208 protein-coding genes and 14 pseudogenes (2 of these 222 only partly in view) are annotated in these 229,768 nt (G+C 60.4%); 108 read left to right on the top strand and 114 right to left on the bottom strand.

All coding sequences use genetic code 11. The features are described from left to right. From ASE60_RS05675 to ASE60_RS05660, 4 genes are all read right to left on the bottom strand, one after another. Positions 1–141, bottom strand: partial view of a FadR/GntR family transcriptional regulator gene (locus tag ASE60_RS05675; protein ID WP_057248746.1) — the start only. The gene continues 642 nt to the left of window position 1, outside the view; the window shows 141 of its 783 coding nt (coding positions 1–141); it begins with the start codon at positions 139–141; the stop codon falls past the left edge of the window. Between the two features lie 43 nt (positions 142–184). Continuing rightward, complete coding sequence (locus ASE60_RS05670) at positions 185–1,081, bottom strand: NAD(P)-dependent oxidoreductase (protein WP_057248745.1); 897 nt, start codon at positions 1,079–1,081, stop codon at positions 185–187. Between the two features lie 183 nt (positions 1,082–1,264). Continuing rightward, complete coding sequence (locus tag ASE60_RS05665; protein ID WP_057248744.1) at positions 1,265–2,257, bottom strand: sugar-binding protein; 993 nt, start codon at positions 2,255–2,257, stop codon at positions 1,265–1,267. Positions 2,258–2,304: 47 nt separating this feature from the next. After that, entirely contained in the window at positions 2,305–3,285 is a 981-nt protein-coding gene (locus ASE60_RS05660; RefSeq protein ID WP_057248743.1) for an NAD(P)-dependent oxidoreductase, read from the bottom strand. A 170-nt stretch (positions 3,286–3,455) separates the two neighbouring features. On the opposite strand from ASE60_RS05660, the gene ASE60_RS05655 reads away from it, so the two are divergent. The 16 genes from ASE60_RS05655 (at position 3,456) to nuoG (ending at position 20,168) form a co-directional block, all read left to right on the top strand. After that, a complete protein-coding gene (locus ASE60_RS05655) occupies positions 3,456–4,226 on the top strand; it encodes an ATP-binding cassette domain-containing protein (RefSeq protein WP_057248742.1) in 771 nt (256 codons plus the stop codon). A 46-nt stretch (positions 4,227–4,272) separates the two neighbouring features. After that, positions 4,273–5,268 carry an ABC transporter permease gene (locus ASE60_RS05650; RefSeq protein ID WP_057248741.1) on the top strand — a complete coding sequence of 332 codons (996 nt, stop codon included), beginning with the start codon at positions 4,273–4,275 and terminating at the stop codon, positions 5,266–5,268. 437 nt (positions 5,269–5,705) lie between these two features. Next, a complete protein-coding gene (locus tag ASE60_RS05645; protein ID WP_057248740.1) occupies positions 5,706–6,206 on the top strand; it encodes an NADH-quinone oxidoreductase subunit J in 501 nt (166 codons plus the stop codon). Continuing rightward, positions 6,206–6,508: an NADH-quinone oxidoreductase subunit NuoK gene (nuoK, locus tag ASE60_RS05640; protein WP_057248739.1), complete on the top strand. Its 303-nt coding sequence runs from the start codon at positions 6,206–6,208 to the stop codon at positions 6,506–6,508. Before ASE60_RS05645 ends, nuoK begins: the two co-directional genes overlap by 1 nt. 4 nt (positions 6,509–6,512) lie before the next feature. After that, positions 6,513–7,976 carry a monovalent cation/H+ antiporter subunit D family protein gene (locus ASE60_RS05635; RefSeq protein ID WP_057248738.1) on the top strand — a complete coding sequence of 488 codons (1,464 nt, stop codon included), beginning with the start codon at positions 6,513–6,515 and terminating at the stop codon, positions 7,974–7,976. Then, the gene (locus ASE60_RS05630) at positions 7,973–8,227 is read left to right on the top strand and encodes a hypothetical protein (RefSeq protein ID WP_057248737.1); all 255 of its coding nucleotides are present in this window, start codon (positions 7,973–7,975) and stop codon (positions 8,225–8,227) included. The genes ASE60_RS05635 and ASE60_RS05630 overlap by 4 nt, the downstream gene beginning before the upstream one ends. Further along, a complete protein-coding gene (locus ASE60_RS05625) occupies positions 8,220–9,995 on the top strand; it encodes a Na(+)/H(+) antiporter subunit D (protein WP_057248736.1) in 1,776 nt (591 codons plus the stop codon). Before ASE60_RS05630 ends, ASE60_RS05625 begins: the two co-directional genes overlap by 8 nt. 10 nt (positions 9,996–10,005) lie before the next feature. Further along, entirely contained in the window at positions 10,006–11,481 is a 1,476-nt protein-coding gene (locus ASE60_RS05620) for an NADH-quinone oxidoreductase subunit M (RefSeq protein WP_057248735.1), read from the top strand. Beyond that, complete coding sequence (locus ASE60_RS05615; RefSeq protein WP_057248734.1) at positions 11,478–12,917, top strand: NADH-quinone oxidoreductase subunit N; 1,440 nt, start codon at positions 11,478–11,480, stop codon at positions 12,915–12,917. Before ASE60_RS05620 ends, ASE60_RS05615 begins: the two co-directional genes overlap by 4 nt. A 153-nt stretch (positions 12,918–13,070) precedes the next feature. Next, positions 13,071–13,436 carry an NADH-quinone oxidoreductase subunit A gene (locus tag ASE60_RS05610; RefSeq protein ID WP_057248733.1) on the top strand — a complete coding sequence of 122 codons (366 nt, stop codon included), beginning with the start codon at positions 13,071–13,073 and terminating at the stop codon, positions 13,434–13,436. Next, positions 13,424–13,927 carry an NADH-quinone oxidoreductase subunit B gene (locus ASE60_RS05605; RefSeq protein WP_057248732.1) on the top strand — a complete coding sequence of 168 codons (504 nt, stop codon included), beginning with the start codon at positions 13,424–13,426 and terminating at the stop codon, positions 13,925–13,927. The genes ASE60_RS05610 and ASE60_RS05605 overlap by 13 nt, the downstream gene beginning before the upstream one ends. Continuing rightward, on the top strand, positions 13,924–14,460 hold the full coding sequence (locus ASE60_RS05600; protein WP_057248731.1) for an NADH-quinone oxidoreductase subunit C: 537 nt from the start codon (positions 13,924–13,926) through the stop codon (positions 14,458–14,460). The genes ASE60_RS05605 and ASE60_RS05600 overlap by 4 nt, the downstream gene beginning before the upstream one ends. 89 nt (positions 14,461–14,549) lie before the next feature. Beyond that, on the top strand, positions 14,550–15,764 hold the full coding sequence (nuoD, locus tag ASE60_RS05595) for an NADH dehydrogenase (quinone) subunit D (RefSeq protein ID WP_057248730.1): 1,215 nt from the start codon (positions 14,550–14,552) through the stop codon (positions 15,762–15,764). Between the two features lie 16 nt (positions 15,765–15,780). Next, positions 15,781–16,293, top strand: coding sequence for an NADH-quinone oxidoreductase subunit NuoE (nuoE, locus tag ASE60_RS05590; protein WP_057248729.1), 513 nt, complete (start codon positions 15,781–15,783; stop codon positions 16,291–16,293). A 4-nt stretch (positions 16,294–16,297) separates the two neighbouring features. Next, complete coding sequence (nuoF, locus tag ASE60_RS05585; RefSeq protein WP_057248728.1) at positions 16,298–17,563, top strand: NADH-quinone oxidoreductase subunit NuoF; 1,266 nt, start codon at positions 16,298–16,300, stop codon at positions 17,561–17,563. A 28-nt stretch (positions 17,564–17,591) separates the two neighbouring features. Beyond that, positions 17,592–20,168, top strand: coding sequence for an NADH-quinone oxidoreductase subunit NuoG (nuoG, locus tag ASE60_RS05580; protein WP_057248727.1), 2,577 nt, complete (start codon positions 17,592–17,594; stop codon positions 20,166–20,168). Positions 20,169–20,226: 58 nt separating this feature from the next. Here the strand turns inward: nuoG and ASE60_RS05575 are convergent, their stop codons facing one another. From ASE60_RS05575 to ASE60_RS05555, 6 genes are all read right to left on the bottom strand, one after another. Further along, positions 20,227–20,667, bottom strand: coding sequence for a CBS domain-containing protein (locus ASE60_RS05575; RefSeq protein ID WP_057248726.1), 441 nt, complete (start codon positions 20,665–20,667; stop codon positions 20,227–20,229). Between the two features lie 41 nt (positions 20,668–20,708). After that, positions 20,709–21,275: an NADH-quinone oxidoreductase subunit I gene (locus ASE60_RS05570; protein WP_057248725.1), complete on the bottom strand. Its 567-nt coding sequence runs from the start codon at positions 21,273–21,275 to the stop codon at positions 20,709–20,711. Positions 21,276–21,407: 132 nt separating this feature from the next. After that, positions 21,408–22,394, bottom strand: a complete 987-nt coding sequence (nuoH, locus tag ASE60_RS05565) for an NADH-quinone oxidoreductase subunit NuoH (RefSeq protein WP_057248724.1) — start codon at positions 22,392–22,394, stop codon at positions 21,408–21,410. Positions 22,395–22,609: 215 nt separating this feature from the next. Further along, entirely contained in the window at positions 22,610–23,650 is a 1,041-nt protein-coding gene (locus ASE60_RS05560; protein ID WP_057248723.1) for a fatty acid desaturase, read from the bottom strand. A gap of 513 nt (positions 23,651–24,163) precedes the next feature. Then, a complete protein-coding gene (locus tag ASE60_RS35120; protein ID WP_192495581.1) occupies positions 24,164–24,307 on the bottom strand; it encodes a hypothetical protein in 144 nt (47 codons plus the stop codon). A gap of 471 nt (positions 24,308–24,778) precedes the next feature. Further along, positions 24,779–25,216, bottom strand: a complete 438-nt coding sequence (locus ASE60_RS05555) for a VOC family protein (RefSeq protein ID WP_057248722.1) — start codon at positions 25,214–25,216, stop codon at positions 24,779–24,781. Between the two features lie 251 nt (positions 25,217–25,467). Here ASE60_RS05555 and ASE60_RS05550 point away from each other — a divergent pair, with 251 nt between their 5' ends. From ASE60_RS05550 to ASE60_RS05510, 8 genes are all read left to right on the top strand, one after another. Further along, positions 25,468–26,463, top strand: a complete 996-nt coding sequence (locus ASE60_RS05550; RefSeq protein WP_057248721.1) for an MsnO8 family LLM class oxidoreductase — start codon at positions 25,468–25,470, stop codon at positions 26,461–26,463. A gap of 21 nt (positions 26,464–26,484) precedes the next feature. After that, positions 26,485–27,834: an LLM class flavin-dependent oxidoreductase gene (locus ASE60_RS05545; RefSeq protein WP_057248720.1), complete on the top strand. Its 1,350-nt coding sequence runs from the start codon at positions 26,485–26,487 to the stop codon at positions 27,832–27,834. 22 nt (positions 27,835–27,856) lie between these two features. Further along, the gene (locus tag ASE60_RS05540; RefSeq protein WP_057248805.1) at positions 27,857–29,044 is read left to right on the top strand and encodes a M20 aminoacylase family protein; all 1,188 of its coding nucleotides are present in this window, start codon (positions 27,857–27,859) and stop codon (positions 29,042–29,044) included. 22 nt (positions 29,045–29,066) lie between these two features. Continuing rightward, positions 29,067–29,618 carry a GNAT family N-acetyltransferase gene (locus tag ASE60_RS05535; protein WP_082615748.1) on the top strand — a complete coding sequence of 184 codons (552 nt, stop codon included), beginning with the start codon at positions 29,067–29,069 and terminating at the stop codon, positions 29,616–29,618. 62 nt (positions 29,619–29,680) lie between these two features. Beyond that, positions 29,681–31,456 (top strand): amino acid ABC transporter permease/ATP-binding protein, encoded by a 1,776-nt coding sequence (locus ASE60_RS36020; RefSeq protein ID WP_082615745.1) that lies wholly within the window; start codon positions 29,681–29,683, stop codon positions 31,454–31,456. Positions 31,457–31,528: 72 nt separating this feature from the next. Further along, positions 31,529–32,473: an ABC transporter substrate-binding protein gene (locus tag ASE60_RS05520; RefSeq protein WP_057248718.1), complete on the top strand. Its 945-nt coding sequence runs from the start codon at positions 31,529–31,531 to the stop codon at positions 32,471–32,473. A gap of 68 nt (positions 32,474–32,541) precedes the next feature. Then, positions 32,542–33,474 (top strand): ABC transporter substrate-binding protein, encoded by a 933-nt coding sequence (locus tag ASE60_RS05515; RefSeq protein ID WP_057248717.1) that lies wholly within the window; start codon positions 32,542–32,544, stop codon positions 33,472–33,474. Positions 33,475–33,485: 11 nt separating this feature from the next. After that, on the top strand, positions 33,486–34,517 hold the full coding sequence (locus ASE60_RS05510) for an LLM class flavin-dependent oxidoreductase (RefSeq protein ID WP_057248716.1): 1,032 nt from the start codon (positions 33,486–33,488) through the stop codon (positions 34,515–34,517). Between the two features lie 421 nt (positions 34,518–34,938). On the opposite strand, the gene ASE60_RS05505 is transcribed toward ASE60_RS05510, so the two are convergent. The 3 genes from ASE60_RS05505 to ASE60_RS05495 form a co-directional block, all read right to left on the bottom strand. Next, positions 34,939–35,904: a magnesium and cobalt transport protein CorA gene (locus tag ASE60_RS05505; RefSeq protein WP_057248715.1), complete on the bottom strand. Its 966-nt coding sequence runs from the start codon at positions 35,902–35,904 to the stop codon at positions 34,939–34,941. Between the two features lie 53 nt (positions 35,905–35,957). Beyond that, positions 35,958–37,856, bottom strand: coding sequence for a potassium transporter Kup (locus tag ASE60_RS05500; protein ID WP_057248714.1), 1,899 nt, complete (start codon positions 37,854–37,856; stop codon positions 35,958–35,960). Between the two features lie 394 nt (positions 37,857–38,250). Continuing rightward, positions 38,251–39,180, bottom strand: a complete 930-nt coding sequence (locus ASE60_RS05495; protein WP_057248713.1) for a LysR family transcriptional regulator — start codon at positions 39,178–39,180, stop codon at positions 38,251–38,253. Between the two features lie 208 nt (positions 39,181–39,388). Here ASE60_RS05495 and ASE60_RS34435 point away from each other — a divergent pair, with 208 nt between their 5' ends. The 7 genes from ASE60_RS34435 (at position 39,389) to ASE60_RS05465 (ending at position 43,684) form a co-directional block, all read left to right on the top strand. Next, the gene (locus tag ASE60_RS34435) at positions 39,389–39,565 is read left to right on the top strand and encodes a hypothetical protein (RefSeq protein ID WP_156414585.1); all 177 of its coding nucleotides are present in this window, start codon (positions 39,389–39,391) and stop codon (positions 39,563–39,565) included. A gap of 126 nt (positions 39,566–39,691) precedes the next feature. Beyond that, entirely contained in the window at positions 39,692–39,985 is a 294-nt protein-coding gene (locus tag ASE60_RS05490) for a DUF1330 domain-containing protein (protein WP_057248712.1), read from the top strand. 56 nt (positions 39,986–40,041) lie between these two features. After that, entirely contained in the window at positions 40,042–40,773 is a 732-nt protein-coding gene (locus tag ASE60_RS05485; protein WP_057248711.1) for an SDR family oxidoreductase, read from the top strand. Between the two features lie 12 nt (positions 40,774–40,785). Beyond that, positions 40,786–41,151 carry an Atu4866 domain-containing protein gene (locus ASE60_RS05480; RefSeq protein ID WP_082615744.1) on the top strand — a complete coding sequence of 122 codons (366 nt, stop codon included), beginning with the start codon at positions 40,786–40,788 and terminating at the stop codon, positions 41,149–41,151. 96 nt (positions 41,152–41,247) lie between these two features. After that, on the top strand, positions 41,248–42,177 hold the full coding sequence (locus ASE60_RS05475) for an AraC family transcriptional regulator (protein WP_057248710.1): 930 nt from the start codon (positions 41,248–41,250) through the stop codon (positions 42,175–42,177). 152 nt (positions 42,178–42,329) lie between these two features. Continuing rightward, positions 42,330–43,079, top strand: a complete 750-nt coding sequence (locus ASE60_RS05470; RefSeq protein WP_057248709.1) for an SDR family oxidoreductase — start codon at positions 42,330–42,332, stop codon at positions 43,077–43,079. A gap of 59 nt (positions 43,080–43,138) precedes the next feature. Next, positions 43,139–43,684, top strand: a complete 546-nt coding sequence (locus ASE60_RS05465) for a flavin reductase family protein (RefSeq protein ID WP_057248708.1) — start codon at positions 43,139–43,141, stop codon at positions 43,682–43,684. 204 nt (positions 43,685–43,888) lie between these two features. On the opposite strand, the gene ASE60_RS05460 is transcribed toward ASE60_RS05465, so the two are convergent. From ASE60_RS05460 to ASE60_RS05430, 7 genes and pseudogenes are all read right to left on the bottom strand, one after another. Next, the gene (locus ASE60_RS05460; RefSeq protein ID WP_057248707.1) at positions 43,889–44,545 is read right to left on the bottom strand and encodes a zinc-binding dehydrogenase; all 657 of its coding nucleotides are present in this window, start codon (positions 44,543–44,545) and stop codon (positions 43,889–43,891) included. After that, complete coding sequence (locus ASE60_RS05455) at positions 44,529–45,005, bottom strand: ester cyclase (RefSeq protein WP_057248706.1); 477 nt, start codon at positions 45,003–45,005, stop codon at positions 44,529–44,531. Before ASE60_RS05455 ends, ASE60_RS05460 begins: the two co-directional genes overlap by 17 nt. A 74-nt stretch (positions 45,006–45,079) precedes the next feature. Then, positions 45,080–45,514: a DoxX family protein gene (locus ASE60_RS05450; protein WP_057248705.1), complete on the bottom strand. Its 435-nt coding sequence runs from the start codon at positions 45,512–45,514 to the stop codon at positions 45,080–45,082. Between the two features lie 217 nt (positions 45,515–45,731). Then, positions 45,732–46,325 carry an NAD(P)-binding domain-containing protein gene (locus ASE60_RS05445; RefSeq protein ID WP_057248704.1) on the bottom strand — a complete coding sequence of 198 codons (594 nt, stop codon included), beginning with the start codon at positions 46,323–46,325 and terminating at the stop codon, positions 45,732–45,734. Positions 46,326–46,360: 35 nt separating this feature from the next. Beyond that, positions 46,361–46,731, bottom strand: a pseudogene (locus tag ASE60_RS33465) (pirin-like C-terminal cupin domain-containing protein). Between the two features lie 327 nt (positions 46,732–47,058). Further along, entirely contained in the window at positions 47,059–47,619 is a 561-nt protein-coding gene (locus tag ASE60_RS05435) for a GNAT family N-acetyltransferase (protein WP_057248702.1), read from the bottom strand. 23 nt (positions 47,620–47,642) lie between these two features. After that, positions 47,643–50,000: an Orn/Lys/Arg decarboxylase N-terminal domain-containing protein gene (locus ASE60_RS05430; RefSeq protein WP_057248701.1), complete on the bottom strand. Its 2,358-nt coding sequence runs from the start codon at positions 49,998–50,000 to the stop codon at positions 47,643–47,645. A 277-nt stretch (positions 50,001–50,277) separates the two neighbouring features. Between ASE60_RS05430 and ASE60_RS05425 the strand changes: the two genes are divergently transcribed. The 5 genes and pseudogenes from ASE60_RS05425 to ASE60_RS35530 all read left to right on the top strand — a co-directional run. Further along, entirely contained in the window at positions 50,278–50,703 is a 426-nt protein-coding gene (locus tag ASE60_RS05425; RefSeq protein ID WP_057248700.1) for an acetyl-CoA carboxylase biotin carboxyl carrier protein subunit, read from the top strand. A gap of 40 nt (positions 50,704–50,743) precedes the next feature. Next, positions 50,744–52,099 (top strand): acetyl-CoA carboxylase biotin carboxylase subunit, encoded by a 1,356-nt coding sequence (locus ASE60_RS05420; protein WP_057248802.1) that lies wholly within the window; start codon positions 50,744–50,746, stop codon positions 52,097–52,099. Continuing rightward, on the top strand, positions 52,086–52,553 hold the full coding sequence (locus ASE60_RS05415; RefSeq protein WP_057248699.1) for a hypothetical protein: 468 nt from the start codon (positions 52,086–52,088) through the stop codon (positions 52,551–52,553). The genes ASE60_RS05420 and ASE60_RS05415 overlap by 14 nt, the downstream gene beginning before the upstream one ends. Beyond that, positions 52,550–53,260, top strand: coding sequence for a 5-oxoprolinase subunit PxpB (gene pxpB / locus ASE60_RS05410; RefSeq protein WP_057248698.1), 711 nt, complete (start codon positions 52,550–52,552; stop codon positions 53,258–53,260). Before ASE60_RS05415 ends, pxpB begins: the two co-directional genes overlap by 4 nt. Further along, positions 53,257–53,376, top strand: a pseudogene (locus ASE60_RS35530) (allophanate hydrolase); the annotation flags it as partial. The gene pxpB and the pseudogene ASE60_RS35530, both read left to right, overlap by 4 nt. 8 nt (positions 53,377–53,384) lie before the next feature. Here ASE60_RS35530 and ASE60_RS05405 read toward each other — a convergent pair. Then, positions 53,385–53,549: pseudogene (locus tag ASE60_RS05405) on the bottom strand (NADP-dependent phosphogluconate dehydrogenase); the annotation flags it as partial. Here ASE60_RS05405 and ASE60_RS05400 point away from each other — a divergent pair. Beyond that, positions 53,508–54,025: pseudogene (locus tag ASE60_RS05400) on the top strand (NADP-dependent phosphogluconate dehydrogenase); the annotation flags it as partial. The pseudogenes ASE60_RS05405 and ASE60_RS05400 overlap by 42 nt on opposite strands. A 55-nt stretch (positions 54,026–54,080) precedes the next feature. Here ASE60_RS05400 and ASE60_RS05395 read toward each other — a convergent pair. From ASE60_RS05395 to ASE60_RS35515, 5 genes and pseudogenes are all read right to left on the bottom strand, one after another. Further along, positions 54,081–54,338, bottom strand: coding sequence for a hypothetical protein (locus ASE60_RS05395; RefSeq protein WP_058324660.1), 258 nt, complete (start codon positions 54,336–54,338; stop codon positions 54,081–54,083). A gap of 772 nt (positions 54,339–55,110) precedes the next feature. Then, positions 55,111–56,442, bottom strand: a complete 1,332-nt coding sequence (locus ASE60_RS05390) for an HlyD family type I secretion periplasmic adaptor subunit (RefSeq protein ID WP_200964159.1) — start codon at positions 56,440–56,442, stop codon at positions 55,111–55,113. A 146-nt stretch (positions 56,443–56,588) separates the two neighbouring features. After that, positions 56,589–56,912, bottom strand: a pseudogene (locus ASE60_RS35525) (ATP-binding cassette domain-containing protein); the annotation flags it as partial. Further along, positions 56,855–57,730: a hypothetical protein gene (locus ASE60_RS35520; RefSeq protein ID WP_244495549.1), complete on the bottom strand. Its 876-nt coding sequence runs from the start codon at positions 57,728–57,730 to the stop codon at positions 56,855–56,857. The pseudogene ASE60_RS35525 and the gene ASE60_RS35520, both read right to left, overlap by 58 nt. Continuing rightward, a complete protein-coding gene (locus tag ASE60_RS35515; RefSeq protein WP_244495548.1) occupies positions 57,679–58,176 on the bottom strand; it encodes a hypothetical protein in 498 nt (165 codons plus the stop codon). The genes ASE60_RS35520 and ASE60_RS35515 overlap by 52 nt, the downstream gene beginning before the upstream one ends. Before the next feature lie 1,787 nt (positions 58,177–59,963). On the opposite strand from ASE60_RS35515, the gene ASE60_RS34425 reads away from it, so the two are divergent. Continuing rightward, entirely contained in the window at positions 59,964–60,416 is a 453-nt protein-coding gene (locus ASE60_RS34425; protein ID WP_057248693.1) for a hypothetical protein, read from the top strand. 49 nt (positions 60,417–60,465) lie between these two features. On the opposite strand, the gene ASE60_RS05365 is transcribed toward ASE60_RS34425, so the two are convergent. Then, positions 60,466–61,107 carry a response regulator transcription factor gene (locus ASE60_RS05365; protein WP_057248800.1) on the bottom strand — a complete coding sequence of 214 codons (642 nt, stop codon included), beginning with the start codon at positions 61,105–61,107 and terminating at the stop codon, positions 60,466–60,468. A 5-nt stretch (positions 61,108–61,112) separates the two neighbouring features. Then, complete coding sequence (locus tag ASE60_RS05360) at positions 61,113–62,498, bottom strand: sensor histidine kinase (protein WP_057248692.1); 1,386 nt, start codon at positions 62,496–62,498, stop codon at positions 61,113–61,115. A gap of 280 nt (positions 62,499–62,778) precedes the next feature. Between ASE60_RS05360 and ASE60_RS05355 the strand changes: the two genes are divergently transcribed. The 5 genes from ASE60_RS05355 to ASE60_RS35505 all read left to right on the top strand — a co-directional run bounded on the left by ASE60_RS05355 (position 62,779) and on the right by ASE60_RS35505 (position 68,407). Further along, positions 62,779–63,513: a hypothetical protein gene (locus ASE60_RS05355; RefSeq protein WP_057248691.1), complete on the top strand. Its 735-nt coding sequence runs from the start codon at positions 62,779–62,781 to the stop codon at positions 63,511–63,513. A gap of 66 nt (positions 63,514–63,579) precedes the next feature. Then, positions 63,580–64,347 carry an EAL domain-containing protein gene (locus ASE60_RS05350; RefSeq protein ID WP_057248690.1) on the top strand — a complete coding sequence of 256 codons (768 nt, stop codon included), beginning with the start codon at positions 63,580–63,582 and terminating at the stop codon, positions 64,345–64,347. Between the two features lie 219 nt (positions 64,348–64,566). Then, positions 64,567–65,802 (top strand): HlyD family efflux transporter periplasmic adaptor subunit, encoded by a 1,236-nt coding sequence (locus ASE60_RS05345; protein WP_057248689.1) that lies wholly within the window; start codon positions 64,567–64,569, stop codon positions 65,800–65,802. Then, on the top strand, positions 65,784–67,784 hold the full coding sequence (locus ASE60_RS05340; protein ID WP_057248688.1) for a glycosyltransferase: 2,001 nt from the start codon (positions 65,784–65,786) through the stop codon (positions 67,782–67,784). Before ASE60_RS05345 ends, ASE60_RS05340 begins: the two co-directional genes overlap by 19 nt. A gap of 413 nt (positions 67,785–68,197) precedes the next feature. Further along, on the top strand, positions 68,198–68,407 hold the full coding sequence (locus tag ASE60_RS35505; RefSeq protein ID WP_057248687.1) for a hypothetical protein: 210 nt from the start codon (positions 68,198–68,200) through the stop codon (positions 68,405–68,407). A gap of 326 nt (positions 68,408–68,733) precedes the next feature. Here the strand turns inward: ASE60_RS35505 and ASE60_RS05330 are convergent, their stop codons facing one another. Further along, positions 68,734–69,666 (bottom strand): LysR family transcriptional regulator, encoded by a 933-nt coding sequence (locus tag ASE60_RS05330; protein WP_057248686.1) that lies wholly within the window; start codon positions 69,664–69,666, stop codon positions 68,734–68,736. A 90-nt stretch (positions 69,667–69,756) separates the two neighbouring features. Between ASE60_RS05330 and speB the strand changes: the two genes are divergently transcribed. The 7 genes from speB to ASE60_RS05295 all read left to right on the top strand — a co-directional run bounded on the left by speB (position 69,757) and on the right by ASE60_RS05295 (position 76,709). After that, positions 69,757–70,734 carry an agmatinase gene (speB, locus tag ASE60_RS05325; protein WP_057248685.1) on the top strand — a complete coding sequence of 326 codons (978 nt, stop codon included), beginning with the start codon at positions 69,757–69,759 and terminating at the stop codon, positions 70,732–70,734. A gap of 56 nt (positions 70,735–70,790) precedes the next feature. After that, positions 70,791–72,299: an aldehyde dehydrogenase family protein gene (locus ASE60_RS05320; protein ID WP_057248684.1), complete on the top strand. Its 1,509-nt coding sequence runs from the start codon at positions 70,791–70,793 to the stop codon at positions 72,297–72,299. 109 nt (positions 72,300–72,408) lie between these two features. Then, complete coding sequence (locus ASE60_RS35115; RefSeq protein ID WP_110881590.1) at positions 72,409–72,576, top strand: hypothetical protein; 168 nt, start codon at positions 72,409–72,411, stop codon at positions 72,574–72,576. Between the two features lies 1 nt (position 72,577). Then, positions 72,578–74,041 carry a cytosine permease gene (locus ASE60_RS05315; RefSeq protein ID WP_057248683.1) on the top strand — a complete coding sequence of 488 codons (1,464 nt, stop codon included), beginning with the start codon at positions 72,578–72,580 and terminating at the stop codon, positions 74,039–74,041. Positions 74,042–74,057: 16 nt separating this feature from the next. Then, on the top strand, positions 74,058–75,743 hold the full coding sequence (betA, locus tag ASE60_RS05310; protein ID WP_057248682.1) for a choline dehydrogenase: 1,686 nt from the start codon (positions 74,058–74,060) through the stop codon (positions 75,741–75,743). Between the two features lie 406 nt (positions 75,744–76,149). Then, complete coding sequence (locus ASE60_RS05300) at positions 76,150–76,383, top strand: type II toxin-antitoxin system ParD family antitoxin (protein WP_057248799.1); 234 nt, start codon at positions 76,150–76,152, stop codon at positions 76,381–76,383. Then, positions 76,380–76,709, top strand: coding sequence for a type II toxin-antitoxin system RelE/ParE family toxin (locus tag ASE60_RS05295; protein WP_057248680.1), 330 nt, complete (start codon positions 76,380–76,382; stop codon positions 76,707–76,709). The genes ASE60_RS05300 and ASE60_RS05295 overlap by 4 nt, the downstream gene beginning before the upstream one ends. A gap of 118 nt (positions 76,710–76,827) precedes the next feature. On the opposite strand, the gene ASE60_RS05290 is transcribed toward ASE60_RS05295, so the two are convergent. Beyond that, positions 76,828–77,685 (bottom strand): LysR family transcriptional regulator, encoded by an 858-nt coding sequence (locus ASE60_RS05290; protein ID WP_057248679.1) that lies wholly within the window; start codon positions 77,683–77,685, stop codon positions 76,828–76,830. Positions 77,686–77,777: 92 nt separating this feature from the next. Here ASE60_RS05290 and ASE60_RS05285 point away from each other — a divergent pair, with 92 nt between their 5' ends. The 4 genes from ASE60_RS05285 (at position 77,778) to ASE60_RS36015 (ending at position 80,505) form a co-directional block, all read left to right on the top strand. Continuing rightward, on the top strand, positions 77,778–78,563 hold the full coding sequence (locus ASE60_RS05285) for an SDR family oxidoreductase (protein WP_057248678.1): 786 nt from the start codon (positions 77,778–77,780) through the stop codon (positions 78,561–78,563). 17 nt (positions 78,564–78,580) lie between these two features. Next, positions 78,581–79,288, top strand: a complete 708-nt coding sequence (locus tag ASE60_RS05280) for a ribonuclease activity regulator RraA (RefSeq protein WP_057248677.1) — start codon at positions 78,581–78,583, stop codon at positions 79,286–79,288. Continuing rightward, positions 79,285–80,211, top strand: coding sequence for a dihydrodipicolinate synthase family protein (locus tag ASE60_RS05275; RefSeq protein WP_057248676.1), 927 nt, complete (start codon positions 79,285–79,287; stop codon positions 80,209–80,211). The genes ASE60_RS05280 and ASE60_RS05275 overlap by 4 nt, the downstream gene beginning before the upstream one ends. A 171-nt stretch (positions 80,212–80,382) precedes the next feature. After that, on the top strand, positions 80,383–80,505 hold the full coding sequence (locus ASE60_RS36015; protein ID WP_256436675.1) for a hypothetical protein: 123 nt from the start codon (positions 80,383–80,385) through the stop codon (positions 80,503–80,505). A gap of 126 nt (positions 80,506–80,631) precedes the next feature. On the opposite strand, the pseudogene ASE60_RS33445 reads toward ASE60_RS36015, so the two are convergent. The 12 genes and pseudogenes from ASE60_RS33445 to ASE60_RS05225 form a co-directional block, all read right to left on the bottom strand. Next, a pseudogene (locus ASE60_RS33445) lies at positions 80,632–80,800 on the bottom strand (aldehyde dehydrogenase family protein); the annotation flags it as partial. Position 80,801: 1 nt separating this feature from the next. Continuing rightward, a pseudogene (locus tag ASE60_RS35500) lies at positions 80,802–81,092 on the bottom strand (aldehyde dehydrogenase family protein); the annotation flags it as partial. Position 81,093: 1 nt separating this feature from the next. Next, positions 81,094–82,304 (bottom strand): aldehyde dehydrogenase family protein (locus ASE60_RS05270; protein WP_244495545.1); only part of this gene is annotated, 1,211 nt, incomplete at its 3' end. Positions 82,305–82,366: 62 nt separating this feature from the next. Then, a complete protein-coding gene (gene kdgD / locus ASE60_RS05265) occupies positions 82,367–83,275 on the bottom strand; it encodes a 5-dehydro-4-deoxyglucarate dehydratase (protein WP_057248675.1) in 909 nt (302 codons plus the stop codon). Positions 83,276–83,353: 78 nt separating this feature from the next. Further along, entirely contained in the window at positions 83,354–84,559 is a 1,206-nt protein-coding gene (locus ASE60_RS05260) for a pyridoxal phosphate-dependent aminotransferase (RefSeq protein WP_057248674.1), read from the bottom strand. Positions 84,560–84,631: 72 nt separating this feature from the next. After that, positions 84,632–86,269 (bottom strand): hydantoinase B/oxoprolinase family protein, encoded by a 1,638-nt coding sequence (locus tag ASE60_RS05255; RefSeq protein ID WP_057248673.1) that lies wholly within the window; start codon positions 86,267–86,269, stop codon positions 84,632–84,634. Positions 86,270–86,283: 14 nt separating this feature from the next. Then, positions 86,284–88,374 (bottom strand): hydantoinase/oxoprolinase family protein, encoded by a 2,091-nt coding sequence (locus ASE60_RS05250; protein WP_057248672.1) that lies wholly within the window; start codon positions 88,372–88,374, stop codon positions 86,284–86,286. A 167-nt stretch (positions 88,375–88,541) separates the two neighbouring features. After that, positions 88,542–89,387, bottom strand: coding sequence for a transporter substrate-binding domain-containing protein (locus tag ASE60_RS05245; RefSeq protein ID WP_057248671.1), 846 nt, complete (start codon positions 89,385–89,387; stop codon positions 88,542–88,544). A gap of 38 nt (positions 89,388–89,425) precedes the next feature. Then, positions 89,426–90,076, bottom strand: a complete 651-nt coding sequence (locus ASE60_RS05240) for an amino acid ABC transporter permease (RefSeq protein WP_057248670.1) — start codon at positions 90,074–90,076, stop codon at positions 89,426–89,428. Positions 90,077–90,086: 10 nt separating this feature from the next. Next, complete coding sequence (locus ASE60_RS05235) at positions 90,087–90,755, bottom strand: amino acid ABC transporter permease (protein ID WP_057248669.1); 669 nt, start codon at positions 90,753–90,755, stop codon at positions 90,087–90,089. A 9-nt stretch (positions 90,756–90,764) separates the two neighbouring features. After that, complete coding sequence (locus tag ASE60_RS05230) at positions 90,765–91,520, bottom strand: amino acid ABC transporter ATP-binding protein (protein WP_057248668.1); 756 nt, start codon at positions 91,518–91,520, stop codon at positions 90,765–90,767. A 24-nt stretch (positions 91,521–91,544) separates the two neighbouring features. Beyond that, positions 91,545–92,018, bottom strand: a complete 474-nt coding sequence (locus tag ASE60_RS05225) for a RidA family protein (RefSeq protein ID WP_057248667.1) — start codon at positions 92,016–92,018, stop codon at positions 91,545–91,547. Between the two features lie 466 nt (positions 92,019–92,484). Here ASE60_RS05225 and ASE60_RS05220 point away from each other — a divergent pair, with 466 nt between their 5' ends. After that, on the top strand, positions 92,485–93,231 hold the full coding sequence (locus ASE60_RS05220; RefSeq protein WP_057248798.1) for a FadR/GntR family transcriptional regulator: 747 nt from the start codon (positions 92,485–92,487) through the stop codon (positions 93,229–93,231). 430 nt (positions 93,232–93,661) lie between these two features. On the opposite strand, the gene ASE60_RS05215 is transcribed toward ASE60_RS05220, so the two are convergent. The 10 genes from ASE60_RS05215 to ASE60_RS05170 form a co-directional block, all read right to left on the bottom strand. After that, positions 93,662–94,414: an SDR family NAD(P)-dependent oxidoreductase gene (locus ASE60_RS05215; protein ID WP_057248666.1), complete on the bottom strand. Its 753-nt coding sequence runs from the start codon at positions 94,412–94,414 to the stop codon at positions 93,662–93,664. Between the two features lie 5 nt (positions 94,415–94,419). Then, positions 94,420–95,172 (bottom strand): SDR family NAD(P)-dependent oxidoreductase, encoded by a 753-nt coding sequence (locus ASE60_RS05210; RefSeq protein WP_057248665.1) that lies wholly within the window; start codon positions 95,170–95,172, stop codon positions 94,420–94,422. Then, complete coding sequence (locus ASE60_RS05205) at positions 95,169–96,200, bottom strand: proline racemase family protein (protein ID WP_057248664.1); 1,032 nt, start codon at positions 96,198–96,200, stop codon at positions 95,169–95,171. Before ASE60_RS05205 ends, ASE60_RS05210 begins: the two co-directional genes overlap by 4 nt. Beyond that, positions 96,197–97,666, bottom strand: a complete 1,470-nt coding sequence (locus tag ASE60_RS05200) for an aldehyde dehydrogenase family protein (protein WP_057248663.1) — start codon at positions 97,664–97,666, stop codon at positions 96,197–96,199. Before ASE60_RS05200 ends, ASE60_RS05205 begins: the two co-directional genes overlap by 4 nt. Before the next feature lie 37 nt (positions 97,667–97,703). Then, positions 97,704–98,936 carry an FAD-binding oxidoreductase gene (locus ASE60_RS05195; protein ID WP_057248662.1) on the bottom strand — a complete coding sequence of 411 codons (1,233 nt, stop codon included), beginning with the start codon at positions 98,934–98,936 and terminating at the stop codon, positions 97,704–97,706. A 63-nt stretch (positions 98,937–98,999) separates the two neighbouring features. After that, positions 99,000–99,878 carry a dihydrodipicolinate synthase family protein gene (locus tag ASE60_RS05190; protein ID WP_057248661.1) on the bottom strand — a complete coding sequence of 293 codons (879 nt, stop codon included), beginning with the start codon at positions 99,876–99,878 and terminating at the stop codon, positions 99,000–99,002. A gap of 35 nt (positions 99,879–99,913) precedes the next feature. Next, positions 99,914–100,579, bottom strand: coding sequence for an amino acid ABC transporter permease (locus ASE60_RS05185; RefSeq protein ID WP_057248660.1), 666 nt, complete (start codon positions 100,577–100,579; stop codon positions 99,914–99,916). A 12-nt stretch (positions 100,580–100,591) separates the two neighbouring features. After that, positions 100,592–101,260, bottom strand: coding sequence for an amino acid ABC transporter permease (locus ASE60_RS05180; protein WP_057248659.1), 669 nt, complete (start codon positions 101,258–101,260; stop codon positions 100,592–100,594). A gap of 10 nt (positions 101,261–101,270) precedes the next feature. Beyond that, positions 101,271–102,041 (bottom strand): amino acid ABC transporter ATP-binding protein, encoded by a 771-nt coding sequence (locus tag ASE60_RS05175; protein ID WP_057248658.1) that lies wholly within the window; start codon positions 102,039–102,041, stop codon positions 101,271–101,273. 73 nt (positions 102,042–102,114) lie between these two features. Beyond that, positions 102,115–102,945 (bottom strand): transporter substrate-binding domain-containing protein, encoded by an 831-nt coding sequence (locus tag ASE60_RS05170; RefSeq protein WP_057248797.1) that lies wholly within the window; start codon positions 102,943–102,945, stop codon positions 102,115–102,117. Between the two features lie 199 nt (positions 102,946–103,144). Here ASE60_RS05170 and ASE60_RS05165 point away from each other — a divergent pair, with 199 nt between their 5' ends. The 3 genes from ASE60_RS05165 (at position 103,145) to ASE60_RS05155 (ending at position 105,069) form a co-directional block, all read left to right on the top strand. Then, positions 103,145–103,864 carry a GntR family transcriptional regulator gene (locus ASE60_RS05165; protein ID WP_057248657.1) on the top strand — a complete coding sequence of 240 codons (720 nt, stop codon included), beginning with the start codon at positions 103,145–103,147 and terminating at the stop codon, positions 103,862–103,864. Between the two features lie 2 nt (positions 103,865–103,866). Then, positions 103,867–104,652 (top strand): pyrroline-5-carboxylate reductase, encoded by a 786-nt coding sequence (locus tag ASE60_RS05160; RefSeq protein ID WP_057248656.1) that lies wholly within the window; start codon positions 103,867–103,869, stop codon positions 104,650–104,652. Positions 104,653–104,865: 213 nt separating this feature from the next. Beyond that, positions 104,866–105,069, top strand: a complete 204-nt coding sequence (locus tag ASE60_RS05155; RefSeq protein ID WP_057248655.1) for a cold-shock protein — start codon at positions 104,866–104,868, stop codon at positions 105,067–105,069. 28 nt (positions 105,070–105,097) lie between these two features. On the opposite strand, the gene ASE60_RS05150 is transcribed toward ASE60_RS05155, so the two are convergent. Continuing rightward, positions 105,098–105,988, bottom strand: coding sequence for a LysR family transcriptional regulator (locus tag ASE60_RS05150; protein ID WP_057248654.1), 891 nt, complete (start codon positions 105,986–105,988; stop codon positions 105,098–105,100). 197 nt (positions 105,989–106,185) lie between these two features. Between ASE60_RS05150 and ASE60_RS05145 the strand changes: the two genes are divergently transcribed. Further along, the gene (locus tag ASE60_RS05145; RefSeq protein ID WP_244495544.1) at positions 106,186–106,344 is read left to right on the top strand and encodes a transcriptional regulator; all 159 of its coding nucleotides are present in this window, start codon (positions 106,186–106,188) and stop codon (positions 106,342–106,344) included. A 236-nt stretch (positions 106,345–106,580) separates the two neighbouring features. On the opposite strand, the gene purU is transcribed toward ASE60_RS05145, so the two are convergent. The 3 genes from purU to glyA form a co-directional block, all read right to left on the bottom strand. Further along, the gene (gene purU / locus ASE60_RS05140; protein WP_057248653.1) at positions 106,581–107,477 is read right to left on the bottom strand and encodes a formyltetrahydrofolate deformylase; all 897 of its coding nucleotides are present in this window, start codon (positions 107,475–107,477) and stop codon (positions 106,581–106,583) included. An 18-nt stretch (positions 107,478–107,495) separates the two neighbouring features. Then, positions 107,496–108,386: a bifunctional methylenetetrahydrofolate dehydrogenase/methenyltetrahydrofolate cyclohydrolase FolD gene (gene folD / locus ASE60_RS05135; protein WP_057248652.1), complete on the bottom strand. Its 891-nt coding sequence runs from the start codon at positions 108,384–108,386 to the stop codon at positions 107,496–107,498. Between the two features lie 111 nt (positions 108,387–108,497). Beyond that, positions 108,498–109,775, bottom strand: a complete 1,278-nt coding sequence (gene glyA / locus ASE60_RS05130) for a serine hydroxymethyltransferase (RefSeq protein WP_057248651.1) — start codon at positions 109,773–109,775, stop codon at positions 108,498–108,500. Here glyA and ASE60_RS05125 point away from each other — a divergent pair. The 6 genes from ASE60_RS05125 to ASE60_RS05100 all read left to right on the top strand — a co-directional run bounded on the left by ASE60_RS05125 (position 109,767) and on the right by ASE60_RS05100 (position 116,782). Beyond that, positions 109,767–110,801, top strand: a complete 1,035-nt coding sequence (locus tag ASE60_RS05125; RefSeq protein WP_244495543.1) for a LysR substrate-binding domain-containing protein — start codon at positions 109,767–109,769, stop codon at positions 110,799–110,801. The two genes, glyA and ASE60_RS05125, sit on opposite strands and share 9 nt — an antisense overlap. Positions 110,802–111,208: 407 nt before the next feature. Beyond that, positions 111,209–112,240, top strand: a complete 1,032-nt coding sequence (locus tag ASE60_RS05120; protein WP_057248650.1) for a transporter substrate-binding domain-containing protein — start codon at positions 111,209–111,211, stop codon at positions 112,238–112,240. Between the two features lie 54 nt (positions 112,241–112,294). Further along, positions 112,295–113,506 (top strand): ABC transporter permease subunit, encoded by a 1,212-nt coding sequence (locus ASE60_RS05115; RefSeq protein ID WP_057248649.1) that lies wholly within the window; start codon positions 112,295–112,297, stop codon positions 113,504–113,506. Then, a complete protein-coding gene (locus ASE60_RS05110; RefSeq protein WP_057248648.1) occupies positions 113,503–114,627 on the top strand; it encodes an amino acid ABC transporter permease in 1,125 nt (374 codons plus the stop codon). Before ASE60_RS05115 ends, ASE60_RS05110 begins: the two co-directional genes overlap by 4 nt. A gap of 25 nt (positions 114,628–114,652) precedes the next feature. Continuing rightward, positions 114,653–115,411 carry an amino acid ABC transporter ATP-binding protein gene (locus tag ASE60_RS05105; protein ID WP_057248647.1) on the top strand — a complete coding sequence of 253 codons (759 nt, stop codon included), beginning with the start codon at positions 114,653–114,655 and terminating at the stop codon, positions 115,409–115,411. Between the two features lie 45 nt (positions 115,412–115,456). Continuing rightward, positions 115,457–116,782: a D-serine ammonia-lyase gene (locus tag ASE60_RS05100; protein ID WP_057248646.1), complete on the top strand. Its 1,326-nt coding sequence runs from the start codon at positions 115,457–115,459 to the stop codon at positions 116,780–116,782. A 294-nt stretch (positions 116,783–117,076) separates the two neighbouring features. Here ASE60_RS05100 and ASE60_RS05095 read toward each other — a convergent pair whose 3' ends face one another. From ASE60_RS05095 to ASE60_RS05075, 5 genes and pseudogenes are all read right to left on the bottom strand, one after another. Further along, positions 117,077–117,604, bottom strand: coding sequence for an NUDIX hydrolase (locus ASE60_RS05095; protein ID WP_057248645.1), 528 nt, complete (start codon positions 117,602–117,604; stop codon positions 117,077–117,079). Positions 117,605–117,750: 146 nt separating this feature from the next. Then, positions 117,751–118,001, bottom strand: a pseudogene (locus ASE60_RS36175) (hypothetical protein). Positions 118,002–118,097: 96 nt separating this feature from the next. Beyond that, positions 118,098–118,646, bottom strand: coding sequence for a hypothetical protein (locus ASE60_RS05085; RefSeq protein ID WP_057248644.1), 549 nt, complete (start codon positions 118,644–118,646; stop codon positions 118,098–118,100). A 108-nt stretch (positions 118,647–118,754) separates the two neighbouring features. After that, positions 118,755–119,168 (bottom strand): hypothetical protein, encoded by a 414-nt coding sequence (locus ASE60_RS05080; protein ID WP_057248643.1) that lies wholly within the window; start codon positions 119,166–119,168, stop codon positions 118,755–118,757. A 90-nt stretch (positions 119,169–119,258) separates the two neighbouring features. Continuing rightward, positions 119,259–119,627: a hypothetical protein gene (locus ASE60_RS05075; protein ID WP_057248642.1), complete on the bottom strand. Its 369-nt coding sequence runs from the start codon at positions 119,625–119,627 to the stop codon at positions 119,259–119,261. Positions 119,628–120,534: 907 nt separating this feature from the next. On the opposite strand from ASE60_RS05075, the gene ASE60_RS05060 reads away from it, so the two are divergent. The 5 genes from ASE60_RS05060 to ASE60_RS05045 all read left to right on the top strand — a co-directional run bounded on the left by ASE60_RS05060 (position 120,535) and on the right by ASE60_RS05045 (position 123,170). Beyond that, positions 120,535–120,906, top strand: coding sequence for a hypothetical protein (locus tag ASE60_RS05060; protein WP_156414583.1), 372 nt, complete (start codon positions 120,535–120,537; stop codon positions 120,904–120,906). Between the two features lie 135 nt (positions 120,907–121,041). Further along, complete coding sequence (locus ASE60_RS05055; protein WP_057248638.1) at positions 121,042–121,791, top strand: exonuclease domain-containing protein; 750 nt, start codon at positions 121,042–121,044, stop codon at positions 121,789–121,791. Next, positions 121,788–121,946, top strand: coding sequence for a hypothetical protein (locus ASE60_RS34415; protein ID WP_156414582.1), 159 nt, complete (start codon positions 121,788–121,790; stop codon positions 121,944–121,946). The genes ASE60_RS05055 and ASE60_RS34415 overlap by 4 nt, the downstream gene beginning before the upstream one ends. Positions 121,947–121,984: 38 nt before the next feature. After that, positions 121,985–122,431 (top strand): 2'-5' RNA ligase family protein, encoded by a 447-nt coding sequence (locus tag ASE60_RS05050; protein ID WP_057248637.1) that lies wholly within the window; start codon positions 121,985–121,987, stop codon positions 122,429–122,431. Next, complete coding sequence (locus tag ASE60_RS05045; RefSeq protein ID WP_057248636.1) at positions 122,397–123,170, top strand: IS6 family transposase; 774 nt, start codon at positions 122,397–122,399, stop codon at positions 123,168–123,170. Before ASE60_RS05050 ends, ASE60_RS05045 begins: the two co-directional genes overlap by 35 nt. 112 nt (positions 123,171–123,282) lie before the next feature. Here ASE60_RS05045 and ASE60_RS05040 read toward each other — a convergent pair. The 8 genes and pseudogenes from ASE60_RS05040 to ASE60_RS05005 form a co-directional block, all read right to left on the bottom strand. Beyond that, positions 123,283–124,083: pseudogene (locus ASE60_RS05040) on the bottom strand (IS1595-like element ISRm32 family transposase); the annotation flags it as partial. Positions 124,084–124,092: 9 nt separating this feature from the next. Beyond that, complete coding sequence (locus ASE60_RS05035; RefSeq protein ID WP_057248796.1) at positions 124,093–125,019, bottom strand: XdhC family protein; 927 nt, start codon at positions 125,017–125,019, stop codon at positions 124,093–124,095. A gap of 146 nt (positions 125,020–125,165) precedes the next feature. Next, a complete protein-coding gene (locus tag ASE60_RS05030) occupies positions 125,166–126,182 on the bottom strand; it encodes a zinc-dependent alcohol dehydrogenase family protein (protein ID WP_057248635.1) in 1,017 nt (338 codons plus the stop codon). A 22-nt stretch (positions 126,183–126,204) separates the two neighbouring features. Further along, on the bottom strand, positions 126,205–126,588 hold the full coding sequence (locus ASE60_RS05025) for a cyclophilin-like fold protein (RefSeq protein WP_244495553.1): 384 nt from the start codon (positions 126,586–126,588) through the stop codon (positions 126,205–126,207). A gap of 55 nt (positions 126,589–126,643) precedes the next feature. Next, on the bottom strand, positions 126,644–127,834 hold the full coding sequence (locus tag ASE60_RS05020) for an MFS transporter (protein ID WP_057248634.1): 1,191 nt from the start codon (positions 127,832–127,834) through the stop codon (positions 126,644–126,646). 187 nt (positions 127,835–128,021) lie between these two features. Then, positions 128,022–128,396, bottom strand: coding sequence for a cytochrome c family protein (locus ASE60_RS05015; protein ID WP_112997341.1), 375 nt, complete (start codon positions 128,394–128,396; stop codon positions 128,022–128,024). Continuing rightward, positions 128,393–130,639 carry a xanthine dehydrogenase family protein molybdopterin-binding subunit gene (locus ASE60_RS05010; RefSeq protein WP_057248633.1) on the bottom strand — a complete coding sequence of 749 codons (2,247 nt, stop codon included), beginning with the start codon at positions 130,637–130,639 and terminating at the stop codon, positions 128,393–128,395. Before ASE60_RS05010 ends, ASE60_RS05015 begins: the two co-directional genes overlap by 4 nt. Before the next feature lie 13 nt (positions 130,640–130,652). Then, entirely contained in the window at positions 130,653–131,099 is a 447-nt protein-coding gene (locus ASE60_RS05005; protein ID WP_057248632.1) for a (2Fe-2S)-binding protein, read from the bottom strand. 158 nt (positions 131,100–131,257) lie between these two features. Here ASE60_RS05005 and ASE60_RS05000 point away from each other — a divergent pair, with 158 nt between their 5' ends. Then, entirely contained in the window at positions 131,258–132,154 is an 897-nt protein-coding gene (locus tag ASE60_RS05000) for a LysR family transcriptional regulator (RefSeq protein ID WP_057248631.1), read from the top strand. Positions 132,155–132,174: 20 nt separating this feature from the next. On the opposite strand, the gene ASE60_RS04995 is transcribed toward ASE60_RS05000, so the two are convergent. Continuing rightward, positions 132,175–133,641: an adenylate/guanylate cyclase domain-containing protein gene (locus ASE60_RS04995; protein ID WP_057248630.1), complete on the bottom strand. Its 1,467-nt coding sequence runs from the start codon at positions 133,639–133,641 to the stop codon at positions 132,175–132,177. 515 nt (positions 133,642–134,156) lie between these two features. On the opposite strand from ASE60_RS04995, the gene ASE60_RS04990 reads away from it, so the two are divergent. Beyond that, positions 134,157–134,606: a cyclophilin-like fold protein gene (locus ASE60_RS04990; RefSeq protein ID WP_200964158.1), complete on the top strand. Its 450-nt coding sequence runs from the start codon at positions 134,157–134,159 to the stop codon at positions 134,604–134,606. Positions 134,607–134,859: 253 nt separating this feature from the next. On the opposite strand, the gene ASE60_RS04985 is transcribed toward ASE60_RS04990, so the two are convergent. From ASE60_RS04985 to ASE60_RS04970, 4 genes are all read right to left on the bottom strand, one after another. Further along, positions 134,860–135,153: a type II toxin-antitoxin system mRNA interferase toxin, RelE/StbE family gene (locus tag ASE60_RS04985; RefSeq protein ID WP_057248628.1), complete on the bottom strand. Its 294-nt coding sequence runs from the start codon at positions 135,151–135,153 to the stop codon at positions 134,860–134,862. Beyond that, on the bottom strand, positions 135,150–135,458 hold the full coding sequence (locus ASE60_RS04980) for a type II toxin-antitoxin system RelB/DinJ family antitoxin (RefSeq protein WP_057248627.1): 309 nt from the start codon (positions 135,456–135,458) through the stop codon (positions 135,150–135,152). The genes ASE60_RS04985 and ASE60_RS04980 overlap by 4 nt, the downstream gene beginning before the upstream one ends. 270 nt (positions 135,459–135,728) lie before the next feature. Beyond that, positions 135,729–136,952 carry an acyl-CoA dehydrogenase family protein gene (locus ASE60_RS04975; RefSeq protein ID WP_057248626.1) on the bottom strand — a complete coding sequence of 408 codons (1,224 nt, stop codon included), beginning with the start codon at positions 136,950–136,952 and terminating at the stop codon, positions 135,729–135,731. Between the two features lie 90 nt (positions 136,953–137,042). Further along, positions 137,043–138,674, bottom strand: coding sequence for an ABC transporter substrate-binding protein (locus ASE60_RS04970; protein WP_057248793.1), 1,632 nt, complete (start codon positions 138,672–138,674; stop codon positions 137,043–137,045). A gap of 344 nt (positions 138,675–139,018) precedes the next feature. Here ASE60_RS04970 and ASE60_RS04965 point away from each other — a divergent pair, with 344 nt between their 5' ends. Both ASE60_RS04965 and ASE60_RS33440 read left to right on the top strand, forming a co-directional pair. Further along, the gene (locus ASE60_RS04965; protein ID WP_057248625.1) at positions 139,019–140,119 is read left to right on the top strand and encodes an LLM class flavin-dependent oxidoreductase; all 1,101 of its coding nucleotides are present in this window, start codon (positions 139,019–139,021) and stop codon (positions 140,117–140,119) included. Further along, positions 140,116–141,069, top strand: a complete 954-nt coding sequence (locus ASE60_RS33440) for an amidohydrolase family protein (protein WP_112995721.1) — start codon at positions 140,116–140,118, stop codon at positions 141,067–141,069. The genes ASE60_RS04965 and ASE60_RS33440 overlap by 4 nt, the downstream gene beginning before the upstream one ends. Positions 141,070–141,156: 87 nt before the next feature. Here the strand turns inward: ASE60_RS33440 and ASE60_RS04955 are convergent, their stop codons facing one another. The 5 genes from ASE60_RS04955 to ASE60_RS04935 are packed head-to-tail and all read right to left on the bottom strand — an operon-like array spanning position 141,157 to position 146,140. Next, positions 141,157–142,218: an aldo/keto reductase gene (locus ASE60_RS04955; protein ID WP_057248624.1), complete on the bottom strand. Its 1,062-nt coding sequence runs from the start codon at positions 142,216–142,218 to the stop codon at positions 141,157–141,159. Between the two features lie 14 nt (positions 142,219–142,232). Then, positions 142,233–143,177: an oligopeptide/dipeptide ABC transporter ATP-binding protein gene (locus tag ASE60_RS04950; protein ID WP_057248623.1), complete on the bottom strand. Its 945-nt coding sequence runs from the start codon at positions 143,175–143,177 to the stop codon at positions 142,233–142,235. After that, positions 143,155–144,153 carry an ABC transporter ATP-binding protein gene (locus tag ASE60_RS04945; protein ID WP_057248622.1) on the bottom strand — a complete coding sequence of 333 codons (999 nt, stop codon included), beginning with the start codon at positions 144,151–144,153 and terminating at the stop codon, positions 143,155–143,157. Before ASE60_RS04945 ends, ASE60_RS04950 begins: the two co-directional genes overlap by 23 nt. A gap of 2 nt (positions 144,154–144,155) precedes the next feature. Further along, positions 144,156–145,154 (bottom strand): ABC transporter permease, encoded by a 999-nt coding sequence (locus ASE60_RS04940; RefSeq protein ID WP_057248621.1) that lies wholly within the window; start codon positions 145,152–145,154, stop codon positions 144,156–144,158. After that, complete coding sequence (locus ASE60_RS04935; RefSeq protein ID WP_057248620.1) at positions 145,154–146,140, bottom strand: ABC transporter permease; 987 nt, start codon at positions 146,138–146,140, stop codon at positions 145,154–145,156. Before ASE60_RS04935 ends, ASE60_RS04940 begins: the two co-directional genes overlap by 1 nt. Positions 146,141–146,439: 299 nt before the next feature. On the opposite strand from ASE60_RS04935, the gene ASE60_RS04930 reads away from it, so the two are divergent. The 8 genes and pseudogenes from ASE60_RS04930 (at position 146,440) to ASE60_RS04895 (ending at position 155,103) form a co-directional block, all read left to right on the top strand. Next, a complete protein-coding gene (locus ASE60_RS04930; RefSeq protein ID WP_057248619.1) occupies positions 146,440–147,480 on the top strand; it encodes an ABC transporter substrate-binding protein in 1,041 nt (346 codons plus the stop codon). 13 nt (positions 147,481–147,493) lie between these two features. Further along, the gene (locus ASE60_RS04925) at positions 147,494–148,726 is read left to right on the top strand and encodes an acyl-CoA dehydrogenase family protein (protein ID WP_057248618.1); all 1,233 of its coding nucleotides are present in this window, start codon (positions 147,494–147,496) and stop codon (positions 148,724–148,726) included. 10 nt (positions 148,727–148,736) lie between these two features. Beyond that, positions 148,737–149,771: an ABC transporter substrate-binding protein gene (locus ASE60_RS04920; RefSeq protein WP_057248617.1), complete on the top strand. Its 1,035-nt coding sequence runs from the start codon at positions 148,737–148,739 to the stop codon at positions 149,769–149,771. Further along, complete coding sequence (locus ASE60_RS04915) at positions 149,768–150,646, top strand: NmrA family NAD(P)-binding protein (RefSeq protein WP_057248616.1); 879 nt, start codon at positions 149,768–149,770, stop codon at positions 150,644–150,646. Before ASE60_RS04920 ends, ASE60_RS04915 begins: the two co-directional genes overlap by 4 nt. Next, positions 150,643–151,893 (top strand): NAD(P)/FAD-dependent oxidoreductase, encoded by a 1,251-nt coding sequence (locus tag ASE60_RS04910; protein WP_057248615.1) that lies wholly within the window; start codon positions 150,643–150,645, stop codon positions 151,891–151,893. The genes ASE60_RS04915 and ASE60_RS04910 overlap by 4 nt, the downstream gene beginning before the upstream one ends. Before the next feature lie 18 nt (positions 151,894–151,911). Next, positions 151,912–152,562 (top strand): NAD(P)-dependent oxidoreductase, encoded by a 651-nt coding sequence (locus ASE60_RS04905; RefSeq protein WP_057248614.1) that lies wholly within the window; start codon positions 151,912–151,914, stop codon positions 152,560–152,562. Between the two features lie 15 nt (positions 152,563–152,577). Then, positions 152,578–153,879 (top strand): NtaA/DmoA family FMN-dependent monooxygenase, encoded by a 1,302-nt coding sequence (locus tag ASE60_RS04900; RefSeq protein ID WP_057248613.1) that lies wholly within the window; start codon positions 152,578–152,580, stop codon positions 153,877–153,879. A 221-nt stretch (positions 153,880–154,100) separates the two neighbouring features. Further along, positions 154,101–155,103 (top strand): annotated as a pseudogene (locus tag ASE60_RS04895) (IS30 family transposase). A 231-nt stretch (positions 155,104–155,334) separates the two neighbouring features. Here the strand turns inward: ASE60_RS04895 and ASE60_RS04890 are convergent. From ASE60_RS04890 to ASE60_RS04865, 6 genes are all read right to left on the bottom strand, one after another. Further along, the gene (locus tag ASE60_RS04890; RefSeq protein ID WP_057248612.1) at positions 155,335–156,972 is read right to left on the bottom strand and encodes an amidohydrolase; all 1,638 of its coding nucleotides are present in this window, start codon (positions 156,970–156,972) and stop codon (positions 155,335–155,337) included. A 341-nt stretch (positions 156,973–157,313) separates the two neighbouring features. Next, entirely contained in the window at positions 157,314–158,696 is a 1,383-nt protein-coding gene (locus ASE60_RS04885) for an aspartate aminotransferase family protein (RefSeq protein ID WP_057248611.1), read from the bottom strand. A gap of 54 nt (positions 158,697–158,750) precedes the next feature. Further along, positions 158,751–159,575, bottom strand: a complete 825-nt coding sequence (locus tag ASE60_RS04880; RefSeq protein ID WP_057248610.1) for an ABC transporter permease — start codon at positions 159,573–159,575, stop codon at positions 158,751–158,753. Beyond that, entirely contained in the window at positions 159,575–160,477 is a 903-nt protein-coding gene (locus ASE60_RS04875; RefSeq protein ID WP_082615738.1) for an ABC transporter permease, read from the bottom strand. Before ASE60_RS04875 ends, ASE60_RS04880 begins: the two co-directional genes overlap by 1 nt. Next, the gene (locus ASE60_RS04870) at positions 160,474–161,538 is read right to left on the bottom strand and encodes an ABC transporter ATP-binding protein (protein ID WP_057248608.1); all 1,065 of its coding nucleotides are present in this window, start codon (positions 161,536–161,538) and stop codon (positions 160,474–160,476) included. Before ASE60_RS04870 ends, ASE60_RS04875 begins: the two co-directional genes overlap by 4 nt. 25 nt (positions 161,539–161,563) lie before the next feature. After that, on the bottom strand, positions 161,564–162,610 hold the full coding sequence (locus ASE60_RS04865) for an ABC transporter substrate-binding protein (RefSeq protein ID WP_057248607.1): 1,047 nt from the start codon (positions 162,608–162,610) through the stop codon (positions 161,564–161,566). Between the two features lie 216 nt (positions 162,611–162,826). Here ASE60_RS04865 and ASE60_RS04860 point away from each other — a divergent pair, with 216 nt between their 5' ends. From ASE60_RS04860 to ASE60_RS35490, 10 genes and pseudogenes are all read left to right on the top strand, one after another. Continuing rightward, a complete protein-coding gene (locus ASE60_RS04860; RefSeq protein WP_057248606.1) occupies positions 162,827–163,387 on the top strand; it encodes a MarR family transcriptional regulator in 561 nt (186 codons plus the stop codon). An 86-nt stretch (positions 163,388–163,473) separates the two neighbouring features. Beyond that, positions 163,474–164,400 (top strand): hydroxymethylglutaryl-CoA lyase, encoded by a 927-nt coding sequence (locus ASE60_RS04855; protein ID WP_057248605.1) that lies wholly within the window; start codon positions 163,474–163,476, stop codon positions 164,398–164,400. A gap of 9 nt (positions 164,401–164,409) precedes the next feature. Further along, positions 164,410–165,156 carry an enoyl-CoA hydratase/isomerase family protein gene (locus ASE60_RS04850; RefSeq protein WP_057248604.1) on the top strand — a complete coding sequence of 249 codons (747 nt, stop codon included), beginning with the start codon at positions 164,410–164,412 and terminating at the stop codon, positions 165,154–165,156. After that, positions 165,153–166,343 carry a CoA transferase gene (locus ASE60_RS04845; RefSeq protein ID WP_057248603.1) on the top strand — a complete coding sequence of 397 codons (1,191 nt, stop codon included), beginning with the start codon at positions 165,153–165,155 and terminating at the stop codon, positions 166,341–166,343. The genes ASE60_RS04850 and ASE60_RS04845 overlap by 4 nt, the downstream gene beginning before the upstream one ends. Further along, complete coding sequence (locus ASE60_RS04840) at positions 166,340–167,107, top strand: enoyl-CoA hydratase/isomerase family protein (RefSeq protein ID WP_057248602.1); 768 nt, start codon at positions 166,340–166,342, stop codon at positions 167,105–167,107. The genes ASE60_RS04845 and ASE60_RS04840 overlap by 4 nt, the downstream gene beginning before the upstream one ends. Then, positions 167,104–168,717: an AMP-binding protein gene (locus ASE60_RS04835; RefSeq protein WP_057248601.1), complete on the top strand. Its 1,614-nt coding sequence runs from the start codon at positions 167,104–167,106 to the stop codon at positions 168,715–168,717. Before ASE60_RS04840 ends, ASE60_RS04835 begins: the two co-directional genes overlap by 4 nt. 1 nt (position 168,718) lies before the next feature. Next, positions 168,719–169,711 carry a nitronate monooxygenase family protein gene (locus ASE60_RS04830; RefSeq protein WP_057248600.1) on the top strand — a complete coding sequence of 331 codons (993 nt, stop codon included), beginning with the start codon at positions 168,719–168,721 and terminating at the stop codon, positions 169,709–169,711. Continuing rightward, positions 169,701–171,131 (top strand): NAD-dependent succinate-semialdehyde dehydrogenase, encoded by a 1,431-nt coding sequence (locus ASE60_RS04825; protein WP_057248599.1) that lies wholly within the window; start codon positions 169,701–169,703, stop codon positions 171,129–171,131. The genes ASE60_RS04830 and ASE60_RS04825 overlap by 11 nt, the downstream gene beginning before the upstream one ends. A gap of 69 nt (positions 171,132–171,200) precedes the next feature. Next, positions 171,201–172,808, top strand: a complete 1,608-nt coding sequence (locus ASE60_RS04820) for a GMC family oxidoreductase N-terminal domain-containing protein (RefSeq protein WP_057248598.1) — start codon at positions 171,201–171,203, stop codon at positions 172,806–172,808. Between the two features lie 255 nt (positions 172,809–173,063). Next, positions 173,064–173,216: pseudogene (locus ASE60_RS35490) on the top strand (DNA-binding protein); the annotation flags it as partial. 24 nt (positions 173,217–173,240) lie between these two features. Here the strand turns inward: ASE60_RS35490 and ASE60_RS35485 are convergent. The 5 genes and pseudogenes from ASE60_RS35485 to ASE60_RS04800 form a co-directional block, all read right to left on the bottom strand. Beyond that, positions 173,241–173,876, bottom strand: a pseudogene (locus ASE60_RS35485) (histone deacetylase family protein); the annotation flags it as partial. A 12-nt stretch (positions 173,877–173,888) separates the two neighbouring features. After that, the gene (locus ASE60_RS35480) at positions 173,889–174,275 is read right to left on the bottom strand and encodes a hypothetical protein (protein ID WP_244495540.1); all 387 of its coding nucleotides are present in this window, start codon (positions 174,273–174,275) and stop codon (positions 173,889–173,891) included. 1 nt (position 174,276) lies between these two features. Then, the gene (locus ASE60_RS04810) at positions 174,277–175,359 is read right to left on the bottom strand and encodes an ABC transporter ATP-binding protein (RefSeq protein WP_057248597.1); all 1,083 of its coding nucleotides are present in this window, start codon (positions 175,357–175,359) and stop codon (positions 174,277–174,279) included. 21 nt (positions 175,360–175,380) lie between these two features. Beyond that, entirely contained in the window at positions 175,381–176,853 is a 1,473-nt protein-coding gene (locus ASE60_RS04805) for an amidase (RefSeq protein ID WP_244495539.1), read from the bottom strand. Beyond that, on the bottom strand, positions 176,828–178,192 hold the full coding sequence (locus ASE60_RS04800) for an aminotransferase (RefSeq protein WP_082615735.1): 1,365 nt from the start codon (positions 178,190–178,192) through the stop codon (positions 176,828–176,830). The genes ASE60_RS04805 and ASE60_RS04800 overlap by 26 nt, the downstream gene beginning before the upstream one ends. 188 nt (positions 178,193–178,380) lie before the next feature. On the opposite strand from ASE60_RS04800, the gene ASE60_RS04795 reads away from it, so the two are divergent. Continuing rightward, positions 178,381–179,058 carry a GntR family transcriptional regulator gene (locus ASE60_RS04795; RefSeq protein WP_057248596.1) on the top strand — a complete coding sequence of 226 codons (678 nt, stop codon included), beginning with the start codon at positions 178,381–178,383 and terminating at the stop codon, positions 179,056–179,058. A 19-nt stretch (positions 179,059–179,077) separates the two neighbouring features. Here the strand turns inward: ASE60_RS04795 and ASE60_RS04790 are convergent, their stop codons facing one another. The 8 genes from ASE60_RS04790 to ASE60_RS04755 are packed head-to-tail and all read right to left on the bottom strand — an operon-like array spanning position 179,078 to position 187,181. Further along, a complete protein-coding gene (locus ASE60_RS04790) occupies positions 179,078–179,821 on the bottom strand; it encodes an SDR family oxidoreductase (protein WP_057248595.1) in 744 nt (247 codons plus the stop codon). A 10-nt stretch (positions 179,822–179,831) separates the two neighbouring features. Continuing rightward, positions 179,832–180,635 (bottom strand): ABC transporter permease, encoded by an 804-nt coding sequence (locus ASE60_RS04785; protein ID WP_057248594.1) that lies wholly within the window; start codon positions 180,633–180,635, stop codon positions 179,832–179,834. A gap of 3 nt (positions 180,636–180,638) precedes the next feature. Beyond that, a complete protein-coding gene (locus ASE60_RS04780) occupies positions 180,639–181,913 on the bottom strand; it encodes an ABC transporter permease (RefSeq protein WP_234793208.1) in 1,275 nt (424 codons plus the stop codon). Next, complete coding sequence (locus ASE60_RS04775; RefSeq protein WP_057248592.1) at positions 181,910–182,956, bottom strand: ABC transporter substrate-binding protein; 1,047 nt, start codon at positions 182,954–182,956, stop codon at positions 181,910–181,912. The genes ASE60_RS04780 and ASE60_RS04775 overlap by 4 nt, the downstream gene beginning before the upstream one ends. An 11-nt stretch (positions 182,957–182,967) precedes the next feature. Then, positions 182,968–183,996 (bottom strand): ABC transporter substrate-binding protein, encoded by a 1,029-nt coding sequence (locus ASE60_RS04770; RefSeq protein ID WP_057248591.1) that lies wholly within the window; start codon positions 183,994–183,996, stop codon positions 182,968–182,970. A gap of 37 nt (positions 183,997–184,033) precedes the next feature. Then, positions 184,034–185,332, bottom strand: coding sequence for an aspartate aminotransferase family protein (locus ASE60_RS04765; protein WP_200964157.1), 1,299 nt, complete (start codon positions 185,330–185,332; stop codon positions 184,034–184,036). Between the two features lie 11 nt (positions 185,333–185,343). Next, positions 185,344–186,321 carry a transketolase C-terminal domain-containing protein gene (locus ASE60_RS04760; protein WP_057248589.1) on the bottom strand — a complete coding sequence of 326 codons (978 nt, stop codon included), beginning with the start codon at positions 186,319–186,321 and terminating at the stop codon, positions 185,344–185,346. After that, on the bottom strand, positions 186,318–187,181 hold the full coding sequence (locus tag ASE60_RS04755; protein WP_057248790.1) for a transketolase: 864 nt from the start codon (positions 187,179–187,181) through the stop codon (positions 186,318–186,320). The genes ASE60_RS04760 and ASE60_RS04755 overlap by 4 nt, the downstream gene beginning before the upstream one ends. Before the next feature lie 408 nt (positions 187,182–187,589). Here ASE60_RS04755 and ASE60_RS04750 point away from each other — a divergent pair, with 408 nt between their 5' ends. The 3 genes from ASE60_RS04750 (at position 187,590) to ASE60_RS04740 (ending at position 189,774) form a co-directional block, all read left to right on the top strand. Next, positions 187,590–188,315 (top strand): DUF2726 domain-containing protein, encoded by a 726-nt coding sequence (locus ASE60_RS04750; RefSeq protein WP_057248588.1) that lies wholly within the window; start codon positions 187,590–187,592, stop codon positions 188,313–188,315. Positions 188,316–188,405: 90 nt separating this feature from the next. After that, positions 188,406–189,269 (top strand): hypothetical protein, encoded by an 864-nt coding sequence (locus ASE60_RS04745; protein WP_057248587.1) that lies wholly within the window; start codon positions 188,406–188,408, stop codon positions 189,267–189,269. A 10-nt stretch (positions 189,270–189,279) separates the two neighbouring features. Next, positions 189,280–189,774: a hypothetical protein gene (locus ASE60_RS04740; protein ID WP_057248586.1), complete on the top strand. Its 495-nt coding sequence runs from the start codon at positions 189,280–189,282 to the stop codon at positions 189,772–189,774. Between the two features lie 125 nt (positions 189,775–189,899). On the opposite strand, the gene ASE60_RS04735 is transcribed toward ASE60_RS04740, so the two are convergent. Then, complete coding sequence (locus ASE60_RS04735; protein ID WP_057248585.1) at positions 189,900–190,811, bottom strand: HNH endonuclease; 912 nt, start codon at positions 190,809–190,811, stop codon at positions 189,900–189,902. A 319-nt stretch (positions 190,812–191,130) separates the two neighbouring features. Between ASE60_RS04735 and ASE60_RS04730 the strand changes: the two genes are divergently transcribed. Next, positions 191,131–191,514, top strand: coding sequence for a type II toxin-antitoxin system RelE/ParE family toxin (locus ASE60_RS04730; protein ID WP_057248789.1), 384 nt, complete (start codon positions 191,131–191,133; stop codon positions 191,512–191,514). Beyond that, a pseudogene (locus ASE60_RS04725) lies at positions 191,477–191,775 on the top strand (DNA-binding transcriptional regulator); the annotation flags it as partial. The gene ASE60_RS04730 and the pseudogene ASE60_RS04725, both read left to right, overlap by 38 nt. A gap of 49 nt (positions 191,776–191,824) precedes the next feature. Here the strand turns inward: ASE60_RS04725 and ASE60_RS04720 are convergent. After that, entirely contained in the window at positions 191,825–192,715 is an 891-nt protein-coding gene (locus ASE60_RS04720; RefSeq protein WP_057248584.1) for a LysR family transcriptional regulator, read from the bottom strand. A 135-nt stretch (positions 192,716–192,850) separates the two neighbouring features. Here ASE60_RS04720 and ASE60_RS04715 point away from each other — a divergent pair, with 135 nt between their 5' ends. Next, positions 192,851–193,114 (top strand): helix-turn-helix transcriptional regulator, encoded by a 264-nt coding sequence (locus tag ASE60_RS04715; protein WP_057248788.1) that lies wholly within the window; start codon positions 192,851–192,853, stop codon positions 193,112–193,114. Positions 193,115–193,497: 383 nt separating this feature from the next. Here the strand turns inward: ASE60_RS04715 and ASE60_RS04710 are convergent, their stop codons facing one another. The 8 genes from ASE60_RS04710 to ASE60_RS04675 all read right to left on the bottom strand — a co-directional run bounded on the left by ASE60_RS04710 (position 193,498) and on the right by ASE60_RS04675 (position 207,619). After that, positions 193,498–198,066 carry a hypothetical protein gene (locus ASE60_RS04710; protein ID WP_156414581.1) on the bottom strand — a complete coding sequence of 1,523 codons (4,569 nt, stop codon included), beginning with the start codon at positions 198,064–198,066 and terminating at the stop codon, positions 193,498–193,500. Positions 198,067–198,144: 78 nt separating this feature from the next. After that, positions 198,145–199,113, bottom strand: coding sequence for an ornithine cyclodeaminase family protein (locus tag ASE60_RS04705; RefSeq protein WP_057248582.1), 969 nt, complete (start codon positions 199,111–199,113; stop codon positions 198,145–198,147). A 97-nt stretch (positions 199,114–199,210) separates the two neighbouring features. Further along, a complete protein-coding gene (locus ASE60_RS04700) occupies positions 199,211–201,220 on the bottom strand; it encodes a hydantoinase B/oxoprolinase family protein (protein ID WP_057248581.1) in 2,010 nt (669 codons plus the stop codon). Position 201,221: 1 nt separating this feature from the next. Then, positions 201,222–203,249 carry a hydantoinase/oxoprolinase family protein gene (locus tag ASE60_RS04695; RefSeq protein ID WP_057248580.1) on the bottom strand — a complete coding sequence of 676 codons (2,028 nt, stop codon included), beginning with the start codon at positions 203,247–203,249 and terminating at the stop codon, positions 201,222–201,224. A 1-nt stretch (position 203,250) separates the two neighbouring features. Continuing rightward, positions 203,251–204,207, bottom strand: a complete 957-nt coding sequence (locus ASE60_RS04690) for an ABC transporter permease (protein ID WP_057248579.1) — start codon at positions 204,205–204,207, stop codon at positions 203,251–203,253. After that, entirely contained in the window at positions 204,204–205,727 is a 1,524-nt protein-coding gene (locus tag ASE60_RS04685) for a sugar ABC transporter ATP-binding protein (protein WP_057248578.1), read from the bottom strand. The genes ASE60_RS04690 and ASE60_RS04685 overlap by 4 nt, the downstream gene beginning before the upstream one ends. Positions 205,728–205,739: 12 nt before the next feature. After that, positions 205,740–206,783, bottom strand: coding sequence for a TMAO reductase system periplasmic protein TorT (torT, locus tag ASE60_RS04680; protein WP_057248577.1), 1,044 nt, complete (start codon positions 206,781–206,783; stop codon positions 205,740–205,742). A gap of 53 nt (positions 206,784–206,836) precedes the next feature. Beyond that, entirely contained in the window at positions 206,837–207,619 is a 783-nt protein-coding gene (locus ASE60_RS04675; protein ID WP_057248576.1) for an aldolase, read from the bottom strand. A 216-nt stretch (positions 207,620–207,835) separates the two neighbouring features. Between ASE60_RS04675 and ASE60_RS04670 the strand changes: the two genes are divergently transcribed. The 9 genes and pseudogenes from ASE60_RS04670 to ASE60_RS33430 all read left to right on the top strand — a co-directional run bounded on the left by ASE60_RS04670 (position 207,836) and on the right by ASE60_RS33430 (position 221,288). Next, positions 207,836–208,426: a helix-turn-helix transcriptional regulator gene (locus tag ASE60_RS04670; protein WP_156414580.1), complete on the top strand. Its 591-nt coding sequence runs from the start codon at positions 207,836–207,838 to the stop codon at positions 208,424–208,426. A gap of 559 nt (positions 208,427–208,985) precedes the next feature. Next, positions 208,986–210,214 (top strand): annotated as a pseudogene (locus tag ASE60_RS04665) (IS256 family transposase). 892 nt (positions 210,215–211,106) lie between these two features. Beyond that, positions 211,107–212,969, top strand: a complete 1,863-nt coding sequence (locus ASE60_RS04660; protein ID WP_244495537.1) for a trypsin-like serine protease — start codon at positions 211,107–211,109, stop codon at positions 212,967–212,969. A 14-nt stretch (positions 212,970–212,983) separates the two neighbouring features. Beyond that, a complete protein-coding gene (locus ASE60_RS04655) occupies positions 212,984–213,898 on the top strand; it encodes a serine protease (RefSeq protein ID WP_057248573.1) in 915 nt (304 codons plus the stop codon). After that, entirely contained in the window at positions 213,891–215,318 is a 1,428-nt protein-coding gene (locus tag ASE60_RS04650; protein ID WP_057248572.1) for a hypothetical protein, read from the top strand. Before ASE60_RS04655 ends, ASE60_RS04650 begins: the two co-directional genes overlap by 8 nt. Further along, entirely contained in the window at positions 215,315–216,802 is a 1,488-nt protein-coding gene (locus tag ASE60_RS04645) for a peptidoglycan-binding domain-containing protein (protein WP_162261277.1), read from the top strand. Before ASE60_RS04650 ends, ASE60_RS04645 begins: the two co-directional genes overlap by 4 nt. 224 nt (positions 216,803–217,026) lie before the next feature. Continuing rightward, positions 217,027–217,953, top strand: coding sequence for a serine protease (locus tag ASE60_RS04640; RefSeq protein ID WP_057248570.1), 927 nt, complete (start codon positions 217,027–217,029; stop codon positions 217,951–217,953). Between the two features lie 184 nt (positions 217,954–218,137). Then, positions 218,138–219,379: a hypothetical protein gene (locus tag ASE60_RS34410; RefSeq protein ID WP_156414579.1), complete on the top strand. Its 1,242-nt coding sequence runs from the start codon at positions 218,138–218,140 to the stop codon at positions 219,377–219,379. A gap of 1 nt (position 219,380) precedes the next feature. Further along, positions 219,381–221,288: a M15 family metallopeptidase gene (locus ASE60_RS33430; RefSeq protein ID WP_082615734.1), complete on the top strand. Its 1,908-nt coding sequence runs from the start codon at positions 219,381–219,383 to the stop codon at positions 221,286–221,288. 25 nt (positions 221,289–221,313) lie between these two features. Here ASE60_RS33430 and ASE60_RS04630 read toward each other — a convergent pair whose 3' ends face one another. The 6 genes from ASE60_RS04630 to ASE60_RS04605 form a co-directional block, all read right to left on the bottom strand. Continuing rightward, positions 221,314–221,766: a hypothetical protein gene (locus ASE60_RS04630; RefSeq protein ID WP_057248568.1), complete on the bottom strand. Its 453-nt coding sequence runs from the start codon at positions 221,764–221,766 to the stop codon at positions 221,314–221,316. Between the two features lie 46 nt (positions 221,767–221,812). Further along, positions 221,813–224,770, bottom strand: coding sequence for a DEAD/DEAH box helicase (locus ASE60_RS04625; protein ID WP_057248567.1), 2,958 nt, complete (start codon positions 224,768–224,770; stop codon positions 221,813–221,815). 2 nt (positions 224,771–224,772) lie between these two features. Continuing rightward, the gene (locus tag ASE60_RS04620; protein WP_057248566.1) at positions 224,773–226,578 is read right to left on the bottom strand and encodes a hypothetical protein; all 1,806 of its coding nucleotides are present in this window, start codon (positions 226,576–226,578) and stop codon (positions 224,773–224,775) included. Continuing rightward, positions 226,575–227,774 carry a DUF6361 family protein gene (locus tag ASE60_RS04615; RefSeq protein WP_057248565.1) on the bottom strand — a complete coding sequence of 400 codons (1,200 nt, stop codon included), beginning with the start codon at positions 227,772–227,774 and terminating at the stop codon, positions 226,575–226,577. Before ASE60_RS04615 ends, ASE60_RS04620 begins: the two co-directional genes overlap by 4 nt. Positions 227,775–228,031: 257 nt before the next feature. Continuing rightward, complete coding sequence (locus ASE60_RS04610) at positions 228,032–228,580, bottom strand: GIY-YIG nuclease family protein (protein WP_244495536.1); 549 nt, start codon at positions 228,578–228,580, stop codon at positions 228,032–228,034. Positions 228,581–228,866: 286 nt separating this feature from the next. Beyond that, positions 228,867–229,768: the end of a UvrD-helicase domain-containing protein gene (locus tag ASE60_RS04605; protein WP_057248563.1), read on the bottom strand. Its footprint extends 2,245 nt past the window's final position; the window shows 902 of its 3,147 coding nt (coding positions 2,246–3,147); the start codon falls outside the window, past its right edge; its stop codon occupies positions 228,867–228,869.

Here is a 229,768-nt window from a genome sequence, read left to right as displayed (position 1 = left end):
GATACTGAGCCCGATGTCATCGGCAAGCGACATGTGGACGCTGGGTCCCGACATACGCGGCGCATCGAGGCGTCGGCTCGCACGCTTCGCCTCTGCCGTGGTCGAACCGGCGGAGACTTTTTCTGATTGTCGTTCAGCCATTTTCGTCTTTTCTCGCGTCTGTAACGCTCAGCCGCGCAGAGCGTCACCCGACGTCAACATATTTCCGCCAGCTGTGTTGCGGCTCAAAGTCGAGCATCGCGCGGGCTTTGCGGTTTGATAAGAGCGTCTCGTATTCGCCGATCTGCCCCTTGACAGGAACGCCTTGGTAGAACCGGTCGATCAGTTCGCGGGTTGGAATGTCGGAGGACGTATCGTCGCTTGCTGCGTTGAAGACCTGGAACCCAAGACCGTCCGTCTCCACGGCCCTCAGTGTGATCTGGCCGAGGTCGCGCGCATCGACATAGCTCCAGGCAATGCGCTTGCGAAAGCCCGGATCGGCAAACCAGCCGGGGAAGAGATGGTATTCGTTGGGCTCGATCACATTGCCAATGCGCAGGGCATAGATGTCGGCGCCGCTTCTGAGTGCAAAGGCGCGCGCGGTCTTTTCATTGACGACTTTGGAGAGTGCGTAGCTATCCATCGGGTCGACGTCATAGTCCTCGTCGAGCGGGAAATAGCGTGGGTTTCGCGGCTCGTTGGCGAAGACGAGGCCGTAGGTCGTCTCACTCGATGCGATGACGATCTTGCGGATGCCAAGCTTCACCGCCGCCTCGATGACATTGTAGGTGCCGATCGCATTGACGCGAAAGAGCTCGTTGTCGGGGGCGATCAGGATGCGCGGGATCGCGGCAAAGTGGACAACGGCATCGATCGGCTGCGGCGCGAGCGAAGGGTCGAATTCGTGCAGGCCCGTGTAGCTTGACAGTGCATTGAACACTTGGCCGCTGTCCGTGATGTCGGTGATCAGCGTGCGCACTTTCGGGTTGTCGAGGGGCTTCGTGTCGAGGTTGAGCACCTGGTGGCCCTGTTCGACGAGGTATTGCACGACATGGCGGCCGGCCTTGCCGCTCCCTCCGGTGAAGATGATCCGCTTGGTCATTGTGTTCTCCATGTCCTGCAAGATTGGGGGATGATCCCTATCGATGATAGTTCGTAAGGGAGATCTTCCAAGCGGGGTCGTTGCAGGTTGCCGCGGCCAGCCGGCAAGAGTGCGCGCTGACCCCGGTTGTCGCGGATAGGGCGAAGGCCGGGACGCTCGGTAAAGGGCGCCCCGGCGGCGGTTTTACTTCTGAATGCAGGTATCCGCCGTGTCCTTGGTGCATTCGTCGAGACCCGTGAATACCGGATCCTCCACCGGCTTGCCGGCGATCAGGTCCAGCATGACCGACGGCGCCTTGTAGCCCATTTCGAACGGGCGCTGGCCGACGAGCGCAGTTACGAGACCTTCCTTGGCAATCGCCACCTCGTCGCCGATCGTGTCCGCCGCGCCGATGACGAATTCATTTTTCGCGATCTTGTCCGCCATCGGCTTGAACAGGTCGCGATAGGGTTGCGGCGCGCCGAAAAGCGGCCAACCGCCCATGATGCCGAAGGCGTCGAGGTCGGGATTGGCAGCGAGGATATCCGTCATCGCCTGTACGCCCTTGGCGCCGTCGTCATTGGTAAAGACCGGGCAACCTGCGACCTCCGTCCACCCGCCTTCACCCTTCAGTTCGGCAAGCCCGTCTTTCCCGGTGAGCACGTCACGCATGCCCTGGGCCCGCCGCAGGATGTTGTCGGCACCAGGGTTGCCCTCGATCGTGCAGATCTTGCCACCGTTCGGCTTGGCCTTCTTGATGTAATCGGCGATCCGCGCCCCCATCGTGTAGTTGTCGGTGCCGAGATAGGTCTTGCGCAGACCCGCGTCTTCCTTGGCGAGATCGGCGTCGAGCGTCATGACCGGAACCGTCGGATTGGCGGTTTTCAGTGTCTGGGCAATCAGCTTGGCGTTGGATGGCGAAATGGCGATCGCAGCCGTGCTGGGCTTGCCGAGCATGTCCTGGACGATCTGCGCCTCGCCGGCTTCGTCGGAGGTCGACGCCGGGCCGGTATAGAAGCACTCATATTCCGAGCTTGTGTTTTCCTTGTTCCACTTCTGGCATCCCTGGTTGATTGCCTCGAAGAACGGATTGTCGAGGCCTTTGACGACAATGACGAGCTGCTTCTTCGTCTGGGCGCCGGCGGAGCCGGCGGCCAGCGCGAGCGCTGCAACTGCAAGCACCAATGCTTTCCTCATTCTATCCTCCCGTTGAACAAGCGGACACTATCTGTCCGCGGCACAAATCAACCCGGATACCAGACGATGCGAGGGTCGCTTGACGAACGCTCGTATTGCCAGGCCTGGTCGATAAGCTTTTTAAGATCGTATTCCGGCTGCCAGCCCAGCAGGTACTTCGCCTTGCTGTTGTCCAACCAGTTCGAGTGGAAGTGGCTTGGAACGTCGACGGACGGCAGACCGCGCGTGCGCCTGAGGTAGCTTGCGACCTCGCCGTAGTCGACCGGGCGATCCATGGCGACGTTGAAGCGCTGGCGTTCTGCGCGCGGATTGTCGATCGTGTTGAGTATTGCCGAGACGAGGTCGCTGACGTGAACGAAGTTGCGCTTGAGCGGCCTTCCGTCGGCATCGCGCAGCAACGGAACCGTTCCGGCCTCTGCGTAGCGCCTGGCTTCGTCGGGCGCAAAAAGCGTTTTCCAGTCGGGTCCACCGAACACGTCGTCACCGAAGGAAAGCGAATATTTGAAGTCGTCCTTCTCCATGATCCACGGCGCCCGGAGGCAACAGACGTTCAACCCGTATTGGATCGCGTACTGCTCGACGACCACTTCCTCGAGCACTTTCGAGAGCGCGTAGCAGCCGGGATAGGCGCGGTGCGGTGTCGACTCCGTTATCGGTCCGTCATGAGAATAGAAGAAATGCCCGACCGCGGCGTCGCCGCCGATCAGGATGAACTGCCGTGCCGTGGGGCTCGTTCTGAACGCTTCGAGCAGCCAGAAGAGGCCCTTGACTGTCACGTCCATGACGTCGGCCGGTGTTTCCTTGCAAGTCGCCAGATGCACGACGTGGCTGACACCGGCAATCGCGTCTTCCGCGACCGCACGATCGGCGATAGAGCCGCGGATGATATCAAGCCGCTCGGCTGGATCGAGCACACGGTTATGGCAGAGCGCGCGAACGCGCGCTTGCGAAAAACGTGGCCGATCAAGCAGCGTTGCTATGAGGTGCCGCCCGACCTTGCCAGTTGCCCCGGTGACAAGGATAAGCATGCTTATCTCCCAAGAATTAGCTAATATATGATCGCTTCGCCTCAATGTCTATTTGTCATACAAAACAGGTTTATCGGGTGAGAGATCATTGACGCGTTCATGACGATTTGCGTAAATAAGCAGTCGCTGGCTCGCGAGGGGGCGGACATGCGGCGAGGCGTCCTGGCGGATTGGCGCGTGTTGGCGAGTCTGGAAGGCTGATCGTGCTGCTAGAGCTCAGCAATATTTCCAAGCATTTCGGGGCCATACAGGCAGTGAATGACATTTCGCTGTCGTTAGAGGCCGGTCAGGTTGTCGGCCTGATGGGCGACAACGGCGCCGGCAAATCGACGCTTGTCAAAATGATCGCAGGCAATTTCCGTCCGAGCCACGGAACCATTCGCCTTAACGGCAGCGATATCGTGCTGCATCGCCCCATCGAGGCAAGGCAGTTCGGCATCGAGATTGTTCACCAGGATCTGGCCCTTTGTGACAACCTCTCCGCGGCCGCGAATGTCTTCCTCGGCCGCGAACTGAGGCGCGGTATCGGCCCCCTGCGCGTGCTAGACTACAAGGCTATGTACCGCCGCGCCGGGGAGATCTTCAAAGAACTCCGCTCGGAGACCAGGCCACGCGACCTCGTGCGGCAGATGTCGGGTGGCCAACGGCAAGCGGTGGCGATTGCGCGTACGATGATCTCGCAGGCGAAGATCGTCTTGATGGACGAGCCGACGGCGGCAATTTCCGTGCGCCAGGTGGCCGAAGTGCTGCATCTGATCCGGCAGTTGCGCGATCGCGGCATCCTGGTTGTGCTCATCAGCCATCGTATGCCCGATGTCTTCGATGTCGCCGATCGCGTCGTCGTCATGCGCCGGGGCCGCAAGGTGGCGGACAAGCCGATCTCGGAGACCTCGCCGGAGGAGGTGACGGGGCTGATTACTGGCGCCATCGAGGTTGGATGAGGGACAAGCGAGCTCGATCTTCTGCACCGGAGGAATGGGAGGAACGATGGCAACGACGCTGGACCAGACGATCGAGCGCAGGCAGCGCACGCTCGGAGGAACGATCCTCGGCAACCAGACCTTCTGGGTTCTGATCGCTGTCATCCTTGCCTGCATCTTTCTGTCCTTTGCCACCGACAGCTTCGCGACCGCAAAGAATCTTTACAACATCACCCGCAACGTCACCTTCGTCGCAATCATCGCCCTCGGCATGACGCTCGTCATCATCACCGGCGGGATCGACCTCTCGGTGGGCTCGGTGCTGTGCCTGTGCAGCATGGTGCTCGCCGTCACGATGCACGCGGGATACAGCATCGAGACAGGTATTGCCGTCTCGATCGCGACTGCGTTGGTGATCGGTGCGTTCAATGGCATCCTCATTGCCTATCTCGGCTTTCCGCCCTTTGTCGTGACCCTCGGCATGCTCTCGATTGCCCGAAGCCTGGCCATGGTCGCGTCCAACAATACGGTGGTTTTCGAGTTCGGCCCGGACCACGACAAGCTGCTGTCGCTCGGCGGCGGATCCGTCTTCGGTATCGCCAACCCGGTGATCTACATGATCATGTTGGCACTGCTCACCGGTTTCGTGCTGCGCTGGACCCGGATTGGCCGCTACATTTACGCCATCGGCGGCAACGAGAAGGCGGCCACGGCCACGGGCCTCCCCGTGCGGCCGATCAAGGTCTGCGTCTACATGATCTCGGCGCTCTCGGCCGGCGTCGCCGGCATCATCCAAACCGGCTGGCTCGGTGCGGTGACGACCAATATCGGCGCCGGCATGGAACTGCAGGTTATCGCCGCGGCCGTGATCGGGGGCGCGAATCTCGCTGGCGGCGTCGGCACTGCCTTCGGCGCGCTCGTCGGCGCAGCACTGATCGAGGTGATCCGCAATAGCCTCGGGCTTCTCGGCATCAACGCCTTCTGGCAGGGTACGTTCATCGGCAGCGCGACTATCCTCGCAGTTCTTTTCGATCGTATCCGCAATTTCCGCCAGAGCGAGTAGCATTCAGTCTTCCTCTACACTGGTGCGTGAATTCTCACGAGGACTGCAGAAGGGGATGGGATTGCGACGCAAGCCAGCCGTTACGCGGTGAGTGGTGTCCCGCCGAAGCATCCCAGTTCTTCAATGAATCTACTGACATTGCTCGCTTTAAAGCCGGCGACGGGGCCGCAAGTTTGTTTGCGGGCTCATGAAATCATCTGTTCCGGAATGTGCGCAGACTGCCAAGAAGGGAGCCACCCTGAGGGTCGCGCACTGGCAAGTCGCCCATACGAAGCCGGTTTGGGCTCCGCGCGGCCTCATTCGATTATGTTGCCGACAATATTCTTGTGAAAAATCCTTCCCTCAGGCACAATTTATGAACGCAACCGAAGTGCGGCGCTATCTGAATTCCGGCCGTCACGCGCCGCGGAACGGTTCGCGCGGGAGAGGCTGCGTCAATGGGCCAGGGGTTCTTCCTTCTGTTTGCTGCGGGGGCCGTGATCACCGCCCTGACAGTCGTCCTGGCGCGCAACCCTGTTCACAGCGCATTGGCGCTGATGGCATGTTTCCTGCAGATTTCGGCAATCTTCGTCCTGCTCGAGGCGCCGCTGCTCGCGGTCGTGCAGATCTTCGTCTATGTCGGCGCCATCATGGTCCTCTTCCTGTTCGTGATCATGATGATCGACGTGCGCGAGGCGGTGCTGCAGCGGTTTATGCCGGGGCGAAATCTGCCTGCTTTGACCCTGCTCGTCCTGCTTGGGGTCGAGATGCTGGCACTGGTGCTCTGGAGCGGCCGCTTCTCGGCGGTTGAGCCGATAGCACGGCGCGCCGGTGATCAAGTCAGGCAGCTCAGCACGACACTTTTCGCCGACTATCTCCTGCCGTTTGAAGTCGCTTCGATCATCCTTCTCGCGGCACTTGTCGGCGCCATTGTGCTGGCACGAAAGGAGTCCGGGTGATGGTTCCGCTCTGGTGGTACATTTCACTCGCAGTGGTCCTGTTCGTGATCGGAGCCGCGGGTGTGCTGCTCAGGCGCAATATCCTGGTCGTGCTGATGTCGCTCGAACTGCTGCTCAACTCGGTCAACATCAATTTCATCGCGTTCGGACGTTACTACGATGATTTTCGCGGGCAGATCTTCGCGATCTTCGTCATCGCCATCACCGCGGCGGAGGTTGCCGTCGCCCTCGGCATTCTGGTCGCCCTCGTGAGGAACAAGTCCACCCTCAAGATCGACGACGTGACGGCGATGAAAGGATAGCGGCTTGGAACCGGTGCTATCAGTCCGGCCGCTACTTGCCGTCGCCATCGCCGGGCTGGCGGCAGTTGCAGTTCTCCTCCTGAACAAGCACGAGAAAATCCGGGATGCCGTCTCGCCTCTGGCTGCGGTCGCCATGTTCGCGATCGTCATCTCGATGGCGCCCATCGTGCTGGCGGGCGGCACCGTCGAACTGCGCCTGTTCGAGATCCTGCCGGGGATCGACTTCGTTTTCCGGGTCGACGCGCTCGGCATGGTGTTTGCCACCGTCTCGTCGCTGTTGTGGATCGTCGCAGCGGTCTATTCGATCGGCTACATGCGGCACCTGAACGAGCACGCGCAGACCCGCTTCTTCGCCTGCTTTGCCACTAGTCTCGCCGCCGCCGTCGGTGGTGCTTTTGCTGCCAATCTGTTCACGCTGGTGATCTTCTACGAGGTGCTGAGCCTCGTGACCTATCCGCTCGTCTACCACCATGAGGACGAAGAGGCCTGGGCGGGCAGCCGCAAGTACCTCGTCTACCTGATGGGCGCGTCGAAAAGCGTGCTTCTCGCCGCACTGGCGCTGACCTATCAAATTGCCGGGTCCCTCGACTTTGTACCCGGAGGGTTGCTGGCGAGGGTCGATGCCTCGGCGCCGCTGCTGACGGTTATCTATTTCTGCTACCTGTTCGGCTTCGCCAAGGCCGCAGTGATGCCGATGCATGCCTGGCTGCCTGCTGCAATGGTTGCACCGACGCCGGTCAGCGCGCTCTTGCATGCCGTGGCGGTGGTCAAGATGGGCGTATTCTGCGTGTTGCGGGTGGTGTTCCATGTCTTCGGCGTGGAACTGGTGGGCAGGCTGGGTCTCGGCATTGCGACGGCCTACCTCGTCTCCTTCACCATCCTGATGGCGTCGATCTATGCCCTGACCCGGGACGACCTCAAGGCGCGGCTCGCCTATTCGACGGTCAGCCAGCTCTCCTACGTGGTGCTGGGCGCGGTGCTTTTGTCTCCCGTGGCGATGATTGGCGGCATCCTTCATATCGCAGTGCACGCCTTCTCCAAGATCACGCTGTTCTTCTGCGCCGGGTCGATCTACTGCGCCTCGGGAAAACGAAACATCAGCGACATGGCCGGCATCGGCCGCCGGCTGCCCTGGACGATGGGGGCATTCTTCGTCGCTTCACTCAGCATGATCGGCGTGCCGCCAACCGCCGGTTTCATCAGCAAGTGGTATCTGACGCTCGGCTCGGTCGAAGCAGGCGAGATGGCGTTCCTGGCCGTCCTCTTGGCGAGCTCGGTCCTCAACGCCGCCTACTTCCTGCCCGTCAGCTATATCGCCTTTTTCAAAGCGGAGGCGCCGGGAGCGGCGGAACCTGTCCGTGAAATTCCGCTGGTGACGATCCCACTGGTCGCCACCGCTGCCTTGTCGGTGTTGATGGGCATCTTCCCCGGTTATTTCCTCGCCTTGGCGGAAGGAGTGGTCAGATGATCAAGCGGCTCGTCGATTTCTTTGGTGACGAGGGCTATGCGCGGTCGCGCCGACGGTTGTTCTATATCGTGCTCGCTCTCATCGTCGTCGCCGATTTTCTGGTTCCGCGCGAACACGCCGAATATCTCTGGGACCGTTTGCCTGGCTGGTCTGCCGTCTATGGCTTCGGCTCCTGCCTGCTGCTCATCTTCGTTTCCAAGTTCCTCGGCCATCAGGGCGGGCTCATGCGGCGCGAGGACTATTATGATTGAGTTCGTCCATCCCGCCCTTCTGTTCATTCTCGGTGCCGTGCCGATCCCGTTCCTGAAGGGATCGATCCGCAAGACCTACCTGGTGCTAATCCCGGCTCTGGCGATCGCCGCGGTCCTCGCGATGGAGCCGGGCAGCTATGGCGCGGGGCGCTTCATCGGACAGGAAATCCTGTTTGCAAAGGTTGACAAGCTCAGCATCGTTTTCGCCACCGTTTTCACCATCATGGCGCTGATCGGCATGGTCTACGCGCTGCATCTGTCGCAAGCTGGCCAGCACGTGGCTGCCTTCGTCTATGTCGGCAGCGCGCTCGGTGTTGTCTTCGCCGGCGACTACCTCACCCTTTACCTCTTCTGGGAGGGCATGGCGTTTGCGTCGGCCTATCTGGTCTTCGCGCAAGGGGGTGAACGGGCAATCCGTGCCGCGTTCCGCTATCTGATGGTGCATCTCACGGGTGGCGTCGCTCTGCTCGGCGGTATCGTGCTTCACGGGCTCGCGGCCGGCTCGCTGCTCTTCGGCCCGATCGGGGGCGGCGCTCTCGCGGGAACAATGGATACGGGCGGCTATCTGATCCTGGCAGGGTTCCTGCTCAATGCCGCGGTGCCGCCGCTCAATGCCTGGCTGACTGATGCCTACCCCGAGGCGACCGTCACGGGGGCGGTGTTCATGAGCGCCTTCACCACCAAGACGGCCGTCTACGTGCTGGCGCGCGCATTTCCTGGAACCGAGCTTCTCGTCTGGCTCGGCGCTGTGATGGCGCTCTACGGCGTCATCTACGCGGTGCTTGAGAACGACTGTCGGCGGCTGCTTGCCTATCACATCGTCAGCCAGGTGGGTTACATGGTGGCGGGTATCGGCATCGGCACCGAGATGGCCGTGAACGGAGCCACCAGCCACGCGTTTGCCCATATCCTCTACAAGGCGCTTCTCTTCATGGGCGCGGGGGCGGTGATTGAGGTCACCGGGCGGCGTAAGCTCACCGAGTTGGGCGGCCTCTATAAAACCATGCCGCTGACGGTTGCCCTCTACATGGTCGGCGCTTTCGCGATCTCGGCCTTTCCGTTCTTCTCGGGTTTCGTCACCAAGTCGATGGTGATAGCCGCCGCCGGGCAGGACCACCGGGCGCTCGTGGTTCTGGCGCTCACGATGGCATCGTCAGGGACGTTCCTGCACACCGGACTCAAGCTGCCCTACTACATGTTTTTCGGCACGGACCGAAAGCTGGAGGCGCGGGAGCCGCCCCGCAACATGCTGGTTGCCATGGGGATAGCGGCGGTGTTTTGCATCGTGATCGGCGTGTTCCCGGAACCGCTTTACGCGCTGCTTCCCTATCCGGTCGCTTTTGAGCCCTATACGGGCGTCCATGTCACCGAGAGCCTGGGCTTGCTGATGTTTACCGCGCTGGGCTTCGTCCTGTTCTTGAAAGCGCTCGATCCGGAAAACACAATCAGCATCGACACGGACTGGTTCTACCGCAAGGGTGCGCGTGCCTTCCTGTGGCTCGCAGAGAAGCCGCTGGCGCGCTATGAAAAGGCGGTGAGCAACGTGTCCGACACCTTAGCGCTGCCGCTTCTGCACGGGACGGCGCGCGCCGGGCTGCGGGTCGACCTCAACGGCGTCGATGCCGCCGTGAATGGCTTCGCGCGTGCCATCCTTGTTGGCGGCGGTGCGCTGCGGCGTCTGCAGACCGGTGTCGTCACTCACTACGCGCTGGCGATGATCGCCGGTGTGATCGCGGCGATCGCCGTTTTTGCCGTCGTGTGGCAGTAGAGGAGGAGTGATGGCGTTCCCGCTGCTCAGCCTCATCGTCTTCGTACCTGCCGCCGGGGCAGCGGTCGTGATGTTCTTGCGCAGCGACGATCTCGTGCGGTGGGTGGCGCTCGGCTTCACCGTGCTCGACTTAACGCTCGCCATCGCGATGCTCGCCGGTTTTGACACCGGGACCTCCGAGATGCAGTTCGTCGAGAAGCGCCCGTGGGTGCCGGCGCTCGGCATTACCTTTGCGCTCGGTGTCGACGGAATCAGTGCGCTCTTCGTGTTCCTGACTGCGCTGTTGGGCTGGATCTCGGTGCTCGCCTCATGGATCGCCATCGACCGCAAAGTGAAGCAGTTCATGGTCAGCCTGCTCACCATGCAGGCCCTGATGTTGGGTGTGTTCTCGGCGCTCGACCTGTTTCTGTTCTATGTCTGCTGGGAGGCGATGTTGATCCCGATGTATCTGATCATCGGTATCTGGGGCGGCGACGGCCGGGTCTATGCGGCGTTCAAGTTCTTCCTCTACACCCTGGCGGGCAGCCTCCTGTTCCTGATCGGCATCATCGTGCTGTATTTCGAGGGCGGCAGGACCTTCGACATCCTTGCTTTGATGGAACTCGATCTGCCGTTCGAGGTTCAGTCCTGGCTGTTCTTTGCCTTCCTTGTCGCATTCGCGGTCAAGGTGCCGATGGTCCCGCTCCATACCTGGCTGCCGGACGCCCATGTGCAGGCTCCAACGGCAGGCAGCATCATCCTTGCCGGCGTGCTCCTGAAGATGGGCGCCTACGGGTTCCTGAGGTTCTCGCTGCCGATGCTGCCGGAGGCCTCGGTCCATTATTCGACCCTGATGATGGCGCTTTCGGCGCTCGCGATCGTCTATGGCGGCCTGCTGGCGCTGGCGCAGGACGACCTGAAGAAGCTCGTCGCCTATTCCAGCATCAGCCATATGGGATTCGTGACGCTTGGGATTTTTGCCCTCAACCCGCTCGGGCTCCAGGGCAGCATCCTGCAGATGTTCAATCATGGCGTGACGACCGGCGCCCTGTTTCTGTTCGTCGGCCTGATCTACGAGCGCACCCACACCCGCAGCATCGCCGACTATGGCGGCTTGATGAAGGTCGCGCCTGTCTACACCGGGTTTCTGGCGCTGTTCGTGCTGTCCTCGATGGCGCTACCGGGAACGAACGCGTTCGTGGGTGAGTTGCTGGTGCTGTCGGGCGGGTTTGCGGCCAACCTTGCCCTCGGCGCGGTCGCGGTTTTGGGCGCATTGCTGGGCGCAGCCTATCTGCTCGGCATGTACCGGAAGGTCGCGCTTGGTCCGGCGAGCGTCGGTGCGCGCTTCAAGGTCCGCGATGTCAACGGCCGCGAGATGGTGGCGATCCTGCCGCTCGCCGTCTTCGTGTTTTGGGTCGGGCTCTACCCAAAACCCTTTCTCGCCATCATCGATAGCTCGGTCACGCATCTCTTGCAGCAGGTCTACGACAAGGGGAACGGCCCATGACAGCCGTAGCGCTCCTTCCGTCGATCCTCGCGAGCCTGCCCGAAATCATCGTGGTTACGGGGGCCTGCATCCTGCTGATCGCCGGACAGTTCGTACCGAAGGGGAGGGACGCGGTCCTTGTCTGGTCCTCGGTCGCAATCGTGCTGCTTGCCGCCCTGGGGACATTCACACTGTCGGGTGGGGCGCAGCCGGCCTATGCGGGCATGTTCGTCGCCGACCCGTTCTCTGTCTTCTTCAAGTCCGTGTTCTACCTGGCGATCGTCCTGACGTTCCTGCTCTCGCGAAACTATGCCGACATCGAAGGGATTGGCGGCAGTGAATATTACGTCCTGCTGCTCCTTGCGCTTTCCGGCATGATGATCATGGCCTCGGCGACCGATCTCCTGTCGATCTATGTCGGTCTCGAACTGATGGTGCTCTGCACCTACGTGCTGACCGGCTTCCTGCGGCGTGAGCAACGGTCAAACGAGGCGGCGCTGAAATATGTGATCCTCGGCGCAGTCTCGACCGGGATATTCCTTTATGGCGTCTCGCTGGTCTACGGCCTCACCGGCACGACCCAACTGGACCGGATGGCGGCGGCAGTCACCGGTGATCCGCTCGATCCGGGCTTGCTTTTGGCGGTGGTCTTCATTGTCGCCGGACTGGTCTTCAAGATTGGCGCGGTGCCGTTCCACATGTGGGTGCCGGATGTCTACGAGGGTGCACCGACGACGATTACCGCCTTCATGTCCGTCGGGCCGAAGGCGGCGGGCTTCGCGGTGATCCTCAGGGTGTTTCTCAACCCGCTGGTCGCCGGCTCCAACGTCTGGATCATATTGGCCGTCATCGCGGTGGTGACGATGGCGCTCGGCAGTTTCGTGGCGCTGGTGCAGGACAATTTCAAGCGTCTGCTCGCCTATTCCAGCATCGCCCATGCCGGCTTTGCCATTTTCGGCATTGTGGCCGGCGGTGCCGACGGGGTCGCCAGCGTGATGCTCTACCTCTTGATCTACACCTTCATGAATCTCGGCATCTTCGGCGCCGTCATCATGATGCGAAACGGCAATTTCTCGGGCGAGGTTATCGAGGACTATGCCGGTTTCGCCAAGCTGCATCCGGGGCTGGCTTTACTGATGTTGCTCTATCTGTTCTCGCTCGCGGGTATTCCGCCAACGGCCGGCTTTTTTGCCAAGTTCTACGTGCTGGTCGCGCTCGTCGAGCGTGGTTTTGTCCTGCTCGCCGTGATCGCAGTACTCTTGAGCGCTGTCGCCGCCTATTTCTACATCCGCATCGTCATGGTGATGTTCATGCGCGAGCCGGAACGGGTGTTCGAGCCGGCGCTGACGCCTCTGGTCGGCGCCGCTCTCGCCGTCACTGCCGCCGGCACGGTCGGCATCGGTCTGTTTCCAGCATGGTTTCTGAAGCTCGCTCAGCAGTCGGCCTTCGGCGGCTGAGCGATCGGATTTGCATTGGCCTATGCGACGGAATAAACTAGCGGTTTAGGAAAGGAATGCCCTTAGTCGCTTCCCGGGGCGACCGCGTTACCGGCCCGAAGGAGCCGATCGCGGCTTGAGCAACGTCCCCGATGGGTGACCGGGCTGCGCAATATGTCTGCAGCGGAATTCCTCCCGGTTCTTTTCATGATCGCCGGAATTGTTCTGGTGGTGGGGGCGACGCTTTTTGTTTCCTCGCTCTTGCGGCCGTCCAATCCTTATCTCGAAAAGAACATGCCCTATGAATGCGGCATGGACCCGGCAGGCGAAGCCGCCGGGGGGCGCTTCAGGGTGCAGTTCTTCATCCTCGCGATCCTCCTGGTCGTCTTCGATGTCGAGGCGATGTTTCTCTTTCCCTGGGCGGTCGTCCTCAAAGAGATCGGTATCGTCGGCTATCTTGAGATGTTCGTCTTCATCGTCCTGCTTCTCGTGGGCTTCGCCTACGCCTGGCTGAAGGGAGCGCTGGAATGGGAGGAGTAGGAAACACGATCCAGGACAGCGTGCTGTTCACCACGGCCGAGAGCGTCATCAATTGGAGCCGAAGCTCGGCCTTGTGGCCCGAGACCTTCGGTATCGCCTGTTGTGCCATCGAAATGATCTCGGCCGGTTGCGCGCGCTACGACCTCGACCGGTTCGGTGTGGTGTTCCGCCCTTCGCCGCGGCAGTCCGATGTGATGATCATCGCCGGCACCGTGACCCGGAAGTTCGCGCCCGTCGTTCGCCGGCTTTACGACCAGATGCCGGAACCGCGCTGGGTGATCGCCATGGGTACCTGCGCCATATCGGGCGGCGTCTACAACACCTATGCCGTGGTGCAAGGGTCCGAAACCTTCGTTCCGGTTGACGTGCACGTCCCCGGTTGCCCACCGCGCCCCGAGGCGCTGATGCATGGCTTTCTGCTGCTGCAAGAAAAGATCAAGAGGTCCCGCGCGCTGGCCGGAACGCCTCTCGATCGGGCTGCGGCATCATGAGTGTCGAGCTATCTCTCAATCGCGCTCCGATCCTGGAGCGCTTCGGGGAAACGATCGAGGATCTCGGCACTGCGCATGGCATCGATGTCTTTGTGGTTCCGCCCGAAAAGATCGTCGAGTTCTGCCGGTTCCTGAAAGACGATCCGGAGCTCAGGTTCAATTTCCTTTCCGACATCTGCGGCGTCGACCACTATCCCGAAACGCCGCGCTTCGAGGCGGTCTATCATCTCTATTCGCTGCCCAACCGCTGGCGGGTCCGCATCAAGTGTCGGCTTGGCGACCCGCCCGAGGTCCCATCGGTCACCCCGGTCTGGCGCACCGCCAACTGGCATGAGCGCGAGGCCTGGGACATGTATGGCATCCGGTTCCAGGGGCATCCCGATTTGCGCCGGATCTATATGTGGGAGGGCTTCGAGGGCTTTCCTCAGCGCAAGGATTTCCCGCTCAGGGGTTACAAGGACAAGCTGAACCCGTTTGGTGCCGAAGGCCCGCCGCCGACACAGCCAGACCTCGCCACGCGGGAGATTCCATAGGGAGGGAGGAAAGGTGCGGGCGGATTTCCGCTGGGACCGATCCGAAATCATCATGAACTACGGAGACCGATCGACGCTGGAGAGTTGAGATGACCGAAGTCACCGAGCTCACGAGGCCGGAAGGAGAAGCGCTCAACAGCAAGGAAGTGCTTCTCAATCTCGGGCCCCAGCACCCCAGCACCCATGGGGTCCTCCGGCTCGTCCTCGAACTGGACGGCGAATATGTCAAGCGTGTGGACCCCCACATCGGGTACCTGCATCGCGGCACCGAAAAACTGGCGGAAAGCTTCACCTATACGCAGATCTTCCCGCTGACCGACCGGCTCGACTATCTCTGCCCACCTTCGAACAACCTGGCCTTCGCGCTTGCGGTTGAGAAGCTCCTTGGCATCGAGGCCCCGATCCGGGCGCAATATATCCGCGTGATGATGGCGGAACTCGCGCGCATATCCGGTCATCTGCTGATCACCGGCGCACTGCCGATGGATCTTGGCGCCATGACCGCGCTGCTTTACGTGATGCGCGAACGCGAAATGATCATGGATCTCATGGAAATGATCACCGGTGCGCGTATGCACACTTCCTTCTGCCGGGTTGGTGGCGTGCGCGAGGACCTTCCTGACGAATTCTTCCCGAAGATCCGGGAGTTTTGCGAGATCTTCCCGAACCGGATCCGCGACTATGAGCGGCTGCTCGAAGACAACCGGGTGTTCCTCAAACGCACTCAGGGGATTGGCGTGATCTCTGCCGAAGACGCCATTGATCTGGGCCTCAGCGGTCCGAACCTGCGGGCCTCCGGCGTCGACTGGGACATCCGCCGTGACGAGCCTTACGAGATCTACGACCGGCTCGATTTCAATGTCATCACCCGCACCGAGGGCGATTGTTATGCGCGTTGGCGGTGCCGGGTCGACGAGATGCGCGAAAGCATGCGGATCATCGAACAATGCATCGACCAGATGCCCGAGGGGCCGTTCCAGGTCGACATGCCGACGATCGCCTTCCCCGTCGACAAGGAGCGCGTGCATTGCTCGATGGAGGCGTTGATCCAGCATTTCGACCTGTCGGCCTACGGCTTCAACGTGCCGAAGGGGGAGGTCTATTCGGCAATCGAGGCACCCAAGGGTGAGCTGGGGTTCTACATCATCAGCGACGGGTCGCCGAAACCGTTTCGCATGAAGGTCAGGGCACCCTCGTTCGTCAACCTCCAGGCGGTCTTCGGAGTGACGAACGCTCGCTATCTGGCGGACATGATCGCCGTGCTCGGCAGCCTCGATCCTGTGATGGCGGAGGTGGACAAGTAGCAGGGATTTGGACGTGATGACGTTGCGTGAAAAGATCGAACAGGCGGCGGCGCGGTACCCCGACCAGCGCTCGGCGATCATGCCCGCGCTTCTGATCGCGCAGCGGGAACATGGCCATCTGCCCGGGCCGGTGCTGGAAGAGGTCGCCGACATCCTCGGCGTCGAGCGGATTTGGGTCTACGAGCTGGCGACCTTCTATACGCTTTTCCATACCGAGCCGGTGGGGACGTTCCATCTACAGCTCTGCGACAACGTCTCCTGCATGTTGCGGCGATCCGAGGATCTGCTGACGCATCTGGAGGAGGTCCTTAGGATCAAGAAGGGCGGCACGACCCCCGACGGGCTGTTCACGCTCTCGACCGTCGAATGCCTCGGTGCCTGCGAGATGGCCCCGGTGATGCAGGTCGGCGACGACTATCACGGCAATCTCGACGTCGAGCGGATCGATGCGCTCCTCGCCCGGCTGCGCGCGACGGTGCCTGAGACGACCGGCGCCGATCTTGCTGCCGCCGAACCACCGGGGGAATAGCGCCATGTACGAACCGGTTCTTTTGAAGAACGTGCACGTGCCGGATGGACATCTCCTCTCCACCTATGAGGCCGGCGGTGGCTACCGAGGGCTTGCCAAAGCCCTCAAGGAATACACGCCCGACGAGATCATCGAGCTCATAAAAAGATCGAACCTGCGCGGCCGCGGCGGAGCCGGGTTTCCGACCGGCATGAAGTGGAGTTTCGTGCCGAAGCGGGCCGACAAACCGAAATATCTCTGCTGCAACGCAGACGAAGGGGAGCCCGGCACCTTCAAGGACCGTATCGTCATGGAGCGCGACCCGCACCAGCTGATCGAGGGCATGGCGATCAGTGCCTACGCGATCGGGGCTGAGGTCGCCTATGTCTATATTCGCGGAGAGTATGTGCTGGCGATCCGACGGCTGGAACAGGCGATCGCGGAGGCCAAGGCCAAAGGGCATCTCGGAACCCGGATACTGGGCTCGGATTTCAATTTCGTCGTCCACGTCCATTGCGGCGCCGGCGCTTATATCTGTGGCGAGGAGACCGCGATGCTCGACTCGCTGGAGGGCAAGAGGGCGCAGCCGCGCCTGAAGCCGCCTTTCCCGGCGGTTGCCGGGCTCTATGCCAGCCCGACTGTCATCAACAATGTCGAGACGCTGGTCTGCGTGCCGCATATCGTGGCTCGGGGCGCCGATTGGTTCCGCAGCATCGGACCGGAGAAGAGCCCCGGACCGAAGCTCTATTGCGTCAGCGGGCAGGTGCGCAAACCCGGGCTTTACGAACTGCCGATGGGAATTCCGCTTCGCGAACTCATCGAGGACCATGCCGGCGGGCCGCCGGCCGGTCGCAAGATCAAGGCGGTGATCCCAGGTGGTGTTTCCGCGCCGGTGATCCCTGAGCCGGGCCTGGACATCGGAATGGACTTTGACTCGCTTGCTGCCGCCGGCACGATGCTGGGCTCGGCCGGGGTGATCGTCGTCGACGACACGACCTGCATGGTCAAGGTCGCCACCCGCATCATCGAGTTCTTTCACCACGAGTCCTGTGGCAAGTGCACACCCTGCCGCGAGGGGCTGAACTGGGTGGTGAAAGTGCTGCGCCGGATCGAAGCGGGCGAGGGCGCCCCCGGCGACATGGAGCAGCTGGATATGCTCTGCAAAGGCATTTTCGGCAATACGTTTTGTGCTTTGGGTGACGGCGCGGCGATGGGATTGCGGGCCTCGCTGGCGCATTTCCGCGAGGAGTTCATCGCCCATATCGAGGAGCGGAAGTGTCCGTTCCACTGAGGAGCGCTCTAGCGCGGGCGAGTAGGCCATGGTTAGCGTTACGATCAATGGGCAAACACTGGAAGTCGAGGCCGGCTCGACTGTGTTGCAGGCCGCCCAGCGATTGGGCATCGAAATTCCGACCTTCTGCTACCTGAAGCGCCTGCCGCCGCTTGCCTCCTGCCGCATGTGTCTCATCGAGATCGAGGGGCTGCGGCGGCTACAGCCGTCCTGCGCCACGGCCGTCACTGAAGGCATGGTCGTGCGAACGGACACGCCGCTGATTGATGAAACGCGTTCTTCCATGCTGGACATGCTGCTCGCCAACCACCCGCTCGACTGTCCGATCTGCGACAAGGGTGGCGAATGTGAGCTTCAGGACATGGTGATGGCCTATGGTCCGGGGAGAAGCCGCTTTCATGATCCCAAGCGCGTCTTCCATTCTCGCGATATTCGCCTCAGCCCCGTCGTCATCATGAACGTCAACCGCTGTATCCAGTGCCAGCGCTGCGTGCGGATGTGTGAGGAGGTTGTCGGCGCGGTCGCCCTCGGCACCGTCGAGAAGGGCATGGATACGGCCGTCACCGGCTTCGAGGGCAGTCTCGCCAGTTGCGACCAATGCGGCAACTGCATCGAAGTCTGCCCGGTCGGCGCGCTGATGAGCTTTCCCTATCGCTACAAGGCGCGGCCCTGGGATCTCGCCGAGGTCGACACGGTCTGCCCGCATTGCGGCACCGGATGTCAGCTGACGGTCGGCGCGCGCAAGGGCGAGTTCATGCGGGTTCGCTCCAAGGAGGAGCACGGCGTCAACCGCGAAACGCTATGCGCACGCGGCCGGTTCGGCCTTGACTTCATCGAAGGCCACGACCGGATCAAACGACCGATGATCCGCCGCGATGGCGCGCTGGTTCCGATTTCATGGGACGAAGCAGGAGACTATCTGCGCCGGCGGCTGGCGGCGGTCGAAAGCAAGGCTTCTGGCGGAGTTGTCTCGCCGCGCCTGCCCAATGAGGTGCTCTATCAGTTCCAGAAGCTCATGCGCACGGTTTTCTGGACCAACAACATCGACTGCTCGTCGCGCTGGTCTACGCCCTTCGATGCACTCGCCCCTCTGATGGCGAGCTACACGCGCGCGCCGCTGCAGGAGGTGATCGGCGTCGACCGCGTGCTTGTCATCGGTGGCAACGTGACCGAGGAAAACCCGGTTACGGAATATCTGCTGCGGGATGCCGCCCGGCGACGCGGCGCCGGATTGCTCATGCTCACGACGCGGCCGTCCCGTCTCGACGCCGATGCGGAGGTTGTGGTTCGTGTACCGCCCGGCGGAGAGGCCACGAGCCTTGCGGCCGTTGTCGCCGCGCTTGCAGCGGCAGCCGGCGACAAACTGTCGGGTGACGCTCTTGCAGAGGTCGGATCGGCAACCGGCAGGCCGGCAGCCAGCAATGGCAGCGACGGACCGGATCGTCTGGCCGCCGCGCTCAACAAAGACGGCACCGTCACCGTGCTCGTCGGTGTCGACCTCCTGAGATCGTCCGAAGCGCGGGTGGTGTTGCACCAGCTCAACAACCTCCTGCAACTGCTCCGCCTCCTCGGCAAGACCCCAGCATTGCAGATCCTTTTCGACCGCGCCAACCAGATGGGCGCGTGGGATATGGGGGCTTTGGCGGGCGCCTTCCCGGGCCTGCAGGCGGTCGCCGACGATACGGTGCGCAGCGCTCTTGCCCGGAACTGGGGCACCGAAATCCCTCACGAGCCGGGTTCTGATCTCGACGCGATGCTGGATCTGTGCGTCGCTGGGCAGATGGGCGCCCTCTACCTTGTCGGAACCGACCCGCTGATCGCCTATCCGGACAGGGAGTTCGTGGCACGGGCCCTTGGGGCTGCTGATCTGCTGATCGTGCAGGACAGTTTCCTTACGGAGACGGCCGCACTGGCCGAGGTCGTTTTGCCAGCGGCGGGCTACGGTGAAGAGCACGGCAGCTTTACCAACAACGAGGGTCGCATCCAGCAGGTCCGCAAGTTCCGGGAACCGGTCTTCGAGGCGCGGGGCAATCTCGCTATCTTCGATTTTGTCGCAGCACTGCGCGGCCAAACATTGCAGCATTCGACACACGTCGAGATTTTCGATGAGATCGCCCGGCTGCTTCCGGCCTATCAGGCGTTGACTTGGGCCGGGCTTGGCGCCGACGGTGCCTTCACCAAGGCGAGCCCGACGCCACCCTTGGGCGCCTTCTATGCACCGCCGGCTGTTTCCCGGGCGAGCGACGGGCTCATGCTCGTCACTGGCAACTGTTTGTTCCACAATGGCTATCTTTCGGAGCGCTCGGAGATTCTGAATACGGTCGCCAACGACCCCTATGTCGCGATGAGCGCTGAGGATGCTGCGCAGCTTGGCCTTGCGGATGGTGATCAGGTTGTCGTTCGTTCAACCCGTGGCGAACTGAGCGCGCAGCTCAAGGTCGAGAAACCGTTTCCCAAGAGTCTCGTCTTTATTCCAGAAAACTATCGGTCTCTTCGCCTCAACAGCTTGATGAGGAGGGGTGAATACCCGTGTCCGGTAGAGGTTCAAAAGGTGCAAGCCGCCCACGAAATCAAGGGCACGAACCGGATCTGGCGTGGAGCGTGAGGTTGGGCGCGAAGCACTGTTCCCTCCATTCTCGCCATTCGGCCGGCACGAAACCTCATCAGTGGTAACCAGCCCCGGCAATGTATTCGTGCAGGTGCCGCTCCGTGCGCTGCGCTTCGTCAAGCCGATGCTTGACCACATCGCCGATGCTGACGACGCCCACAATGGCCTCCTCCTCGATGACCAGCACGTGACGTGTCCGTCTCTGGGTCATGATCGACATCACCAGGGGTAGCCCGTCGACAGCCGAGCAAATCGCCACGTTGCGGTTCATAATATCGGCGACCGGCATCAGCGCCGCCTCGGGCCCGTATTCCGCAAGTGCGTTGCAGCAGTCCCGTTCCGACAGCGTGCCCAGATACCTTCCGGGCGCGTGGCTGACGACCACGAAGCCGATATTGTTGTCACGAAAGAGCCGCAGGATCTCCACCATCGTCTGGTCGGGAGCGACCGCGATCACTCCAGCGCCCTTGTCTTTCACGATTTCACCGACAAGCATCTGAGCCTCCTATCTGCGCGCGCCGGTTTGATCGTTGCTCCTCACGTTCGCCGGATGTTGCGCCACCAGTTATAGCCATGCGGCTCGCTCGTCTCGACCAGCACGTCCTGTTCCGTGTTCAGGCGTGCGGCGACGACGCCACCGCCGGTCATTGCCTTTCCAGGTTTGCCAAGCAGATCGTCACGTCCGATCACCAGGTCACGTGACGAGAAACTCGAGAACTCGTACTGCTGGCCAAGTGCGATGGCGTCCGCAGGGCAGGCGTCCTCGCACAGGCCGCAGAACAGGCACCGGGCCGTGTCGATCTCGAATTTTGCTGGGTGGCGGTTGCCCTTCTCGTCCTCATAAGGAACGACTTCGATGCAATCGCAGGGGCAGATGCGAGCGCAGAGTTCGCACGCGACGCATTTGATTTCGCCCTCTTCGTCCCGTTTCAGGAAGTGATGCCCGCGATAGCGCGAGTAGGGGAGCCATTTCTCCTTGTCCGGATACTGCATGGTCACCGGCTTGGAGAACATATAGCCAAAGGTCAGCGTGAAGGCGCTTAGCAGATCCGCAAAAAGCGCCCAGCCGATCCATGTTCCAGCTCTGTCGACTACGCGTGACATCGTCGCGCCATTCTACAGCGGCGTGCGTTTATTCCGACGCAGGAGGGTCGCTGTAGTCCCTTCGATCGCTGTACGTACCTTCCTCGGATCGACACCCATCCAGGAACGCACGCGGAGGAGCCGCCATGGCCCCTAAGTGAAAGCAATACCAGTGATAATTATGTTCGCCATCGACAAAGGAAGCAAGACCTTCCATCCGATCGCCATCAGTTGGTCATAGCGATAGCGAGGCAAAGTGAAGCGGAACCACATAAAAACATAAATGAAGAATGCCACCTTGAGCGCAAACCAGAGAAGCGGTGGCAGCGGAATCAGAATACCGTTCCAGCCGCCGAAAAACAGGATGACGGAGAGAACCGATACCAAGAGCACGATGACGTATTCGCTGACCATGAAGAGCGCGAAACGGATACCGCTGTACTCGGTGTGGAACCCGGCGCCGAGATCCCCTTCCGCCTCGGCCAGGTCGAAGGGAATGCGCTGCGCTTCGGCCAAGCCCGCGACGAAGAACACGAAGAACCCGATCGGCTGATAGACGATGTTCCAGAGATCGCTCTGGGCGCGCACGATGTCCACGAGGCTCATCGACTGTGCCAGCATGACGACGCCGATGACCGCGAAACCCATGGGGATTTCGTAGCTGATCATCTGCGCGCAGGTCCTGAGACTGCCTAGAACCGCGTATTTGCTGTTGGCGGCCCAGCCGCCGAAGATGACGCCATAGACCTCCAACCCGATCACCGCGAAGACGAAAAGCAGTGCCACGTTCAGGTTGGAAACGTAGAGCGTGATCTCGGCATTGAGCACTGAAACTGTCTCCCCGAAGGGGATCGCGACGAATACGACAAAGGGCGGAGCGAGCGCCAGGATCGGCGCCAGCTTAAACAGAAAGCGGTCAGCCTCTGCAGGGATGTGGTCTTCTTTCGTCAGAAGCTTGATACCGTCCGCCACGGGCTGCAACAACCCGTGCCACCCCACGCGCATGGGACCCATCCGTTGCTGCATATGGCCGGCAATCTTGCGTTCCAGCCAGGTCAGCGGCAAAGGCAAAAGAAGCAGCATTGCGATCAGCAACGCGATCTTGATGGCGATCAGGCCAAGAGCGAAGAGAAGTTCCATGTTCCGCGGCCAACTAGTCAACGGGCTGAAACACGACTGCACTTGGCCGAGCTTACCCGTTGAGCGCTTCGGTACTTCCGATTTCTCGATTCTCTCACGAAACGGCGGCTGTGGACAAGCTACTGCTTCCAGCTCTGTGCTTGACGGCGAATGCCGAGATCATCGCAGGATCCTTGGCCTATGACCAACACCCAGACGAAGCCGGAACCCACCTGTTAAGGGTGAATGGCCTTATTGGCGGCATCGCGGAATGAGACGAGTCTCTTGCGTCCGTCATCCCACAAGACGAGCCTAACGCAGCGCAAGCTTTCCCAAAAAGTGATGCGGCCGATATCCGCGAGTTGGGGGTGGTCGCGCAGAACTTCCGGCAATCTGTAGTAAGGGATCCTGCTCGACAGGTGATGCACGTGATGAATGCCGATATTGCCGGTCAGCCATCTCAGCACCAGCGGCAGGTCATAGTGGGATGCGCCATGGAGGGCTGCCTGGGGAAACTGCCAATCCTCGCCGGCCGACCAGTGCGTCTCCTCAAACTGGTGCTGCACGTAGAAGAGCCAGATGCCGGCGGCGCCGGCCAACAGCACGATCGGCAGGTGGATCACAAGGAAAGGCAGGAGCCCAACCATCCAAGCCACCAAGGCGGCGCACACCAGGATCGCAGCGTTCGTCGCCATGGTGGAGACCCAGGGCAGGGCGCCTCCCTTCATCATCCCGAAAGGCATACGCTGCTTAAGGAGAAAGAGCCAGGCAGGGCCGATGCCGAACATCACAAGCGGGTGCCGGTACAGGCGATAGCCCAGGCGTTTCACGGGTGAAAGTGCACGGTATTCCGAGATCGTGAGCGTGGTGATGTCGCCGGTACCCCGCTCGTCCAGATTGCCAGCCGAGGCGTGATGAGCGGCGTGCGCCCGGCGCCAGTAGTCGTAAGGCGTCAACGTAAGCACACCGATGACACGACCTGTCCAATCGTCGGGGCCGCGACGGGCGAAGAACGAACCGTGGCCGCAATCGTGCTGGATCATGAAAAGGCGCAGGAGGAAGGCTGCGGCGGGAATGATTGCGATCAGCCCGTACCAGAACCCATACGCGAGGGCAAAATAGGCGATGGCCCAGAAGCCGGCGAACGGCACGACTGTGACAAGAAGCTCCAAGGCGCTGCGCCCAATGCGGGGCTGACGGTATTTCGCGAGGATCTTCAACCACGCTCGGGCATCATTTTCCACAAGTGATACCGGTGAGTAGACATGTGTGTTCATCAAAACTGGTCCGTATTTCCTCGCCTCGCAAATAACCTGCCAGGCCTATGGCTTGCGCCGGAGTTTCAAGCGCAATGGTGGAGAGTGTCGGGCCCGACGAGCCATGCGCGCCGCATAACGGCGATCGCGCTCGGCCTCGTCGGTCAAAATGTCGTCATGGGTGCGCTTCTGGTGGCAAGGTGAATGTCGCGGGAGGGTGCCATAGCTTGGCAGCATTGAACCTTCGGGCGCTGCGTGCCGGAACGTATCCTACGAAGTGGATGCGCAATGCAATAGCGTTGACCGCAATTATCTCCTGCAGGGCGGCGTTCGAAAAGCTTGCAAATCCGGGATCGCCACGCACCCCCGCGCGTGCCGGCCGGATCAGGTAGCCAAACGGATGAAAACGGAAGCTCCATAGATGAGCCACCGCCTTAATCAAAGCTGCCCACCGTTCGCCGTCGATAAGCCGATAACCTTGGCGTCATCAGCTGTGGCAGAGGCGGCATGCAAGTCGCCTCTGCTCCACTAGAGCTATTTCTGCTTCTTGCCTACGCTGGGCGCGCTCGTGGCGAACTTGACCTGATTGCCCGGCGCGGCGGCGGCGGCCGGTGCCACGGACTTGTCCTTTTTCGGCTTTCGAACTTCGCGATTGCTTCTTACCTGGCCTTTGGCCATCTGATCCTCCTGGATTTTCGGTTGATTGTGGGTTGCAGTATTTCAATGCTGCGACATGACCGTGCCTTTGTGTCCACTCAGCAAGGACGGAACGTTCCGCCACGAAGGCAGGAAAGCCTGGGGCCTCGTGCTGCCGAACTGAACCGCTTGATACGGAGTGCGGCCGTAGTTTCACCTTTGCATATTTGCTGAAGCCGACCGCGTTCGCGGTATCCAAACCCGCTAACGTTGACGAGATTACGCGCGGTACTGTGAAGGTGAAGCTCGGAAGACACGCGGTCCTCCTTTCGTTGGGGCCAGGACACTAACGCCCCGAAGCAGCAGCGCCCTGAAAATGGCTACTGAAGATGAGAGCATGTGCTATTTGAAGGTCGTACGCAATGGCCCTTGTCCTCTCTTTGAACAGGCGGGTCGGCCCAAGACGCGCCCGCTGACATTGCTCACTTTTTACCATTCGTCTTGGTATTGAGCTCAGCTGAGTTCTTGGGCGAGTCCGATGAGAAGCCCTTCAGGTCCACGGATGTAGCAGAGCCGATACGCATCCTTATACTGGACTACTTCGCCTACCAGCTGCGCGCCGCGCTTGAAGAGCCTTTCAAGCGTCGCGTCGATGTCGTCCACGGCGAACATGACGCGGAGGTAGCCCAGGGCGTTGACCGGGGCGTTCCGGTGATCTGCGACCACAAGTGGCGTGAGGAAGCGGGAGAGCTCGAGCCGGCTGTGGCCGTCCGGTGTGCGCATCATGGCAATCTCGACACGCTGATCACCCAGTCCAGTGACGCGTCCGGCCCATTCTCCTTCGATCGTTGCCTGGCCTTCGAGCTCGAGGCCGAGCTCGCGAAAGAAATCAATCGCCGCTGCCAGGTCTTCGACGACGATTCCTACGTTGTCCATCCGCTTGAGCGCCATGTTTCCAATCTCCAGGGTGGCGTTCCAATCTATAAGGTGTCCCCTCGTCTAACAACGGACGCTTGAGATGCCCTGAACATCGGCAGTCATCCGGGCCCGATCCACGATTGGAGAAAGGCGCCTCTTGGGACGTCAACGAAAGCGGCAACTTTTCTTGTTTTGGGCAGCGAAAGAGAACGTCATTCCTATAATCTATAAAACTTATGTATTTAATGATGTTATGTTGTCCACTGTGCCGGAACTCAGAACCCATGTCCTATCTGCTCAGCCTTCTCGACAAGAGTCCCGTCGATCCCGGAGGCACGCCGACACACGCCCTGCATGCGACGGCCAACCTTGCCGTGAAGGCCGAGGAATGGGGCTACCATCGCTTCTGGGTCGCGGAGCACCATAACATAGCCGGCCTCGCAAGCTCCGCGCCGGAAACCTTGATCGCGTACCTCCTGGCGAAGACGTTGAAGATCCGCATCGGTTCCGGTGGCGTCATGCTGCAGCACTATAGTGCTTACAAGGTCGCCGAGACCTTCAACCTGCTTGCCAGTCTCGCACCATCCCGGGTCGATCTCGGCGTCGGCAAGGCACCTGGTGGTTTTCCGTTCTCCACCAAAGCGTTGCAGGTCGGAGTTGACCCGGCATTGCGGCCGAGTTTCCCGGAGCAATTGAGCGATCTCAACCGTTATTTCCTGGCGGAGGGCGGCGCGGATTCGGAGCTGTTGGCGACGCCGCTGCCGCCCGTCGCACCGGAACGCTTTCTGCTGGGAGCGAGCGTCGACAGCGCGTTGCTGGCTGCCGAAAAAGGCTGGAAGCTTGTCTTTGCCGGCCATCTCAACGGCGATCCGGACAATCTGCAAAGAACCTTCGACGCCTATGATCGCGCAACGAAGGGCGAGCGGCCGCTCCTCGCTCTCGCAGCTTTCGCGGCTGAAAGCGAACAGCGGGCGCGCGAACGCGTTGCCGATCTGAAGATCTTCAAGGTGCTGCTTGCAAACGGCCAGAGCGTCAATGTCGGCAGCGAGGAGCAGGCAGCCGAATACGCCCGCCAGGCCGGCATCACGGACTACCGCGTCGAGAAAAAGACGCCGAGCGTGCTCACCGGCACGCCTCGGCAGGTGCGCCGGGAGCTCGACGACTTGCATCGTCGCTACGGCGTCCAGGAATTCATCATCGATACGCCTTCGGTTGCTGCTTCCGAACGCTTCGCCTCGATCGAACTCATTGCACGAGAACGACTGTCTCTCGCCGCCTAATCATTCCGGGAAGGAACTGTCATGACCAAGAAGAATGTGACTTTCGGTATCATGTTGCAGGGGCCGGGCGGGCACATGAATGCCTGGAAACACCCGAGCGGGCCGGCCGATGCCAGCGTCAATTTCGGCTTCTTCGTCGAAACGGCGCGCAAGGCCGAAGCCGCCGGCATCGCCTTCGCCTTCGTCGCTGACGGCCTCTACATCAACGAGCAGTCGATCCCGCATTTTCTCAATCGCTTTGAACCGCTGACGATCCTATCTGCCCTTGCCGCTTCGACGTCGAAGATCGGTCTCGTTGGCACGGTTTCGACCTCCTACAGCGATCCGTTCACCACTGCCCGCCAGTTCGCTTCACTCGACCTGATCAGTGGTGGCCGCGCCGGCTGGAATGCCGTGACATCGCCGCTTGAAGGTTCCGGCCGCAACTACGGGCGCAAACATCCGGAGCACGAGCTGCGCTACGAGATTGCCGACGAATATCTCGACGCCATCAAGGGGCTCTGGGACAGTTGGGACGACGACGCCTTCGTGCGTGACCGCGCGTCCGGCGTGTATGCCGACAAGTCGAAGCTGCGCCGGCTCAACCACAAGGGACGGTTCTTCCGGATCGAGGGGCCGCTCAATATCGAACGCTCCAGACAGGGACAGCCGGTGGTGTTCCAGGCGGGAGCCTCCGATTCCGGTATTCGGCTTGCCGGCAAGCACGCCGATGCGGTGTTCACCAACGGCGGCCCGATCGAGGATGCGAAAGCGTTCTACAAGCAGGTCAAGCAAAGTGCGGTGGCTCAAGGGCGCCGCGCCGCCGAGATCGGCATCTTCCCCGGCATCGGCCCAATCGTAGGCGCGACTGCCGAGGAAGCCGAGGCGAAGTACCGTGCCATTCGCGATCTGGTGACGATCGAAGAGGCGCTTCTCTATCTCGGCCGCTTCTTCGACCACCACGACTTCAGCGCCTATCCGCTGGACGCGCCGTTCCCCGATATCGGCGACACCGGCAAGAACAGTTTCCGGGCAACGACCGACCGCATCAAGAAGACGGCGCGCGAAACCGGGGCGACCCTGCGCGAGATCGCGCTCGATGTCGCAACGCCAAGGACCGCCTTCATCGGCACGGCCGGGCATATCGCCGACGAGATCATCCGCTGGACCGAAGAGGATGCGGCCGACGGCTTCATTCTCGGCTTCCCGGTGATCGCCGAAGGGCTCGCCGATTTCGCCGAACATGTCCTGCCGCTGCTTGAGCGCCGCGGCTACTTCAAGCGCGAGCTCGAAGGCGAAACGCTGCGCGACCACCTCGGGCTCTCCTACCGCGAGAGCCGCTACGCCGCGCCGGCAGCGGATGTCGAACGAGGAAGGGCCGTCGGGGCCTGATGGCATCGGCGGAGCTGCGCACATGAACCTCATTCTCACCGACACCCAGAGGTCCGCCGCCGTGGAGCGAGGCCTTGCCGCCTTTCTCGATGAGATCGTCGCCATTCGCCACCACCTGCATCAGCATCCGGAGCTAGCCTTTCAGGAGAAGCGGACGAGCGGTCTCGTCGGCGATCTGCTCGCCGCCTGGGGCTATGAGGTGAGCCGCGGCATCGCCGGCACGGGTATCGTCGCAACACTTCGGCGCGGAAGCGGCGAGAAGGTGATCGGCCTTCGCGCCGACATGGATGCGCTGCCGATCGAGGAGGCGACCGGGCTTGCCTATGCCAGCCGCCACAAGGGCGTCATGCACGCCTGCGGTCATGACGGGCACACGGCGATCCTGCTCGCCGCCGCGCACTTTCTGGCGGTCGAGGGCCGTTTCGACGGCACGCTGCGGCTGATCTTCCAGCCCGCCGAGGAAATCGGTGCCGGCGCACGCAAGATGCTGTCGGAGGGCTTGTTCGAGCGCTTCCCCGTGGACGCCGTCTTCGGCCTGCACAATTGGCCGGGCGTGCCCGCCGGACGCTTCGGCTTCGTCGCCGGTCCAGCCATGGCCTCGGTCGATCAGGCCAACATCACGGTCGTCGGCAAGGGCGGGCATGGGGCTGAGCCGCATCTGACCGTCGATCCGGTGCTGGCGACGGCGTCGCTGATCACCGCGTTGCAGAGCCTGGTTTCGCGCAATGTCGACCCGCAGGACATGGCCGTCGTTACGGTCGGCTCCATCCACGGCGGCCAGGCGTCGAACGTCATTCCCGAGAGCGTCTCGCTGAAGCTGACCTTGCGTGCCTTCAATGGCGAGGTCCGTCGCCTGCTCGGCGAACGTGTCCAGGCGCTGGCCCGGGCGCAGGCCGAAAGTTTTGGCGCGAGGGCCGAGGTCGACTACAGGCTCGGCTTCCCGGCGCTGGTCAACCACCGGCGTGAAACGGATTTCGCCCGCAATGTCGCGCTTAGGGCCTTTGGCCCCGAAGCGGTCGTTGCCGACTTCAAGCCGCGCACCGCCAGCGAGGACTTCGCATTCTTCCTGGAGGAGAAGGCGGGCAACTACGCCTTCGTCGGCAACGGCGACAGCGCGCCTCTTCACAGCGCCGAATACGATTTCAACGACGCGATCATCGCACCGGCCGCCCGCTACTGGATCCGGCTGGTGGAAACCTTTCTCGCATGACGACCATGGGATGGCGAAAGACATGAGCGACACGTTTCTCTACACCACGCCCCTCGACCCGCGCGCCAAGCCGCTGATCGACGAACTGATCGTGGAATACGACAGCCGCTACGGCAACTACTTCAGCGAAGAAGGGGCGGCGGCGGAGATGAACCGCTATCCGGCAGAGGCCTTTGCGCCGCCGCACGGCAATTTCGTGCTCCTGATCCGCAACGGCGAAACCATCGGCGGCGGCGCCTTCAAGTACTATGACGACCACACCGCCGAGTTCAAGCGCATCTGGACCCGCTCCGATCTGCGGCGCCAAGGCTTGGCGCGCAAGGTGCTGTTCGAGCTCGAGGCGCAGGCGGCGCGGCAAGGCTATTCGCGCATCTATCTGACCACCGGCTTCCGTCAACCGGAAGCGGTCGGCCTCTATCTCGCCAACGGCTATACCGCGCTCTTCGACGTCGAGGCCGACCCGGAGGTCTACAAGACGCTGCCCTTCGAGAAGGACGTCACCCACCTCGTCACGACGCTTGCGTTTCTCGGCGAAGTGCCGCCTTCCCATCCCCAGACCGCAAGCCACGCCTGACCCCGAGCGATCGCGCCGGTCGCGAGTCCGGCCGCCAACCGACTTTCAAGAGAGGATCCAACATGGCAGTTCTGAGCGATCTCGCCGGCGCGCCCGGTGTCAGCCGGACCAGCGAGCCCAATCCGGCCTATGCGCACTACCGCATCGTACCGGCTCGCCATCCGGGCCGCGCGCTCGGCACGCTGTTTGCGGCGCTCGTGATTGCCAGCGTGCTCTATTCGGTGCTGACCAACCCGCGTTGGGGCTGGCCGGTTTTTGCCGAATGGTTCTTCGCAGAACCGGTGATCGCGGGCCTCGGTCGAACCTTGCTATTGACGGCGCTTGCCACCGTCTCGGGTTCACTTCTCGGTACCGCGCTGGCGCTTGCCCGCGTGTCGAAGTCGCCGCTGCTTGCCAGCCTCTCCTTCGGCTATATCTGGCTGCTGCGCTCGATCCCGCTGATTGTTCTGCTATTGGTGCTCAACAATCTCGGCTACCTCTACGAGACGATCGCGATCGGCGTGCCCTTCACCGACACCGTCTGGCTGAACTATCCGACGACCCAGCTGCTGACGCCCTTTGCCGCCGCCTTCCTTGGCCTTACGCTCAATCAGTCGGCCTTCTTCGCCGAGATCGTGCGTGGCGGCATTCTCGCCGTCGATCAGGGGCAACACGAGGCGGCCGCGGCGCTGGGCCTGCCGCGCCGCCGCCAAGCCTTCCGCATCGTGCTGCCACAGGCCATGCGCTCGATCCTGCCCACCGGCTTCAACGAGATCATCGGTCTCGCCAAGGGCACCTCGATGGTCTACGTGCTGGCGCTGCCCGAGCTCTTCTACACGGTTCAGGTCATCTATCGCCGCAATCTCGAGGTCATCCCACTCCTGATGGTCGCGACCGTCTGGTATCTGGTGATCATGACCGGGCTCTCGATCGCCCAGCACTACATCGAGCGCTACTATTCGAGAGGCGCGGTGCGCAATCCGGTGCCGCTGCCGTTTCAGGCACTCGTCGCGCGCTTCCACCGGCCCTTGCCCGCGGTCGCTGGCCCTTCTGGTGCAGCCGCAAGAGTGGGCTTTCGCGACGCCCAGGTCCTGCGCTCCGGCGGCGCGGTGCATGTGCACGGCATTTCCAAGAACTTCGGGCCGCTGAAGGTGCTCGATCGGGTCGAGCTGAACCTGCCGGCCGGCAGCGTCACGGCGATCCTCGGGCCGTCCGGTTCGGGCAAGTCCACGCTCCTGCGCGCCATCAATCATCTCGAGCGCGTCGACGATGGTTTCATCGCGATCGATGACGAGCTTGTCGGCTACAGCCAGAAGGGCGACACGCTCTACGAACTGAAGGAAAAGGAAATCCTGAAACGGCGTGCCGACATCGGCATGGTGTTCCAGAACTTCAATCTTTTCCCGCACCTGACCGTGCTTGAAAACCTGATTGAGGCGCCCATCCACGTGCGTGGTCTCAGCCGGGATGACGCGGTGCGCCTCGCTCGGGATCTGCTGGACCGCGTCGGCTTGAGCGACAAGATCAACGCCTATCCGCGTCAGCTCTCCGGCGGACAGCAGCAGCGCGTCGCGATTGCCCGTGCGCTGGCGCTACGCCCGAAGGTGCTGCTCTTCGATGAGCCGACGTCGGCTCTCGATCCGGAGCTCGTCGGCGAAGTGCTCGACGTCATCAAGGAATTGGCCCGCACCGGCACGACGCTTGTCATCGTCACCCACGAAGTCGGCTTTGCCCGCGAGGTCGCCGACACCGTGATCTTCATGGAGGCGGGGCGCGTGCTCGAGGCCGGACCGCCGGCGCAGATCTTCGCCGAAGCAAGCCATCCGCGCACCCGCGAATTCCTCGCGCGCGTTCTCTGAAAGAGCTGTCCGCCTTTCCCGATGGGGAAGCTTTGCCATCATCAACAATCAATGATTGAAAAGGAGAGCACTATGACAATATTCGACACTGCAAAGTTGCTTCTCGCCGGTGCCGTCACAGCCGTGACCCTCGGCTTGGGTCCCGTCCAGGCCGAGGAGAAATTCGATCTCAGCCCCGACACCTCCAACCGCATCCGCGCGGAAAAGAACGAAGCGGCGATCAAGGCGATCGCTGCTGACTTCAAGTTCGTCAATCCGGGCAAGTTTACCGTTGCCGTCAACCCGTGGGACCCGCCGATTGCCACTTACGCATCGGACTCCAAGACCGTTGTCGGCGCCGATCCGGATATCGCTTCGCTGCTCGCCGACAGCTTCGGCCTTGAGCTTGAACTCGTGCCCGTCGCCTGGGCGGATTGGCCGCTCGGCGTCAGCTCCGGCAAGTACGACGCCGTGATCAGCAACGTGACGGTGACCGAGGAGCGTAAGGAGAAGTTCGATTTCTCCACCTATCGCAAGGATGTGCTCGGCTTCTTCGTCAAGTCCGACAGCAAGATCAATGAGATCAAGGAACCGAAGGACGTCGCCGGATTGAAGGTGATCACCGGTGCCGGCACCAACCAGGAGAAGATCATTCTGGAATGGGACCGGCAGAACGTCGCCGCCGGGCTAAAGCCAATCGAGGTGCAATATTACGACGACCGCGCCGCCGGCGATCTGGCGCTGCAGTCGGGCCGCGCCGACGTCGAGTTCAACCCGAATGCCACCAGAGCCTATGCCGCGTCGATCAAGAATGACACCAAGGTGGTCGGCATCGCCAGCGGCGGCTGGCCGCTGACGGCCGAGATCGCCGTCACGACGCGCAAGGGCGGCGGTCTCGCCGATGCCGTCACTGTCGCGCTCAACGATCTGATCAAGAGCGGCAAATATGGCGAGGTGCTGAAGCGCTGGAGCCTGGGTGCCGAGGCGGTCGACAAGGCCCAGACCAACCCGCCCGGCCTGCCTAAGAGTGGTTCCTGATCTGGCCTCGCTGGATCGGCGGCGCCGCCGCCGGTTCAGCTCCTGCATTTCACCCGGAGACTAACAGCATGAACGGCACGACCCGATTTCGCACTCTTCTTGCCGCCGCGGCGGCCCTTCTTCATGTCGGCTCGGCGCAGGCCGACACTGCCTTTGATCTCAGCCCCGAACAGCCCGGCCGCGTCCAAGCCGTTCGCAACGAAACCGCAATTGCGGCCATCCCAGCGGACTTCAAATTCGTCACGCCAGGCAAGTTCACGGTCGCCGTCAGTCCGGGCGGGCCGCCGCTTGCCACCTACGCTACCGACGCGCGTACGGTCATTGGGGCCGATCCGGAATATGCCGGTGCGATCGCCAACAGCTTGGGGCTCGAGCTTGAGCTCGTGCCCACTGCTTGGATCGACTGGCCACTGGGGCTGACGTCCGGCAAGTACGATGCCGTGATCTCCAATGTCGGGGTCACCGAGCAGCGCAAGGAGAAGTTCGACTTCTCGACCTATCGGCAGGGGCTGCACGGCTTCTTCGTCAAATCCGATAGCGGCATAACTTCGATCAAGGAACCGAAGGATGCGGCGGGCTTGAGGATCATCGTCGGCGCCGGCACCAACCAGGAGCGCATCCTCCTGAAATGGAGCGACGAGGATGTCGCCGCCGGCCTGAAGCCGCTGGAGCTGCAATATTACGACGACGAGGCGACGAGCCTCGTGGCGCTCGCTTCCGGGCGGGCCGACGTCATCGTACAGCCGCATGCGCAGCTCGTCTTCATTGCCGCCCGAGACAACAACATCAAGCGTGTCGGTACGCTGAGCGCCGGCTGGCCGGAGCGTTCGGACGTGGCGATCACAACGCGCAAGGGCAGTGGGCTCGCCAACGCTCTGACGATCGCCACCAACGGTCTGATTGCGGATGGCACCTATGGCAAGGTTCTGGAACGCTGGCACCTCCGGGAGGAGGCGTTACCGAAGTCCGAGACCAACCCACCCGGTCTTCCGAAATTCTAAGGAGCCTTGGCGTGACGCGGAACAAGATATCGATCAGCCATATCGGCTTCCTGAGCCCAGGCAACTACCCGGCGGACGACCCGTTGGATGGGCTGGAGAAGACCTTGGCGTTGCTGCAATATGGCGAGGCGCTCGGTTTTGCCAGCGCCTGGGTTCGCCAGCGACACCTCGAACCCGGGATATCGTCGGCCGCCGCCTTTCTTGCGGCGGCGACCCAAAGGACAAGCCGCATCGAACTCGGCACTGCGGTTATTCCAATTGGCTACGAAAGCCCGTACCGGCTAGCAGAGGATCTCTCGACCGTCGATGTACTCTCGCGGGGTCGTCTGAACATCGGCCTCAGCGCCGGACGTCCACTGCATGCCGATCTGATCGGCCGGCTTGTCTTCGACGATGGCTGGGAAGGTTTCGACTTCACGCACGCACGTGTGCTGCGCTTTGTCGAAAATCTACGCAGTCGCCCGATCGGCGATGAAAACACCTTCATCAAGACGCCGTTTGGCCCGCAGCGCCCCCGGCTCCAGCCCCATGCCAAGGGACTGACAGACCGGATCTGGTACGGCGGCGGCTCGTTGAAATCTGCCGGATGGGCAGGGCGCAGTGATCTCAATCTCCTGATCGGCAATGTTACGACCGGGGAAGGCACCGACGATTTCTTCCTCGCGCAGCAGCGCCAGCTCGAGACCTATCGCGCGGCGGGCGGTACGGAGAGGAGGGTCGCGCTTGGCCGGGTCATTGTTCCGCTGGATGGTGCGGACGCAAGAACGCGCAAGCGCTATCTCGACTACGCGGCCGGACGCACCGAGCGAACGCTGGCGCCGCAGGGCGATCGGCGCACGCTTTACGCCCGCGACCTCGTCGGTAGTTCGGATGAAATCCTTGAACGGTTGTTTGCAGACCCGATCCTGCCGCATGTCCGCGAACTCAGGCTCGAGCTCCCTTACGAATTCGAGGACGAGGACTACCGCCAGATCGTCCATGACTTTGTTGCTCGCATTGCTCCGCAGCTCGGGTGGCAGCCCGCCGACCAGAAAGCGGCCTAGAAACGAGGGTCCTCCGAGATGAGGCCTCGCAAACAGGAACATATGAGTGCCAAAGACGATCGACTACTTCTTCTCCAATGGCTCGTTGTGGTCGTATATCGGATTCGACACCTCGTCGGCCACGCAAGGACTATAGCCGCGAAATCGTAATGGCGCGAAATACAAAGGCCTCAGTCACGATAACCTCCGGGCGCTTGCCGCGCTCTTCGACGTTCCTGCGGCGCTGTCGTCAGCGGCTCCGGGAACCGTTCAACTTGCCGAGGTCCATCCGGAGTCGCGTTTTGACTTTTGGCCTGTTGCAACGGCGTGCGGGCAGCTCCGTGATTGGGCTCGCGTTCGATCCCGACCGGCGCCCGACATACCGGAGACATTGATCGATCAGTAGCATCTTGGCGTTGGCACTCGATCGCCAACAGACTTCCTAAAGCCAGCCAGACCTTTTGAAACGCCAGTACAGGATGGCGCAAAGCGTGACGATAACGCCGAGGACGGCAAAGTAGCCGTAGCGCGTCGCAAGCTCGGGCATGTTTTCGAAGTTCATCCCGTAGATGCCGGCGATGGCTGTCGGCACGGCGAGGATTGCCGCCCAGGCCGCAAGCTGCCGAGTAATGGTGCCCTGGCGCTGCTGCTCCAAGAGATTGGAGGCCTCGAACACGGACGTCATCACCTCGCGAAGGCCGCCGACCGACCCCTCAACGCGCCTCACATGGTCATACACATCTTTGAAGAAGGGTTTCGCATTGTCGTCGATGCAGGGGAGTTCGAGGTGGCTGAGCTTTCCCGCCACTTCCCCCATGGGTCCGAGAACTCGCTGAAAGCGGATCACTTGGCGACGCATGCGGAAGATGCGCCGGATTTGCTCGGGCTGCAGCAGCGACACGAGCACGTGTTTCTCGAGCTCCAAAACTTTGTCCTCGAGTGTCTCGACCACCGGCAAGTAGCCGTCGACAACGAAGTCAATGATGCCGTGAAGGACGTAGTCGGGACCGTGTTCAAGTAGCCGTGGGGACTGCTCGAGTTGCAGGCGCAGTTCCTTGTGGGAGCGGGCTGAACCATGGCGAACGGAAATCAGGTGGTGCTTCCCGACAAAGATGCAGGTTTCGCCGTAGGCAATCTTGTCACCCTCCAGATGCGCCGTCTTGGCGACGACGAACAACTGGTCTCCGTAGACGTCCACCTTCGGCACTTGATTGCCATTGAGGGCGTCCTCAACCGCCAAAGGATGAAGGCCGAACATTGCCTGAAGGCTCGCCATTTCGTCTATGGAGGGATCCGTCAGCCCAATCCACGCAAATTCGCCGTCTGGCGCTTCGAATGGCTGGGCAGCAAGGGGCACTTCTTCGGCGCGCTTGCCCAAACGATACAGATAGGAGGCGACGACTGTCATTTGAGCTTTCCGAAATTGCGTTGGTCGCGCGTTCAGCGTCTGAGCGGAGACGACTAAATCGTGACCTGCTCGCCGATCTCGACGACGCGATTGGCGGGCAGCTTGAAGTATGACGACGGATCAATGCCGAGCCCCGCGAGCGCGATGTAGAGCTTGTCCTGCCAGCCCGGCAGACCGGAGTTTGGATCACTGATAAGGGTCCTGCGCCCCAGATAGAACGACGTCTGCATGATCTCGAACTTGAACCCTGCCTTCTTGCAGAGCGAGAGCGATTTCGAGACGTTCGGCTCGTCCATGAAGCCAAAGCAAAGTTCGAGCCTTGCAAACCGGTCCGAAAGTTCCGTCAACGTAACGCGCTCTTTCTCCGCGACATACGGGTGCTCGGACGTCCGAACGGTCAGAATGACGTTTTGCTCATGAAGGACGTGATTGTGCTTGATGTTGTGAAGGAGGACGGCCGGAGTCTTGTCGCCCACGCTTGTCAGAAAGACGGCGGTTCCTCGAACCGTCTGGGGCGCATGGGTCGATTTCTCGATGGAACGGATAAATGTCCCCAGTGGGATGTCGTTTCGCGCGGTCTTCTCGCGCAGCATTTGTGACCCGCGCGTCCAGGTCCACATCACGATCATGATGGACAATGCCAGCGCCACCGGTACCCAGCCACCATCATGGATCTTCAGCAAGTTGGCAAGCAGGAAGACGGTCTCGATGACAAGCAAGGGCGCAAGCGCCAATGCTGCGACAACCGTGGAGTAGCCCCAGACGGAGCGAAGGAACTGGAATGCCATCAACGTGGTGACGACCATCGCGCCGGTGACCGAGATCCCGTAGGCGGTGGCAAGGGACTCCGAGTCGCCGAACGAGAAGATGAGCACGATGACGCCAACAAACAGGAGCACGTTTACGGCAGGCACATAAATCTGCCCGGTGTTGGTCTCGGAGGTGAACTTGATCAGCAGCCGAGGGAGGAAGCCCAAATGAACCGCCTGCCGTGCGAGCGAGAACGCCCCCGTGATGACCGCCTGGCTGGCAATGATTGTGGCCATGGTGGCGAGGATGACCATCGGCAGCAGAGCCCAGTCCGGATAGAGAAGGTAAAAAGGATTGTGCACCGCCTCGGGGTGACTGAGCACGAGCGCGCCCTGTCCGAGGTAGTTCACCGCCAATGCGGGGAACACAAGCGCAAACCATGCGGTGCTGATCGGCTTGCGCCCGAAGTGACCGAGATCCGCGTATAGGGCTTCTGCTCCCGTGACCGTCAGGAAGACGGCGCCGAGCACGATCAGGCCTGCCCAGCCCGCGTGGGTGATGAACCAAAAGGCATTGATCGGGTTGAGAGCCTGCAGGATCGTCCAGTCATCGCCGATGTGGATGAGACCGCCCCAGGCCATCGCGAGGAACCATACCACCGTGATCGGCCCGAAGAACTTTGCGACCGCTTGAGTACCCTTTGACTGGACCGCGAAGAGCGCGACCATGACGGCCGCGGCCAGAGGGAGTACGTAGTCGTCAAAGGTGGGCGTGACGAGCTTCATACCCTCAAGCGCCGACATGACCGAAAGGGCAGGGGTAATCATGGCGTCGCCAATGAAAAGTGCGGCCCCGATCAAGCCGGCGAAGAACAAAACCGGCATGAAGCTGCCCGTCTTCTTCATCAGAAGCGCGAGAAGCGACAAGGTTCCGCCTTCCCCGTCGTTGTCGGCGCGAAGCAGGAAGAGCACGTATTTGAATGTGACGATAATTGTCAGCGTCCAGACCATCAGTGAAATGAGGCCGATAACCTTGTCTGCTTGCACGCCTTCATTCAAAAAGGGACGAAGTGCCTCCCGAAAGGCGTAGAGCGGGCTCGTACCGATGTCGCCATAGACCACGCCAACGCAGCCAATAAGGAGAACAAGAAAGCTTCGCATCTCCGTTTGAGGTTCGAAAGCTTCGCTATGCGAGGTGGGCATGAGGTCTCCTGGATCGAACCGCTAAAAAACGGCCCCACTATATGGTGCATTGCGAAAGGTGAGGCAAATACGGATTTGCGGGTTTCCCGCCTGATACGCCTCAGGTCGTCACCCAGATCCGTCTCATGCGCGGGAATTTGCGTCTCGGGAAGACGAGCGCCGCTACTCGCGGTGTGGAACGAGTGGAGTGGTCCGATGCTTCCGGGTGCCATAGCGACATGCCGAGAGCGGCGATCGCAAGATCCCGGACCCCGTTCGGCAAACGCAACAGCACGGCCAATCCGGCGACTATCGCTTCCTCCGGCCGCAGGGATTTCAGCAAGGCTTCGCGTTGGCCGGCGTAGACCCGCTTCGTCCGCCTGGTAATTGCCGATCTTGCTGGAAACCGGATGGCTCATGCCAAGGGCGTAGGACTTGTTTTGGTCATAAGGCGTTCGCGTCTGAAACGCTGGACGTGGTCGACCAGGGCGCGCAACTTGGGCGCCATATTGTGCCGGCTGGGGAAATAGAGAAAGAAGCCGGGGAAGGGCGGCAGATAGTCTTCCAGGAATGAAACCAACTCGCCTCGTTCGAGATAGGGGCGAAAGGTCTCCTCTAGCGCGAATGTAATGCCGCCGCCGGCCAGCGCCGTCCGTATCATAAGGCGCAGGTCATTCGTGGTGATCTGGGGTTCGACTGAAACGTCGAAGGCTTCCCCTTCCTGGGCGAATTCCCACCGGTAGGGTGCCGTGTCCGGTGACGGACGCCATCCGATGCAGCGGTGATGGATCAGGTCCCTCGGATGTGTCGGAAACCCGTGGGCTTCGAAATAGGCGGGGCTCGCCACGACGACTTCCTTTTGTTCGCCCGACAGCGGAACGGCCACCATATCCTGCTCGATGACATCCCCCAGCCGCACCCCTGCATCGAAGCCCCCGGCGACGATATCGAACGTATCGTCCGTCACCGTCACGTCGACGATGATATTGGGGTAGGCCTCGGCAAAGGAGGCGACAAGCGGCCCGGAGAGAAAATCTTCGGCAATCGAGGTCACCGCGATGCGAAGCACACCGTGGGGGTTGGCGTTGCCGCCGACATCTTCGAGCGCAGACAGTACGTCGGCCATTGGACGCGAAAGCGTGTCGCGCAGGCGCTCACCCGCTTCGGTGAGTCGGACGCTGCGCGTGGTGCGGGTGACGAGCGCTATCCCGCAGCCGTCTTCCAGCCGCCGGATGCCCTGGCTGACGGCCGAGCGCGTGACGCCGAGGCGGGCGGCGGCGGCCGCGAAATTCGCCTCCTCGGCCACCGCGAGGAAAAGCGGCAGCAGGTTCAGATCCAGATTCATTGTCGCACCATGCTAACCAATCTGATTAGTTATAGCGGAGTACCGACGACAATCAACCGCATCTATTCTTCCTTCATCCCACGGCTCAGACGGCGAATGGGGATCGAAACGGCACCCGCGATGAAAGGAAGTACGATGACCTCTTTGAAGATCATGTTTGCCACCGGGGCAATCGTCGGCGCACTTGCCGGCCAGGTTGCCGCTCAGGATGCCGCTTGCCCGCAGGATGGCCACAAAGCGTCCCTTGGGGCTTCCCGGAAAGAAATCGTCGAAACGCTTTTCCAACGTCATTCGCCATGCCGGTTATCCGCTGGAGGAAAAAGCTCTGCTGGTCGCGCAGGAGCGCATGTCGCTGTTCGTTGCCAGACAGGCGCCTGCGGCATAGCCAGAGAAGCGCCTTGCGCAAGATCCCGACGGCTCGCGCAAGCCGGCAAGAGAGTTCTGCCGGTGACGGCCTAGGTTCAGTCGACCCATCCGGATTGGATGAGGCCGGAGCAAACAGGAGCCACCCATGTCAGCCTACCTCGTTGTCGATCTCCACATTCAAGACCATGACGCGATTGCCGATTACCGTTCCAAGGCCCTGCCGCTCGTCGCCGAAGCCGGCGGCCGGCTCATTGCCCTTGATGATGCCCCGCTCCAGCTCGAAGGCTGGGAGGCGAGCAACATGCTGATCATCGAATTCCCCGACATGCAGGCGATCCGCGATCTTTTCGCGTCGCCGGCCTATGCGCCTCTCGCAAGACAAAGACAGTCTGCGGCGGGCTCGCGGATCATCGCCCTGCGCGGCTTCGAGCCGGCGTGACGATCGTTGGTGCGAAGCCGCAACATGACCATCACACCTCAAGAAAGGACATTCCTATGAGCAACATCACAAACAAGATCGTTCTCGTCACCGGTGCCAGCAGCGGCATCGGCGAGGCGACGGCGCGTGCCCTTGCCAAGGCCGGCGCCGTGGTCGTGCTTGGGGCACGACGCATCGATCGCCTCGAAACCCTGGCCGCCGAGATCACTGCCACAGGCGGCAAGGCACTCTACCGGAGCCTCGACGTCACATCCCGCGCGGATGTCCAGGCCTTCGCCGATACCGCGCTCGATGCCTTTGGGCGCATCGACGTGATCGTCAACAATGCCGGCGTCATGCCGCTTTCGCCGATGGCTTCGCTGAAAGTGGATGAATGGGACCGGATGGTCGACGTCAACATCAAGGGCGTGCTTTACGGCATCGCCTCCGTGCTGCCCGCCATGAACCGGCAGGGCGCCGGGCAGGTGATCAACGTCTCGTCCGTCGGAGGCCTTTCGGTATCGCCGACGGCCGCCGTCTACTGCGCCACCAAATATGCCGTGCGGGCCATTTCCGACGGGTTGCGGCAGGAGAACGATCGGATCCGCGTGACCTGCGTCTATCCGGGCGTCGTGGAATCGGAACTCGCCGATAGCATCACTGATCCGACTGCCGCCGAAGCGATGGTCGCCTATCGCCAGATAGCCCTGAAGCCGGAGGCCATCGCTGACGCGATCGTGCATGTGATCGGCCAACCCGCGGACGTCGATACCAGCGACATCGTCATTCGGCCCACTGCAAGCATGTGATCGGAGGACGGGATGTCGAACCGATCTGGACTTGCAACGGCGGGCCTTGCCGCGATGCTGTTCTGCATGGCCTCCGCCCAGGAAGGATATTCCCAGATGAAAATGATCCGGAACCCAACTCCACCAGACCAGACGCATCCCTATGTCGGTATGTGGATCACCGCGGATGGCCGTATTCGTCACAACCTGATGCCGAGTGGCCGCTACGACGAGGCGCGCGGCCGTCGGGAGAGCGCCTATCTGGGACGATACGAAGTCCGCGGCAATCACATCGACTACTGGGACGATACCGGATTTACCGCCGATGGCGACTTCATCGACGGAATGCTGCACCATGCCGGCATGATCCTCTATCGCGACGGAAAGAAACCGGACTAAGCGGCGAAGTCTTCGTTCTTCCCTTTTCCCTGGCGCCGGATATCCTTGATCCCGGCGCCACATTTGCTTGAGCGATCCATGGGGAGGGAGACGATCATGGCTTTGGACGAACCATCCGCGTGTCTGCCCATCCCTGAGCGAACCTCCCCGGTCGGTCTTGAAAGTTACATCAGCGGAAACACGCTGGTCAGCGGCGACGGTCCGGCGTGGAGAGATGTCTTCGTGCAGGTGCTTTCGCGCCATCGCGCTCAACATCCCTTCCTGGTGCCCGCCGTCGCCGAGCCTCTTATCGTCTGGATCATGTCTGGGAGTGCCGTTGTCGAGGAACGGGATCTCGGCGGAAAATGGATGGCAAACCGCGTCGAGGTCGGCGATTTTTTCCTGACCTGTTCGCCGGTGCCCTATGAAATGCGCTGGCAGGCCGAGGGCAACCAGCCCTTCCGCGTCATGCACCTTTACGTTTCCGTGCCCCTGTTCGAGCGGGTGGTCGAGGCGATATTCGGCAAGGACGGCGGAAACGTGACGCTGAAGGACGTCTCCGGCGGCCGCGACGCGACGCTCTCGCATATCCTCACTCTCCTTAACGAGGAACTGGCAGCGGATGGCGGTGGCAGCCCGCTTTATGTCGAAGGGTTGGCGCAAAGCCTTGCCGTCCATCTCGTGCGCCGCTATGCGGTCGCCAATGCCGAGATGCGTGCGCAGAACGCCTTGCCCGGCGCAAAGCTCAGGAGAGCGATCGCCTTCATGGAGAAACATCTCGAGGAACCGTTCGATCTCGGCCGCCTGGCACAGGAGGTCGGCATCAGCGAATTCCATTTCAGCCGGCTGTTCAAGAAGGCGACGGGTCTTCCTCCCTCGCATTATTTCATCCGGCAGCGGGTGGCCAAGGCCCAGCAGCTGCTGCAGGAAACCGACACCAGCATCATCGAGATCGGCCTCATGGTCGGCTATTCCAGTCCCAGCCACTTCGCCCAGATTTTCCGCCGTGAAACGGGGCTTACGCCGAGCGACTATCGCAGGGGCTAGGCTCATTCGGCACACAGAATGGAGCAAAATCCCAATAGCCTAGGCAAGCCACCGGGAGAGGAAAAATCCCGGATTTCATAGGGTTCTCCTTGCCGAAAGCAAACACCTCTCCGCTTCCGGAGCGGGTTTGCAAGCAACAAGGAGATATCATCATGACGAATATCAACGGCAAAGTCGCACTGGTCACCGGTGCTTCTAGCGGCATTGGTGCAGCAACGGCGCTTGCGCTTGCCGGAGCCGGCGTAAAGGTTGGCATCGCGGCACGGCGCACCGATCGTCTGGAAGAGCTGAAGGCCGAAATCACTGAGAAGGGTGGTGAAGCCCTGGTCATCGAGATGGACGTGGTCGATCCGGCTTCCGTCGAAGCCGGTGTGAAGAAGCTGATCGATGCCTATGGTGCGATCGACATTCTCTTCAACAATGCCGGCCTGATGCCGCTTTCCGACATCGACCAGTTCAAGACGGCCGAATGGCTTCGCATGGTCGACGTCAACGTGAAGGGCCTCTTGAACACGACGGCGACCGTGCTGCCGCAGATGATCAAGCAGCATTCCGGCCATATCTTCAACACCTCCTCGATCGCCGGCCGCAAGGTCTTCAAGGGACTGTCGGTCTATTGCGCCACGAAGCATGCCGTGACCGCCTTCTCCGACGGTCTGCGCATGGAGGTCGGCCAGAAGCACAACATCCGCGTCACCTGTATTCAGCCCGGCGCGGTCGCGACCGAACTTTATGACCAGATCACGGATCCGGGCTACCGCCAGCAGATGGACGATCTCGCCAAGCAGATGACCTTCCTGCAAAGCGCCGACGTGGCCGACACGATCGTGTTTGCGGCCCAGGCACCCGCGCACGTCAATGTGGCCGAGCTCTTCGTCCTGCCGGTTGAACAGGGCTGGTAGTCGTGAACCATCGGCCTTCCCGTCCGGGATGGGGAGGCCGACGATCAAGGAGATTTCCTATGAAGGAAGTACCGGCCTCTGGGGCCTTTCGTCAGCTCGAACCGGGTCCGATCGTGCTGGTGACGACCAGCTATGAAGGAACGCCCAACGTCATGACGATGGGTTTCCACATGATGATCCAGCATGCGCCGCCGCTGATCGGCTGTGTCATCGGTCCCTGGGATCATAGCTACCGCGCTCTGAGGGGGACCGGCGAATGCGTCATCGCCATCCCGACCATCGATCTTACAAGGGCGGTCGTCGATATCGGCAATTGCTCGGGCGACACCGTCGACAAGTTCAAGCGTTTCGGCCTGACGCCGCAGCCGGCACGCAGTGTCGCGGCGCCACTGATCGGCGAGTGCCTTGCCAACATCGAATGCAGGGTGGTCGATACCGTCGAGGCCTATAGCCTCTTCATCCTGCAGGCCGAACGGCTGTGGATCGACTCGGACCGCAAGGAGCGGCGGACCCTGCATCATCGCGGCGACGGTCATTTTGCCGCCGATGGCGATGTGCTCGATCTCAGCGAGCATATGGTGAAATGGCGTCACCTTCCAAGGTGACGCCATCGCCGTCTTAGCAGTCGCCGGGCTGGAAAGCCCCTCGGCAATGGTCGAGTTCCGGCCCGGTCTCGTCGAAAGCGGCTAGCGCCGAGGGCGCTAGGGCATTGGCATTGCCCGTCCACCGATCGAAGTTGACCGCAAACACGAGCAGCAGGACGACCGCTGCGGCGCGAGCCCGGACATGACGGTTTCCTTCTAAGCCGATCAGGGGACGAGCACCGTGGGGCCGTCGCCGCGGCGTTCGAGAATGTCGGCATGCGCGAGCTGCGCTTCCGGCAGAGGATATTTCCGGGCGCTGACCGTGCCGAACACTCCGTTCCGCCAGGCATCGAACACTTCGTCTGCGGCGGCCTGAAGGTTGTCCTTCGTCACATGCTGGCCGGTGCTGCCACGCACCAGGCGGATGCCGCGGCGGCTGAGTCCCGTCTCATCGATGGCGGCGCCACCCGATGCCGCGCCGATCACAGCAATCGTTCCGCCATCGCGGATCACGCCGAGCGTCGTGGCGAAGGTCGTTGCGCCGACCAGTTCATAGACGATATCGACGCCATTGGGGGCGAGGGTGCGGATGTGCTCGTCGAGCGCGACGGTCTCATATGCAAATGCGTGGTCGACCGCCTGTTCCAGATCGGCGAGCTTACGTTGCGACCCGGTTCCGATCACCGTGATCCCCCGCGCCCGCAGCCAGCGGGCAAGCAGGTTTCCGACGCCGCCGCTCGCACCCTGAACGAGCGCGTGGTCGCCTTCGCCGGGTTTCGCCATGGCGTTGATCGCCATCCAGGCGGTCAGGCCCTTGGTGAGGATGGTCGCAAAAATGCGTTTGCTGGTATTTCGGCTTACAGCGTCAGCGCTTGTACGCACCGAGCTGGGTGAGACCGGACATCCAATCCTCGGTGTGCCAGGTCTTTTGGATCCTGCCGCATTCGACAAGGTGAATATCGACGGACTGGATGAGCAGTTTCCGCCCGCATGCCGGGAGCCCGGCAAATGATCCCTTGTGGGTACCCGAGATTGTCGATCGGACGACGACCTTGTTTCCGTCGGAGATGATGTCCTCGACCGTGATCTGAAAGTCCGGGAAGGCGGTGTGAAGCATTTTCAGGACGGCCTTCGCGGCTTGCGCTCCCCGAGGGGCGTCGGGTGCATCGGGAATGTCACGCCAACCGTCGGCGAGAATGGCTTCAAGGATCTCCGGCTTGCTCTTGTCGAAGGCTTCGTACCATTTGACGGCGATTGCCGTTTCATCGTTCTGCGGTGCTGCCATTGCCCAGCCGCCGGCAAGCAGCGAAGCGACCAACGGAAGGATCTTCAGGACGCGCATGGGATCTGCCTTTCTTGCTTGGAGTGGAAGCTGCCAAAGGAGCGCCGGCTCGAAAGCCGGCGCGGTCCTCCCGCCTAGCGGCGCCAGCCATCGATGCTGAACTTGCCGCCGCCGAAAGCGACGACATGCAGGAGCCCGCCGGCCATGGCGACGTTCTTGAAGAAGTGGCCGAACTGGTTCAGGTCTGCGAGATCGTTGTGGAAGCTGACTGCTGTGGCGACGGAGAACACGGCAAGACCCGCTGCGACGAGGCGCGTCTGGTAGCCGAGGACAAGGGCGGCGCCGCCGATGAGTTCCACGGCGAGTGCTGCGCCATAGGCCAGCGTCGGGAACGGCAGGCCCACAGATTCGATATAGCCGATCGTCATCGCCGGGGCGGTGAGCTTGCTGAAGCCTGACAGCAGAAAGATCAGGCTGATGAGGACGCGGCCGACGGCCGGCAGAACGGCCTGAACGGCGGCGGAGGACGTCAGGTCTTCGTTCTGACGAGCGGTTGCGATATGCGACATACTGGTTTCGTTTGAAATCGGCAGCCACCATGTCCGCTCTGTGGAAACAACTATGCCGAGATCGAACTCATCGCAAAAGCCGAATAAAATAGACGATAACGCTCTATAATTTCGAACATTTTGGGCTGCGTTCCAGCCACGGATTCCCATGCGCCCCCCCATCGCTCGCACGATGAGGGCGTTGACGCAAAGTATGGCCGGCCGTGAAAGGGCTCCGTCAGCCCTTCTTGATCAGATTGACCGCCACCAGAGGACCGCCGAACTGTTGCATGGGCGCGGCGGCCTTGAGGTCACCGAGATCGAGCGCTGCAAAGCCCAGGTTCTCAATAAGACCTGCGACGCTGGCATTGGCGCCCTCATCGTTGCCGGACAGCAGCACCACCCTGCGCCCCGACGCCTCGGCGGGGTCGGCCGCGAGCAAGGCGGCCGGAAGCGAATTGAAGGCCTTGACCACTTTTGCGCCTGGAAGCGTCTCGGCGACGATGTCGCTCGAAAGCCTGCCGCCGAGGTCGGCGGGGCGGAATTCGGGGAAGGTGATCGCATTGGTGGCGTCGATGACGATCGTCCCCGTCCAGTCCTTGCGAACCTTCGCCAGGTCGGGCACCGCCGTGAACGGCAGGGCGAGGATGACGATATCCTGCGCCACGGCTTCGTCGATCTCGACGGGGATTGTCGTGTCGCCTGACTTCCTGGCGGCGGCAAGCGATGCGGGTCCTCGGCTGTTGGCCACTTTGACAGGTATGCCCTTTGACGCGAAATGTGCGATGAGCGCCGAGCCGATGGCACCGGATCCGATGATTGCGTAGGTCATTTCGATTTCCTTCAGTTTCCTTGTTTGGGATGGGGCTAGGTGATGTTTCTGGGCCCATGGGGCAGCGGCGTAAACTCCGTTTCTCCCGGCACCCCGGGGAATGAGCGGTTCTGCCAGTCGAGGGCCGCCTGCTCGATGCGGTCGCGGCGGCTCGACACGAAGTTCCAGAAAATGTGCCGTTCTCGGCGAGCGGTTCGCCGCCCAGCACCATGAGCCGCGCTGGGCCAATCGCCTTGAGGACGATTTCGGAGCCGGGTTTGAAGACAACCAGTTGATCCTGCCTGAACCGCTCTTGCTGTCCAGTGACTTCGATCGTTCCACTGATGACGAAGACGGCCCGCTCGATGTGCTCACCGTCGAGGCGGAAGCGCGCGCCGGCCGCCAGGGCCACGTAGGCATTGAACATGTCGGAGAACATTCTTGCCGGCGCGCGCTCGCCATGAAGCGAGCCTGCGATCAGGCGCATGTCGACGCCTTCCTCCTCGATGCGCGGCAGCGCATCCGCCGCAATATGCTGGAAGCCAGGGTCCGTTTCCTGGTGCATGGTCGGTTTCTCTTCGAGCTCCGCGTTTTCGAGTGCGTTCTTTGGTTATGTCGGAAAGACACCCTCAGTTTACGCAAAGGCCTTTAGCCGGCGTCAGAGATCGAGTGCTGATGAAGGCCAGGGAGTCGCGGCCGCCTCTCGGGGAGGCTTGAGCGGGCGTAGCCCACCCGGGTTTTCCAACTTCGATCGTCAACGGGTGGAGAGGGGCGGGGGAGGCGGTGGCGTCGTCGCGCCGGTGCCGAGCGAGCGTTGGACCATGACGCTGTCCGCCCAGCGCCCGTAGCGATAGGCTACCCCCTGCAGGACGCCAACGCGAACGAAGTTGAACCGTTCGTGCAGCGACAGCGAGGCAACATTCTCGGCATCGATATAGCCGATCATCTGCCGGAAGCCGGCTGCAGCACAAGCGTCGATCAGGCCGCGCATGAGCAGACCTCCGATGCCTTGGCCGAGATGCTCATGATGAACATAAATCGAGTGCTTGACGGTATAGCGGTAGGCAGGTCGCTTGCGAAACAGTACGACATAGGCGTAGCCGACCACTGCGCCCTCCTTGATCGCGACAAGGTGCGGGAAGCGGCGGCTCTTCAAGTTCTTCCGCCGCTCGCGCAGATCGTCCGGCTGCGGCGTGTCGCCCTCGTCCACACCCTCCTCGATGCCGCGGCGAATGTGGCGGCGATAGATCGCCAGCATCGCGTCCACGTCGCCGTCCCGCGACGGGCGAATGACGATTGACTTGTCCTGCTGCATGAGGGATCCGAAATTCCTAAATCCTATTCGGCGACGACGTAGGTATGAAGTCGTACGCGGCCCGATGCGTCCGTTTCACGGTAGAGACCTTGGATCTCGACGTCAAAGCCGGGAAACGCGTTGAAACAGGCTTCGAACATCTTGAGATAGTCGATCATCGGCTGCGCTCGCTCGGTCAACCGCTCGCCCGGCACGATGGTGGCGATCCCCGGCGGATAGACGACGAAAGGCGTCGTTGCGATCCGCCCGGCGATGGCGTCGATCGGAAGATAGTCCACATCGTTGCGCACGAGGCAGCGCGCCGCGTCGTGGGGCGAAAGGGCGATATCAGGCAGGTGCGCTTCGGAAAATTGCTTCGCCTGCAGCGCGCTGACATTGGCGTCGCGGAAGAAGCGATGCATATCGCCGCACAGGTCGCGCAACCGCACGCCAGCGTAACGACCGGGTCGGCGGCGATAAAATTCCGGGATTGCCTCTTCCAGAGGCGCATTGTCATCATGAAGCCGCTTGAATGCTACGAGACCACTGATCAACGTGCCCGCTTTGCTTGCCTCGACGCCGGGTGTGAGCAGGAACAGCAGGGAATTCAGGTCGTTCTTTTCCGCGACGATCCGGTTCTCACGCAGATATTGCGCGACAATCGGCGCCGGAATGCCGTGCTCGGCATATGCGCCGGTCGCCCTGTCGAATCCGGGCGTGAGCAGCGTGAGTTTGTTGGGATCGGTCATTGCGAAGCCCGGCGCCATATCGGAAAAGCCGTGCCACGCAGCACCTGGGGCGAGGTGCCAGAAGGCCGGGTTGGTGGCGAGTTGATCGGTGGCAACACTCTCCCAGGGCACGTCGTGCACCGCTCCAGGGGTTGCCACATCCGGCATCGCCACACGGTCCGGCACGAAGGGCTCGAAAAACCAGCGGCGCTCGGGCCGACGCTCCTTCTCCTCGAACTCCCGGCGCACAGCCCGTATCTTCTTGCGCAGTTCGATGCCGAGGCGGATCGTATCGTCCCACAGCACTTCGCCAGAGCGGCCCTTCATCATCTGCGCGCCGACGTCCAGGGAGGCGAAGAGCGGATAGAAGGGTGAGGTCGAAGCGTGCTGCATGAAGCTCTCGTTGAAGCGCCGGTGCTCGACCCGGCGCTTCTGGCCGGTGATGTGCCGATCCCTCATGTGGATCTGCGAAGCCTGTGAAAAGCTCGCAAGCTGCTTGTGAGTGGATTGCGTGGCGATGATGCCCGGCGCATCGGGTCCGAGTTCGGCAAGGCCCATGGCAAAACGTCCGGCATAGAGCGGATGAAACTTCATGAAGCCCGCCCAGGCCTCGTCGAACAGGATGTAGTCGCACAGATGCCCGATGGCCTTCAGGATCATCTCCGCATTGTGGATCGTGCCGTCATAGGTGCACTGTTCCACCACCGCCACCCGAAACGGGCGCGGTTTCTGCCAGGCGTTAGGGTCTTTGACCAATGGGTGGGTGCGGATGCGTTCCCGCAGCGCCTCCTCGTTCAGGGAGCCAAAATCCATGGGGCCTATCAGACCATGGGCGTTTCGCGCGGTCGGCACATAGACCGGGATACCGCCGGAGATCATCAGCGCGCCGTGATGCGCCGCTTTGTGATTGTTGCGGTCGAACAGAACCAGGTCGCCATCGGTGACGAGGGCGGAGAGCGCGACCTTGTTGGAGGTCGAGGTGCCGTTGAGGACGAAATAGGTCTTCTCCGCGCCAAAAATCTTGGCGGCTTCCTTCTGCGCCGCGAGCGCCGGGCCCTCATGGGTCAGGAGATCGCCAAGGTCGAGCACCGAATTGTCGAGATCGTCGCGGAACACCGCTTCGCCCAGATGCTCCATAAACACGCGGCCGACCGGGCTGCGGCTATAGAACACGCCGCCATTATGGCCGGGACATGTCCAGAGCTGGTTGCCTTCCTCGGCGTAATCCACCAGCGCGCCGAAGAAAGGTGTCTTCATCGTCTCGGCATACTGCTTGAGGCGGCTGATGAGGTTCTTTGCGATGAAGGCGGGGGTCTCCTCGGACAGGAAGACATAACCGTCGATGAAGTCGAGCACTTCTACCGGCACATCCTCGAAGCGCTTGCGGCGGATCAAGAGAATGATGGGGAATTCGAGGCCGCGACGGCGCATCAGATTGATAAGGGAGGCTGTCTTGCCCTCCATGCCCTTCTTGCCCCAATCGACCATCATGCAACCGATGGCCGCGTCCGTCTGGACGGCGATTTCGGCGTCTTCAAGATTGCGCGCGCGCACCACCTCGAAACCGGATCGTTCGATCTCCTCGACGATTTGGTTATAGCGGGCCCCCTCCAGGTCCTCGCTGTTGAAGGCGGGTGTCGCGAATAAAAAGGTGAAGCGCCTGAAGTAGTCCATCTGAGCCTCCGCCATCTATACGCAGCGAGTTGTTCGTGTGTTTCGTGACGATGTTGTGACAGCGGCCCGGATTATCTGTGATGTTCGAGACCAACTCGTGCCGGCCATTCGTCCAAGAGTCCTCGTGGAGCAGCGGGAGAGGGGGCGGTGGTTCTCTCTATTCAAAGTTTGTCTGCCCCCATCAAACGGGATGCTGTGTAAGATTTCCCTAACTGCACCGGACAGATCAAGGCTCTCAGGGCCGCACCCCGGTGATCTTCGTTCCGTGGGGAAAACAATGGATCTGCAAAAGATCAAGACGCTTCTCGACTTTGTCGGGCGTTCGCGTGTCTCGGAGCTGATAGTCAGCGATGCGGACACGACTGTCGTCATTCGCAATCCGGCTCGTGTAGCCAACCTGGAAATCCCAACCACAGTGCAGGCAACGCCATCGACGGTCGAGCCGCCAAGGTTGGACGACCAGCCGCAAACGCAGCTTGTTCGTGCTTCGACCTCAGGCATCGTACATCAGTCAAACAGCCCGGGATCCGCTCCAATCGTGGCGGAAGGCGATCCGGTAGAGGTGGGTCAGGCTCTCTGCATCGTGGAGGCGATGAAGGTCTTCACGACTATATCGGCTCCGTTCGGCGGCATCGTCAAGCGCATCTTCTTTGCGGACGGCCAGGAGGTCGCCTTCGGCGACCCGCTCGTGGAGATCGGGTGATGGATGCGTCTTTCGAGCCCGGCCGGAAAACCGGTCATCCATTCTGTCCGTCCTCATCGCCAATCGAGGAGAAATCGCCGTCCGGATCGAACGGGCCTGCAAGGAACTCGGCCTTCGCGCGATCCGTGTTGCATCCGAGGCGGATAGGGCCGGCGCGGCAGCACCGGGCGAAGGTGGTCCACTCTCGATCGGACCGTCGGCACCAACAAGGAGCTACCTCAACCAGGCGGCGATCCTGCTTGCTGCGCGTGTGACCGGCGCGGAGGCGATCCATCCGGGTTATGGGTTTCTCTCGGAGAATGCGGAATTCGCCGAAGCGGTCGAAAGGGCCGGACTGGTTTTCGTTGGCCCGCCGGCCTCGGCAATCCGCATCATGGGCGACAAGATCGCTGCCAAGCGCGCGATGATGGCGGCCGGCGTCCCTTGCGTGCCGGGACCGGGCGAGCCGCTACCTGATAACATAGATGCCGTGCGCGCCACCGCTGAGGCCATTGGTTACCCGGTCATCGTCAAGGCGGCCGGCGGCGGCGGCGGGCGGGGCATGCGCGTTGTGCGCGATGGCGCCGATATAGCCGATGCGGTCGTGATCACGCGCGAGGAGGCGCGCCGCGCCTTCGGCAAGCCTGAGCTCTACGTGGAAAAGTTTCTGGAGCACCCCCGCCATGTCGAATTCCAGGTGCTCTGCGACAATCACGGCAATGCAGTCTGGGTTGGTCATCGCGATTGCTCCGTTCAGCGACGGCACCAGAAGGTCGTCGAGGAGGCGCCGGCGCCCGGTATCGCACCGGAACTCGCAGAGAGGATCGGCGCGCGCTGCGCAGAGGCCTGCCGGCAGATCGGTTATCGTGGGGTTGGGACCTTCGAGTTCCTTTACGAGCACGGCGAGTTCTACTTCATCGAAATGAACACCCGGCTGCAGGTCGAACATCCCGTGACGGAGGCGACAGCGGGCGTCGATCTCGTGCACGAGCAGCTGCGTTCGGCCCAGGGCGACGTGCTCGACACGCGCCGTTTCCGCGGAGAGGCGCAAGGACACGCCTTCGAATGCCGTATCAATGCAGAGGACCCGACCACTTTCGTGGCCGCTCCCGGCCGCATTTCAGCGGTTCGTTTTCCAAGCGGACCGGGCATTCGCGTCGATACCCATATCTCGGCCGGTTACCGGGTTTCCCCATACTATGATTCCCTGATTGCCAAGCTGATCGTCCACGCCCCGACCCGCGACGAGGCGATCCGGCGCATGCAGGTCGCGCTTTCGGAAACCAGGATCGAAGGCATCTCCACCAACCTCCCGCTGCACGAAAGGATCTTGGCAGATCCGGATTTCATGCAGGGCTGCGTCGATATCCATCATCTTGAAAAACGTTTGAGGGAGGAAGCCGGTGTCAAGGCGTGACCGCTCGTCAGGCAGATCCGGGATCGGTGACTTCTCCGATCCGGCCCTCATCTCCACTCTGACCACCTGGCTTGGCGCTTCCGGCGCGAGCGAGTTGGAGATCAGCACGAAGGACGGCCACGCATTGAAGATCGTGCTGGCCCCCGACGCCAGCCCGGTCGAGCGTCGTGAAGAGGCTCAGGATGTGACCTCGTTGGTGCCCGAAGGCCGGGCCGTCAAGGCGCCGCTTGCCGGGGTTTTTCGCGACCGGCATCCCGCTGGATCGGACGCTTCACCGCTTGCCGGTGAAGGCCGAGCGCTCGAAGCCGGCGATATCGCTGGTTTTGTCGAGGTCGGGCCCATCCTCGTCCCGGTGGTAGCGCCGGCAACCGCGATCGTCGCAGGCGTTCATGCCCGTGCCGGAGAGTTGATCGGCTACGGAGATCCCGTTTTGACCATAGAACACGCCCAATGAGCCTCCTGCGACAGGCCCCGTTCCCGTCGCCTGCCTCAATCGTCCCGAATACCGAGGCGCTGGCGAAGATTTCCTTCATCGGCACGCGTGCCTTTCTGCTCGAAGCACCCGGGGCCTTCGACCTGCCGAACCAGAGGCGCATCTGGGCGCTCTCCCGCGCGTTCGAGACGCACGAAGACGTCGCCGAAATCGTTCCTGGCATGACCAACCTGTTGGTCCTCTTGAAGGAGACCCCGGACGATCCGCAAGCTGTCGTCCGGCACCTGCAGGACGAATGGCAGCGTTCGCAGGGCATCGAACTTGCCGGTCGGCAAATTGAAATCTCCGTCACCTATGGCGGCGAACATGCCACCGACCTGCCGGCGCTCTGCGACCTCAGCGGCCTCAGCGACCGGGAGGTCGTGCGCATTCACCACGAAGGCATCTATCGCGTCTTCGCTCTCGGCAGTGCGCCGGGCTTCGGGTACCTGCACGGGCTTGATCCACGCATCCACATGCCGCGAAAGACCGTGCCCTCGCTCAAGATGGCGCGGGGCTGCGTCACGATCGGCGGCATGCAAACCGGTGTTGCCGTGCTGACCGGCCCGAACGGATGGAATTCGATCGGCTTTGCCGAACTTCAGATGTTCGATCCGCTGGCTGCAGTGCCCGCCTTGATGGCGCCTGGCGATACCGTGCGCTTCCGCCCTGAAAGGATCGACTTGTGATCGAAATCCTCGAAACCGGCCCGCTGAACACTGTCCAGGATCGGGGGCGTCCGGGCTATCGAAATATCGGGGTCACGGCCTCAGGAGCAATGGATCCCGTGGCACTGGAGATCGGCACCTTCATCGAAGAGATGCTGCGCGCCGCAACCGCCGCCTCGATGCCGGTTGCCGGCACGCCCATGTTCTGCGCCTCGATCACCGACCACTTGCCGGTGCCCTTCTGGCCGGCCTTGTCGAGGATCAAATCGACGATCGGTTTGCCGGTCAAAGGATCAGCGGCCTTCAGCAAGTCGGCGCCTTCAAGGTGGCCGACAAGGCAGCCTTCATCAGGGATCTCGAAAGCGCGCTGCTGGCCGCCAAGATCGGCGCCTATCGGCGGCATCGAAGGAGTTCAACTGGAACCTGCCGATGCCGACCATCGCCAAGATCTGGCGCGCCGGCTGCATCATCCGCTCGCAGTTCCTCGACGAGATCACCACCGCGTTCACCAAGGCGCCGGATGCCGCCAACCTGATCGTCACCCCGGTCTTCGCCGCCATGGTCAAGCAAACCGACGCAGCCCTGCGCCGCGTCGTTTCGGCTGCCGTTCTCGGCGGCCTGCCGGTGCCGGCGCTTGCCTCGGCGCTCGGCTACTTCGACAGCTACCGCCGCGGCCGCGGTACGGCCAATGTCATCCAGGCGCAGCGCGACTTCTTCGGCGCCCACGGCTTCGACCGCATTGACGGTGCCGACAGCCATCACGGACCTTGGGGCAGTGGCTTTTAGCCGGCACCCAGAAATTGCGACCGTTCGATCCCTTCAGGAGCCAAGAGGCGAGCACTCAATTGACAAAGCGAGGACTAACATTGGTAAGCAAACTCACGACTTTGTCTTCGATCGCCTGACAGTCGTTCTCGTATCGGGCAGTCAGAGGCTCGCCTGAGATCGCGTGTTCTCGGAGTTCATCCCGGGTGATCACCGCGATGCCATAAGCCTCTAACAGGGTACTCAGGGAAAGGAACCTTAGCTCCGCAAGCTGTTGCCGATGCCTCGGCAGCCGCATCATCAGGCGTGCCCGTCCGATCTTCTCAAAATCCATCGTTTCCGCCTTCAGGTAACGCCTGTAGGCCAGTGTCCTCCACAATCCGAGGGGTAGCAACATGAATATGACCGTGCAGGCTCTGTAGCGGCAATTGAGCGCGGCAGGACCGCGAGATGGAAATCCTCAATCCGACCAGTGAGATCAGTAGCGTCAAGAGTGATGTTGCCGAGGTCACTCGCTCGACAGCCGCGTCTCGGCCCTCCAATGACCAAACGCGTTTGTGCCGGAACGAGGAGTGGGGGGATCCCAGAGCGCTTAATCGAATGGGACTGGGGCGAGCGCTCTGGGATCACTAGCGCCAATGACGGAGGGCAGTCCTTGGCTCTTTGGCGCTTAAACAGCATGGCGGGCGGATTCGGAATGAGCAACGCCGCTAGGACCTTTGCCAGAGCGCACCGGACCTAGGTCTGATAAGATCTCAAAGAAATGCCTCCCCGAAAATCGACCACTGCGCCAATCAAGTGCACCCGTTGGGCTCCCCATCGGAATAAGGGACAGACCTCTGAGCTCTGTCGGTCGAACACGAACGTTTCGTAGGGCTATGCGGGAGAATTGAGGTCGGAACGAATATCGGGCAACGACGCGCGTGGCGTGGCTTTCTTGGCAGATGTTGGACCGTGGTGTCGGGCGTCGCATTGCATTTGAGGAGCAAATCTATCCGCGCATCATCCGCTCGGTTGAACGACCAGAGGCTCATCACGTCCCTTCTTGCTCGCCCAAAGCCAAACGAACCCGTTCGTCGCTCTTCTACCGCAACCGGGCTGGCTCCCTATTTTTCCCGTAGCGCCCGGCGGAAGTTCTGCGTGATTGGTTCTGCAAGGTAGGCAAGCACGGTGCGGACACCCGTCCGGATCATTGCCTCGCTCGACATGCCGGGCAACAGTTTGCGACCCTCGAGCTTGGTGAGTTCGTTTCTGTCAATCAACACGGTTGCGGTGAAGTATGGCACCCCGCTGCGTTCCTCTACCATGCGGTCAGCCGATACGATCTCCACGACGCCGTCGAGTGGCGGCAGGTTGTAGCGTGCGAAGGCTGGAAAGCTGACACGCGCCGGCTGTCCGGGGGCGATCGTCTCGACATCCTCCGGCCTGACCATAGCCTCGACCACGAGTTGCTGTCCGAGAGGCACCATGGTCATTAACGTTTCGCCGGGCTTCACGACACCGCCGTCCGTGTGGACCTTCAGGTCCATGATGATACCGTCAACCGGTGCGACGATGTCGGTGCGGGCAAGCACGTCGTTGGCGGAACGCTCCTGCTGTTTGAGGTCGAACAAATCCGCCTCGACCTTGCTCAATTCCTCGACAGCATCTTTCAGCCGCACGGTGTTAAGGTTCAGAATCTGCGCGTCAATTTCGGCCATGGCGCTTCTGGCACGAGCGATCGCCGCGATATTGGTAGCGCGCTCCCCCTCGATCTCGCGCTGTTGTTGTCTGAGCAGCAGGTTCCGTGCGCGGGTGGTGAGTGCTTTCTTGAGCAGAGTTTCAAGATCCTTGGTCTCCCCTTCGAGAGCCTCGATCTGCTTGTCCTCGGTCGCAACGAGTCTCTCCAGTCCGGTTATCTCCTCCTCGGCCTGGTGGCGGCGTTGTCCGAGAATGGTCCGCTCGTCGTTCAAGTTGTGGCGCTTTGCCGCGAACACGTCGCGCTGCGTGGCCACCGCGTCCTTGGCAGCGGTCGCACGGTTTGCGAGCAGCGCCGGATCAAAGTCGATCTCGGCCTTGTCGTCACGCTCCGCCCTGAGCCGCGCGGCCAGCGCCTCGCGCGTTGTGATCCGGTTCTGAACCAGGTCCAGTTGTGCTTTGGCTTGCGTGTCGTCGAGCCGGATCAGAACCTTGCCAGCCTTGACGATGTCACCGTTGGCGGCGTTCAACTCCGCGATGATGCCGCCCTCAAGGTGCTGGATGAGCTTGCGGTCGCCGGCGACCTTGACAACGCCCGGTGCCACTGCGGCGCTGTCCAACGGCGCCAGTGCCGCCCAACCTCCGGCCATCCCGAAGAACAGGAACATGATGGCAAATCCGGCCCACGTCACGCCCGCGATACGCAAGGGTATCGGCTTCGGCATCGGGGACGGTGGCGCGGGTAGCGGCACAACGGTCATATCTTTTTCCATTCGGGTGCTTGTGCCGGGTCTGCATCTCCTCCTGAAATGCTTCCGGCAACAATTTCTGAAATAGGTGACGAATTTCGGACTGTGAATCGACCGGCCGGACCAGCGCCGACGCCTTGGTTCGCGGCTATGGCTGTGATCCGGGTTACCGCGCCGTTGCGCTTGGCAAGTTCGTTGAAGACATGGTCACGCGGACCGAAGAGATCTTGTTGGCCTCGGTTGAGGACCAGTATCTTGTCAACTTTCTGCATGATGCTCGGTCGGTGCGCGATCAGAATAATCGTCGTGCCTGCGGCCTTGATCGCGCTGATGGCTGCGATCAACGCGTCCTCACCTTCGCGGTCGAGATTGGAATTTGGTTCGTCCAGGATAAGGAGTGCCGGATCGCCGTAGAGTGCCCTCGCTAGCCCGATGCGTTGACGCTGCCCGCCCGACAGTGTCGCGCCCGACTCGCCGATCTGTGGGCGTTGGTGTTCGTCGCTGAGAAATGGACCTCGGTGATGTCGATCCCTTCATTCGAATCGACCGACTCGACATGCAGTCGATCCATAAAGCCGCTGGTAGTGATATCGACGGTTGTGGTGTTATCCAGCCCGGTGATGGTGACAGCATTCCCGGTCCCGCTGAGCCCGGTGATGGTGACGTTGCCGCTCGCGGTGGCATAGGTTCCGTCCGCGGTGATGGTGGAAGCAAACCCCGATGCACCGGTCAGCTTGATGCTGGTGATGTCCACGGCGGTGGTCGGGCTGCCGTTGAAGAAGTCCGAGCCTTGCTCGTTGCCCTGAACGTTGAAGGCGCGGATCGCGATGTCCGCCCGCCCAGCCGATTGAGACGGCGTGAGCTGGTTGATTATGAAGCCAGCCTGCGTGATGTTTTCGAGATGGCTGCCGTACGCGATGTCCGCGCCATCACCTGCATCGGGGGTGCCGCCGGTCACAAAATCAATCTGCAGCACTTCGCGTCCGAGTGGTTGATTTTGCCCGTCCGTGTCCGGTTGGATGCTCTGGTTATCGACGCCAAAACCCTGCTGATTCACGTTGCACTCGCTGTTGACCAGCGCGCTGTTCGGGTCGCCCTGGGAGGACCGCACGAGCCCCGTCACCAGCAACTGCTTGGATGCGTCACTGGGTGAACTGAGCAGGTTGAATTCATTGCTGCCGGGATGGGCATTCTCACCGGTAAAACTGACCACCGAGGTCCCCGCGACCGAGGCGACCACGTGATCAGTCAGATCGATCCGGTCGTCCGGGTCGGTCTCATCCGGATGGAGCAGCGGCACGTACTGAACCAGGTAAAGGTCCGCTTTAGTGGCGCTTGTGGGTCCAGCCCAAACGCAAAGGCGAGCGACCCGTCAGCAGCGGGCGGGACGTCCGGGTCGGAGGTTCCGATCACGCCGATCACGACGTTGGGATTCGTTGGGACATAGTTGCCATCGACCGTTTGGATGCCGCTGTTCACGCCGACGGTTTTGGAAAAGGGTGTGCCGGAGGCATCCTGCGCAAGAACGATCCCGGAGATGGTTTCCCCTGCGCTCGCCGAGGCCTGCACGAAATTGGCTTGGTAAGCGACCTCTGGTGAGGTCAGCCCGCCCGTATCGTCGAGAGTTAGGAGATACAACAGGGTGGGGTTGGTATCGTGAGGCGGATCCGACGGGTTAATATCGTCGTCCTGAAGTAGAGTACTCTCGTCGATGATGATGTCTTGAGTCTGGATGTCCAGCGCCATCGAGGTTATCCTCCACGAAAATGAATTGGCCAAAGAAAAGGGATAGGGGCCCTCGAGCTTTATGGCCTCTATCCACTTAGGAAAAGCAGATTTGTTCTGGGAAATCCCCCCCTATGCGTGTTCTCATCACGCCTTGTCAGGTGCTCTACGTTGAGGCACCTGGTTTAGACTGGGACGCTACGCCTCTCGTATGGGCCCTTCAAGCCGTCCTTAAGGACTATCTAATATATCGGAAGTTGTGCCGCTTCGCGAAGCCGGATCAGCGTAAGGGCATCGATAGCGTTGCGGCTGAACGGCCGAGCCGTCTGGCATAAATGTCCCAGCGAAAAGCAGAGATGAGATGCGGCAGGTTCGGATTCTTAATTATTATTAATGAACCTGCGAGCAAGTTTGGCGCTGTGATCCAGAGTCGCCCGGAAAGGCGTCACAAGCGACTCTGGAACCACTTTTGCGGCCGTGGCGGTGGATGACGCCATGGTCGTAGTTAGGATATTCTGGGATTGAATTGCGTCACAAGCAGAGTAGGACCTTTGCCGGCGCAAATAGGACTTAGGTCTTATGTGGGACAGGACCCCAGCAGCGAGGCCGACAAGCAATCTAATCCTCAACCGGGCGTCCGCCCGTCTTGGTATACGACGACAGGCCTTTTGGTCGACTGTTGCAACGCCACTGTTCCGATTGAGACGTTGGTTCTTGCGCAGGACGCTGCCTTTGAAATCGCTCATGAGGAATAGATTGTAAGGTGTGCGGCTGCCACGCTCTTAAACCGCTGCCCGACATTTTGTTGTGCAGGCCCCCGGTTATATCTTCGGCTAATCAGGGCTAGTCCCTTTAGGGAAGTTGTCTTTGGGCGGGGCCTCAGTCACCCTTTTCTCATTGCGATTGCCACCCTCGATGCAGTCCCCGCTGCAGAGGCCAATCGCAAGCACCGACTGAGCCTCTTCCTTAGCGGGTAGAGGCTCTTTTTTTCGCGATGACCGCCTGAGCCTCAACGGAAGGGGAGCTGCCCGATAGGCTTTTGTCCTCTGGGATTCCTACCAGGCGAGAGTTTTGCCGTTTCAGAACGAGAATTCCCGGACACCTATCTCACGCCGCGATGAGAGGTTTCGAAAGTACTTCTGACGACCCTCCGGAAGGATCGGGCAGCGGCACCAGAGCCGTCGGGCGGGGACGATAGGACCGCTCCGAAGCCGCTACCCTCCCATGGCGGTACGGGCCGAAGTGCCATGGGCTGAACAGGAAGACTAGGGTGAACGGAACGCGCGACAACGGAACTAAGACCTTTGCCGCGAGGAGTGAGACTGAAGTCCCATGGCGGAACCTTTGGCACCACTCTACCTTTTGGAGAAGTACCATACGCCGGCGCGGGAATCGACGAATATCTAGCCCCGCCCGAACAGCATGCCCTTCAAATGGGGTCAACCAGGAGCCTTCATAGATCGGTGATCCTGACATTTGGCCCCTTCGCTTACCTCATCGGCTCCTCCGGGAGCCGTCTTTTTAACCAGACGGCGGCATCAGGCTAAACCCGGCAACCCTCCAGTCAGAGACCGGCTCAAGCGCGTTTGCCTGGCTGATCCGCCGGATCGCACCAGCGGACCCCCGCCCGGTCTTCCGACCATAGTCTGGCTTGGATGGGACGAAGGTCCAGCCGGGGTAAGGGAAAGGTCCTGTGCAGCCAGGATCTTTGCTGGAGCGAGTTGACTGTGCGTCTCGGTCAAGGGCAAAGTCGGTTGGTTACCCGCCGCGCTGAGTGCGCTTGCGCACGAAATGACCTTGGAGACATTATGATCACGCGTCGGATGATCCTGACAGCATTCTTGCCGGCAGTCTGCACCCTCGCCATCTCCTTACCCTACAGCCTCGAAACGTCGAGCGCTGGGCTTACGATCGTCAAGACGGTCGCCTTCGCCAACAGTGGCAATGGTAATGGAGGCGGGGGCGGAAATGGCGGGAACGGTGGCGGCAACGGCGGCGGGAATGGTGGAGGCGGCGGCGGGAACGGTGGTGGGAGTTCAAATGGCAGTGACCGCTCCAATTCCAACAGCGAGCGTTCCAAGAACTCCAATCGTGGGAACGCAAAGGCCAATGGACAGGATGTCGGCGTTCGCCACGAAGGCGGCATTACCGAAGAGATCGCGAATGGCCGCTACATCATGAAGGATGCCCGCGGACGCACCATCATCAACCGCCGCGCGACGGCAAACGACAGAAAACGGATAGATTCATTCTTGCATTAGGTGAGGGTAGGCGCACGAAGCCGGTTGCGCCATCCTTGTTCGACGTGGATCAGACTTCGCGCGCGTCGCGTAGTACCATAGCCGCTTCAGTGCGGTTGCCGACACCCAGCTTTGTCATGATCTGCGTCATATGATGCTTTACGGTCTTTTCCTGCAGGTCCAGTTGGATTGCGACATGCTTGTTGCTCATACCTGCTGCCACCAATTCCAGAACTTCCCTTTCACGAGGCGTTAGACCGGCGATCAGGCCGGACTTGCCGCCTGCCGCTGGTGTCCGGCTGGACAGAAGCTTGGCAGACAAGGTCGGCGCCACATAGCGCTCTCCCGAAGCCACGGTGCGAATGACCTCGGCAAGCGCTCTTGCACCGACGCCCTTCAGCACATAGCCGGTGGCACCTCGATCCAGCGCAGTTGTCACGTCGTCGCCGTCTTCGGAAACGGTGAGCATGATAATCTTCTGTGATGGGGCGATTTTCAGGATCGCCGGTATGGCCTCCAAACCACCACCGGGCATGGAGATATCCATGAGCATGATATCCGGTCCAAGGCGCTCCGCGATCTGGGTGGCATCGTCCTTCGAGCTGCCCTCGGCGACAATTTCAAAGCCCTCGATCTCCGACAGGCTCCGCGTCACACCTTCCCGAAACAAGGGGTGATCGTCCACGATAGCAACGCGAATGGGAAACACCATGATTGTCATATCTCCTTGACGCTGGTCGTCATGCGAACGGTTGTACCGGTCGCTGCCACAACGAGCTCGAACGTTCCTCCGAGACTTTCGATCCGTTCTCGCAAGCCGGCAAGACCAAGACTTGTGGGCAGAACTGTGTCCGGGTCAAAACCGGGTCCACTATCGGTAACCTCGATCGTGACACGGTCGCCATCCGTCCGCTGCGTAACCCGCTGTCCGACACCGCCGGCGTGGTGAAAGCCGTTGTTGAGGGTCTCTTGCACGAACCGGTAGATGCATATTTTCGCCGCCTGCGAGAGGCGTTCGGGAGGCTTCGTCAAGTGCAGCTCGACGGGTGAACCAGTCCGCTGCTGATGCGCCTTTACGCACCGCTGCAGGATTTCGGTCAGACCCGCCGTTTCTATCTGCGGAAGGACCAGGCCGCCGCAGATCGTGCGAATCTCCTGCATCGCTTCGTCCAAGCTCGCCTTTATCGCACCAATTTCGCGGTCGCGCGTGCCGGCCGGCGTTTTGCTGCGCTTCAAGGCTTCACTATCCAACCTGAGCGAGGCGTAGGCGACGAGTTGGGCCGGGCCATCATGCAGGTCCGCTCCGATACGTCTCAGATAACTTTCGTTCAACGCGGTGGCGCGCTGCGAAGCGCGTTGGAGGCGACCCCGCAACTTTTCGTTCTGCGCGAGCGATTCCGAGAGTTCCTCGACCCGTTGCTTGAGGGCATGGCGCTGGCTCTCGATCGTCTTGCTACCGCGAAGCACGATTGCCGACAGCACGACAAAGAAGGCAAGTGTGAAGGCCGCGACCGCCAACCAAGTATGCATGCGCGCCTCATTGAGACTTTGCTGAAACTCATTGGCGACCTCGTGGAATTCCGACACGGCAACCACCTGCCCGGACCAGGGCTGCAGTACGGGATTGTAGATCACAAGCGCCGGTACCCTTGAACCTTTATCAGTCGCTATGTTCCTTTCCCGATCGAAGCGCGCGGCCATCTTGCCGGAAAATGCGGTTTGCAATTCACCGCTGAGCTCAACCTTCGTGCCGTCAGCGGCCCGATCACTCGAATAGAGGAGCGTGCCGTCCGCGCGCCAAAGGCGGAAAGAGAGAAGCCGGTCACCCAGTGCGCCTTGGCCGAGGGTCTCATCCAGCGCGCGTGCCACGGTCCCGTCTAGGACTTCGTTCCTCTGCATGTCGGGCAGCAGCGGCGCAATCACACTATCGACATAGAGTGCAGTCGTCGCGGCCGAGTTCCGGGTGACCGCATCTTCGATCCGGTTCGAAACAAAGGCTCCGATCAACACCATGGCGCATGCGGAGACTGCTCCCCCAATCAGCAGAAACTGCCTGGCGAGCGATTGAGAATTCCAGCGGGTGATAAGTTGATTGAAGCGCACCAGGTCTCTCGGATCGGGCCGCCGGCTCGTGCGGCGCGACGATTGTAGCAAGCCCAGCTCAACCTAACCACTCTCGAAACGCGGTCAATGGCAGGGCGATCGACGCGAGCTTGATCGGACCTTTGATGCTTTGGGCCCGGACCTAAGTCCCAAGCGCGAAGGCAATGGTCTGGGGTCGATGGCGCCGTGTCCGGGGCGCAGATATCGTCCGTGCATCAATGATCGTTCGCCTGAGTCCGCGAAAGGACAGTGAACAGCAAGTTGGAATAAGGAGATTATCATGGCCATGACGAGACTGATCGCGCGAAGCATCATGACACTGACACTGGCAATCGCGCCGGTGGCTGGCGGCAATTTGGGGCTGAACGGTTTCGCCTATGCCAAGGGCGGCAACGGCGGCGACCATGGTGGCGGAAACGGTGGTGACCATGGTGGCGGCCACGGCAGTGATCGTGGTGGCAGTTCCGGCCACGGCAAGTCCGATAATGCGCGCGGAAGCAAGGAGACGAAGGGAAACAAGTCCGGCGAGAAATCGCATAAGAAGACCCACACATCAAGCGGCAAGGAAAAAGCGTCCAAGCCGGCGAAGGCCGAGAAGGTCGTCAAATCGGCGCCGGTGGAGTTGGATCCGGTTGTTGAACCGGTAACGCCGGGGAACGCGCCGGGCTTTGGTTCGCTCAACCGGAATTACCACGCTTACCTCAATTCGAACGATCCCAAGATGGCCGGGGTTCGGGCCTATGCGATCGCCTATGCCGAGTTTGAGGCTGAAAACGGTGAGGATGCCATCCCCACGGACCCGGCGCTGAGTGACGAAGCGCTGCGTGATGCGCTTGCCAGCTTCACCAAGGACGGTGTGGTGACTGACGACATGGTCGATGAAGCCAAGGAGATACTCGGCGTTGGCCCTGCGGTCGGCAAGATCGACGAAATCCGCGAGACGCTGCCGCCATCGACGGTGGATGAGACGGATCCGGAAGTAGAAACGGATCCGGAAGTAGAAAGCGTCCAGTAAAACAAAGACAGGCAGCCGGCTCCGGTGATTGTTGTCGGGCCGGTTGCCAAACAAGGCGGAATTCGAATGTTTGATCGTGTTGCGGAAGCCTTCGACCACGCAATGAAACAGGGACGTGTCGGCTTTTCTCTTCAACACATCAACTCAGTCGCCGACGTCGGCCGCGTCCTTTACTCGGAATGCCTGGGAAGGCTCGTCAAACCCGATGGCGAGATCATGGCAGCCAGCGAGTTCATAGGCTATCTGGAGGCGGCAGGTCGTGTTGCCGCGCTTGACAGGCATATGCTCGCCCTCGCTTTTGACTGGCTCGCGTGCCAGCCATCCGGTGTCCTCGGGTGCAACATTTCAGTCGAAAGTATTTCCGACGAACGCAACAGAGCACTTCTCTTCGATCTGCTGTCTGCAAATACGAGATTTGCATCGCGGCTTGTGCTCGAGTTGACGGAAAGTCTGCCCGTATCGGGACTTCCGATAGCCGGCCGGTTTCTGCAAAGTGTGCAGGCGCTTGGTTACAGGATCGCCGTCGACGACTTTGGCACTGGGTTCTCGACACCTGAGGCGCTTTTGTCGCTGCCCGTCGACATCGTGAAGATCGACGGATTCTTTTTGCGTCTGGGTCGTGACGACGCGGAGCGCTTTCTCTCGCACATGGTGGGTCTCGCATCCTGCGTCGCCCCGGTCGTGGTCATTGAAGGCGTCGAAACCTATGCGCAGTTTGAAGCCGCGCAGGCCGCGGGAGCAACACATGTTCAAGGGTTTCTGCTCTCCGAACCTACCCTCGCTCCGCTATTTGGCGGAGAAGTGCACGATCACTCAAGTGCGATGGTTTGCTGAGAGAAGAGGAGGCCTGCGGACGCCCGCGCCTCTGTCTGAAAATCGGCCGCACACACGGCGGTAGCCCGTCCGAATCTTCCGAAAATGGGACAAACTTCAGCTGCAAAACATACAATTTTGAGGGTTGTTCATCTCGTCATCTCACCGGAAGTTAACCCGGCGGTGGGAGCATGTCGCTAGCCCCGTCGTCGTTGTCAACGGTAGTGAGTGGGATTGCGCATGCAGCTCCTGAACCATCGCGTCACACGCATTGTCGTTGGGATCCTGCTTCTGGCACTTGCCATTGTCGTGCTCTTGCCGGGGCTCACGGGCTTTACCAGCCTTGATGGCACGGTCAACGCTCGCTTTGCAGTGATCAACGCGCCGATCGATGGCGAGATTGAGCAGGCACCACCCCGGATCGGCACCCCGGTAGCCGCAAACGAGACGCTTCTGACGATCCGCAATGATCGGGTCAATCGGGCGATCCTTGCTTCGCTGCAGGCGGAAGGAAAGACCGCGGTTGATCGCGTTGCGGCGCTCGAACGGGAACGGGACGAACTTGTCGCGTTGCGCACCCAACTCGCCGATCGACTCGAGAATTTCAAGAACGCCACCATTGCAAGTCTGGAACGCGAGCTTCGCATCCTGCAGAAGCGGGTCGAGGTATCTCGCGCCCAGGACTTCGTCGCCAAGGTAGACCTCGACCGACGGCAGGAGTTGGAGTCGAAAGGGATTTTTGCGCGCAAAATGGTGGAGTCGGCCGCTGCCGCGGGCGCCGCCACGGGCGGTGAGGTCGAGATCAGCAATCTGTCGCTCGAGCTGCTCGAACAACGACTGACGGCGCTTCGTCAGGGGATATTCATCGTGGGCGATGGTCAAAACGATGTACCCTATTCCCGCCAGCGCCAGGACGAGGTGATCGTTCGCATAAACGATATCAACACCCGCATAGTCGAAAACAGCACGCGCGCCGACCAGATAGACCATCAATTGGTCGAGGAGGAGAAGCGCGTTCGCAGTCTCGAATTGGCGGCGGTCTCTTCGCCATTCAGCGGCGTGGTGTGGACCCGGAACGTCGTCAACGGTTCCAATGTCATCTTGAACAACGAGCTGCTGCGTATCCTCGATTGCCGCGAGCTTTTCGTCGATATCCTCGTTCCCGAAGTCGATTACGACGAGATCTATCCGGGTCGCGAAGCGGAGGTTCGGCTCCTCGGTCGGAGCGAAGTCTTCAAGGCGAAAGTGCAGGCAGTCAAAGGCTCTTCTGCCGTTGTCGAGAAGGACAATCTAGCTGCCAAGGAGCCGGAGGCCGAGGAGCGCGATGCCAGGATCCGCGTTCAACTCATACCCTCAGCGCTCAACACCGATTTCGGCAATTTTTGCCAGGTGGGGCGGACCGCCCAGGTACGCATCTCCAGGCACAATCTGCAACTGACGCAGTGGATCAAAAGCTTGTGGTTCAACCTCTTTTAGCGCTCGCGCCCACATTGCTGGTTATCGCCTTCTTCCTGCTTGGGCCATCCAACTGGCCACGGCATCAAAGCTGGGCGCGCAGCATCACCTGCGCCGTCGTAGGCGCTGTCGCATTGCGCTATATGGTCTGGCGTCTTTTCGAGACCGTTCTTCCCTATCCAGCCGATGGCGCGAACGCATGGTGGGTTTGGGTTGTTTTCATCATCGAGCTCCTTGCCTTCACCGAGGTTGTCCTTTTCCTCATTTTGATGAGCCGATACGTTGACCGGAGTTCCGAAGCGGACCGCTTGGGAAAGACGTTCTTCGCTCGCGAACAACAGGATCTGCCTACAGTCGACGTTTTTATTCCGACCTACAATGAACCGCTCGATGTCTTGGAGCGGACGATCGTCGGGGCGTTGGCACTCGACTATCCGAAAGACAAGTTCAAGGTCTATGTCCTCGATGACGGCAGGCGTGATTGGCTGAAGAGCTTCTGCGCAGAGCGAGGCGCGGTCCACTTGACGCGAACGGACAATGCGCACGCGAAAGCCGGAAACATGAACAACGGGCTCCGCGCGAGTTCGGGCGACTTCATTGCCATTTTCGATGCCGACTTTGTTCCTTATCGCCATTTTCTCAAGCGTACTTTGCCGTTCTTCTCGGACGAGGAGATCGGCATCGTCCAGACGCCGCAGCATTTCTTCAATGTCGATCCGGTCCAGTCAAACCTGGGTCTGGAGAACATCTGGCCGGACGAACAGCGCCTCTTTTTCGACGAGATCGCTCCGAGCCGCGACGTCTGGGACGTCAGCTTCTGCTGTGGGTCGTGCTCGATCGCCCGCCGCAAGGCAGTCGACGCGATCGGCGGCTTCCCGACGGAGTCGATCACCGAAGATTTGTTGACGACACTGTCGATGCTGAACAAAGGCTACAAGACCCGTTACTTGAACGAGCGCCTGTCGATGGGGTTGGCAGCCGAGAACCTGACGGGCTATTTCGTCCAGCGAGAGCGCTGGTGCCAGGGCGGCATCCAGACGCTCTATCTCCACAACGGCCCCTTGCGCGGACCGGGCTTGTCGTTGTTCCAGCGGATTATGTTTCTTCCCATGTCCTGGCTGGTGCAGTACATCGTGCGCCTGATCGTCCTGATGGTGCCGATCGCCTATCTCTGGTTCGGCGCCTTGCCGCTGCACTTCACCGGCGTTGCCGACTATGTCTCTAACCAGCTTCCCGTTCTGGCGGCCTATTTCCTGTTGATGCTGTGGATCACCCCGACGCGCTACCTCCCTGTAGTTTCCAGCGCCGTCGGGACGTTCGCAACCTTTCGCATGCTGCCGACGGTCGTTTCCAGCCTCGTACGGCCCTTCGGCAAGCCGTTCAAGGTGACCCCGAAAGGCACCGGTAACGAGGCCAACGCCTTCGATGCCTACACGTTCTCTTGGATCGCGGGCTTCATCACTGCCACAGCACTGGGGCTCCTGATCAACATCGTTCCGGAAACCGCGCGGATACACGGCTCGTTTTCGGCGATTGGGGCCGTATGGTCGGGGATCAACATCGTCGTCCTTGTCATCGCTTCTCTCATCTGCTTTGAGAAACCGTGTCGCCTTTTCCAGGCTTTTAGGCTCGATGAGCCCGCCAATGTCGACGGCACGCCGGGGCGCGTGGTCAGCCTCTCACTCGACAAGGCGGTGGTCGCCGTTCCGACTGAAGTGCGTTTCCAGTCCACACAGGTGACGCTCAGACTTGATGGCTTCGAGCCGCTACATGCAGATCTCAGGCAAGTGACGCAGCGGCGCGGCGACATCTCGCGCGCCGGAGACAAGAGGCGCTTCTACCTTCACCTTCACTACGAGCTCAGCGGCAAAGAGCGCGACCAGATGATCGTCAAGCTCTATACCGGGCGCTACTCCCGAGACGTCCCCGACATCGACAAGATCGCTGTTTCGGTGAACCTGCTACTGCGCGCCTTCGGACGCGCGCGCACCGTCTCCCAATAGCAAACTCCAGCCGCCGATTTCGACCGGGTGATCGCCATTAACCTGCGCGGCAGCTTCTTCGTTGGAAAAATGGCGATCGGGCTGATGGAGGGGACGGTGGAGGGGACGGCCCGTCTGATCATGACCGCGTCCGACATGGCCTATCACCGCCGCGAGACCTTCTCGCCCTATGTCGCCTCCAAGCATGGGGTGCTCGGGCTGGTGCGCTCCTGGGCGAAGGAATTTGCACCGCGGGTTGGAATGCGATGCCGGCCGCCTGGTGGAACTGCCCTCGCACTGGGGCCTCGACGACTGGCCGCAATATGTCCAGTCGATGGATCTCGACTACATGATGCCGATCCGCGCGCCGGAGCAGGGGCTTTGCCGCCCTCGCGCAGGAGTTCGAGGCCGCCTACCGGCACGGCGCGCCCTGGGTGCCGGTCGTTCACCCATTCGCCACCGGACGCTTTGCGCGCTGGGAAGTGGTGCATCGCTTCCTTGAGCAGGTTCTTAAGCGCGGGGACGTCTGGTTCGCGCCGATGGAGGAGATCGCAGCGCATGTGCGCACGGTCGTCGACAAGGGACTGTGGTCGCCGCGGATCGACCGGCTGCCCTATTACGCCGAGCCCGTTCGGGTTCGGTAGGACAGGAAGTGAAAATGCTGCGCGGCATCGGCTACTTGGTTGCAGATCGGGGCGATAGGGACGCGAGCAGTGAAACTGCGGTCTGCCTTGCGCTTTCCGGCTGGGCAGGGCGCATGCTGCGCCGCTTTGCACCATGTCTGCCCTCAGCGATGCGGCGGTTGCTGCACCTCGACCGGCCCAAGATCATTTCATCGTTTCATCGAAACAGTGAAATGATCCAACTCGTTGAAGCAACGCTACTCCGGACGGAAACCGTTTCACACTTTTCCTGGAATTGTCCTAGGACTGAACCGTCTGCCCCCGGTTTCCGGGGCCAGCGGAAAACATCAGTGCGGCTTTCGTACGCTCTCGGTGATCGCCTCTGCCAGGGTTTCGGCCGCGCGTGAAGGCTTGTTGCGGGGATAGGCGATATGGAACATATCCTCGAAGGTCATGCGCTCGGGGGCAAGGACCCTGAGGCGGCCGGTGCGCACCCATTCCTCTGCATAATGATCGGGCAGGAAGCCGATGTAAGCACCGGAAAGCAGAAGCAGCAGTGTGCCCTCCATATGCGGCGTTGCGGCGGCCCAGGTGAAGTTCACGCCGCAGATCGTCTCGTTGAGCATATAGGTGCGGCCGGCAAAGGACTGGGATGCCAGCATCGCGTCGGTGAGCTCTTCGTCGGGGCGGGTAAAGAGCTGGTGGCGCTCGGCGCAATAGAGCTTCTGGACTTCGGAAAACACCGGCTGGCTGCGGACATGCGGCGTGACGCTGCCGACCGATGGCATGAGCACGACCTGGTAGGAGCCGTTCAGTAGCCCCTGGTGCAGCACCTGCGGTGCTGCGACATCGATTTCCAGATGCACGCGCGGCGCTTTCGCATGGAAGCTGGCGAGCGCGCCCTGAAGGTCGAGTTCGCCATTGGTGATCATCGCATCGACGGTGCCGAAGCTGAGATTGCCGGAAAGCTCACCCTGCGCCTCGCCGATGCGGCTCTGGAATTTCTCCAGCGAGCCGAAGAGTTCGAGCGCCGCGTCATAGACGAGCCGCCCTTCCTCCGTTAGCTGGAAACCGCTGCGGCCGCGGGTGCACAGGCGCAAGGCCAGCCGCTGTTCCAGATTGCGCATATGGGTGGAGATTGTCGCCTGCGTCATGCCGAGCGCTGACTGCGCGGCGGAAAAGCCGCCGTGCTGCACGACTGAAGCAAAGACGCGCAGCAGCCGGAGCTCGGCATCGCCGAGCGACAGGTTGAGAACGCGGTGGCGAACCTTGTTGATCATGCATTGATTAAGTCACAACTAAACATCCAATCATAGATATTTTTAAGCGTATCGACCTTCCGCACACTCCTTCACCTGTGGAGGAGACACATGACCAGCAATTCCTATGAAACCGGGCGTCTGAACCTGCCGTTTGTCGGCATCTGCACCTTCGGCAAATATCCCTACCAGCCGGACTGGGACGCCATCGACGCCGACGTGGCGATCCTCGGTGCACCGTTCGACTGCGGCACCCAGTGGCGTGCCGGCACCCGCTTCGGGCCGCGCTCGATCCGCGAAGCCTCGACCCTGTTCTCCTTCGGCCACGGCGGCGCCTACGATCATGAGGACGACGTCACCTATCTGCCGAGCGGCGCGGTCTCGATCGTCGATATCGGCGATGCCGATATCGTCCACACCGACACGATGAAGAGCCACGCCAATATCGAGTTCGGCGTGCGCAAGATTTTGGCGGCCGGCGCACTGCCGGTGGTGCTGGGCGGCGATCATTCCATCAACATCCCCTGCGTCAATGCCTTTGCCGAGGACTGCGAGAAGAACGGTCCGATCCACATCGTGCAGATCGACGCCCATCTCGATTTCGTCGACGAGCGCCATGGCGTGCGCTACGGCCACGGCAACCCGATGCGCCGCGCGGCAGAAAAGCCCTATGTCAGCGGCCTGTCGCAGCTTGGCATCCGCAACGTCTCCTCCACCGCCAAGGAAGGCTATGAGGATGCCCGCAAGATGGGCTCCGACATCCTTTCGGTCCGTCAGATCCGGGCGTTGGGCATAGAGGGCGTGGTGGACCGCATCCCCGCCGATGCGCGCTATTACGTCACCATCGACATCGATGGCTTCGATCCGTCGATCGCGCCGGGTACCGGCACGCCGTCGCATGGCGGCTTCATCTATTACGAGGTGCTGGAGATCCTGGCGGCGCTCGCCAAGCGCGGGAACATTGTCGGCATCGATCTGGTCGAGGTTGCCCCCGACTACGACCACACCGGAGGCACCTCGATTCTGGCCGCGCAGGTTCTCATGAACCTCATCGGCCGCGTCATGCATGCAAGAGCCGAAAAACGCTGAGCAAAGACCCCGGGAAGGGCCGGCACGCCAGCGGCGGCCGACGAGGAGGAAGAGACATGGACGAAAGCGTCCGCAATTATCTGGATCAATACGGCGTCAGCGATGCGACGCGGCGGTTTCTGGCCAAGCCCCAGAAGATGTTCATCGGCGGCGCCTGGGTCGACAGCGGCAATGGCGCGACCTTCGACATTTTCGAGCCCTCCACCGGCGGCCTGATCACCCGCGCCCCCTCGGGCACTACGGACGATCTCGACCGGGCCGTCCGCGCTGCCCGCGCCCAGTTCGATGGCGGCGCGTGGCGTCTCCTCAAGCCGCTCGAACGCGAACGCCTGCTGCACCGCCTCGCCGACCTCATCGAGACCCATGCCGACGAACTGGCGGAAATCGAAGCTATCGACATGGGCAAGTCGGTGACCTTTGCCCGCGAGATCGATATCCAGGGCACGGTTGATACGTTCCGCTATTTCGCCGGCTGGCCGACAAAGCTGCACGGCCGCACCGTCGAACCTTCCATTCCCGGAAATTATCTCGCCTATACCCGCAAGGAACCGCTCGGCGTCGTCGCCGCCATCGTGCCGTGGAACTTTCCGCTGCAGACCATGGCGTGGAAGCTCGCAGCTGCCCTTGCTGTCGGCTGCACCGTCATCGTCAAGCCGGCGGAACTCACCTCGCTATCCACCCTGCGCTTTGCCGAACTGGTGCAGGAGGCCGGCATTCCCGATGGCGTGGTCAATATCGTCACGGGCAAGGGCAGCGTCATCGGCGCGGCCATGTCGACCCATCCGGGCATCGACAAGGTCACCTTTACCGGCTCGACGCCGGTCGGGCAGGAGGTCGGCCGCACGGCGGTCGGCAATCTGAAGCATGTGACGCTGGAACTCGGCGGCAAATCGCCGGTGCTGGTGCTCGACGATGCCGATCTGGCAAGCGCTGCCCGTGCAGTGGCAAACGGCGTGTTCTTCAACTCCGGTCAGGTCTGCGATGCCGGCACCCGCGTCTATGTCCAGCAGTCGGTGCATGACGCGTTCCTCGAAGAGCTGGTCGCTGTCACCCGCACGCTGAAGCTTGCGCCGGGTCTCGACCGCGATTGCTACATCGGCCCCATGGTCTCGGCGCAGCAGAAAAAGGTGGTTTCCAGCTATATCGAGGCCGGTCGCCGCGAGGGCGCGGAGCTGATCCATGGCGGCGGCAGTCCCGACCGACCTGGCCATTTCATCGAACCGGCAATCTTTGCCTATTGCAAGCCGGAGATGAGCATCGTGCGCGAGGAGATTTTTGGGCCGGTGCTGGTCACCAGCCCTTTCGACACGCTGGAGGACGCGGTTTCGCTGGCGAACGACACGCCGTTCGGCCTTGCCGCCGCGATCTACTCGAACGATCTCGCGCGCGTGCACACGCTCATCCCGCGCCTGCATGCGGGTTCCGTCTACGTCAATGCCCACAGCACCATCGATCCTTCCATGCCCTTCGGCGGCTTCAAGGCTTCGGGCTTCGGCAAGGACCTGGGGCCGGAGCAACTCGACTACCTCATGGAGACCAAGGCGGTGTGGATCACATTGCCGTAAACCTTGCGGCCGCCGCCCATGGGCGGCCGCTTCGCACCACCGGCGGCTGATGGAGCCGCCTTTCATCGCAGAAAGACGCCGAAGGCGCGACGCGATAGGGGAACCAAAAATGGAAAACGATATCGCCTGGCAGAACGAACTGGGACGCCGCGCCCGCATCTATGAAGACATCGAGGCGGGTCACCGCTTCGAAGGCACGATGACCGCCCTCGATTATGCCGGCATGACCGTGCTGACGCTCGTGCTGGTCCTCGGCTCCTGGTTCTGGGGGGCATGAGATGACCGAACACGTCGCCAATGGCGGGCTTGCCGCCGCTGAAATCCAACGGGAGGAAGCTTCTGCCAACCGTGCCGCTGCCGAACGCGGCGATGCACCGCTTCTGCCCTCGGAACGGCTCTGGGGCTTCTGGGAATTCACCTACGCCAATTCGGCGCTTGCCATCGCCACCTGGGCCTTCCTGATCGGCGGCTCCGTCGGTCTTTTCGTCGGACCAAAGGAGGGCATTGCCGCCATCATCATCGGCAATATCGTCGGTGTCATGCTGACGGCACTCGCCACCACGCCGCTTTCCGGCCGCTACGGCATCGAGCAGTTCGTCGCGCTGCGCAGCCAGTTCGGTTATAACGGCAGCCGCGTTGTCTATGTGCTGGCCGTCGTGGTGCTCACCATGGGCTGGCTTGCGGTGCTGGCCATGATGTTCGGCCGCTCGATCGACGGGTTGACGGCGCTGAGCTCCGGCGAGGCCGCCAACCCGACCGGCATCAAGATGATCGTCGCCGCCGTCGGCGCCATCCTCGTTACCTGGTTCATCGTCGCCAAGGGGCCAACCTCGATCAAGTTCTTCAACATGGTCGTCTCGCCCGCGCTGGTGATCCTGATGATCGTGATGCTCTACCTCATTCTCCAGCACCGCTCCTTCTCCGAGCTGCTGGCGATGCCGGCGCTTTCCCCGCCGTTTGAGGATAATACGCTCAACTTCATTATCGCTATCGAAGTGAACCTTGCCGCCGGCTTCTCCTGGTGGCCCTATATCGGCAATCTCGCCCGCCTCACCAAGAACGAACGTACCGCCTTCTGGCCGAACATCCTCGGCATTTTCGGCGCCGCCGCACTCGGCGAAATTGTCGGCCTGCTCGCAGCCGTCGCACTCGGTGACAGCGACCCGACGATCTGGATGACCAAGATCGCCGGGCCCGTCATCGGCATCATCGCGCTGCTCTTCGTCGCCTTCGCCAACATGACCTCGATGGCCAACATCCTTTACACCTCCATCGTCGGTCTCCGGCAGGTGGGCACGGCCTCGGTGCGGGCCACCTCCTGGGGGGCGATCCTCTTCCTGTTCTGCGTCATCCCGCTCGGCCTCGTGGTCTTCTATCCGCAGATGTATGACGGCTTCTTCATCTTCCTCGTCTGGACCTCGGCGCTCAATTCCGCGCTCGCCGGCATCGGCATTGCCGATTACTTCTTCCTGCGCGGCCAGAAGCTCGACATGCGCAGCCTGCACGGCCCGCAGGAAAACGGTCCCTACCGTTTCTGGGGTGGCTTCAATCCCATCGGCCTCTTTGCGCTTGCCATCGGCTTCGGGGTCTACGTGCTCGTCTTCAATCCGCAGACGCTCGCGAGCCTGCCGGCCTTCAAGTACCTCACCGCCTCCGTGCCTTCCTGCCTTGCAGCCGGCGCGGTCCACTATGCCTTGACCCGGCTTTTCGCCCGCGGGCGTGGCTGGGGCCTCTATCCGTAATATCGGGATGACTGCCATGAGCGATACCTACGACTACATCATCATCGGCGCCGGATCGGCCGGCTGCGTGCTCGCCAACCGGCTTTCGGAAGACCCGGCCGTAAAAGTCCTGGTCCTCGAATACGGCGGCAGCGACAAGTCGATCTTCATTCAGATGCCGACGGCGCTGTCCATCCCGATGAACGGCACGAAATACAACTGGAAATACATGACCCTGCCGGAGCCCGGCCTCGACGGCCGCCGGGTCCACTGCCCGCGTGGAAAGGTCATCGGCGGTTCCTCCTCGATCAACGGGCTTGTCTACATGCGCGGCCATGCCCGCGACTTCGACGAGTGGGAGGAGCTTGGGGCGCGCGGCTGGCGCTATGCCAATTGCCTGCCCTATTTCCAGCGCGCCGAAAGCTGGCAGGACGGGGGCGACGCCTATCGCGGCGCCGCCGGCCCGCTCGCCACCAATGCCGGCAACAGGATGCGGAACCCGCTCTACCGGGCCTTCGTCGATGCCGGCCGCGAGGCGGGCTATATCACGACGAAAGACCCGAACGGCCATATGCAGGAGGGCTTCGGGCCGATGCACATGACCGTCAAGGACGGCGTGCGCTGGTCGACGGCCAATGCCTATCTCAAGCCGGCGATGAGCCGGCCGAACCTCACGGTCGTCACCCACGCCATGACGCGGCGTGTACTGCTCGAGGGAAAACGTGCCGTCGGCGTTGAATACGAGCTGGGTGGGGAGCGCGTCGTGGCGAAGGCAAGCCGCGAAGTGCTGATTTCCTCCGGCCCGATCGGCTCGCCGCACCTCCTGCAACGCTCCGGCATCGGCCCGGCTGCCGTGCTGCAAAAGGCGGGCGTCGAGGTGCTGCACGATCTGCCAGGCGTCGGCGAGAATCTGCAGGACCACTCCGAGGTCTACATCCAGTATGCCTGCAAGGAGCCGATCACGCTCAACGGCAAGATGGGGCTTTTGAGCAAAGCCCTGATCGGCGCGGAATGGCTGCTCTTCAAGAAGGGGCTTTCGGTCTCCAACCATTTCGAGAGCGGCGGCTTCATTCGTTCCGACGCCTCCCTCCAGTGGCCGGATATCCAGTTTCACTTCCTGCCCGCCGCCATGCGCTATGACGGCAAGAAGCCGCTCGACGGTCACGGTTTCATGGTGCTGACGGGGCCGAACAAGCCGAAGAGCCGCGGTTATGTGCGGCTGCGCTCGCCGGAGGCGCACGAGCAGCCGGATATCCTCTTCAACTATCTCGACCGCGAGGAGGACCGCGAAGGTTTTCGGCGCTGCCTGCGGCTCACCCGCGAAATCATCGCCCAACCCGCCTTCGACCGCTTCCGCGGCGAGGAGATCGCGCCCGGCAAGGATGTGCGCAGCAACGACGAGATCGACGCCTGGGTGCGTGAGACCATGGAAAGCACCTACCACCCCTGCGGCTCCTGCCGCATGGGCGAGGACGAGATGGCCGTCGTCGACAGCGAACTCCGGGTGCGCGGCATCGGCGGCCTCCGGGTCATCGACAGCTCCGTCTTCCCGGCAGAGCCGAACGCCAACCTCAACGCGCCGACGATCATGCTCGCCGAGCGTGGCTCAGACATGGTGCGCGGCAAGCCGCTGCTTGCTGCCTCCAATGCGGAGGTCGGCGCGGCTCCCGGCGTCGGCGTCACCCAGCGCAGCGGCAAACCGCTGCGTGCCTTTCGGCACTGAGGCGGCCGCGATGTTGCGGGGGATCGGCTATGTGGTTGCCCGGCGGGATCTGGACAATCCCGAGGAGCCGCGCGATTGGGCGCGCTTCATAGAGGCGCATTTTCGCGGGCTCCTGGTCCGCTTTGCCGGCTGGTCCCTTGGGGCTCGACGGCAGCAGCCTCAAGGCCAGGAAAGCGCCTCGGCGAAGCGGCCGAGATAGGACCGCATGCGCTCTGCGGGTACGCCGGCATAGTTCAGGCGGCCCCGGCGGTGCACCGCCATCCGCCTGTGCGAAACAAGGCCCGTGCCGGCCGAGTAGAATCCGCATCAGGTGAACGCCACCGCGTTAGGCATTATCGCGTCTCGTGAAAGTTGTTGGAATCAACCGTCCTTGCCATTTTTTGCCAAGGACGGTATTCTTTTTCACATGAGCACAATGAACATTTCTCTGCCGGACTATTTGAAGAGCTTCGTCGATGAGCAAGTCGCCGGGCGGGGCTATGGGACGAGCAGTGAGTATATCCGGGAGTTGATTCGTCGAGATCAGGACCGGCTCACATTGCGCAGGCTGTTGCTTGACGGTGCTTCCTCTGATCAGACTGAACCGGCCGACGCTGATTATTTCACCAGGTTGCGCGAACGAGTTCGGCAGGCCAAGTGAGTTACAAACGGATTATTCCACGTGAATTGGCTCGCAATGATGCCGAAGCGGCCGTCGACTATTACGCAAGCGAGGCGGGACCTGAAGTTGCCCACGGATTTATCGACGCTCTTCAAACGGCATACGATTTGATCGCGAACCATCCGGAATCTGGATCATTGAGATATTCGTACGAATTGGGATTACCTGATTTGCGGAACGTCTATTTGAAGAGATACCCATATCTCGTCTTCTATCGCGAGCAGGCTGATTATATCGACGTTTGGCGTGTGCTTCATGCCAAACGGGATATCCCGCAGTGGATGCAGGGCCCGGAAAGTCACTGATCTCTCGGAGATATCCACTGTTGGTCTACGAGCCCATCGTCGGGTCGGCTTCGAGCCATCGTGGTGCGCGTAAAGACCAGAACGAGGACGGCCCCTGCGGCCGGAAGTTCGGTCCGCTCTATAATCGAATGGCATCGAGAATGGCCTGTATCAGTCGGGCTGATGGCACGTTGCGAGGTCTGAGCAAGCCGATCTCGCGGCACGGTGCGTTGCGCAGCGGAAGCCGGGCAACGCGCAGGTTGTCGAAGAGGGACGAACGCCAGTCGGGCATGAGCGATACGCCTAGTCCAGCTTCAACCATGACCGATATGGCTTCGAGCGAGTCGAGTTCCAGCCACTCGCGAGGAAGAATCCGCTGGGATTGAAGATAGGCATCTGCCAAGCGGCCGCCCCAATTGCTTCTGTCGTATCGGATGAATGGTTGCTCGCGAAGCAAGCGGTCGGCGGTGAAGTTCGCGAGGTCGGGCGGCGCCAGAAGGACGAACGGCTCCGACCGGATCAGTTCCCAATGTAAGGTCTTGGGTATCGGGAAGGGCGGTTTGACGAGGATCGCCGCGTCGATCTTTTCCTCCAGCACGCTGTTATAGAGCTCTGCCGACGTTCCCGGCAGCAGGAAGATGTCGACGCCCGGCGTCGTGTCGAACACTTTTCGTAGCGCATTCGGAAGCAGGCCCGTCAGTGCCGTCGAGATGGCACCAAGCCGCAGTTCTCCGAATGCCTGGTCGTCGTGTGCCAGTCCTTTCAACTGTCTGACTTCCGATAGAACGCGTCGGCTCTTTTCAAGGATCGCGACGCCCGCTTCGGTTGGCTTCACCCGCCGGCCTGATCGCGCCAGAAGGGGCAGCCCGATCTCGTCTTCCAACGCCTGGATACGTTGCGCGACCGCGGCCGGCGTCACACCCAGGCGGCGCGACGCCTCAGCCAGAGAGCCGTGTTGAACGACGGCCAGGAAGGTTTCGAGAAAGCGGGTTTCCATCGATACTTTTACTATCGTCTGAAGGAATAAAAAGGAAGGTTTTTCTCTTGTTTGCGCGTTGCCATAGTGGCCCGGAAACAAAGGAGGAAGAGGTGGATCTACATTTGAACGGCAAGACGGCGCTTGTCTTCGGCGCCGGCGGTGGACTTGGCGGCGCAATCGCAAGGTCGCTTGCGGCCGAAGATGTTTCCGTCGTCGTCGCCGACATCCACGAGGAAAGCGCCAAGGCGACCGCGGATGCAATCAAGGCCGAGGGTGGCAAGGCCATTCCGCTCACCTGGGATATTGGCGACCTGTCCCTGGTTGGTCGGAAGCTCGACGCCATAAACAATGCGTTTGGCCCGGTCGACATCCTGGTCAACAACACCGGCGGCCCGCCGCCGACGCCGGCCGCAGGCCAGTCGCCCGACGATTGGTCGAAGTACTTCGACCTCATGGTTCGCTCGGTGATCGCGGTCACCGATGCCGTTCTGCCGACGATGCGCGAGCGCAAATGGGGACGCATCATCACCTCCACGTCTTCAGGCGTCGTCGCACCGATTGCAAATCTCGGGATTTCGAACAGCCTGCGCCTGGCGCTTGTGGGCTGGTCAAAAACCTTGGCGCGCGAGGTCGGGCGCGATGGCATCACCGCAAACATCGTGTTGCCGGGACGGATCGCCACCGGGCGGATCGTGTTCCTGGACGAGCAGAAGGCGAAGCGTGAAAACCGGCCGGTCGCCGACGTCACCGCCGAAAGTACCGGGTCCATTCCAGTCGGGCGCTACGGCGACCCGAAGGAATACGGCGACACCGTCACCTTCCTTGCCAGCCCCCGCGCATCCTACATCACCGGCTCCGTCATCCGCGTCGATGGCGGTCTGATCAACAGCATCTGATTTGGGCGAGATCGATCATGACACTTGAGCCTCACGTCGTTGAAACCCTGAAGGGCGTATCCACTGCGACGCTAACGACGGTTCTGCTCAAAAGAGGGCTTCGCAATGTCTGGATGCGTGGCACCAAGCCGCTGAAGCCTGGCCAGGGGCGGGTTGTCGGCAAGGCATTTACCCTGCGCTTCATCCCTGCCCGGGAGGACCTCGCCACGCCTGCGAGCTGGGCATCGCCGATCTCCACCCGGGCGGCGATCGAGGCGATGCCCGAGGGCTGTGTCGCGGTCGTCGACGCGATGGGCATCGGCGATGCCGGCATCTTCGGCGACATCCTGTGTGCCCGGATGGCGAAACGCAACGTTGTCGGCCTCGTCACCGACGGCGTGATGCGCGACGCCGAGGGAGTGTTGGCGAGCGGCATGAAGGTGTGGTGCAATGGCATCGCAGCACCGCCGTCGGTCGCAGGGCTGACCTTTGTCGGATGGCAGGAGCCGATCAATTGCGGCGGCGTTGCCGTGCTTCCGGACGACATTGTCGTGGTCGATGACGACGGTGCAGTCCTCATCCCGGCAGCGCTTCTCGACGAGGTGCTCGCCGAAGCGCCTGAACAGGAGCGCATGGAGGCCTGGATCATGAGTGAAGTCGATCGGGGCGTGCCGCTTCCCGGTCTTTACCCAATGAATGCAGAAACGAAGGCCCGGTATGAGGCCTGGAAGGACAGCCAGAAATGACGTTCAGCACGCAATCCAAGGGCGTCTACGCCATCGCAACCACCCCGTTCTTCGAGGACGGCTCGATTGATTTCAATTCGATCGACAAGCTGACGGACTTTTATGAGGAGAGCGGCTGCACCGGCGTCACGATCCTCGGCATCATGGGCGAGGCCCCGAAGCTCGAACCGGAGGCAAGCCGTGCCATCGTCAAGCGCGTGGTCTCCCGGTCCAAAATTCCGGTGATCGTCGGCGTCTCCGCTCCAGGTTTTGCCAGCATGCGCTCGTTGGCGCGTGACTCGATGGAAATGGGTGCCGCTGGCGTGATGATCGCTCCGCCTCCCGCCCTGCGCACCGATGACCAGATCGTCAACTACTTCGCCGGCGCGGTGGAAGCTGTCGGCGAGGATGTACCGTGGGTTCTCCAGGACTATCCGCTGACCCTCACGGTCGTCATGACATCAGGCGTCATCGCGAAGATCATGTCCAACCACACGTCCTGCCTGATGCTGAAGCACGAGGACTGGCCCGGCCTTGAAAAGATATCGAAGCTGCGCGCCATGCAGAAGGCGAAAGAACTTCGCGACTTTTCGGTGCTCTGCGGCAATGGCGGCATGTTCCTAGACTTCGAGCCGGAACGAGGCGCGGACGGAGCGATGACCGGCTATGGCTTCCCGGACATGCTCACCGAATTCATGGGATTGTTTGCGGCCGGAAAAAGGGATGAAGCGCACGATCTCTTCGATGCGCACCTGCCTTTGATCCGTTACGAGCAACAGCTTGGCATCGGCCTTGCCGTTCGCAAGCATGTTCTGAAACGCCGTGGCGTCATCGCCTCCGACGCCCAACGCAAGCCGGCCCAGATGCTGACCCCGACAGCGCGAACAGAAGTCGACTACCTGCTTGCTCGCGTCGCAAGGCATGACAAGCGCGCTGCCCTCTAGTCAGTTCGATCTCTCTGAGCCCGTTCGTAGCTGATCAAGAGCCGCGGACGGGCCTACAAAGTCATCCGTCGTATCTGCGCCTCTTCATCGCGATCTGTGCTGAGGCTCGCGAGGATGATACTTTGGCTTTGGCGATTGTCGAATACACCTGGCGAAGAACGAGGTTTGACGATGCAGGGCCAGGAAACCTTCCTTGATAGGATTTTGCGTATCGGCGTGATCGTTGCGGTCGCGCTCCTGCTTGCGGCGATCCAGTATGTGGTGTCGTCGCGCTCCCTCTATGCCGTCCTCTGAGAGCGGATTTAATCCCCAGAGTTGATGAGCCGCGTGTTAGCGGTTGCTGCGTCAGTCGGATCATTGGAATTGCCCCGCCGTTCAACACGTTAATCGCCAGTCGAACGGCGGGGTGAATGCTCACATCTACGCCGACGTGTAGGCCGTCTTGACGGTGGTGTAGAACTCGGCGGCGTAGCGGCCCTGCTCGCGCGAACCATGGGACGAGCCCTTGCGGCCGCCGAAGGGCACGTGGAAATCGACGCCGGCCGTCGGCAGGTTGACCATGACCATGCCGGCCTCGGCATTGCGCTTGNCCTTCTATTGGGAAGCGAGAACTCGGCGGCGTAGCGGCCCTGCTCGCGCGAACCATGGGACGAGCCCTTGCGGCCGCCGAAGGGCACGTGGAAATCGACGCCGGCCGTCGGCAGGTTGACCATGACCATGCCGGCCTCGGCATTGCGCTTGAAATGGGTCGCATGCTTGAGGCTGGTGGTGGCGATGCCCGAGGACAGGCCGAAGGGGGTGTCGTTGGCCACAGTGAGCGCCTCGTCGTAATCGCGGACGCGGATGACGGACGCGACCGGCCCGAAGATTTCTTCCCGCGANGGGGTGTCGTTGGCCACAGTGAGCGCCTCGTCGTAATCGCGGACGCGGATGACGGACGCGACCGGCCCGAAGATTTCTTCCCGCGAAATCCGCATCTGATTGGTCGCCTCGGTGAACAGCGCTGGCTGCAGGTAGAAGCCGGGCGTGTCGCGCTTCAGSAGCTCGCCGCCAAAGGCGAGCTTGGCGCCCTCCTGCTTGCCGATGGCGATGTAGTCGGTGTCCTGGTTGAGCTGGCTCTCATCGACCACCGGGCCGATATGGGTGCCGGATTTCAAGGCATCGTCGATCGTCAGCCCCTTCATCCGTTCGCCCATGGCGGCCRCGAAGCGATCGTGGATGCCCTCGGTGACGATGATGCGCGAGGAGGCGGTGCAGCGCTGGCCGGTGGAGAAGAAGGCGGAGTTGACCGCGGCCTCGACCGCCACCGACAGATCGGCATCGTCGAGCACGACGAAGGGGTTCTTGCCGCCCATCTCCAGCTGGTATTTGCGATTGTGCTCGACGGAGGCGAGCGCCACCCGTTTGCCGGTGCCGGTCGAGCCGGTGAAGGTGATGGCGTGGATATCGGGGCTGTCGAGCATCGCCTGGCCGACGACCGAGCCCTTGCCCATCACGAAGTTCAGGACACCCTTCGGCAGGCCGGCACGGTGGAGGATGTCGACGATGGCCCAGGAACTGCCGGGCACCAGCTCGGCCGGCTTGAAGACGACGGTGTTGCCGTAACAAAGCGCCGGCGCAATCTTCCAGGCAGGAATGGCGATCGGGAAGTTCCAGGGCGTGATGATGCCGACGACGCCGACCGGCTCGCGGGTGATCTCGACGCCGATATTGGGTCGGGCCGACGGCAGAACTTCGCCCGCCAACCGCAGGCATTCGCCGGCGAAGAAGTCGAAGATCTGGCCGGCACGCACCGTCTCGCCGATGCCTTCGGCGAGCGTCTTGCCTTCCTCGCGCGACAGCAGCCTTCCGAGCTCGTCCTTGCGGGCAAGGATCTCGTCGGCGGTCTTCCTCAGGATCGCGTGGCGCTCGAGGATGCCGGAGCGCGACCAGGTCGGGAACGCAGCCTTGGCAGCGGCGATCGCGGCGCGGGCATCGTCGGCAGACGCACGGGCGTATTCGCCGACCACGTCATTGGTGTTCGAGGGATTGATGTTGGCAACCCCGTCACCGCCGACCCATTCGCCGGCAATCAGGTTCTGGTGGATGGTCATGGGCTTTCCCCTTTTTCATTCTGCGACGAGGGCCGCCTCCGCGCGAAGGCGGCCCACTTTTCTCACTGACGCTTATGTTTTCCGATAAGGGCGTCCATCATAGCCATTTCCTCTGGTGTCAGGTCATGGAGTGGCGAGCGAACCGGACCGGCATCGAAGCCCTGGAGCCGCACCCCGGCCTTGATGGCCGAGACGGCATAGCCCTTCGCACGGCTACGGATCGCCATGAACGGATAGAAGAAATCAATCAGGATTTTCTCGCACCTGGCGCGTTCGCCCGCGCGCAATGCCTTGTAAAAATCCATGGCGAGGCCGGGCACGAAGTTGAAGACCGCCGAAGAATAGGTGGTAAAGCCTGCACCAAGGTAGGCCTCAGCGAAGAGTTCGGCCGTCGGCATGCCGCCAAGATAGGTCAAGCGGTCCCCCATCTTGGCGGTGATCTGCCGCACGAGGCCGATGTCGCCGGTGCCATCCTTGAAGCCGACGAGGTTCGGGCAAGCGTCGCAAAGGCGCGCCAGCGTATCGGCCTGCAGAACGGAATTGTCGCGATTATAGACCATCACGCCCATACCCGTGGCCTGGCACACGGCCTTGATATGCCGGTAGAGCCCTTCCTGCGGCGCATCGATCAGGTAGTGCGGCAAAAGCAGGATGCCGTCTGCGCCGGCCTTTTCGACGGACTTGGCGATCGAGACGGCGATATTGGTGCCGTAGCCGCAACCCGAGACGATCGGCGTCTTGCCGGCGGCTTCCTTGGCGACGCGGACGATCTGCGGAATTTCCTCCGGCGCCAGCGAAAAGAACTCCCCCGTACCACCAGCGGCAAACAGCGTGGCCGCCTCAAAGCCGGAAAGCCAGTTGACGTGTTCGGCATAGCTTTTGGCGTTGAAATTGCCCTCCGCATCGAAATGCGTCACCGGGAATGAAAGCAGACCGGCGCCAAGCGCATGTTTCAATTCTTCAGTTTTCATGGGTGTGACCCTCCTTTGAAGGAAGCATCGGGGAATGCCGATGCCCCTGGTTGATCTGGTTGGCTGGGGGACGCTTCCTTAGGCCGCGAGCGACCGCACCATCGCGGCAAGGCGGTCGCAGGCACCCTCCAGCTCGCGGTCGGATGCCGCAATTGACAGGCGGATGAAACCGGGCGCGCCGAACGCGGCGCCGGGTACGCTCGACAGGCCGAACTGTTGGAGCAGATGGGAGGCAAGGGCCATGTCGTCGGCGATCACCGCTCCTTCCGCCGTCGTCCGGCCGAGCAGCTTTGTAACGCCGATGAAGGCATAGAAGGCGCCATCCGGCGGGGTGAAATCGAGCTTGTCGATCTGCGCAAGGCGCTGCGAAACGATCTTCGCCCGGCCGGCGAAGGTTTCCGCCGCTTTCGCGACGAAAGCCTGGTCACCTGTCAGCGCGGCGAGAGCCGCCACCTGCGCCACCGTCGAGACGGATGTCACGCTCTGCGACTGCATCTTGTTGAGCGCGGCAATCAGGGTTTTCGGACCGGCGGCATAGCCCACACGCCAGCCGGTCATCGCATAGGCCTTTGAGACACCGTTGACGATCAGCGTCCTGTCACGCAGTTCGGGGCAGGCCGACACAAAGGATGCGAAGGGTACGTCCTTCAACAAAATGTGCTCGTAGATCTCGTCCGAGAGCACCAGGATCTGCGGATGGAGGGCGAGCACCTCCGCAAGCGCGCGATATTCATCGGCGGAATAGATTGCGCCCGTCGGATTGGACGGCGAATTCAGCATCAGCCAGCGCGTCTTCGGCGTGATCGACGCCTCCAGCCTCTCGGCGGTGATCTTGAAGCCGGCGTCAGGCCCGCAATTGACATAGACCGGCTCGCCGCCATGCAGGGACACGATATCGCCGTAGGATACCCAGCAGGGCGTGGGGATGATGACCTCGTCACCGGTTTCCAGCGTCGCGAGGAACGCGTCAAACAGGATCTGCTTGGCGCCATTTGCGACCATCACCTCGTCGATGGCATAATCCAGCCTGTTTTCCGTCTTGAACTTGCTGACGATTGCCGCGCGCAGGCTTTCCATACCCGCCGGCACGCCATAGCGCACCCTGCCCTTGCGAATGGCTTCGCAGGCTGCGTCGGCGACGTGGGCTGGCGGCTCGAAATCCGGCTCGCCGAGCGACAGATCGATGATGTCGCGGCCTTCGGCAGCCAGTTTCTTGGCGGCCATGGCGATCGCCATGCTGGGGGACGACTTGATGCCCCCAGCGCGCTTGTTTTCGAACTTCATCTCCGGCTTCCTTGAATTGATCTGGCATTTGGGACCGGACGACGCTCTCGCCTCGCCCGGTCCCCGGGAGGACTATCTGGCGACGACGTAATCGAAAGCACTGTCGCGCTTGGCGGCAGCCGGATCGCGCTTATCGGCCGGACCATAGCCGCCACCGCCGGGAAGCTCGAGGATGAGCCGGCGCCCCGCCGGCACATGCTGCCGTCCCTTCGACGTAAGGCGTGTGCCGTCATCGAGCAGCACGGCTCCGGGGGCACCGTTCTCGCCGCCCTCACGGCCGCGCGCCGGATGCTCGACGCGGTCGAACATGGCGTTGAAATGAATCTCGTGACCTTCGGTCGGCGAGATTTCCACGACCTGGCCAAGGCCGCCGCGGAACTGGCCGGCGCCGCCCGATCCGTCGCGCAGTTCCTTGCGCCAGAAGATGACCGGGCCGACATGCTCCGTCGCCTCGATCGACATTGAGTGCACGCCGCTCGGGAATGCCGTCGCGCTCAGGCCGTCAAGCGTCGAACGCGCACCGGCGCCGCCGCTGTTGAACAGCAGCACTTCGGCGCGCTGACCGCCGTCGGCCGGGGCCTTCTCGCCCTGCAGCGGGCGTACACTGACATGCAAGTTCCAGAGCGCACCCGCCCCTTCCGCCGGCACGCGGCCCGGCAGTATCTTGTGCACGGCGCCGAGCACGGCATCGGGAACGAGATGGCCGAGGACGTGACGCACAGATACAGGCGCCGGATGCTGCGCGTTGAGGATGCAGTTCTCCGGCGCTATGACGCGGAACGGCAGCAGGGATGCGTGATTGTTCGGAATCTCTGGCGCGATCGAGCACTTCAGACCATAGCAGGCATAGGCTGCGGAATAGATGAACGGGCAGTTGATACCCTTCGGGCTCGGCGGCGACGTGCCGTCGAAATCGGCTAGGATATGGTCGTCGGCCACATCAAGGCGAACGGCGATATCGATCGGCGAGCCATAGCCATCGACGCGCATTACATTGGAATAGGAGCCCTTCGGCAGGGCCGCGATCCGCTCCAGCGTCGCATCGTAGCTGCGATTGAAGATGAAGTCGGCCAGCGTTTCCAGATCCGCAAGATCGAACTCGTCCATCATGTCCATCAGGCGGCGATGGCCGATCTCGTTGCAGGCCGCGAGCGAGTAGACGTCGCCGACCACCTGATGGCTTTCGCGCACGTTGTTGCGGAGAATGTTCACGAGATCCTTGTTGACCTTGCCACGCTCCGCAAATTTCATGATCGGGACGAAGATGCCTTCCTCGTAAACCTCGTTTGCATCCGGGCCGAAGCCACGGCCGCCAACATCCACCACATGCGCGGTGCAGGCGAAGTAGCCGACCAAAGAACCGTTGCGAAAGCTCGGCGAGACGACGGTAAAGTCGTGCAGGTGGCCGGTGCCCTTCCAGGGATCATTGGTGATGTAGACGTCACCTTCGAAGATGTTCTCCGGACCGATATCGCGGATGAAATGGCCGACGGCTTCCGCCATGGCGTTGACGTGGCCGGGCGTGCCGGTCACCGCCTGGGCGATCATCTTACCGCCGCGGTTGAACACGCCGGCGGACAGGTCGCCGGATTCTCGTACGCTGGTGCTGAAGGCGGTTCGGATCAGCGTGATGGCCTGCTCCTCGACCACGGAGATCAGCCGGTTCCACATGATCTGCATGTGGACGTCGGAAAGTGCATTGGTTTTCATGGATTATCCTCCGTTCAGGCGGCTTGCTTGGCGCACACGAGCAGGCAGCCATCGGCCTGCATGACGACCTCGCGGCTCGCCGTAATGATGGTCGAGGTTTCGCGTTCGGTGATGACCGCCGGACCTGCGACCCAGTCGCCCGGCTTCATGTCGTGGCGGGAGACGACCGAGGCCTGCTGGAAGCGGCCTTCCTGGACATCGAAAATCTCGCGGGTGCCGCGCACCGTAGCGCCGCCAGCCTTCCCGACCTTGCTGATCCTGGCCGGCGGCGTGACTTTCGATGTCGCTCTCAGCGACCAACTGACGATCTCGACATCGAGGCCGCCAATCACTCGGCCGAAGAAATGCTCGTACTGCGCGTCGAAGAGAGCGCGGAATAGGGCACCATCGACATCGGCATAGTCACGCACATCGATCGTGATGGGAACTTCCCAGCCCTGGCCGACATAGCGCATGTATGCGGTACACTCGAGATTAGGATCGGCATCCGGTGCGCCGGAGCGCACGAAGGACGTCGCTTCCGCGACGAGCTCCGAAATCGTCCGGTTGATCGCATCTGCGTCGAAACGGCTGAGGCGGCTATAGGCGCTGCGAACCGACTCGAAGCCGAAGGGCGCGCGCAGGAACCCGATGGCCGAGCCGACGCCGGCTCCCGGCGGGATCAGTAGATTCGCCATGCCGAGCTTCTCGCAAAGGCGGGCGGCGTGGATGGGCGCGGCGCCACCGAAGGCGATCATGGTGAACTCTGAAAGCTCCTTGCCATTTTCGACTGCATGCATGCGGGCGGCGTTGCTCATGTTCTCGTCCACGACCTCGCTGAGGCCGTAGGCCGCAGTGGCAATGTCGGTGTCGAGTTTCGACGCGATGTCGGCATGCATCGCCCGATCGGAGGCGGGCGCATTAAGCTTCATCGCCCCGCCTGCAAACTCGTCGGCATCGAGGCGGCCGAGGATCAGGTCGGCGTCAGTTACCGTCGGGCTTTCCCCGCCACGGCCATAGCAGGCCGGCCCCGGTTCGGAACCGGCACTGTGCGGCCCGACACGGATCTGACGCATACTGTCGACGGTGGCGATCGATCCGCCGCCGGCGCCGATCTCTACCATCTCGATAACCGGGATGGAGATCGGCATGCCGCTGCCCTTCTTGAAACGCCAGGTGCGGGCCACCTCAAAGGTTTTCGAGGTCTTCGGCGTCTGGTTCTCTATCAGGCAGATTTTTGCGGTCGTGCCGCCCATATCGTAGGAGAGGACCTGATCGAGCCCGTAACTGCTGGCAATATGCGCGGCGAAGATCGCGCCGCCCGCCGGACCGGATTCGAGGAGGCGAACCGGAAACTCGATAGCGCTCTCGACGCTGATGATACCGCCGCCCGAATGGATCATGAAGACCGGGCTGCGCATGCCCTCTTCCGCCAGCCTGCCGACGAGACGATTGAGATAAGACGCCATCAGCGGCTTGACGAACGCGTTGGCGCAGACCGTGTTAAAACGCTGGAACTCGCGCATCTGCGGCGAGACCTCCGAGGAAATCGAAACGGACAGATCCGGCTTCCTCGCCAGCAATCGGTCGCGCACCGCCTTTTCATGCGCGCCATTCAGGTATGAATGGATGAAGCCGATTGCGACGCTTTCATAGCCTGCGGCGATAATACGGTCGCAGAGGGCGTCGACCTCGGCAAGATCGAGCGGCTTCAGGACACCACCGTCGGCGCCGATCCGCTCGTCGATGACGAAGCGTTCGTTGCGGGGCACAAGCGGCGCAGGCAGCACAATATTGAGATCATACTGTTCGAAGCGGCTTTCGGTCCGCATCTCGATGACATCGCGAAAGCCCTTGGTGGTGATGAAGGCAGTGCGCGCGCCGCGCCGCTCGATCAGCGCGTTCGTCGCGAGCGTCGTGCCATGGATGACGGTGTCGATCTCTGACAGTTCGACGCCTGCCAACTCGGCGACCTGCCGGATGCCCCTGACGATCGCGTTTTCCGGATAGGAATAATCGGTCAGCACTTTGATCGAATGGAGCGTGGTGCCTACCTCCATCGCAACGTCGGTGAAGGTGCCGCCGATGTCGACACCGACCCTGATCTGCATACCATCTTTCGCCATTTTCTTGACTTTGCTCCGTGAACGAACTTCTCTTCCACACCGCGCCCAAGGGCTTGCTTTCGACATGCGGTGGGCATTCCCCGCCCGCACTTGCAGGCGGAGGCTAAAGCTCTTCGATTGTTGATGTTTCGGGGTGCCCTGCGCAGCGGTTGCGCAGGGCAGGCGCGTTATTGCTTGCCGGTGAAGTCTACGCCCGGCAGCGTTGTCGGCAGTTTTGCGCGATCGACGCCGATCCATTTCTTGTAAAGTGCGTCGAGCGAGCCATCAGCCGTGTGACTGGTCACAAAATCGGTGAGGAAGTTGAGCATTTCCCGGTCGCCCTTGCGAACGGCCATGCCCTGAAAATTATCGGCCACCTTGTACTTGCGCTCGAACTCCGCTTCGTGTCCCGTCTCCTTGATGACGAGACCGTAGGTCACGCTGCCAAGGATGGCGTCGACCTGGCCGGACAGGAGGGCCTGCACGGTCGTCGCATCGTCGTCAAAGCGTTTGATCTCGGTCGTTGGCGGTGCAGCCTTGACGAGGATCGGCTCGAACACGCTACCACGGTTCACGCCGATGACGTATTTGCCAAGGTCGTCGTTGCCCTTGATCGCCGCATCCTTCTTTGCCCAGACCGTGATATCGTTCGACGAGTAGGGGATGACGTACTGGATGACCTTGGCGCGCTCCTCGGTGATCGTCATCGATGGCACGAGGAAGTCGACATTGCCGTTGACCAGCAGCGGAATGCGATTCTGCCCGGTGATGCGCTCGAACTTGACCTCTACACCAAGTTCCTTGGCGATCAGCTTGGCGATTTCGATGTCGAAGCCGTCATTCTGGCCATTCTGGTCGATGAAACCCCAGGGGAACTGGTCCATCTGCACGCCGATGGTCGCCGTGCCCTTGGCCTTCAGTTCCTCCGGTGTTATGGCCAGCGCCGTCGTCGCGAACAAGGTCGTGGCCAAAAGCGCGGCGGCAAACACGCCGGGAACGTTCGAACGCGAAAAGGGCAATGCTATCTTGAACATGTGGTCACCTCTGGTTGGTTTTGTCATGCGTTCTTGTTTTACCGATCGGCATTCAGCCGCCGTTCGATCCGAGCGCTGCTGAAGGTCAGCGGAAGGCATATGAAGAAGTAGACGAGGGCGACTGCGCCATAGACCTGCAGCGGCTGGAACGTGATGTTCGCCATCAGCTGGCCGGACCGGGTGAGCTCCGTCAGTCCGAGCAGAGCAGCAAGCGCGGTACCCTTGATGAGGTTCACAAGGAAGCTGATTGTCGCAGGCAGGCCGATGCGGAACGCCTGCGGCAGGACGACGTCCACCATCCGGTGCACATAGCCGATCCCGAGAGCGCGGGCGGCCTCACTCTGGCCACCGGGAACCGCCTGGATGCTGCCACGCCAGATCTCGCCTAGGAACGCGCTGGTATGCAGCGAAAGCCCGATCGTCAGCGCCACCCAGACATCCACCTTAAGACCCAGAAGCGGCAGGCCGAAATAGACGAAGAACAGCTGGACCAGCAGCGGGGTGCCCTGAAAGATCTGAATGTAGGTGGCCATCAGGATACGCAGCAGCCTCCACTTGCTCGTGCGGCCGAGCGCCACGCCCAACCCGAGCGCGCCGCCGAAGGTGAAGGCGAGAAGCGTCAGGACCACCGTCCAGCGCGCGCCTTCGAGCAGAAAGAGGAACTCTCCCCAGCCAAATTGACGGATCATCGCAAGGCCCTCACTTCGTCGGATAGGAGAAATAGACCCTGCCGATCACGCCAAGCGCGGCAGAGAAGAACTGGGACAGCACGAGATAGATGACGCCAAGCGTGAGATAGATCTCGAAGCTGCGGAACGTCTGGGAATCCAGGGTCTGGGCGAAGTACGTCAATTCCTCCGCCGAGACGGAAGACACCAGACTGGAGTTCAACATCATCAGGATGAACTGGCTGCAGAGCGCCGGGTACACCGCACGGATAGCCGGACGAAACACAACGAAACGGTAGATGTCGGCCGTGTGTAGGCCGAGCGCCCTGCCAGCCTCGATCTGCCCGGGTCGGATCGACTGTACTCCGCCGCGCACGATCTCCGCGGCATAGGCCGCGCAGTTAAGCGTCATGGCGAGGATCGCCGCCTGTTCCCCACTCAGCCGGATACCGATGGCCGGCATGCCGAAGAAGACGAAGAAGACCTGCACGAGGATCGGCGTGTTGCGGATCAGCTCGATGTAACCGATCGCCATCGCCCGAAGAGCGTTGCTTTTGCTCATGCGCATCAGCATGAACACGATGCCGAGGCTCAGGCCGAAGACCATGGAGAGCGATGACATTCTCAGTGTGCCGATCACGCCCTCCAAAAGCATGGGCCATGCGGCAAAAACCGGTGCGAAATCGAAGGAGTAGTTCATCGGCCGCCCTCAGTGGTTGAGGATCTGGCTGAGGAACGCCCTGGTGCGTTCGTGGCCCGGATTATTGAAGAAGACGTCCGGCTTGGCGCTCTCGATGATCTCGCCGCGGTCCATGAAGATGACACGGTGCGCGACGGCACGCGCGAACCCCATTTCATGCGTCACGCAGATCATCGTGATACCGTCGTCGGCAAGCGAGATCATCGTGTCCAGCACTTCCTTGACCATTTCCGGATCGAGCGCCGAGGTCGGTTCGTCGAACAGCATGATCTTCGGATCCATGCAGAGCGCGCGGGCGATCGCTACGCGCTGCTGCTGGCCGCCGGAAAGCTGAGCGGGGTATTTCTGCGCCTGCTCGGCAATGTGCACGCGCTCCAGATGCCGCATCGCTTTCGCCTTGGCATCCGCCGCCGACGCCTTTCGGACCCGGCGCTGGGCCAGCATGCAGTTTTCCAGAACGGTCATATGGGGGAAGAGGTTGAACTGCTGGAAAACCATGCCGACGTCGCGGCGAATGTGATCGGCGTTCGACCCTTTCTGGTTGAGCGCAGTGCCATTGACGACGATCCTGCCCTGCTGGACTTCCTCAAGGTGATTGATGCAGCGAATGAGTGTGGACTTTCCCGACCCTGACGGGCCACAGAGGACGATATGCTCGCCCCGCGCAACGTTGAGTTCGACGCCCTTAAGTACCTGCAACGGACCATACCATTTGTTGACACCCGTCATTTCGATGGCTTTTTCGTTGCTTTCATTCTCGCCCATGGCCAATTCCCTTTCCTGTAACCGTCAGGATTTCGCTGCGACTTCAAACACGGCGTCCACTTCGACCGACGATCCACGTGGAAGCGATCCGGCCCCCAGTGCCGTGCGCACATGACGCCCCTTTTCGCCCAGAATTTCGACGAAAAGGTCGGACGCACCATCGAGGATCGCGGGGTGACCTTTGAAATCCGCCTTCGCGTTGACGAAGCCACGGACCTGAACGCAGGCCACTACCCGGTCGAGATCGCCGTCGAGCGCGTCGTTGACACGGGCAAGGATGTTCAAGGCACAAAGCCGCGCCGCCTGATAGCCCTCTTCAAGCGAGACATCCTGCCCCACGACCCCGGCAAAATGCTCCACGCCGTCAATCCGAGGGATCTGCCCGGAAACGAAGAGAAGGTTCCCGGCAAACCGATACGGAATGTAGTTGCCTGAGGGCGAGGCAATCGAAGGCAACACGATGCCGAGCTCGGAGAGGCGTGCGGAGACGTCACCCATAGCGGTTTTCCACCTGATTTTGTGTGCGCGCCGTTGGGCGCAGTTCCTGTTCCCGGAGCTATTCGCCACGTTCGCTTGGGGATCGTGGCGCTGGCTCGCTTTTTCTGACGAAGAGATTAGTGAAATAGTATCTCATGTCAACATAAAAGTTAGAGATACTATCTCTTTGCTCTGAGAAACCAGCCCAGCGGGATTAATCACAAAATATCAAATAGTTAACCACTAAGCATTGGTTCTATAAAACTGTGAATTCTCGCCAACGTCAAAAAAAATTTCGCAACGAGCTCCAAAAAAAGCCAGAAATGAGATGGCCAGGCCCCACTATTCGGCAGAGAGTGCGCACACCGAAAATTTCAGTTGAGGTAGCATCACCTCACTGCGTCATGCTACCTTGTCAAAGACACAACAAATCCCTATCAGTTGGCAAACGCCGCTCACGCGTGCGACCAAGCAGACGGGTGGAATCTTGAGTACTTTGGCAAGCCGGACGATACAGGCCCTGAAGGCCCATATCGTCGACAATCAACTGGACAAGGGCCACAAACTTGGATCGCTGAATGAACTGGCGCAGCAGTTTAACGTCAGCCGCACGATCATCAGGGAGGCCGTCTCCGCGTTACGGTCGGAGGGAGTTGTCGAGGCACGTCATGGCGTCGGTGTGTTCGTGCACGAGAAACCTAAGCCGGAAGACCCATACGACTACGATCCGGAACTTGTCCTGGCGCCCTTGCAGCGCCTGAAAACATCATTCATGGACCTCCTTGAACTGCGGATGGCATTCGAGGTCCATGCCGCAGGCCTTGCTGCGACTCGCCGTTCATGGGCGCAGGAATCGAATATCTGGAATGCCGCACGGCAGTTCGAAGCCTCGCTCGACGACGAGGCCGCCCTCGACCACCTGGATTTCGTGTTCCACCGATCGATCGCGGAAGCGACGAATAACGGCGCCTTCATAGAGTTCTTTAACCTGATGAGCCTCCAGATCCTCCCCCAACCGGCTTTCTCGAAACAGGTGAACCCCGAGCTCATCACACCAGAGTATGTGCAGAACACGGTTCGGGAGCACAGGGCGATCTGCGAAGCGATCAGCACCGGCAATTCCGAACAGGCCCGTGAAGCGATGCGGGCGCATTTGAACCGTAGCCACTTACGCTACAGGGGCTTCTCGAATGGTGGCACTTCTCCCTTGAGCAATGTCGCGCGGGATGAATAGAAGGCGATCGCTTGACCAGATTGAACTGTCGACATGCCAACGGCCAACGTAAGACCTGCAGAAAACGAACATGGTCATTTGGCCACTATGCAGGTATTGATGGATTGAGAGTGCAACAGGAAATAGCGCCCCTCCTCGCGAAACGCCCTTCCAGTCGATACATTATGCGATCCTAAACGCACAAACCGGAAACAAACTCGGCACATGATAGTGGCGGCTTCCTACTTTACCTCCCCATGCAGATCCTCCTATTTAAAATACAAATCATCGAAATTCAGTTGATCTGGGGAAATAAAAGGGTCGTGCAGTTTGTTACTTGACGGCGCTGGCGCGACAAGCGGCCTGTTCAAGATCATGCGGCTTACGTCAGCTTCCTTTGGGACAGCTGTTGTGGCATCCATGCTGCCGCCGGAGTGACTTCAGCCTTTTGTCAGGCGACCGCCTGTGCACCGGTGATTTCCACCAGCGATCCACACATGAAGGCTGCCTCGTCGGACGCAAGGAAGGCGACGAGGGCTGCGACTTCTTCCGGCTTGCCAATGCGGCCAAAGGGAACGAGTTTGTCAAGGTCAGCAATCGTTCGTCCGGAGCGCTTTACACCGGCTTCCAACATGGGCGTGTGAATTTCGCCCGGGCAGACGGCATTGACGCGGATCTTGTTCGGCGCGTAGTCGCGGGCAAGGTTCTGCGTGAAGCTCGCCACGGCCGCCTTCGTCACGTTATAGGCGATGTGGTTCGGCGCCGGATAAAGCCCCCACTGGGATGCCGTGTTGACGATGGCGCCGCCGCCCGCCTGGATCATGTGGGGCAGCGCCGCCTGGCAAAGATGGAAAATCGCGTCGACATTGACTGCAAAGCTCAGCCGCCAATCCTCCCGCGTCAACGAGAGAAGATTGCCGCGGCGGTTGATGCCGGCATTGTTGCAGAGCACATCGATGCGCCCTTCGGTCGAGATCACATTGTCGATGATGGCGCGGCAACCCTCAGCGCCCGAGATATCGCTGGCGAGCGCCCGCGCGCTGCCGCCCTTGCCCGCAATCTCCGCGACGGTCGCCTCGGCGCCCTCCCCATTCATGTCGGTGACGATGACCCTTGCGCCCTCGTCAGCGAAACGGGCACTGATCGCCCCGCCGATGCCACCTGCTGCGCCGGTGACGATTACGATCTTGTCCTTGAAACGCATGGAAATTACCTCAGATAGCTGCCGCCGTTCACGTCAAGCACAGCGCCATTGAGGGAGGCCTGCGAAGGACGGAAGGCAAATGCGGTGATCTCGCCGATCTCTTCAGGCGCGGCCATCCTGGCGATGGGAATGCCGGCCAATGCCGCAGCCTCGCCATGCTCGGCGATATAGGCTTCGGCCATTTCGGTGCGCACCCAGCCGGGCGCCAGTGCCACCGCGGTCACGCCTTCATGTCCGTGGCTCTGCGCGATGGACTTGGTGAGGTTGATCAGTGCCGCCTTCGAGGCTCCGTAGGCCATCGCGCTGGAGGTGTAGCCGCGCTGTCCGGCGCGGCTTGCCATGTTGATGATCCGCCCACCGCCATGGGCGCGGAAATGCTGGATGGCGAGTTTCGACAGATCAACCGCCGAAAGGAAGTTGACGCGCATTTCACGCGCCCAGACCCGCTGCCATTCGTCCATGGGCGCATCGACTGCAACCTCGGAGCGGATGCCGGCATTGTTGACCAGCCCTGTGAGCCGGCCAGCAACGGAGACGGCCTGAACCCACAGGGCCTGAGGGCCGGCCGGGTCTGACAGATCGGCCGGCACGCACCAACCTCTGCCGTCGAGCCCGTTCACAAGCGCCTCGGCGGCATCGCGATTGCGGCCGTAGTGGACGACGACATTCGCCCCATCAGCCGCGAGAGCATGGCAGATCGCCTGCCCGATGGCGCCGGTTGCACCCGTTACCAAAACGGTTTGTCCCTTGAGGTTCATAGCTCCCCCACCTGCGGTCCCCACGTGTCCGACATGGCAAAACCCTGAGCGAATGGATCATGCGGGTCCAGCCGCAACTGCTGACGGCCAAAGACGTAGCCCTGGCCTGTGATACGCGGCAGAACCGCGGGACGACCGCCGACCGTGGTCTCGCCCAAGATCTCGGCGGTGAACGTGCCTCCGATTATGCTGCGCGAAACACGCTTGTCGCCGACCCGCGCCGCGCCGCGCGCATGGAGGACGGCAAGATTGGCAGAGGATCCGGTACCGCAGGGCGAGCGATCCACACGACCGGGCTTCAGCGTCGTGCATGTTACCACTGAATCATCCTGCTGGTAGTCGCGGAACATCACATAGGCGATCTCATTGAGGTCGGGGATATCAGGGTGGCTTACCGCGACTTCGTCCGTGAGCAGCGCCTTGATCTCGGTTCCGGCCTCGGCAAGCGCCCGGGCCGCATCCGGTACTATGCGAAGCCCGATCTGATCCACGTCGATCTGGGCATAGAAGACACCGCCGAATGCGATGTCGCCGTTGATCCGCCCCCATCTCGGTGTGTCGATCGCGACGTCGAGCTGCTGAACAAATGCGGGAACATTGTCGAGGCTGACCGAAAGGCATCGACCGCTTTCGCAACGCGCCCGCGCAACGATCAGCCCTGCCGCCGTGTCCAGCCGCACGACGGTTTCCGGTTCAATCATTTCCACCCGACCACTTTCCAGGAGCGCAGTAACCACGCAGATGCAGTTGGACCCCGACATCGGATGGGCGCGGTCCGGCTGCAGGACGATGAAGGCGGCGTCGGCGTCCGGCCGGGTCGGATCGAGAAGCAGGTTTGTCGTATGAACGACCTGCGCGCGCGGTTCGCGCGTCAGGAACAGGCGCAATGACGGGTCGACATTGTTCAGGTAGTTCATCTTTTCAAGAATGGTCGCGCCCGGAATAGCTGGCGCGCCACCGATCAGGACGTTGCCGCTTTCGCCCTGGCAATGGACAAGCAGGATATCGAGGGACTTGTCGAAGGTCATTTCAGATACCATCCCCAGGGTTCATCGCTGACCAGGCGGGTGATCTGTTTGGTCTCGAGATAGTTGTCGAGGCCCCAGCGACCAAGCTCGCGGCCGATACCGGACTGCTTGTAACCGCCCCAAGGCGCCTCGGTGAATGTCGGTTGCGAGCAGTTGATCCAGACGATGCCCGCGCGGAAGGCAGCGGCAACGCGCTCGCAGCGCTCGTCATCGGTCGACATGACTGCGGCGGCAAGGCCGAAGCGGGAATCGTTTGCGAGGCGGATCGCTTCCTCCTCGGTCTCGAACGGACGAATGCAGACGACCGGACCGAAGATCTCCTCGACCCAGGCATCACTATCGAGCGTCATATCGGTGAGGATCGTCGGCGCGACCCAGAAGCCCTTGTCGAATCCGTCGTATCTGCCACCGCAGGCAACTCTTGCGCCCTGCTCGACGGCGCGCTCGATGTGGCCGAGGACATCTTCATACTGCCCCTTGTTGACGAGCGGCCCGAGCAGCGTGCCCTCCTCCAGACCGTTGCCGACCCTGATTTTCCCGGCTTCCTCGACCAGCCGCTCCAGGAGCTTCGGGTAGAGCGGCGCTTCGACCAGAACCCGCGAAGTCGCCGAACACACCTGGCCCTGGTTCCAGAAGATACCAAACATGATCCATTCGACGGCCTTCTCGATATCGCTGTCGGCAAAGACGACGAAAGGAGACTTGCCGCCGAGTTCGAGGCTGATGCGTTTGATGTCCTTGGCGCCGGCGGCCATGATGCGGGAGCCGACCGGGCCCGACCCGGTGAACGCCACCTTGTCCACCTGCGAATGCTCGACCAGCGCCTGGCCGACGACCGAACCCTTGCCGGAGAGGATGTTCAGCACGCCTTTGGGAAGGCCCGCAGCCTCCGCGATCGCACCCAGTTCCAGCGCGGTCAGCGAGGTGGTTTCGGCGGGCTTCAGGATCATGGTGCAACCCGCCGCAAGCGCCGGTGCCACTTTCCACGAGGCCATGAGCAGCGGATAGTTCCATGGAACGATAGCAACCGCCACTCCGAGCGGCTCGCGCACGGCCTTGGAGACGAAGCGCTGGTCCGCAAGCTTCACTTCTTCGACTTCGCCATCGAGTTCCTCAGCGAGATCGGCATAGAAGTCGAAGCAGCCGGCGGCGTCCGCCAGGTCCCATTCGGACTCGGGCAACGGCTTGCCGTTGTCGCGGGTTTCCATGTGCGCCAATTCCGGCAGTCGATCACGGATGCCTTGTGCCATGGCGCGCAGATATCTTGCACGCTCCTTGCCCGAAAGGCGTGGCCAAGGACCATCGTCGAAAGCCTCGCGGGCCGCCTTGACCGCTGCGTCGGCGTCTGCGACGCCGGCGGCAGCGATGTGGTGAAAGACCTCTTCGGTCGCCGGATCGATCACGGGAAGCAGGCTTCCGTCGGCTGGTGCGATCCATTGTCCATCGATGAAAAGCTTGTTCTGCATGGTGTCCTCACATGGAATGCGTTTGTGCGGTCGCCCTTTAGAAGCGGTCGACGCGATAGGGGCGCATGTCGATGGGTGGCGTCCGGCCAGTGATGAGGTCGCCCATCAGGCGCGCGGTCGTGGCCGCATAGGTGACCCCCAGATGCCCATGGCCGGCGGCGTAAAAGACGCCTGGAGTTTTGGCCGAGGCCGACATGACAGGCACGGTGTCTGGAAGCGCCGGACGATGGCCCATCCACTCGGTAAAGTTCTCGCAGCGCAGGTTCGGCAACGCCGTTTGGGCCCGCCGCACGGTTATCTTCGAGCGGCGATAGTCGGGTGCGGCGTCGAGGCCCGCCATTTCGACCGTGCCGCCGACTCGGATACCGCCTGCCGTCGGCGTGACCATGAAGGCGCGGGCTGGCCAGATGATTGAGTGGCGCATGGAAACGCCGGGGGCCATGATCTGGGTATGATAGCCACGCTCGGTTTCGAGCGGCATCGGTTCGCCCAGCATCTTCGACAGCAGGCCGCTATGGGCTCCCGCTGAGATCACAACCTCATCGGCGGCGATTGGATCTCCCCCGACGAGCCGGACGGCAGTGACGCGGGAGGAGCGGTCGAAGCCAGCCACGGCGCAGCGGCGGAATTCTCCACCGAGTGCGGTGAACCTTTGCGCAAGTTTGTTCACCAACCGAAACGGATCGCGCAAACTTCGGTTCTCGGGGAAGAGGACGGCGAGACCGATGCGGTCCGACAGCTCCGGTTCGAGCTCCCGCGCCTCAGCACCCGTCAGGCGCTGGTGCGGAAAGTCGAAACGCTCGAGGATTTCGATATGTTCGCGGTCGGCGCGAAACTCCGCTTCGTTGCTGTAAAGCGACAGGCAGCCCTCTTCCGTCAATTCGCTTTCCAGCCCCGTCTCGCGCAGCAAGGGCAGGAGGTCGTCATAGACACGGCTGCAGAGAGCTGCCCCTTCGGCCTCCAGCTGTCGAAGCCTGGCCGGTCGCGAGGCGGCGACAAAACGTGCAAACCAGGGGAGCAGTTTCGGCATGTAGCTCGGGCGGACACGGACGGGACCTTCCGGATCAAGCATCCATCCGGGAATCTGCTTCCAGATCGACGGGCGCGAGGCAGGCATGAACTCGGTCACCGCGATCGACGCCATGTTGCCGTAGGAGGCGCCGCGCCCCACCTCGCCCTTGTCAAGCAAGATGACCCGCCGCCCTCGCTTTTGCAGTTCGTAGGCGATGGTTGTGCCGATGATGCCTGCGCCGACAACCACGGTGGTCATACTAGCCTTGCTCCTGCTCGTTTTCCTTGGATGGCGGCCGGACGTCAGCCCGGCCGCACTCGATTACCAATTGAGGATCGGTTCCATGGCGGCGCGGAATTCGGCTTTTTCCTCGTCCGTGAGCGGACCGAGGGGCGCTCGGCACTCGCCGACCGGAGTGCCCTGCACTTCGCAACCATATTTGAGCTTCTGCACGAACTTGCCCGATTCCAGGATGTTCATCGCCTTGTAGAGGGTCGCCATTTGCCTCTTGGCTTTGGCGAGATCGCCAGACTTGAAGGTGCGGTCGAGATCGCAGACGGCTTTCGCCATGCAGTTGGCCGGGCCGCAGATCCAGCTCTCGGCGCCCCAGATCATGAAGTCGAGCGCGATGTCGTCCGATCCGGAAACCAGCTGGAGGCGTCCCTCGTAGCGGGTCGCAATGCCGATGGCGCGCTGAAGCGACCCGGAGCTTTCCTTGATGCCGATGATGCGCGGATCGTCGGCGAGCGCGTCAAGAACCTCCCAGCCCAGCTCAACTCCGTCCTTGTCCGGATAGCTGTAGAGCACGATCTTCATGTCGGTCGCTTCAAGGACAGCCTTGAAGTGCGCAACCAGCTCGGCCTGCGTGGGTTTCGTATAAAAGGGCGTTGCGAGAAGCACGGCGTCGTAACCCATCGCCTTGGCGCGCAGCGTGTTGGCAATGACGCCGGCCGTCGATGGCGCGTTGGTGCCGGCGATCAGGATCTCGCCAGGCTTGGCGAATTCCTTGACGAACTTCAGCACCTCATCGCGCTCTTCATCGGACATGAAGCTGTATTCGCCCGAGGAGCCGCAAGGCACCCAGCCCGTGACGCCTGCTGCGCGCAGATTGGCCAGATGCTTTCCAAATGCGGCAAAGTCGATCCTACCTTGACGGTCGAAGGGGGTAACGAGGGCTGGCAAGACGCCTGAAAGTTTCATGGGACTATCTCCATTCGGGGGTTCGAAGGGTGGCGTCAGAGAGCCAACCGCTTGAGAATGCGTCGCTCGATGACCGTGACGGCGCGCGTCAGCGGAAAGGCGATGACGAAGTAGATGAGTGCGACGATCGTCAGCACCTCGATTGGCCGGGCCGTGTTGTTGGAAATGTTCTGGCCGACGAACATGAGGTCCGCCATACCGACGGCCGAGACGAGTGCGCTTTCCTTGAAGAGGCTGACGCAATTTGACAAAAGCGTCGGCGCGGCGCGTAGCACGGCTTGCGGAAGGACGACGTTGGTCGTGCGCGCCCAATGAGAAAGACCGAGCGCCACGCAGGCATCCAGCTGCTCGCGGCCGACCGATTTGAGCGAGGCCCGGAACGTCTCGCTGCTGATCGCCCCCATATAGAGCGTCAAGGCGATCACGCCGGACGTCATGTTGGACAACTCGACACCGAGGATCAGCGGCAGGCAGAAAAAGATCCAGAAGAGTTGAACAAGCACGGGCGTGCCGCGGAAAAATTCCACATAGACACTCGAGGCTGCACGCAGGATGGCATTTTTCGAGGTCCTCGCAAGCGCAACAAGGAAGCCAAGGGCGCAACCGAGCACGATGCAGATCAGCGTCAGTTTGAGCGTCATCCAGAGGCCAAGAAAGAGAGCCTCCTGGAACTTGAGTACGACGGCAAAATTGAAGGTCATCGTTTGTCTCCCTCAGCTTGCCAGGGCTTCGCGGCGGCGTTCCAAATAGCCAACGATCTGGGAGACCGGGAACGACACGGCGAAGTAGAAGAGTGCAACGATCGTGAAGGTTTCGATCGGGCGGTATGTCTGCGTGGCCAAGGTCTTGCCCTGGTACATCAGGTCCTGGACGGCAACGATCGCGACCAGCGCGCTTTGCTGGAAAATGCCGATCCCGTTGGTCAGCAGAACCGGTATCGAATTGCGGACCGCCGTCGGCAGAACAATGTAGAACACCCTCTGGAACGGGGTCAGGCCGAGCGCCACGCCGGCGTCAAGCTGCTCCCTTGGAACCGCCTGGATGGCGGCACGATAAGCCTCCGCGTTGAATGCCGCGAGATTGAGCCCGAGCGCCAGGATGCCCATCGTGACCGATCCGAGGAACACGTTGAAAAGCATCGGGACGCAATAGAAGAACCACACGATCTGGATGATCGCTGGCGTGCAGCGGAAGAACTCGATGAAGAGTGTGACCGGCAGCCGGACCACCGGCGAGCGGCTCATGACAAGCAATGCCAGCACGAAGCCGAATGTCAGTCCGATGGCATTGGCAGCGATCGTCAGTTCGATCGTGACGAGCAAACCGTCCCACAATGGTCCGAAATTGCGAAAGACGGACGCGAAGTCAAAACTGTAGTTCATCGTTCGTCCTTCAGTGCTTGATGTGGAAGACCCGCTCGATGAACTCGCGCGTTCGCTCTTCTCTCGGAGAACCGAGCACCTGTTCCGGCGGACCGTCTTCCACGACCACACCGCCGGCGCAGAAAATCACGCGGGAGGCGATATTCTTGGCGAACCACATGTCGTGGGTCACGATCACCATCGGCATCTGCTGCTTGGCAAGCTGCAGGATCACCTGCTCGACTTCAGCCACGAGTTCCGGATCGAGCGCCGAAGTGACCTCGTCGAAAAGCATCAGCTTCGGATCAAGCATCAGGGCGCGGGCAATCGCGACACGCTGCTTTTGACCGCCGGAAAGCTGCGCCGGATAGCTTTTTGCCTTTTGCGCAAGTCCGAAACGCGTCAACAGCGCCATCGCCCTTGCCTCAGCCTCGGCCTTCTTCTCCCCCCTCACCTTCATCGGCGCGAGGATCAGGTTGCCGATGACATCGAGATGCGGGAAGAGCGTGTAGTGTTGGAACACCATGCCGATCGAGCGACGGACCTTGGCATCGATCGCGGTCTTGCCGTTGCCATTGGCCGAAATGTAGGGCTTGCCGCCAAAGACGATGGACCCGCCGTCGATTTGTTCGAGCCCCATCAACACGCGCAGGAGGGTGGACTTGCCGCCGCCGGACGGCCCGATGACGACTACGCGGTCGCCCGCCTTCATCTCGATGTCCAAGCCCTGCAGCACCTTCACGACGCCGCCATAGCTCTTGTGCAGTCCTTCGATCTTAACCAGGGGTGCGGTATCCGACATCGTCCAAAACTCTCCACCTCAGGGACAGGGAACGGAGCCGCCACAGGCAGCTCCGTAGGCTTGGTGACCGGGCTCAGTTGCCGGCCTTGAGGACTTCGTCCACGGCCTTCTTGATCAGGGCATCCACGTGGCCGGTCGCGACCCGCTCCTCGAGGAAGATGTTGACCACTTCGACATCTGACGCCGAAAGCTGATGCGGCAATCCGAACGCCACGCCCTGCTTGGCGAGCGCCGGCGCCGGATTGAGCGCTACCGCCCAGTCGGGGTTCGACTGGGTGAAAAGCTGGTTTGTGTCGGAGGCATCGACCAGGATGTCGGCACGACGCGAAACGACCGCAAGGCGTGTTTCGTCGTTGGTCGGCAGGCGCAGGATCGTCGCTGTCTTGACCGCGGCGGAAATCGCCTTGTCCTGGGCCGTGCCGGACATGACGGCAAGCGTGACGTCCGCCTTGTCGATGTCGGCAACGGAAGCCGCACTCGCTGGGATCTTCGGGTTGTCCTTGTTGTAGGCGAGTGAGATCTGGTACTCCATCGCCGGTACTGAGAACTGGACAGCCATGGCCCGAGCCGGCGTACGATTCAGCGCCAGGGAGACGTCCCATTTTCCGGCCTGAAGGCCCGCAACGATGTTGTCCCAGGTCGTGTCGACGAATTCGGGCTTCACCTGCAGAACTTCAGCGAATTCGCGGCAGAGGTCGGCAAAGAAGCCGGAGTACTCGCCGCTGGCAGGATCGCGCATCACATAGGGCGGCGCAACAGCCGCTCCGCAGCGCAGCGTGCCGCTCTTTTGGACACCCTGCCAGTATCCTTCGGCCGTTTCAGCCATCGCCGTAGTCGACAGCCCAACCGCCAGGGCGAGCGCGGCCGTCGCCCGCAGAGCGGACGTCATCACATTTCTGAACATGTGCATTCCCCAATTTTGAGCGCGTGAGACGCGCGGTTCCACCTGTCGGCTTTGGCCGTTCTTAGTGTTTTCGTGTCGGCTCCGTGTCGACTGAAGAAACTATGTCGTCTCCGTGTCGACAAAGTCAAGCAGAAAGTTTACGATTGCTGCGTACCGGTTTTTCTGGCCCAATGACCGGGAGAGACGGAAAGGGACGTAAGTGTCTGACGAAATTGAAATGAAACGGGTGCGCGGTACGGGCTGGAAAAGTGTCTACGACACGCTGCGCAATGAGATCCTTGCCCTCACCTTGCCGCCGGGCCAGTTGCTCGACGAAATGACGCTCGCCGAGCGCTTCGACATGTCGCGTTCGCCAGTGCGCGAAGCGCTCATACGGCTTGCCGGCGAAGACCTGGTGGTCACGCTTTCCAACCGCAGCACCATCGTCGCTCCCATCGAGGTGGCGAGCTTTCCGAAATATGTCGAGGCGCTCGACGTCGCCCAGCGCATGAACACTCGGCTGGCGGCAGCCTTGCGCACCGAGGCGGACCTGAAGATCATCGCAAAGCGTCAGAAGGAATTCGAAATAGCGGTCAAAACCGGCATTCACCTGAAGATGTCGGAGGCCAACAAGCAGTTTCACATGGCGGTCGCCTATGCGGGCAAGAACGGCTATCTGGCGTCGTTCTACGAGCGACTCCTGAACCAGGGTCAGCGCATGCTCCACCTCCATTTCGAATACCTGGAGCGCACCGGTGACGGTTATCTTTTGACCGACGAGCACGAATTGATGTTGGAGGCGATCCGCGCCAAGGATGTCGAGCGTGCAGACGAGCTGGCGCATGCCCATACCCGCCAGTTTCAGGACAACTTCATCGCCTTCCTGCGCGAAAACTACACGACCGAAGTGTCTTTCGGGCCGCTTGCGGCGGCGGAGTAACCATGCCCCTGCCCGAACGCATAGGTTTTATCGGCACTGGCGCGATCACGGATGCGATGGTGCGCGGCCTTCTTGCAGAACCTGCCGCAGTTCCGCAGGTCGTCGTGTCTCAACGCAGCGCGGACATTTCGGCCAGGCTTGCCTCCGATTTCCCGCAGGTACACGTGTCGCCAGACAACCAGGCGATTGTTGACGGCTGCGACACGGTCGTGCTGGCAATCCGTCCGCAAGTCGCCGAAGGGGTTATTCGTCCTCTGCAGTTTCGCGAGGGCCAGAAGATCATCAGTGTCATTGCGGCAACCGACCGGCCAAAGCTCCTCGACTGGATCGGCACAGAGGTCCACCTCACCCAGGCGATCCCCCTGCCCTTCGTCGCCCGCCGCAAGGGCGTCACCGCGGTCTTTCCGGCGGACGCAGGCACGGCCGCAATCTTCGACGTGCTTGGCAACGCCGTCGAATGCGAGACCAAGGCGGAATATGACCTTCTGGCCGCAGCAAGCGCATTGATGGCCACCTATTTCGGCATCCTGCACCGCACGACCGAGTGGCTCGCCGAAAATGGTCTGCCGGAAGATAAGGGCCGCTCATATCTCGCGCCGCTCTTTGCCGGTCTTTCCGAAGCAGCACTTCACGCTGGTACAGATGTCGACTTCTTCGAGATGAGCCGCGAATTTGCCACCAAGGGCGGCCTCAACGAACAGGTTTTCCGGGATTTCGACGAGCGGGGCGGAACCGAAGCGCTGACGCGAGCGCTAGGCAGAGTGTTCGAGCGCATCACCAACCGTTAGCAGACGGCTCTCGCCACGATCGAACCTCAGACCAGGCATGCGGCGCGCGACGACCCACATGAGACGCTACCCGCGTACCGTGCTAGAGAAGGGGTCGACAACCCTGCCGAGCTCGAAAGCCGCATTGCGGGTACACGCGCGATTGCCGCCAAGACCGCCGCTGGATAAGGTCTTGCGGCAAAAACGAAAGATACTCAGCCGACGAGGACGACTATGGCAACCGGTACAGTTAAATTCTTCAACCAGGACAAGGGTTTTGGCTTCATCACGCCCGACAACGGCGGAGCGGACGTCTTTGTCCATGTGTCGGCGATCGAGGGCGCAACATCACTTCGCGACGGCCAAAAGGTCAGCTATGAACTTGGCCAGGACCGCAAGACCGGAAAATCGAAGGCCGAAAACGTTAGACCAGCCTGATCCTACGGACTCAGGAATTCGTTTCTCATCACCTGCCCGGCCGCGCCAGCGACCGGGCTATATCGATGATGTCGTCCCGCGACGCCGTTGGATCGTCCTTGTTCCAGGCAACTCCAAGCCCGATCTTGAGATCGACGCCGCGCACGGGCCGAAGTTCGAAGTTGCGGTTCGGCAGATCCTTCGTCCATTCCGGCGCAAAGCCGATGCCGAGACCTGCCGAGACGAGCGACACCAACGAGAAGGTATCGTCGCAGCTATAAGCAATGTTGCCGGTGAGCCCATGGGTCGCGAACATCTCCGAGAAATACCGTTCGCTGTAGGAGAGGTTCTGACGGGAAAAGGCAATGATCTTCTCGGAGCGCAGTTCCTCGATATCGATCTCGCTTCGAAGCGCCAGCGGGCTCGCCTTTACGACCGCCAGCAGATAGCGCTCATGGGCGATCGAGAAGAAGCGCAAGGATCCAATGTTTTCGACCGGACGGATGAAGCCGAGATTGATCTGGCCGTTTTCTATTCCGCGGATGATGTCGCTGGTCGAGCCGCTTCTCACATGCAATGCGATATCGGGAAACTTCCGGCCGATGCGGGCGAGAAACGCCGGCAGCACGCCGGTCGTTGCCGGATAGACGGTCCCAATCTTGATCGTGCGGGCAGCCTTGCCGGCGACCGAGCGCGCTACCTCGGCCGATAGCCCGACATCGCCGATGATCCGGACTGCGCGGTCATAGAACACCTCCCCTGCCCGCGTCAGCTCGACCCTGCGCGTCGATCGCTCCAGCAGCCGTACACCGAGCTCCTTCTCCAGCGCCTGGATATGCGAACTCAACGCCGGCTGAGCGATGCACATCCGCGCAGCCGCCCGATTGAAGTGCAGCTCCTCTGCCACGGCAACGAAGAACGAGAGTTGGCGCAGTTCCATGAACGCCCTTTCAATCAATTTTGGGTGCGCGCAAAAGGCGAAACTGAAATCGTCGTTCTGCAACTTTTAACATCTTTTCGTATAGAATAGCCAGTTATTTAATTGGACACGCAATGGTCATGTGCGATCATGACACCGCGTGATCTTTTGGCTTGGAACGTTCGGAAATTGAGGGTCAAGCGCCGCAGTTGGAACGGGTGTCGATCTCTCAACTCGAGCGCAAACAGGTCAATCTCGGCGTGGATTCATTGGGCAAGATCGCGACGGTGCTCGAATGCAAGATCTTCGAATTGTTCATCGAGCCAAAAGTCGGCGAGGAAGCGCCCTCCAACCTGCCGCGGGGACGCAAGCCCTAATCTGCCAAGCAGAGTTCCGGTCGATACATTATGCGATCTTATTGGCCCAAAAAGTGAACATACGCGCAACAAGCCGTCCACGACGCTCGTTAAGTACGGCTCCGTGTTGCTCAGGCGGACGTCGCTCACATCTTAAGTGAAATGCATCATCCCAATCGGCAGGGGCAGCTTCCGGCAGTATGCACACTTCGGCCGAGCTCCTGCCGGCCCGGTGTCGATGCCGCGTCACGCCGCCCTCAGCCCATGCGCTCTGACGCGTAAGAGCCCGGAGATGCAGGAAACACCACGGTCTTGTTGCCGTCGATGAACACACGTCCGTGGATGTGGGCGTGGATCGCACGCGCGAGCACCTGGCTTTCGACGTCGCGCCCGAGACTCACGTAATCCTCGCCGCTCTGCGCGTGGGTGACCCGAACGATGTCCTGTTCGATGATCGGCCCCTCGTCCAGATCCGCCGTGACGTAGTGCGACGTCGCGCCGATTAGCTTCACACCCCGCTCGTAGGCCTGCTTGTAGGGATTGGCGCCCTTAAAACTTGGCAGGAAGGAGTGATGGATGTTGATGATACGGCCGGACATCTTGCGGCACATTTCGTCGGACAGAACCTGCATGTAACGGGCGAGCACGATGAGCTCCGCACCGGAATCCTCCACGATCTGCATCTGAGTTGCCTCGGCCTCCGGCTTGTTCTCCTTGGTGACCTTGATGCAGTGGAATGGGATATCGTGGTTCACGACGACCCGTTGATAGTCCAGGTGGTTCGAGATGACGCCGACGATGTCGATCGGCAGCGCGCCGATCCGCCAGCGATAGAGAAGATCGTTGAGGCAGTGGCCAAAGCGGCTCACCATCAGGATGACCTTCTTCTTCTCGGTCTCATCGAAGAACTCGGTGTTCGCCTCGTATTTCTCCGCGATCGGCTTGAAGCCTTCACGAAGCTGCTCAAGGGTGCGCCCCTCTTTCGGCTGGAAGCTGACGCGCATGAAGTAGCGGTCGGTGTCAGCGTCATCGAACTGGGCGCTGTCGGAAATGTTGCACCCATTCTGCGAGAGATAGGTGGCAATGGCTGCCGTCACCCCGCGTATGGAGGGGCATGCAACACGCAGGGCATAACGGGGGGCGGTGGTCGTCATTTCAGATGTCCTTGAGTCTTAGGCCGCAATGGCCAAGATGTGATGCCGACGGAAGGCTGTCAGTGTGTTAGAGAGCAGGCAGGCGATAGTCATCGGTCCGACACCGCCTGGAACGGGGGTGATCGCGCGTGCGTGACCCGCCTCCCCGTAAACAACGTCACCGACGATCCGCGACTTTCCGTCTACCTGTATCCGGTTGATGCCGACGTCGATGACGACAGCGCCGGGCTTGATCCAGTCTCCGCGGACAAGACCGGCGCGGCCGGCTGCTACCACCAGAATATCAGCCGCACGGCAGAACTCTGCCGTGTTCTTCGTCTGCGAATGGACAACGGTCACGGTGCAGTGAGCGTTCATGAGCATCTGGGCCATCGGTTTGCCGACGATGTTCGACTTGCCGACGATGACGGCGTGCATACCCGCCAGGTTCTCGCCCAGGGTATCCTTCAGGAGCATCATGCAGCCCAACGGCGTGCACGGAACGAGCGCCGGATTTCCGGTCGCAAGCCGTCCCGCGTTCGAGACATGGAAACCATCGACGTCTTTGTCCGGATTGATCGCCTGGATCACCGCATTCGGATCGAGATGCGCGGGCAAGGGCAACTGCACGAGGATACCATGGATCTCCGGATCCACGTTGAGGCGGTTCACGAGTACAAGAAGCTCGGCTTGGGTGGTTTCCGCAGGCAGACGATGCTCGAAGGACTTCATGCCAGCGGCCATAGTCTGCTTATGCTTGGATGCCACGTAGAGGGCGCTAGCCGGATCTTCCCCGACTAGAACCACCGCCAGACCGGGAACAACGCCGGTCTCGGCCTTCACTGCCTCGACGTCAGCTTTGACGCGCTCCAGCAGCCCTGTGGCGAACTGCTTTCCATCGATGTCCGTGGCGCGTGTGAATCTGTCCATTGGGTTACGTCTCCATTGGATTCAAGCTCGAACCAGCAAGCTGCTCTGAGAATAGAAATGCCGCGCGTTCGATTTGCCCGCGCGGCATCGAATGCGTCCGGCGTTGGCGGATTACTGCCCGTAGACCGGGAACGTGTTCGTCAGCTCGGCTATTTTGGCCTTGGCGCCTTCGACGACGTCGTCGGCCTTGCCGGCGACCTCGGCGTCAATGAGGTCCGCGATCACGGTACCCAGCACTCGGAACTCCGCCTCCTTCAAGCCCCGAGTCGTTGCCGCTGATGAGCCGAGGCGCATACCGACCCATTCCGGAGGACGCGGACTGTCGCCAGGGATCGGGTTCTTGTTAGAGGTGATGTTCGCCTTGGCGAGCAACGTCTCAGCCTGTTTTCCAAGCAGTCCCTTGCTCGAAAGATCGAGGAGGACGATGTGGGTGTCGGTCCCGCCCGAAACGATCCGGACGCCGCGTTCGGCAAGCGTGTTCGCGAGAACCTTCGCGTTTGCGACCACCTGCCGTGCGTAGACCTTAAAGTCATCGAGCATCGCCTCGCCGAGGCAGATCGCCTTTGCCGCAAGAACGTTGCTGTGCAGCGACCCCTGAACACCGGGGAAAACGGCGGCCTGCAGTTTCTTGTACCACTCCTCATTGTTGGTGAGGATTAAGCCCCCGCGGGGACCGCGAAGCGTCTTAGTCGTGGTGCATGTCACAATATCCGCATGCGGGAACGGCGACGGATGCACGCCGCCTGCAACGAGACCTGCGATATGGGCCATGTCGACCAGGAAGTATGCGCCGACCTTCTTCGCGATCCTCGACATGCGTTCGAAGTCCAACTCTCGCGGGTATGCGGAACCGCCTGTGATCAGCAGTTTCGGTCGGATTTCCTCGGCAAGCCGCTCCACCTCATCGAGATCAATGACTTCGTTCTGCGGATTGACGTTGTAGTTAGTGGCGTCGAACCAGCGACCCGAGAGGTTCGCTTTCATGCCGTGCGAGAGATGACCGCCTGCTGCCAGATCAAGCGAAAGCACCTTCTCGCCTGGCTTCAGGAGCAGGAAGAAAACGGCGAGGTTGGCCTGGGTGCCCGAATGGGGCTGCACGTTGGCGTAACCGCAGTTAAAGAGCTGTTTGGCGCGGTCGATCGCCGCCTGCTCCGCGATATCGACGAACTGGCCGCCACCATGGAAGCGGTTGCCGGGATAGCCTTCAAGCGTCTTGTTGGTGATCTCGTGCCCCAGTGCGTCGAGGACCGCGCGGCTGACGATGTTCTCCGAGGCGATCAACTCGATCTGATTTTGTTGACGGCCCCGTTCCGATGCAAGGGCATCGGCCAGGAGAGGGTCAACTTCTCCAACAGTCATAGTAAAATGCGCTCTGGTGGCGTGATCCATCTCGTTCTCCAATCTCTCGAAAATCGTGAGTGGAGCCTAGTTCGATCGAAAGGCCAGAAAAAGTTAATAATAATTGTCTATACGTTCAGATGTGCTAATGATTTCGAGAGAAGCTTCTGGGAGGTAACCGTGGACATCGGACGCTTGCGCGCTCTTCGGGAGCTGTCGATACGGAAGACCATGGCTGCCGTGGCGGAGGCACTTTATGTCTCGCCCTCGGCAGTTTCGCAGCAGATATCCCTGCTTGAGGAGGAGGTCGGAATCCGGCTCGTCGAACGGCGCGGTAGAGGCGTTGTCATGACTCCGGCAGGCCACCAGCTCGTGCAGCGAGCTGAGAAGATCCTCACCGAGATTGAATCGGCGAAGGCCGATATCGCTGAACTGAAGAGCGTCGTGTCCGGAGAGCTTCGCGTCGCTGCCTTCCCATCGGTCGCAGCGGCTATCATCCCAAAGGTGGTTTACGACCTCGCTGAGCGCCATCCTCACCTCACCGTACAGTTCGACGAGATGGAACCTGCAGAAAGCGTCGCCGCACTTCGGAGTTGGCAGACGGACGTCGCGATCATCGACGACCTCAACATGCCAACGGGCGCACTCGACCCGAATATCGAGACGATCTTTCTGATGGAGGACGTCTTCAACGTGATGGTGTCCAAGGATCACCGCCTGTCAGACCATCCCACAGTTGGTCTTCGGGAACTCCGCGACGAGCGCTGGGCGATCGACACGGCATCGGACACCTATACCAGGATGCTTGCCGAAGCCTGTCAACGGGAAGGCTTCAAGCCCAACATTGTCGCGCGGTGCAAAGGATTCGAAGTCACCATCGCCTTGATACGGCAAAACTACGGGATTTCGATCCTGCCTGGTCTCCGCGCAAGCTACGATCTTGAGGACGTCTGGGTGTGTCGGCTTGTGCCAGAAATCCGGCGACGGATTTTCCTCGCCTTCCGGCGAGAGGAGAAGCGGAGCCCCGCACTTCAGGTGTTCCTGGATCGTATAGCTGAGAAGCCGCCCCTCTCGTAATTCGACCTCCTCGCGGCATCTCTTGAGACGACGCATTATCCAGGCCCTTGCCGCACCCGCAACGCCCTCAAGTGTGCCCCATCCTCCGTGTCTCCGCGTCTTGCGCTTGTCCCCGCCAATGCTGTTGTCGGGAAACGTCGCTCCATCGAGGGTCGGAGGGCGGAAAGCAACAGTTTTGCTAACGTATCCATCAAGGAGAATTAAGTATATTTGAATTGAGCCGCTTCCTATGATCCTAACGCCAACTGATGGGACTGGGAGCGAGGATCGCACGTCGACCGTGGCCAATAACGGGACGACGCGACCAGAATGGCGACAACGCCACTAGCGTCCGACCAACTTTCGATCAGGCCGACCCTCATTGCTTGGCATCACCTTCGCTATCGCGATCCGAAAGGGGAACCAAGATGAATCTATTGAAAATCCTGACCGCTGGGGTGTTTGCAACCGTCGCATTCAGTGCCGCCCAGGCATCCGCATCGGTGCTGGATACGGTCAAACAGCGCGACGTACTGAACTGCGGCACGGACAATACCGCTCCGGGATTCGGCTACCTCAATACGACGACAGGCCAGATGGAGGGTCTCGACGTCGACTTCTGCAAGGCAGTAGCGGCCGGAGTCCTTGGCGACGCGTCCAAGGTGAAGTTCGTCACCGTAACCGACAAGAGCCGATTTGACGCCGTGCTGACGGGCCAAGTCGACGTCGTCTTCGCACACACCACGATCAAGCCGGCTCGTGAATCATCCATCGCGATCGACTTCCTTCCGATCAACTTCTACGACGGCACGGGACTGATGGTGAAGGCGGACGCCGGGATCAAGGAATTCGGCGATCTCGACGGCGCGACGATCTGCACAACGCAGGGGTCCGCGACAGAGACCGTCCTGACGGCGGCCTTCAAGGCGCGTGGCTGGAAGGACTCCAAGGTCCTGACCTACGAAAACCTGGAGAAGCTTTTCTCCGCACTCAATTCCGGCCGTTGCAACGCAATGAGCACCGACAAGTCCGCGCTCGCCGCCTGGGCCGGAAACGCGCCTGCGCCCACCGACTATCTCATCCTCCCGGACACGCTGGATAAGTCACCGTTCGGCGGCTTCGTCATCGCCAACGACTCCAAGTGGCGCAACGCGCTGCGCTGGATTGAATATGGCCTCTTCCAGGCTGAAGAATCCGACATCTCGCAGGCCAATCTCGCCGAGAAGCTCAAGAGCGAAGACCCGTTCGTCCAGAAGTTCCTGGGTGTCGATGGCGGCTATGGCAAGGACTTCGGTCTCTCGGACGACTTCATCGCTCAGGCGATCAAGGCCGTCGGCAACTACGGCGAAGTCTACGACCGCAATCTCGGCCCGAAGACCAAGATGTATCTTGATCGCAAGGGCACGCCCAATGCGCTCTGGACGCAGGGTGGAGCAATCTACTCCCCGCTCTGGAACTGATGCATGCCGAGGGTCGGGGCTCAAGCTCCGGCCCTCCGGTACTGGGAGCTGAAAATGACAATCCATGAAACGAGTGCGGTCCGCGGCATGGTAGACCATGATCACCTGAAGTCACGGCGCCTGCGCAACCGAATACGACACGAGGCAATCCAATTTGGCGTCATCGCCATCGTCGTGGCGCTCCTCGGAATGCTGGCCTATGCGGTCAAGTCCGGACTGGCGGAGAAGGGCATCCGGTTCAGTTTCTCGTTCCTTGCGAACACGGCAGGCTTCGACATCAGTGAAGGCTGGACTCTAACCTCCGGCGAGAGCTTCCTTCCCGACTTCACGCTCTTTTCCCCCGACATGACCGTTGCTTCGGCTTTCGTCACGGGCATCTTCAATACCGCGAAGATCGCGATCCTTGCGATCATCCTCAGCACCGTTCTCGGCACGATGCTCGGGGTCGGCCGCCTCTCGACCAACTGGGTCGTGCGCAATCTCTGTTTCTGGATCGTCGAATTCGTACGCAACACGCCGCTGCTGATCCAGCTCGTATTCTGGTATTTCGCTGTCGTCCTGCGCTTTCCGCCCATGGCATCGGCCGCGCATTTGTACGGTCTGATCGTTAGCCAGCAAGGCGTCTACGTCCCTGCACTTTCATGGGTCGGCGGCGTTTCCATCCTTTCGATTGCCCTGGCCACACTCATTCTGGTTTCCGCTGTCGGAGCCATCTTCGATCCCATCAAGGGCATGCGCCGCGTCTGCGTTCCTGCAGCCGTCATCTGCTTCGCACTTCTCTTCGTCAGGGGCGGCGTAGAACTGAACTTCCCGGTTGCCAACAAATTCAAGGCCAGTGGCGGCACCAGCATCAGCCCGGAAATGGCGGCTCTCCTCCTTGCGATCGTCGTGAACAGCGCGTCGTTCATCGCCGAGACTGTCCGAGGTGCTATCGACGCGCTCCCCAAGTCTCAATGGGAGGCCGCAGCGTCACTCGGACTGAGCCGACGGTACACCGTGAACGACATCGTGCTTCCCCAGGTGTTTCGCGTGGTCCTGCCGTCCTTCGGCAACCAGTACATAAGCCTGACGAAGAACACGGCGCTGGGCATCGCTGTCGGCTATCCCGATCTCTTCAACATCTACGGGACGATCGCCAACCAGACAGGCCATAGCCTCGAAGGCATCATCATCGTGATGGCATCCTATCTGATCCTGAGCTGGATCATCAGCACGCTCGTCTACTGGGCAAACCGCCGTCTGAATCCAACGGGAGTTCCGCGATGATCGCCACCTCAATCAAGTGGACCCGTCACAACCTTTTCGGCAAGCCCTTGGACGTCGTCCTGTCCCTGCTTGTCATTCCGGGCGTCCTCTGGCTCGCCTACACAATAACCGACTGGGCATTTGCGTCAGCGAAGTGGGACATCGTCGTGCAGAGCCTTCGGGTTCTCATGATCGGCGTGTTTCCGGCAGACCAGGCGTGGCGTGCCTGGACTGCTTCGGCAATCATCGGCGCAATCCTCGGGGCGGGCCTCGGCTGTGTCTTTTGTTTCAAGCCGCACCACGGCCTCGTTCTTCTGCTGGTGCCGGTTCTGCTGCTGATCGTGGATGGCGGTCTCGAAAACGCACTGCCCGCCACCGGCATCATCGCATCGACCATACTTGGCTGGGCACTGACATCCTATGTGCCTTTGACCCGAAAGGTCCTTCCGGCCGCCGCGTTTACAGGGTTCATCGTTATCGTGGCCGTCATGGCCCCTCCTGGCGTCGGACTTTGGGGTGGATTGCTGCTCAGCGTGCTCCTTACGCTCGTAACATCGGTTCTTTCCCTGCCGATCGGAATCCTTCTTGCCTTCGGTCGCCAGAGCCGCCTGTCGAGCCTGAGGATCATCTGCACCTGGTACATCGAAGTGATGCGTTCGGTCCCTCTGATCCTGGTCGTCTACTGGATCTGGATCCTGATGCCGGTATTGGAGCCCCAGTGGGGATTGGCCGACGTCGCGCGTGGCATGATCGGCTTCACGATATTCTACTCGGCCTACGTGGCCGAATACGTTCGAAGCGGCCTTCAAGCAGTGCCACGGGCGCAGACCGAAGCAGCGCGTTCTCTTGGCATGAGCGAGTTCGATATCAACCGCTCCATCGTCTTGCCGCAGGCGCTACGGGTTGTCGTCGCCCCGTTGGTCGGCAACGTGCTCGACATCTTCAACTCGGCACCGCTGGTGTTCATCATCGGCCTCACGGACTTCCTGCGCGCCGGGCAGATGATCCTCGCGAACCCGCAGTACGGCGACCGGACGTTCGAAGTCCTCTCGTTCCTTCTCGTTACCTACTTCGTGATCGGCTCGATGATCACCTATGCGGCAAGAAAACTCGAAGACCACATGGCAACTGGCACCCGCTGATCCGATGAACAACGGAGACACAACGATGAACGCCATCGTCGAAATGAAGAGCATGAACAAGTTCTACGGCACTCACCATGTGCTCAAGGACATTGACCTGGCCGTCACCCGGGGTGAAGTCATGGTCATCCTCGGAGCCAGCGGATCCGGCAAGTCGACACTGATCCGATGCGTCAATGGTCTTGAGATGTATCAGCACGGCCGCCTCGTCGTGGACGGCTTCGAGATGCCGGTCGAGGCGGACCGGAGACTTGGCGGTGAGCGCGAACTGGCTCAGATCCGCAAGGGCGTTGGCATGGTGTTCCAGCAGTTCGGTCTTTTTCCGCACAAGACCGTGCTCGACAACATCACTATCGCTCCGATGCGCGTGCGCAAGAAGTCGCGCGAAGAAGCCGAGGCGACGGCGATGAAACTTCTCGACCGCGTCGGGCTGAGAGCGCATGCTAACAAGTATCCCGGGCAACTGTCCGGCGGCCAGCAGCAGCGCGTGGCAATCGCCCGCTCGCTGGCAATGGAACCGCACCTGATGCTGTTCGACGAGCCCACCAGCGCACTCGACCCGGAAATGGTCGGCGAAGTCCTCGATGTCATGCGCGAGCTTGCCTCCTCCGGCATGACGATGATGGTCGTGACGCACGAGATGGGTTTCGCACGGGAAGTGGCTGACCGCGTGGTCTACATCGACCAGGGATCAATCCTCGAGATCGGCAAGCCCGACGAATTCTTTGACAATCCCAAGAACGATCGCGCGCGCTCCTTCCTTGCGCGTGTCCTTAAGCACTGAGGGGGGAGCCGTATGTCCCGCTCCACGGAAACATTGGAAATTGACATGAACGCAATTCTGCCTGCCGAGCCCGCTCGCGACGACGTCCTCGCTGCCCGCCCTACGCTTTGGCTCAATCCACTGTATCGACAGCAGGCGATCGAGTCCCCGGACCTGCCGATTTCGACGACCGACGTTGATCAGGCTCGCTCGAACTGGCAGCGCCTTGCCCCCCTCCTCGCCAAGTGCTTCCCGGAACTTAAAGCCACTGAGGGTGCAATCCGTTCCGAACTGGTCGAACTCAAGGAACTCCGCGAGGCGCTCGGCTACGGCACGCGAGAGTTCGGAAATGTGTTCATCAAGGCTGACAGCCACTTGCCCGTCGCTGGTTCGATTAAAGCACGCGGCGGCGTCTACGAAGTCTTCCTGTTTGCCGAGGGCCTGGCGCGTGAAAACGGGTTGCTTGCGGACGGAGAGGACATCCGCAAGCTGGCTACCGATGAAGTCCGGATGTTCTTCTCGAAATACACCGTTGCTGTCGGCAGCACGGGCAATCTGGGCCTGAGTGTCGGGATCGCCGCACGTTCTCTCGGTTTCAAGGCGACCGTGCACATGTCTTCGGACGCCAAGGTCTGGAAGGTCGAGCGTCTCCGGAAACTTGGCGTCGAGGTCATTCAGCACGAAGCGGACTACACGACTGCCGTCGAGAACGCCCGCGACATCGCCGACGCCGATCCAACCATCTATTTTGTCGATGACGAGCAGTCCAAACATCTATTCCTGGGCTACAGCGCGGCTGCATCGGAGCTGGCGGAGCAACTGGACGAACGCGGGATCAAGGTCGATGCCGACAATCCACTGTTCCTCTATCTGCCCTGCGGCATCGGTGGCGCGCCCGGCGGCGTGGCATTCGGGGCCAAGGCGATCTTCGGCGACAATGTGCATGCTTTCTTCGTCGAACCTTTGCAGTCGCCATGTGCCCTCGTCCACATGATGTCCGGCTCGCAGGAATTGGTTTCGGTCTATGACGTTGGGCTGACGAACAAGACGGAAGCCGATGGCATGGCTGTCGCCCGAATGTCCGCTTTTGTGGCGACAGTGATGCGCGAAATGCTCGCGGGTGTCTTCACCGTCGCTGACGACGAACTGCTCAAGCTGGTTCAGACGGCATGGATTGCACAGGGCCAAAGGTTGGAGCCGTCGGCTGCAGCGGCTCTTTTAGGACCACGGTTTCTGGTCGGCCACAAGGAGGGCCAGAGGTTCCAGGATAAACACGGCCTCGGCGGCAAGATGGCGAAGGCCACCCACGTTCTTTGGACGACGGGAGGCTCGTACGTTCCCGAGGAACAGTTTCAAGCCTTTCTTCGGCAACCGGGAGCGCTGGGGTACTAACTTCAACTAAGGTACATCGCCCCAAGCAACCCGCGCCGGTGCGCGGGTTCCGCTCGATACATTATGCGATCCTGAACGCACAAAACCGGAACATAGGGAAACCGCTGCCCCAAAAGCCTGGAAACCAGGGCAGCACTGGATATCGACACCGGCGAACCTACCCGGCCGCACCACGTTCCTACAGAAGCGACGGATTGGGTTTCATGATCCCAGAAACTAGCGTTCGTCCATCGGTTTGGCTCACCACATCCGGTCCCCTGTGTTGGGAAACGCGACCTATCGATCGTGAAAATGTCAGCCCCGGCGTTTTCTCAGATCTGGCTTGAAGCTGATCAGCAAGGATTTCAGCTCGATTTCGCGCACGCGCCGAGCCGCCTCACTTGGACTGAGCCAGTCGAGAACGCGCTGCCCTCGCTCTTTGAAATTGGGGCTGATTTCAGTCACTTCAATCTGGAACAGCTCCACAATGCAGGGAGTGACATTGCCTTCGCTAAGTTCCTTTAGGTAGGTGTAGCGGCCGACCGGATCCTTTTTTACCCGACCACGCACACCGGCTTCTTCCCATGCTTCGACGGCAGCCGCCTCGTAGGGCTTCTTGCCCTTCATCGGCCATCCCTTGGGAATGACCCATCGTCGGCTTCCGCGCGAGGTAACTACCAGGATTTCGATCTCGGAACGGTCTTCCTTGTAGCGAAAACACAAGGCACCGTACTGCTGGCCAAAACCTTTCCCAAAAAGGGCATCCGGGGTTTGAGCGAGCTGCTGGAGCAACGTCTCTGATTTGCCCGCATCGGGCCTAACGCCTGGCTTCGCTGACTTCATGGCAATCGAGGTTGTCAAATTTCGCTTTCGGCCTCAATGGCCTTCCGACAAACGCGGCTTGATACTTGAGCAACCTCCCCAAGTTCGATCGGCTGCATGAGCCGGTAATTAAGCGCTTGAATCCTGGATCGAGACGGTGCTTCATCTCATTCCTGACCGGCTTGCATGATCCGAAGCGCCCGGATGATGTCCGCCGCGTCGCGCGCGACGACGCCACCTGCAAGTCGATCAGAACGTCCCGCGCGCGCCGACTACCAAACCGTCCGGCCTGCTCACGGATATCGCGGATCGTGTCGACAGATTGGTCAAGAAGACGGCTCATTTCGTTCGGTGCCAGCTTCTCGACCTCATTGGCGGCTCTGATCAATTCGGAGATAAAGGCGGGGAGGGAGGACATGGCGGGCAAACGGGCGGTCTTGCTTTGAGACTTCGATGTTGGATTCGTTGCTCGTCCTTCGGGTCTGATGGGCGTCAATGATGCAAGCCGCTCAGATCACGATGCGCCAAACCGCGATAGCAATCTTTCAAGCTGCTTGTTCTGCAAACGCAGTTTTTCTGTAAGCTGCCGTCTCAGCTGCCGGACCTCTTCATCCAGAGCAGCAACTTCCTCGGACAACGTCGGCGGCGACCGCACATCCCAGGGCGCCTCTCGGGGGCGGATGTCTTCAGCCACAGCAACGGGTCTGGCGCCTGTCTTCCTGACGCGCCGCGGGACTGTCTGCGGGCGCCGCTGGGCCGATGGTGCGCCTTCCGAGGCGTGATCGACGGCGCGAGGCCGGTCGACCCTGATGGCCGCAGCCACCTGCTCGATTATCTCAACTGGGTCAACAACGTTCCCGGTCAGGTCTGCCGTCCGGCTCGACGCGTCAGCTGTCGGGGTTGCAGCACCTTCCGCCCGATCCAAGGGTGCCGGAGTGCCTTCTTCCGGAGCTGCGGATAGTCTGTTCTGCTTCGCAATCTCGGCCTCCGGCGGGCTCGCAGACTCCTTGGCTGTCCGGCCAAGCGACGCCAGTTCAATCAAATATTTCCAGGGTGACTTCATCGTGCGCCCTCAGCTCAACCGCTCGCACCGGCACCCATTGCGAGGCCGCTCGGCAACCAAAATGAGGGAGGGGGCCGATCGCGAACTCCAATCGGCCAGCACCGGGGATCAGGCAAGATCAAGGCGCTTGCGTAGATCCGCGTTTTCGGCCCGCAGTTTCTCGGCCAGCGTCTTGCGCAAGCGCGCATTCTCTTCTTCGAGCTGAAGCAGGTCCGTAATGTCATCAAGAACCGGAGCTACCACTGGGGTGGCTTGCTTCTGAGCTGAGGTTTTACCGGCGCCCTTGGCTGCTTTCTTTGCCCGGGTCTTGCCGACGGTCTCGACCAAGGCCACGTCGTCGGCCGACCTCGAGGCATTCTTCCGGCGTCCCCTTCCCGCCTTGGCACCATCTGCCGTCGGAGCGGTCTCGGCGGTTGCTTCCGTAGCGACGTTCTTCGCCCTTGGCCCCCGGCGTTTCTTCGCCGGCGCAATTTCTGCCGGGGTCGTCGTCTCGACGGTCTCGATATTGTTCTCGTCTGCCATGAGTTGTTCCCTCTTCAACTAGCAGTCTTATTTCAAACGCGGACAGAGCAGAGTCGATGAGACCAATCGGACCGGAAACGCGTAAGTGACTCACCATAACCTGCGGTCTAGTTGCGCGGTGAGCAACGGTACCGCCGCGGCCCCCGGCGCGCCGAGACGAAACTCCTGTACCAGACGCGCGAGAACAAAGGAGGTCGCAGCCGTGACGACAATCCTCAGCCAGGAGTGAAGGACGCCGCGCGATCGAGGCGTATCTATCCCATCCGTCTGTTCACGGATTGCTACCAACCGAGCGTGGAGCTCTGCGACCACGCCGCGCAACTCCGCGATCTCTTCCGCAGGGGAAAGAACGGCTTCTGCCACCGAGGGATCTTCGGCGGGACTTTCCTGCTCAAGCTCGTCCAGGTGCTCCCGCAAATGCGATGGGCTCTCAAATCCCCTGGCTTTAATATTTGTCATCGGGCTTTCTCTCCTTTTGCCGCCACTCGATCCTAGTGAAACTCATGCGACAGACGGGAGTTCCCCCGAAGCCACACAAAGAAGATCTTGAGGGAGACCGCACCGGCGCCGAAATGCCGCTGTTCGCCTCCCTCGTCCTGCTCGACAGCCCAGAGGGGCGCGAGATGCTGCGGCGCTACGCGGTTTCGTATTTCGACTTGGCTCAGGTCGCGAGTCGGGGCTTTGTGACACGCCGACCTGGGCGCCAATGGCGGCTGGGGGCCGAAAGTTCGGGCGCGACGACGCTGGGATCCGGGACGTCAACCGGTGCGCCATCGCCTTCGCCCGCGATCTGCGTGGCGCCCATTGTCATTCGGTTTGCAAATTTTTAATGCCAAGCAAACAATTAACCATTACCCTGAATTGGTATGAACCAATTTACGTAGCGCGGTCGGGGACGGGAACGAAAGCTGCGCGCTCCGGGGGTCTGCCAACTTTCGCGCTAAAGGGGGTCAGCTTGCACATGAATGATTGGAGCAAAGACGCACGGGGAAATCTTCGAGCATCAACCGTCATCGATTGGAAGGCCGAAGCCGTCACCGCAGACGGGAGTGGTGACATCGTCTTGAGGATCGAATTCAGTGTTGACCCGGGGCGAACGGATGTGTCGTCACTGCAGTTTAGATTGACCGAGCAGCAGGCAAAAAGCATGGGTGCGGCGTTGAGTTCAGCCTCTAACCAACCACCGCAATCGTCGGATCTGATCTACCGCAGCGCCCGACAGCGCGTGCGTACATAGGCGCGGAGCAACAAATGTAGCGCGGCGCCTATGCCAATTGGCATCCCGCGGTTCAATCCGTTCAAACCCATCGCAAGCGAGTACCCTTCGCTGTAGCGCCAAGCATCACGAGCCTGCCAGAGGTACGCAATGAAAACTGACGAAATGTCGCTCAAGTATTTCACTCTCCGGCCCGATGGGGCTGTTGTGGAGATTGAGTTGAATCAGGATATCGCCGCCACGCTCGCACGGCTTCCTGATGATCCTTCGCTTTACTTCGATCTTGGCGAACCACACCTCCTTATTCCGCTGAAGCAGTTGGTCAACGCGCGTGCGCGCGAAAGAGGCATCGTCAATGCCAACCGCCATATGTTGGCCGCGGTGAAAGGCAATCAGGAGAAACGCAAACCCCTGACGGTTCACTCCTTGGACAACGCGCTGTGGCTCGTGGTGGACGGCAATTCGACTTTGCTCAACGCTCGTCATTCGAAGTGGCGGGCGATACCTTGCTGCACTAGATAGTTAGATCCCACTGTCTCGATCACCGGAATCGGCCTCAAGGGTCGAAACAAAACCCACGATGAGCAGGCGGAGAGAAACCCGTGGCGGCCGGCTCGCACTAGAAACCGGGCGACCGCACTAGGACGAGAGAAAGCAGTGTCGACATCCCGCGTTCGCGTCATCGATCTGGAAACGGCCGGCAATGGACCGAACGACGTTTGTGAGATCGGGTGGCAGGATGTGGTCCTTGAAGACCATGGACGTTGGGCCGTCAACGATGAACGTGGCGCACTGATGGTCAATCCAGGACGGCCGATTTCGCCCGACACGATGGCCATCCATCACATTCTCGACGAACAAGTCGCCGGCGCGCCCTACTGGAAAGATGTCGCGCCAGGAGTGTTGCGTCCGCCCGGCAGGATCGACGCTCTTGCTGCACATCGTGCGGCCTTCGAGCAGCGGTACTGCACCACTCGCCTGACCGGCGGCTCACCCTGGATTTGTACCTGGAAGTGCGCCCTACGGGTTTGGCCCGAGCTCCCGCGGTTTTCCAATCAGATGCTCCGCTACCAGCGTATGCCGGAAGGTCTCGTTCACGAGATAGGACTGCCGGCCCATCGAGGCATGCCGGATGCCTATGTCACGGCTCATCATCTGCGCGACCTGTTGAACGCGACATCGCTCGATCAGTTGCTGGCGTGGAGCGCCGAGCCGGGGCTCCTGCCGCGCGTGCCGTCCGGGCCAGATCGCGGGAAGGGTTGGGATCGTCTTAGCACCGAGACGCTCACGGAATTTCTTCACGATAGAGATAGCGATATCCGTTTCAGCGCCCAGACCGAGTTGGCAAGGCGGGGTGAACTCGAGCCTCCCGCTGTTATCGAGCCAGTGCAGCGAACCTTGCTATGAAAGCGACCGACGCGTCGCGCACGCGCCGGAGGGTGGGCGATGCCAAGGTGGCGCTTGGTGAAGATGGCCCTATCTGGTGGGACGACGGCGAACCGGATCTTAGCCGGCGTCTCGTGAAGAACACGCAGCCTGCGCTTGCACATCTGCCGTCGTAAGGCACATTGCCCCCACCCAGCATCGACAGGACTTTGGCTTGAAGACCCGCAAACCGCTCATCCTCACCGCCCGGATCGCGGAGACAGACCTTGAACCGTTCGATCGCCTTCGAAAGGCGCATTTTCCGTCGGATCGAAACTTCCTTCGAGCTCACCTGACGATGTTTCAGCGGCTACCGGGTGAACACCTCGAGCGGATCGTCGGAGAATTGCAGTCTGCTGCCACCAAGCGTGGCCAGATTCGCGCGGAGGTAGCCAGTGTTCGCCATCTCGGCGCGGGTGTCGCGTTCACGATAAGAAGTCTTGCACTTGAGCAGCTCTATGCAGAGTTAAGAACCGCTTTCATGCCATGGTTGGGTGGCCAGGACATGCAGGGGTGGCAGCCGGGCTCTGTTGCAAAAATCCCGTTGATGTCCGAACGAACGCCGAAGATTTGCAGCGAGACTATTGATGAGCGATTTCAAGTGGCGCCATTTTCAGGGTGAAGTGATTTTGTGGGCGGTGCGATGGTATTGTCGGTATGGGGTGAGCTACCGCGACCTTGAGCATATGATGGGAGAACGAGGTGTGCCCGTCGACCATTCCACGATCTATCGTTGGGTCCAGAGATATGCGCCGGAGATTGAAAAGCGGCTGCGCTGGCACTGGCGCCGGCCGCGGTCAACGAGCTGGCGCGTAGACGAAACCTATGTGAAAGTCCGGGGACAATGGACCTACCTTTACCGGGCCGTCGACAAATTCGGCAACACGATCGATTTCTATCTGTCCCCGACTCGCAATGCCAAAGCCGCCAAGCGCTTTCTCGGCAAGGCGTTGAATCGCCTGAAGGACTGGGAACAGCCAACCGTCATCAACACCGACAAGGCTCCGACTTATGGCATTGCCATTGCCCAATTGAAGGCCGAAGGCAAATGTCCCGGAGGCCTTGTGCACCGGCAGGTCAAATATCTGAACAACGTCGTTGAGGCCGATCACGGCAAGCTGAAGCAACTGATCAAACCGGTGAGAGGATTCAAGACGCTGAAAACGGCCTATGCGACGATCAAAGGTTTCGAGGTCATGCGCGCTTTGCGCAAAGGACAGGCCGCGATCTTCAACCTGACGGGTGACGTCCGTGGAGAAGCACGCATCGTTGAACGCGCTTTCGGCGTCGGACCGAGTGCGCTGACGGAGGCTGTAGCACTGCTCGCTCAGAATTTCGAAAGCCGCGAGGCTGCCAGGTAATCGACGTCCCGACCAACGGCCAACATAACCAAAATGGGAGTTTGCAACAGAGCCCTCGCGACCACAGGGTTTTCATCCGTTCCCTGCCATTTCGGGTTTTCCGAACAGCCTAGCCCGTCACAATGCGCTGTGACCAGCGGAAACCGATCTCGTGGAAATACAGGTCGGCGTGCTGCGGGCTGATATGATGAAAGACACCGGCAATGGTGCGGCGGATGCGGGCATTGAAACCTTCGACCGAATTGACATGAACGGCGTCACGAACGTATTCGCGGCTGGAATGCTTCACAGTGTCATGCCTGGCATAGTTCTCGCCAAGGGCTATGAACGCTGTCGCCTCATCGCTCATCAAATAGGCGTCGGGGTCGATCTGCGCTTCGGCGGCGCGCGCCGCTGCACGGAGCGAAAGACCCGTCACCACCGCAGCACGCGCGTCACCGGCCGGAGTGCCGGGTGTGACGTCATCTGGCCGCTGCACGATCGCCATGACCGGCGTCTTCTGGGTATTCGGTAGACCTTTTCGGCCTCGTCCAGGTGGTGGATCGTCCGGATTTATTCTTGCTCGTCCACCGAGATAAAAATGGTCGATCTCCACCGTGCCATCGAGCATGTGTTCGCGCGCCGCCATGAGACGCAGCGCGTGTCCCATCCGCCAGGCCGTCGGTTGGCTCACGCCCAGAGCCTCGGCCAGGCGCACCGAGGACAAACCTTTATCCGACTGCAGCATCAGCCACATGCCCCTCAGCCAGACACTCAGGGGAAGCTTTGTGGAATGCAGCGGCGTGTGTGTCGTCACCGTAAACTGGAAGCGACAATCGCCGCTGGAGCATTGATAGAGACCCGGACGCGCACGCCGCTTGCCCATATCGCGCCCGGCGATCGCGATCGAGCGCTTGTAACCACAGGCGGGGCACTCCCAGTATCATCCAAATGCCCACAAGCGGGACGCGGCAACATCCGCAAGGACCGAAAGTGCCAGCGACGCAGAGTCTCGCGCAGGGCCGAACAGGCCGATCGGCGCCTTGATACGTGCCAGTTCGATTTCGCTGTGCCCCAGTCTCAACAATCGGTCGAGACGCTGTCGGTGCGTCCGCCTGCTCCCCAGAGCGCCAAGGTAAAAGCATGAGGTTTGCAGCGCCGCTTCAAGCACCGGAATTTCCTGCTCCAAGTCATGATGCAGAAGCAGGACGGCCGAAAAGGGGTCAACGATCTCTCGGATCAAACTCGATCCTCTGTCTGGAGCCAAGACAGTTACCTCAAATCCCGAACATTCGGCGAGGCGTGCAACGCTTCGCACTTCGATCGTCTGCCCTGAGATGATCACTTTTATGCTGGGACGATAGACGGTCAAAAAACTGCCGCCTACCCATCTGGCGCGGTCCGCCGGGCTGGCCAGCACCAGCGACTGTCGCTCTGGCCAGTACCGGAGACCGATGGCTTGGCGTTGCTTCAGGTATGTGAGGGCTTTTTCGATTTCTTCGACGCGTCGCAAGACATGGATTGCGACCGTGATCCCGCCTCCGCAAGGAAGCACAACGTCGAGGAACGGGGATCCATCACCGAACGACACGGTACGGTCGCATCCGTCTACCATGGCAAGAAGTGCTTCAGCGGCGACCGCAGCTTCGACACATCCACCGGAAACGTACCCCGCAAAGCGACCGTCGCTTAGGATGATCACCTGAGAGCCGAGTGCACGAGCCGCGCCGCCGCGAATCTCGACGAGTGTTGCTATCGCAACCTGTCCTGCCTTGAAGGCGTCAGCGGCGAACGTGAGGAGTTCAATCGGTTCATCCGTGAGAAGCGCTCTGACAGGTGTTGGCAGCGCGTGAAGTGAGATATCGTTCATCAGATCCATACGGTCGACCGGCGCCGCCTCCTCGGCGCCAGCTTTAACGGCAAGAATGGAGGCTCCCCGCTTGCCGCGCGGTGTCTTCAACTGCGCGGCAACGGCGATTCAGGTGGGATTACCCTCCCCGGCAGCTTGTCTCAGTCTCAAACCCGCAACAACGCCTTGATCGCGCGGCGTTCGTCCATCGCACGGTAACCTTCTGCGACGTCAGCGAGGGGAATTTCGAGATCGAAGACCTTACCCGGGTTTATTTCCCGGTTAAGCACCAAATCCATCAAGTACGGAAGATAGCGACGGACGGGAGCCGGGCCGCCCATCAGACTCTTCTGGGCAAAGAACAAGGTCTGTCCGTCGATCTGAACACCATGGGGAACTCCGACAAAGCCGATGTGCCCCCCGGGTCGAGCGCAGTTCATCGCCTGCGTCATGGCTTCTTGCGTTCCTACGCATTCAAGCACGGATTCGGCGCCCACGCCGCCGGTCAGTTCCTTGATCCGGGCCACACCTTCGTCGCCTCGTTCCGAAACGATATGTGTGGCGCCGAATTCCAGCGCGAGATCCTGACGGGCTTTGTGGCGGCTCATGGCGATGATCTTGTCGGCCCCCATCTGCTTGGCGGAAAGCACACCCATCAGCCCGACGGCCCCGTCGCCGACGACGACCGCCGTCGAACCCGGCTGGACTCGTGCCGCATCTGCTGCATACCAGCCCGTGCCAAGAACATCCGAAACGGCTAAAAGGCTCGGAATGAGATCGTCGGCCGGCATCTCCGGCGTTGCGACCAGGGTGCCGTCAGCAAGAGGAATTCTGGCATAGGGCGCCTGCGCACCCGACATGAACTCGCGCTGTTCGCAGGAGGATGGAAACCCGAAGCGGCAATGGGGGCATGTATTGTCGGAGATGCAGAATGATCCCACGACAAACTGGCCAGGCTTCACCGTCTTGACCTCGTCGCCGACTTCGACGACCACGCCGCAATATTCATGACCCATATGAGCCGGCCCGCCCATCGGCTGGAGCCCGCGGTAGGGCCAGAGATCGGAACCACAAACACAGGACGCCGCCAGCTTGATGATAGCGTCGGTGGGCTTGAGGATTTTCGGCTCGGCGACCTCCTCACAACGGATGTCGCCTTTGCCGTGCAGAACCGTAGCCAGCATGCTTCACTCCCTTTCGATGGTGTCAGGACAAGCGCTCGATGCGAAGCGGAAATTCGCCGCGCGTCAGCAGGGGCTCGACGCCGCCATCAACGCGACCGAGCCGGATGAGATCTCTGGTGGAGACGTAATTTCCGTAGAAGAAGGCGAGATTGCCCCACGGGATATAGTAGCAGAGGTCCCCGGGGGCTGTGTCTGGAAAGGGGCCTCTTGCTTCCAGGTTGAGCTTACGCGGCAGATAGGCAATTTTCTCATTGCCGAAATCCGAGAACGTCAAATCGAGCGGAAGCATCGAGGCAAAGTCACGTGCAGACTGATTGTCGTAGAGTGTCACCGTGACGTCGTGGTCGGCAAAAATGAAGCGTACCTTCATGTTCGTCTCCTCAGTCCATCCGAGGCGCGGCTGGATCGCGCCGTCAACGCCACCGCTGAGCAAAGTCGGTGTGTGAGCGCGCGGGCCTGTTTCATTTTGAACGCTCCCAATCAATGCACGCCGCCCAAGCGGCCACCGACGAACCCAGCAGAAGTGCTGCCGCCAAAGTGAACGAACTCCACCATCCGCTCCAGTCGAACAGGATCCCACCAGCAGCCGCGCCAACGGTAATGGCAAACTGGATGACAGCGACCTGGAGGCCCCCGCCCGCCTCCGCGTCGTCGTGGAGAACCCTGCTCAGCCATGTTCCCCATCCGACAGGGGCGGCGGTGCCAAAGAAGCCCCAAGCAATTAATAGAGCAGCGACTGCGGTTTTTTCCGAGCCCAGTGCAATGAGCATTACAGCTATCGCCGCCATGACAAGGGGAATGCCGATAACGATCGAATAGAGACGCGTAGCAAGCAGCGAACTGATGCTCCAGGTCCCGATGACGCCGGCGAGGCCCATCAACAACAGCACCAGAGACAAAGCGGAAACGGAGTAGCCTGAGACGGACTCGAGGAAAGGTCTTAGATAGGTGAACAGGGCGAATTGGCCCATGAACAGCAACAGAATTGCTGTCATGCCAATCGCAACCTGCCTGCGCTTGAGCAGTCGGAAAACATTGCCGGTAGCGCTTCTTTGGCGCGGCGGCAGCGAGGGCATGCTCAGCCATTGCCAGACAAGCGCAGTCAGTGCCAGCGGTACCACAAAAAAGAATGCCCCACGCCAACCAATGTAGTCGCCCAGAAAGCTGCCCAGCGGTGCGGAAATTGTCGCCGCAATCGCGTTCCCAGCATTCAGGATCGCAAGACCCTTCGGCACAGCGCTCGCCGGCAGAAGGCGCATGACAATCGCGGTAGACATCGACCAAAAGCCGCCAATTGCGATACCGAGCAAGGCGCGGCCGATCATCAGGAGTGTGTAGTTCGGGGCAAACGTAACGATGAGCCCCGAAACGACCAAGAGAAGCGACAACGAGGACAGGACGGCCTTGCGATCGATGTTGCGTGTGATGCCTGCGATGAACAGGCTTGTCACCACGGCGAACAGTCCCGAAATAGAGATTGCCTGTCCGGCCTGGCCCTCGGTCATGGCAAGATCGTTTGCGATCGGCGTCAAAAGACTGACGGGCATGAACTCAGAGGCGATCAGCACCGCGACGCACAGTGCCATGGAAACAACGGCGCCCCACGCTGCAGCGGGACTCGTTATCGTTTTATCGTATGTCACTTGTGTCATGATGTTTCGCCCTTCAGCTCACGGGTGGTTTTCTCCCTCCCAACTGACTAGCATTGTGGAAGCAATCGAATTAGCCGCCGCGCTTCGCTTGCATTAATGGAAGTGACCCATAAATCCGCGACCGCGCAAAGTACCGGGTGGCAACGCCGCGTACGACGCCGCCACACGCCGGATTGTTTCCAAAGCCCTAGTGCGAGCCAAGGAACTCGATAATCGCGCGCCGCTCTTCGGCGTTGTTGAAGCGCTGCGTCATGCGCGTTCCGCGGACCATCGCGCCGGGGTTTGTCAGGTAGGTCTCCAAGGTCTCCGGCGTCCACGTCACGCCGGATCCTTTAAGGGCGGGAGAATACTTGAAGCCCTCGACACTTCCGGCCGACCGGCCGATCACACCCTGCAGATGAGGTCCAACACCGTTCCGAGTGGTGGCAAGTTGATGGCAGGCGCCGCAGCGCTGTTGAAACAACCGCTCGCCTGGCGACGCGTCCGTTCCTTGGGCATAAGCAGGCGCACAAGCGCCTGCCATCACGAGAGAGGCCAATGAGGCAAGGATGAGCGTTTTCAACCGTCGACTTCCTTGAGATCGAGTTTGGACAGAGGCAGGCTTCGGATGCGCTTGCCGGCGAGCACGGACAGAGCGTTGGCCACCGCCGGTGGGACCCCAGGTAAGCCCGGTTCACCGATACCGCCCATGGGCGCCCCGCTTTCTACGATCCGGACATGGACCCGCGGCATGCGATCCGGAGTCAGGATCTGATAGCCGTCGTAGTTGCGCGCTTGCGGCATGCCGTCCACGTAGACCACTTCTTCAAGGAGGGCCGAGGAAAGACCAAGGGCAACGGCCGAGTTCATCTGCGCTTCGATGATTGCGGGATTGACGATGCTGCCCGGATCGATTGCCACCCAGACATCGTGGACGGCGATGTCACCGTCTCGCAGCGATACTTCGGCGATCGTCGCAACCTCGCTCCCAAAGGGTGAGGCCATGGCAACCCCTCTCGCCCGCCGGGTGCCGTCTTCGGCAACAAACGGACCTCGTTTCCACCCGCCGGCGAGATCGGCCACCGCTTCAAGAAGCGTCCTGTGGCGCGGACTGCCGGCCAGCAGACGATGACGCAACTCGTAAGGATCCTGCTGACCTGCATCGGCCAACTCGTCGAGGAACGTCTCGTAGAAGAAGTCGTTCATCGAGTGGCCGACGGAACGCCAGAAGCCGATGATGGCGGGATCATCCACGTGGATCTGACCGACACGGCGGTTGGGGATTGCATAGACTTTGCCGGCGATACCCTCGACGGCGGAGCTGTCGACCTTGTCGGGCTGGCGACCAAACCAGCGGCCCGTGGGTCCTTCTCCGACCGCGACCGCCGAGAGTGCCACCGGCATACCTTTGGCATCAAGTCCGCCGCGGAAACGGACCGCCGCCATCGGCCTGAGCGCGTCACGCAAGAACTCCTCCTCACGGCTCCAAAGAAGCTTGATCGGACGCCCGACCGCCTTCGCAAGCTGGATCGCCTGGGGATACGGGTTCGCTGTCTGATAGAGAAAATGCCGCCCGAAGAAGCCACCGAGCATCGGCGAATGAATGATAACCTTTTCCGGAGCAATGCCAGCAAACTTCGCGGCATCGGCCTGGAACATCTCGGGTGCCTGGTTGGGTAGCCATAACTCGAGGGATCCATCCTCGTTCCAGCGCGCGAGCGCCGATGGGGGTTCGAGCTGGCCGTGCACGAGATAAGGCGCGTCATAGACCGCCTCGACCACGCGAGCTGCGCCCGCAAGCGCACCAACCGCATCGCCCTCCGTTTCGAAGGCTACGCCGTCGCCGGACGCCGCTTTCAATTTCGCCATATGCGCTGCGGACGAAAAATCGGCTGGCATCGGGTGCGATGCCGTGGAAGCGGCCTCAGTCCAGTTCACCTGCAAGGCCTCGACAGCGCGGCGGGCGCGCCACCAACTGTTGGCGACCACGGCAACTGCGCCCGGAAGTCTGTGGACGGAATGGACGCCGGGCATGCCGCGAACCTCACCTTCATTCTGCATGGCCCCTGGCTCGCCGCCGAGCCGCGGGCTGTGCTGGACAGCGGCGTAGAGCATGCCGTCGATCTTCTGATCGATGGAGTACTTCGCCTTGCCCGTTGATTTGTCGCGCGCGTCAAGCCGCGCAAACGGCTTGCCGATCCAGCGGAAGTTCGCCCGATCTCGGAGCGGAACCTCAGCCGGCAATGGCAACGCGGCAGCGTCGTCGGCTATTTCGCCATAAGGGACCGTACGACTTGATGCGGCGTGGATCACTTTGCCTGGTTCAGTCGAAAGCTCGGATACAGGCACGCCAAGCTTTGCTGCCGCCGCCTGAAGGAGCATGTGCCGCGCGGACGCGCCGAGTTTGCGCATCGTGTCGTAGCTCATGCGGACGGACATACTGCCGCCTGTGAAACGCCCGCCGCCCGTCAGGAGGTAGTCGGGACCGGGCGGCGCACCTTCGACAACGAAGTTCGCGGGATCGACATCCAGCTCCTCACCGACGATCTGCGCCATGGCGGTGAAGATCCCCTGCCCTCCTTCGATGAAGGCACTGCGGAAAAGGACGGTGCTATCGGGCCGGATTTCCAGGAATGCCGCAACCCGGGAGCCCGGCGTGATAGCCGCAGGCGCGGCCGCCAACGCGCGGGTCAGGCTCGCCGGAAGGGTAACGCCAAGAACAAGCGCACCCAGGGACGCGCCAAGAAAGCCGCGACGGGATACCTTGAAAGGCTTGCCGTTCTCGCTGGCCAGAACCTCGGGGGCAATGGGCCTCATGTCATTCATGGTGCACCTCCGATCAAGCTTGGGCGGCGTCGCGGACGGCCGCGGCGATTGCGTTGTAGGTGCCACAGCGACAGAGGTTGACCATCGCGCCGGCAATGTCGTCATCACTCGGTTTGGGCGTTTGCTTCAAAAGCGCGGTGGCCGCCATAACCTGGCCGGACTGGCAGTAGCCGCATTGGGCGACCTGGTTGGAGACCCAGGCCTCGACAACTTTCTGGCCGATCGGATCATCAGCAACGGCTTCGATCGTCATAATCTCGGTGCCGGCGACGCTTTCTACGGGTGTGACGCAAGACCGCGTTGACTGCCCATCGACAAGCACCGTGCAGGCGCCGCATTGGGCGAGGCCGCAACCATATTTCGTGCCCGTCATTCCAAGCTCGTCGCGCAGAACCCAAAGCAGCGGCGTATCGGGTTCGATGTCGACCTGATGTTTTGTCCCATTGATCGTGAGTTCCATAGTGGTCTCCTCGGGTTGCACGTGATGCCTCGAACCAGGGCCGAACTGTCTCACCGCACACGCTAGCAAAGGACGCGGCTATGGATTAGTTGCCGTGCTTCGCTTACATTTATCGATGTGACGCATAAATGGGCTAGGGCAGGACCAAGCGGGAAGCGATGGCCAGAGAAGACTTCAACGACCTCCTATGGTTCCTCGCCGTTGCCGAGGAACGAAACTTTACGAGGGCGGCCGCCAAACTTGGCATAACCCAGTCGACGCTAAGCCATACGATAAAGCGGCTTGAAACCAGAATGGGGCTAAGACTGCTGACACGTACCACTCGAAGCGTTGCGTTGACCGAAGCCGGAGATCGCGTCTTTCAATCGCTTTCGCCCAGGATATCCGCCATCAGGAGCGATTTGGCGGCACTTACGGCGTTGCGCGACACGCCGTCGGGTACGATTAAGATCACCCTGTCGGACCATGCGCTCGAAACCATCGTTTGGCCAAAACTGCAGCCGGTCCTTTCGAAATATCCCGACATCAAGATCGAATTGAGCCGTGACAATGGCCTGCGCAACATCGTGGAGGATGGCTTTGACGCTGGCGTGAGGCTGGGCGAGAGTATCGAGAAAGATATGATCGCGGTCAGAATTGGACCCGACTGGCGTATGTTGGCCGTCGCCTCGCCCAGGTATCTTGCCGGTCGAGTCGTTCCCCAACATCCGCAGGATCTGATGCAGCACGACTGCATCAACATGCGGCAGCCAACCGGCGGCGGCCTCTATACCTGGGAATTTGAGAAGAACGGGCAGGAGCTTCGCGTCAGGGTCGACGGACAACTCACGTTCAACACTTCCTACCCCATGGTAGATGCTGCGCTGGCTGGCCATGGAATTGCTTTTTTGCCGGAAGACCTGGCGACCACACATATTGAAGCGGGACGTCTGGTCGCGCTGCTGTCAGACTGGTCCCCACCCTTCTCCGGCTATTATATTTACTATCCGAGCCGACATCAGAACTCGCCGGCATTCAAGGTGGTGGTGGACGCATTGCGGTATCAAAGATCGTAAGTGCGGTTCACAGGTGCGTTTCAATCCACTTGCTCCATCTCGCTCGGGACCGCGTGCTGACGCCGGCTCGCTCCCCTTCCACTTTGCTGCTGTTCGGTGGGAGGGAGATACCAGACCGCGATCGGTCGGCGACGCCCGCGCAAGAAGCGGACCTGGTCTGGCTGCAGTCCCTGGACAATGGACGCCGGGTTCGAGCTTTGAGCTCTTGCTGCGGTAAGGAGATCCTCGCTGACTGCGAGTGGCGTGCCGATTTTGCGCGTCAGACGTTCGAGTCTGCTTGCAACGTTCACGGTGTCACCCAATACGGTGTATTCCAGGCGGCGCTCGTCTCCGATATTTCCGACGATTACCTCGCCATAGTGAACGCCGATGCCAACCTCAATGACATAGTCGCCGCGAGCGACGCGCTGCTCATTCCAGAGCCGGATCTGCTCCAGCATTTCACGGGCGCATGACAGCGCTCGCGCTGCGTCATCGGGCCGGGGACGTGGCGTGCCGAAGTGCACCATGATCTCGTCGCCGATGTATTTGTCCACTGTCCCGCCATGGTCAAACGCAACGGTCGCCAGGCGGGCATGGAACTCCTTCAGCAGCTTCACGAGATCCTCCGGCGCAAGCCGCTCCGATATTTTGGTAAAACCAACCATGTCGGCAAACAGGATCGCGGCAGTCTGGAGCGTGGGTTCCCCGAAGCCGCTCGGCACGCTCGACAGCTCACGCACGATGTTCGGCGAAAAGTAGCGTGACAAGGCACTGCGCTGAGCTTCTGCTGCAACCTGCCTGCGCACCAGCCTGCGTGAGCGCCAAACAGAAATCGCAAGGATGACCGTGACAAGCACCAGGAACATCGTCTGATAGGAGAGGTTGATCAGGCTGACAGAGCGGGGATCGAGCACCAGCGCAATGATGTCTGCGTCACTAACGCCACCATTCAGCAAATCACTTCCATAGGCGATCGAGTTGGGCCGCGTGGCGATCCAGCAGTAGGCAATGTTCCAGATGACGATCGTGACCACGCCGCTCCAGATGACCAGGGCCGGCGAGTAGCTGAGCGCCATGCTCACAAGGAAAACGCCCAGATACAGGAAGTTCGGCAGCCGAAGATTGAGTTGAGACGTCCAGCCTTCGACAGCGAACGGCGATGGCGTCACAAAGATATAGGTCAAGACCGCGGCATCCACGGCCACGAACAACCAAGTCGCCACCGTCGCGTAGCGACTGTTGCGAGCCAAGCCAAAGGAAACTGCATTGAGAAGTGCAAACGCTACGATGGCCACCACATGGAGGCCCGAGCGGTCGAGAGGCACGGCAAGGAGCGCCCCCGCTGCGAGCGTGCCGAGGGCGACCAGTCGGCCCCAGAACATATAGGCGAGACCCTCATTGACTTCGCGGTCGATAGCGTCTCCAAGCGCATTCGACGAGCCGGACGAAGCGCCCCTTTCACCTACCGCGAACCGCTTGCTCGCGAGCCGTGCGACGCCCCTCAAGGCTGTCCTCCAAAGCTGCAGGTCTGCATGAAATCGCATTCTCGTCGATGCTTTCCTTGAAAAAGATCCGTGCGGTTGCCGAGGTGGTGCGCGCTCCGTCCGATGTGGTGGGGATTATAGCCGCCATCGCCAGGATCGATTAGAGCTGGAAACGCGCAAGCGGTTATGATGAGGCTCAATGAATTGTATCGACAGCCACACCCCACTCCCGCTCTTTCCGAGCACGGTCCCGCTGTCGAGTTCGATCGCGTATTCTACTCCTGGCAACCAATGGACGTTCCAGCCCACAGAAAGCGAAGGCAGTATCCTCGACGCTTGCCGCCTCGCGCAGCATTCATGAAATACACCCATGACTGCAAACGATCCGACAGAGGTAATCGGATCACGTTCGGCCAGTTATAGTCGCCGATATCGAACGAATGCGCGGCGTTTCGCCCCGCGACCGTTGCATCGGGCAGCGTGTCCCAGTTGAAGTGTCGAAGAGAATCGAACAAATGCGAAGCCCCAACCGCCAAATGACTGCGATCCTTTTCGCAACCTTCTTCACTACTTTGGCTCCCAGCGCCTTCGCTCAGACAAAGCATCGCAAGGCGACGCCTGTAGTCGGCACGGTGGTGCGGTTCACCGGCGGATCGACGTCGGTGGACGTAAAAATAGGCGAAGACAACCCAGCAGTCCGTGACTTTCTTTCAATGCTCCCGCTCAAGCTGAAGCTTGAGGAGTTCGCCGGTCGCGAAAAAATCAGCTATCTCCCTCGGAAACTTAAGCACACCGGATCACCCGGATCCGATCCTGAAGACGGTGACCTCATCTACTTCATTCCCTGGGGAAATCTCGGCTTCTATTACAATACGGCCGGAATCGATTACTCGAACCAAACCATTCACATCGGCACCTACAAGGCGTCGTTGGGTACACTCGAGAAGCTTGCGGACCAGCCAGTCACCGTCAAGATTCTCCAATAGCGGCTGCCATGGCGCCACAGTCATGCGTCGAGCAAACCACGATCAGGCAGCGGGTCGAATAGTTGCTGAAGGTTTTTTGAATGCACGGCGAGAAGTGACGGTTGCCACCCTGTGTGTTCCGGCCCGCGTTGGAAAACCTTGGAAAGGCGGAGGCCCTGGGACGCCTCGATCTATCGGCGATTGACCGTCGACGGCGCACCCCTCGCCTTGAAAGGAATCGAACCGCCGACAGCCAAAAGAATTGGCGTAGGATTTACTCGTCGCCGAGCTCAAAGGGCCATATCTGGGCACCGTGCAGAATGCGCAGAATGCGAACGCGGTCGACTGTCACCGTGTAGGCGGCGATGTAGGGAGTGCGAGGAATTACCAACTCCCGCGTTCCCTCAATTCGACCAGGGCGGCCGCTTTCGGGAAAGTCGAGGAGACGCCGAACTGCATGCGCAATCTCCTCGTCGACGTGCACCGCCGCTTTCGGGTTTTCACTTTCAATGTAGCTGAAGATAGCGTCTCGATCGTCAAGCGCATACTGCGCCCAGACAAGCCTCATCGGTCGCCAGCCCCGGCCTTACGCAGAGCTGCCGCCCGGCGCTCGCGAAAGCGAGCCTCAGCATCCGCATCCTCGTAATCAGGTCGCGTATCCTCGAGAGCCTCCAACACTTTGGCGCGGAACCAGGCATCGTGGGCGTCACTGCTACCGACCATCTCGAGCGGTAATGAGCCTTCGTTCGCCGTTCGCGTCAGAAGGATACGAACAGCATCCGAGACAGTCAGCCCCATGTTTTGCAGGACAGCCGTGGCGCGGTCCTTGATGTCAGCATCAATCCGCGTCTGGACCAGTGCATTTGCAGCCATGACAAATCTCCTTCATAAGGCCAATGTAATGCACCTGCATGACAAAATCCAGTATCATCGCGAATGGTGAGACTTCGGAGTTTAGCCGCTTCCCTACGATACATTATGCGATCAATTTGGAACAAACAGTGCACACGGCGACGTTTAAGGCGTACGTTCAATTGAAGAACTTTTCGACCAGGTCTCCGTGCGCCTCAGTTAAACGCTGCGGGCATGCGCTCATCGTGGGGAGAGCCTCCGGCGCCCCTGTTTTGACAGGTGTGTGCGCAGTCAAAACACCTTTCCTTCCCTCAGATGGGTGGTCGTCCCGTTAACCAGGTAGTCGCCCAGCACCCTCGCCTTGTGCGAGAGGGGGTTGTGGTTGAGTACGGTGCGGATGTTGCGCCAGTGCCGATCGAAGTTGTTGTTGCGGGACGTCGCCGAGCCACCGCCGAGCTCAAACATGCGCTCCGCACTTCGCAATCCGAGCTGGCCAATTACAAGCTGCGCTTGCGCTGTCGCACGGGAGCTGGCGATCAAGGCGTCCTCGATCTCGGCGTCCACCCCCTCGCCAAGCGCGGCAACTGTCTGATCGAGTGCAACTGCCGCCGCGGCAATCGCCGTGTCGATCGCGAAGGAATTGGCCGAAATTTCGCCGATGACCTGCTGGACGAAAGGATCCTGATTGGCCGTTTCGGCGCTGCTGTGGGCGGCGGAGCGCGCCTGCTTGCGGACATAGGCAAGTCCATCGGAAAGGACGTTGCGCACTGCGCCGGCAGCACTTGCCGCCAGGTGCAACTGTCGCAGCGTCGAGCAATGGCGCCCCACGAGATTGTCGAGGGCGCGGCGGGCCATCTCGTGCGGGAACACCTCGACATTGTCGAGGATCACGCCTCCACTTGCAGTCAGCCGCTGTCCCATGCCATCCCAATCGTCGAGAATGGTGATGCCCTCCCTGTCGACCGGCAGGAGAACACCGACGGCCTGCCCTTCCTCGTCCAGCGCACTGAACGAGGCGAAGTCGGCGAAGGCCGTGCCTGTGGCGTACCATTTGCGGCCATTCAGCCTGTAGGTGTCGCCCTGCCTGACGATCGTCGTCGTCACCTGGCCCGGACGTGCCGTACCTTGCTCAGTATGGGCGCCGCCGAAGAGCTTTCCGGCCAGGATCAGCTCGATCGCCCCGGCATCCCGCTCGCGCGGCTCGCTGAGGATGACGTTTTCGACATAGTTGAAATGCGACCTTAGGGCGTGCGCCACGTTGGAATCGGCAGCACCGATTGCGGCGATCATCTCGATATAGTCGGCGACCGACCCGCCCGGTCCCCCGAGTGCGACCGGGATGCGCAAGGTTCCAAGCTCCAGTTCGCGGAAGAGCTCGAAAGCTTCGAAGGGAAGCTTGCGCGACAGATCTCGCTCGGCCGCGCCCTTGGCGACCTCGGACACAAAGCCCGGAACGCGCGCGAGAAGTTCCGCGCGTGTCGGACGGGAAACGGTCAGCACCTTGGTTATCGTCACACATCAACTCCGAGACTGAACAAAAGGAGCGTGCAGCCGGGTAGCACCTCGGCTGCACGCGCGCCTTCGATGATCACGCGTCGAGATCATTTACGATTGCCCGTCGAGATAAATGTCTGCGCCGTTGCTCCAAAGATGCTCGACGCCGAGCTTCAGGTTCTTCACCCGCTTGTCGTAGACGGTGATGACAGCCGGTGTGACGATATCGAGCGTCGGCAGATCCTGAACGACCAGCTTCTGGAACTCGTTGAAGAGCTGCAGGCGCTTCTTTGGATCGATCTCAACGGCCGCCGTCTCGAGCAGTCGGTCGACGTCCGGATTGGAATACTTGGAGCCGTTGGTGAAGGGGACACCCGGCTTGAAGTTCTTCGACCAGTAGAGGCGCTGGACGCCGACGGTCGGATCGTAGAGGTTGCTCATGCCTTCGATGGCGATGTCGAAGTCGCGATCGGTGAAGACGCGCTTCACGAAGGTCGCAAAGTCCTGCGTTCGCAGTTCCACCTTGATGCCGACCTTGGCAAGCGCCTGTGCGATATATTCCGCGGTCTGTTTGGGAGGACCTGACGGCTGGGTCGGATCGATGAACAGCTTGAAGCGGAAACCGTCAGCGCCGCGGGCGTAGCCTGCCTCGTCAAGAAGCTTCTCTGCCTTGGCAGGGTCGAACTCGTACTTGGGAAGGTCCGGCGTGTAGAACTTCGCGAGATCCGGGCTCACAGGCCCGTCGAGCCGGGTCGCGTAGCCGAGATAGACGGTGTTGACGATGAAGTCCTTGTCGACCGCATGGGCAATCGCGTGGCGGACCTTGATGTCGGCCAGATACTTGTTTTCGAGGTTGAACTCGGCGCGGGCGATGCTTGGCGAATAGGGCGCCGGGTCGGTATCGACGACAAGGTTCGGATTGGCTTTCAGGCGATCGATGTCGGTCAGCGGCAGGTTGGCCGTCGAGACCTGCACCTCGCCGGTTTCGATCGCCGCAACGGCTGCGGCCGGATCGATGATGAAGCGGAAGATGATCTGGTCAAGATAGGGCTTGGGCGAACCCCAATAGTCCTCGTTCCGCACGAAAAGCGCGTGGCTGCCGCGCACCCATTCGACGAACTTGTAGGGGCCAGTGCCGACCGGCGCGACGTTGTGCGGGTTTTCCGCGATCTTCGTGCCCTCGTAGAGGTGTTTCGGTACGATCGGCGCCTCGAAGCTGGCAAAGGCGGTCAGCAGATAGGGAGCTGGTTTGGCAAGGATCAGTTCCACCTCATGCGAATTGAGGACATTTGCCTCCTTCACATGGGCGAAGGTCGCCCGGCCGCGCGGATGGTTTTCCTTCAGAGCGAGGATCGAAAAAGCAACGTCCTCGGCGGTGAAATCCTTGCCGTCGTGCCAGCGAACACCCTGGCGCAGCTTGAACCAGTAGCGCAGGCCGTCTTCGCTCACCGTCCACTCCGTGGCAAGCAACGGCTGAGGATTGAAATCCTTGTCATAGGTCAGCAGGCTTTCGGTCGCCTTGCCGCTGATGTAGTAGGCAGCGCCCGCGCTATGGGCAATGAGCACGAGAACCGGCGGCTCGGTACCGATATTGATCGATACGCTGCCGCCGCGCGTTGGCTCTTCGGCGGCGAACGTGGGCACCGGCAGCATCGGCACGGCAATCGCGGTCGCGAGCGCAACGGAGGATAGGAGGAACGCGCGGCGCGTCGACTTCAAAGTCCCGGTCTTTCTAGATGTCATCTGAATATCCCCAAGCAGGCGAAGCACAGGCCACGCCGATTTCTCCAGCACCCACCAGGGTGATCGCCAGACCTTATAAAATCTACTATATTTATCGAGATAGTGTAATTCTAAAGTCCGCGGCTTTTCTGAAAAAAGCTACTCAGGCCACTCCGTTTGCCGCGTCCCTGATGTTCACAGGGAGAGGGTGACGCGCCGGCAGGACCGTTTCGATGGAGGAAAAGTTCTCGTTTCGATGAGCGCGCGACAATCCATCCCAAGATCCACCGGCAAAACGCAATCGACAAAATACATCAAATAAATAGATTACATCATTCACGTGCTTGCTTTCCGAAGGAGTTCCCATGCGACCCGAATTTATCGGCCACACGTCAAACAGGGAGGGGTCCGACATCGTCCCCGCCTCCGGTCCGGTCATCGATAAGGCCTACATCCGCAATCATGTTCAGGCGGCGGAAGCGGCGGGCATCGACCGTCTGCTCATCGGCCAATTCGCGCAATGGCCCGACAACAACCAGATCGCCGCCTATGTCTTCAGCCAGACGGAACGGATCGGGGCGCTGCTTGCCCACCGGCCCGGCCTGATGGCCCCGACACTCGGCGCGCGCCAGCTTGCCACCCTCGATCAGTTCTCCGAGGGCCGCTTGTGGGTGCATATCATCACCGGCGGATCCGACACGGACCAGGCTCGCGACGGCGACTTCGAGGATCACGACACCCGCTACGCCCGCACCGACGAGTACCTGCAAGTGCTGAGGAAAGTCTGGGAGAGCGATCAGCCCTTCGATCACGAGGGGCGCTTCTACAGGTTCAAGGGCGCCTATAGCCAGGTAAAGCCGTTCCAGAAGCCCCGCATCCCGATTTCCTTCGGCGGTTCGTCCGATGCGGCGATCGCCGTTGCCGGCAAGCACGCGGATGTCTATGCGCTCTGGGGCGAGCCGCTCGACGGCGCACGGGAAACCATCGGCAAGGTACGGACCGCGGCGATTGCCAATGGTCGCGCGGCAGACGATATCCGCTTCACCCTCGCCTTTCGCACCGTGGTGGCGGAAACCGAAGACGCAGCCTGGGCAAAGGCGGCGGATATCCTCGATAAGGTCAAGTCGCAGGTTGCGCGCTCGGCCGGCGGCAATGGCGAGAAGCTGCCGTCGAACGTCGGTTCTGTTCGCCTGCGGGAGGCCGCCAGACGCGGCAAGGTGCTGGACAAGCGGCTCTGGACCGAGGTCGCAGAAGCGAGTGGCGCCGGCGGAAACTCGACCGCGCTGGTCGGAACGCCCGAACAGGTCGCCGACGCCATCCTCGACTACTATGACGCCGGCGTTTCAAACTTCCTCGTCCGCGGTTTCTACCCGACGGAGGATACCGTCACCTATGGCCGCGATGTCGTGCCCCTCGTCAAAGCCGGTATCGCTGAACGCGAAGCGAGAAAGGTTGCCGCCGAATGACCACGCCGCTCGATATCGTCGACATCCATGCCCATCTCTGGCCGCCAGCCTGGCGCCCCGGCGGGAGATACGAAAAGCCTGCTGGTGCATTTGCGCCGGACATACACCGAAAGATCACCACGCCCCAGGCGCTGGTCGATGAGCTTGAACAAAGCGGTGTATCGCTTGCCGTGGTCACCGCGACGATCGAAAGCCTCTTCGGAATGAAAGGGAGCGTGCCGCTCGAAGCGGTCCGGGAAGCCAACGACTGGCTGGCGACGCTTTCTCGCGAGCATCCGACACTCACCGGATTTGCCGTCGTCGATGCCTTCGCCGGCGATGAAGCGGCACGCGAGGCCGAACGGGCGATCGTGGAGCTGGACCTTTCAGGACTGGTTATCGACTCTTCGCGCGACGGCAAGTTCATCGCCGATCCCGCAGTCCGACCAACACTCGAAGTCGCGGCGCGTCACAGGGTTCCGGTTTTTGTGCATCCCGTTGCCCACCCGGACGCCGGGGTTCTGATCGACGGCGCCGGCAATCTCGGCAATTCGCTCGGGCGTGGATTGATGAACGGCGTCGCCTTCCTGTCGGTCATCCAGTCTTCGCTGCTCGACGAACTGCCGGACCTGCATCTGGTCTTTGCAACACTCGGCCTTGGGGCAATCGTCCAGGCGGCACGCGGCGGCATCTATGCTCGCTCCCACCGTGAAGCGGGGCGACGGCCCAATATCTACTTCGACACGATGGGGCATGATCCGGACATCGTGCGCACGCTGACAGGCTTTTTCGGCGCAGACCGCGTGCTTGCCGGCACGGACTGGCCAATTCTTCCCGCGCTCGATGCGGACTCGTTGCGGCAGAGCTTGGCGCAAGCCGGGCTAAGCGATCAGGAGGCACGTCTCGTTGCTGGCGGCAACGCCCGGCGCCTCCTCGGCCTGCGCCACGATCAGGCGGTGGCGGCGGAATAAACCCCGGCAAAACGAAGACCCGGATCAATGATCCGGGGCTTTTGCAACTCGACCGCCATCTGCCTGACGGCGCCGACACGAAACCTGTCAGGCAACGCGCTGCGAACGGGCAAGCGGAATGATCTCGGCTTCCGTAGCTCCGAAACGCGGCTCGCGTCCCTCGAGCGGATGGCCTGGATCGGTGAAGCCCGGGGTTGACGGATGACCAGGCGCGACGAGCCGGTCGACCAAAGCCTCGTCTTCCGCATCGAGCTTGATGTCAAGCGCGCGGATATAGGCATCCCAATGCTCTTCCGTGCGCGGCCCTGCGATGGTCGAGGTGATCAGCCGATTGTTCAGCACCCACGCGAGCGCAAAATCGGCGGCCGCAATACCCTTGGCCTGAGCGTGCGCTGCGATCTGCTTGGCGATCGCAATCGATTCCTCGCGAAACTCGACGTCGTGCATGCGCTTGTCGCCACGCCCGGCGCGTGTGTCCGCAGCCGGGGCTTCGCCCGGATTGTACTTGCCCGTCAGAACGCCGCGGGCGAGCGGGCTGTAGGATACGGCACCCAGACCGTAGGCGGCAGCCGCCGGCAACTGCTCGGCCTCGGCGGTGCGGTTGACGATGTTGTAGAGCGGCTGGCTTGCAATAGGCCGGTCAATTCCGAGCTGGTCGGCGAGATGGGCGACTTCCGCGATGCGCCATCCCCGGAAGTTCGAGACCCCGAAATAGCGCAGCTTGCCAGCCTTGATCAGGTCGGCGATTGCCCGCACCGGCTCTTCGAGCGGAGCATCGAAGACGGCGCGGTGGAAATAGAGAATGTCGATATAGTCCGTGCCGAGATTGCGCAGCGAGTTTTCGACTGTCTGATAGACCCATTTGCGCGAATAGCCCCCGAGGTTCGGCCCCTTCGCACGCGAATTGACGAACTTCGTCGCCACGACCCAATGGTCGCGATGCGCCTTGATGCCGCGTCCCACCACCTCTTCCGACTTGCCGTCGTGGTAGACGTCGGCCGTGTCGATGAAGTTAATGCCTTGCTCGCGCGCCTTGTCGATGATGCGGAAGGCAACGTCGTCCGGCGTCTGGTTGCCGAACATCATGGATCCGAGCGTCAGCGGCGACACTTTGAGGGCGCTGCGCCCAAGATAGCGATACTCAACCATTCAAGTTCTCCATTTCAGTTGATGTGGTCCGCGACATGACAGGCCACCTGATGGCCGGGTTTGATGGTGCGGAATTCGGGTTCGGTGACGCGGCAGAGGTCCGTCGCCAGCGGGCAGCGGGTGTGGAACCGACAGCCCGACGGAATGTCGCTCGGGCTCGGCAGATCGCCGCCAAGGGGAGCCGCCTGCCGCGGCCGCGAGGGATCGGGAACCGCAGCCATCAAAGCGCGCGTATAGGGATGGCGCGGGTCCGACCAGAGCGTTTCATTGTCGGCGCTTTCCACGATCCGGCCGAGATACATGACCAGAACCCGGTCGCAGAAATAGCGCACCACAGACAGGTCATGGCTGATGAAGAGATAGGAAAGGCCGAACTCCTTCTTCATCTCCACCAAAAGGTTCAGGATCTGCGCCTGGATCGACAGGTCGAGCGCCGAAACCGGCTCGTCGCAGACGATCAGCTCCGGGTTGAGCAGCAGCGCCCGGGCAATGCCGATCCTTTGCCGCTGGCCGCCGGAGAATTCGTGGGGGTAACGATTGATGGCATCGGCGGGCAGCCCGACCTTGGCGATGATACCGGCGACAGTGCGCCGCCGCTCCGGCCGGCCGCCAGCCTTGTGGACGACCAGCGGTGCTTCGAGGATTTCACCGATCGTGTGGCGCGGATTGAGCGAGGCGAAGGGATCCTGGAAGATCATCTGGATCGACTTGCGAACGTTTCGGAGCCGCCCCTGATCAAGGGTCGTGATGTCTTCGCCCTTGAATTCGATCCGTCCAGCGGTCGGATCGACCAACCGCAACAGCGTCTTGCCAAGGGTCGATTTGCCACAGCCGCTTTCGCCGACTAGCCCGACGGTTTCACCGCGCTCGACCACGAGATCGACGCCATCGACGGAGCGCAAGAGGCCGTCGCGGGTGTTGTAATGGGTCTTGAGATCAGAGGCTGAGAGAAGCGGCATCGGGGACGGCCTTGAGGGACGAGGTGAACGGGCAGGCAACGAGCCTCTCCGGCGTCTGAGCAATCAGCGGCGGCACCTGATGGCCGCAGCTCGCACGCGCCTGGCGACAGCGCGGCCTGAAGGGACAGCCGGCCTCGCCGGCCGCCGAGACGATCGACCCGGGGATCTCGGTCAAGCGACCGCTCAGATAGTGAAAGTCGCTCTTCAGACGTGGCGAGGCCGAAAGCAGCCCGCGCGTATAGGGATGCAGCGGATCGTTGAAGAGATCCCCGGGGAGAGCCTGCTCGACCTTGCGGCCGGCATACATGACGACGACCTTGTCGGCCCATTGCGCGACGACGCCGAGGTCGTGGGTGATCAACACCACCGCCATCTGCAGTTCGCGTCTGAGCGTGTCGAGCAGGTCGAGCACCTGCGCCTGGATCGTCACGTCGAGCGCGGTCGTCGGTTCGTCGGCGATCAAGAGTTTCGGCCGGCAGGCAACGGCCATGGCGATCATAACCCGCTGTCGCATGCCGCCCGAGAGCTGGTGGGGATAGTCGTCGACCCGCTTTTCGGCGGCCGGGATGCGCACGAGCCTCAGGAGTTCGATCGCCCGTTCGCGCGCCGCCCTGCCCGAGAGCTTCTCATGCACCTTCAGCACTTCGCCGATCTGCCAGCCGATCGACATGACGGGATTGAGGCTCGTCATCGGCTCCTGAAAGATCATGGCGATCTCGCGCCCGCGCAGCTGCCGCATCTCGCGCGCATCGAGACCGAGAAGATCGCGGTCGTCAAAGACGATGCGGCCACTGGTGACCCGTGCTGTGCGCGGCAGCAACTGCATCAGGGCAAGTGCCGTCAGCGATTTGCCCGAGCCGGATTCTCCGACGATCGCCAGTGTCTCGCCGGCGCTGACCTCAAAGGAAAGATCCCGGACCGGTTCAGCGCGCGGAAAGCCGATGGTGAGGTTTTCGACCTGAAGCAGCGGCGCCATTGTCAACGGTCCTGCGAGAACCGGGGGTTGAGGGCGTCATTCAGCCCGTCGCCGATGAGATTGAGCGCAAGCACCGTGAAGACGATGGCCAAGCCCGGAAGAGCTGTCAGGTACCAGGCCGTTCTGACCAGTTCGCGGCCAGTGCCGATCATCGACCCCCAGCTCACCACGTTCGGGTCGCCGAGCCCCATGAAGGAAAGCGCCGATTCCATCAGGATTGCGGTTGCGACCATGACCGAAGACGTGACGATGATCGGCGGCAGCGCGTTCGGCAGGATCTCGCGGAAGATGATCCGCCCATGGCCAACGCCGAGGCTGCGGGCAGCCATGACGAAATCCTTCTCGCGGATCGCGCGAAACTCGGCCCTCGTCAGCCGCGCGACCGTTGGCCAGGAGATAACGGCGATCGCAAGCGTCACCGTCGTGGCCGAGGGTTGGACGATCGCAACCAGAACGACAAGAAGCACGAAGCTCGGCAGGGTCTGGAAGATCTCGATGAGCCTCACCAGAAGGTCGTCGACCCAGCCGCCGAAATAACCGGCAATCGCGCCGACGACCACGCCGAAGGTGAGGCCGAGGGCCGTCGCCACCAGCCCCACGAACAGGGAGATGCGCGAACCATGCAGGATGCCGGCGAGCACGTCGCGCCCAAGTGAATCCGTACCGAGCGGGAAAGCCGGATCCTGGCACGGCCACAGGAACGGTTTTCCGACCATCGACAGGGGGTCGTCGGGGTAGAGCACCGGCGCCAGCAGCGCGACGGCGATGACGAGTGCAAGGAATGCGGTGCCGAACAGCGCATTGGGGTTGGCGAAGAAGACCTTCAGCGCCCGGTGCCCATTGGTGACGGCGACCGCAGCGTTTGGCTGGGAACGCGCGTCAGGCGCCTTCATGTTTGACCAGGACGGACGTTCCGGCGCGGTTGCCTGCTCGTTCGTCGCCGGAGCAGCATAGGCGCCGCCGGTGACAGCAGGAAAAGCCCCGAAGTCGGTGGTGGACATCAGCGCGCTCCAATTCGAGGGTCGAGCCAGGCGTGGACGAGGTCCACGGCGGCATTGGCAATGATGACGAGAAGAGAGGACAGAAGCAGGATGCCGAGCAGCACGGTGAAATCCCGGCCCATGACCGCCTCGAAGGCAAGCCTGCCGAGACCCGGCCAACTGTAGACGGTTTCCACCACCACGGCGCCGCCGAGCATACCGCCGATATGCATGCCGGCCATGGTCGTGATCGGGATCAGCGCGTTGCGCAGAATGTGCCTTGCCGTCACGCCAAACGGCGTCAACCCCTTGGCATAGGCGGTGCGGACGAAATCTTGGTTCTTGACTTCGAGCATGGCGGCACGGGTCAGCCGCGCGTAGATCGCAACGTAGAACAGCGCGAGCGAGGTCGCCGGCAGCACCATGTAGCGGGCCTTGTCGAGCAACGCCGGGAATCCTTTCAGCTGGGATCCGATCGTGCCCGCACCGCCGCTCGGCAGCCAGCCGAGCTTGACCGAAAAGAGCACGATCAGCATCAGGCCGATCCAGAAGCTCGGGATCGAGTAGAAGAGCAACGAGAACACCGACAGCAGGCGGTCGGGGATCCGGCCCGCAAAGGTCGCCATCAGCGATCCGAGGATGACACCGAGCAGGATCGCGATGAGGAGCGCGACCGCCATCAGCGTCAGTGTTCCGGGCAGCCGCTGGGCAATCAGATCGGCGACCGGCATGCCGTAGCGCGGGGAAAAGCCGAGGCTGAATTGCGCGAGGTTGCCGAGATAGGTGGCCAATTGTTCGAGCACCGGGCTATCCAGCCCGAAGCGGGCTCTCAGCGCCGCAACGCTTTCTTCGGTCGCCGAACCCGCCTCGCCGGCCAGAACATCGGCCGCGTCGCCGGGAGCCAGCTGCAAAAGGAAGAAATTCAGGATCACAATTCCAAGGATCGTCGGAACCGCCTGCAGAAGCGTTCGTCGAAGCGTTCGCGCAATTCTGATCAGCACCGGCATCGATGTCGCCTCTCCGTTTGGCCGTCCGCCAACAGCGAACCTTCACCTCGGCCTGACCCTTCGCCGCGGATGATTTTTATAGTTGACTAATTACATAGGCTTTGTCAAATCTGTTTTAGTAATTTCGCCCTGAGATTAGCCACTTACAGGAACACAATTCCTGCGATTTATTGATAGTTGAACTCGTATTGGAATACTAATCCGAAATCGGTACAGCTCTCGCAATGACTGACTAGGAAGACGCACTCGAACGAAAAACCCTTCCCGGCACATCCCATTGAAGACAGCGGAGAAACCCCGTGACACGCAAAAATGCCATCTCGCAAATCTGGTACACGCGCTGCCCTGTCCCGACACCCGTGGGGCTCGCCACCCAGCTCGGCCTGCTCGACAAGGCGTTTGCCGCGGAGGGCATTACGCTTAACTCGATCATCGACAGCAAGGACCGCTCCGTCCGATCCAGCCACTTCGATCACCATCTCGATTATTCGTTTCGCCATGGCGGCAACGTCCCGCCGATCCGCGCCCGCTCGGAAGGCAACCCGACACGCCTGGTCGGCATCACTTGGACCGACGAATTCCAGGCCATCATCACGTTGCCCGGGACCGGGATCAAAACGACGCGCGATCTTGTCGGCCGACGCTTCGGCATTGCGCGCCGACCACCCGGTATCATCGACTTCATGGCCGCAACGGCGCTGAAGGGCCTGGTTTCCGCTCTGTCGCTCGAAGGGCTCACGCCCTCCGATGTCCAGATCGTCGATATCCCGCTTTCCGAAAGCGTTCTTGATGGCAGGGAGGGCCCGCAGCTCTACGGCCTCAGAAACCGGCAGGCCTACGGGCCGGAAGTGGCCGCACTGCTGCGCGGCGAGGTGGACGCGATTTATGTCAAAGGCACGCCCGGTATTGCCGTTGCCAATCTCTTTGCGGCTCACACGGTCGCGGAATTCGGTTTCCACCCGGACCCGAAGATCCGCATCAATTCCGGCTCCCCACGGGTGCTGACCGTCGATGAACGGCTGGCGGAAGATCGTCCTGACCTCGTCGCCAAGCTGATCGCGACGCTAAAGCAAGCCGGCGCCTGGGCCGAAGAGCACCCCGAAGAGGCGCGCCGCTTGGTTGCTCGCGAAGTCGGCGCATCCGAAGAGGTCGTGGCTGCGGCCAACGGTCCGGATCTGCACAGGCATCTCGGCATCGGCCTCGAACCGGAACTCGTCGCGGCGATCGGGCACTACAAGGACTTCCTGCATCAATGGGGGTTCCTGGCCGAGAACTTCGACATCGACGCATGGGTCGACCACCGTCCCTGGGCGGAACTCGACATCCGCGCTGTCGCCTGAACGAGAGCAACAAATGACCGATCCCACACGTTTCGAGCTGGTGATTGCCAAGGCCGAAGAGCTCGGAAAACGCTTCGCCCTCACAGCGCGCCACTACGATGAAACCGGCGAATTCCCTTTCGCCAATTTCGACGCGCTCCATGAGGCGGGACTGCTTGGCCTGGTAACGGCGCCCGAGCACGGCGGCCTCGGCGGCGGATTGACGGAGGCGCTCGCCGTCATCTCGGCAATAGCCCGCGGAGAGCCGTCGACCGCCCTCGTTCTTTCAATGCACTACAACCAGCACTATTCGGTGCGCACCTCAGGCAAGTGGCCACAGCACCTGGTCGAGCGTGTTACCAGGGCCAATCGCGAGGGCGTCGCGCTGATCAATGCCGCGCAGGTGGAGCCGCGCGTCGGTTCGCCATCGCATGGGTCGTTGCCGGAAACCATTGCCCGGCGCGTTGGCGACCAGTGGCGCATCACCGGCCACAAGACCTATGCCACCGGCATCCCGCTGCTGCGCTGGGTGGCGGTCCTTGCGGTCACCGACGAGCCGGAGCCGAGGCTGGGTTCGTTCCTCGTACCGACGTCGGCCGATGGTATTCGCGTCGAAAAGACCTGGAACGCCACGGGCATGCGGGCAACCAACAGCGACGACCTGATCCTCGATGACGTCGCGATCCCGCTGGAGGATGTTCTCGACATCGCGCCGGCGAGGGAGGGCCTGAAACGCGACGAACGCATGGGTGCCTGGTATTTCAGCCTTGTCCCGGCAATCTATGACGGCGCCGCGCAGGGCGCCCGCGACTGGCTGATCGACTTTACCACCTCGCGGGCACCGGCAAGCCTCGGCGCACCGCTTTCGACTGTCCCCCGCATTCAGGACGGCCTTGGCGAGATCGAGGTCTTGCTGACAGTCAATCGCAGGCTCCTGCGTTCGATTGCCGAGGATTTCGATACGGGGCGCGCCTTCGGCGCTGACGCTGCCGCGGTCAAACATACGGTGATCGCCAATGCAATCACGGTGACAACCCTTGCCCTTGAGCTTGGCGGCAACCCCGGCATCAGCCGCGACAATCCGCTGGAGCGTCACCATCGTGACGCCCTCTCTGGCAAGGCGCACGCGCCGCAGAACAACCTCATCCGGACGATGCTCGCCAAGGCCGCGTTCAGCCGCCACGCCGCAGCATCTGCCGTTGCGCTGGAGCCGGTGCCGGTTCGGTCTCACCACCAGCCCCGCCTTGCAGTCGCCGGCCGCAGCTAGGAGTTTTATGATGTCTTCCCTCGATTCCGTCTGGTACACACGCTGCCCCGCCCCGACCCCGCTGTCGATCGCCCATCAACTCGGCTGGCTCGACAAACAGTTTCAGAACGCCGGCGTTGCCGTGCGCTCGATCCGCGACAGCAAGGATCCGTCGGTCCGGCAGAGCCACTTTACCCATGCGCTGGATTACTCGTTCCGGCAGGGCGGCAACATTCCACCGATTTGGGCGCGATCCGGTGGTCGCGAGACACGCGTCGTCGGCATCACCACGACAGACGAATTCCAGGCGATCATCGCGCTTCCAGGTTCCGGCATCGCTGTGGCGAAAGACTTGAAAGGACGCCGCATCGGCGTGCCACGCAAACCCAATTCCGACGTCGTAGACTTCCAGCGGGCCACCGCCTTGAAAGGCATCGTCTCGGCGCTTTCGCTCGACGGCCTCGATCCCGGCAATGTCGAACTCGTCTATCTCGACACCGAGGAGGGCAACCTGGTCGAACGGGGTAATGCCGCCTTCCTGGGCTTGAAGCGCCGATATCCCTATGGCGACGAACTTTTGGCCCTGGCCTCGGGCAAGATCGACGCTTTCTTCGTCAAGGGTGCCGAAGGTATCGTGCTCGCCAATCAGATCGGTGCAGTGGTGGTGGCGGAATTCGGCTTCCATCCGGATCCGAAGATCCGCATCAACAATGGCACGCCGAGACCACTGACGGTCGACGCTCGCTTTCTTGACGAACATTTCGACCTCGTTGTCGATCTTGTGTCGACCGTCGCCAGCGTCGGCGATTGGGCGGCCTCGAACCCGGATACGGCTGTTCGCTTCATCGCCAACGAGATCGGCGTCGGCGAGGACGCGGTCTGGGCTGCCAACGGCCCGGACATCAATCTCCATCTTGGATTGGCACTGGACGAACTCCAGATCGCCGCGTTTGATCACTTCAAACGCTTCCTTCTCGATTGGGATTTCATTCCAGCCGATTTCGACGTCTTCAGTTGGATCGATCACCGGCCGCTGGAGGCCACATTGCAGCGGTCCGCCGCATGAGCGCCACGCCGATCCTCGTTACCGGCGCCACGGGCAAACTCGGGCGGCTGATCGTCGAGCGGCTAGTGGCGCTCGGGCAACCGGTTCGCGTCTTTACCCGACGCCCGGAGACGGCACGTGCCCTGTTCGGCGAGACTGTCCAGATAGCCGCAGGCGATTTCGGCGACCGCGCCGCGCTCGACGCGGCCGTTCGAGGTGTGGAGCGCCTTCTTCTGCTGTCCCCCATCAGCGCCAGACTCGTGATGGATCAGACCGCTGTCGCCGATGCTGCCGCCGCCGGAAACGTTGCCCGCATCGTCAAGATATCGGGCTCCGACTGGACGATCGAACCGGCCGGCAATTCGATCTCCGGGGCCGCACACGCTGCCGTCGAACGTCACCTGCAAGGCCTGCCGGTGGAGACCGTTTCGCTTCGGCCCAACGCCTGGATGCAGGTCTCGCTCGCCAACACCATCAGGCACGCGGTCACGAGTGGCCAGGTCGCCACCGCCAACCTCGACGCCGGCATCGGCTACATCGACGCCCGTGACATTGCCGATATCGCCGTGCATCAACTCCTGGCCGATCGCGTCCGGGGCCGCACGCTCAGCCTCACCGGCCCGGACGTAGTCTCATTGCGTCAGGTCGCTTCTCTACTGACGACAGCCTTGAAACGGCCGATTGCCGCCCTCGAGAAGCCACCACAGACGGTTCCCAAAGATGGTGACTTCGAACACCGCGCCGTTGCGCAATTTTCAAGGTTGATCGCTGCCGGCCGTGCCGCGACGACGACCGACATCGTACCGACACTGCTCGGCCGCCCGCCCCGGACCGTCGAAGCGTTCATCTTGGAACAGGTCGCTACAGCGGCTGCAGTTCCCGAGTATCAGCCATGACCATACCCTTCGTCGACGTCGCCATCATCGGTGGAGGACCGGGCGGCCTCGCCCTGGCGCAGGGCCTCAGGAAGAACGGCATCGACACCGCCATCTTCGAGCGCGACCCGGTCCGCTCGGACTATGTACAAGGCTTCCGAATGCGGATCCGGCAACGCGGTATTGACGCGCTTCAGGCGAACCTGCCGGCCCATCTCTTTCACGCTTTCCTCGATACGCTTGGGCTTGCGCCGACCGAGAACCTGGTCCTCGACGAAAGGTTCAACCGTCTGGAGGATGCCGGACAGGCGGCCCCAGAGCCCGAAGATACCCACATCGAGAAGTCGGTCAGCCGGATCACACTCCGCCAGATCCTTCTGTCCGGGCTCGACGGCGTCTTTCACACAGGCAAACGGTTCGAGCGCTACGAGCAGCTTGCCGACGGAACGGTGCTTGCGCATTTCTCCGACGGCTTGGCCGTGCGCGCCAATCTTCTGGTCGGGGCCGATGGAGCGGGATCGGCGGTACGCCGCCAGCTCCTGCCGGACCTCAAGAGCATCGACACCGGCGTGCGCCGGCTGGCCGGCAAGATCACGATCGACGAGGCTGAGCGACGGGGCATCTCACCGCTTCTCACGGAGTTCAATACCAACATTCGCCCGCGCGACGGCCGCGGCCTGATGATCACCAGCCACCGGGTCGATCCATCCGTCTATGCCCGCTACGACTTTGTCAGTGCAGAAGACCCCGGCCACCGCGACATCCCCGGCTTCCACTTCAACAACTCGACCAGCTACACCTGGTGGAACACGGCCTACGATACCGACGAGCTCGGGCCAGACGAGGAGCTTGAATCTCTCGACGGTAATGCCCTGCTCGAAACGCTCCTTCAGCGCATCGGACACTGGGACGAGCGCATCCTGAAGCTCATTCGCCACAGCGACCCGTCGACGGTGGCCTTCCTCAAGGTCAAGAGCTCCACCCCCGGCGCGGTATGGCAAAGCGGGCCGGTGACGCTGCTCGGCGACGCGATCCACGCGATGACCTATTTCCGCGCGCTTGGCGGCAACACCGCCCTCTACGATGCCGGATTGCTCGTTCGCGAGCTTGTCGCCGCACGGCGCTTCGGCAAGCCACAGCTTGCCGCTGTGAACGACTACGAAAACGCCATGCGCGAACACGGCTACGAAGCCGTGCGGTCCTCGCTTTCCGCCATGCAGCGCAATGTCGGCGCCAATCGACCGCTCAAGGCGATACCTGCCCTCTAGCCCCCAGGAAAATCGATCATGTCTATCGTCGTCTTCGGTGCGTCCGGAAATATCGGCAGCAACATTCGCAAAGAGGCCCTGTCGCGCGGCCATCGGGTGACAGCGGTAACACATGCCTCCGATGTGGAGCCTGCCGAACGCCTGACCGTTCTGAAAGCGGATATTGCCGACCCGGAGGAGGTGGCAAAGATCGTGGCCGGCCACGACGCGGTCATCAGCGCCTATAGTCCTGGTCTTCGTCGGCATTCGGCGGAAGATGCGGCGGTTCTCATCGAGAAAGCGCATGCCTCCCTTTTCGAAGGCGTCAAGCGCACGGGCGTTGGCCGCATCATCATCGTCGGCGGCGTTGGAAGCCTGGAGGCAAGCCCCGGCATCGACGTCGTCGACAGCGATTTTTATCCCGCCGAACACAAGGCCCATACCCTGCGCAACCGCGAGATCCTTCGCAGCTTGAAACGCGGCGAGCACGACCTCGACTGGACCTATGTCTCCCCGCCTCTCTCCATCAAATCCGGCGAGAGGACCGGCCGCTTCCGGCTCGGCGAAGATGCGCTGCTGCGCGACGAAGCGGGCGAAAGCCGGATCTCCGAAGCGGATTTCGCCATCGCCATTCTCGATGAACTCGACAAGAGACAGTTCATCCGCCGCCGTTTCACCGCGGCCTACTGAAGGACCTTCATTCGCATGCCCCGAACGCTCAACATCAATGTCGGCATCAATACTACCGGCTACCTGCCGGCCGCCTGGAAATACCGCAGCGGCAGCCGCCATGACATCTATGATCCGCAATACTACAGACGCCTGACCGAACTCGCCCACAAAGGTCGGTTTGACGCCGTGTTCTTTTCCGATCATCCGGCATTGATGACTGACCCGGACAGCCGGCCATTCCATACCATCGACCCGCTGATCCTCTGTACGGCGCTTGCGGCACAGGTGCCTGACATCGGCTTTGTCGCAACGATGTCGTCGACCTACAATTCGCCCTACAATCTTGCCCGCCGCACCCAATCGACCGACATCGTTTCCGGCGGCCGCCTGATCATCAACATCGTCTCCTCCTTCAATCCGAACGTGGCCGCCAATTTCGGCTCCGCACCGCTGCCTCCGAGAGCGGAGCGCTACGCGAAAGCGTCCGAATTCCTCGACGTCGCCAAGAAGCTCTGGGCGAGCTGGGATCCAGCCCGGGAAGGCGATGTGCCCGACGAACGGTTCTGGGATGCCGAGAGTGCGCATTCGATCGACCACGAGGGCGATCATTTCACCGTCAAGGGACCGCTGAATGTGCCGCGCGGCCCGCAGGGCCATCCGGTGATTGCGCAGGCGGGTGCGTCCGAAGGGGGCATCGAGCTCGCCGCCCGCCACGGCGAGATCATCTATTGCAACATCCTCTCCCGGCCGGCCGGCCAGGCCTTCGGCAAGAAGGTCAGGGATCGCGCCGCAGCGCTTGGTCGTGACCCCAAGGGTATCCGGATCGTGCCCGGGGTAGTGGTGATCCTCGGCGAGACGAAAGAAGAAGCCTTGCGCAAGCACGAACTCTTCAGCGGCGCCGGTTCGGAAGACGGCCTGATCGCACGGTTCGTCAAGGAGAACGGCATCGATCCTGACGGTTTCGATCCAGATGCGGCGCTGGATGCCGAGCGCTTTATCCCGGATCCCAACCGTCTTCAGGCGGTCGGTATGGGTCTCGGGCTTTCCGATCTGCTGACACATGAGAAACTAACGGCAAGGCAGGCAGTACGCCGCTCGGAGGGGCACCACCGTCTGCTGCTTGGAACGCCGGAAGAGGTTGCCGATGCGCTCATCGATCTTTGGGAGGACGGGACCGTCGACGGCTACACGCTTCAGCCGCCACGAGCGCCTGACGATATCGAGGAGTTCGTAAAGAAGGTCGTCCCCATCCTGCAGGACCGCGGTGTCTATCGCAGCCACTATGAAGAGCGAACCGTCAGGGAGCGCTACGGTCTGCCTTTTCCGGCTGATTGAAAACCAAAAACCGGCGAATCCCGCAGATATCTTGATTCTGGATATTGAGGCGAACGGCCTTACCGAAACCGTGGACGTCTTAAAACTCCTGACCTGCGACGCTGTAGGCCAAGTCTTATTCCCTTTGATACATTATGCGATCTTCTTGGCCCAAAAGGTACATTCTAATTTGAAGTGCGACATGCCAATGATTTCAATGGTTTCCCCTTGGAGATTTTGGCATGTCCCGACGCTATTCGCAGCTGAAGCTTGCCGATCGACGCCGCCTCTTCCACTTTGTCGAACGCAAGCTGCCGATCAAAGAAATGGCGCGCGACCTCGGTCGTCATCGATCGACGATCTATCGTGAGATCCGGCGCAACACCTTCCACGATCGCGAGCTGCCCGACTATAGCGGCTACTTCCCAACGGTTGCTGACGAGATCCGCAAGGAGCGGCGGCAGCGTTTGAGAAAGCTTGTGCGGCACCGGCAATTGCGCGAACTGGTGATCGAGCAGTTGAAGGCGCTTTGGTCCCCGGAACAGATCGCCGGTCGTCTGCTCGCCGATGGCGTGAGCGCCGTGCGGGTCTGTACCGAGACGATCTATCGCTTCATCTACGGCAAGGAAGATCAGGCGCTGGAGCTCTATCAGCATCTGGCGGAAGGTCGCCGCAAACGCCGCTCCCGCGGCTCGAGGAAACCCCGCGACGGCACTTTTCCTGCTGCCTGCAGGATATCGCAACGTCCTGATTTCATTGGTGATCGTTCGCAGTTCGGGCATTGGGAAGGCGACTTGTTGATCTTCCAACGTGACTTTGGGCAACGCCAACGTCACGTCCTTGGTTGAACGCAAGAGCCGCTACACCGTCATGATCAAGAACCCCAGCCGGCACTCACGACCGATCATGGACAAGATCATCGAAACGTTCTCTCCCTTGCCAGCCTTTGCCCGGCAGAGCTTCACCTTTGATCGCGGCACGGAGTTCGCCGGATTCAGGGCTTTGGAAGATGGCATCGGCGCGCGCAGCTGGTTTTGCGACCCCAGCGCGCCGTGGCAGAAAGGGGCGGTGGAGAACGCCAACAAGCGCATCCGCCGCTTCATGCCAGGCGATACCGACCTTGCAGGCGTGTCGCAACGCAAGCTCATCCAGCTTGCTCGCCATCTCAACGACCAGCCGAGAAAGTGCCTCGACTACAGAACACCGGCCGAAGTGTTTCGGGCACATTTGCAAGAGGGACGCTGAACCCCTACCCTGAAAACCGGCATGTTGCACTTCAGTTAGGATCTCCCAAAAGTGAACGTCACGGCAACAAGCCCCCCGACAGCCAGGGCCGAACGTACCTTCGCTGTTCAACCCCATACCGCCGCTCCTGCGCGCGGCCCATCCTCAGACAAGTTACCGGTCTCTGGGCCCAACCTCGTTTCACACTAACCCCACCCGCTTGGGTTTTTGCTGCGGTTGATACGGGTCCGCTTACGCCGGCGCGCTGTAGACTTCGTGCCCCTCAAAGATGGTCTTCAGTACCTGCGCTCCGGCGATCTCAGCAGCCGAAATTTCGTAGAGATCGCGGTCGAGCACGATAAAATCGGCCGACAAGCCCGGCGCTAGGCGCCCTGTTCGATCGCCGAGGCCCATTGCCGTGGCGCCGTTGCGCGTCATAAGCGGCAACGCCTGATCGAGGGTGATCGCCTCGTGTGGCCCATGAATTCCTTCAAACTGGCCGGTAGGATCACGGCGTGTCAGCAGGCCGGCGAGCGCATGCCACGGGTTGAGCTCTGGAAAGATCGTCATCCAGTCCGAGCCCAGCGCCATGTTCACGCCGGCTTCCAACATGGAGCGGATTGGCCAGACCGTTGCGTAACGTTCTTTGCCGACGACGCGCTCATGGGCGAGGCTAGCATGGTTGACGAACCACATGGGCGGACTGAGGTCAGCAACTATTCGCAACCGCTTCATACGCGAAAACTCCCGATGCGGAATGTATTGACCGTGGGCAATGTGGTGCCAGGGGCCACCGTCGCCGTTTTCGTCACGCACTCTCTCCACGGCATCGAGCACGCGTACAACGGCGGCGTCTCCCACCGCATGCACCTTTACACCGACGCCTTGCTTGTCGAAGGCCGCTATTTCGGCGAAAAGTTCCTCCGGTGAAAGATACATTTCGCCATACCCGTCTGTGCCGGGATACGGCTCAATCATGGCAGCAGTCTTCAGCGACGGCACGCCGTCGAGGAAGATCTTGGCATTCTCGGCAATCATGTGCGGCCCACAGACCTCCTTGCGGCGTGCAAGCAGCGCTTCCGAGCCAGGAGACCAAGTTGAACAGGTTCGGCTTGCCGAAAGCGTGAAGCCTGCCCAGGTCGACAGTTCTTCAGCATCATCCAGTGCTCGGAAAGCATCGATCATCTCCGGTGTCGACTGGGCGTCGACGAATCCGGTAACACCGACCGAATTGAAGTAGCGCATCGCGGCTCGCGCCACGTCGACCATCTCGCTGTCTCTAAGCACCGGAATCGCGGCATCGACGATCCACATCGCGTTCTCTTCGAGCAGCCCGGTAGCCTCGCCGCGAATGCGCACGATCCGACCGCCCGCAGGGTCCGGCGTCGCCGCGTCAATGCCCGCGCGTGCTAGCCCGGCCTCGTTGGCGAAAGCTCCATGCAGGCTGCTGTGGATGAGGAGCGTCGGACGGCCTCCGCTCGCTTCATCCAGTTGCCGCTTGGCATCGAGGCCAGCTCGTTGGATATCGGCGAGGGCACGCGCGCCATAGGCACTGCCAGTGAGCCATTCGCCTTCGCGCTTACCTGCAGCTGCCGCGCGGACCCGCGCCAAGATAGTCCCAAAGTCATCGCCGGCATCGATAACGAATGAGCGCAGGCGCGTCGTCATGCCGGTGATCACATGCAAATGGAAATCGAAGACACCAGGCATGACGAGGCGCCCGCCGAGATCGATCACCTTCGTTGTCGTTCCGATGAACGGCTTCAGTTCTGCCGCAGTACCGATAGCGAGGATGCGGCCCGCCGCGTCGACGGCGAGCGCTTCGGCTAAGGGGCGCTCCAGATCCATCGTCCGGATCGCGCCGTTGGTGTAAAGCGTGCTGGCTTCCATGTTATTTTGCACCCCTGCTCAGGCTTCGTATTTCGCGTCGGTCGAATTCGCAGTCGGATGGCGTGCGGCGATGGCACGCAAATGATGTTGGCCGACGACCTTGCTGGGCGCGGTCGCGGCACCCAGCCCCGCAATGAACACCCGATCTGCTGGAAATCCAGATACTCGGCCACCGCGACCGCATCAAAGTCGTGTTCTGCCGACGCAAGGGATATGATACCGATCAAGCCCCTGCTTAAACAACTTGCTGCAGTCCGGCTGCGCCGGCGCTGCAAGGGCTTGTGCAAGCCCTTGCGATTGTTTCGTATATGGCCAATATCGATCACGCTCCCCAGTAATTCTCAGCCCAGCTTCCCGCCCGAACGGGAATAGTCGTCCAGAGCCGTATCGAGTGCGCGTTTAAAACGATCGGCGATTTGGTCGATCTGTTGCGTGGTTGCGATGAGCGGCGGCGCAAAGGCAATGGCCGAACCAAGCGAGCGGCAGACGAGGCCGTTTTCGAAGGCGTGGTTCTGGACGCCAAGTCCGAACTGCAGTTCGGGCGAAAATGCCTCACGGCTCGTCTTGCTGCGCACCAGTTCCACGCCCCACATCAGGCCGACGCCACGGACCTCCCCTACGAGCGGGTGATCCACGAGAGGGTGCAGGAGCTTGCCCATGTGCTCCCCAAGCGCTTTAACGCCGTCGATAATGCCGTCTTCCTCGTAGATGCGCAAAGTTTCGACCCCGACAGCACAGGCCACCGGGTGAGCACCATAGGTGTATCCGTGGCCGAAGACGCCGATTTTCTCGCTCTGTGCCCTCATGCCTTCATAGATGCGCTCCGATAGGAGGATTGCCGACAGCGGCATGTATGCAGACGTCAATGCCTTCGCGCAGGTGATTATATCGGGTCGCATTTCATAGGTCTGCGCTCCCCACCAGTTGCCAGTCCGACCGAAGCCGGTAATGACTTCGTCGGCAATCAGGAGGACGTCGTGCTTCTTCAGGACCTTCTGGATCTTTTCAAAATAGGTCTTCGGCGGGAGCACCACACCACCAGTGCCCATGGCGGGTTCAGCGAAGAAGGCCGCGACTGTTTCGGGGCCCTCAGCAACGATCAGCGCGTCAAGTTCATCGGTCAGACGCGTTGCAAACTCCTCTTCGGTCTCGCCTGGCAAGCCATCGCGATAGAAGTGCGGGCAGGTCACATGCAGGAAGCCATCGAGCGGTAGGTTCCAGTCGCGATGCAAATGCGGTAAGCCGGTAATACTGGCGGATGCGATTGAGGTGCCGTGATAGGCGCGCTTGCGAGCAATGATCTTCTTTTTTTCCGGGCGCCCCTGCGAGTTGAAATAGTACCAAACAAGCTTGACTGCGGTGTCATTGGCCTCCGATCCGGAACTTTGAAAGAGAACCTTCGACATTGGCACTGGCGCCAACCGCAGCAGCCGATCGGACAACTCGATGGCCGGCTCGGTCGTTCGATGGGCGAAATTCTGGTAATAAGGCAGAGTATTCATCTGACGCGTTGCAGCCTCGACCAAGCGCTTTTCGCTCATGCCGAGAGCGGCGCACCACAGACCTGACATCCCTTCGATGTACTGCTTGCCGTCATCGTCGTAGACATAGGCGCCCTCACCGCGCGACATGATCGTCGGGCCCACCTTCTCGTGCAAAGCGAGATTGGTCTGGGGATGGATCTGCACGGCGATGTCGAGCGCGCGAAGCGAATTCTGAAGCATGGTTTCCTCCTGAGGGGCGACTGCTGCCAGTCGATGAATGATGGACCGCGAAGCTTATTGTTCGGCGGCCCTGGCCTTCGGCCTTTTGACGAATTGCGCGCCTATAAGGATCACGATCGAGGCGACCACCAGCATGGACGAAATAGCGGCCACGGTCGGGTCAACTTGGTCGCGAATGTTGGCGAACATGCGCTTGGTGAGCGTAGAGTTGGCGCCGCTGGAGACAAACAACGACACAATGACCTCGTCGAATGAGGTAATGAATGCAAACAGCATGCCGGACACGATTGAGATCCTGATCTGCGGCAGGGTGACGGTGAAGAAGGCCCAGGCCGGCGAAGCTCCAAGGCTGCGGGCAGCCCGCTCCTGGTTAAAATCGAAGCCCTGCAGACCATTGGTCACAGCAATCATGACAAAGGGGATTGCAAGCGTCGTATGAGCCAGGATGAGGCCCGTGAGCGTATTGTTCATACCAAGCTTTGCGAAGACGAAGAACACGCCGATCGCCACAAAGATCAGCGGTACCATCATTGGCAGGATGAGAACGCTGCGAATGACGAAATTGAACGGGTTCGTCGATTTGAAGAGGCCATAGCTTGCGAGCGTTCCCAGGATTGTCGCTAAGAGAGTAGTGGCGCCAGCCACTTTGAACGAGACGATTGCCGACTGCCGCCACTCCGGCGAGGAGAAGAACGCATCGTACCAGCGTAAACTCAGCACCCGGGGTGGAAACTCGAGATATTGGGAATCCGAAAAGGACATCGGAATGACGATCAGGCATGGAATGATCAGGAAGGCCAAGATGACCCCGACAAAGACATAGAGCCAAAGCCGCTCGCCGTGGGTGATCTGGGTGGAGGTGGCCGGAGATTTCAGCATCAGACGCCTCCTTTGGTTACGCTGGCGGCTTTAAACAGCGCGCTGACGATCCACAGAATGCTTCCGGTGACAACGAGAAGCACTACGCTCAGAGCGCTGGCCGCGCCCCAGTTTGCGAATTTGGCGATCATGTCGGCGATCTGAGTCGACCACATCGCCACTCGTCCGCCGCCAAGCAGAGCCGGCGTCAAATAGTAGCCAAGGCACAGTACGAAGATCAGCGCCACACCCGTCGCCACGCCCGGCAGTGACAAAGGCAGAAACACCTGCCGAAACGCCTGGGCCGGCGAAGCGCCGCAATTGGACGCCGCCCGCAAGAGAATGGGATCGATCGTCTTCATCGAGGCATAGAGGGGCAAGATCAGGAACGGCAGCATGATGTGCACCATGCCGATAACGGTACCCGTCAGATTGTTGACAAGTGGCAGCGGCTCAGAGATCAACCCAAGATTCGTCAGCCAGGTGTTGATCAGCCCCTGACGCTGCAGGAGAACGAGCCAGGCATAAGTGCGCACCAGCACCGAAGTCCAGAAGGGTAGGATGATGAAGATCATCAAAATCTGCGCCACCTTCTGCGGCAGTTGCGAAAGAAGGTACGACACCGGGTAGCCGAGCACGACGCAGACGATTGTGACGATCGCCGCGACTTTGAAGGTCGTCAGAAAGCTGTCGACATAGGCGGGGCGCAGCAAACGCGCATAGTTTTCTGCCGACAAAGCGCCCGATGCGTCATAGAGCGACATCCATGCGAGCCAGGCAAACGGGATAATAAGCACCAAGACGACCAATACGAACGCAGGAGCCGACAGCCCTATAAAAGTAAGCCCGGTCTTGCGGCGGGACCGCTGCAGGACGTCCGTATTGAGTTCAATTGAGGGCATATGAGTTTCCGCCATGGTCATGAGCGGGCCCCTTCGATGATGACGCTGGACTCCGGCGTCATCCAAAGGGCAAGGCGATCGCCAGGTTTCGGCAAGGAGGTCGCTTCCGCGCCGGTATGGCGGATGGAAATTTCCGTGCTTTGGGGCAGTTCGACTGACACCATATGGCTGTCACCAAGATAGATCACATCGATGACATTGCCTTCGATCCGATTGTCGCGCTCGGGAGTGCCGTGCCAGCGCAATCGCTCCGGGCGCACCATCAGGAAGATGTCGCTTGCGGACTTCGCCGGTGCGGCGCGAACTTTGAGTGGTTGACCACCCAACGCGAAATCCGAGCCATTTCTTTCAACCGGGACGAAACGGGTATCGCCCATGAAGCCGGCAACGAACTTGCAATTTGGCGCATCGTAGATGGCCCTTGGCGTATCCAACTGCATGACGCGGCCCCGATCGAGAACGGCGATACGGTCCGACATGGTCAGCGCTTCCTGCTGATCATGGGTGACATATACGGTCGTCATCCCGAGAGTACGATGCAGACGCTTCAGTTCGATTTGCATGTGCTCGCGCAAATTCTTGTCGAGCGCCGACAAGGGCTCATCCATCAGAAGCAGTTTTGGTTCGAATACGATGGCACGTGCCAATGCGACGCGCTGACGCTGACCGCCTGATAGTTCGTGAATGCGTCGCCCGGCGAGATGGGCCATATGCACGGTCTCAAGCGCTTTTGTCACTTTCGCCTGAATGGTCGAGGAATCCGCCTTTCTGAGCTTCAGCGGATATGCGACATTGGCGAACACGTCCATATGCGGAAACAAAGCATAGCTCTGGAATACCATGCCCAGGTCGCGCTTGTGCGGCGGCCGGGTGATGAACTCGGTATTGTCGACCAGCAGGCTACCGCTGTCCGGTCTCTCGAAGCCGGCAATGACGTTCAGGAGCGTGGTCTTACCCGAACCCGAGGGGCCGAGAAGCGTCAGGAATTCCCCGGCGGCGATATCGAGAGATATGCCGTCCAGCGCCTTGTAGCTCCCATAGGCCTTATAGATCTGGCGGATCGAAACTGCACCTGATGTCATTGCCGTTCTCCGTATGCGATCGACGTCAGTTCGACATCAACAGGCTGTAGTCCTCGCGAACGAGAGCATTATTGTCGCGCCACCAGTTGGCGTTCAAAAAGGTTTGCTTCTTGACGTTTTCCGGCGACATGTTCGACTTGGCCAGCACCTCGGGCGCGAACTTCTTGACCTCGAAGGCACGGCTGTTCGTTGGTCCGTAGTATGGCATCATTTCCGGAATGCGCGCCTGGACTTCGGGAGACACAACGCCAGCGATGAACTTTTGCGCCGCCTCAACGTTCTGCGATCCCTTTAGAATGGCCAGGCAGCCATAGCCGAGGACAGCGTCTTGATAGGTGAACTCAACGGGCGCGCCATCCTTGATGACATTGGCAACGCGGCTACCCCAAATTGCCATCATGTCGACTTCCTTGTCCTTGATCAGCTGCGCAGACTGTGCGCCGGAGGACCACCAGACGGCGACGTTCCCTTTGATCTTGTCCAGAGAGGCAAGCGCGCGCTTGGTGTCGAGCGGATAGAGCTTGTCCTTTTCCACACCGTCAGCCAGGAGTGCGATCTCCATCATCTCCTGCGGGTAGCTGCTCAACGCTCGGCGCCCTGGGAAATTCTCTACATCCCAAAGGTCCTTCCAGCCTTGCGGCTTCTTGTCCTTGTATACGTCTGTGCGCCAGGCGAGCACCACCGAATACGTGTTCGTCGCGATCCAGTTGTCGCCATAGCCGAGCTGGTCGAAACCAGTGGTGTCGATCACCTTGTAGTCGAGCGTTTCGAACAGGCCCTCTTTTCCGCCAACGGCGCATTCGTCGGCGCCGAGATGCACAACATCCCATGTCGGTGAACCCGATTGGACCTGAACCCGCACAGCCGCCAGACCGTCATGGGTCTCCTCACGCAGTTGAACTCCTGCCGCATCTGCCGCAGGCTGCCAGATAGTATTGCGCAGGTCGGTCTGTAGGTTACCGCCGAAACCGGCGATCGTCAGCGTCGTGTCGGCCGCGCTAGCAGGTACCGTCATCGACGCGATAAAGGCCGCACCAACGAGGCAGGCCGATTTATGCCGCAGTGAAATCATGTTTGCTCCTCCACGAAAACAGATCCGACCGTCCCGCCACTCCTCTGGCGAGATCATCGTGGTCGACAAGTCGTCGGCCACATGCCAATCTAGTTGACGAAATTAACTACATTGTTCACGTTGTCAACTAATTTTCTGCGCGACTTTGGCGAAACTGGCATCGCCGGAAGAAATCGAGCAGAAAGAGACCGATTCACACCCGGAGAGGAAACGACCGTGCAGAACCGCGATCAGCTGAATGAAAAATCAGGGGACTACTTCGATCGGCTCCACGAGCAGTCGGAAAAGGAACCTGATATCCGCGACCTTTTCAGCTTCCAGCTTCAGCGGTTGGCAGGACTTTCGACCCGCATTGCGGCCCTTTCCATTCGCCCCAAATACGGCATTACGCCACGGGAGTGGCGCGTTCTTGCGGTTCTGAAATACCTTGGAGAGGTGCCGCTACAGGAACTTGCGAAGCATAGCGGCCTTCTGAAAAGCCAAATGAGCCGTACCGTGTCGGCAATGATTGAGCGCGGCTACATCGCCAAGACTGCCAACCCCCAGGACGGACGCAGCATCCTGTTGACGTTAAGCCCAGAAGGCCTGGCACTGTCGCGAAGCATCCTTGAAGACTCCTTCGAGCGTAACGAGGAAATGCTCGCCACCTTGAGCCGCGCCGAGCAACAAATCCTTGTCGAGCTCCTGCGCCGCGTTACCCGCACAAGCAGCAAATATTATCACGAACTGCGCAACACCGCCTCACAGTCAGACCTCAAGAGCCTGGAGGAAGAGTGAGGCACGTCGCTGCCATGGATAAGAAATTAGTTGACATTGTGAACGAATAAATACATTTCTGTCGTCAAGCCGAACGGAGGTGAGGCATGGCGAGCGAAATCACAATCTGCGAATGCTTTGCGCGAGACGGACTGCAGCATGAGGCTGTTTCGACGTCTACGGCCGACAAGATCGCATTGATCAATGCGTTCTCGGATGCCGGCTTTCCCAGGATTGAAGCAACAAGCTACAGCAGCCCGGTGCACGTCCCTGTCTTTGCAGACGCGTCGCAGGTTCTGGCCGGCATCACCAGACGCAAGGGCACGCGCTACAAGGCCACCTGCCCCAACATTAAAGCTGTTCAACGCGCGATTACCGATCTCGATGCCGGACATGGTACCGAAGAAATCAGCCTGCTGGTTTCTGCCACCGAAGCCCATACCCAGCGCAACCTTAGAACTACCCGAGAATTGCAGTGGGCGAATGTCGCGGAAATGGTGAAATTGGCGGATGGCCGCTTCCGGCTGATCGGGGTGATTTCCATGGCCCTTGGCTGCCCCTTCGAAGGCAAGGTCGATCCGTCGAGTGTGCTTGCTGACCTCGCCCGTTTTTCGCAACTCGGTGTGCACCACGTTTCCGTCTGCGATACGACAGGGCATGGCACACCGGCGTCGATAAAAGGCCTCTTTAAGCGGATCGCCCACGAACTCCCGGATATGACCCCGATCGCCCATTTCCACGACAGTCGCGGAACGGGGCTTGCCAACTGCTACGCCGCCTATGAGTCAGGTTGCCGTTGGTTCGACAGTGCGATGGGCGGCGTCGGCGGCCACCCGGCACAAATCAAATACGGCGAAGGTTTCACGGGCAACGTCGCCACAGAAGACCTCGTCAACCTGTTCGAAGCCGAAGGGATCGAGACCGGTCTTGACCTGGAGAAATTGCAAGAGGCCTCCCGTCGCTGCGAGGCCATCCTCAAACGTGAACTTTTAAGCCGGGTCGCGCGCAGCGGCTTTGGCCATCTGGCAGCATAGGGTTAGGGCATGAACGTTCCATCTTCTACCGTTCTTCTCGCCGAGACACGCGGCGCGGTGCGCATCGTTACGATGAACCGCCCCGAAAAGCTCAACGCGTTGAATACCGAACTCACCCAAGCGATCCACGACGCGCTTTTGGCCGCGGATGCGGATCCCGCGATCCGCGCGATCGTGTTGGCCGGGAATGGTCGTGCTTTTTGCGCTGGCGCCGACCTGTCAGAGTTCGAGACGCTGACGCCGGGAAATCAGGATCTGGTCGAAAAGCGCGCAGATTTGACGTGCCGAACGCAGGCAATGATGCAAAGCCTGTCGAAGCCCATCGTTTCCGCAGTGCAGGGCGCTGCCGTCGGCGGCGGTGCGGGCCTTGCCATCGGCTGCGACATGATGGTGGCGGCGACCAACCTAAAATTTGGCTATCCCGAGCTGAAGCATTCCATTGTGCCAGCACTGGTCATGACTGGGCTGCAGCGGTCACTGGGTCGCAAGGCTGCTTTCGAGATGATCAGCCTCGGCCGGTTGATTGGTGCGGATGAAGCTATGTCACTTGGCCTGTGCAACCGCGTTGTGCCCCCCGACGGGATTCTCGCGGCGGCGGTCGAGATAGCAGAGGCGTGGGCGACGGCCAACCCGCTCGCCATGGCAGCAGCAAAGACGCTCTACTATCAGGTGGAAGACCTCCCCTACCCTCAAGCCATGGCCGCTGGCCGCGAGCTTAATGCTAAAATGCGCAGTTTCCGCACGGAGGCCAAATGAAACCGCTTGAAGGCATCCGTATTCTCGACTTCTCTCGCGTCCTGGCAGGCCCGATGGCGACCCAGATTCTCGCTGAGTTGGGCGCAACGGTCACAAAGGTGGAACGCCCGGGTGGCGGCGATGAATCGCGCGTCTTCGAGCCGCGTCTTCCCGGCGGCGAAAGCGCCTACTTCTTTGCTTTTAATCGCGGCAAGCGATCGTTGACGCTTAATCTGAAGTCGCCAAAGGCTCAGCAGATCGCAGCACGGCTCGCAGCGCAGCACGATGTAGTGCTGGAGAACTTCCTTCCCGGCGACATGGATCGCTTCGATCTTGGCTTCGGCAAACTCTCGGCGCTCAATCCAGGCCTTATCTATGTTTCCAATACCGGCTTCGGCCAGACCGGACCGTATCGAGAGCGCGCCGGCTACGACACGGTGTTTCAAGCATTATCCGGTATCATGCACCTGACTGGCCATCCCGATACGCCGCCGGCCAAGGCTGGCGTGCCGATCGCCGACTTGACCGCCGGCCTGTGGATCGCGATCGCCATTCTAACCGGCCTCGTCGGCAGGGGCCGCAGTGGTAAGGGGTGCCATATCGACCTTGCGATGATGGATGTGCAGGCAAGTCTGCTTGCGCTGGCCGCCGCGCGCCTTTTCGCGTTGGACGAAGATATTGGTCGCTCCGGGACAGAGCATCCGGGCCGCGTTCCCTCAGCAGCTTTCCAGTGCCGCGATGGCGGATGGCTGCATATCAGCGGCAGCGATCAGCATTGGGGACGACTGTGTGACGTCCTAGGCCTGTCTGAGCTCGGCGCCGACCCCGCCTTCGCCAAGAACGGCGGGCGAGTGGCCAATCGAAAAAGAGTGATGGACGAGATGCGCACGGCGATTGCGGCACGTGAGCGCGCGCCGCTGGCCGAAGCGCTACGCGCAGTCGGCATACCGGCCGGCGAAGTCAACACGACGCGGCAGATCCTTGATGATCCGCATATGCTGGCGCGCGGTATGGTAGGCACGTTCGAACACCCGGCGGAAGGCACGTTCAAGGCACTTCGCACGCCTGTGAATTTCGAAGGTTTCGACAGCCCCGAGATAGGCTGTCCACCGCTGCTTGGCGCCGACACCGAGACCATTTTGAGAGACGAGATGAACCTGACCGACGCTGAGATTGCGGCGCTTCGGAAGGAAGGAGCTATCGGATGAGCCTCGATGCTGTATCGGTAACGCAGGACGGGGCCATCGCGCGCGTTGTCCTGAACCGCCCGCAGTCCCGCAACGCGGTCAATCTTGAAATGTGCATCGCGCTTCGCGAGGCATTTCAACGCCTGGACTCAAAGCCAGATGTCCGCGTCATTCTGCTTTCCGCCAACGGTCCAGTATTCTGTGCAGGCGCGGACCTGAAGGAACGCGCCGACAAGGACGAAGCTTGGGTGCTTGCGCGCCGGCAGGCCTCCTTCGCCGCCTATGACGCGATCGGCCGCTGCGGTAAGCCGATTGTCGCGCTGACGCAGGGGCCGGTCGTCGGCTCCGGCGGTGAGATTCTCATGAGTTGCGACTTCGTCATCGCGTCTGAGAACACGACATTCCGCTTCCCGGAACCACAATGGGGCACGGTTGGCGCCACCCAGCGCCTCCAGCGGGTGATTGGACGCATGAACGCTAAGGAACTGCTCTTCACCGGTCGAATCATGCCGGTTGACGAAGCCTATCAACGCGGCCTCGTCGCGCGGGTCGTGCCGGCGGACGAACTGGAGAAGGTAGGGCAGGAAATCGCCGAAAGCATTGCCGCAGCACCACCACTTGCGATGGCGTTGTCCAAACAGGCTGTTGACCTCGGCCATGAAACCAACCTTGGCAACGGTATCCGAATCGAAATGGCAGCGATCGAACGCTGCCTTGCCGATGGTAACTGGCGCTCCGGCATCGAAAAGTTCTCCGAAGTCGTTGGCAGTGGGAGCGGCAAATGAGCGATCTCGATCTCCACGCCACTTGCCCCTTGACGATCTCTGCCGCGTTACGCCGTTCGTCGACCATTGCGCCGGATGTCGAAGCGATCGTCGCAAGCGACGGCAGGCTGACATATCAAGAACTCGAAACAAGAGTTGCCGACGCCCGCGATGCGCTTTTCGCAGCGGGCGTGCGCAAGGGAGATCATGTCGGCCTGTGCCTCGGGAATTCCATCGAATGGGTCGTCATCTTCCTGGCGATCGGATCGATGGGAGCCGTGACCGTCCCCATCAATACCCGTTTCGTTACCGCCGAAATGGCGTATGCGCTGAAGCAGTCGCGCGTGACCACGCTCGTTACCTGCGATCGTTTCCTCAAGATCGACTTCATCTCAATGCTCCGCGAGGTGTGTCCAGGCCTAGATAGTGCGCTTCCCCACGATGCCCTGCCCGACCTGCAGCGAGTTCTGGTGATTGGGGACAATGTTCCTTCTGCCGCGGAAAACTTTCGTGAGCTGTGCGCAAGCACGCTGGTGCGCACGAAACCGGAGGACAACGCCGACGACGTCCTCCTCATTCAATACACATCCGGCACAACCTCCTTCCCCAAGGGCGTGTTGCTTCGGCATCGCAACATGTTGCCGAATGCCTTCTTCTCCGGCCTGCGAATGGGGTTGCGGCCTGGTGACCGTTTCCACAGTGCCCGCCCGTTTTTCCATGTCGCGGGCACCACGCTGTCGATCCTCTCATGTCTGCAGCATGCGGTGACCCTGGTAAGCATGGACCGCTTCGAGCCCGGCGAGGCGCTTCGCCTGATGGAAAGGGAGCGCTGCACGCATTTCTCGGGCAACGACACCATGGCGCTGATGCTCCTCACACATCCCGACCTGCCGTCGCGCCACCTCAACCTGCGCGGCGCATGGCTTGCAGCCTCCCCCACGATCGTTCGTCGTGTGATCGACGAGCTTGGCGCACGCGAATGCGTCGTTGGCTACGGGCTGTCGGAAGCCTCCCCTAACGTAGCGCAGTCTTGTTGGTGGGAGCCAGAGGAGGTTCGCGTCAGCGCGGCCATGCGGGTTCAAACCGGAGTCGATGTCCGCATCCGCACTGAAGAGGGGCGTAATGCTGGACCGGACGAACCTGGCGAGATCCATGTTCGCGGCTGGAACGTCATGAAGGGCTATTTCGACAAACTGGAAGAAACCGCAGCCGCGCTGTCCGCCGATGGCTGGCTATCGACGGGTGACCTTGGCGCACTCGATACCACCGGGCGGCTAAGATTTCTCGGCAGGGCGAAGGAAATCGTGCGCGTAGGTGGCGAGAACGTATCGCCCGCCGATGTCGAAAACGTGCTGCACCAGAACAGGCTGATCCGCCAGGCGGCCGTGGTTGGCGTGCCGGATGAACGTCTCGTCGAGGTCACCGCCGCCTTCATCATTCTCAATGATGGCTGCACGGCAACGGAGGCGGAGATCATCGAGTGGTCGAAGCGGGAAATGGCGGGCTTCAAGGTGCCGCGCCACGTCTGGATCGTCGAGGATTTCGAGTCGATCGGCATGACAGCCAGTTCCAAAATTCAGAAGAAGCAACTTGCCGCCCACGCGCGCAAACTCGTGGGCATCGAGAGCTGACATGCGCATCGAGACCAACGTCACCAAATTGCTGGGCATCGACTTGCCGATCATTCAGGCAGGTATGTCCTGGGCGTCATCCAACTCGGCATTGCCACTTGCGGTGTCGAATGCCGGGGGTCTCGGCGTTCTTGCTGCCGGGCCGATGTATCCCCATGATCTCGAAGAGGCAATCAACGAGATCAGGGCGGGAACTGATCGTCCTTTTGCCGTCAACCTGCCTCTCTACCGCCAAGGCGCTGACGCGATCATCGACATGCTCTTGGCAAAACGCATCCCGGTTTTGATTGCTTCCCAGGGCGGACCGAAAAAGTACATCGATCGCTTCAAGGCCGCCGGAACGATCTGCTTGCATGTCGTCTCGGGTGAGGTCCATGCCCGCAAGGCAGCTGACGCAGGCGTCGATGGGTTGATTGCGGTTGGCGGCGAAGCCGGTGGTCACCCGCCTCCGGAACTGGTTTCCACGCTGGTTCTCGGCCGGGCGATCGCCAAGGCTGTGCCCGACGTGCCGCTGATCCTGTCTGGCGGCTTTGCCGACGGCTCAGGGCTGGCGGCAGCCCTCTCGCTTGGAGCGGGTGCTGCGCAATTTGGCTCGCGCTTCATGCTGTCGCGTGAGGCACGTCTTCATCCGGCCTATCAGGACATGCTGGTGAAGGCCGGAGTTGCCGACACGATGGTTGTCGGGCGCGGTTTCGGCGCCATTCGCGTCGTCCGCAACCAGTTCGCCGAAGGCATGGCCAAGGCCGAAGCCGCGGGGCTTTCCGACGATCAGCGCAAAGCGCTCTTCGTCGCCAGTTCTCTGAAAGCCGCGGCCTTCGACGGAGACGTGAGCGGCGGCAAGGTGGAGGCCGGCCAGAGCACGGGGCTCGTCTCCGAAGTTCTGCCTGCCGCCGAAATCGTCACCCGTATCGCGAAAGAATATGTGCAGGTCGTAAGCAGCCTGCCGAACGCCGTCTATGACGGAAATTCGAAGGAAATAAGCAATGTTGGATAAACCGCTTCTGATCGACGGAACCTGGCGCGCGCCTTCTGGTAGTCGCACAACCGAGGTCAAGAACCCGGCAACCGGACAGGTCATTGCGCGACTGCCGGTCTGCGAACGAGCCGATCTCGACGAAGCGCTGGCCGCCGCAGCCAAGGGCTTTGAAAGCTGGCGAAAGACGACAGCTCTGGAACGCAGCCGTGTCATGCTGCGCGCAGCCTCTTTGGTTCGCGAACGTGCAGAGACAATCGCCCAGCACATGGTGCGTGAACAGGGCAAACCGCTCGCAGAAGCACGGGGCGAGGCCAATGCAGCCCCGGAGCACATCGAATGGCATGCAGAAGAGGCTCGCCGCTCCTACGGTCGGGTGATCCCCTCACGCATTCCTGGCGCGAGGCAAATCGTGGTCAAGGAGCCGGTCGGCCCCGTAGCCGCCTTCTCTCCCTGGAATTTCCCGATCAATCAGCTCGTTCGCAAGATTTCCGCGGCACTCGCCGCCGGATGCTCGGTGATCGCGAAGCCACCGGAAGAAACACCATCTGCCTGCATCGAGCTCGCCAAGGCATTCCAGGACGCTGGCGTACCAGATGGTGTCGTAAACATCGTCTTCGGCATCCCGGCTGAGGTCTCCGAATATCTTATTGCATCGCCGATCATTCAAAAGATCTCCTTTACTGGCTCGGTTCCGGTCGGCAAGGCGCTGGCCGCGGCGGCCGCCTCGCACATGAAACGTTCGACGATGGAGCTCGGCGGGCATGCCCCATACATCGTTGCGGCGGACGCAGATATTGCAGCGGCCGCCAAGCTCGGTGTCATGCTGAAGTTTCGGAACGCCGGTCAGGTCTGCGCATCGCCAACCCGCTTTTATATCGAGGACTCCGTCTACGACCGCTTCAAGGATAGCTTCGTCGCCGGAGCAAAGGCACTCAAGGTCGGTGACGGACTGGCAGAAGATACGCAGATGGGTCCGCTGGCCAACCCGCGGCGTCTCGATGCGATGGAGATGTTCGTCGAGGACGCAGTGGCAGCCGGCGCGAAGCTGGAATGTGGTGGCCGACGCATTGGCAATGCCGGCTTCTTCTTCGAGCCGACGGTGTTGTCCGACGTGCCGGAAGAGGCACGTATTATGAACGAGGAACCCTTTGGCCCCGTGGCTGCACTGGTTCGTGTCGGCTCTGTCGATGAGGCGATCAAGCGTAGCAATCGCTTGCCCTTTGGCTTGGCCGCCTTCGCATTTACCCGCTCGCTGGCGGTGGCGGACCGCTTCGCGTGCGAGCTTGCAGCGGGCATGGTGTCCATCAATCATTTCGGCATCGCCGCGGCGGAGACGCCGTTCGGGGGCATCAAGGACAGCGGCTATGGCAGCGAGGGCGGGGCGGAAAGTCTCGACGCCTATCAAACCGTGAAGTTCGTCAGCCACATCGGCGCCTGACGCCTCTTTGGTGTGCTGAACATCGTTCGGCGCACTCTATCTGTGGGCTCGTAGAGGATCAGACAGCGGATGAAGACGTTCGATTACATTGTGGTGGGTGGCGGCTCGGCCGGCTGCGTGGTAACGAACCGGCTCGTTACGGCCGGCAAGACAGTCCTTCTGCTGGAGGCGGGTCCGCGGGACAATACACCCTTCATCCATATCCCCGCCACCTTCGTGCGCGTGATCGGTTCCAAGCGTACGTGGATGTATGAAACGGAACCCGAACCAGGCGCCAATGGTCGTGTTCTCGTTGTGCCGCAGGGCCGAACGCTCGGCGGCGGCTCCTCCGTCAATGCAATGATCTATATTCGCGGTCAGGCGCAGGATTACGATACCTGGCGTGATCTCGGCTGTGAGGGCTGGGGCTACGACGACGTTTTGCCGGTTTTCAAGCGCTGCGAGGACAACGAGACACTCGCCGGCGAGTATCACGGGACGGGCGGGCCCTTGAAGGTCTCCGAGCCGCGCCACCGGCACCCGATCAGTTCCGCCTTCGTTCGCGCCGCGCAGGAAGTGGGTCTGCCCTTTTCGCATGACTTCAATGGGGCATCCCAGGAAGGCATCGGCTTCTACCAGACGACAACGTTTCAGGCCCGACGCGGATCGACGGCGGCAACCTATCTAAAGGTTGTGCGGGGATCACCGCTGCTGACGATCAGTACCGAAAGTGCCGTCCGCAGCATACTGATGGAAAATGGCGCTGCCTCTGGGATCGCCTACAGAACTGCGGATGGTATCGACCACAAAGCGAAAGCTAGGGAAGAGGTCATCCTTTGCGCTGGGGCCCTCGCCACGCCAAAGCTTCTGATGCTTTCCGGCATCGGCCCAGCCGCCCATCTTTCGTCCCACGGCATTCCGGTACTACGCGATCTGCCTGGCGTCGGAGAGAATTTTCAAGATCACATCACCGCCTCGGTTTATGGCATTACCGACCGCGCGATTTCGCTGAGAGGTCAGGACAAGGGGATACGTGCCGCGGTCAACGGCCTACAATACCTGTTCAACCGCTCGGGGCTGCTCTCGTCGAACGTCGTTGAGACTGGCGGCTTCATCGACACGTCCGGCTGCGGCCGGCCCGACGTACAGTTTCACGTCACACCGGCACTTGTTGGCGATGCGTCGCGCGGTCAGATGGATGGTCACGGCGTCTCGATCAATCCATGCATCCTGCGGCCGCAAGCACGAGGCAAAGTTTCGATCAGAAGCTCCAAGGCCGAAGATCCAATCCTTTTTGTCGGGAACAACCTCACCAAGCAAGCCGACATCGACACGTTGATGCGCGGCATCAAGCTAGGCCGAAAGATCCTCGCGGCCCCGGCGATGAAAGCGCTCGGCTTCCGCGAACTGGCGCCAGGGGACGCAGCCCAAACCGATGATGCGATCGAGCACCACGCGCGCTCCATCGCGAAGACCGTCTATCATCCCTCGGGCACGGCCAAGATGGGCCGCGACGAGATGGCCGTCGTCGATAGTCGGCTCAGAGTAATCGGTGTGCCGCGGCTACGGATAGCAGACGCCTCCATCATGCCGACGCTCGTCAGTGGCAATACCAATGCCCCATCGATCATGATTGCCGAGCGTTGTGCCGACTTCTTACTCCAGAAGTCCGAGCTGGAGGTTCGTAGATCGAGGTAACCACATTGGAGCGCCGCGCGCGCCGCCTGACCACCCAACGAATTCCCGTCGATACATTATGCGATCATTTGGCCCAGAAGGCACATTCCATGATCTCTGGTCCCTCCGTCACCTCGGAGGCCCATCGCCACGTTGAGAGGAGCAGCGCGCAACTCTCGCTCTACGCCCCGGGCCAGCAACAGCATTTAGCCGGATTTCCTCAACGCCGACCACAGCCGTCATGGCCAGTGCCTGGAGTTCCGCTTGGGCATAGTTTTCGCCCGATTTCGCAAAGCGAAGGAAATAAGAACCGGGGTATTCCCCGACTTCTTCATCGGCGCCCATGCGGCCGTCGGCGGATTCCCGCTGCTCACGCGTGATGTCAGCCGTAATCGGACCTATTTCCCCATGTTGACACTGATCGCGCCAAACCTGCTGACCCGAGGGAGCCTCTCAGGAGCAGGCCGGATCATTCGGCGGCTGAGAAAGTGCAAGTAGGAACGTTGTAGCAGCTTTTTCGAGGCTCATCAGATCGTATCCGCCTTCTTGGATTAGCAGCACCGGCAAATCGAGTCTTCCGAGCGTTTCCCCGATTTTCCTGAACGCCTCGACGGTGAGCTGGAGGCCTCGCGCCGGGTCGCTTGCCAGCGGGTCGAAGCCGAGGGAGATGATCAGGACCTCTGGCCCGTGGTAAAGTGCCGCTTCAAGGCACGTGTTGAACGCCGCGATGTAGGCCGCGTCGCCCGTTTCTGCCGAAAGAGGTTGGTTCAGAGTGAGGCGCGGGGCCGATCTCCCCCCTGTCTCGTCGGAAAAGCCGGTAAGGTGCGGATAATAGTCTGCGGGGCTCCTGTGCAGGGAGGCGAAGAAGACGAGCGGATCCTCCCAGAATATGTCCTGTGTCCCATTGCCGTGATGGACATCGATATCGATGAGGCTTATCCGCCCGAGTGTGGCCGAAAGCGCCCGCGCCGCTATCGCAGAATTGTTCAGGTAAGTCGCACCGCCGCCGAAATCCCGTCCAGCATGGTGACCCGACGGCCGGCACAAGGCATAGGTGATCCGCTCTCCTGCGCTGATAAGCGACGCTGCGGTGAGTGCCGCCTATGCAGCCCAATAGGCGGCCTGCCATGTCCCCTCGCCGAGCGGCGTCAGCTGGTCGCGCAGATGGTAACCCGCCTTGGCAATCAGCGACCAATCCGGTCTGTACATTTCGGGACGGGTTTCGAAGACAGCCGGCGCGAGCCACCCGGAACACCCGTCTCCGCATCCCGCGGACGAGAGAAAGCTGAGATAACGACCCGTATGGACGGCAGCGAGCGGCGCCATCCCGTGATCGACGGCATCGACAACCTCGAACCCGGCACGCCGCGCCGCCCGCAACAACGCGTCGAGACGATCGGGCACGTCCCGGCTCCGCCGGGCAACGCCCCCTTCGACGACGGAGCCGGGATTGTGCAACCGATGCAGGCCGGAATAGACCGCCTTCATGTCAGGCCGGGATCAGTACGGCATCGCGGCTGTTCCAGCCGAGCGAAATGGCCTGCGAGGGTGTGACATCCACGCCCGTGCCCGCATTGGGAATTTTGGCGACGAGCGTCGCATTGTCTCCGAAACGGACATGGACCCGGCGATGATCCCCGAGATAGATGACCTCGGCGACGGTCCCGGAGAAGCTATTGCTGCAGGCGGCGGCATGTTCAAGATAGAGGCGCTCCGGGCGCAGGGACACGATGACGGACTGGCCCTTCGAGAAGGCCGCGCTGCTGGAGACGCTGATGACCTGCCCGTCCGCCGTGCGAACTCCGTATTCGCCCCCGCTACCGCCGACGATCTCGCCCACGAACCGGTTGTTTTCTCCGATGAAGCCGGCGACGAAGGCCGTGGAGGGGCGTTCGTAGAGTTCACTCGGCGGCGCAAGCTGCTCGATCTTGCCGGCGTTGAACACGGCGACGCGGTCGGACATGGTCAGCGCCTCGGACTGGTCGTGCGTGACATAGACGACGGTTATGCCGAGGCGCTCGTGGAGATGCTTGATCTCGAGCTGGAGATGTTCACGCAGGTTCTTGTCGAGGGCGCCGAGCGGTTCGTCCATCAACACCACATCCGGCTCAAAGATGATTGCGCGAGCGAGCGCGATGCGCTGCTGCTGCCCGCCCGACAGTTGCGCGGGCTTCCTCCCGCCCATCGCCCCCATCTGGACCATTTCCAGCGCCCTTCGAACGCGGGCGTTCCGCTCCTGCCTGGCGACCTTACGCACCCGCAATGGGTAGTCTAAGTTTTCAGCGACCGTCAGATGGGGAAAGAGCGCATAGTTCTGAAACACCATGCCTATGTTTCTTCGGTGTGGCGGCATGGCTTCCAGCGATCGTCCGTCGATCCGGATACTGCCGGAGCTTGGCGCCTCGAAGCCCGCGAGCATCATCAGGCTCGTCGTCTTTCCAGAGCCGGACGGCCCAAGCATGGTCAGGAACTCACCCTTCGCGATGGTGAGGTTGAGATCGTCGACCACGAGGCTGCGGCCGTCGTAGCTCTTGTCGATGTTGAGGAATTCGACGTAGTTGGAGGATGACATTTTGGTTCCCCTTTTTATCTGTCATTCAGCCGCGTGGACCGCGGGTCGGCGCTGCGCCCAGGGCCGCGCCTCTTCCAGTTGCGCCGCGAGTTGAAGCAATGTCGCCTCGTCGTCGAACCGGCCGGTGAACTGCGTGCCGACAGGCAGGCCGCCGGCTGTCCAGTAGAGCGGCACGCTCATTGACGGCAAGCCAGCCATGTTGGCAAAGGTCGTGAAGGCGAGAAACTCGAGGAAGCGCTCCATGACCGCCTCGCCGCCATGCCTGTCGGCATCGAAGTGGCCGAGTACCGGCGGCGGCGTGCCGAGTGTCGGGGTCAGCCAGACATCAACGTCGAGCAGGAAATTCGCCAGCGTCCTGCCCGTCGTATGGAACCAGTTGAGATCGACGAGATAGTCGGCCGCCGAGATCCGCGAACCGACGCCGTAGAGATACTGATTGAAGCTCTCCACCTCGGCCACGAGTCCAGACGGGTCCTCGCCGCGGCTTCGCGCCAGCGCGGTGATCGCGCGTGTCGCTGTCATCGCCCAGAAGCGCTTGTACAGGGTGCGGTAGGTTTCCCCGTCGATCGACGGCGCGCATTCCACGACCTCGTGGCCGAGACTTTCGCAAAGGCGCGCCGCGTCGGTCGTCGCCGCCACGCAGTCGGGATCGACCGCGGTGCCGAGCAGCGAGGCCGTCGTGAAGCCGATGCGCAGGCGGCGCGGCTTCATCCGGATCGCATCGGCATAACCGCCCGAAGGGGGAGGCGCGGCGTAGGGATCGCCGGGCATCGAACCCTGTGTCGCGTCGAGGAGTGCGGCGCTGTCGCGCACGCTGCGGGACAGGACATGTTCGTTCACGATCCCGCCCGTGCTGTCGCCGAGATCCGGCCCCAGCGTGATGCGTCCGCGGGAGGGTTTCAGCCCGAACACGCCACAGCAGGATGCGGGAATGCGGATCGAGCCCGCCCCGTCACCGCCATGCGCCGCCGGCACGATGCCCGCCGCCACCGCCGCGCCGGCGCCGCCGCTCGAACCGCCGCTGGACCGCCCGACGTTCCAGGGATTGCGCGTCGGTCCGAACAGCTTCGGCTCGGTTGTGCCAAGCGTTCCGAATTCACACAGGTTGGTCTTGCCGAACGTGCTGAGGCCGGCCGCGCGGTAACGGCGCATCAGCTCGCTGTCTCGGGCGGGCACGAAGCTCCGGGTCAGCCGGGAGGCCCCGGTGGTGGGCACGCCGCTCATGTGGCAGTAAAGGTCCTTCACCAGGAACGGGGCCCCGGCGAAAAGGCTGTCCGTGGCCGCCTGCGCCGCTTCCGCGCGCCCTTCGTCATAGAGTGGCGCGTTGATCGCGTTGATCGTGGGGTTCACCTTTTTGGCACGCCGGATTGCCGCCTCGACCAGCTCCCAGGCGGTGGCCTGCCCCGACTTCACAAGATCCGCCTGCGCGGTGAGGTCCAGATTGACAAAATCGTCCATCGTCACGCCCTCACGCTGCAAGCCGGTCGGCAACATCGTCAAGCGCCGCCGCTATGCTGTCGACAAGCTGGTCGACTTCCTCGGGCGTCATGACGAAGGGCGGGCATATGGAAATGACGTCGCCCATGTTGCGAATCATGACGCCATGCGCCCGGCAGCGCTGTTCGACCAGTGTGCCGACCTTCAGAGCGGGATCGAAGGGCGCACGGCGCGACTTGTCGGCCACCAGCTCGATGCCGGCAAGGAAGCCGGTTCCCCTAATCTCGCCGACAAGGGAATAACGCGCAATGCGCGCGTCGAGCGCGGCGAACAGACGGCGGCCAAGTTCGGCGGCTCGGCCCGGCGCATCCATTTCCTGGTAGATGCGCAGCACATCGGCCGCCACCGCAGCGGTGACCGGATGGCCGGAATAGGTGAAGCCATGGCCGAAGACGCCGATTCGATCGGCTTCGCCGGCAATGGCCTGGTAGACATGATCGCCGATCACCGCCGCGGCGATGGGCAGGTAGCCGGAGGACAGGCCCTTGGCGACCGACATCATGTCCGGAACGAAGCCGAGCGCCTCGGACCCGAACCACTTTCCGGTTCGCCCGAAACCGGAGACGACCTCGTCCGCAAGAAGCAGGATGTCATGCTTCGTCAGAAGCTGTCGCAGCGCTGGGAAGTATCCCGCCGGCGGCGTGACGACGCCGCCCGCCCCCATGATCGGCTCGGCGATCATCGCGGCGATGGTTTCCGGCCCTTCCGCCTCTATCAGGGCCTCCAGCGCGGCAATCAGCCGGACACAATAAGCCTCCTCGCTCTCATCCAGCAGGGCGTTGCGGTAGTAGTGCGGCTTCTCCGTGTAGATCACGTTGAGGCCGGGCATGTTGAAGCTCTCATGCATGTGTGGAAGCCCGCCGAGGGCCGCCCCCATGACGGTGCTGCCGTGAAAGGCGCCCTTTCGGCTGATGATCTTGCGCTTGCCAGGCTTGCCACGCGCGACATTGTAGTACCAGGCAAGCTTGATCATCGTGTCGTTGGCTTCCGAGCCGGAATTCACGAGGAAGACCTTGCTCCCCGGAATGGGGGAAAGCGTCGCGATCTGCTCGACGACATCCACCGTCGGGTCGTTCGAGCGGTGATTGAAGGTGTGATAGGTGGCGAGCCTGCGCATCTGGCTTGCCGCAACGTCGGCAAGGCGCTCGTTGCGAAAGCCGAGCGAGGCGCACCAGAGGCCTCCCATGCCCTCGAGATAGCGATTTCCCATCTCGTCGATGACGTAGCAACCCTCCCCCGCCGTGATCATCAAGGGGCCCTCGGCCTCATGCCTGCGCGGGTTGGTCTGTGAATGGAAGTGGTACGCCATGTCGCGCGCCCGCAGCGAATTGTGCAAGGTAGCCTCCGAAACCGTGTTTGCTATTTTATAAGTTATAAGTTATCAGAAGGCGCATGCAAGTGAATTTCGCCAGAGGCGAGAAACTTTTTGCGACGTCACGCCGCCGCGGCGAGCGATAAGATATAAGCGATTGGCGGCTCCGGGCATTTTCAGCTAGAGCTGCAAAAAAGATGAGGAGAATTCCCATGAGCGTTATGGAGATGCAGCCCGGCGAAGCGGGCAGCCTGTCCGCCCGGATATACAACAAGGTGCGCGAAGGCCTTATCATCGGTAACTTCGCTCCGGGCGACCGTCTCCTCATGCAGGATCTCGCAGAGCAGCTCGGGACCAGCGTCACGCCGGTGCGCGAGGCCTGCCTGAGGCTCGTTAGCGAACAGGCTCTCGAACTGCGCTCCGGCCGGTTCGTCACGGTGCCTGACCTCAGCCGCGCCCGCTACATCCAGATCAAGCTCATCCGCATGGCACTCGAGGGGCTGGCTGCAGAGCACGCCACCGACCATGTGACCGCCGCCGATCTGACGCAGCTCGAAAGCTTGCACGCCGCCTTCGTGAAAAATGAAAAGGCCGGCAATCTGGAGGAGGCGCGCTCCTCCAATCGTGCCTTCCACTTCGGTGTCTACCGTCTGTCGCGCATGCCGATGCTGGTCGGCCAGATCGAGAGCATGTGGGTCTCGATGGGGCCGATCCTCAACGTCTACTACCGGGAAATCCCGCACGGCTATACCGGCGCGGAGGAACACGACCATCTGATCGAAGCGCTGAGGCTCGGCGACAAGAAGAAGGCCCGCCAGGCCATCGAAAACGACATCCAGCGGGCCTCGCCCAGTCTCCTGCGCTATTTCGAAGAACGCGGCGCCGAGTGAAACCGGCGCCGGCGAGGTCCTAGACCTGCGCGATGCGCGGGGTGCGCAGGCCGGCGGTCTCCCCGCCATCCACGGTCACAACCGTGCCGTTGACATAGGTCGACTGATCCGACAGCAGCCAGGCGACGACATCCGCCACTTCCTGCGGGGCCCCGAAGCGATTGGCGGGGATGCGCAGTTCGAGCTGCTTCTTGCGCAAGGCATCACTCATGATCTTGTCCATCATGCGCGTTTCGATCTGGCCAGGGCAGACGGCATTGAAACGCACCTCGTCGCCGAACTCGAGTGCCAGCGCTTGGGTGAGGCCGATGACGGCAGCCTTCGAGGCGCAGTAAACAGCCAGCCCCTCCTCGCCGGTCTTTCCGGCGATGCTGGCGATGTTGACGACTGATCCCCTGCCGCGCCGCAGGCCTTCCAGCGCGTGGCGGATGAAAAGGAACGTGCTGCGAGCATTGACCGCCAGCACCTCGTCCCAATCGCCCTGCGTAGCGGAAGCGAAGGAAATGCGCTTCGACATGCCGGCATTGTTGACGAGGCCCGAAAGATGGCCCCCGCCAAGGTCGAGCGCACGGTCGATGACGCGCCGGCAATCCTCTTCGCGGCTGACATCGCCGGGCAGGAAGGTGACGCCCGGACTAATCTCCTCGAGCGCCCTGCCCGCCTCCGCATCCCGGCCCGTCGCCACCACCCGGGCGCCGGCCGCTGCAAGCTTCTCCACGCAGGCCCGCCCTATCCCGTGCGTGGCACCTGTTACGATGATCATTCCTTCACCTCTATACATTGGCAGTCGAACGGTTTGTGGCGGCACGCTTCTGGGCCAAGGCCCCGCCCCCCATCAGGACGATGGAGATGATCACGAGCAATGTCGACATCGCCAGGATCGACGGATCTATATTGTCCCGAAGACCATCGAACATCTGGCGCGGTAGAGTGCGCTGGCCCGGCCCGCTGATAAAGAGCGCGACGACGACCTCGTCGAACGAAAAGACGAAAGCGAAGAGCGCACCCGAGATTACGCCCGGCGCGATGAGTGGCAGCGTCACCGTACGGAAGGCATGGAAGGGACTCGCGCCGAGGCTTGCTGCGGCCCGAACGAGGTTCACGTCGAAGTTCTTCAGCGTGGCGGTAACCGTGATCAGTACGAAGGGCACCGCCAGAACCGCGTGGGCGAGAACGAGGCCTAGGAAGGACGCGACAAGGCCCAGCTTCGCGAAGAAGAAATACATTCCGACGCCGCTGATGACGACGGGCACGATCATCGGCGAGATCACCACCGCCAGGATCATGGACCGCGCCGGAAGTCGGCCGCGCGACATGCCGAGTGCTGCCAGCGTGCCCAGCACCGTGGACACCAGAGTCGCGCCGGCGCCAATGATCAGGCTGTTGAGGAGTGCCGACATCCAGGGCTGCGGCTGCAGGATCTTCTCATACCATTGCAGGGAAAAGCCCGGCAGCGGATAGGATAGGAAGTTTGCCGAGCTGAAGGAGATCGGGATGACCACGATCGTCGGCCCGATGAGGAAGATCATCGCGAGGCAGCAGAAGGCTATCTGTACGCGTCTCAAGGCAACAGGCATCTCTCACTCCATTCCAACGATGCGGCCGATGCCGACGATCCGCCCGACAATCCCGTAGAGCGCGAGGATACAGGTCAAAAGCAGGACGCCGAGCGCGGCGGACATGCCCCAGTTGATCGTCGTGTTGGCATAGAAGGCCACGAAGTAGCTCAGCATCTGGTCCGATGCACCGCCGACGAGAGTGGGCGTGACGTAGTAGCCGGCGGAAATGATGAAGGTGAGAAGGCATCCCGCGCCGACACCCGGCAGCGTGAGCGGCAAATAGACCCGAAGAAACGTCGTGACGGGTCCGGCACCGAGCGAAGCGGAGGCTTTGACATAAGACGGCGAGATGCCTTTCATGACGCTGACCAGCGGCAGCACCATGAATGGCAGTAGGATATGCACCATCGCGATGTAGAGGCCGGTACGGTTAAATACGAGCTCGAGCGGCGCGTTCGTGATGTTCAGCGCCTGAAGCAGGCGGTTCACCACACCTTCCTTCTGCAGGATGACGATCCAGGCACTCGTCCGCACCAGGAGCGACGTCCAGAACGGCAAGAGCACGCAGGCCAGCATGATCGCCGAGAGTCGACCACCGATGGCAACGATTGCGTTGGCAATCGGATAGGCGACGAAGAGGCAGATCAGCGTGACCAACGCACTGATCGTCAAAGTCCGCATAAGCGTTGAGAGGAACAGCCGCTCCTCCGGCGGCGCCATCTGCACGCCGCCGTTCTCCCCGGGGCGCAGGTCGACGGCCGAGAGCAGGTAGAAGGCCGTCAGCGGTGTGCCGTTGCGCTGGATGACCCGCCAATAGGCAGGGTTGCCCCAGTTCCCGTCGATGGCGAGCAACTGTGTCCTGGCGGGTTGCTCCGGCGCTTTGCGGACCGTTCGGACCGTTTTTGCGAGAAGGCTCCGGAACCCGGTGATCTCGTAGTTCAGTCGGCGACCCGCCTCCGCCATGGTCTTGGGATCGGCACTCGCGCGGATGTCAGCAGCCACAGCGTCGAAGGCCGCATCGGGCGGCGTGCCCATCCCGTCCCAATCCTCCAGCGAGGCGAGCGTCATTGGAAAGGCATTGCGGACCTCGGGATTGTTGATGGCATGGAACAGCATCGTGCCGAGCGGTAGCACGAAGGCGAAGACGATGAAGACGACGAGAGGACCGATCAGAACAAGGCTGCCGATCGTCTGCCGCCGTCTGTCGGCGCGAAAGCCGGTAGCAAGGGCGGACACCCGCCCAGGCCGGCCGTCGGCCGCGCCAATGCGCGGCCCCGGGAAAACAACCGACGTCATTGCGCGCGCCATGTCGCAAATCTCGCCTCGAGCGCCTCGCCGTGGTCGGCCCAGAATTCGGTGTTGAGCGCTACCGCCGTGGCCATGTTCGCCTCGGTCGTGGGAAGATTCTTCGCGATTTCCGGCTTGACGCCGCGAATGGCTGCAAGATTGGTGACTCCATATGCGATGTGCTGCGGGAAGGCTGCCTGGGCACGCTCGGTCGAGGCGAAGGCGACGAACTTCTCCGCGTTCTCCCGATTGGGCGAGCCCTTCACGATCCCCCAGTAGTCGATGCCGAAGACCTGACCGTCCCAGATGAGGGCGAAGTCCTTGCCGGAGGCATTGGCCGCGGCGACACGGCCGTTAAAGGTCGCCGTGGCGACGACGTCACCGGCGGCAAGGCGTTCGACGGATTCCGCACCCGTCGTCCACCAGAGGATCGACGACTTGATCTCGTCGAGCTTGGCGAAAGCGCGGTCCTGGCCCTCATCCGTGGCAAGCACCTCATAGACCTTGTCCTTGGCAACACCGTCCGCGAGCAGTGCGATTTCGAGCGTCATCTTCGCCGTTTGGCGGAACCCGCGCTTGCCGGGCCATTTCTCGACATTCCACAGGTCTGCCCAGTTCTTCGGCCCATCCGCCAGTTTCACCTTGTCGTAGCTCGGTACCATGGACCAGACGAAGGCGCCGACGCCGCAATCGCTATAGGCTTCGGGAATGAAGTCCTCCCGCTTGCCGATCCTGCTCCAGTCAAGTTCCTCGAAAAGGCCCTCGGCGCAACCGGATAGAAGCGTGTTCTGCTCCACCTGCATGACGTCCCAGGAGACGCTGCCGCTGTCGACCATGGCACGCACCTTGGCCATCTGCCCGGAATAGGAATCTTCCGTAAGCACCACGCCGGACGACGTCGCGAAGGGCTCGAAGAAGGCCTTGCGCTCGGCATCCTGCAGTACGCCGCCGGCACCGACGACAGTCAACTTGCCGGCATCGGCGAAAGCGGCGGGAGCCCCCGCCAGGGCGACGAGCAAGCCCAGCCCGCCGAAAAACCCACGATAGCTCATGACATCCTCCCTTATTGTGCAACCCATCGGTTGAAGCGCTGCTGAAGTTCCTCTTCGTGATCCACCCAGAACGGCGTGCTGACGGCAAGCGCACCCGCCATGTTCTCCTCGGCCGTCGGAAGCTGCGGCTTGATGTCGGCGCAGATGCTGTCCATCGCCTTGGCATTGGTCACGCCGTAGACCATCTTCTCGGCAAAGGCCTTCTGCGGGTCGGGGCTGGTCATGAAGTTGACGATGCGGAACGCCTGATCCCTGTTTCCGCCCTTCGGAATGGCCCAGAAGTCCATTGCATAGAGCTGGTTGGTCCAGGACATCTTGAAATGCCGTCCCTGCTGGTTTGCGGCGATGACGCGCCCGTTATAGGCGGAGGTCATCGTCACCTCGCCGGAGGCCAGCCATTCCATCGGCTGAGCGCCGCTCTCCCACCACTGGATGCTCGACTTGATCTCGTCGAGCTTGGCAAAGGCGCGGTCCTGTCCTTCCTTGGTCGCAAGGATTCCGTAAAGCTCCTCGGGCTTTGCGCCGTCGGCGAGCAGGGCAACTTCAAGCGTCATACGCGCCTGCTTGCGCAACCCGCGCTTTCCCGGCCATTTCTCAAGGTTCCAGAAATCCGCCCAGGACGTGACGCCGCTCGTCTTGTCGCCGTCATAGGCGAGGATCTTCGACCAGACGAAGGCGCCGACGCCGCAATCGGACTTGGCCGGCTCGATGATCTCGGCGCTGTTCGGCAGACTGGCCCAATCGAATGGCTCCAGCAGACCCTGGTCGCAGGCGAGGATCATCTCGTTCTCGTCCATCTGAACGACATCCCAGGTGGTCGTGCCCGTCTCGACCATGGCCTTCACCTTGGCGATGCCGCCCGTATAGGATTCCTCCAGTAGCGGCGCGCCGGCTTTCTCCTGAAAAGGCTTGAAGAGCGTTTCGCGCATCGCTTCCTGTGTCGCGCCGCCGAAGCCGACGACGGTCAGGTCGCGTGACAGCGCTGGAGACGCGACGACGAGTGTGGCACTCGTCATCATCGCAAAAAACCGAGTTCTCATGGGTTCCCCTTTTATCTTTGAGAGCAGGTTTGAAAGATCAGGCCGCGGCGGAACGCGCGAGGCCGGCCATGGTCGTGTCGATGAGTTCGAGCGTGTCGTCTATGACGGCGCGATCGTGACTCAGCGAGAGGTAAAGGCGTTTGAGCTGAAGCGGCTGGAAGACCTGCCGGCCGGCGATCAGCGCCCGCCGGAAGCGCATGTCGAGATTGTTGTCGTTGCGCAGGAGGTCCGTGTATTGGCGGAACTCGCCGTCAAAGAAGTAGACGAGCCAGACCGAGCCGAAACCGGCGGCCTGCGCCTTCAGGCCGTGCCGCGCTATGATGCCGTCTATCTCGCCGCGGAGATAGGCGCCAAGCTCGAACAGCCGCTCGTAGACGCCCGGTCTCGCTAGCTCCTCAATCGTCGCTTTTACGGCCGCCATCGAGGACGGCGTGCCGTTGAACGTGCCACCCATGAAGACGGCGCCCTCGCCCGTGCGGCCCACCCGCTCCATGATGTCGCGCCGGCCAGCAACAATGCCGATCGGATAGCCGCTCGTTGCGGCCTTGCCGAAGGTCGAAAGGTCGGGCGTGACGCCGACGATCGACTGGTAGCCGCCAAGCGCGTGCCGGAAACCGGTGATCACCTCGTCGAAGATGAGGACAACACCGTGCTCGGCGGTGATCCGGCGCAGGTCGGAAAGGAACTGCCTCTCGGCGATGACCGCGCCCATATTGTGCGCGATAGGCTCGACGATGATCGCCGCGACCTCGCCGGGGTTTTTACGGATGTAGTCCTCGACGGCACCGGCATCGTTATAGGGCAGGATGGCGGTGTGGCGGGCGGCATCAAACAGCATGCCGTCGGACATTGGGTCGTAGGAGCCGATCATCTGGCGGCTCGACTGGCCGTTCATGGCGACATAATCGTGCCAGCCATGGTAGCCGCCCTGGAACTTGATGATCTGCTTGCGCCCCGTATAGGCGCGGGCGAGACGCAGGGCATGGTAGGTTGCCTCCGAGCCGCTGCTGCAAAATGCCACCTGATCGGCGCAGGGGATCACGTTCACGAGGAGTTCGGCCACCTCGACCTCCAGCTCCAGCACGCCGGCACCGATCAGGTCGAGGTTTTCGGCCGTCTCGGCAATCGCGGCAGCGACGGCGGGCGGTCGATGGCCGAGCACATTGGCACCGAAGGCGCAGTGATAGTCGGTGTAGCGGTTGCCATCGGCATCGTAGAGATAGGCTCCCTCGGCCCTGGCGAAGGCGATCGGCGCGCCGAGGCGCCGGCTAGGACTCAACAGGCCGCCGGGTATGACGGCTTCCGCGCGCGCGGCGATCGTTTCGTTGTTCGACATCGGCATTCTCCTTACGCAATGCTCTCGAGCGCCACGGCCCGGATGCCGTCGCCGTCCAGGCGGTAGTGCCTGTAGAGATGGGTGGGGGGTGCGATCAGGCTGTATTCGTCGCGGATGCCGTGCCGGACGAGGCGGGCGCCCCTGCCCTTTTCGGCCAACACTTCGGCGACGGCCGCGCCGAGCCCGCCGAGGATGTTGTGCTCCTCGACCGTCAGGATGACTTTCGAACGGGCGGAGGCCTCGAGGATCGCATCCTCGTCGAGCGGCTTGATCGAATGCATGTCGATTAGCCCGACGGAATGGCCTGCGGCATTCAGCTCCTCCATCGCGCGCTTGGCGCCATGCACGGGATAGCCCGCTGCTATGATCGTGATGTCTTTGCCGATGCCGTGTACGATCGCCCTGCCGAGTTCGAATGCGACGCCGTTCTCGTAGACGACCGGATCGTGCCCGCGGTGGATGCGGAAATAGATGGGGAGCGGATAGTCGACGGTCGCCCTGAGGGCTGCATCGAGCGCCGGCCCATCCGCCGTCGACACGACGGCGAGGTTGGCAATGCTGCGCATGATGGCAATGTCTTCGGTCGCATGATGGGACGTCCCGTAGAAGCCTAGCGAAATGCCGGTGTGATGCCCGATCAGGCGAACCGGTTGCTTGCAATAGGCGACATCCATGCGGATTTGCTCGCAGCACAAAAGCGCGAGGAACGAGGCGAAGGTCGCCACATAGGGAATGACGCCGGTCGTCGCCATACCGGCGGCAGCCGAGACCATGTTCTGCTCGGAAATGCCGAACTGCACGAAACGCTCGGGATAGCGCTGGGCGAAACCGGAAAGACCGTTCGAATATTGCAGGTCGGCCGTGCCCGCCATGACGGGATGGCCGGCGTCGGCAAGGGCGATGAGCGCATTCGACAGCGTGGGGAGCGAGGGCGCGCGGCGGTTGATCTCGCGGTACTGCCACGAGTCCTTGGAAAGCAGTTGGGTCATTGGGAAATTACCGTGTTCATGATCGTTTCGCGGGCCTTGGCCTCATCTTCCGCACCGAGATAGCCGAGATGCCAACCGGGTTCGGTTTCCATGTAGTCGATGCCCTTGCCCTTCACGGTGCGGGCGATGATGCAGCACGGCTTTGTGCGAGCACGGTCGGCCTTCACGGCGCGCAGCAGCGTCGTCAGCGCCTCAAGGTCATGGCCGTCGACGGTGTGAACCTCCCAGCCGAAGGCGCGCCATTTCTCATCAAGCGGTTCTATCGCCATGACGTCGTCGACCTTGCCGTCGAGCTGGTAGCCGTTGCGATCGACGATGGCGATCAGGTTGGAGAGATTGTGCGAGGCGGCGGACAAGGCGGCTTCCCAGACCTGGCCCTCCTGCATTTCCCCGTCGCCGAGGAGGACGAAGGCATTGAAATCACGCTGCTGGAAGCGCGCGCCAAGCAGCATGCCGACGCCGTTCGACAGGGCATGACCGATAGACCCGGAGCTGAAATCGACGCCGGGGACCTTCGTCATATCAGGGTGATCGCCGAGGGGGCTGCCGAGCCGCGTGTAGCTTTCAAGCCATGCGGGATCGAAGAAGCCGAGATCGGCGAGAATGGGGAAAAGCCCAACGGCCGCATGGCCCTTGCCCATCAGGAAGCGGTCCCGGTCGGTCCAGGCCGGCTCGCCCTTTCGAAGCCGCATCACATCGTAATAGAGCGCCGCAAAGATCTCAGCACAGGAGAAGACCGAGGTGTAGTGGCCCACTTTGGCGATCGAGATCAACCGAAGCGTCTCGAGCCTGATGAAGCGCGCGCGCTCATGAAGGAAGGCAAGCTGTTCGTCGGACAATAGTTCATGGCTGCGCGCCACCAAAAGGTGGCCGCCTGGTGTCTGTCGCACTGACAAGGAATTGCTCCCGCTGTTTCTAACTTATAAGTTATAAGATATAGGAAAGCGGCAACTATGCAACAGGTTTTTGATCCCCATTTCGATGGAGACCTGCCTTTCGCGGACTGCGGCTTTGAAAAGCTTCGCTGGTTTGGTCACAAAATGAACAGTGCAATCCTGCTTCTCGCCCAGTCTCGCTGGCCGAAAGCTATAGGCACGTGTTTCAAACGCAAAAAGTCGCCAGGCTCTTGAAGGGACGCGAACCTTCCGCGCAGGCTTTCGCATGCGATAGCTGCTGGCTCTGCGTCCCGCGGAACCTAATCCTTTTGGGCGACTTTTCGCGCGTCCTCCGAGCGTTCTACTATCTTGGCGGGAAATCTGGAGAGGGGCATGCAATATCGCCAAAGGTCGGTGCTGTTCGCAGCGCCTTGGCTAATCATCGGAGCGGCCGCAGTAGTCGCTTCGGGCAGTATAACCGTTGCAGACTTCGAAAAGCCTGAACTGCTGATCGCCGTGCTGTTTATCGGCCTCCTGATCGGCATGGCCATTGAGCAGTTCCTAGCCACGATGAGAAAGCAGGCGTGGCGGGAGAAAAACAGATCACGCTGGGAGGAAAGGCGCAGCCACGAGCGCATTGTAGTGGGACCTTGGCAACAGATGCCAGTTACGGAGCCATCGAAGCCGGTCGACGCCACCGATCAACTGCGTATCGTGATGCGCTCGGATTTCAATATTCAGCCGTTGCTGAATAAGAGCGAGGCCCGGGTGTTTCGGGAACTCGACAGCATCGTAATCGGCTGCAATCCTTCTTGGCAGGTAATGGCTCAGGTTTCACTGGGCGAGATCCTCCGAAGCACCGACCCAGACGCCTACCGTTGCATCAACTCCAAGCGTGTCGATCTGCTGCTCGTAGACAGCAATTGCCAACCGCGGCACGTCATCGAATACCAGGGCGGAGCGCACCATCAAGGCGCCGCGGCCGCGCGTGACGCGGTAAAGAAGGAGGCGCTGCGACGCGCCGGGATCGGGTACTACGAGGTCGTGGCTGGCCAAACGACCCCGTCGGAACTCAGGCGCTTGGTCGAAAAGTTGGTGGACAAGCCGAGTGTCACCTAACGCGCGCTCATCACGAATGCCTGCACGGTCGAGCCACTTCCATTGGAGGAACACATCGCATTGGCTTGATGGAATTGAGGCAGCCCCGAGATGATCTCCGATTTCGAGGCAGTTCGCGACAATCTGTTTCCGGCCAGCCACGGAGCGATCGAGGACTGGAGTGCATTCCCTTGGCACCGTGACCGAGCCAATCAAATTCAGGCACACAAGGCGCATTCGTCGCAAGCCATCGCAATCGACGTGTTCGGCACACTCAAGATGAGCACCGATCGCGACCGCATCCTCGACGTCATAGCCGAGCGTGTGGGAGTGGCACCGGGCGGTCCATGGGCGATAACACTCGAGTGGACGGATAGCGATCGGATGCTAGGAGAACCGAGGCCCACGCAAGTCGACGTGTTTGCCGTCGGCTCGATGGCTGCGCTCGTTATCGAGTGCAAATTCACCGAACCCGGAGGACAATGTAGCCAAACGGCTGTGTCGCGCTCGGGCGAACGACAATGCAACGGAAGCTATGCTGACCAAATCAACCCTGGTAACGGCGTGCGCGCGCATTGCGCTCTTACAGGCAAGGGCACTCGGTACTGGGAATACATCCCTGAGGTTTTTGCGCTCGATCCGGGCGTTGATCATACGCCCTGCCCATTTAAGGGAGACGCCTATCAGTGGATGCGCAACGCAGTGCTGGCGGTAGCGATAGGCAAGCACCGCAACCTTCAAGCAGCAGCTCTCGCAGCCTTTGCCGATCACCCCAGTTTCCCGACGGCGCGGAAGGTAAAGCGAGGCCTGGTGGATCCCAGTCTCGCTGTCCAAGCGGCAATCACGCCGATCTCCTACCAACAGATCATTGCAATCGCTTGTCACCTCGGCCGAGACCATGAACTTTGGAACGGCCTTTCTGCATGGGTCGATCATAAAATCGCAAGGGCGGGGTCGAGAAGGTCGAATATCTAAGAGGTGAAGAATGGATGCTGATATCTGGGATAGAGCCTTCTATGACGACGGCGAGTGGGTTTCCTGGTCCGACGTGGAAGAACAGCTCCGATACCAGGAGTGGCGCGCCAAATATCCCAATGCAATCAGGTCTTTGATCCGGTATTTTCAGGAGCTCTTGTCACTGGCAGAAAGCTACCACCTTGAGACAGGTCGTCATCTCAATGTGTACGGAGACATAGGAGAACTCTTCGGCGCCATCACCTACGGAATAAAGCTGAACAAGAACTACGCGCAGGGTGCCGACGGTCGGCTTGGCAACGATCACGTTGAGATCAAAACGATCACGCCATTCAAATCCAAAGACGAGGTTTTCGTGAAGGTATCAGGAAACTTTAGCAAGCTGCTCGTCGTGAAGATCAACGCGGACTTTGAAGTCTCATCGCGGATGGTCGATCGCTCGAAGCTTCCCAAAACGGCGAAATCTCTCCTGAAGATAAGATGGAGAGACCTGCCTCACGCCTAGTGACGCCTTTGTCAGCAAAGCGGACCAGTCTTGCCTCGCCTTCGAAAAATGCAAAGTGAAAGTTGAAGTCGAAGGTCTCGAGCGGACTCGAACCGCTAGCGACGAGTCCCCCTTCGCCTTCATCATTATTGTTTGAAACAATTCTCCCGATGCCAGCGCAGGAAATGCGGATGTGGCCGTTCAAACGCCCGCGTTGGCACGATCGCGCGCCCAGTCTTGTTGATCAGCCCTTGGATGCTATCTGGATCGTTGGCGTGTCTGGAAACCAGAATGTCGAGGTCATCGGAAAGGCTTATCAGGCCACGGTCGAACATCCAGTGCGCGGTGCCCGAAAGGGCGATGCCATTGGTCAGGATATCGGGTCCATTCACCTCGACGGGCCGAATGTGGGCTGCATCGACTTCGGCGCGTCCTCCGCCATTGATGAGCTTCAAGCCAGTGATTGCGCAGCGTTTGTCGTAGGCCTGAACGACGAGGCGGCGGAACAATCGGTCACGAACAATCCGCGACGATAGCTGCATGACGCGATTGCGCTCCTGCTCGAACACGAACGGCGTTTGAGCGCCTTCACCAAATCCTTCAACGGAGATCCTGGCGTCCAATTCTCCGGTCCGGGGCAACTCTGGCTCTTGTTCATTGAGCCCAATGCCCACAATGCGATTGAAGTCCGCGCTCGAAATAGGCCTTACCGCAGACTGCGCCCTGCCCGATATCCTGCCCTCTTCGTTTAGAACGCCGCGCTCAACCACACCTTCTGTTCCGCTGAAAGGAGCCGGATTGATGAAGTCGAGATAGCTACCCGGTTCGATGAGCGCGAGATACATGCCCGGTGCCTTCGGGTCTGGGATGACCTCGGCCACCTTCGCAACAGCGAAGTAGCCTCGCGTCGCCGCAACCTTGCGTGGCTCATAGTAGATGATCCAATCGCCAAGACAGGCCCGCACCCGTCCAAGATATTGGCTTGGAAACTGGTACTGCTCCGCTGGGCTATCGTCGTAGATCGAATCTGAGCGATGAATGAAGACCCCGAATCCCATGAATTATGCTTAGCACAGCCTGGGCGTTTGCCGATACGACACCACACGTATCTCTGGGTCGAGTTTAGAGTTCGTTACGATCGAGGAACAGCCGGCGCCCTCTTTGGCTGGACTGAAAATCCGTCAGACTTCCGTGAGGCGCTGAACTACCACATGGGCCGGCACGGTGACACGTACTGGCATCTCCACCGCGCAGTCGCCGGCGACCACCCGACCTTCGACAAAAAGACGCTGCTCAGTTGGACGAACGGCATGCGCGTCCCAAGATCGACGGACAGCTTCGAGATCCTCGCCCTCATTGAGCGACGCTACCGGCTCCCTGTCGGATACTTTCAAGACGGCGTGGTTTTCCAAGGCAGCGAAGAAAGCGCAGATCTCCGACAGGGCCCTTTGCAAGGCGATTGAGCAAGTCGCACGCGGACAGGCTGATGATCTCGGTGGCGGCGTGTTCAAGAAGCGGCTCAACGATAACAGGCACCGTTCGATCGTTCTGGCAAAAGCCGGTGAGTACTGGGTGTTCGCCTATCTGTTCGCGAAGGAGGACCGCGCAAACATCGATGACGACGAGCTCTTGGCTTTCCGGAAGCTCGCCGAACTCTATCGGCGCAAGACACAGGCCGAGCTTGATGCCGAAATCGGGATCGGCGCCCTATTGGAGATTTGCAATGGCGACCAAGCGCAAGTTCAAGAGCGATGCCTTTGAGGCGATCCATAGCGCCGTCGATGACATGTATGCGGCAGGCACCATCGACAAGGAAACCATGAAGACCTTCGATGAGACTTGCCTGTCCATCCCCCAGGAGCTGACGCCAAGCGAGATCAAGGCGCTGCGCGAGAACAATCATGTCAGCCAGCCAGTCTTCGCGCGCTACCTGAACACCAGTGAATCGACAGTGCAAAAGTGGGAAACCGCGCGAAGCGGCCGAGTGGCCCAGCATTGAAACTGCTCTCGATCGTCCGGAAACAAACGCCGCGGAAGGGCCATCAGGCTTCCATCCAGCGCCTATATTCCCTCACCTACCCGGCCGCGCCAGCGACCGGGCAATATCGATGATGTCGTCGCGTGACGCGGTCGGGTCTTCCTTATTCCAGGCAACCCCAAGCCCGATCTTGAGATCGACGCCGCGCACGGGCCGAAGTTCGAAGTTGCGGTTCGGCAGATCCTTCGTCCATTCCGGGGCAAAGCCGATGCCGAGGCCGGCCGAAACCAGCGACACCAGCGAGAACGTGTCGTCGCAGCTATAGGCGATGTTGCCAGTCAGACCATGGGTCTCGAACATCTCGGAGAAATAGCGCTCGCTGTAGGAGAGGTTCTGACGGGAAAAGGCGATGATCCTCTCGGAGCGTAGATCCTCGATGTCGATCTCGCTTCGGAGCGCCAGCGGGCTCGTCTTTTCGACCGCCAGCAGATAGCGCTCATGCGCGATCGAGAAGAAGCGCAGGGATCCGATGTTCTCGACCGGGCGAATGAAGCCGAGATTGATCTGGCCGTTCTCGATGGAACGGATGATGTCGCTGGTCGAACCGCTTGTCACATGCAGCGCCACATCCGGAAACTTCCGGCCGATGCGGGCGAGAAACGCCGGCAGCACGCCTATGGTCGCCGGATAGACTGTTCCGATCTTGATCGTCCGTGCCGCCTTCCCTGCCACCGAGCGCGCCACGTCCATCGAAAGCCCGACATCCCCTATGATCCGGACGGCCCGATCGTAGAACACCTCCCCTGCCCGCGTCAGCTCGACCCGCCGTGTCGACCGCTCGAGCAGCCGCACGCCCAACTCCTTCTCAAGCGCCTGAATGTGCGCACTCAACGCCGGCTGGGCAATGCACATCCGCGCCGCTGCCCGATTGAAGTGCAGCTCTTCGGCGACAGCAACGAAATATGAGAGTTGGCGCAGTTCCATCGATATCGCCTTATTGGAGTGAAGATGGATGCCGGAACGCTTCCGAATGCGCGGAAGCGTTCCGGCATATTTGAGCGCATAATTAGGGACCTACAGTCCGTCGATTGTCAAGCCGCCAATATCGCATGGTGCGCTATGCACATAAGGCAAACCATTGGATGGAACCTGCGCAGGTTGCGTGTCGCCAAGGGGCTGTCCCAGGAGAAGCTTGCACTAGAGGCAAGCATTGATCGCTCGTATGTCGGGCGCATCGAACGCGGTCTGGAGAACGTCACGATCTCTGCCTTGGAAGCTTTGGCGAATGTCCTTGAGGCTAAAGTGGTCGAACTATTCGCTGACGTGGAGCCAAATTCGTCGCGTCCACCGCCTATGCGCTCGGGTCGCAAGCCTAAAAGCTGATTGCCACCTCGACGGGAGTTCCCGTCGATACATTATGCGATCTTCTTGGCCCAAAAGGTGAACGTCACAGCAACAAGCCGTGCAGGGCTCGTGGAAGCACGATTCCGTCCGCCCCTAAGGCGACGTCCACGCTTAAGTTCTGTGAACGGCATTGCGCCCTCCAGTCGGTCGTCCAGCCCTCTTTGCGCATTTCCCGGAGGCCGTCATAGGCACAACTATCCTGGCGCGATACCATCCGCGAGGCTATCATCGGGGGGCGAATGTCAGACCGGCTGAGAATAACCGTAAATGGCGATTACCTGATGATTGCCTTAGGTCGCGTTGCATATGTCTTCGCGGGCCCGCAGCGCCTGCGCCCCGGCTCAGCTTGCCGATAGACCATTCTAAGCGGAAGTAGGAGACGTGTTGCCCACCTCATTCACGACAGGCCAGGGTCGACCAGAGGAGATGTCCGGATGGCGGGGACCAGAATCAAACCCACCTTCCTCATCACGCTCGGCATCAATCTGCACCAGATAGTCGGCAGCGAATTTGGCCGTTTCGGGATCAGAAGACCGGGTCAGACCGTGCAGTCCTTTACGGAGTTCGGACAAATCGCGTGGAATAAGAGAGTATGACGACGAACCGCTGCCTGTGGGCTGGTGGAAATACAGAATTTTGGAGTGCGTATTCCAGCCAAATTGACCGATGACACGGCGTCCGGTCTTGTCTTGTGCAAGCTTCAGGACGGTGGCGTGATCTGCTCCAGCGAGAAGGATGCCCGCGAGCAGCGCCTTCTGTCGCTCATCTGTTGCCGCGTCATACCGCGCTGGTAAGCTCTCCCGCGCCTCTGACGAGAGCGTCAAAAACAGTTCGTCGGGGTAGTCGAAGCGTGTAACGCGCTCGATCGGCTTGTTACCGTATTTTCCGGCCGCGATTTCCAGTAGGAAGTCCAGCGTTGCCTGTCCCGGATTCTTGAGCGCAAGAAACAGCTCGTACCGGTCGGTCAACTCCGGGTATCGGGTTACGAGCCCGCGCAAAAGTTCGACGCGAAGACCATCCTCCAGATGGCGCACACTGTTCAAGAGATCCCGGACACGCCATTTGCCGAACTCGAACTTTGCGGCCATCGCCTCGAGTCCGTCGAACAACGCGAACGGCTGATCCGAGACCGGTAGCAGCTCCAGCCAGTCGAACAACGTGCTTAGGTCATTGTCCTGTATCCATTTGTGATCACCGTGCTCGGCCATCGTATCCGACAGCCCCTTCATGATGATGCCGGCGGGCACGACAAGACCACCTACCGTCATGCGTTGCGCAAGTTCGAGCCGCAGCCGGTGTGGTAACTCAGGTTGCAAGATGTCGATCAGGAATGCCGTGCGGTCGCCATGCGGGAGCAGCACGGCGCAGCCGGCAAATCGCGCCGCACGTCCAAGTTCATTCAGCGACCCGCCTTTACGCAAGGTCTCTGCGGCCTTGAAAAGCAGATCCGCTGTGTCGCAGCTCTGGGCGCGGTTCCTTGACCGATTTGCGGCGGCACGAGCGAAGTCGGGCCATTGGCTGAACTTGCGATCATTGTCGTCAGGCACTGGTTCGTTTCGCTGCTGCCAAATGACTTGGAGACCGACAGCCGCTTCCGGACCGAAGTCCTGGTCGAGAAGATAACGCTTCAGAACCGCTTCGGCCTCGTCGTTGCCGATAGTTGTCAGCGTGATACGGTACTCGTGAACGTGAGACCATCGCATCTCGTTTAGGGCTTTCTCGTTGGACCTGTTGGCCGCATATGCCGCCCTTGCCGCGGCAAGACCCGCGAGGTCCGCTTCGACCATCCTGTCCAATATGGGCACCTGACCAGCATCAGGGACGCGGCGCATCGCCCACGTGAGTTGGGCCATGTGATGCCGTGAAGCCGACTTACCGATGAGCTGCTGCCCCCATCCTTCTATGAGTTTGACGGCAGTTGGTCTGGTGGCAGGGGGCATCTGCAAGTGCTCGATATCGCCGCCGGGTCCGTGCCGGCTGAGAATATCGGCGAGGTCGTGAATCTCATCCGGAGTTAGCCCCTCTGCGAACTCCTGCAAGACATCGATCAGCACGCTTGCGCGCGTGCTTTCCAGCTTGTCTGCAAGCTTTCGGGAGGGTCCGTAGGCCGCCTCTGTCCGCTCGCCGTCCGCTCGGAACTTGCGTCTGGCATCAAGGTAACGCACGACCAGTTCCCGTACGGTACTGTTCCCCGCGAGAAAACACGCCACGCTTGGTCGATCGCTCTTGTCGTCCTGCAGCGTCAGCGTGGCTACGGGGTCGTCGTCGGTGGGCTCGACGCCCTCCAGATACTGCTGCGGCTGATGGGGTACGTCGAGACCATTCTCCACTCGCCACTTGAGCGCGACGGCGACCTGGCGCGGAAATCGCGTCCAGGCGTCGCGCACGATATGAATACCGCGGTCCTTGAACGAGAACGCGGGGTCTCTCAGCTCGCGCTCAAGCGCCACCGCTACTTCTTCGTCCGGAAGAGCGTCGAAGGCCCTTGCCAAACGTGTCTCTGGAGATGCGTCAGCTGTTACTAAGGCTTTACGCCTTTCCATCAGATCGGCCAGTAGCGCGGGATCGCGAACCCCGTCGAAGTGGCCCCTTTGCGCGACTGCCTGCACCAACTCCTCACCAGAGGCTTTTAGAAGCTCCTCCATTTGCCGCGTGGCGATACGGAAAGAGAGGCCTTCAAAGATGCGAAGCCGGATTTCCAGACTGTGTTCATTCAGCGCCAACGCGAGGACCGCATCGAGGGCGTCCCGATCGCCATGAAACGCCAACTCGGCGGCTAATGTCTCGCGTGCCTGATCTGGCAAACCCGCGAAGTCCCGTGCGAGATGATCTCCGAGGACGGACGGATTGAACCGACGCACGATCCTCATCGCGCTCATCTGGCTCTGACCGTTGTCGCAGGAAACGAAAGGCCAGACGATATCGGCAAACTCGGGCCTCTTGGTCTCGATCATGAAGCCCACAGCGCGGTCTAACTTGCCTTGCCTATGCCAAGCGCTCGCGAACCTTACGACTCTGTCTCCACTGATCTCCCAGACAATCGGCCCAGATCGCGCGACAACCTGCGCGGCGAAGATCGGGTCGATACCCAGCAGTACGTCCACGACCTTGGCGACAACCTTGGCGCCCGCCACGTCTTTTCGCGACATACGCTCGCAGGCAAACAGGACCACTTCGGTCCAGCTGCGATCGTTGAGCGCAACAATTGCAAGCGGATGCTCGAGGCTGAGGTCGTCCCCTGCCACGATGAGCCCCGCCTCGAGGTCGAACGATGCGAACCATTCCTGCAGCTGCTGGTGCTGGAAGGCGTAGAGCTGGCTGTCCTGCCTGACCAGCAAGTGACTTGCCACGAGGATGTCGAGGACGTGAGGTGGGTTTGGTGCGGCGGAGATCTGCCCCTCAGACACGAGCTTTTCGCCTGCGCCCGATATGGCCGAACGCATTTCACGATCAGGAATGGTCGGCGTACCGGACAGCTGGGCGGCCGCCGCGATGACCGTCAGGTAGGTTTGTTGGGCGTCATGCAACTCCCGGTGAAAAAGCTCTTTGTTGGCGGGAACGGCTTCATGGGCCTCGACCATGCGGCGAAGCACTTCTTCCTTCGTCTCTGGCAGTTTCCCCGAAGTGGTCGCCTCCAGTAAGGCACGCAGGTACAGGGGATTGGTGACCAGGTCCCGCAGGCCCACGGTGCGCCAGGCGCCATCGAGCACGCTGACGCCGTCCTGCCCCCTCATACCCTCCGCGATTTCGCGTTGCTGGTCGTCCGAGAGGGGAAGGATGGAGATGCGGCGCCCCGCGAGGGGAACGTCCAGCACGGTCCTGCGACTGCTCATCACGAGCTTCAGCAACGGAAACTGTGTTTCGAGCTCCTCCATCTCCTTAATGAGACGGCGGCGTGCCGCCTCGGGAACTTCGTTCCACCCGTCCAGGAACAGGGCAAGCTCGCCGTGGTCGGCCAAGAACTTGAGGTGCGCGCTGGAGAGCACCTCGTAGCTTCTGCGGCGGGATGCCCAGTCGAACAGGTCCCTGGCCGACTCGGCCCATGCGCCAAGTGGCACGAAAACCGGCACGGGACCGGCCTCAATCATCTTGCGGGCGATCTGGATAAGGGTCGTAGTCTTGCCCGTGCCCGGCGCCGACAGCAGGACGATATGCTGCGCAGAAGCGAGAACCTGAGGGAAATGCGCTTGGTCAAGATTGCGGACGTCCTTAACGCCCTCGGCCGTGAGTTCGAGCTCCACGGAATGCCTGGGCCAGCTCCGCCGCCGCTCGTAGGTTTCGATATCCGCCAGCGACGCCACGCGCACCTCCGTTTTGATAGTCGCAAGATCGGCATTCGCCGGCAGACCGAGCCGTGAAATGTAAGGCGCCAATTGCTGGATAAGTTCGTCCGACAGCTGGGCGATGGTCGCTGGGCCCTTGCCGCTGGCAAGTTGCTGGAACGCGCGTTCTTCGGCCTCCTGCTTCCACTTCTCCAGCCTCTCGACCGTGAACTCCTCCGGGTTGTGGTCGATGAGGTGGGCATGGTCGGCGCACAGCCAGATTCCGTTATCTGCACTCGCGCGTTCCATCGCCGTCTGACTGGAATCGTATCGGGGACCGCCGGGTGACGCGGCTTTGATGTGGGCGGCTACGCCGATGGTGTTCGAACCTTCTTCGCCTTTGCGTGGTCCGATGGTCAGCCGCTGGCACTGCGGGTTGGAACACAGGTAGCCGACGCGCTGGGCGAGCTGGATTTTGACAGTGGGCTTGAAGTCGTCTCGACGGCGTGCCGCGACAGCAGGCTTGGTGCCGTCAATCGGCGCAGGGGTTTCGGGCGTCATAGGCGTGTCTGGCATGTGACGACGATACTGGAAAAGCCGTCGACGCGAAATGTTCGGCACAATAAACCAACGCGAACTCTCCACTCGACGACCGGAAGCCGGCAGCACGGATGTCTCCTATCCCTCGCCTTGACTGTAATCGAACCAGTGATCCCTTTGTCTTCAAAGCCCAGCGGCCGGGAAACCCTACCCTGCCACCAAATGGCGTTCGTAGGCCATCGTGGCCGCCGCGAGGTCAGACAAAGCCGTCCCCACGGCCTTGTAGAGTGTAATCTCCCCCGCTGAAGTGCGCCGAACATCTGACCGCCGGCACATTTCTGCAAGGGTTGCGCGAACTGCGGCCTCTGTGCAAACGCCGCTTTGGATTGGCTGAACCAAATCGCCGCTTTCATGGAGCGCTTCGACAGTGTCTACAAAAAGCGCCGAACGCATTATTGCTTCGTCGTCGGCTTCACGCATTTTCGGTGTGAAGCTCCCGATGAGATCGACGTGCGTTCCGGGCTGTAGCCACGATCCCTTCAGGATCGGTGTTGTTGAGAGGGTCGCGGCGCTAACAATGTCAGCCGCCTCTACGCTGGCCTCCAATTTATCAGCGACATTCGCATTCATTCCTCTGCCGCGAAGATCATCGACGAGGCGCTTCGAATTCGCAGCATCGATGTCCCAAACATCGATGTGTTCGATGGGCCGAACGGCACAGAAAGCATCGGGGATTAGGGAGCCCACCTTTCCGGCTCCGACGACCAGCAGTCGTCTGGAATCCTTCCTAGCCAGGTAGTCAGCGGCAAGCGCAGAGGCGGCCACAGTTCGTCGTGCCGTAATCGTACCCCCATCGAGGGTCGCGAGTTGGCGCCCAGTTTGACCGTCGTAAAGAATGTAGGTTGATGTCAAGCCGGGCATGCCCCGCGACGCATTCCCGGGAAAAACTGTCACTATTTTTACGCCCAGATATCGCGAGATCCTTGCAGCGCTGTGCCAGGCCGGCATTAGCAAGACCGTCGCGTCGGGTTCGCCTTCGTTGAAAATCGTATGGTGATGTCGAACGGGCACCTCGCAACCTTCTGCAAATGCATTGCGCAAAGCGGATATCAAACCGTCGAACGGCAGAAGCTCGCCGGTCATTTGAGCGTCGAGCGAGGTCAATTGTGTCGTCATAAAGGCATTCCGTCTTGCTTGATGCGAAATGAAAAACAAACGGAAGTCGTGGCTGGAGAGTGCTCCCCAGCCAAAACCTCATTATGGTTGAGCGGACCTAGCTCCAGTGGGACAAGCTGCGCTGTCTCAAAGATTGCCGGAACTGTTCGGTCGTATGTGCCAGGACCGGGGTGTCCCCTTGGGTAAAGTCGAGGATAACGCCGTAGTGCCGAACAAGATCGAGTTCGTCGATTGCACCATCGAGAAAAAGCTGGCGCACCACAGACGGCGGAAGCGAAAACTTGTCCTTGCGACTTTGCCGCTGCGCGGCGCGGAGAGCAGACGTCGCTTCGAGGTCTACTGAGAAGTCGCAAACGTCCTTGTCGATGCAGTGAACCACGACACCGTAATCCTTGGCAGCACGCTCGATCGAAACATACTCGTCAATCACGTCCTCCAGGACGTCATTCACGTCTCGGTCCAACGGATCACCGTAGCCGCCGCCGCCGGCAGCTGGGCGGGTGAAATGATCACCACTGCTAAGCGGTTCTCCTGCGAACACACCACCGAGGAAGCGCCGATCCTCCGTTTCAGGGTTCAACCAGACGCCATGGGGTATTGAAGGAAGGCCACCTTCGATGCCCCATGTCACAGAGCGCGAGCGGTCGCAGCAATAGGACATGACGGTGCCACTGCACGCCCCGAGAATTGCACCCTTTTCCAGACCCACGCCCCCGCGATACTTACCGGGGCCGGCGGAGTCGGTTTTCATCTCTAGTTTGGTGACGGTGATGGGCGCCAGCCGCTCCTGCACCTCGCATGACTGCAAAGCCAAGCCCACACCAAATACCGGTGCGGTGGTGTTGGCTCCATCCTTAGTGCATCGCCCACCCCAGCCACCGGCAAGCCAATCGTACCACATGAAACCTTGACGCTCAGACGGATCGCCGCGGCCGTCTCTCCCACCGACCAGAAGGTATTCGAGATTGAAGGAGCAGGCCAATGCACGTTCGGGAAGGACACGGGACCAAAGCTCAAAGATGGCGTTCATTATCTTCTCGAACGCACCGGAGACCGACCCCGCCGTCGCCGCCGGCTCGGGTGCGAACACCACGCTCCCCTCTGGCAGATCCATGTCGATGATCCGATAGAAGCCTGAGTTCAGCGGCACGTCGGGAAAGAAGGTCTTGGTGCCAGCGGCGATCGCAGAGAAGGTGACACCAACGGCCGAGTTAAGGAAGCAGTTGATGTATCCGTGACTGCCCCTGAGGTCGTAGTGGATCCGTCCGTTTTGGATGGTCATCTTCACCTTGATCGGGATCATGCCTTCTTCCAGCGTCGGATCCATGTCGATGTAGTCAACCGTCTCGTACGTGCAATCCTGTATGCGCCGAAGCCTTTCTGACATGACCCTCGCGACATAGGCCTGGCACTCTTCGAATGCTGTGACGACAGTTGCGACGCCGTATTTTTCGACCAACTCGAGAAGGCGGGTCTCCCCAACGCGTGTTGCTTCCATCTGGGCATGGAGGTCGCCCAATCTCTCGTCCGGAAGACGCATGTTCGAGACAATGAGCCTTGCCACGTCATCTCGAAAATTGCCCCGATCGCAGATTTTCAAGGGAGGGATACGCAACCCTTCGCTGAAAAAATCTCGTGCCGTTACGTCGAAGGAGCCTGGGACGCGCCCCCCTACGTCGGCCCAATGGCCGTTGGATTGCAGCATGCCGATCATCGTACCATCGACGAAAACCGGCCGAATGATCCTGACATCCGGGAAGTGCGTCGCACCGAGATAAGGATCGTTGATCATAAAAACGTCGCCAGGGTTGATATCGCCGGCGAAAGCCTCGATCACCGCTTTCGCGGTCCAGTGCAGCGTTCCAACGTGGGACGCAATATCCTGAGTGCCTTGAGCGACCGTGTTGCCTTCAGCGTCGCAAAGACAATTGGAAAAATCGCGGCTGTAGATAACGAACGAGTAGCAGGTTTTGAGAAGCTGCTCCGACATCTGATCGACCAGATTGACGAACGCATTCCTGAGGACCTCAAACGTCACAGGATCGATTTTCGCCTTTTCAAGGTGGTCAGCGTATGCAGTTTGATGGACGAACCGAGCGACGGTCATTTTACACTCCAAGATCGACGATGAGGTTTCCGTGCGCTTCGACGACAGTGCGTGAGCCGGGCACGATAACCACGGTGGAGTCGAATTGTTCGACGATTGCCGGCCCAGCGAAGGCCTGGCCTGCCTTGAAAAGGTGGCGGTCATAGACCGGCGTATCAACGAAGCCGTAGCCTTCGAAGAATACCTGACGCGTGCCCAGGGCCGTAGGTTCGCCTGTACCGACAGGCAGTTGAGGCAGAACAGGTTTGTTGAGAAGCCCCGTCCCTGTCACCCGCAAGCCGAAGAACTCCACCGGACGCTCTTCGTGAGCATAGGCGAATTCACGGCGGTGCTCCGCGTGGAATGCCGCCAGAACCTGCTCCAAGGTGTCATTCTCATTCAACCGAACGTTCAAGGAACGCCACTGGCCAACATAGCGCATGGTCGCGAAGTAGTCGTAGCGACGGTTGCCAGGATCAATGCCTTCGGAATCGAGGAGGGCTGCCACTTGTGTCCGCGCCTGATGAGACAGCCCCAACAGTTCGCGGAAGCCGCTCTCGTCTGCCTTGGCGATCAAGGTGCGTGTGGCGTCGTGCCGTACGTCAACCAGGGCGCAGCCCATTGCCGAAGTGATGCCAGGGTGCGGGGGTATGATGATCTTGGGAATAGCCAGTTCCTGTGCAACCTCACATGCGTGTAGCGGCCCGGCGCCACCAAATGCGACCAGCCCAAATTCTCGCGGATCGTATCCCTTTTGAATGGACAGAACCCGGATCGCATCTGCAATTTTTACATTGGCCAGGCGAAGAACGGCAGCAGCCGTTTCGTGCAGATCCATACCAAGTGCTGAACATAGATGTTCACGGATGGCCGTGGCCGAAGCCGAAGCATCCAGCTTCATCTGGCCGCCGATCAGCACCTGTCCCAAACGACCGAGGATGAGGTTCGCGTCGGTAGTCGTCGGCTTGCTGCCACCGCGGCTGTAGCATGCGGGGCCAGGTACCGCTTTGGCACTCTCGGGGCCGCTGCGCAGCGTTCCTCCTTCATCGATCCAAGCGAGCGATCCGCCGCCCGCGCCGACCGTGACAAGTTCGATCGCGGGAAACCGGATCGGGTAGCCAGGTTCCACCGACCAATCCTGCGTCACACGCAAGTCGCCATCGTACATGATCGAAATATCGGAACTTGTCCCGCCGATATCCAAACCCAAAGCATGCTTCACTCCGCACAGCTGCGACAGATGCCGCATCGCGACAGCACCCCCTGCAAGGCCTGATGCAGCCAATCGAGCTGAGTGATGGGACGCTGCCTCGGCGGTCATGACACCGCCTCCAGAGTGCAGGACGAGGACATTGCCGTCATACCCGCCGTCTCTAAGGCGTGTCGTGAGCTGGCCCATATAGGTGCCGACGACAGGTGCGAGCACTGCGTTCGCGACAGTTGTTGCGGTTCGCGGAAATTCGAACATTTCCGGCAATACATCGGCCGAGATGGTGACAATAGCCTGGGGGAGCTCGGCTCTCAGCACGTCTCGAACTTCATGTTCGTGAACGGAGTTGAGGTACGAGTTGATAAGGCACACCGCGATCGTCGTGATTTCGCGCTTTCGAAGTATGCGGGCAATTTCGATCAACTCCTGACGATCGAGCGGTGTTACGACCTGCCCTTTCGCGTCCACGCGTTCGTCGAGTTCAAATCGATCGCGGCGCTTGATGTAGGGCGCTGGCATGTCCCAGTAAGCATCCCAGAGCTCCGTCTTCGTCGAATCCCTGATTTCCAGTACGTCGCGAAACCCCTTCGTCGTGATCAGAGCCGCTCTGGGAAACTCTCTGGTGATGAGCGCGTTGGTACCGACAGTGGTACCGTGACTGAAGTGCTTGATTTCAGAGAAGGGAACTCCGGAACTGCGAAGACCGTCGATGATCGCCAAGCCGGGGTCGGAGGGCGTCGAAGGGACTTTGTGAACGTTGATTGTTCCATCGTCATCGTTCATGAGAAAAATGTCAGTGAACGTCCCTCCGACGTCCACGGCTACCCTTACAGAACTCATCTTAAATCCTCCCTGTCTGTCTGAATGTGTCGACGACTGCCGCGAAAACGAGAACGGTCCCCAAGACCAGCATCTGTGAGAACGACCCGATGCCGATAAGGTCCATTCCGTTCGTCAGCAGCACGATTGAAACTGCGCCCATTGCTGCACCGAAAGCGGTGCCCTCCCCGCCTCTGAGCGCCACGCCACCCAAGACGGCAGCTGCGATCGACATGAGGGGAAAATTGCCGGCAAGGTTTGGTTCTCCGGACCCAACCCGAGCTGTCAGCAAGAATGCTGCGACGCCTGTCAATAGGCCGGTCAAGGCATAGGTGATGATCAAGGTCCGACGCACCGGGACGCCGGAAATATGCGCTGCTCGGGGGCTCGAGCCGACGGCGTAAATATGCCTGCCAAGCGTCGTTTGCGACAGGAGCACATGCACGGCCGCGCAAACGAGAACAGCAGCAATGGTCGGAACAGGGATGCCCCAGAGGCTTCCGAGCGCAAAGGTGGCGTTGAAGGCTTCGGGGAGGCCGAAGATCGGCATGCCACTGGAGAGCATTAGCGCGACGCCTTGTACAGCCGTCATCGTTCCCAGTGTCACAATCAGTGGCGATACGCGCGTGACGGCCACAAATGTCCCGTTGACGAGGCCGACTAGCAGTCCGACGCTGACCGAACCCAACCCTCCCAGAAGAATGCACCATAGCGGGTCCCCGCCAGTTAGCATCAGGTTGGCCAACACAATGCTCGCCAGAGCGATCGAAGCGCCGACGGAGAGGTCAAACCCCGCGGCTATGATCACCAAAGTCTGCGCAAGCGCAACAATAACGAGATAAGAGGACTGAGTGGCAACATTGACGATGTTCGCGACCGACAAGAATCTCGGTTGTTGAGAGCCGAAGACCGCAAATGAGACCACAAAAAGGAACGGGAGCGCTCCAACTCTCTGGTATAGATTCCCCATCGCATTCATTGATATGTCCTCGCGAGATGTTTAGCAGAGAGGCTTTCAGCCGCTCTTCGCGGAAAGAAAAGTTGCAGCAGAGACGGCTTGTTGGTCGCGTCGGTCTCGACAACATCGGCTGCCATCTTGCCTTCGCACAGAATAAGGATCCGATGGCTCAATCCGATCAGTTCCTCGATGTCGGAGGAAATCAGGAGTATTGCGGCGCCTTCGTCTGCCAACTCCTGGAGTATCTGATAGATCTCGCGCTTGGTCTGCAGATCCACACCTATGGTTGGATCATCCATGATCAACACATCGAATTTGCGCAGCATTCCTCTCGAAAGAACAGCCTTCTGCTGATTTCCGCCCGAAAGTTCGAGGACGTTGGCACCCGGCGACGCTTTAATCTTCAATCGCTGGATCACACTTGCAACCGCGTCCTGCTGCGCGGAACGACGAACCATGCCGGCCCTTGATAACAGGTTCGTCAATGCCTCAATGGCGATGTTCTCAGAGACTGTTCGGGTCGGAAGGATTCCCTCTTCCAAGCGATTGGACGAAAAGTAGATTACCCTGCTTTCCAACATTCGCTGAGGGCTCGGGTCGTCGATGGGCCGCTCGCCCACATGAACCGACCCCCCCGTGACGCGATCAAGCCCGAACAGGGCCCGCCCGAGCTGGGTTGTGCCGGATCCCGAAAGTCCTGCCACCCCCAGGATCTCGCCGCGGTGGAGCGTGAACGAGATGTCCTTCAGTTCCCCCGCGCACAGGCCTCTAACGGACATGCCGGGTTGTTCGGTCGGACAACTCTTCGCGGGGTAGATGTTCTTGTGGTCTTGACCGATCAATTGAGTGATCAGATCGCCCTCCGAATACTGGCCCCTGCTGAAGCTTGTGATAGTCTCCCCATCTCGTAAGACCGAAACGCGATCGGCCTGTTCAATCACCTCTTCCATGCGGTGCGAAATGTAGATGATCCCGCATCCGCGATCTTTGAGACGGCCCAAGGCGCTGAACAGAGTTCGAGTTTCGCTCTCGGTCAGCGACGAGGTGGGCTCGTCAAGAATGAGGATGCAAGCCTCGTCCAGCATCGATTTGGCAATTTCGACCATTTGCTGTGTCGCTCGGTCGACCGTGTCGACCCGACGGTCCAGATCGACATCAACGCCGAGACTGGCGAAAATAGCCCCAGCCTCTTCACGCATTCGGCGCCGGCGCAGCAACCCATGCTGCGCTCTCTCGCGCCCTAGAAAAAGGTTGTCCAGGACAGAAAGTGACGGTGCCAAGCTGAACTCTTGGAAGACCGTCGCGATCCCTTTTTTTCGCGCATCATTCGGCGACTGAATTTGGACGCGCTCGCCATTTACCGCAATCGTGCCAGAATCGGCCCTGTAGGCTCCCGACAGAATCTTTACTAGAGTTGACTTCCCGGCGCCGTTCTCTCCAAATAAGACCAAAGTCTCGCTTGGACTTAGCGACAGGTTCACACCTCGTAGCGCTTGCGTGGCCCCGAAGGACTTGCAGACATCATTGACTTGAAGTCGCATACCGCCGCCTCCCTAGTTCCAGTTGACCTGGAATACGGGCCGATAGTCGTCCGGCGCGAACGTTCCTTTTCGATTGAACGTCCCAACGTTGTCCTTCGTAACGATTGTGATGGTCGAGCCCATACTGGCTGCGATGTCGCGGCCCTCCAAAACGTCGACTGCTGCGTCCACGGCCAATCGCGCAAGCAGCGCAGCCTGGTCAGAAGGAAACATCAGGACTTGTTCGCGCTCGACCAAGTTCATGACGGGAGGCGTTGCTATAAGTGACACAACCTTCGTGTTGGTGTTGCCCAACGTCGCCAACAGGCGGGGCGCCGCCTCCGCGGCTACTGGGTTTCCAACAATATAGTCTACGTCCGGATGTGCCTGCAGTATGTTCTGCAGTAACGTCATTTGAGTATCTTTTCCGGTATCGCCGTACTTGATGTCGACGATCTCGATATTGGACTGGTCTTTGACCGCGCCGACAAAACCCTGCTCCAGATCCTCAGCCCAGCCCGACCCCGCGGGGCCCGGTAGCAACGCAACCTTGGTCGGACGAACACCAGTGAATTCCTTGAAGTACTCACCGGCCTTCTGCGCTAGGATTTTATAGGATATCCCTCGACGGACTCTGACGGCGTCCGTTTCGATTGGGTTGATCATCCCAATCACCGGTGTCCCGCCCTCGACAATTTTCGACACCTTTTGGCTTTGCGCATGTGGACCTACCGCTGCCAACACGATCGCGTCGACCCCCTCGACAACCAGGTTGTCGAGCTGGTTTAGCTGGCCAGTAACATCGGTGTAGCCTTGTGCAGCCACCAGCCGCGCTTGAACTCCAAGGCGTTCAGCCTCGGCCATGGCGCCGTAGGCTGCCGCCAACCAATAAGGATCCTTCAGGTGTGGAATGGCAATGCCGATCCGCCACGGCTGCTTCACCTGCGCCGGCGGCTCGTATTCGCCTTGAGTCGCAGTTCCGTTCGAATTGAAGATTTGAACCTGCAGTGGCTCAGCAGATGCAGCGTAGCTGACCATCGTCAACACACATGCCGATGTTAGAGTTAGAATTCGCATAGACCTTCCTCCCAAGTTGAATGCGAAGTTTCATTGAAGCGGTAAGAGCCTCCTCACCCGACGCATCGACCATGAGCCTTCAGCGATCTCCGGGCGTAATATTGGAAGTCGGCATCAACGACTTTCTTCTTCAGTTCCCAATCGTGCGCCTGGCGAGCCGTGGCCGGATCAACGGGACGCATTTCACCAGCGGCCATCGCCATCAGCTGAAGCTTTGCCGTTTTCTCGAAAATGATCGAAAGGACACACGCTTCCTCCGGGCGGTCCGCAGCGACGAGAAGGCCATGATGGGCCAGAAGGACGGCACGTAGGTCGCCGAGCGCTTCGGAAATGATCTGTCCTTCTTCGTTTCCAAAGGGTACGCCGGGCCATTCAGCCAAAAACGCGCAGTCTTCGTAGAGCGCCGCACTGTCCATATGCGCAACCTCCAGCTTGGTTCCGATCATAGAGAGCGCCGATACGTGCGGCGGATGAGTGTGAATGATGCAGTTCACATCCGGCCGTGTCCGGTAAATCCACGAGTGGAACCGGTTAGCAGGGTTCGGAATCCCCTCTCCTTGCAGCACCTTCAGGGACTCATCGACCAACAGGAGGTTAGAAGCGGTAACTTCATCAAGCCCAATGCCGAGGCGCTGGGTAAAGTATGTCCCACTGGCGGGACCGCGGGCGGTAATCTGCCCAGCGAGGCCGGATGCATGCCCCTCATCAAAGAGAATGCGGCATGCAATCGCTAGCTTCTGCCTCAGCGTCCATTCGTAGTCACCAAATTCCCGAGTGATCAGGCGATCGGACTCGGCCATCACATCATTTTTCGTAGTTTCGAAATTCACGTCCATTTTTGGCCTCGACTAAGGGTCGGTTGTTAAGACGGGACAATTGATGACACCGACCGCACATTTAGTCAACATGTTTCCCATTGGGGTTATAATGCACTCATAAGAAGCTGTTGTTGCCTCTCGGGCACAATCTAGTGTAATGGAAGTTGAATCGCCGAAAACCGTAAGGCCGCTAGATCGATCACCAATCGGCAGCTGTCGGCGTCGATAAAGGGAGTGAGTGCAGAAGTGGAAGCGGTAGCGAACCAAAAATCGGACTTGATGGTGGCAGGCGTCGGCAACCGGATCCGCGGCTGGCGTCGGCAACGCGGTCTGACCTTAGATGCCCTCGCGGAAACTACTGGGATCAGCAAAAGCTATCTTTCGAAGCTTGAATCCGGAAAGAAGGCGCCTTCGATCGCAACAGTGATGAAACTATCAGAGGCGCTCGGGGTTTCGGTCGGGGCGATATTCGGGGAACAGAACCAGGAAACCGATATCCATGTCGTTCGCAGTGATCAGCACGACAAGTTGCTTCATGGGACCGAGATAGGCGCCACCTATATCCCCCTTTCCCAAAGCACCGCGTTTCAGAATTTGGAGTCGTTCCTTTATTTTCCTCCCGACGAGTACGCTGACGACAACAGAGGCGAACACTCCGGCGAGGAAATGATCTATGTGATCGATGGAAACATAGAGGTTCAGTTCAACGACAGGACGGTGGAACTATTCCAAGGCGATTACTTGCAGTTCCACGGATATAATTCGCATCAAATCCGAAAGATCAGTTCGGATGCGAGGCTGTTGATCATAATAAACAGGACCTGACGCCAACCGAAAGTCGCGTTCGCGAAGGATTCTCAAACGCTTTTCTCACCTGCCCCGCCGAGCCAGCACTCGGACCGATGTCGAACAGGTGCCACTTGATACATTATGCGATCCTAAACGCACAAAACCGGAACATATGTGGACGGCTACTTCGCGGCCACCGTGAAATCCCTTCCTATAGAATAGGCCTCTCGAAATGCTGTCTTGAGCGGCAGAACTGGACGCCGCAACCCAAGCGCTTTGCCCCGCCCTTGCGTTGGCGACCTGTAGCTCGATCTACGCGTTCAGAACTTGTTTTATGTGTTCGGAGTCTTCGCTGAAGGTTCGGTCCGAATGGAACGTCCAGAGAGGAAATGACCCGCTTGGGAGGCTAGGCCCCAAAAGGCCTTGTCCTTCACTTACGGTCGCGTCCCCACAAGTGGTGTAGCTGGGCGGTAGCGAAGCCGCTCGCGAGCGCGCCCTCGACAGCGCCGTAGCGAGCGAGCGGCGTAGCGGTGGTCATCGAAGTTCCCCGGTAGGGTCGGGTTGCTGACACCAACCTGATTCGAAGGAACCATCGATGACCGACGACATGATGAACCTGCGCGCGCTCGTGGAGAAGACCCCGGATTGCGATCTCCTGCGCGAGATGATCGGCTTCGCCGCCGAGCGCCTGATGGAGCTTGAGGTGGGGGCCGCCACCGGCGCCGCCTTTGGCGAGAAGACCCCGCTGCGGCTGGCCCAGCGCAACGGCTACCGCGAGCGCGACTGGGAGACGCGAGCCGGCACGGTCGAGCTGCGCATTCCGAAGCTTAAGGAAAGGCTCCTACTTCCCCTCGTTCCTGGAGCCGCGGCGCATGGCCGAGAAGGCGCTGACGGCGGTCATCCAGGAAGCCTACGTGCAGGGCATCTCGACCCGCTCGGTCGACGACCTGGTTAAGGCGATGGGCCGGACGAATGCTACGCATTCGCCTTGACATGAGCGGTATTTCGAAGAGCCAGGTCAGCCGTCTGTGCGAGGAGATCGACGGCAAGGTCAAAGCGTTCCTCGAAAGGCCGATCGAAGGCGACTGGCCGTATCTGTGGATCGATGCCACTTACCTGAAGGTCCGCCGCGGCGGTCGCATCGTCTCGGTCGCCGTGATCATCGCCGTCGGCGTCAACTCAGACGGCCGGCGCGAGGTGCTGGGCATGGAGATCGGCACCTCCGAGGCCGAGCCGATCTGGACCGAGTTCCTGCGCAAGCTGACCCGGCGCGGACTGCGCGGCGTCAAGCTCGTCGTCTCCGATGCGCACGAAGGCCTCAAGGCGGCCGTCACCAAGGTTCTCAGCGCGACATGGCAACGTTGCCGGGTTCATTTCATGCGCAATGTGCTGGCGCATGCCGGCAAGAGCGGCCGCCGTGTCGTGTCCGCCTTCATCGCTACCGCCTTCGCCCAGGAGACGTCGCAAGCCGCGAGCACACAATGGCGCGCCGTCGCCGACCAGATCCGGCCGAAGGTGCCCAAGCTCGCCGCCATCATGGATGACGCCGAGCCCGACGTGCTGGCCTACATGACCTTCCCCAGGGAGCATCGCGCCAAGCTGCACTCGACAAATCCGATCGAGCGGCTCAACGGTGAGATCAAGCGGCGCACCGAGGTCGTCGGCATCTTCCCCAATGATGACGCCATTGTCCGTCTTGTCGGCGCGCTCCTGCTCGAACAGAACGATGAATGGGCCGTCCAGCGCGCCAGATACATGACTCTGGAAACCATCAGCCAGATGAGCGATGATCCGCTCATCAGCCTGCCAGCCGTGGCGCGCTGATCATCCCGGTCCATGCCGGAGAGCACGGCGACCAATGCCGTCTGCTACACCACCTCACGGGACGCGATCTCACTTACGCCCATAAATTGCGCTCCCACACGTTTCAATATTGCCATAGCACAATCTACAGTGCATAAATTAGGAAGAGATAAATTTCATAATCAAGTCATTGACGACGGGTCGCCCTATCCGAGGCATGAACCGGACACATGACTACTCGTTCGTCAGAACTCCTGTGACCACTTTGCCGTCTATGTTGACTGAAATCTTGCCGCCCACCCCCGCAGATTCCACCGCTGCACTCGTTTCGACTTGTTTGCAGATTTTCTGAACAAGCTGATCGGCAGCTGGGGCGCCGGGGACATTTAAGAGGGCAAGGATCGAGGTAGCCGTCGGTGCAAAACTGCAAACTCTGCGAGTACCATCGATAACTGCATCCACATCGCTTCCGGATTGATTAGATGTAGCGCATCCTACAAATGCAACCAGAGTACAAACTACTGATATATTTGCATACACACCGCTTCGCATGGAAACACTCCCGTAAAATCATACTAGCATGCTAATAGATGCATAAAATGTCAACAACAATATCCAGGAGAATATATTTATCGAAGCTTCATTATACACTCTGCAGTTATAGTATTTGTATATCTTGCCTAATCTAAGTTGATTTAGGCAAATAAGTTAGCTTGCGTCTTTCATTATAAGTTTTGTTGGACATAATTTCACTCAAACATTTGTCTCATAAAAATTAGATATGGAATTTTCAACTAGAATTGGTTTATGCTACATAAGCTCAATCGAATTAATACATGTTTCGAGAGGGGATCCCATGGTCACTTCGTACAGAACTGGCTTGCATCGGTCAGGTCGATATCTCGCCTGTACTATGGCCGCGCTTGTCGGATTGTTACTGTCGCGAGAAGTAGCTCCAGCGGCGGGTACACTGATCACATTCGAAGACATTCGGAAGATTTCACCCGGAGCAAAGAAGGAATTTATCGAGGCGATTATAGCCGCCGAGCCGGAACTTAAGGATGCTGGCATCATCACCCGTTTGCGTATGGCGCACTTCCTCACTCAGATAATGACTGAGACAGGCGGGCTCAAACGCATTGACGAGAACATGAACTACAGCGCCAAGACTCTCCTACGCGTTTTCAGTCGGAAAACCATCTCGGAGGCGAAAGCACACGAGATTGCTGGCAACCCTCAGGCGATCGCCAACTGGGTCTATGGAGCGCGCCTCGGCAACCTTGGGCGCAACACTGACGACGGATGGAACTATCGCGGCTCGGGTTTCATGCAGTTGACCGGCCGCACGAACTTCCGGATGCGGGGCCGGGACATCGGTCTAGCGTTGGAAGACTCGCCGGAACTGGCTCGAAGAGCGCGGGAAGGTCTGAGTGTCGCAATCGCTTATTGGAAAGCTCGGAATATCAACGTAGCCGCCGACAATAATGATAAGAAGCGAGTCAGAATCCTCGTTAATGGCCCTGCGGCGCACGGATATGAACAGTCAACGATTTTTTTTGACCAAGCCTGGTCGCGTGTTTTCAAGGCGAAGGCGGGAACGGGGTTTGAGGCAGGAGAGGAGCTCGCCAACAATGAGCTCCTTGATGAAGCGGCAGCCTTCGATGAAATCATGACTGAGAGCGGCCTCCTTTCTGATGGGTTTGAAACTGACAGTGACCCAGCAGCGAAGAGAACGGCGGCGTTAAAGTTATTCCAAAATGAGCTTGGACTGCCGGAAACTGGTGAGCTCGACGAGGCTACAAAAGAGGAGTTGCTCGACCCGCGTGAATGGCGCTATGCCGATGAGGGTGGCGCGATGCCATCGCGGCCTGAGGGCGACCTTGACCAGACCGTCGCATTCAAGCTCGAAACACCGGGTAGCGTGGAGTCTGGCGTAGCGGTTGAACCGTCGGAGGGAAACGGCACCACAATCGCAGACCCCAACATGACACAAGAGGACGCCCTGGCGATCGAACAGGCGCGCGGGATTTATCCGGATTACGAGATGGGTCGCATAGGCGCCGATCCAAATCTGTTCGTTCCTTACTCGGTTATCGGCGAGGACACACGCGCTGCAGTGCTGGACACAACTCCCTTCCCGAGCCGGGCCATTGTCCAGATTCTGTTCGAGACAAGGGCACGTGAGCAGCACGTCTGTACGGGCACCCTTGTATCCCCAAACACTGTACTTACTGCGGCCCACTGCATCCACAGTGGAACTAGGATTGGCGAACCTTATAAGAACTTCCGAGTCATTCCCGGCCGCAACCTCGGCGCTGCGCCATTCGGCCGCTGCCTCGGTGTCGGCGCATCGGTATTAGCGGGTTGGACGGCGTCAGCGACAACCGACGAAAGCCGATACTACGACCTTGGTGCGATCAAGCTGAACTGCAGCATTGGGGACACCACCGGCTGGCTCGGCGTTCGTACCATCGGCGATGATGAGGTGATCGAGACTGTCGTGCAAGGCTACGCAGCCGACCGTGCCCCAACTGGACGGCAATGGGTGAGCGAAGACAAATTGAGAACTCTGTGGGAACTCAAGGGCTTCTACCAGAACGACACATTCGGCGGCACGAGTGGAGCGCCGGTGTTCGCTAAGGACTCCAGAGATACGCTGATAGGGGTGCATACCAATGGCGTCCACGGCACTCAGGAACCGTGGAAGTCGAACAACGCCTTCACGCGCATCACTCCGGAGCGGCTGGCGCTTATCCAACAGTGGATCTCCAACTGATCGGGAGGGAAGCCATGAAATCGATCTTTCCAAGTTTGGTTCTCGCCAACGCAGTTGCTTTGAGTTGCATGTCGGGGGCGCACGCCGCTACAGCCGAAGCCACAACGGTGTATATTGAATGCAAGACGGCCACCGGAACGTTAAAAGGGTCCGGCGTAGTTGTAAGCGCTGAAGGACATGTACTGACCGCTCGCCATGTACTTGGCCTAAAGCCCGATGATCCGGTACCCAGCAACATTGAATGCGCCGGTTCAATCGGCGTCGCCGACCCGAAGGCCACGCGGGCGATGATCCCCCAACCGATCGAAGTGTCGGTCGATGCCGCGCTTCTACAATTCCAGGACACGAAAGAGTACGAGTTCATTCGTGTCTGCAAGTTTGAGAACTGGATGATACGACGCAAGATTTTCGTTGCCGGGTTTCCCGGCAAGACGGAGACAGGCGTCCCATCATTCCGCGAGGGAGTCCTGTCGACCACGAAAAGAAACGCAAAGGGCGTGCTTGAGACCGACGGTCAGACTATCGCTGGGATGAGTGGAGGTCCCGCGTTTTCGAACAATCTCAAGGGTCTCGTGGGCATTGTGATTGGCGCACAGTTTTCGTTGCAAGGCACCGTGAACTACTTTGGAATCTTGCCAATCGAACAGCGTTATATCGAAGAATTTCAACTCAAGGTTAGTGATGAGCCTTGTTACCACCGTGAGCGTGAAGTCCGTGACCTCCCGACCTGGAGTACGGGAATGGGGCCTGTTAAGCTTGGCGTTGGGGTTAACGAAGGCACATGCTTTCTCGGTAGGGTCTGGGGGATGTTCAACGATTCCCAAGATGAGGTAGGCGTCGACATTCAGGACGACGAATACGTGCTCAAGGGCGACGACCGTTCCGGCGGCAGCATCGGTGCGTCTGCGCGGTGCATCTGGTATGACTAGGCTCCGCGCTTCCGAAGCCCCTTCTACTCGAGTGGTCAAGGCGGAGCGTTCTGCTGGTTCTCAGAACTCGCGGACCAAGGTGCTTTCCGTATTGCTGTTTTTGGCTGCACCGCTTCTGCCGGTATGGGCACAGGACTTTCCCGATGACGTTGGCGTCTTCAACGAAGAAGGTGTTGCCGATTGGGCAAAGACTGCGTTTTTTCACGTATCGGTGAACGGCAAGCTGGATAAGATTCCGTCGGAGGACGCGACTCGCCAAGGCAAGGCCTTTGCAATAGCTCCCAATCTGCTCGTGACGTCGCAGCACATAGTGGGCGACCCGGGGGAGTGGCTACGCAAGACAAACAAAACGGATCATATCGATCTGGCAGTTGAGCGTGCGGCCCGCCCGCTCGTCCGCCAAGTACAGATCACTAGGGCTGAAGGAACAGGCTCTGACAGTGATTTCGCAAATCCGATGATATTACCAGTGTCACCCTATCCGATCGACACGGCAGCGATCTCCTTTTCAAGCTTACGTTTGAAACGCTACTTCCAGTTGAGCATGTGCGGAATTCAAGAGGGGCAGAACTACACCGCACTTATGACCAATAGTCAAAAGCCCGCCGACCCTCGATCGATCGATAGTCAAGAGCCCGTCCAACTCATAGCCGTCGGCACCGATCCAAAGAACTACGAATCGCTCTACATATTTGACCTCAAGCCCGGCAGCCTCCTGGAGGGAGAGCTCGAAGGGCATGATGGCTCGCCGATCTTTGACAGCGAGGACAATGTCGTGGCCGTCGTTTCCGCGGTCATCGTAATCTCGGGGGGAAAGCACAGAATACTAGCAACGCCGATACAGCCAATTTTTCCCGGCGCTTCGACGCTTGCGGCGCTGGGGCCAGACATCGCGGGACACTTCGACACGAACATGAAATGTTCGCTTTTTGACACAGTAAAGCGCATTAAGAACGAAGTTTCAGCTCATGCCATTTGGACTGTTGAGGTTGAACCGCCTGACGTTGGCGACACTTTTGCCAAGATCCGCCTAAGCTACGAGAACGTAGAGGAAACCCCAAACATTGAGTCAGTAGAAGTCACTTATTATTTTTGGGGCAAAGACCAAGATGGACAAGAAAATATCGAAAAGATTCGCGACTATGACGATCCTCACAAGAACAAGATCGTTTTATACCCAAATCTTGACGACAGCAGACCACGAGAATTCTTAACTGATGAAATTATACGCATCGGAAAACAACTTGTTATGCCTCATGTAAAGACGGCACGGCCTGAGGGATTTATTCAGCACGTCGAACTCAAGATCATTCCCACCCTTTCAAAGCAGAGCGGCGGACGCATCCTCGACAAGAGGCCGATCGTACGAGACTTTCCATGGAGCCTGACCGAGCGCAGGGCTTTGGCTGCGTCAAAATGAAGGACCAGACCATGTTCCATATTTCCACCCGCCATCGGAAAGTGCTCATGGGTTTTCCGCGGCGGGCTTTCCTGGTCCTGACTTTCGTTATTTGGGTCGAGCCACCCGTGTTGGGCCGCGCGGAAGCCGAGGAAGCCACCGTCGCATCTGTTACACCAATCACCAGACAGGTATTGCAGTTGAACCGGCCGGTCGGACGCATTTTCGCCGGCACATCGGAAGCCCTGTTGGCGTTTGACTACGAGCTGAGTGAATTCCAACTGATTGACGCCGCAACCGGCGCGATAGCGGACACGCAAAAAACAGAGGGCGCTCCGCTAAATCTAACAACTTACTACGTCGGTCAAAATAAATGGGAATTTCTATACACTCAGAAAAATGATGATCCTAGCAGGAAACGTTTCTCACTAGGAATCCTTATGTCAAAAAAGCGAAACTATTTTACAAGTATAAATGTGCTTGATAATATACCTGATACTTTTTTATCTCCATCTGCTAAATATATATTCGGAATATCTAAGGGTGGAATGGATATAATTACATGGGACAGATCATTCGTGACCAACAATAGAGTCTATAACATCGGAGGCCTGAGAGACAGAATAGACAAATTTGCAAAACTTTATCCGTATGATTTGATCGTCTTCCGTGATAGCAATTACATGCTAGCCATCACGCCTCACGAACATATGGCATCGTTACTCAACGTTCGGGATGGGTACCCAGAAGATACTGTATACGTCGAAGAACTTTCCGTCGGTGATCCGGCTCACTACTCCAGCTTCTCGCCAGATATGGCCCTTGGTGGAGCAGGAACGGTAGTCATTGCCAATGGCGAAGCCGAAGTCTTGACGGTAATGTCGGTGATACCCGGAAACATTCCACAGATTGACAGGCCACTACAGATCAGCTTGAGGAGCTTGAGTGCACTCACGACTGGCAACCGTAAGGTTCTTGTAGCAGCTAACCATAGCCTTTCTGTGATACTTGTTGGGACCGTCGGAAGCAATGAACTCGCTGTATTTCGCAAGGTCGGCGGGGCGTTGGAAGAACTCAAACCCGTAGAACTCAACTTTCCCATCATTGACATCGCTGTGCTACCCCGGTCGCTGCGCTCGAGCGATAACGAAATTTTTGTATTCTTGGGTGATGACAAGCGTACGTTGCAGATTGAACCCGACATTGCCGCACTCATTGAGCCCCGGCCTATAGAAGCCCATGATCCCGCCGAACAGGCCTTTCCTAGCAACCAAGTCGACCGTGATTCGGTGGCCCGGCTGCAACGGGCGCTAACCACACTAGGGTTTTCGGTGGGTGTTATCGACGGCATGCCCGGTCGAGTAACCACAGCAGCCGTTCGCGCATTCCAGTTCAAAGGTGGCCTCAAAGTCACCGGGGTGCTTGATCAAGAAACGCGGGAGGCGCTCAATAATGCCGTTAGCCAACTGACACCCGCCGACCGCTCCTACGTCTTATCACCATGAGAACAGTCAAAGTGTTTCAGGGCGGAAAACATTTATTGATCGAAACGGGTGACTGAGAACTGCAACATTGACCACTCATGTACCGCCCTAGTCGTGTCGATCTCTACCTCAAGCCAGTAGAACTACCGCGTGGTAAGAAACCGACGGCGAACTATCACCCAAAGAAATTTGCCGGCGGGCCAGGTTCGGAATTAACTCCAGCATAACCCTGGGAGGAGTTACCGATGAGAGCATATAGTGTAATTCGCGGAATAATAGGGCTTATCTGTGGCGCGATTCTCGCCCAAACTTCCGTGCGCGCACAATCTGAAGAAGACCTTAGGTCGATAACCAGGATTGAAGTTGTCAATATTGGCACGGGTTCCATTTCTGGTTACGGAACCGGTGTAGCTCTGGGCCGAGACGGAGAGATTTTGACGAGCCGCGACATTGTTGCGGACGCAAATGATACAAAACTGACGTATGCCATCTTCAATGGACTTAGATATCGAGTCCAGCTAAGCCGCTGCCATAGCGGCTCGGTCGACGCGTGCATCATTAAGATCCTAGACGCATCATTTGCAGGTATTGGCGTGGGGCATTTTGCGAAGTTGGGATGCAGGAGACTCAACCTCTTCGAGCCGATACAAGCTGCAGGATTCCCAATTGATCCGTCGGCCGGCCTTTTTCGAGTGAGAGGCGAGGTTCCAACGGATAGAACAGATGCTGGTTCCCTATATCCCACGACAGCTACCGTCGTGCAGGGTATGAGTGGAGGCCCGGTGTTCGACAAGTCTGGTCGAGTTGTTGGTATTGTCAAACTAAACCCGGGCGCGCCTGTAAACGGCGTCGAACGCTTGGTGTTCACACCGCTATTTCGCTTTAAGACCCTTCTGGACGACACCCCATACAGCTGCGACGACAGTTATGACCCCAATGTCCAGGTACAATCTGACGTAGTTAAAGCCCAACTTACTCGAACCTTTACAATCTGCGAAGGAGAATATGAGCGCAGGTGCGCGCCCTACGAGTACGACATTTTCGTGCAATGCTACACGCTCGATAGAAAGGTCGCCGAGATCTGCAAGGACAGGAATAGCGAGCGCGTTTCATTGCGCCCAAGCGAGGGAGGTAACCGGTGCGGATATGGCTGGTATAAGATTAGTTGCTAAACGGCCTCCCTGTGATGTAGCAAACCCGACCACTTCCACCGTGAAATGTGGCCGTTGCTGGAAGCACAAATGCATCGGCGCGATGCACTCGGTCCGACTAAGAGCGATGCTGCGGCCACTCGGCAGAATAGCAGGCACAACAGCTCAGAAGTGCCGCGGGACGATAGCTCTTCTGATTGTCCTGATGCAGGTGACGTCACCTCTTGCACAGGAATCCACACCCGCTTGGCATTCTCCCGATTGGGTGACCGCCAAGGCTAGGGCTGCCTATTTCCACGTTTCTGTCAAAGGAATATTGGCAGATGGGAAGGCAGAGCAACGTGAAGGAAAAGCGTTCGCAGTTGGACCAAACCTGCTCGTCACTTCGCAACACCTAGTCGGAGGGGCCAGCGATTGGGCCCCAGCAACGGGCTTTGCGAAAGAAGTCTCACGAGCACTGCGCGCTGTGCAAAGAAGTATTACTCTTCAGCGTGCCGGGGGGGCGCCAACCAAGATTGAAAATCCAAATGTCCTTGCTGATATCGATCTTACTGGCGATGCCGCCGGTATTTCGATTCATACCCTTACTCTAGACTCCCGTTTTCGCCTAAGCATGTGCGATATAGTAGCAGGGCGCAAATATGCGTCCATCATGACATCGGCCGAAACCCCATCTGATCCAACCTCGATCGAACAAGCCCTTTTGGTCGAACTAAACGCGGTCGGTTATCAACCAGCCAAGTATGGCCCACTCTACGTTTTCGATTTACTGGATAATCCGCGTTTTAATGGTGAACCGGACGGACATGACGGTTCACCTATTCTTGACGAGGACGGCAGCGTTGTCGCTGTTGTTTCGGCAGTCACTGCAGAGGCGGGTGGCAACGGCTACAAAATTCTAGCGACCCCTGTTCAGCCGCAATTTCCGAGCGCAGCCGCTCTTTTGGCCCGCGCGCCAGATGTCACCGCTGGTGCCGACGGTGGGCTTAAATGCTCTCTGTCTGAGACTGTAAAAAGAATCAACGACCAAGTCTCTGCGCACGCGGTTTGGACCCTCCGGGTTGACCGGGAGGCGGATGGTCGCCCCAATGACGAGATCTTCATTCGTTATGAGAGTGTTGCTGACGAACCCAACATCGACACGATCAAAGTCGGCTTCGATTTTTACGGGAAACAGAGAAAGGAAGCGCCAATCCGGAGATTGACGTACCCAGATACAACTATCAACGAAATCGCGCTTACCAGGTCTGAACCATTTTCCAATCGTGAATTCCCGACATCAGAGCTTGTTTTAGAAGGCAAACGCCAAGTCGAGACTTTGCTGAACGAGAAGAAGGAAGGTGGCTACGTCGATTACGTCGAGGTACGGATATACGAGACCCACTTGATCGACGGCCGCACGCTAACGAAAGAAACCGTGTTGGATTTCAAATGGAAGCAGCCCTAAGATGAGCGACAACAACATTTTCCATACTTTCCCTTGCGGAAAGGTTTTTTTTGTTGCTTTGTCGGTATTTTCGATAGCAACGCAAGTATTCTCGCAGGAATACCTAAATGCTCTTGCGTCAACCCGATTCCGCTTGAGCGCTCCAGTGGATCGGATTCTGCCAGGGCCAAATAATGGAGTTTTGGTTATCGACAGAAAGAACACAATTTCATTAGTCGATGTCGAGACGGGTCTTACCCGAGCAAGCACCTCTTTCCCGTCCGCTCCGTTATCACTAACTCCATTTCGCGACAGTCACGGATTTTGGCATCTAGCTGCGCTTTCGCGCGCTTCCGAAGCACCAAGCCGATTTCGCCTCGATACGCTTGATATAAATGAAGGCTTCCACACACAAACGTCTTACGAAGATGCCGCTCCTCTTGGATCCCAGGATCCGAGGGCACGTCCGATTTTTGGCGATAATCTTGGGGGCGCGACCGTTGTCTGGGACCATGCACCTCAAAGCGGGCTTACCTATCGGGTGACAAAACGGAATGGCGTCACGGACATAATCGCGAAGCAATACCCATATGAGCTGCTGAACGTTTCGTCCGATCAGTACATGCTTGCCCTGCATCCGAGCGAAAATGGGGTGTCCCTGTTGAACCTAGAGGGCGGCTATCCAGAAGATCAAGTGTACCTCGAAGGTTTATCCTTTTCGGATCCGGCGCATTTGGCTGTCTTCGTGCCGGACGACGCTTCAGGCGGAACAGGCGAGGTCGTGATTGCGAACAGTGATACACAGCTGCTCACCGTACTTTCAGTTGAGACACACCGCCTACCACGTATTGCTTCACCCATCCAAATAGCGATCAAGGACATGCATGGAGGCGCTTCCGACGATGGCCAACTTTTAGTTGCCGCAGATCGCGATCTCACGGTTATCGCGGTAGGTGTGCGCGGTAGCAATCGATTGAGAGTCTTTCGTCGGATCCGCTCCAGCGGTTCAGACCTCCTTAATGAGCGGAAAATCGGTGGTGGCCTTGAGGAAACTACACCTATCATTCTTGAGCGACCCATCCGCGACATGACCGTAACCAACAGTCAACGTCCGTTAAGCTCGGGAGCTTTCGTTTTTCTGACCTATGATGGGGGTTCGCTAACAGTAGTACCTGACCTAAGTAAGCTTCGAACACGCACAGAATCGGATCGAGAACCTCCTAGGAAGGAAATCTCAAGCAACGGCTCGGCACCTGCCGACATTTCAAGGCTGCAACGGGTTCTTGCGGCGCTTGGTTATTCGGTTGGAGCAGTGGACGGTAATTTCGGACCGACTACTGCGGCGGCAGTTCGCGCATTCCAAATTGACAATAATATCGAGGCCTCGGCCACGATCGATGAAAAGACGGCCGAAGCCTTGAACGTCCGTGTGTCGAGAATCGCGAAACAGGGGGCCGCTCCAGCGTTAGAGATTGAGGCCTATCGTTCGTTCTTATCATCCAAGGTCCCGGGCATGAACGCCGACCGACTTGTCACTTTAGGTGTTTCACACGGGAATCCCGACAGCCCTTGCTTTGGGCAGAACTCGCTGCCACCCCGCGATGTTTGGGAAAATTCAGTGGGTTTCGCCCGCGTACTAAGATATTTGGAGCAAGAGAAAGGTTTCAGGATCAATATCGTATCCGGCTATCGAAGCCTAACCTACGGCCGATGCTCCTCGGGCGGTGATGTCGGCGCAAATCATGTGAAATTTCAAGGTTTCGACATTCGTGTGGCAGACACCAAAGATCTGGATGATGGTGCTCGCCGGCTACTCAAAACTCTTCGAGAGATGCGTTCAGCAGGAGTTTTCAGCGGCGGCGTTGGTATGTCCGGCAGATCGGTTCATGTTGACACACGCGGAACGAACGTCGATTGCGGGCCCTGCTAGAGATGGCTACTAAAGAGGCTCGAGGTCATACAGAGCGACGCGGTTTCGGCGCCCAGAGTTTTGCTGTCTTGGCCACAGAACCTTCTGGCATTTTGCCCGTGCCGGATTGCGTAAATCCCATGTGGCGCATCACTTCCGCAACTATCGCCCCAGCACTCGCGGTACCCAGATCATGCGGGTGGTAACGCTCTCCCAAGGCTTCTCGGATCATTGGCTCTACGCCAGCGAGCGCCGGCAACCCTTGTTCGACTGCTTCGCGAAGTCGTATTTGCCCGGCCGGAGACCAAATAATCTCTTCCATCGCGAGATATACTGGATCGTTGAGCGTCATGCCTCCAGAACGAAGAGGCAAGCCAGAACCGTCTAGAAGGTCCATAATGGCTTGACCGCCATCATCTCGCTTCCTTTTCGCGTTCTCGTAGAGTTGTGCGCGCCGCTCAGGACTCATCGCTTGCAGCGTTTTAAGATCGATTGCCATGCATACCCTTTGTGCGAAACAGGAACTCGCGCCGTAGAGTTCCTCGCTAGTGATCGGGCTCTTGATCCGATCCAATGGCGGCGAGATTAATTGCCAGGCTCCGAGCCAGTGCTGGAGACGCATCGATCCTTTTCAGCATCTTCATGAATGCCTCCGGGTCGGGTTGCCCAAGTCCTAGTCTGTAATACAACAGATCCTGCAGCATCATCTCCTTACGGGCCGTCTTAAGGCTGAATTGCCAGTCGAACGTGACGCTCACCGGCTTGGCGTGGCGCGGCAGCCACCAAGTCTCTAGTCCTGTGTGTGTGGAGGGCTGCTCCCGCGCAGTTTTCAGCAACTGGCTGAATGGGCTTGCGCTGCTCGCAACCCCTGATTCCAGCGCGCGCTCACCATGATCTTTTGCAATTGATCGTCGAACGGTCAGGCTAGCGTATCGTGCGATCCGCCCCTCGCGCTGTTCAAAATCGACGGGGTCGCTCGGAAGATCCCAGTGAACTATACGATCGCACCATAAGTGGAAATCTAGCCCTTCCTGCCCCACTGACGTAGTGGCAAGCAAGTGTGGCCAGAATGGCGAGTTGAACGCCTTTCTCAGGGCGTCGTTGCGCATCTTGCCACCCTTTTTCTTCGAAGCACGCTGTTGTTCTCCTCCGTTAAAAGGGACTACAGCTTGCACGGAGATGCGGTCGGCGACCCTTCCTTTGCGACGAAGCCTTACACGACCGGGCCTATCGAGGAGGCTTTCTTCCAGCTCCTGCAGTATTTGCTTAGGTCGGATGCCGCCAAGATCGCACAACACACTCATCTGCTCGTCAAGGACGGCCTCAAAACCGCCCTTCAAGGTTGCCTCACAGAGCACGTCCGGATAGCGCTTTAGCCTGGACGAGCGGCCGATTAGACGGGCGAAGGAACGATGACCGAGATACCCGCGTAGACGTCCCCATGAGAACTGAAATAACGACCGCATTGCCGCCGCTGAATCTGTAGGCACATTGTGCCGTCTCGCGCACCTCGCTAGGATAGAACCAGGTGCCGACAATAGGTGATCGGCGAGGGCATGGAGCTCCGCCGGTGAAATTTCGGCAATGCCCGCCATTTCGGACCACAGTCGGCCGCCCTTGCCTGTTTTCGCCTGCTTAGCCGCGCCTAGCAGCCTCTGGAAGCCACGTTGCGATAGATAACGTTCGAGACCACACGCGACCTCCCATATGGGGCGCTTACGAGCCCCGGTTAATCTGACCAACCGGTGAGTTAGGAAGGTTTCAAGATCTCGCCGTGCGCGCCTTCGGACATGCCGGAGTGAGATATCGCTGTCCTTGAGCGGCTCTATCGCGTGAGCGAGTGTCGGCCAGGGCATGAACAGGCCCACGAGGGCACTACTATCACCCCCGCCAGGCCGAAGAAGAGCTGGCTTTGATCTCTTCGCCACTCCCCGGCGCGCCCCGCCGTCTTCTTCCAACTGAAGCGACAGGATTGCCGAAATGGCAGTGGGCGCCGCGCGCCATTTGCTGAATAGCAGTGTCTTGCCTGGCGCAAAGCTGTTGTCTGCCCAAGGGCCTTCAAGACGCCACCACGACAGCGTCGGCGGCTGCCAGGGCAAACTCAATTGGCGTGCGTCCCCGACAATCTTTGCTAGTTCGCGAAGTTGAGGATGCGCAGGCGGGTCGCGCCCGTTCAGTTCAATCGGGGGCTGACCAGCCTTCACAATGGCAGGCCAAAGGGCATACCCATGCAATGTCTGGTTCGGATATGGAACCGAGCTCCAAAGGGCCGGGGCCCAGCCTCTTAATTTCCCATCTGCACCCGATATTGATCGCGCGAAATGGCGAAAAATCTCCAAATCGCGGGACTCGACCCTAACTGGAAATTTGGGGCGGTTGAACAGGTCGTCTTCATGGACCAGTGCCCGCTCGGTTCGAGCTACTACCGGCCGGAGAACCGCCTCGATTCGTCTTTTTGCGCTTTTGACGGCCTCGGAGACTTCACCGGGCTGGTCGTTGCCACGCAACGCACCTTGATAGGCGCGCATCGCCGACTCGACTTCGTTCTGCTTCTCCCGATTGGCTGTCAAAAAGCCCGCCAAGTCAATTAGAGCGCGATAGTGCTCGACCGGATGCAAGTCCTCGCCGCTCAGGCGCCGTAGTCGGTATGGTGTGGCCGACAATAGGAGAATGCCGGGACGCTGTGGGCCGTTAAGTAGTGCTTCGATTAACAGCCCATGTATCCGTGCGCGCTCACGGCGTATCGGCGCTACGCTCATTTCCGGTTGCGGAAGGATCAAGTCCGCATAACGGTGGAATTCGTCGAGGATGATCAGATCTGGCCGGTGCTCGCCCGAGCGAAGTGTCGCGAGCGCCATCGCTGACCGCGCCCGGCCAATAAACTCGGCGATGCCCGTATCGCCCCTCTCCAACCATTCGCGGACAACAACGCTGAATGATTTTTTTTCGCAGGCAAAGACATCTCGCAGCGCCCGATCAAGGCCCTTCCGCGAAAAACCACTCAGGTCACCTGATGACCCGGGAAGCAGTGGCCTTGATTTGCGCGCCCTATCCAACGCCAACAGCTGTTTGAGCAGAGGCGGATAGGGATCGACTATACGGCGGATGAGCTCGCGCTCTGCCTTCCTTCCAGTTCTGATCCCCGGCTTCCAGCCGGGCAGGCTTGTCTCGGGGGTAAAGGCGTAAATCCGAAACCCATCGCCCCGTTGAGGAGGATTGGCGGAAACCAGACTGAGTCTGTCCTCACCAAGTGTATACTGTTCCTCTTCAATGCCGGTCAGTTCAATAAATTTCGCTCGATTCTGCCCCACTATTTCGAGACTTGGGCAGAGATAAAGTACGTTGAAATGCGCCCGTTTACCTTTCAAGGCGCGGGCTATCTCCCGCGCGATCATTGTTTTTCCGAGACCCACTTCGTCGGCAATCAGGAACCGACGAGGCCCATTTCCCGAGAGGGTGGCTATTGCCGCCTCGACAGTCGCGTGTTGGAAGGGCTCCAACATCCCTAGTTCTCCATCATCACAGCGGCGATCATCGCCATTAGAAACGGCTCGACCTCATCGAGCTCCTTTAGAGCTGCGATCCGTTCCTCTTCGTCGGGCAAGTCTTCGAAAGCCTCGCGGAAAGACGCCAACATAGTTGCCAAATGCGATACCTTCGCCTCGAAAGCATCTGGATCCCGTGTCCACCTCGCGAGCAAGCTTTCTAAGGTGAAATGGCTTGCAAAGGGATTTCCCTCTCGGCCGCGATATTCGGATCCCTTCCCGATATCGCTCCATCGCTCGCCGCTGGTCGCGTCAACATCGTCCATGATTGAGCGCAACCACGCGCGAAATCGTGGCGCGCCGATATAGTGAGCAAGCAGTGCGTGGTCACGGCGCGCGCTGTCAAATTCGGCCCATTCGACCCGCTGCGTCCAAGTCCGCTCGATGACGGGATCGCGCCGGCTGCGAACACGGAAGGTGACAAGACTCGTCTGCTCGCGGAGCGGTGGCCTGTCGGAGAGCCGGATAGATGTCATCCCAGTCTCCCAAACCACCCACGTGTCTCGCAGTACAAAGCTGGCGACGGAGATTTGAATCACGCTGAGGAGTTGATCAAAATTGGGATTTACCTCGAGGAGCAGGCTGTCCCCACTCTCCCTGAGCACCATGGAACTTTCGAGCAGGCTGGAGACATATTGGTCTAACGCGCGCCGCGCCTGCTCGCTGGCTAGCCGCTCTGGATCATCGGTATCGATACGGAAATCTAGGCTCGTTTGAACGAACGTGTTGAGGCTCTCAGCGATTTCCGGATTCGACAGTTTAACAATGGCAGTCGCTTCTGCATTGGGACCCCGTAAGCCATGACGGGTCAGGTTCGCGCTTCCCAGCCATAGATCTGCCGTCTTCCGGCCGAGGGTCATCATCAGTTTGGCGTGCACTCCACGGGTGGGCGCATAAGCAAATTCCTCCTCCCCGGCGTTGTGAGGGATGTCCGCACTAACCTGCGCCTCTGGTTCCGGCGTTCCAGCGATACGAAATTCAACTCCTTCGAACCCAGCGCAGTCCGAAGCTGCCCTAGCCGTCGTGAGCAGCGTCATTGGAACCGGTATAGCTTTGCGAAGCTCACGCAGCCCCTGCCGGTTTACGAACGGGGAGACGCAGACGAGCTTCTCCGGCTTCCCAGATGTCGGAATGTCAAGAAATGAGCGTTCCTCCCCGACACGTCGCCAGAACAGGCGCCGCACGACCACGCCTGGAGGCCCCCGCCATTTCAGTCTGCCAAGTTCGGCCAGTTCGCTCGGAGACCATCGCGCCTCTTGCAGCAGGCCAGCGGCAAGTTCGGCGATATCCCCGAGCACTTGACCGCCCTTCCCTTGGTCTGCAATGAGAAGCAGACCCGCATCAAGGTCGGTCGATCCAGTCAGGTTCCGACTTCCGATCCAAAAACGCCACTCCGCGCCCACTTTGGAGTCGTAGCGCGCTAGCGCCAGCTTAGGGTGCCAGCTCGCCTTCCGTTCGTCTGCAGACACTGCGTGCAGCATCGTGTCGAGCAGTGGAAGAATGGATCGATGCCTCGAAGGCACTGCTACCCTGCCTAGCTGGTGCATAACGAGCAGCTTTCCCCGGACCCTCTCGAACGCATCAACGAGGCCGAGGGGGCTTGCGTCGAATTCTGCTTCGCCTTGACCACCCAAGCTGAGAACCAGTCCCAGCATCGCTACGAGGTCCAACGAATAAGTGGTCACCACTGCCCTTGAGACAACCTGATCCCAACGCGGGCTGAGGGCAGCATAGATCGAAATTTGATTGGTTCGCTCAAAGCTCATGCCGCCTCAAGCACCTCCGAGATGAGGCCTCGCACCGTTGACCAACGGTAGTCGAGTGGCTCTGCGATGCCCTTGCTCCAATCAGCGCGGCGTGTTTCATTCGACAAATATGCACGATCATCCTTAAGGTCCTGTTCGTGACGAACGATCGCGGGTTCGATATCGGCAAGCGTACCTTTGTGGCTTACCCACGATTGAATTCGTTTCAGGAATAGATAGAGCCCGGTGTCTAGCGAGGCATCTCGGGTCAAACCTTCCACGTTAAGCTCCAGTACTTGCGAACGATGCGCGTCGATCAATTCTGGAAGCGCGTCGAAATGGACCCGGTCACTACGGTCAAGATCACGATTTCGTCTCTGTTCAACGAGTGCCGAGTACGCAGCGCGCGCTATGCAGGCAAGGGACGCCGCACCCCGCGCATAGGAAAGCGCAGAGCGTTCACGGGGGGTAGCCACTTTTTGAATCTTATCAGACCAGAGGGACGTGGGTGTTATGCCAGCCTCGACAAGTTTGCTGAGAAGGGGCGGTTCTCCATCGATTGCTCTTACCGAACGCCATCTGTGTCTGATGTAGGCGGCCTCATGATGGGTAAGCTCGAATGGCAATCGGCCACGCTTCTGTCGCCAATCAGGAGGCGCGGCCGGCAAGCCGTCGAAGAGGATAGCCGAGGAAGCACGCGCGCTGTCGCCCCCATCTTCGTAACGCACCAATCTCGGCCAAGATCGATGCAAATCTCTCTGGCTGGGTGGATCGTGGCGTTCGTGAACGGGATTAAGCAGGTGCCAAGACCGTAGTGAACTCCAATAGATCCGACTGGCGGGCACCACCGGTAATTGGTTGTCCCGGTACTTCATCCACCCCGAAATGCCCGAGTTCTGAAGCACCGGAACAGTCTGCATCAGCCGACGCGAGTATCGTTCCTCTATGCCCTTCATCATCTCGAACGGAAACGGTTGGCCAGCAGTCGCTTGACGTAACTCTTCATAGGTCCAAGCGACGAAAAAAACATAACGCAGCCGCGCGTGCTGCACTGAAGTTCCGGGAAAGAAGCGATCGGCATAAGCAAAGTGCATCGCCCCGAAACCAAGTTCGTCGCGCGTATCCATCGTTGAGAGCATGTCGAGATATCGTGCTGCAGAGGCACGATCTGACTCGGACAACGTGAACCAGCCCATGGCCGGGTCGGTATTGCGCATCACAAGCACACAGCCCCTTCCCCACGAGGGAGGTTACAAGCGGTCGATCATATTTCCAAGAGCTTAATCAACCTTAAAGCGCGAAAGTTGCGGACTGATCAAACCTAGTCCCTTTGCTCGGCCAACGGGTGCGAACTTTGGCAACGAACGCCGACAGGTGCTGGCTCCGGGTAGGCACGGTGGCTACCCACTCCCACTATGCGCCTGCCGAAATGGACGACCAACTCAGGTGCCTCAAGTGTCGAGGTCAATAACCTCTACTTACTGGCGCTCCGCATGTTCCAGGGGAGCGCGTATCGCTTGATAAGGCCGAGTTCGAGGCCGGCGCTACCGTGTACCGGTAGGCCATTCCATTCGAGGTCAGGCGGCGATGCAACGTAAATCTCGATAGCATCGGGACCGAGCAGCTCGGCCTTGATGATCGTATTCAGCCGTTGGCTTGTTCGCTGGGAAACGCCTGGCCGCCCGTAGAAATACAGCCGCTTGGACAAACCCATGGTGGCCACTCCGACGTACTGGGCTGTACCAGCCTTGACGAAGGCATATACGCCGACTTCGTTCGGCACTGGACTTTCCAACACGAGGCTGTCGCCCGAAAGTATCCAACTGCCTACGCGCCGGAACCCATTCGCCACGAGAATGTCAACCTGCAAACGTGGTTTCCCGGCCGACCCCACAGAGGACGTTTCGACGCCGGAACTCTTAGGGACAACATTTGCGGTTCTTGCGGTGGATTGGGCGTTGAGCACATTGTAGGCGTGTTGGTATCTGATGCCCAAGCGCTTCGCGATCTCTGCAGGCTTCATGCCCGCAGCTCCTAATTCCCGGATTTGGTTAGCTTTTGTCATGGCGTGACATCCAGTTTTAGCGATACTCTTGGTACCCGCGTCAGCGTTTCCGCAAGGGCTTTCGGACGTTCGAGAAGAATGGCATCGGAATCATCGATCGTGAACCAGCGCTGTCTTTGGATGTAAAAACCGGATCCTGGGCTACGCGAAACCGAAACGTTCGTGCGCAAGACCTGGCTCGCATCTGCCTCGTCCTTCAGTCGAGCGCGCAATTGCGTCACGAATGGTCGACAACCGAGTCAGTTCACTCGAGACGCTCCACCCGCAGTAGGGCACCGACTACAGGCATGTGTATCCAAAGCTCATCGCACGGCTGGCCGGAGATTGTCGCTACAGCTTCGCTATATAGTTCAAGTTGTGGCGCGTAGCGTAGGGCGTGCGGCTCCCACTGATCCATCCGGCCGGGAAAACTCTTGTGATCGACGATCGCCGAACCATCGTCGAAGTTCACGAGCAGATCGATCCTGCCTTGAACTAGCTGGTCGCCGAACCGCGCCGTCACGGGCGCCTCAGGCAGCATATTTCCATGTGGCCAGCGGCCTCGGAGCCAGGCAGATAGCCTGTCGGATGCGATTAGCGCCCCGGCCGCGGCGAACCCCTTCACCCCCCAACGCGTGAGCGCCGCGTCGGCATCCGCAAGCCGTTGTGCTCTATCTCGAGTAGAGTCATCATAGGCAATGATGGCATGCAAAGCTTCACCGAGCGCCGCCATGTCTGCGACCCCATCGATCGGCAAGCGCCCGCCGAGGTTCACGCGTTCCACAACCCTCCAATCGCCTCCTTCGGCGTCGCTGGGGCGCAGGTATAGCGGAGGCCGTTCAGCGGGAGCGCTTCGCGGCCGGACGAAAGATGGCTGCGCGTAACGTTCCTCCGGCGCGCCATCCGCTGCAAGCGGCCGGACATACGCAACAAAGGTTCGGCCCCCCACCGTCAATAGATTGTCGTCGGCCGACGGTGGAACAACATGTCGGGCACCATCACGGTCATCCAGCAATCTCAGCCAATTCAATTCCCCTTTGGCTGGCGGCGCGAATACAAGATAGTCGCGAGCGCGCGTCACCCCGACATAGAGGAGTCGGATGTCTTCCTGCACGGCGCGGCGCCAGGCGGTCTGACCGAACTCGGAAGTGAACGCCGCAATTTCCA

The sequence above is a fragment of the Ensifer sp. Root278 genome (assembly GCF_001429285.1).
Taxonomy (GTDB): domain Bacteria; phylum Pseudomonadota; class Alphaproteobacteria; order Rhizobiales; family Rhizobiaceae; genus Ensifer.
The sequence above is the reverse complement of the archived record's forward strand: the minus strand, read 5'-3'. Positions and strand labels throughout refer to the sequence as shown.

Excerpts from the sequence above, each read along its gene's own strand:
- ASE60_RS05605 (WP_057248732.1), top strand. The coding sequence starts at position 13,424 with ATGGGAGGAGTAGGAAACACGATCCAGGACAGCGTGCTGTTCACCACG.
- ASE60_RS05180 (WP_057248659.1), bottom strand. The coding sequence starts at position 101,260 with ATGAACTACAGTTTTGACTTCGCGTCCGTCTTTCGCAATTTCGGACCA.
- ASE60_RS05075 (WP_057248642.1), bottom strand. The coding sequence starts at position 119,627 with ATGACAAATATTAAAGCCAGGGGATTTGAGAGCCCATCGCATTTGCGG.
- ASE60_RS05255 (WP_057248673.1), bottom strand. The coding sequence starts at position 86,269 with ATGAAAACCAATGCACTTTCCGACGTCCACATGCAGATCATGTGGAAC.
- ASE60_RS05670 (WP_057248745.1), bottom strand. The coding sequence starts at position 1,081 with ATGACCAAGCGGATCATCTTCACCGGAGGGAGCGGCAAGGCCGGCCGC.
- ASE60_RS04685 (WP_057248578.1), bottom strand. The coding sequence starts at position 205,727 with ATGCGACTTCAAGTCAATGATGTCTGCAAGTCCTTCGGGGCCACGCAA.
- ASE60_RS05465 (WP_057248708.1), top strand. The coding sequence starts at position 43,139 with ATGAAGGAAGTACCGGCCTCTGGGGCCTTTCGTCAGCTCGAACCGGGT.
- ASE60_RS04705 (WP_057248582.1), bottom strand. The coding sequence starts at position 199,113 with ATGACGACACAATTGACCTCGCTCGACGCTCAAATGACCGGCGAGCTT.
- betA (WP_057248682.1), top strand. The coding sequence starts at position 74,058 with ATGAGCGATACCTACGACTACATCATCATCGGCGCCGGATCGGCCGGC.
- ASE60_RS05615 (WP_057248734.1), top strand. The coding sequence starts at position 11,478 with ATGACAGCCGTAGCGCTCCTTCCGTCGATCCTCGCGAGCCTGCCCGAA.
- ASE60_RS05085 (WP_057248644.1), bottom strand. The coding sequence starts at position 118,646 with ATGAAGTCACCCTGGAAATATTTGATTGAACTGGCGTCGCTTGGCCGG.
- ASE60_RS05200 (WP_057248663.1), bottom strand. The coding sequence starts at position 97,666 with ATGCAGAACAAGCTTTTCATCGATGGACAATGGATCGCACCAGCCGAC.
- ASE60_RS04935 (WP_057248620.1), bottom strand. The coding sequence starts at position 146,140 with ATGCCGGTGCTGATCAGAATTGCGCGAACGCTTCGACGAACGCTTCTG.
- ASE60_RS05365 (WP_057248800.1), bottom strand. The coding sequence starts at position 61,107 with ATGGTGTTTCCCATTCGCGTTGCTATCGTGGACGATCACCCCTTGTTT.
- ASE60_RS05030 (WP_057248635.1), bottom strand. The coding sequence starts at position 126,182 with ATGCTGGCTACGGTTCTGCACGGCAAAGGCGACATCCGTTGTGAGGAG.
- ASE60_RS05650 (WP_057248741.1), top strand. The coding sequence starts at position 4,273 with ATGGCAACGACGCTGGACCAGACGATCGAGCGCAGGCAGCGCACGCTC.
- ASE60_RS04910 (WP_057248615.1), top strand. The coding sequence starts at position 150,643 with ATGACCATACCCTTCGTCGACGTCGCCATCATCGGTGGAGGACCGGGC.
- ASE60_RS04740 (WP_057248586.1), top strand. The coding sequence starts at position 189,280 with ATGGATGCTGATATCTGGGATAGAGCCTTCTATGACGACGGCGAGTGG.
- ASE60_RS05110 (WP_057248648.1), top strand. The coding sequence starts at position 113,503 with ATGATCGCCACCTCAATCAAGTGGACCCGTCACAACCTTTTCGGCAAG.
- ASE60_RS05345 (WP_057248689.1), top strand. The coding sequence starts at position 64,567 with ATGCAGCTCCTGAACCATCGCGTCACACGCATTGTCGTTGGGATCCTG.
- ASE60_RS04950 (WP_057248623.1), bottom strand. The coding sequence starts at position 143,177 with ATGCCGCTTCTCTCAGCCTCTGATCTCAAGACCCATTACAACACCCGC.
- ASE60_RS05645 (WP_057248740.1), top strand. The coding sequence starts at position 5,706 with ATGGGCCAGGGGTTCTTCCTTCTGTTTGCTGCGGGGGCCGTGATCACC.
- ASE60_RS04945 (WP_057248622.1), bottom strand. The coding sequence starts at position 144,153 with ATGGCGCCGCTGCTTCAGGTCGAAAACCTCACCATCGGCTTTCCGCGC.
- ASE60_RS05000 (WP_057248631.1), top strand. The coding sequence starts at position 131,258 with ATGGCCAGAGAAGACTTCAACGACCTCCTATGGTTCCTCGCCGTTGCC.
- ASE60_RS04750 (WP_057248588.1), top strand. The coding sequence starts at position 187,590 with ATGCAATATCGCCAAAGGTCGGTGCTGTTCGCAGCGCCTTGGCTAATC.
- pxpB (WP_057248698.1), top strand. The coding sequence starts at position 52,550 with ATGAGCCTCCTGCGACAGGCCCCGTTCCCGTCGCCTGCCTCAATCGTC.
- ASE60_RS04900 (WP_057248613.1), top strand. The coding sequence starts at position 152,578 with ATGCCCCGAACGCTCAACATCAATGTCGGCATCAATACTACCGGCTAC.
- ASE60_RS05490 (WP_057248712.1), top strand. The coding sequence starts at position 39,692 with ATGTCAGCCTACCTCGTTGTCGATCTCCACATTCAAGACCATGACGCG.
- ASE60_RS04855 (WP_057248605.1), top strand. The coding sequence starts at position 163,474 with ATGGCGAGCGAAATCACAATCTGCGAATGCTTTGCGCGAGACGGACTG.
- ASE60_RS05120 (WP_057248650.1), top strand. The coding sequence starts at position 111,209 with ATGAATCTATTGAAAATCCTGACCGCTGGGGTGTTTGCAACCGTCGCA.
- ASE60_RS05485 (WP_057248711.1), top strand. The coding sequence starts at position 40,042 with ATGAGCAACATCACAAACAAGATCGTTCTCGTCACCGGTGCCAGCAGC.
- nuoF (WP_057248728.1), top strand. The coding sequence starts at position 16,298 with ATGTACGAACCGGTTCTTTTGAAGAACGTGCACGTGCCGGATGGACAT.
- ASE60_RS04795 (WP_057248596.1), top strand. The coding sequence starts at position 178,381 with ATGAGCGTTATGGAGATGCAGCCCGGCGAAGCGGGCAGCCTGTCCGCC.
- ASE60_RS05480 (WP_082615744.1), top strand. The coding sequence starts at position 40,786 with ATGTCGAACCGATCTGGACTTGCAACGGCGGGCCTTGCCGCGATGCTG.
- glyA (WP_057248651.1), bottom strand. The coding sequence starts at position 109,775 with ATGGATCACGCCACCAGAGCGCATTTTACTATGACTGTTGGAGAAGTT.
- ASE60_RS04745 (WP_057248587.1), top strand. The coding sequence starts at position 188,406 with ATGATCTCCGATTTCGAGGCAGTTCGCGACAATCTGTTTCCGGCCAGC.
- ASE60_RS05280 (WP_057248677.1), top strand. The coding sequence starts at position 78,581 with ATGACACTTGAGCCTCACGTCGTTGAAACCCTGAAGGGCGTATCCACT.
- ASE60_RS05045 (WP_057248636.1), top strand. The coding sequence starts at position 122,397 with ATGAGCGATTTCAAGTGGCGCCATTTTCAGGGTGAAGTGATTTTGTGG.
- ASE60_RS04840 (WP_057248602.1), top strand. The coding sequence starts at position 166,340 with ATGAGCCTCGATGCTGTATCGGTAACGCAGGACGGGGCCATCGCGCGC.
- ASE60_RS04965 (WP_057248625.1), top strand. The coding sequence starts at position 139,019 with ATGCGACCCGAATTTATCGGCCACACGTCAAACAGGGAGGGGTCCGAC.
- ASE60_RS05080 (WP_057248643.1), bottom strand. The coding sequence starts at position 119,168 with ATGGCAGACGAGAACAATATCGAGACCGTCGAGACGACGACCCCGGCA.
- ASE60_RS04775 (WP_057248592.1), bottom strand. The coding sequence starts at position 182,956 with ATGAGCTATCGTGGGTTTTTCGGCGGGCTGGGCTTGCTCGTCGCCCTG.
- ASE60_RS04785 (WP_057248594.1), bottom strand. The coding sequence starts at position 180,635 with ATGCCTGTTGCCTTGAGACGCGTACAGATAGCCTTCTGCTGCCTCGCG.
- ASE60_RS05275 (WP_057248676.1), top strand. The coding sequence starts at position 79,285 with ATGACGTTCAGCACGCAATCCAAGGGCGTCTACGCCATCGCAACCACC.
- ASE60_RS04850 (WP_057248604.1), top strand. The coding sequence starts at position 164,410 with ATGAACGTTCCATCTTCTACCGTTCTTCTCGCCGAGACACGCGGCGCG.
- ASE60_RS05600 (WP_057248731.1), top strand. The coding sequence starts at position 13,924 with ATGAGTGTCGAGCTATCTCTCAATCGCGCTCCGATCCTGGAGCGCTTC.
- ASE60_RS05155 (WP_057248655.1), top strand. The coding sequence starts at position 104,866 with ATGGCAACCGGTACAGTTAAATTCTTCAACCAGGACAAGGGTTTTGGC.
- ASE60_RS05665 (WP_057248744.1), bottom strand. The coding sequence starts at position 2,257 with ATGAGGAAAGCATTGGTGCTTGCAGTTGCAGCGCTCGCGCTGGCCGCC.
- ASE60_RS05095 (WP_057248645.1), bottom strand. The coding sequence starts at position 117,604 with ATGAAGTCAGCGAAGCCAGGCGTTAGGCCCGATGCGGGCAAATCAGAG.
- ASE60_RS05575 (WP_057248726.1), bottom strand. The coding sequence starts at position 20,667 with ATGCTTGTCGGTGAAATCGTGAAAGACAAGGGCGCTGGAGTGATCGCG.
- ASE60_RS05020 (WP_057248634.1), bottom strand. The coding sequence starts at position 127,834 with ATGACACAAGTGACATACGATAAAACGATAACGAGTCCCGCTGCAGCG.
- folD (WP_057248652.1), bottom strand. The coding sequence starts at position 108,386 with ATGGACAGATTCACACGCGCCACGGACATCGATGGAAAGCAGTTCGCC.
- ASE60_RS05425 (WP_057248700.1), top strand. The coding sequence starts at position 50,278 with ATGGATCTGCAAAAGATCAAGACGCTTCTCGACTTTGTCGGGCGTTCG.
- ASE60_RS05150 (WP_057248654.1), bottom strand. The coding sequence starts at position 105,988 with ATGGAACTGCGCCAACTCTCGTTCTTCGTTGCCGTGGCAGAGGAGCTG.
- ASE60_RS04700 (WP_057248581.1), bottom strand. The coding sequence starts at position 201,220 with ATGACCGTCGCTCGGTTCGTCCATCAAACTGCATACGCTGACCACCTT.
- ASE60_RS05205 (WP_057248664.1), bottom strand. The coding sequence starts at position 96,200 with ATGACCTTCGACAAGTCCCTCGATATCCTGCTTGTCCATTGCCAGGGC.
- nuoD (WP_057248730.1), top strand. The coding sequence starts at position 14,550 with ATGACCGAAGTCACCGAGCTCACGAGGCCGGAAGGAGAAGCGCTCAAC.
- ASE60_RS05175 (WP_057248658.1), bottom strand. The coding sequence starts at position 102,041 with ATGTCGGATACCGCACCCCTGGTTAAGATCGAAGGACTGCACAAGAGC.
- ASE60_RS04780 (WP_234793208.1), bottom strand. The coding sequence starts at position 181,913 with ATGACGTCGGTTGTTTTCCCGGGGCCGCGCATTGGCGCGGCCGACGGC.
- ASE60_RS05005 (WP_057248632.1), bottom strand. The coding sequence starts at position 131,099 with ATGGAACTCACGATCAATGGGACAAAACATCAGGTCGACATCGAACCC.
- ASE60_RS05555 (WP_057248722.1), bottom strand. The coding sequence starts at position 25,216 with ATGGCGCTCAAGCGGATGGACAACGTAGGAATCGTCGTCGAAGACCTG.
- ASE60_RS04675 (WP_057248576.1), bottom strand. The coding sequence starts at position 207,619 with ATGGACGTGAATTTCGAAACTACGAAAAATGATGTGATGGCCGAGTCC.
- ASE60_RS04955 (WP_057248624.1), bottom strand. The coding sequence starts at position 142,218 with ATGGTTGAGTATCGCTATCTTGGGCGCAGCGCCCTCAAAGTGTCGCCG.
- ASE60_RS36020 (WP_082615745.1), top strand. The coding sequence starts at position 29,681 with ATGGCAGTTCTGAGCGATCTCGCCGGCGCGCCCGGTGTCAGCCGGACC.
- ASE60_RS04735 (WP_057248585.1), bottom strand. The coding sequence starts at position 190,811 with ATGGGATTCGGGGTCTTCATTCATCGCTCAGATTCGATCTACGACGAT.
- nuoH (WP_057248724.1), bottom strand. The coding sequence starts at position 22,394 with ATGGAACTTCTCTTCGCTCTTGGCCTGATCGCCATCAAGATCGCGTTG.
- ASE60_RS05455 (WP_057248706.1), bottom strand. The coding sequence starts at position 45,005 with ATGCGCGTCCTGAAGATCCTTCCGTTGGTCGCTTCGCTGCTTGCCGGC.
- ASE60_RS05570 (WP_057248725.1), bottom strand. The coding sequence starts at position 21,275 with ATGTCACGCGTAGTCGACAGAGCTGGAACATGGATCGGCTGGGCGCTT.
- ASE60_RS04640 (WP_057248570.1), top strand. The coding sequence starts at position 217,027 with ATGAGAGCATATAGTGTAATTCGCGGAATAATAGGGCTTATCTGTGGC.
- ASE60_RS05235 (WP_057248669.1), bottom strand. The coding sequence starts at position 90,755 with ATGAACTACTCCTTCGATTTCGCACCGGTTTTTGCCGCATGGCCCATG.
- ASE60_RS04625 (WP_057248567.1), bottom strand. The coding sequence starts at position 224,770 with ATGTTGGAGCCCTTCCAACACGCGACTGTCGAGGCGGCAATAGCCACC.
- ASE60_RS05100 (WP_057248646.1), top strand. The coding sequence starts at position 115,457 with ATGAACGCAATTCTGCCTGCCGAGCCCGCTCGCGACGACGTCCTCGCT.
- ASE60_RS05250 (WP_057248672.1), bottom strand. The coding sequence starts at position 88,374 with ATGGCGAAAGATGGTATGCAGATCAGGGTCGGTGTCGACATCGGCGGC.
- ASE60_RS05495 (WP_057248713.1), bottom strand. The coding sequence starts at position 39,180 with ATGAATCTGGATCTGAACCTGCTGCCGCTTTTCCTCGCGGTGGCCGAG.
- ASE60_RS05260 (WP_057248674.1), bottom strand. The coding sequence starts at position 84,559 with ATGAAGTTCGAAAACAAGCGCGCTGGGGGCATCAAGTCGTCCCCCAGC.
- ASE60_RS04870 (WP_057248608.1), bottom strand. The coding sequence starts at position 161,538 with ATGACATCAGGTGCAGTTTCGATCCGCCAGATCTATAAGGCCTATGGG.
- ASE60_RS04765 (WP_200964157.1), bottom strand. The coding sequence starts at position 185,332 with ATGTCGAACAACGAAACGATCGCCGCGCGCGCGGAAGCCGTCATACCC.
- ASE60_RS04890 (WP_057248612.1), bottom strand. The coding sequence starts at position 156,972 with ATGGAAGCCAGCACGCTTTACACCAACGGCGCGATCCGGACGATGGAT.
- ASE60_RS04720 (WP_057248584.1), bottom strand. The coding sequence starts at position 192,715 with ATGGAACTGCGCCAACTCTCATATTTCGTTGCTGTCGCCGAAGAGCTG.
- ASE60_RS04805 (WP_244495539.1), bottom strand. The coding sequence starts at position 176,853 with ATGTTGCCGACCGGCTTGCAGCGTGAGGGCGTGACGATGGACGATTTT.
- ASE60_RS05550 (WP_057248721.1), top strand. The coding sequence starts at position 25,468 with ATGTCCTATCTGCTCAGCCTTCTCGACAAGAGTCCCGTCGATCCCGGA.
- ASE60_RS05035 (WP_057248796.1), bottom strand. The coding sequence starts at position 125,019 with ATGAACGATATCTCACTTCACGCGCTGCCAACACCTGTCAGAGCGCTT.
- ASE60_RS04980 (WP_057248627.1), bottom strand. The coding sequence starts at position 135,458 with ATGGCTGCAAATGCACTGGTCCAGACGCGGATTGATGCTGACATCAAG.
- purU (WP_057248653.1), bottom strand. The coding sequence starts at position 107,477 with ATGACGACCACCGCCCCCCGTTATGCCCTGCGTGTTGCATGCCCCTCC.
- ASE60_RS34410 (WP_156414579.1), top strand. The coding sequence starts at position 218,138 with ATGCAGGTGACGTCACCTCTTGCACAGGAATCCACACCCGCTTGGCAT.
- ASE60_RS05630 (WP_057248737.1), top strand. The coding sequence starts at position 7,973 with ATGATCAAGCGGCTCGTCGATTTCTTTGGTGACGAGGGCTATGCGCGG.
- ASE60_RS05390 (WP_200964159.1), bottom strand. The coding sequence starts at position 56,442 with ATGACCGTTGTGCCGCTACCCGCGCCACCGTCCCCGATGCCGAAGCCG.
- ASE60_RS04835 (WP_057248601.1), top strand. The coding sequence starts at position 167,104 with ATGAGCGATCTCGATCTCCACGCCACTTGCCCCTTGACGATCTCTGCC.
- ASE60_RS05470 (WP_057248709.1), top strand. The coding sequence starts at position 42,330 with ATGACGAATATCAACGGCAAAGTCGCACTGGTCACCGGTGCTTCTAGC.
- ASE60_RS05500 (WP_057248714.1), bottom strand. The coding sequence starts at position 37,856 with ATGCCCACCTCGCATAGCGAAGCTTTCGAACCTCAAACGGAGATGCGA.
- ASE60_RS04985 (WP_057248628.1), bottom strand. The coding sequence starts at position 135,153 with ATGAGGCTTGTCTGGGCGCAGTATGCGCTTGACGATCGAGACGCTATC.
- ASE60_RS33440 (WP_112995721.1), top strand. The coding sequence starts at position 140,116 with ATGACCACGCCGCTCGATATCGTCGACATCCATGCCCATCTCTGGCCG.
- ASE60_RS04790 (WP_057248595.1), bottom strand. The coding sequence starts at position 179,821 with ATGATCATCGTAACAGGTGCCACGCACGGGATAGGGCGGGCCTGCGTG.
- ASE60_RS04875 (WP_082615738.1), bottom strand. The coding sequence starts at position 160,477 with ATGACCATGGCGGAAACTCATATGCCCTCAATTGAACTCAATACGGAC.
- ASE60_RS05185 (WP_057248660.1), bottom strand. The coding sequence starts at position 100,579 with ATGACCTTCAATTTTGCCGTCGTACTCAAGTTCCAGGAGGCTCTCTTT.
- ASE60_RS05515 (WP_057248717.1), top strand. The coding sequence starts at position 32,542 with ATGAACGGCACGACCCGATTTCGCACTCTTCTTGCCGCCGCGGCGGCC.
- ASE60_RS04885 (WP_057248611.1), bottom strand. The coding sequence starts at position 158,696 with ATGCTTCAGAATTCGCTTCGCGCGCTCGACATCGCCGTGCAGATCCAT.
- ASE60_RS05190 (WP_057248661.1), bottom strand. The coding sequence starts at position 99,878 with ATGAAACTTTCAGGCGTCTTGCCAGCCCTCGTTACCCCCTTCGACCGT.
- ASE60_RS04820 (WP_057248598.1), top strand. The coding sequence starts at position 171,201 with ATGAAGACGTTCGATTACATTGTGGTGGGTGGCGGCTCGGCCGGCTGC.
- kdgD (WP_057248675.1), bottom strand. The coding sequence starts at position 83,275 with ATGAAAACTGAAGAATTGAAACATGCGCTTGGCGCCGGTCTGCTTTCA.
- ASE60_RS04655 (WP_057248573.1), top strand. The coding sequence starts at position 212,984 with ATGAAATCGATCTTTCCAAGTTTGGTTCTCGCCAACGCAGTTGCTTTG.
- ASE60_RS05195 (WP_057248662.1), bottom strand. The coding sequence starts at position 98,936 with ATGACCACCGTGGTTGTCGGCGCAGGCATCATCGGCACAACCATCGCC.
- ASE60_RS04630 (WP_057248568.1), bottom strand. The coding sequence starts at position 221,766 with ATGGCAATCGATCTTAAAACGCTGCAAGCGATGAGTCCTGAGCGGCGC.
- ASE60_RS05560 (WP_057248723.1), bottom strand. The coding sequence starts at position 23,650 with ATGAACACACATGTCTACTCACCGGTATCACTTGTGGAAAATGATGCC.
- ASE60_RS04650 (WP_057248572.1), top strand. The coding sequence starts at position 213,891 with ATGACTAGGCTCCGCGCTTCCGAAGCCCCTTCTACTCGAGTGGTCAAG.
- ASE60_RS05115 (WP_057248649.1), top strand. The coding sequence starts at position 112,295 with ATGACAATCCATGAAACGAGTGCGGTCCGCGGCATGGTAGACCATGAT.
- ASE60_RS04925 (WP_057248618.1), top strand. The coding sequence starts at position 147,494 with ATGACCGATCCCACACGTTTCGAGCTGGTGATTGCCAAGGCCGAAGAG.
- torT (WP_057248577.1), bottom strand. The coding sequence starts at position 206,783 with ATGCGAATTCTAACTCTAACATCGGCATGTGTGTTGACGATGGTCAGC.
- ASE60_RS05330 (WP_057248686.1), bottom strand. The coding sequence starts at position 69,666 with ATGATCAACAAGGTTCGCCACCGCGTTCTCAACCTGTCGCTCGGCGAT.
- ASE60_RS05010 (WP_057248633.1), bottom strand. The coding sequence starts at position 130,639 with ATGAATGACATGAGGCCCATTGCCCCCGAGGTTCTGGCCAGCGAGAAC.
- ASE60_RS04645 (WP_162261277.1), top strand. The coding sequence starts at position 215,315 with ATGAAGGACCAGACCATGTTCCATATTTCCACCCGCCATCGGAAAGTG.
- ASE60_RS05355 (WP_057248691.1), top strand. The coding sequence starts at position 62,779 with ATGGCCATGACGAGACTGATCGCGCGAAGCATCATGACACTGACACTG.
- ASE60_RS05210 (WP_057248665.1), bottom strand. The coding sequence starts at position 95,172 with ATGAACCTCAAGGGACAAACCGTTTTGGTAACGGGTGCAACCGGCGCC.
- ASE60_RS33430 (WP_082615734.1), top strand. The coding sequence starts at position 219,381 with ATGAGCGACAACAACATTTTCCATACTTTCCCTTGCGGAAAGGTTTTT.
- ASE60_RS05660 (WP_057248743.1), bottom strand. The coding sequence starts at position 3,285 with ATGCTTATCCTTGTCACCGGGGCAACTGGCAAGGTCGGGCGGCACCTC.
- ASE60_RS05475 (WP_057248710.1), top strand. The coding sequence starts at position 41,248 with ATGGCTTTGGACGAACCATCCGCGTGTCTGCCCATCCCTGAGCGAACC.
- ASE60_RS05320 (WP_057248684.1), top strand. The coding sequence starts at position 70,791 with ATGGACGAAAGCGTCCGCAATTATCTGGATCAATACGGCGTCAGCGAT.
- ASE60_RS04920 (WP_057248617.1), top strand. The coding sequence starts at position 148,737 with ATGTCTTCCCTCGATTCCGTCTGGTACACACGCTGCCCCGCCCCGACC.
- ASE60_RS05225 (WP_057248667.1), bottom strand. The coding sequence starts at position 92,018 with ATGGGTGACGTCTCCGCACGCCTCTCCGAGCTCGGCATCGTGTTGCCT.
- ASE60_RS05450 (WP_057248705.1), bottom strand. The coding sequence starts at position 45,514 with ATGTCGCATATCGCAACCGCTCGTCAGAACGAAGACCTGACGTCCTCC.
- ASE60_RS35120 (WP_192495581.1), bottom strand. The coding sequence starts at position 24,307 with ATGGCCAAAGGCCAGGTAAGAAGCAATCGCGAAGTTCGAAAGCCGAAA.
- ASE60_RS04970 (WP_057248793.1), bottom strand. The coding sequence starts at position 138,674 with ATGACATCTAGAAAGACCGGGACTTTGAAGTCGACGCGCCGCGCGTTC.
- ASE60_RS34415 (WP_156414582.1), top strand. The coding sequence starts at position 121,788 with ATGAAAGCGACCGACGCGTCGCGCACGCGCCGGAGGGTGGGCGATGCC.
- ASE60_RS04905 (WP_057248614.1), top strand. The coding sequence starts at position 151,912 with ATGTCTATCGTCGTCTTCGGTGCGTCCGGAAATATCGGCAGCAACATT.
- ASE60_RS04690 (WP_057248579.1), bottom strand. The coding sequence starts at position 204,207 with ATGAATGCGATGGGGAATCTATACCAGAGAGTTGGAGCGCTCCCGTTC.
- ASE60_RS05240 (WP_057248670.1), bottom strand. The coding sequence starts at position 90,076 with ATGATCCGTCAATTTGGCTGGGGAGAGTTCCTCTTTCTGCTCGAAGGC.
- ASE60_RS35480 (WP_244495540.1), bottom strand. The coding sequence starts at position 174,275 with ATGAAGGCGGTCTATTCCGGCCTGCATCGGTTGCACAATCCCGGCTCC.
- ASE60_RS05535 (WP_082615748.1), top strand. The coding sequence starts at position 29,067 with ATGAGCGACACGTTTCTCTACACCACGCCCCTCGACCCGCGCGCCAAG.
- ASE60_RS05545 (WP_057248720.1), top strand. The coding sequence starts at position 26,485 with ATGACCAAGAAGAATGTGACTTTCGGTATCATGTTGCAGGGGCCGGGC.
- ASE60_RS05445 (WP_057248704.1), bottom strand. The coding sequence starts at position 46,325 with ATGACCTACGCAATCATCGGATCCGGTGCCATCGGCTCGGCGCTCATC.
- ASE60_RS05315 (WP_057248683.1), top strand. The coding sequence starts at position 72,578 with ATGACCGAACACGTCGCCAATGGCGGGCTTGCCGCCGCTGAAATCCAA.
- ASE60_RS05435 (WP_057248702.1), bottom strand. The coding sequence starts at position 47,619 with ATGCAGCAGGACAAGTCAATCGTCATTCGCCCGTCGCGGGACGGCGAC.
- ASE60_RS04615 (WP_057248565.1), bottom strand. The coding sequence starts at position 227,774 with ATGCGCAATACCGACCCGGCCATGGGCTGGTTCACGTTGTCCGAGTCA.
- ASE60_RS04770 (WP_057248591.1), bottom strand. The coding sequence starts at position 183,996 with ATGAGAACTCGGTTTTTTGCGATGATGACGAGTGCCACACTCGTCGTC.
- ASE60_RS05625 (WP_057248736.1), top strand. The coding sequence starts at position 8,220 with ATGATTGAGTTCGTCCATCCCGCCCTTCTGTTCATTCTCGGTGCCGTG.
- ASE60_RS04830 (WP_057248600.1), top strand. The coding sequence starts at position 168,719 with ATGCGCATCGAGACCAACGTCACCAAATTGCTGGGCATCGACTTGCCG.
- ASE60_RS04940 (WP_057248621.1), bottom strand. The coding sequence starts at position 145,154 with ATGTCCACCACCGACTTCGGGGCTTTTCCTGCTGTCACCGGCGGCGCC.
- ASE60_RS04695 (WP_057248580.1), bottom strand. The coding sequence starts at position 203,249 with ATGAGTTCTGTAAGGGTAGCCGTGGACGTCGGAGGGACGTTCACTGAC.
- ASE60_RS04915 (WP_057248616.1), top strand. The coding sequence starts at position 149,768 with ATGAGCGCCACGCCGATCCTCGTTACCGGCGCCACGGGCAAACTCGGG.
- ASE60_RS36015 (WP_256436675.1), top strand. The coding sequence starts at position 80,383 with ATGCAGGGCCAGGAAACCTTCCTTGATAGGATTTTGCGTATCGGCGTG.
- ASE60_RS05620 (WP_057248735.1), top strand. The coding sequence starts at position 10,006 with ATGGCGTTCCCGCTGCTCAGCCTCATCGTCTTCGTACCTGCCGCCGGG.
- ASE60_RS05300 (WP_057248799.1), top strand. The coding sequence starts at position 76,150 with ATGAGCACAATGAACATTTCTCTGCCGGACTATTTGAAGAGCTTCGTC.
- ASE60_RS05430 (WP_057248701.1), bottom strand. The coding sequence starts at position 50,000 with ATGGACTACTTCAGGCGCTTCACCTTTTTATTCGCGACACCCGCCTTC.
- ASE60_RS04610 (WP_244495536.1), bottom strand. The coding sequence starts at position 228,580 with ATGAAGCCTGCAGAGATCGCGAAGCGCTTGGGCATCAGATACCAACAC.
- ASE60_RS34425 (WP_057248693.1), top strand. The coding sequence starts at position 59,964 with ATGATCACGCGTCGGATGATCCTGACAGCATTCTTGCCGGCAGTCTGC.
- ASE60_RS04760 (WP_057248589.1), bottom strand. The coding sequence starts at position 186,321 with ATGACCCAACTGCTTTCCAAGGACTCGTGGCAGTACCGCGAGATCAAC.
- ASE60_RS04810 (WP_057248597.1), bottom strand. The coding sequence starts at position 175,359 with ATGTCATCCTCCAACTACGTCGAATTCCTCAACATCGACAAGAGCTAC.
- nuoE (WP_057248729.1), top strand. The coding sequence starts at position 15,781 with ATGACGTTGCGTGAAAAGATCGAACAGGCGGCGGCGCGGTACCCCGAC.
- ASE60_RS05160 (WP_057248656.1), top strand. The coding sequence starts at position 103,867 with ATGCCCCTGCCCGAACGCATAGGTTTTATCGGCACTGGCGCGATCACG.
- ASE60_RS05395 (WP_058324660.1), bottom strand. The coding sequence starts at position 54,338 with ATGGATTTTGAGAAGATCGGACGGGCACGCCTGATGATGCGGCTGCCG.
- ASE60_RS04715 (WP_057248788.1), top strand. The coding sequence starts at position 192,851 with ATGCACATAAGGCAAACCATTGGATGGAACCTGCGCAGGTTGCGTGTC.
- ASE60_RS35115 (WP_110881590.1), top strand. The coding sequence starts at position 72,409 with ATGGAAAACGATATCGCCTGGCAGAACGAACTGGGACGCCGCGCCCGC.
- ASE60_RS04620 (WP_057248566.1), bottom strand. The coding sequence starts at position 226,578 with ATGAGCTTTGAGCGAACCAATCAAATTTCGATCTATGCTGCCCTCAGC.
- ASE60_RS05520 (WP_057248718.1), top strand. The coding sequence starts at position 31,529 with ATGACAATATTCGACACTGCAAAGTTGCTTCTCGCCGGTGCCGTCACA.
- ASE60_RS04990 (WP_200964158.1), top strand. The coding sequence starts at position 134,157 with ATGACTGCGATCCTTTTCGCAACCTTCTTCACTACTTTGGCTCCCAGC.
- ASE60_RS05105 (WP_057248647.1), top strand. The coding sequence starts at position 114,653 with ATGAACGCCATCGTCGAAATGAAGAGCATGAACAAGTTCTACGGCACT.
- speB (WP_057248685.1), top strand. The coding sequence starts at position 69,757 with ATGACCAGCAATTCCTATGAAACCGGGCGTCTGAACCTGCCGTTTGTC.
- ASE60_RS05350 (WP_057248690.1), top strand. The coding sequence starts at position 63,580 with ATGTTTGATCGTGTTGCGGAAGCCTTCGACCACGCAATGAAACAGGGA.
- ASE60_RS05290 (WP_057248679.1), bottom strand. The coding sequence starts at position 77,685 with ATGGAAACCCGCTTTCTCGAAACCTTCCTGGCCGTCGTTCAACACGGC.
- ASE60_RS05170 (WP_057248797.1), bottom strand. The coding sequence starts at position 102,945 with ATGTTCAGAAATGTGATGACGTCCGCTCTGCGGGCGACGGCCGCGCTC.
- ASE60_RS05540 (WP_057248805.1), top strand. The coding sequence starts at position 27,857 with ATGAACCTCATTCTCACCGACACCCAGAGGTCCGCCGCCGTGGAGCGA.
- ASE60_RS35515 (WP_244495548.1), bottom strand. The coding sequence starts at position 58,176 with ATGGCGCTGGACATCCAGACTCAAGACATCATCATCGACGAGAGTACT.
- ASE60_RS04845 (WP_057248603.1), top strand. The coding sequence starts at position 165,153 with ATGAAACCGCTTGAAGGCATCCGTATTCTCGACTTCTCTCGCGTCCTG.
- ASE60_RS05610 (WP_057248733.1), top strand. The coding sequence starts at position 13,071 with ATGTCTGCAGCGGAATTCCTCCCGGTTCTTTTCATGATCGCCGGAATT.
- ASE60_RS05245 (WP_057248671.1), bottom strand. The coding sequence starts at position 89,387 with ATGTTCAAGATAGCATTGCCCTTTTCGCGTTCGAACGTTCCCGGCGTG.
- ASE60_RS04660 (WP_244495537.1), top strand. The coding sequence starts at position 211,107 with ATGGCCGCGCTTGTCGGATTGTTACTGTCGCGAGAAGTAGCTCCAGCG.
- ASE60_RS34435 (WP_156414585.1), top strand. The coding sequence starts at position 39,389 with ATGCCGCTTGCCCGCAGGATGGCCACAAAGCGTCCCTTGGGGCTTCCC.
- ASE60_RS04880 (WP_057248610.1), bottom strand. The coding sequence starts at position 159,575 with ATGCTGAAATCTCCGGCCACCTCCACCCAGATCACCCACGGCGAGCGG.
- ASE60_RS05230 (WP_057248668.1), bottom strand. The coding sequence starts at position 91,520 with ATGGGCGAGAATGAAAGCAACGAAAAAGCCATCGAAATGACGGGTGTC.
- ASE60_RS04825 (WP_057248599.1), top strand. The coding sequence starts at position 169,701 with ATGTTGGATAAACCGCTTCTGATCGACGGAACCTGGCGCGCGCCTTCT.
- ASE60_RS05215 (WP_057248666.1), bottom strand. The coding sequence starts at position 94,414 with ATGCGTTTCAAGGACAAGATCGTAATCGTCACCGGCGCAGCAGGTGGC.
- ASE60_RS05505 (WP_057248715.1), bottom strand. The coding sequence starts at position 35,904 with ATGACAGTCGTCGCCTCCTATCTGTATCGTTTGGGCAAGCGCGCCGAA.
- ASE60_RS05060 (WP_156414583.1), top strand. The coding sequence starts at position 120,535 with ATGAAAACTGACGAAATGTCGCTCAAGTATTTCACTCTCCGGCCCGAT.
- ASE60_RS04865 (WP_057248607.1), bottom strand. The coding sequence starts at position 162,610 with ATGATTTCACTGCGGCATAAATCGGCCTGCCTCGTTGGTGCGGCCTTT.
- nuoK (WP_057248739.1), top strand. The coding sequence starts at position 6,206 with ATGGTTCCGCTCTGGTGGTACATTTCACTCGCAGTGGTCCTGTTCGTG.
- nuoG (WP_057248727.1), top strand. The coding sequence starts at position 17,592 with ATGGTTAGCGTTACGATCAATGGGCAAACACTGGAAGTCGAGGCCGGC.